Origin of the sequence: Emcibacter sp., from assembly GCF_048269205.1 — a bacterium.
GTDB lineage: Bacteria > Pseudomonadota > Alphaproteobacteria > Sphingomonadales > Emcibacteraceae > Emcibacter.
In genome coordinates, this window is the sequence record NZ_JBLXJC010000002.1 from 115,344 (window position 1) to 344,395 (window position 229,052).

A 229,052-nucleotide genomic window follows, 5' to 3' on the forward strand; every position below is an offset into this window, starting at 1 on the left:
CCGGTGCACCCAGTTGATAACATTGTAGCGCACATCCATGGGATCCGCCCCTTCGGGCAGCATCTCGACCCTGAAGGCATTCGAGAACCCGGCCGCTTCAAAAGCCTGCGACCACCAGGAGGCCCCCTCCATCAAAGCGCTACGGATCGGTTCCGGCGTACCGGCGTCCAGATAATAAACGATGGGCTCCAGCGGATCGCTGACGGCCTGGTCCGGATTTTTCTTGATCAGGCGATGGCGTGGGATGAGCCTCTGTGTCAGATCCTGCCCCAGAGGCACCGCATAATCCTGATATGTCAGGGGGAAGAAACCACTATCGGGATGGAAAACCCGGGCTTGATAACCGTCGTCGGGCAGCTTGACGAAGGAGATATGCTGACGAACCGTGAATTGCTCACCATCGGGACTTACATCCCTCACATATTGCCCCGGATTTGATCCCCGAAAGGTCAGCGTGCTCTCAAATTCCGTATTCAGGGGGAATGTTTTGATGCGCGGCAGGTAAAGGGCCGAACGGCTGTTGTCGGGGCTGAAATTACCCTGTCTGGTCTGTTCGATCCTGCCGGCGATGCCATGCTGGTCGGAAAGCAGGAAATCGGTAAAATCAATCAGAACCCCCTCTCCGTCACTGGCCACCACCTTGAAGCCCCAGATGACAGAGGCGGCGAAAGCCTCCTGCACCGCTTTCACTTCCGCCGGGTTGTCGGAACTGGCGCGAAATTTGGTATTCACCTCGCCCAACAGTACCTTGTCCCCGACCCGCTCGAATTTCACCAACCGGGTCGAACCTATTTGACGGCGATCAAGCCCGATGTCATTGGAACCAAGGCCGTGCGGCAAACCGGTCTGGAAAATGAATTCCTCATTCAACCGGTCCAGCTTCAGGTAGAGGCGGCCGTTGTCTTCATCCAGATAGAAATCGTAAAAGCCTTTCTTTTCCGCCATGCCTTTGGTGAAATCGGCAAGTCCGCCGGCCCATGCGGAAAAGGGAAGCGAAACACAAAATACAATAAGAAACATTCTGGAGAGAAAGGTCATGACAATATCCCGGATATTTTTCTGATTGGCCGAAAGCCAGGGAAAGTACCAGCCGGGCGGTTATCCCGCCCGGCGGCAGATCGTTCTAGTGATAGGCGTGCGGCATATCGGGATCAAGCTTCATATAGCGATCCCGAAGCATGGTCTTGCGGGAGACCCGGAGATATTCCACACCGCGAACAAAGATATGTTCCGGATTGGACGTGACCTCCAACGGATCTCCATCCCAGACCACAACATCAGCCTCCATGCCCTTCTCCAGGGTGCCGTAGCTATCAGCAATGCCGAAGATTTTAGCCGGATTGACAGTAATGGCTTTAAGCGCCCCCTCGTAAGAGAGCCCGTGCGCCACGGCAAGGCCCGCCCATTGGTTGACCAGATAGGCCCGATGGGTTTCCCCAAGACCGGAGATGGCAAAAGTCACACCGGCTTTTTCCAGCCGGGCCGCATTGTTGAGAGTAGAGCCAAGGCTGGTGAACTGATACGGCAGGTCCGCCTGGGCATCGATCACCACGGGAATTTCCGCGGCGGCAAGGTCACCCGCCACTTTCCAGGCTTCCGGCACATCAAGCAGAACCAGATCAAGGTCATATTCTTCCTTGAGGGCAATGGCCTGACGAATATCCGCCGCCCGCTCCAGCGCCAGGGCAAGCTTGCGCTCACCCCTGACCACCGGGATCAGGGCCTCCATATCCTCGAGAGTGAGCAGGAAGCCGCTGCGGCCGTCTCCTTCCAGAACGTCGGAGCGGTTTTTGGCATAGGCCTTCACCTGGTCGAGGATAATCCGCATCCTGTTCCAGGCTACCCCGGCATTGCCGCCATCATCCAGATGGGCAAATACCGGCCCGCGGACTGCATGAAGTCCGGAGGAAAGGGTCACCACCGCGCCGCTGCCGGCGAACAGGCGATCGGAACCTCCGGGAGCAGCAACAGCCCGTGTCAGACCCTCCGCCCGATTATTGGCTACTTCAACAGTTTCCGGGTTCAGACCATAGCGTACGTCAAAGGCGGCCGAGAACGGCGCCTCCTTGGCGCTGTGATTGTTGGAATCCTTGGTCAGGGAAATTTCGCTAAGACCGATCTTGGTGTGGCTGGACATAAAGCCCGGCACCACGACCTTGCCGGTGGCGTCAACCACACGGGCATTTTTAGGCACAGAGATATCCTTGCCGACCTGTTTGATTTTACCATCCTCAATCAGCACGGTGCCGTTCTCGATCACACCGGACTTGCCCATGGTCATGACCTTGCCGCCGGTGATGGCCACGGTTTCAGCCCCGGCTGCAAAGGGCAGCAGGGAAAGCGTCAGGGTGATAACACCTGTTATCAGAAACTGTCTCATTGGTGGTCTCCCTTCGTATTCTGGCCGACTTCGAAGTCGCTTTGCGGGCTCAAGTTCTGATTACCGCGCTCATACATCAGCGCGCCGTCGATATAGACCTGTTCTGCCAGACTATAGGTGGAGAAGGGGTCAGTGGACCAGAGAACCACATCGGCCATCTTTCCGGCCTCAAGAGTTCCTGTCTTATCCGCAATTCCAAGGGCTTCTGCTGGCTTTTTCGTCAACCATGTGAAGGCCTCCGCCTTGCTGAAATTGATACCAACCTTTCTGCCATCGGCCCAGGCCTTGGCCATTTCCTGATTCAGGCGCTGGATTTCAACATCTGAATCCGAATGGACAATGGCACAGGCGCCGGCCTTGGCCACCATGGGAATATTTTCATTGATCCGGTCCCAGGCCTCCAGCTTGAAGCCGCCCCAGTCCGCCCACATGGCGGAGCAGACACCCTCTTTCGCCAGGATATCGGCGATCTTGTAGCTTTCCACCGCATGATGGAAGGTGGAGATCTTATAGCCGAATTCATGCGCCATATTAATCATGCTGACCATTTCGTCAGCCCGGTAACAATGGTTATGGATCAGAATTTCCCCGTTAAGCACCCCCATCAGGGTATCCAGCTCCAGATCCTGTGTCGGGGCACTGACATCTTCGCCGGCTTCATAATCAGCGTAATATTTATCCCACTTTTCCTTGTAATCCCGGGCCTTGATCCAGGCCTTGCGATAGCCCGCCATATTGGCCATGCGCGTGGAAGGGCCGCCCTTCTTGCCGTAAACCCGTTTCGGGTTTTCCCCGCAGGCCATTTTCAGACCGTAAGGCGCACCGGGGAATTTCATGCCTTCCGCCGTGCGGGCCGGCACGTTCTTCAGCGTGATACCGCGCCCGCCGATCAGATTGGCGGAGCCGGGCAGAATTTGCAAGGTGGTGATGCCGCCGGCCAGCGCCCGGGCAAAACCCGTATCCTGGGGCCAGACGGAATGTTCGGCCCAGACATCAGCAGTTACCGGACTTGTCGCCTCGTTGCCGTCGGCAGTGGAACTGTGATCCGGCGCCGGATAGACGCCAAGATGGCTGTGCACGTCAATGATACCCGGCGTCACCCATTTTCCGGTGCCGTCCACCACTTTCGCCTCTGCCGGGATATCCAGACCTTCGCCCACAGAGACGATCTTGCCACCATTCATGATGACAACGCCGTTTTCAATCATGTTGCCGTTGCCGTCCAGGATCGTCGCCCCCGTGATAGCGGTGAGTTGGGACGGAAAGGGTGTGTAGGTGCTTGGGTAGGGGTCCTTGTTAACATGGACCAGCGGCGCGCGCTCTTTCTTGTCGTCGGATTGTGCCGTCGCGACACCGGAGCCAACCAGGCCTGCCAACGTCAGCGTCATTGACGCCACGCCCAGCCAGGCCAATGCCTTCCTGTGTTTCTTCATAAGATATCCCCGCAGGTTAAGAGTTTGCTCTTTATTTCAGTTTTGAGAGGGGCAACACGCGCCCCGGAGGAGAAGCCTAACAAATTATACAATTTGTGGGAACAAGTAATTATGTAACCGGCAAACTGGCCAAAAACGAACTTTATAATGAGTCAAAATACCGTCAAATTCTCCTGCATTTCTATGGCTTATCCTTGTTGAGATATCGATTTTTTACGTGTTTACATAAACTTAACTATTCATAAGTTACTTATAATATCCGATTTTAAGAATAGTACCCAATGCCGATAAAGATCGGCGCCATAGTAAGTATAAGGAGGTAACGTTGAATCGTTTCACCAAAATCGCGGGCTCAGCCCTGCTCATCACCACATGCCTGTCATCGGCCAGTCTGGCTCAAACCAAAGATGAACTTCAGGCTGAAATCAGCTCCCTCAAAGATCGCCTGAATGCTCTCGAACAAATGGTTGGCAAAACAGCCGACACCAAGGACGCGGGATCAAAGGCAGTTGTCTTTTCTTCATCTGACCCTGCACCGACCCTGACTTCTGTTGACAAAAAACATTCCTTCAACATTCGTGGCCGCGCCATGATTGACTGGAGCACCGGTAGCGACGAAAACAATACCTTCGACTTTTCCGGCACCAAACTTCGGGCCGCCTGGCTCGGTGTGGAAGGCATGGCCGCTGACAATATCAAATATAAATTTGAAGCCGACTTTGGCGGCAACAGCGTCAGCGTCAAGGATGCCTACCTGCAGTTCAAAGCAAGTGACTGGTCTCTGACTGTCGGTCAGAGCAAGGTTCCGAACTCCCTTGAAGCCCTGACTGCAATCAGTCAGACAAGCCTGATGGAACGCGGAGCCTTCAAAAGCGCCTTTGACTTCGGTCGCGCCATGGGCGTCAAAGCCGCAACCAACGGCAAAGGCTGGAGCCTGACCGCCGGTATTTTCCAGGGCACGAACAAGTTCAGCTCTAATACCGAAGAAGGCTGGATCGCTGCGGCCCGCGCCACCTATGGCCAGAAATCCGATAGCGGAACCTGGCTTGTGGGTGTATCCGGTCGTCTGCGTGACATGAATGACGACAACATCAGCTACAAAGCCAAAGCCATCACCAATCTTTCCGGTACACTGACAAGCGCCAGTGGCACCAGCAAAGATAATATGGTGGCTGCCGAGGCTGCCTTCTCTTACGGTTCCTTCTTCGGTGCTGTGGAATATGCCTTCCTGAGCGCAACCGATGCCGTTGCCGTGGGTGAAAACGCTGGCTTCTCCGGCGGTTATGCCGAAGTGGGCTACGTCCTGACCGGCGAAAGCCGTCCCATCAATCTCAAAAATGGAACATGGGGACGCCCGAAAGTGGATGACCCGTTCGGGAAAAGCGGCGGATCCGGCCTTTGGATGCTGACAGCCCGCTATGACACCCTGGACCTGACAGACAGCGGCATTTATGGCGGCAAACAGGAAAGCTACATCGTTAGCCTGAGCTGGTACATGACTCGCTATATCCGCGCCATGCTGGACTATGGCCACAGCGAAGTATCCGATCTGGCGGCAAACGGAACCAATTCCGCAGATGTCGTTGGCCTTCGCCTGAATGTGGACTGGTAAGTCCGACTGATCAAATTACAGGGGGGCCTGGTTTAATACCCAGGCCCCCTCCTCCCAGTTTTTATAAAGAAGGGTCAAAGGAGGCCTAAGATGAGCATACAACAGATTTCCAAGTTTATTCCCGCCGCAATCTACGCTCTTGCCATGATTGCCTTTACCGGCACAATCGCCACAGCACAGGAAGACGGTGCACGGGCTCATGTTAAAGAAAAGGCCATGGCCTGGATCAACAACCCGACTCTGATTTCCGGCATCAAGGCCCAGAACGCGCAAAATGCTTCCCTTGGGCAGGCCGACATTGACGCAAAAGACCAGGCCTGGCGCGCAGAGGTTAAAAATGGCGGTGGCGCCATGACTTCAGCTGTCCTTGCCAACGATTCATCCGGTTACCTTAAAAAGATCCGCGACGCCTCACAGGGCCTCTACACAGAAATCTTTGCCATGGACAACAAAGGCCTGAACGTTGGCCAGAGCGATCTGACATCCGATTACTGGCAGGGTGACGAAGCCAAATGGCAAAAGACATACCAGGCCGGTTCAGGCGCCATCCATGTCAGCGAAGTCGAGTTTGACGAATCCTCACAAACCTATCAGGTACAGGTCAGCGTAGCCATTTCCGACCCGGACTCAGGTGAAGTGATCGGAGCGATTACAATCGGCATGAATGCTGAAATGCTCTGAGTGAGCAGAAGAAACCGCCTGTTGGAGAGACGATTATGACAGTCAATATTATGCAGATTAATAAATCTTCTGCAGTTTTTAGTAAACTGGCCGCCATGCCGGTGGGACGAAAGATCCTTTCCATTGTCACATTGGGCATTGTGGCACTGTGCGGTTTCTTCGTTATATTCCAGTCAAGCCGGCTGAGTACCGAACTGCTGAAGCAGACACACTCTGACTCGGTTATTTTTACCCAGTTGATCGCCTCCCAGCTTCCTCTGGCGATCCGATTTAAGAAGACTGAAAATATCCAGCAGGTCTATATGACATTGGCAGAGGAGAACGATACCACCCTCGCGACCTTTGCCGCAGTAAACGCCGCTGGCGAAATTATTGATCAGTACCAGTCCAAGGAACTCAAGGAATATGATCTGAAAAACTTTCTCAAGGGCAAGGCCCTCGAGCTCGAGGAAGGTCAGAATTTCATGAAGGAAACCGTGGATCATACGATCGTTGCCGTGCCAGTGTACGACAACAAAGGTACCAAAACAGGTACCATCGCCATCGCCTGGAGCGAGCACAAGATCCACGATGCCATCAGCCGGTCCCAGTTCAGCCAGATTATATACAGCGTCCTCGCCGTGGTCATCATGTCCGGCGCCCTGATGCTGGTGATCAGCAGGGTCCTGACCCGTCCCCTCGTCGGTCTGACCTCTTCCATGCTTGAACTTGCCGAAGGCAACAATGACGTGGAAATCGAAGGCCTCAAGCGGGCCGATGACATTGGCGAGATGACCCGGGCCGTCCAGGTCTTCAAGGATAATGCCATCCGGATTGTCGGGATGCAGGAAGAAGCCCGCCTGCGCGAAGAGGAAGAAAAAGAACAGGCCCGGCGCCTTGAGCAGGAAGAACGGCAACGTGCTGAAGAAGCCGCCCGCCAGGAAACCGAAGCCAAGGAGCAGGCCGACCGTGAACGGACCGAAATGATGCGCAATCTTGCGAATGATTTTGAATCCCGCGTCATGAGCCTGCTTGAAAAGGTCACCCAGTCCATTGCCGCCATGGGCAAAACCGCCACTGAATTGTCCCAGGCCTCTACTGATACGTCTTCCGAAGCCATGTCGGCGGCCAACGCCTCCCGCCAGGCCGGGGAAAACGTGCAGACCGTTGCCGGTGCGGCCGAGGAAATGGCCGCCTCCATTGCGGAAGTGAGCCGTCAGGTGGACCAGGCGGCCACGATCTCCCGGGATGCCGTCAATGAAGCCCGCCAGGCCGGAAGCCAGGTTCAGGAACTCTCTGACGCCACCACCAAGATTGAAGAAGTTGTCACCCTGATTAACGATATTGCCGAGCAGACCAACCTGCTGGCCCTTAACGCCACCATCGAGGCGGCCCGGGCCGGTGATGCCGGTCGCGGCTTTGCGGTTGTGGCCAACGAGGTCAAGACCCTGGCCAACCAGACCGCCCAGGCCACCAATGACATTGCCCAGCAGGTCTCCAACGTCCAGGGCGCGACCAGCGAGGCTGTGACCTCGGTGAATAAAATCGCCTCGACCATCGACAACATCAGCGACATTTCCACCTCGATTTCCGACGCCGTCAAGGAGCAAACGGCGGCAACCCAGGAAATCAGCCGCAACTCCCTGGCCGCCGCCACCGGCACCCAGGAAGTGGGGCAGAATGTCACCAATGTGAGCAATGTGGCCACCGAAACCAACAAGATTGCCGATATGCTGCTCGCCGCCTCCCGGGAGCTGGAGCAACAGGCGAACGGGCTGGGCTCGGAAGTGACCGAATTCCTGCAGGAAATCCGCAGCAACTAAACCCGGTTTCCTATGTCAGACAACAAACGGCCGTCCTGAATTCACCAGGGCGGCCGTTTTTCTTCCCCAACAAAAAAGGCGCCAAGCGGCGCCTTCTGTGTTTCAGAACTGATCTCTGCCCTCACCGCACCGGTGTGGCGCTGATCCGGCCCCGGTTCGCCCGGCGGTCGCGGCGCGGCTGCTGCACCTGATAGGCCTCCGCGCAATGATCATTGCAATAGGGGAAGCCCGGCCGGGACGACTTGCCGCAAAAATGAAAATCAGGCTCGCCCGGATGGCCGATCGGCCATTTGCACATGCGTTCGGTCAGCTCCAGCAGGCTGACCTTGCCGCCGGCGGCCTTTTTCCGGGCTGGCGCCGGGGCCTTCTCCGCCGCCTTCTTGGCCGGTTTCTTGGCCGGGTCCGCCTTCACCGGCGATGGCCGGGAGGCAAGCCCCATGCGGTGGGCCTTGCCGATGACCGCATTGCGGGTCACGCCTTCGCCAAGTTCCTTGGCAATCTGGCTGGCGCTCAGCCCCTTGTCCCAGAGTTCTCTCAGTTTCTCTACCCGTTCGTCTGTCCAGGCCATATGTTCCGTTTCCTTAAATCACAACTTTTTCAATCGCGCAGTATAACGCGTAAAGAGCAAAAATGTCTAATGCCGTGGCAAAAAAAGTCAAGTAAGGATTACTCTATATCTGTTGGCCGGGCTCTTGCCGGGGACGACTTTCTGCGCTAAAAGAGCCCCTTGACAAGAAATGGATCGGAAATGTCACAGGAACAATTGCCGCTTTTCAGGGAAAAGAAAATCAGCCGGGTCAACTGGATCGGCGTGCGCACCCTGTACTGGAAGGAAGTCTGGCGCTTTTACAAGGTGCTGGGCCAGACGGTTCTGGCCCCGGTGGTCACCACCTTCCTGTTCATGACCATTTTCACCCTGGCGCTGGGCGGATCAAGCCGGGTGTCGGGCGATATTCCCTACCAGATGTTCCTGGCCCCGGGCCTGATCATCATGGCGGCGCTGCAAAACGCCTATGCCAACCCGTCCTCTTCGATCATGTCGGCCAAGATGCAGGGCAATATCGTCGATGTGCTGCTGGCCCCTCTCTCCCCCGCAGAAATGGCCTTTGCCTACGTCATGGGCGGCATGACCCGCGGCCTTTTGGTGGCGATCATGCTGACACTCAGCATGTTCCTGTTCGTCAGCATGCCCTTCAGCCATATCTGGGCCATTGTCTTTTTCGGCGTGGCCACCACCATGCTTCTGTCCCTGCTGGGCGTGATTGCCGGCATCTGGGCGCAGAAGTTCGAACAATCGACCGCCATCAACAATTTCATCATTGTGCCCATGTCGTTCCTGTCCGGCACCTTTTATTCCATCGACCGGCTGCCGGGCATCTGGCATAGCTTAAGCCAGGTGAACCCCTTCTTCTATATGATCGACGGTTTCCGCTATGGCATGATCGGCCGCTCCGACGGCGATCCGCTCATCGGCCTTGCCTATCTGACCATTCTCAACGTGATTATGTGGACAGTCTGTTATAGAATGATCAAAAGCGGCTATCGACTCCGACCCTGAGGGTCCGGAAAGCCCCGGAAAACGCCACAAATCCCGGGAGGCGCAAATTTATCCCCTTGTCATATTCTTTTTATTGACAGACCCTAAGGTTCCGGGGATAGTTCGCCTCTTTTAAAGGGTCCCGAGAACAAGGGACCAGACTATTGGAAATTGAACCAGAGAGCCAGTTATGAAAAACAGTCAGAGCGATAATGCGGATCAAAACCTTGTTCCCCCCGTGCTGCCCACCTATGCCCGGGCAGATGTCGCTTTTGAGCGAGGAGAAGGTGTTTATGCCTGGGATAAAGATGGCAATCGCTATCTGGATTTCGGCAGCGGCATTGGCGTCAACAACCTGGGCTATTGCCATCCGGTGCTGGTCAAGGCCCTGACCGAACAGGCCGGGAAGATCTGGCATACCTCAAACCTTTACCGGATCGAGGGACAGGAGCGCCTGGCCGAACGGCTGAGCAAGGAATGTTTTGCCGACAGCATGTTCTTCACCAATTCCGGCGCCGAGGCCCTGGAATGCGCCATCAAAATGGCCCGCAAATTCCATAACGACAACGGCAACCCGGACCGTTACCGGGTGATCACCTTCGAGGGCTGTTTCCACGGCCGGACTTTGGCTACCATTGCCGCCTCCGGCGCCGAAAAACTGGTCAAGGGCTTTGGGCCCATGATGGACGGTTTCGACCATCAGCCCTTCCACAAGGATATGAGCAAGGTGGAAGCAGCCATCACCGAAGAGACGGCTGCCATCCTGATCGAACCCGTGCAGGGCGAAGGCGGGATCCGCCCGGTGTCTGGCGAGAACCTGCAGATCCTGCGCGATCTTTGCGACAAGCACGGCATTCTGCTGATGTTTGACGAGGTCCAGTGCGGCATGGGCCGGACCGGCAAGCTGTTCGCCCATCAGCATAGCCCGATCACCCCCGACATCCTGGCCACCGCCAAGGGGATCGGCGGCGGTTTTCCGCTCGGCGCCTGCATGACCACCGATCGGGTGGCCCAGTGCATGAAGGCCGGCACCCACGGCTCTACCTATGGCGGCAACCCGCTGGCCATGGCAGTGGGCAATGCGGTGCTGGACGTGATGCTGGCCAAGGGCTTCATGGAACATGTGGACCAGATGTCCTATGAGTTGCGCAAGGCGCTGGTCAAGCTGGGCTCCAGCTATCCGGATGTGATTGACGTGGTGCGCGGCAAGGGGCTGATGCTCGGCCTCAAACTGCACACGCCGGTGCCGGAATTTATCGCCGCAGCGCTGAAAAACGGCCTGATGGTGGTGGCCGCCGGTGACAATACGGTGCGTCTTCTACCGCCGCTGATCATTGCCCAGGAACATATCGACGAGGGTATCGGCCTTCTGGAAAAAACCTGCGCGGTGGTCAAAAAGGCCGTTGATGCCAAAAAAGCAGACAGCGACACGGGGGACTAAGATGACTGCCTTCAAACTCGAGGCGCCGCAAAAACATTTTCTTGATCTTGCTTCCCTGAGCAAGGCGGAAGCCCGGGAGATCATTGACAAGGCGAAGGCCCTTAAAGCGGTCGCCCGCGGACACGGCAAGGGATTTGTTCATCCCGACCGGCCGCTGGACGATAAAAGCCTGGCCATGATCTTTGAAAAGCCGTCCACCCGCACCCGTGTCTCCTTTGAAATGGCCATCCACCAGCTTGGCGGCAGTGCTGTCATCCTGCAGGGCGGCGACATGCAGCTTGGCCGCGGCGAGACCGTCTCCGACACCGCCCAGGTGTTGTCCGGATTTGTGGACGCTATCATGCTGCGCGCCAATACCCACGAGGCGCTGCTGGAAATGGCGGAATTTGCCCGGGTGCCGGTGATCAACGCGCTGACCAATTTTTCCCATCCCTGCCAGGTGATGGCCGACATCCTGACCTTCGAGGAAACCGTGGGCAACATCAAGGGCAAGAAGATCGCCTGGTCCGGCGATGGCAACAATGTGGCCGTATCCTGGATTCACGCGGCGGTGCTGTTCGACTGTGAACTGGCGCTGGCCTGCCCGGTGGAATTCGCTCCGCCGTCACAGGTCATGGACTGGGCAAAAGCCAACGGCGGCAAGGTCAGCCTGACCCACGAGCCGGAGGAAGCCACATCGGGCGCCCATTGTGTGATCACCGATACCTGGGTCTCCATGGGCGATGACGATTCAGAGCGCCGGCTTCAGGTGCTGGCGCCCTTCCAGGTCAACAAGCAGCTGATGAGGGCCGCCGACCAGGATGCCGTGTTCATGCACTGCCTGCCGGCCCACCGGGGCGAGGAAGTGACCGACGAAGTCATCGACGGTCCCCAGTCGGTGATCTGGGAAGAAGCGGAAAACCGTCTCCATATCCAGAAAAGCATCCTGATGTGGTGTTTTGGAAAATAACATGAGCAGTCCCGAGCCCGTCCATAGCGATGCCTGCCTGCCCTTCAGCCTTGAAGGCCGGGACATCAGGGGACGCATTGTCCGCCTGGATGATACCCTCAACCGGATACTGGAAACCCACAAGCTGCCGGAGGCCATTTCCCGCGAACTGGGGGAAATTATGGTCATGACCGCCATGCTCGGCAGCATGCTGAAATATGAAGGCATCCTGACCGTGCAGATCCGCGGCGACGGGGCCGTCAGCTTCCTGGTGGCCGATTTCGCCACCGCCGGCGAAGGCAGCGGCGTGATCCGGGCCTGCGCCCAGTATGATCCTGAGAAATGGACCGCACCGGAAGAGATTACCCTCACCGGCCTGATGGGCAAGGGCCATATGCTGATCACCATCGACCAGGGCAAGTTCATGGACCGTTACCAGGGTATTGTCGCGCTGGAGGGGGAAACACTCAGCGAGGCCGCCGTGGAATATTTCCATTCCTCGGAACAGCTTCCTTCCCGGGTCAGAATTGTCTGTGAGCGTACTGCTGAAGGCCGCTGGCAAGGCGCGGCCATCATGATCCAGCATCTGGCCAGAAATACGGACCTGGAACGTATCCGCAACCGGGAAGACGCCCCGGAAGCGGATGACTGGCAGAATGCCTGTGTCCTGATGGACAGTGTGACGGACAAGGAACTTCTGGACGAGACACTGTCCCTGCAGGACCTGCTGTTCCGGCTGTTCCATGAAGGCGGTGTGCGGGTATTCGATCCTGTGCCCCTGACCAACGGATGCCGCTGCTCAGAGGATAAGCTGCGTCAGGTACTGGCCAATTTCAACGCTGACGATCTCAAGGACATGGCGGAAGACGGCGTCATCACCATGACCTGCGAATTCTGCAAAACAGATCACATCTTCGAACTGAAAAAGCTGTTCAACTAATCCCTATTGATCAAACCACTCTGTGTAAGGGCCCGATGTGGGGCGTTCAATGGCAGGTGGTTGTTTGGCGGGATAGCCAAGATACATGAAACCGGTCAGTCTGGTTCCTTCTTCAAAGCCCAGAAGTTCCCGCATGCGATCGCCATAGGTGAAACTTCCGGTGCGCCAGATACAGGCAAGCCCCAGTTCTTCCGCCGCCAGCAGAATATTCTGGCAGGCAACAGTGGCCGAGGCCACGTCTTCCTCTTCTATGGCGCGAGGATTGGCGGATTTGGCCGCCGCCGTCACAATAATCACCGGCGCACGCAGGGCCTTTTTCTCGATCACCGGCACCTTGGCCTTGACCGCCGGGGCCTCCGGGTCGGGCTGGTTTTCCACAAAACACTGCGCCATATATTTACCCAGCCGATTGCGCGCTTCTCCGGTCAGAACCTGAAAGCGCCAGGGGCTGGTATTATAATGGACGGGCGTACAGACCGCCGCATCGAGAATTTTCTCAATCAGGTCGCGGGGAACTTCCCGCTCCTCAATCATGCCGTTGCTTCTTCTTTTCCTGATGGCGTCAATGACTGACATAAACTACTCCAATATCTTTACTTTCAGGTGGCCTTTGTGCTGACCACAGCCCTGAGTTTTTCCAAAAATTCATCACAGGCCGCAAGCTCGCCTGGCTCAATATATTCATCCGGGCGATGCGCCTGCAATATACTGCCCGGTCCGCAAATAACCGTCGGAATACCGCCGGTGGCCTGAAAATGCCCGGCTTCGGTACCATAGGACACCACGCTCGTTTCATTGCTTTGGGCCAGCGCCAGCACCAGGCTTTCCGCAGAAGAACCGCTTTCCGGCAAAAGCGCCGGCACCCGGGAGGAGTATTCGGTATCAATGCGCGGACGTCCGTCTTTCCCCGGCCCCATTTCGGGCAGAAGTTCCTGTTTGACAAATTCATCCAAACGGCGGGGAATTTCCTCCGGATCGGTGCCGGGGATGGTTCTGAACTCCCATTCAAACTGACAATGAGCCGGGGTGATATTGGGAGCCGCACCACCGGAAATGGTCCCTACCTCCAGCGTGGTATAGGGCGGTTCAAACCCCTCCACCTCGGCAGTCCTCTCTTTCAGCTCCCGGCGCAGATCATCAAGGAAACCGATCATGCGGCTGGCGTAATAAATGGCATTCACCCCCTGATCGGTACTGGCGTGCGCCTCTGTACCCCTCACGCGAGTGATCAGAGTGCTGAGCCCCTTGTGACTGTTGACCACTTTCATATTGGTGGGTTCACCGACGATGCAGGCTCTCTGCCTCACGTCCATATCCCGCACATGCTCGATCATGCTCATGCAGCCCGTGCAGCCAATTTCCTCGTCATAGGAAAAGGCCAGATGGATCGGCTCTTTCAGGTTTGATCCGGCAAATGCCGGCACCGCCGCCAGAACACAGGCGATAAACCCCTTCATGTCAGACGTTCCCCGACCGTAGAGCTTCCCGTCCCGTTCAGTCATAACGAAGGGGTCGCTTGCCCATTCCTGGCCGTCCACGGGGACCACATCCGTATGGCCGGACAATATGATACCCGGCACGTCCGTTGGGCCTATGGTGGCCCAGAGGTTGGCCTTGTTTCGTTCGTCATTGAAAAACAGCCGGCTTTCAATACCCTCACCGGCAAGATAGTCCCGGATAAAATCGATCAGGGCCATATTGCTTTTCCAGCTGGTGGTGTCAAATGCGACAAGTTTTTCCAGCATCTGGGGGGAAGTCAGGGAAGTCATGGGTTTTCCGTCTATAAGCGGCGTTACATTTCGGTCGCCTGGGCGAATTTTGATGATATATTATACTTAATCAATAACCTCACAAGAATAAAGGGATTATCTTGTCGTTCAATCCACTGAAACGCCGCAAATATGGCTCCACCAAGGCTGTTGTCAGCGAATTATTCCGTCAGGCAGGCGGCATTCCGCAGGTCATGGAACTCCTGGGGCTGGGGCGCACACGTACCTATGACCTGACCGATCCCAACAAGGACGTGGATATCTCCTTTGTTCGGGTGGAAACCCTGACGCGGGAAACCCGGGCCACCGTCGCCGCCGAACATCTGGCCCATATGGCGGGCGGGGTATTCCTGCCCATCGAAACCCTTGATGATCAGGTTGACTGGCATGATATCGCCGGCCGGGCAAGCCAGAAGAATGCGGAAAATATCAGCGGCATCCTCGAAAGCCTGAGCCCCAACAGCAAATCTCCCGGCCGGATTTGTGCTGACGAAGCGCGGGAACTGATCCAGCGGGTGGACCAGCATTTCTCCCTGCTTGCCCTGCAGCGGCAGGCCCTGATCGCCATTATCGAGGAAGAAGACCTGAAACGGGAAAATAGCGACGACTAGGCGCGCCAGAAGGTGGGAATAAACAGCACCATCACCGCAAACAGCTCGAGCCGTCCCAGCAGCATGCCGAAGGTGAGAAACCATTTAGCCGCATCGGGCAAGGCCTGAAATGTCCCTGAGGGGCCGATGATCGGCCCAAGCGCGGGTCCCACATTGGCCATGGCCGTCCCGGCTCCGGAAACCGCCGTCACGAAATCAAGTCCGGTCAGGGATAACCCCACAGCCAGCACCAGAAAACTGGCAATAAACAGGAACAGATAACTGATCACAGAGCCTGCCACATCCTCGGTGATGGGCTGACCGTTATAGCGCGGGATGAACACGCCGCTTGGCCTCAACACATGTTTCAATTGTGTAACCAGCATGGAACAGAGGATCTGAAAACGGAAAATCTTGATCCCGCAGGAGGTGGACCCGGCACAACCACCAATGAACATGATGAAAAAGAACAACAACACCGCCAGTGATCCCCAGGCCGTATAGTCGGTGGTGGCGAAACCCGTACCGGTGACAATGGAAATCACATTGAAACTGGCATAGCGCAAGGCGGCGGGCAGGCTATACTGCCCGTCAAGCCACAACCAGATCGCGACAAATCCCACAAGCAGGGCAAGAAGCGCCAGAAACCAGCGCACCTGGCTGTCCTGCCACAGAACCCAGGATTGTCCGCGCACCAGCTTGAGATAAAGAATAAACGGCATGCTGCCCACAATCATGAACAGCAGCACGATATAATCAATCAGGACACTGTCGAAATGTCCCACCGACCCGTCCGATGTGGAAAAACCACCTGTCGCAATGGTGGTAAAGGCGTGACAGGCGGCCTCGAACGGGGTCATGCCCGCCGCCCATAAGGCCACACCACAGATCATGGTCAGCGCCACATAGAGAATGGAGATCGCAAACCCCAGCTGGGCTGCCCTCGGCAACACTTTTTCGGAGGTATCGAATGCCGCCACCTTGAACAGCTGCATACCCCCGATCTGCAGTAGCGGCAGGATAATTACCGCCATGATAATGATACCCACGCCGCCGAACCACTGCAAAAGCCCGCGCCACAGCAGGATACCCGGTGGCGCGCCGTCAAGGCCGGTAATCACTGTGGAGCCGGTGGTCGACAGGCCGGACATGGCCTCGAAAAAGGCATCCGTATAGCTGAGAGACAGTTCGGAATAAACAAATGGCAGGGCGCCAAAGGTGGGGATAATAACCCAGATACTCACCGTCAGCAGGAAAGCCTGCTGCACCGTCAGTTCCTCATGCCGGGCGAAATTGGTAGCGAACAGAATGGAGCCGACAAAAGTCACAATGCCTGAGGTAACGGCAAAGACCTGCCAGTCAGGATTGCCGACCCAGGCATCCACGAGGGCCGGGAACAGCATCCCCACTCCCAAAATCAACAGAAACAGCCCGTTTATCTGTAAAATGGGCCTGTAGTCGATCAAACGTTATACCTCCCCTGCCCGGGTCAGCCGCGATAGGGTTCGAAATTCCCCACCACAGACAGGAATTCCTTCCGGGTTTTGTCATCCTTGCGGAAAGAACCGACCATGCGGCTTGTTACCATGGACACGCCATGTTTGTGCACCCCACGTGTTGTCATACACTGGTGGGTCGCCTGTATAATAACCCCAACGCCGTATGGTTCCAAGACATCCTGGATACAGTCGGCAATCTGGGCCGTCATTTTTTCCTGAACCTGCAGCCGTTTGGCATAGGTTTCCACCACCCGGGCCAGCTTGCTGATGCCAACAACCTTGTTCTTCGGCAGATACCCCACATGGGCCCGGCCGATAATGGCAGCCATATGGTGTTCGCAATGAGATTCAAAGGGAATATCCCTCAGCACCACCATTTCGTCATATCCGGCCACTTCCTCGAAAGTGCGGGACAGTATCTCGTGAGGGTCCTCGTCATAGCCGCCGAAAAACTCGTCATAGGCCTTGACCACCCGCTTGGGCGTATCGATCAGACCTTCACGGGTCGGATCGTCTCCTGCCCAGCGCAGCAGAGTCCTGACGGCCTCCTCCGCTTCCTTGCGACTTGGCCTGCCGGTTGTTTTGCTTTTATCCGAGCTCACTGATCTTCTCCCGATTTATCTTTGCTTCCGCATACCTTGACTTTAAGGCGGCATTTCCCGGCGGATGTCAGTTTATCATCTGTACGTCAAACGGACTGTCCAGGGAAAAAGCCGGAATATCAACATCAAAATAACTGCCGTCATTCCTGCGCATCTGGAACGACCCGACCATAAATCCGGACGGGGTCGCAAGCGGCGCACCACTGGTATATTCATAGGCATCGCCCGGTTCGATCACCGGCTGCTCGCCAACCACGCCTTCGCCGCGCACTTCCTGGATACGCCCCATGGAATCGGTAATTTTCCAGTAGCGGCGCTCCAGCTGAACCGTATCATCGCCATTATTTTCAATATGAACCTGATAACCCCACATATAACGTCCCTTTTCCGGTTCTGAATCATCATCCAGAAAAAAGGGTATGACAGAGACACTGATCCTGTCTGTCACAGCGACATAGGTGTTTTCAGAATCGTCCATAACCTATCCAGTAATTCCGGCCTTTTCCGCCGCCTGCTGCAGATCCTCGATCACATCGTCGGGATGTTCCAGGCCAACGGACAGGCGCAGCATGCCTTCGGTGATGCCAACTTCCAGCCGGCTCTCCTCTGCGACACTGGCATGGGTCGTGCTGGCCGGATGGGTCATCAGGCTTTTAGAATCCCCGATATTGTTGGAGATATCGATAATTTCCAGATTATTGAGGAAATTAAACGCCTGTTCCCGGCCCCCAGGCACCTGCAGGGCAAGAATAGTGCCGCCCCGGCTCATCTGCTTCATGGCCAGATCGTGCTGGTCAAAGCTCTTCAGACCCGGATAGCGTACCCAGTCAAAACCTTTCATGTCGGACAGCGCCCCGGCCACCTTTTCTGCATTATCACAGGTTTTGTGAACCCGCATATCAAGTGTTTCAAGGCCCTTCAGCAATACCCATGCGTTAAAGGGACTAATATTCGGTCCTGTATTACGGATAAAGGGCAGCACCTGCTCCTCGAGAATTTTATTCGAGGTCAGAATACAGCCGCCAAGCACCCGTCCCTGCCCGTCAATATGCTTTGTCGCGCTGTAAGCGACAATATCAGCGCCATACTCCATGGGCTTTTGCAGAATCGGCGAAGCGAAGACATTATCCACCACCACCAGGGCGCCGTTTTCATGAGCGAGGTCGCAGACGAACTGCAGATCGACCACATCCAGCGTCGGGTTGGCCGGAGTTTCCAGAAAGAAGGCCGTGGTATTGGGACGCACTGCCGCCTTCCAGGCTTCATTGTCCCGGCCATCGACCAGAGTGCATTCCACCCCAAAGCGGGGCAGCTGGGTTTCCACCAGCCAGCGGCAGGAGCCGAACAGGGCACGACTGGAAACCACATGATCACCTGCCTTGACGATGCTCATCATGGCGGCTGAAATGGCTGCCATGCCGGTAGCTGTCGAGCGGGCGGCTTCCGCCCCCTCGATCAGGGCCATACGATCCTCGAACATGGCGGCTGTGGGATTGCGCAGGCGGCTGTAGGTATAGCCTTCCTGCTCACCGGCGAAACGGGCGGCGACATCTTCCGCACAATCATAGGAATAACCGGAAGTCATGAACATGGCCTCGCTGGTTTCCCCCAGCTCACTACGCCATGTGCCGCCGCGAACCAGCTGGGTTTCCAGCCGCCAGCGGGACGTCCTGTCCTTGTCCTGTCCGGTTTGTCGTTTCATTTTCCGTTCCCGAAATACTGTTGGATACAATGAATGAGACTTGGTATCGGCTAAAGCGCCCGGCGTCAAGAAAAGCCTGAGCAAAATCGCGGTTTCTCGCCCTATCCGTTGCAGGATGCCCCGCCCAGCACACAGAATTTTGCACAGTGCGGGTGATTGAGCGAAACGGAAGGCCGCATGCCGGCCAGAGTTGTCCCCATATCAAACTGCCTGTCATAGGGCAGCAATGTACAGGGCATGACGGTTGGTGCCCCCTCGCCACGTCGTTTGACAACCATGCGCGACGTGGCGCACATCATGGCATCGGGCGATACACCCAGAATATCCCAGCAGGCGGTGGTTATTTCCGGCACATCGGCCATTTCATCCATTTCCGGAAACAAAACAAGTTGCGCAGGATCGAATGCGTCCAGCCCCAGCGACAACTCGTCAAACAGGGTTTGATATCCCCGACGCATATCTTTCTCTTCCTCGCCAGCGAAGGTACGCCCGGCAATGCTCAGGGCAAAGCCGTTTGTCGCCAGCCAGGCGACCCCTTCAATCGTCGGCGTCCAGCTCCGCGCCCCCCGTTCCTCTTCGTGGATTTCCTGCCGGTAATGATCAATGGATACCCTGAACTTCAACTGGCGGCCGAACCTTTCTTTAAGGACCAGGAGAGATTTTTTGTTGTGATGCAGGGGTTTCATGGCATTGGTCAGCACCAGCACCTCAAAACCACCCGAGAGACATTCCTCAAGAATGCCCGTGATCTCCGGATTCATGAAGGGTTCGCCACCCGTGAGACCAATTTCCCGGACCGGCAGCTGTTCTTGCCGGATTTCCACAAGATAGCCTGCCACGTCTTCCCTGCTGATATAGGCCAGCCGGTCGTTGGTCGGCGAAGACTCGATATAGCAGTTGCGGCATTCCAGATTGCACAGGGTGCCGGTATTGAACCAGAGCGTTTCCAGTTCAACAAGATCAACCCGGGCCCGCTCCTCTCCCGACACGGTATGGTCGGGGTGGCGGAACTTCAGGCGTGCTGTGGCATCCATGAGTTTCTCCATCAAACCCTGAAGGAATTATAGCAGGTAATACGGCAAAATAGAGGAATGATTTTCGCTGGATTTTATCCCGGGGATCAATTATAGGAAATTCAACAATCAAGGCCACCAGATGTTAAACATGTCGCGTATCACGGGAAAAAACAGATTTTCCGGCCCCAAATCCAGGGGTCTGGCAACTGTTCTGATTCTCCTGTCCATGTTCTTCAACATCATTGGCACAGTGGCCGCGGCCGAGAGCTGGTCAGGCATTCACCAGAGTCTGAAACAGGCTGAGGGCATCATCTATGTGCTCTGTACCCCCAACGGGGTCAAAAAAATCGCCTTTGACAAAGACGGCAATCCCGTCAAACAGGACGACAGTTCCTCGGACAACCTCTGCCTGTTCTGTCTGCCCTTCCACAAGATTGATACGGCTCTGCTGAGCCCGGATGCACCGGTTCAGTTCATAGCCCTGCCTCGCAACCCTACACCGGTTGCCCTTCACGACAAACTGCTGCTTCCTTCTTTCGAGAGCAGCCCGTCGTCACCACGCGCCCCGCCACTTTACTCCTGATTTCATTCTGCACCCGGCATCCCTGCAGGTCGCTTTCCATGCGGCCGGCAATTACTGCCGAACACATAATTAAATCATGAGTAAAAAATATGTATTCAATCAATAATACACGTCACCTGACAACCGCCCTTGTAACAACCCTGGCATTCCTGCCTCTTGCCGCACATGCCCAGACCACTGTCGTTACCCCGAATACGGGCATGGAAGAAATTCTGGTCGAGGGTCAGGTCAGCGTCAACCCGGCCCTGTCCAGCGCCATACCAAAGAACTCCAGCACCCTGCCTGCCGCCGACGGGGGTGATTTCCTGCGTTCTCTGCCCGGTGTGGACGGCAGCCGCATGGGCGGTCACGGCATTGACCCGATTATTCGCGGTCAGGCCCGCACCCAGCTAAATATCATCAACAACGGGGTTTTCACCTATAATGGCTGCCCTAACCGCATGGATCCGCCGAGCAGCTACAGCGACATTCAGACTACCGACATCGTGATCGTTCAACGTGGTTACCAATCCGTGCAGTACGGCCCGGGCGGAACAGGGGGCACGGTGATCTTTGAACATCAGGCACCGACCTTTGAAGAAGGCCAGACCGTCAAGGTCGCCACCGGCGCAGGCTATGAAAGCAACGGGGATATCTTCTCCCTGTCAGGCGACGGTTCCGCCAAAGTCGGCGCAGGGTACGTGCGCGCCACCGGTCACTTCAAGGATGCCGGCAACTACGAGGATGGCGACGGCGAGGAGGTCCGCAGTTCCTTCACACAATATGGCGGCGGCATGGAAGCGGGCCTCAAGGATGAAAACACCGAAGCCAGCATCGGCGTTACTTATGAGCGTATCGAGGACGCCCTGTTTGCCGGCGCCGGCATGGACAGCCCGGAATCCGAAAACATCAGCCTGCGCGGTAATGTTGATCAGGACATTGACGGCACCGGCCCCCTCAAAGCCGTTCACTTCAATGCCTACTGGTCCGATGTGAATCATGTCATGGACAACTTCTCTCTTCGTAACCGGATGATGATGTTCCGGCAAGCTGATACCTCCACCACATCATATGGCGGCAAGTTTGTCGCCGACATGGAAGCCGGGGGGAGCAAATTCAATCTGGGGATTGATCTGCAAAATCGCAATATGACCAGTGTCAGTACCGGCAATGACATGAACCCTGACATGCTCAACTTATTGCAATCCTTTGAGATGCCGGATTTGAACCAGATCGGTTTCTTTGTCGAGGGCACCACACCGGTTGCGGAAAAAGTAACACTCAAGGCGGGACTGCGTTATGACCATGTTTCCGTTAATCATCACGCCGACCAGGCCATCACCATGGGTATGATGCGGTCGCCCAACGCTCTATACCAGAAATATTACGGGGTGACGGCGGAAGACAGCAAAGAAGACAATCTCAGCGGCCTGTTGCGTCTGGAATATAACATCGGCACGTCTTCCACAGCCTATTTCGGCGTAAGCCGCAGCGTGCGCACCGCCGACATTACAGAACGTGCCATCGCCAGAGATATGGGCAATGCGCCGGTCATGAATATGAGCTGGATCGGCAATCCCAATCTGGCGCCGGAGAAACATTACCAGATAGACGCCGGTTACGGCCTCCGCAAGGAAGGCTGGTCCATGCTGCTGTCCGCCTATTATGACGAAGTGGACGACTATATCTTCCGTGATCATGCCCGCGGCCAGGATGGCATCCTTGTTGCCGACGGTGCGCAGATCTATCGCAACATCGACGCCCGGCTGTGGGGGGTCGAGGTTGAAGGTAGTCTGAAAGTTATGGACAAACTGACCCTGGCCGCCGATGCCGCCTATACCAATGGCCAGAACAAGGACCTGGACATTCCCCTGCCCCAGATCCCGCCCTTTTCCGGACAAATCAGCCTGACTTGGGAAGAGCAGGACTGGGAACTTGGCGGGCGCATGCGCTGGGCCGTAAAACAGACCCGGGTCGATGATAATGCCATGACCGGCAGCGGCCGCGACGTGCAGCAAACCCCGGGCTGGGCGGTCATTGACCTGTACGGGCGTTATAATGTCAGCAAGGACATCACCCTTCGAGCCGGTGTCTCCAACCTGTTTGACAAGGCCTATACCAACCACCTGAACCGGGAGAACAGCTACGACGGTACCGAGGTCCAGGTGAACGAGCCCGGACGGTCCTTCTACATCAGATTGCAGGCCGCTTTCTAATCCCTTACCACGGCCTGCAAGTAAGCGACGCGTCCCTCCCCCCCCCGGAAGGGACGCGTCGTCTTTTTTACAGCATTGAAAGGGAGTTATTGAAAAGACCCTGAAAAGGGGGTAGAAGATTCCGGAGTAAAAAGCGGGTGTAGTTCAATGGTAGAACGAAAGCTTCCCAAGCTTTAGACGAGGGTTCGATTCCCTTCACCCGCTCCAGATTTTTCCTCCCCTCAGAATTATAGTTAACACTTTTTTATAGAGAAGCTTGTAGCTTTCCAGTATAAAATCATAAAAAGAACTGTATCGGGTTTTCCCGGGCACAAAGGAGGATTATTTGTCCAAAGTCTGGTCCAAGCCATTGTCTCCATGGCCCAATTTCGAACAAGATGAAATCGATGCCGCCGTCAACGTATTGCAGTCAGGCAAAGTTAACTACTGGACTGGCAATGAATGCAACACCTTTGAAGAGGAATTCGCAGCCTACACAAGAACCGCCCACGCCATTGCCGTCGCCAACGGCACGCTGGCTCTGGAACTGGCCCTTCATGCACTGGACATTTCCGAAGGCGACGAAGTTATCGTCACCCCCCGGACCTTCCTGGCCAGCGCGAGCTGTATTGTTCGGGAAGGCGCGACACCGGTGTTTGCAGATGTCGATCCCATAAGCGGCAACCTGACTGCAGAAACGATCACAGGAAAAATTACCGACAAAACGAAAGCCGTTATTCTTGTTCATTTGGCAGGCTGGCCCTGCGAAATGGACCCGATAATGGAACTCGCCGAACAATATAACTTTTATGTCATCGAAGACTGCGCCCAAGCCCATGGCGCCGAGTACAGGGGGCGCCCTGTCGGCAGCATTGGCCATGTCGGGTGTTTCTCCTTTTGCCAGGACAAGATCATGACCACGGGCGGAGAAGGCGGCATGCTGGTCACCAATGATACGGAACTATGGAAGAAAGCCTGGGGTTTCAAAGATCACGGCAAGTCCTATGACGCCGTATTTCAGAAGGAACATCCTCCGGGTTTCCGCTGGCTTCATGAAAGTTTCGGCACCAATTACCGCCTGACGGAAATGCAGGCGGCAATTGGCCGCCGGCAATTGGCAAAGCTACCGGACTGGACAGAGGCCCGACAGAAAAATGCCGCCATTCTGGATGAATGTGTTGCGAACCTGCCCGCGCTGAAGAAGCTTGACGTTCCAGCATATGTAAAACACGCCCGCTACAAATATTATACCTATGTCGACGAGACGAAACTGAAACCTGACTGGAACCGGGACAGAATTCGGGAAGCAATCTGGGACGAAGGCATTACCTGCATGTCAGGAAGCTGCTCGGAAATTTACAAGGAAAAAGCGTTCGACGGCACTACGTTCCGGCCCGCCCAGGCTCTGCCGGTGGCCCGGAAACTCGGGGATATCAGCCTGATGTTCCTGATCCACCACACCCTTACGGCAGAGGAAATGGACGCAAGTTGCCGAGCCATCGAAAAGGTTATGCAGCAGGCGATGAAATAATGCCGTACCGGCTGGATGGCCGGAGGAGCAAAGGAAAAAGAGTAACAGTCGATGAATGAAATTTTACAGCTTGTAGGTCGGGAAAAACCGCTGTTCAGGGAAGACCTGAAAGAAACCTCGGACGCCCTAAAATCCGCCATCGAAGGAAAACGGGTCTTGGTGATTGGCGGTGCCGGATCAATTGGCCAGAATGTGGCCAAGGAAGTCTTCAAAAGAAACCCCGCCGTTCTGCATGTTGTGGATATCAGTGAGAACAATCTTGTCGAACTTGTCCGAGATATCCGCAGCTCCCTTGGGTATATTCAGGGCGACACTGCTTTTCTGCCCATTGACATGGGGTCCAGGGAATATGAGTCCTTCTGGAACAAGAACGCCCCTTATGACTATATTTTCAATCTGGCAGCCATGAAACATGTGCGTAGCGAGAAAGACGAATTCTCCCTGATGCGTATGATTAAAACCAATATACTCTATACACAGAAAACACTTGACCTGGCCATCAAAGCCGGGGCTAAGAAATATTTTGCGGTTTCCACAGACAAGGCGGAAAGTCCGGCAAACCTTATGGGCGCCACAAAACGGATTATGGAGCTTTGCCTGTCGCAGCACGGCAGCCAGACGGCCGTCTCCACCGCCCGTTTCGCCAACGTGGCTTTCTCCGATGGCAGCCTGTTGCATGGTTTTGGTGAACGGCTGAATAAACGCCAACCCCTGTCCGCGCCAAAGGATGTAAAACGCTATTTCATGACCGGCCCGGAAGCCGGGCTCCTCTGCCTGTTCTCAGCGGTCCTTGGAAATGACGACGAAATTTATTTCCCCAACCTGAATCCCGAGGAAAACCTGATTACATTTTCCCAGATTGCCGAACGCTATCTGGAACAGAAAGGCTATGAGCCAGTTCGGGTTGATAGCGAAGACGAGGCACGCGCCAGAACTGAAGAACTTATTCCCCAAGGTAAATGGCCCTGTTATTTCTTCGAAAGCGACACGTCCGGAGAAAAACCTTTTGAAGAATTTTATTCAGCAAAAGACAACGTCGATTGGGATCGTCATCATGATCTTGGCGTTATCAGGGGCATCTCTCCTGAAAGCGGGAAGGACGTTGCACAGTTCATTTCTGCTATCGAAAATCTGGCAGCTTCCGGAGACTGGTCAAAATCACAACTAGTGAGCCTGATCAAGGATTATTGCCCGACACTCGCCCATGTAGAAACCGGCAAATATCTTGATGGGAAAATGTAATGAAGCGTCTGTTTGATATCGTATTTTCCGCCCTTGCTCTACTCATCTTGTCTCCCGTCCTTATTCCAATCATGGTAATTTTACGATTTTCTGGTGAAGGGGAAATTTTCTACCGCCAGGAACGTATCGGAAAGGGCAACAAACCTTTTTATATTACAAAGTTCGCGACCATGTTGAAGGATAGCCCCAACATGGAAGGCGGTAGCTACACACTGCAAAATGACCCGCGTGTTTTACCCATTGGAAGGTTCTTACGCAAATCAAAGATCAATGAATTCCCCCAGTTTTGGGATATTCTTGTCGGCAACATGAGCTTTGTCGGTCCCCGCCCCCAAATGACCAAAGTTACCTCATGGTATCCGGAAAAATACAAGGAAGTACTGGACGCTGTCCGGCCCGGACTGACCGGTGTGGGGTCAATCGTTTTCCGCGATGAAGAAGCCATCCTGTCGCGGGCAGCCGATTATGACTATTGCTACAAGAACGAAATCATTCCCTATAAAACCGAACTGGAGCTCTGGTACAAGGATAACACCTCGTTCCTGACCGATATTGTCTTGATGGTCATTACGGCTTGGGTGGTTATCTTTCCGGAGAGCCAGATTCTTTTCAAGATATTTCCCTCTCTGCCCAAGGCAGATATCGGCAAATTCGGGATGGGGGCTGAAGCTACTTCTTAACCGGCTGAGCTGGCACACCGACAGCGGTTACCGCTTCCGGGATATCACGGGTTACGACAGCACCCATGCCGATGGTGCTGTCTTTTCCGATAATCAAGGGGGCGCCCGGTGCACCCTGGATGATACTGGCATTGGCGCCAATATAACAGCACTCCCCAAGACTGACATTGCCCGAGATAACAGCGCCGGGCATCACTGATGAAAAATCACCCAACCTGCAGTCATGCCCGATCGTTGAGTTGACGCCCAAAAAGCAGAAATCACCGAAGTGAATATTATTGGTTAACCGGCATCCGGCAGCAAATACATTGCCCGTTTTACCTTCCAGGCTTGAATGCTGGATATTGCCGAATGTTACCGAGGGGTGAATGATGTTGGGAAAAGTGAGCTGTGCATATTTATTGGCAATCTTTTTCCTGACTCTGGAACTGCCAATCCCGATTGCAAAAACATATCCCTCCCCATGCAACCTGTTGACCGTGTCAATGTCATCCTTCAAAAGAGGAAAACCGGCCAGGCCTTCCGTTTTTTTTTCGGTCCCAAGAAAAACAATATCGTCATATCCATCGGCAAGAGCAATATCTGCTACATCCACTGCATGGCCGGCATCACCGATGATTGCGACTTTGTTCCTCTTGGATGTCATTTGCATGTTCCTTCAAGCCACTCGACAAATTGGCCAGCCAGATCATCCCGGGAAAACATTCGTTCTGCAAGTTTTGCCGAAGCGTCTCCCATGCTCACCAGGCCATCTCTGTTATCAGCAGCCTTCTCAAGGGCATTGGCAAAATCCACCGGACGGGCAGGTTCTACAGCATAGCCACATCCATTCTCCCGTACAAGATCTGCAACCCACCCCGGATAATTCGTCAGCACCGGCAGTCCAGCAGACAGATAGTCAAAGAACTTGTTTGGCGACGTGCCATAATAAAAGGCCGGCACATTGGCAAGAATTTGCATCCCGATATCGGCACCGGCCATCAATCCAGCGAGTTTTTTCTTGTCAACCGGATCATGGAATATCACATTGCTCAATCCCTTGTCGCCGGCAGCCTTTTGCAATTCCCCCTTCAGCTTGCCCTGCCCCATCAGAAACAGTTTAATGTCATCCCGGCCTCGCTTTTTTAACTCGCAAGCCGCGTCCAATACAGCATCCAGGCCGTTGGCAATACCATGAGTTCCGGTATAGACCGCAAGCAAATCCTTTTCATTCACCCCTTCAGGGCGCCAGGGCCCAACATCACCGCGGAAAATATGTATATCGCATCCGTTTGGTATCATTTTCACCCTGGATGGATCCTTTTTATACCGAAGTATGCCCTCCACAATCCCCGGAGAGAGCCCCACCAGGCGATGAGCGGATTTATATGAGACCCATTCCAGAACGGACATCAAGGCCAATATGACAGGGTTTTTAATCACCCCCATTTCCCGTGGCAGTTCCGGCCACAGGTCTCTAACCTCAAAAACAAATGGCTTACCGCGCAACCAGCGTGCAAATATGCCCGGAATGCCCGCAGTCAGGGGCGTAGTTGTGGCGAAGACAAGATCATAATCTTCCCTGAACACCAAACGGACGCTTTTCCAGGCAAACGAGAGAAAAGTTTTGGTTCTTTCCAGAAAACTCTGCACATTCGCATAGGGAAGTTCAAATTCGATGACATCTATACCGTCCACTTCCCCGCGCCTCATGCCATCAGTGAACGGCATATCAAGCCCAGTTTTGCCGCCACTGTAGGATCCGCAAACCATTGTCACCTGGTGACCTTCACCAATCAGTTTCTTGGCCATTTCATAGGACCTGATCCCTGTTGCCCCGCTGGGAGTCGAAAAATGTTGATGGAAATAGAGTACACGCATGCTTAACACCAAGTGATTTCTGTAATAATTGAACTGTCTTTTCTTATTGTTACCTCAAGAACCGGTAACTGTTCTTTTCGTGAATAGTAACGGGACTCCCACCCCTCCACAATCCGGAAACTTTCAACCGGATGATCGGCTGTGACTTCAAGAGTGATTTCACCATTCGTGACTGACCGGTCTTGCATCTTCCAATCGCCGGGCGCCAGCCTCCATCGCAATACCGCCTTATCCCTGAAAGAGGACACTTCGTCTGAAACTTTTATCCCGTTTGCCATATGCGTCACAGTCCGGTGATGTTTCGCCCCACACCAATCCTTATAAGCAGCGGAAAAGGAATTACTGCTTTTCTGGACTTCAAATTGTCCCCTAAGCCAGCGGCCGAAAAGGAATGGCGACAACCGGGGCATCTGGTCCCTCTCATCAAACTGCACTGTATTATGAGATACAGTCCCCTGGAAATACCGTTTCCATTTCTCCTCGCACACATAACGGTAAGTACCGCCGTCCCTGAGAGCGTTCACACCGCGAACGAAGAGGTCCAGGTGCAGCGCATCGCACTGGCTTGGACGGAAGTCAAAATTGGGGAACCGGAAACAACTCATGTTTTCCCCGGACTTGACTATGGCGAAACCACCTGATCGGAAAATATTCAAATCACTATGGGCCAGAGATTGTTCAAATCGGGGAATACCCAGAAGCCGTAGCGGTTCATCATAAATACCTTTCTCTGCATAGGCTCTGGCAGTGCAGAACAGGGCTGCGGCAAGCTGGACTGAAGGCCGAAAGTCACGGCTGTCGGACTCACTCATGGGGGTTATTCGTGCGCCGTCGTTGGTCCCGATGTTCGGCACCTCGCCTGTCCTGCAGTCTGTAAAGGCATGAAGCCAGAGGGTAGCCTTGCGGCATTTTTCGTAAAAGCTTTCCGAGAAAGCCGGCAGGTCAAGCTTCCTGCGCCAAACTTCAGCAAGACTTAAGGTATCCAACACTACCCTGTGATAATTTACGGAATACATGCTGAAGGAACCATCGTCAGCTATAAGGCGTGCAGCTCTGTTTTCCAGCCAGCGGCGCCCCATCCTGGACCATTTTTTCGCGTTTTTGCCCTCACCACAGAATTCCAGAAAACTTCCGCCGATAAAAAGCCCGGCAGCTTCACTGGTGCCATGATTATTATCTTGGCCAACAGCATATTGAAGGGTCGGTGCAATCCGTCTCAAGTGCTGATCCATCAGTGTTAACAATGGATCTGTAGGTTTCTTGTCCTGATCAAGTAGAACAGCCGCCAAGGCAAGATGCATCACTCTTATCGAGGCTTCCTGGCCGCATTTCCAATTGACGCCGGTGTTGACCGGGTTGTTCCGGGACCAGTCAGCAAGCCATTCGTTCAGCCTTTCGAGCCAGATCGGGTCAGATGTCACACGGGCCAGCTTGGCGAGTTTCACGACCCAGTCAAAACGGGATAGTTCCCAGATACCTTTGATGTCGCCGACCTGCTCTTCCACATCATTGATGTCGCACCAATGCAATTTGTTCGACTGTAAGCTTTTATCAGTGAGAATTGATCTGTGCCAATTGGGAATGTCCCTATACTCAATGATTTTCCACCCAAAGGCCGGAAACCCTTGCTCGTTCACGGTGACCTGACTGATTTCCAGGTCATCCGGCAAAACCGCCTTATGAAAAAAAGGTCCGGCAATCGCCTGTCCAGCCGGCATTGTGCGGCGATACCAACCCGCTTTTACCCGAATACGATACAGGGCCACCCTCAGCAGGTTTAATGGTCCGAGCTTCCATAATGTCGCAATTTTATCGATGGCCATATCGCCCCTTTGCCGGATCGCCTTTTATACAGTGAAGCGGTCACTGTTACGGTGCAACCCGGCTAACCAGTAGAGAGAAATACTCTCTCTCAAAGCAAGCGGGCGCTCTATTATCTGCTGAGGTGAAAAATAACTATCAAAGCTCTGCCGATCAGTGAAATAGGATGATATCCGTGACCAGGAATCGGCAAGCGTGTTATGAATTTCTTCCGCCAGGCCGCCCTGCAACCAAGCCCGATCAGGGGTATTGAAGCCCTTTTTATATCTGGCCAGCCTGATCAGATCCGGCACATGGCCCTCTGTAATTTGCCTGAGACAATATTTTCCAAATCCCTTGCTCAGCTTCATCCTTACAGGAAGAGCAATACCAAGTTCCATCAGGCGGTAATCCATAAAGGGCAAGCGTGTCTCAACACTGTTCCCCATGGAATTACGATCCTCATAGCGCAACAGGGTAGGCAAGCTGAATCTTGTCACATCAAGACATTGACGCTCCATCAGTGTCATTTCACCACTCCTCCCGATCTGGAGTGCGTCCGCTTCAGCCAGAGTCAGAACACTTTCCGTATTCCCCTGCCCCTTATAGGCTTTCAGCCTGTTCCAATAGATTCCAAACTGATGTAGCTCTGCGAGAAACATAGGTGTCTGGGAAAGAAAAAAACTAAATGCTTGCCAATATTTTCCTTCTTCAACCAGCAGATTGAAATAGAACATCATGAATTTCCGATAGCCCATAAAAGCTTCGTCGCCGCCCTGTCCGCCAAGCAACACACGATATTTTTCCTGATTGGCTTTCTGGAAGATCAGGTTCTGGGCAATCATACTACCCGTGGCGAACGGCGCATCCTGATCATAAAGTGTCCGCCAGAGGTTACCGGCCATATCCTTAGGAGACGGCCAGACATAATGGACATCCATGTTTTTACCGCGGGCAAAAGCATCCACAAGAGGGCCCTCGCTCGCTTCATTTCCTGCCTCCCCAAGGGTAAAACCAACCAGTGAGGCCTGTTTGTCCAACATTAAAGCCGCCAGTGTCGTAGAGTCGAGGCCGCCGCTGATTGATATGCCAACCGGTACATCAGACCTTAACCGGACATCAATGGCCGATGACAAAACGTCACGGAGCATATCGAGCAACTCAGGTTCAGAAAGCCTGGCGATCTCCTCCACTCTTTCCTGGGCTTGCTGGTACAGATCGTAATATCTGGAAACTTCCGAGGTTACCTTGCCACCAGCCAGGCTTATCTTGAGAAAATGACCGCCCGGAAGCGACAGGATATTTTTATAGGGACTGAAGGAAGTGTCGTCATCATAAATGCCTGATACCAAGCCCCGCCGGGCATAGTTTTCATTTGGGTCACACCCCAGCAAGGGCGCCAGTGACCTGGTCGTGGAGGCAAAATAAAATCTGTTGCCCTCATGAAAATAAAATAATGGCTTCACGCCAAAACGGTCGCGAACAATTAGGACATCATTTTTGCGTTTGTCATAAAACGCGAAGGCGAACATGCCATTTAATCTGGGAATCGCCTCCTCGCCCCAGCATTTCAGGGCATAGAGCAGAACTTCTGTATCAGAAGTCGTATCAAACTTATACCCCAGACTGCCAAGTTCCTGACGAATTTCGATGTAATTGTAAATTTCGCCGTTGAAGACCAGGCAACATGTCCTGTCCCGGTCCCACATCGGTTGGTTTGAGCGTTCATCCAGATCAAGAATGCTGAGCCGGTTATGCCCGAAGGCAATAGTGAAGTCAGTCGCTTCAAATTCGTCTACTTCGGAAGCATCCGGGCCCCGCATATACTGGTCCCTGACGACTTCTTGTACAATTAGCGCTGGTTTCCCAGCACTCTTCAGCTCTATACCACCAGAAATACCGCACATAATTGTCTACTTACTGCTCCCCTGAATAATTAGGTTCTGGCCAAACTGTTTTCCATGCCGGGATTGATTTCAGCAACCCGTATTTTTATCGTATTTTCCGTGCTGGCTATATTGCGCAAAAAGCCAAGAAAAAACCAGAAAACGCCTACGACAAAGATGGAATAAGCTGTAAAGGAAAAAATAAAGTTACCAACACAAAAATATAGCATGGCAAAAGGCATCGGATTCTTATCATACACGAGTAGGAATTTATAATACCTGCCAAAAAGAAACAGCACCCCAAGATAATAGAAAACCGTAAGGATAACGCCATATTTGACAGTTAAGGATATTGGTGACAAATGCACATTATGGATATCCTTCAATACACGCCCGGGCTCATAAAAATCATAAACAAAGCCATGTCCGCCCCCTGTCAGGAATGGTTTATAATTCATTTCTGAGAGAGCCTTCAGTGAATAGATCACCTCACCGACCCGGCCGCCGCCATATTCCTGGGCATTATTGTCGCTATCATCACCCTGGAACTGGATGTCTTCGATCGTAATCCGATAAGGGTTTTGATACTGGATTTTCACCAGCGCGGCGCCGAACACCCCGCTTTCGGTGAACTTTATATCCTTGATAGCAAAGAGAAGCACATTGATCCCCACCAACAGTAATATCCCGTATACGACCAGGGATCCCAAACTTTTCTTATAGGCCAGAAGAATATGAGCCAGGACGATTACGGGCACCGCCATCATCACACCGACCTTACCGCTGAGGACGATGACAAAAAATACAACAGCCGCCCATTTGTAGTTTTTCGTGGCCAGGAACCATACGAAGGGAAACAAAGCCATCACATTGCCAAAACTCATGTAAATGGGGAAACCCGAGTATCTGAGAATGTATCCGATGAGAACGGTAATACTATCCCCAATCAGCATGGCGTAGGCGAAAAAATTAAAATAGGTCTCTAGTTTTAAGGGGTAGACCACCCTCTGCTGGCTAACAATGTAAATTGCCAATGCAATCAAAATGGATGCCGTATCGGCAACAATGACATAGAGATCATTTGATCGAAAAAAGCCCCAGAAAAACCCGTAAAAACAAAGGGAAAACAGGAACCAGGCAAATCCATCAACTTTCAATCTACCTCTGACTTTGTGCCATAAAAAGATCATCGCCCCGACAAAGAGCAACGGCAGGATGATCCTCACAAACACAGCAGCGTTAAATAATCCTGTCAACCTGACCAGCGCCATCGGCGACATAACGACCAGCGTAGCCATATAGGTGACAAAAACATATTTCAGATATGAGTGATAACTAACCATGACCCCAGTTTTCTATTATCACCCTCAAACTGAAACTCTCCGCCATTTCCCCGACACAAAGTAGAAAGCATATGCTCCGAAAAGCCCGGCGCCAAAGGATAATATAAATGCAATTACACCGAGACGCATTTTACGTTTCTTGCCAATATCAGAAATACTTGCGGCAGGATCAATGATTTCAAAGGCAAAATTTTCATCAACCTTTGCAGAAACCATCTGATAGACTTCTTTTTCGATCAGACTGAATAAAATATCCCGTCTTTCTTTGATCTGTGTTTTTTCAAGTTGCTTGTCCAGATAGGCAATACTCTCTTCAATCTTGACCATCTCTTCAGTGCGAAGATAGCTATTGGCGAAGGCAATATAGTCCCTTACCCACTTCCCTGCGGTATCCGGATCACGCCACTTCATCGTAACGTTAAGCACACCATTGGCGTCATCCATCTCAATGACGAACACCCTTAACAGGAAAAACTCATATCCGTCACGCAGCGTGGGTATGTTTCCCTCGTCGTCCTTTACCCATTCACCGGCGCGTTCATCCCAGCGGCGCGGAAAGAATATCTTTAGCAGGTCATAATCCTGAATGAATTTTTCAATAAAAACAGATGACTGCAATATCTGCATTTTCCTGGCGCTGTCAGCATCGGTACTCTGACCGAGGCCAAGTAGGGATGCAGCACCTCCCAGTCCCCCACCGATTTTAATTTCACCCGCATCCCCAAAACGCGGCTTGGCCACCATAACTTTTGCCTGAACTGCATGCTCATCCGGCATGCCCAAAATCATGTAAAGCCCCAAGGAAAAAACTAGCACAGTAATCAAGGCAACCAGCCATTTGAGCGTCTTGAGAGGAGCAACCAGAGCTGAAAGATTTATACCCTCTTCAGGGTCCTCAACAACCGCATTGGCGACGAGATAAACTTTCTTTTCTTCTTTTTCCATATAATTACACTCTGTTTTTGAAGAGGGCCTCAATCGAAATATAACCTCAGGCCGGAAAAATTTAAACGCGTTTGTTTTCTATTGGGTTCACCTTTTGAGTAGCTCCACTCGGACTACACCCGGCCAGATAGATCACCCTGCTGCAACCAGCTGTTTTTTTAAGCGTGTCTTGAAATATGCCAACATCGGCTTTTCGACGACAACATAAACAATTTTTGCAGCGATTATGGTCAGGATCATCGAAACAATAATGACGACCCAAGGCTGCCTGGCAAGGAATTCTGGATCGATAAGCCTGCTGGTTACAAGTTCCACTCCCTTGAAACAGAACGGATGGAGGAGGTAAACACTATAGCTGATGTCCCCAAGAAAACTTCCCACACCCCGCAACCATACAGGCAATTCGCACATTGACCATAAAAGAAAAACGGCAAAAGCGATTATCAGGAAAACAAAACCGCTGTACCCGCTCACAGACTCTCCGGATCCGGATGTAGGATAAAATACAAAACCCAAAGTCAGGATAAAGACAATCAATATGGCGAATCCGGAACTGACTTGACGCCGCGGCAATAGCCATTTGGATACCATACACCCGAACACAAAATATCCCGCAAAAGAGAGAAAGTTGGTGTAATAGTCCCACGCCAGGTGGAAATCTGCGCCGTTAATAGCCACGACATAATTGACAAAAGTGATCTGAACAAAGCAGGCGGTCAATAGAAGAACAAGATCGAATTTCCAGCTTTTGGTATCCATGAGGAAAAGAAGCATGGGGAACACAGTGTAAAAGACAACCTCAATACCAATTGACCAGCCCCCCCCAACATTGGAGGTCTCGCCGGGCATACCGAAACCAAAAAGCAGAGACGAATTCAAAATGATTTTTGCCAGGCTCCAGTCCTTTTCTCCAACAATGAAATAGAGAGACAATACGGTAAGCATCATTACAAAGAAATAGAGCGGCAGTATTCGTGCCCAGCGCACACCATAATAGTAGACAAAATCTGCGGAAGTTTTCAGCCTGTCGCGATAAGAGCTACACATCGTAGCCCCGGAAAGCATAAAAAACATATATACGCCGTAAGTGCCTGCATTATTAATTGCACCAAGCGGAGAAACATAAGATGTCGTATTGGCAGTCCAGAATAGGAAATGATAGAGCGCTACAAAAATTGCGCATAGCCCCCTCAACAAGTCATAGGAATAAATTCTGCGCGGCAATTCTTTTGTTTCGGGCCATTTCCTGAGACCAAAAAATGCCAATCCTCCTTTATTCATCCGCCCCTCCCTTAAGTACGCTTACTGATGAATATTTTCCAATTCTCTGTCTGCTCAGACATATGTTTATCTGGGTTATAGACGAGGTTAAAAAAAACACATACCATTATCTGAAAGAAAGATATATACATACACATCTATTCTATTAAAAAGCTAAAGACAGTATCTTTACCGATAAGGAAATTTTGGTGAGTTTTAATAACATTCCTGTTGTGGCCATCATTCCTGCACGAGCCGGTTCAAAAGGAATTCCGGATAAAAACATCACCCCTGTTTGCGGCAAACCCCTTATACAATACAGTATCGACGCAGCTCTGGGCTCAAAGTATATTGACCGTGTCGTGGTCTCCTCAGATGGCCAGAAAATCCTGGAAACAGCCCAAAACCTTGGCGCGGAGCAGCTTCAGCGACCGGCGGAACTGGCCACCGACCAGGCTTCTTCACACCTCCTGATCAGTCACGCCATTCAAGCCCTCGGACTGGAAAACAGCTATATCATCCTGCTGCAGCCAACATCGCCCTTGCGAACAAGCGCACATATCGACGATGCCTTTATTGAAATGGCACACCGGAATGCAGAAAACCTGATTAGCGTGTATCAGCCCCCGGAAACACCTTATAAAGCCTATAAACTAACTGACGATGGTTATCTTACGGGCCTGATAAGCAAGGAAGCCCCCTATATGCGGCGCCAGGACCTGCCCCCGGCTTTCTTTCCCAACGGCGCCATTTATATTTTTTCTGCGAAAAACTTTCTTAAGGAAGACAAGATACCTTCTGAAAAAGTTATTCCGTTTGAAATGACGCCCGGAGACAGCATTGATGTTGACACTCCGGAAGATATCGCAAGAATAATACAGATATTTGAGGACAGAAAATGACAGGTTTTGAAATCGATGGCAGGAAGGTAGGTCCTGACCAACCTCCGCTGGTGATTGTGGAAATCGGCATTAACCATGAAGGAAGCCTGCAGACTGCATTTGAAATGGTTGATGCAGCTAAAAAGGCCGGTGCCGAGATCATTAAACATCAGACACATGTCATCGAAGATGAAATGAGCCACGAAGCTAAAAATGTTATTCCCGGCAACACAGACGTATCTATTTATGAAGTCATGGAAAGATGCGCCCTCAACGAAGAAAATGAAATCAAGCTCAAAAATTATGTTGAAGATCAGGGGATGATCTTTATCAGCACGCCCTTTTCCCGTGCCGCGGCGGAAAGGCTGGAGCGTATGGGTGTGAAAGCCTACAAGATCGGCTCGGGTGAATGCAATAACTACCCCCTGCTTGAGCTTGTCGCCTCATATGGCAAACCCATTATCCTCAGCACAGGCATGAACACCATGGAAAGTATTGAAAAGTCAGTCAATATTTTCCGCAAGCACAAAGTTCCCTATGCCCTGCTCCACTGCACAAATGTTTATCCCACCCCACCGGAACTGGTCCGCCTGGGGGCCATGACGCAGCTTCAGGAAAAGTTTCCCGATGCTATCGTAGGTCTTTCCGACCATACGGTTACAAATCACCCCTGCCTGGGTGCTGTTGCCCTGGGAGCTTCTCTGCTTGAACGGCATTTCACAGACCGGATGGATCGCCCGGGGCCTGATATTGTCTGTTCCATGGACCCGAAAGCCCTGAATGAACTGATCGAAGGGTCAAAAATACTGCAAAAGGCCCGTGGCGGAACAAAGGGCCCCGTTGCAGAGGAACAGCCGACAATTGACTTCGGTTATTCTTCGGTGGTAACTATCAAAAAAGTCTCTAAGGGAGAAAAATACACACCTGATAATCTATGGGTAAAACGCCCCGGCACCGGATACTTTCTGGCAGAGCGTTATGAGGAGATTCTGGGTTGCACAGCCTCCCGGGATATTGAGGCCGACAGTCAACTGGCAGCAGATGATGTTGTTGAAATAACAGAATAATAATGAAAAAACGTATAGTTTTCATAACCGGCACCAGGGCCGATTTCGGAAAAATAAAATCTCTGATCAATCGGCTTTTGGAGCATTCTGACCACGAAATCCATATATTCGTTACCGGCATGCATATGTTGAGCAAATACGGGTATACATGTGATGAGGTGGAAAAATGCGGTTACAACAACATCTATAAATATATCAACCAGAATTACAATGACACCATGGACACTGTTTTGGCAAAAACAGTCGCTGGTTTTTCAGACTATGTCAAAGAGATGAAACCTGACATGATTGTCGTTCATGGCGACCGTGTTGAAGCCATGGCCTGCTCCCTGGTCGGATGCCTGAATAACATCCTGATCGCCCATATCGAAGGCGGTGAAGTTTCAGGCACCATTGATGAGTTGATCAGACACGCTGTTTCCAAAGTTTCCCAGCTACATTTCGTCTCGAATGAGGAAGCCAAGAAACGGCTGATCCAGCTTGGAGAAAGAGAAGACACGATCTATACCATTGGTTCGCCGGATATGGATATTATGAACTCTGATACCTTGCCTGATATAGAAAAGGTAAAGTCATATTATGAAATTCCTTTCGAACAATATGCCATCCTACTGTTTCATCCGGTCACAACAGACACGGCCCGGCTTCGCGGACAGTGCCATAGCTTTTTGAAAGCCCTGGTGAAAAGCAATCACAACTATGTGGTTATTTATCCCAACAACGACCATGGTTCCGAAATTATCCTTGAAGAATATGAACAACTTAAAGGTAACAAAGCATTCAGGGTTTTCCCGTCAATGCGCTTCGAATATTTCCTGACCTTGATGAAGCATTCCGATTTCGTCATTGGCAACTCAAGCGCCGGCGTCAGGGAAGCACCTTACTATGGCGTTCCCAGCATCAATGTCGGAGATCGTCAAAAAAATCGCGCCAGCGCCCCAACCATCCTGAACACTGATTTCAGGCTGGAGAATATTCTTGACAGCATCGAACAGGCCCCGAAAATCCATCGCGAAACCATGCAGGATTTCGGCAAAGGCGGAAGTGATGTTAAATTCTGCGATATTCTCAATACCGAGGCTGTCTGGGAAACAAGTAATCAAAAATATTTCATAGATATACTATAAGTCATGAGAGTCATCGCCCGCTTAGATATCAAAAACGAATTCGTCATTAAAGGCATCCACCTGGAGGGGCTTCGAAAAGTGGGTGATCCCATTCAACTTGCTCTGAAATACTATGAACAGGGGATTGATGAGATTGTTTTCATGGATGCCGTTGCCAGCCTTTATGACCGCAACAACCTGTTCCATGTTATTGAAGAAGCCTGCAAGCAGGTGTTTGTCCCGATTACCATTGGTGGCGGAATTCGCAGTCTTGATGATATTGAGAAATCTCTTCACGCCGGGGCCGACAAAGTCGCTATCAACACGGCTGCAGTCCACAACCCCGAACTTATTGGCGAAGCTGCGCTTAAATACGGCAGTCAATGTGTCGTTGCTTCCATAGAAGCTAAAAAATCCCCAACAGGCTGGGAAGCCTATATCGACAACGGGCGGGAAAAAACCGGCATTGATGTCGTTCAATGGGTTCGGCGGCTTGAAGACCTCGGCGCAGGAGAAATCCTGCTGACATCTGTGGATATGGAAGGCACGAAAAAGGGCTTTGATGTGGACCTGGTTGAAGCCGTTTGCGACACAACTTCAGTTCCGGTTATTGTTTCCGGGGGACTTGGCCAGACGAAACACATCACGAATATGACTGAGAGAGTTATGCCGAGCGCAATCAGCTGTGCCGGCGTTCTGCACTATGACTTGCTGACTGTGAATGAAATTAAAACATATATGAATGAACATTCCCTGGATGTGAGGCCGTAACAATGAAAGAAATTGCAGTTCTGGATTATGGCATTGGCAATATCCGAAGCATCAGAAACGCTCTGACTAAAGTTGGCGGCACTCCGGTGGTCACCAGGGACCCTGAAGTTATTATGAAAGCCGCGGGACTGATTATTCCCGGAGTTGGAGCATTCCAGCATGGTATGGAAAACCTGAGCCAATACAGCATGGTCGACGTTATCAAAGATTATGTCTCCACCGGAAAGCCCGTTCTCGGAATCTGCCTTGGTATGCAGCTGATGCTTTCTTCTAGTGAGGAAAATGGCTTCAGGGAAGGTCTGAACCTTGTCCCGGGCACAGTTACAAAAATCGCCCTCCCTGAGGAAAGCGATCTCCGGCTGCCACATATTCGCTGGAGCCAAATTCATCCTCAGGCAGGAGCAAGAACCTGGAACGGGCCGCTGCTCGACAGCAGTCATCAGGATCAATACTATTATTTTGTACACAGCTATTGCGCTCATCCTGAGAACAAGGATCACATTCTGGCTGTGACAGAATATGGAGATGTTGAAATTACCGCTGCGATCAAGAATGGAAACGTAATGGGCTGTCAGTTCCACCCTGAGAAAAGTGGCACTCAAGGTCTTTCCATACTTACTAATTTCATATCTCTGGCCTATAATCCATCCGAACAGAAATCTAACCAAAGGTAAAGTTATGCCTGAAGCTTATTACGGTCTTCCCGAAGAAGTTAAATTCTGCAAAAAATGCGTAATTTCAAATCAGCGCCCCAGTTCCACTGTCGAATTCAAACATGAAAAAGACGAGAAAAAACAAGTCATTGACTTTGGCGAGGACGGTATTTGTGCGGCCTGCCATTACAATGATGTCAAAGACCAGATCAACTGGGAGGCGCGCGAGGAAAATCTGCACAAGCTTCTGGACAAACACCGCCGCAAGGATGGCGGCTATGACGTCATCGTTCCCGGGAGCGGTGGTAAAGACAGCGCCTATGCCTCCCACGTTCTAAAATATAAATACGGGATGAACCCGTTGACCGTCACATGGGCTCCGCATAAATACACGGAAATTGGTTGGAAAAATTTCGAGAACTGGATACATATCGGCGGCCTGGACAACATTCTTTTCACGCCCAACGGCAAGCTGCACAAACTATTGACCGGCCTGGCTTTCCGCAATCTTCTGCACCCGTTCCAGCCGTTTATTGTTGGCCAGCGGATCATTGGCCCGCTGATGGCCAAGAAGTTCGGCGTACCCTTGGTAATGTACGGCGAAAACCAGGCCGAATACGGCAACAATATCGACGATAACTACATTCCGACCATGGACGAAAAATTCTTTTCCGTCCAAGACCCCATGGAAATGAAGCTGGGTGGACTTTCCATCTCTGAAATCATAGAACAATACGACTATACCGTTAATGACTTCACGCCGTATATTCCGCCGTCAGCCCAGGATCTGAAAGACAGCAATGTCGAAGTTCACTATCTCGGCTTCTACCTTAAATGGGATCCCCAGGAATGTTATTATTACGCAACTGAACATACCGGCTTCCAGGCCAATCCAGAGCGTACGGAAGGGACTTATTCAAAGTATAGCAGTATCGACGATCGTATCGACATGTTCCATTACCTGACCACCCTGATCAAATTCGGGATCGGCCGGGCAACATATGATGCTGCTCAGGAAATCCGTAACGGAAAGATTACCCGGGAAGAAGGGGTCCTTCTGGTCAAGAAATTCGATCAGGAATTCCCCAACAAATATTTCAAGGACTTCCTGGAATATATTGACATGGGTGAGGATGAGTTCTTCGAGACACTGGATAAATTCCGCTCCCCTCACCTTTGGGAGCAAGTCGATGGAGAGTGGAAGCTCCGCCACACTGTCTATTAACCAGCAGGCGACGGAGTCAGCTTTATGGCCAAACAAAAGTTAAAGGCACTTCACCTTGCCAGCTTCAATGGCAACATCGGAGATAATGCCAATCACATCGGTTTTCGCAATTCGATGAAACTTCATACTGATTTTGACATTGAATATACCAATCTTGAAATCAGGGAGTTTTATTGGGGACACAGAAAATTTGATCAATCTTTTGTCGATCTGGCCAATAAACATGATTTTCTCATTGTCGGTGGCGGGAATTATTTCGAACTATGGGTCGAAGGTTCCGCTACCGGTACGTCCATTGATATTGAACCTGGCCTATTCAAGAATATCAACGTGCCTGTCCTGATCAACGCACTTGGTGTCGACCCGGGCCAGGGTGTACCGGAAGCCAATCTTCAAAAGTTCCGGGGCTTTCTCGATATTCTCCTCGGTTCAGATCAATATCTTGTTTCGGTACGCAATGATGGCGCTATGGATACGCTACGGGAATATCTTCCCCCCAGTTATGGAGATGCCATCCACCAAATTCCTGATGGCGGCTTCTTCACCACAGTGCCGGATATTCAGCACTATGAAATTCCCAAGGCAAAACGCGTTATATCCATAAACCTGGCCGGCGATATGCTGGAAACCCGGTTTGCGACCGGCAAGCATATCAGTTACGATGACTTCCTTAGAGGTATGGCTGGAACACTGGAAAAAGTTCTGGAGAAAAATCCGGATGTGAACCTGGTCTTTATTCCCCATATCTTCAGGGATATTACGACAATTTCCCAGTGCCTTGAATATTTTACCGATCATTACCGCAGGCGGCGTATTCAAATGGCGCCCTATCTGCTCGGCGATCCGGGACAGGACTATATTTTCAGCCTCTATGCGCAAAGCGCGCTGGTTCTGGGAATGAGGTTTCATTCCAATGTCTGCTCCATCGGTCTGAATACCCCGACCATCGGACTTGTGAATTATCGCCAGATAGAAAAACTGTATCAGGAACTTGATTTGATGGAACGTACCGTCGAAGTGAACAAGGAAGGTTTCGAAGACAAACTCCTTGCCCTGATTGAAAGCAGTCTCGCCACACCTCAACCCATCAAGCAGACTTACGCCAAAGTCCGCAAGACACTTGAGGGGCAGCTTGAAAAATTCCATAATTACGTTAATGACTGGCTGAAAACGAACATTGAATAACGGTGAACGTTATCCGTTTATTCACCAAATGAACCGGCAGCACTGTTGATGAAATTCCTTGTCGTCCTCACATCCCAGCATCACATTGACCATCTTCCAGGTCTGGACTTCCAGGGGGCTACGGAAATCCTCCTGGCAGCCCTGGTTCCCGGCCTGATTATTACTGACGACACTATGGAATCCTTACAACTACGTATTGGAGCGCCTGTACGTTTCCATACGGCAGAAAGTCTTTCCCACAACATCTCACAAGTTGAGATCAGCCGGCTCGCCACCGATTTCACCCTGATATTGACAGACACTCTCCGCAACAGCGACGCCTGCAACAAGCTCACGGAAGAGACTGACAAGCTGGACAGCCAGGCCAATATGATGGCCCTGATCTTGCACCCCCTGTACAGTTTTGGCCTTTTCCTGAGCCATCTTCTGCAAAGTGAGAATACAGATAAAGTTTATCTGATGGGAAACCGGAAATTCAGTTTCAGCCTGCCGCAAAGGCCCGATGTGAAAACCCTGTATAATGCGGATGTCGCCTTCTGCCCTCTTGCTCGGGAAATCTGCGAATACCATGGGGCCGACTACCGGATTTTCAATGTTTCACCCGTCTTCAAAACCCGGCTGAAACTGGCCCTCAGGCATTTTCTGCTACAAATCTATAAGTTTCAGACAATTGTCCGGCGCCTGGCCGCCACCCCAGCCAACAACCTGGAAGAGATTGCGCCCGGCAGAAAGAATCTCCTGGTTCTGATCCGTGCAGAATCAGAATACTGGAGCATACGACCCCTGCTCCGCAAGATTGAAACCACAAGCGACTTCACTCCCGTTGTCATCCAGGATGATCTGGTGAAAAACCCTTCTGCCTTAAAGGCCCTTACGGCAAACAACGAGGAATTCATCCCCATTCATTCACAGGCCGGTCTCGGCCAGGCCCTTTCCTCTTGGGTCTCGCAATCCTTGAACCGGGCAAGACTGAAACACTGCGCCACCAAGGTCAGGGAATCCGGTTCTAATGAAGGCCAGCATTTCATCAGCGCCATACTGTTGAAACCAGACTTTACAAAAGAAATCATCGACACCGCGACGTGCTGTTTCCATGAGCTGGACTTATTTCAGAAAGAAATCACAGCAATTTGCAGAAAGCTGACTCCGGGCGCAATGATTACGCTTGATATGGTCGATCAATGGGTGGGGATCATTGGCAAGATTGGTCGCGGGAATGGCATTCCCTCCTTTACCATGCAAAATACGTCGCTTGACAAGATCATTTATCCGAAGCCTGTCTCAACGGATGTGTTCTGGGTCAGCAACAATAATATCCGCAACATTCTGCTTGATTCCCGCGCCACCCCTGAATCCGTGGTGACGACCGGGCTTCCAATGCATGACGAATTGCTCTTGTCCCTCACCCATGAGGAAGAGGATATTTCAGCTAAACGCGACATCGCTGCCGATAAAAAAATACTGCTTGTGGCCACCCAGCCTTTTGTACAAAAGTACCCCTATAACCTGAACCTGTTAACTGACTTGTGCCGGATTTTCAAAGGCCGTACGGATTTGTGCCTTTTGATCAAAACACATCCCAGAGAACATAAGGAAAACTATCTTAGCTTGCTCCAGAAGCTAAAAAAAGAATATGCCCTAGACATCAGGCTCGAAGGAGAAACAAACATTATCGATCTGATGTGTATCTCGGAGGCCATGATTTCCAGGACTTCCACAGCCATAATGACATCCCTGCTTGCCGGCATCCCGACAATTTCCTATATGGAAGGATATCAGAATGACATTCTGGACAGGTTGGACTATCTGGGCACAGATGCGGTCATCAAGGCCTATGATTTAGGTGAGTTAAAGGAAGTCTGCCAGACGATCTTTTCCCAAGGGCAGGAAAAGGACGCGTTCATGGCCGAACTTTCTAAAAAACGGCAGAACTATATCCGGGAATATGTGGGTGCCCCGGATGGAAATGCCAGTGAGAAAATACTGGCCAATCTCAAGGAACACATCGGAACAGAAACCGGCGGCGGACAATGAGCCAGAACAGATCGCTTCTGAAGGACATTTCCTTTAACAGTCTGGGTGAAATTGGGTCCCGGGTTCCCCTGACAATTCTGGAAATCGTCATGGCCAGGTACCTGGGCCCGGCTTCCTATGGCATATGGTCAACCATCCAACTGATCGTGAACTATAACAACTTCATCCATTTCGGTTTTCTTTCCGCGCTGGCTCGCGAAGAACCAGTCTTAATCGGACAAAAGGATTTTGAAAAGGCGGACCGGATCAGGAATGTGGTGTTCACAGCTGTAATTGCCATTACCATCCTTCTCGGTTTGTTCGCCATAGGCGGATATGCTCTTCTCAAGCCGGAACATCCGGAATGGGAAGAGTACGGCTCCTACATGTTGCTGATCTATATTCTATTTATTTGCCAGCAGACGTTCATTTTCTGGCAAACGACCCTTCAGAACAGATTCCATTTCCTGCTGCTCAGCATAGGCAAGCTTGTATATTCCTTCGGCTTTCTTTTCCTGGCCGTAATTGCCGTCATGAAGTGGAATATCATGGGGCTTATTCTAAGCTGGGCCGCTAGCTATTTCATCACCATAATGTTCTTCATGCTACGGGAACCGAGACTGATCCCGAGACCGGCTTTCGACGCCGGAGAACTCAGGCAACTATTTCTTGTCGGATTTCCGATCTTTCTGTTTGGCATTTCCAAACTTTTGATATCAACCATAGACAAGATCACCCTCCTCTCGCACCTGGGCACTGAACAACTTGGCTATTACAACGTTACGGCTGCCTTTCTCGCCGTGACCGTGCTTGTGGCAGGCCTCGTCTCCAGGGTGCTTGCACCGCATGTGATGGCGCGGGTCGGCGAAGGTAATAACACTGAAGAACTATACAGCTATTTTTCTACCAACAGTGAAAAAGCGGTCACATATCTCTCTCTTACCGCAGGACTTCTGGCAATTACCATCCAGCCTTTTCTGTGGTATATACTGCCGGAATATAGTGCCGGACGATATGTTGGCTTCATCCTCGTTTTTGCAGGTGTCCTTTCCGGCGTCACCCAGTTTCTTTCGTCTTATCTGATTGCCCGGCAACGTCAGAAAAAAATCCTGCAGCATACACTTGCCTCGCTGCTTGTCACTATAACCGCCATTTATCTTCTCAAATCATATGTCAATACCATCGAGATTTACGCACTTGGATCCGCCTTAGGATGGTGCTGCTATGTCTTACTCCTAATCGGGGAGATGCTCTCCACTACCTTCGGATCTCAGCGACTGTTTTGGAAAACTACCGCAAGAATTCTTTCCCCCCTTCTGATCATGACTGCGATCGCCGGTATATGTTTTGCAATCCAGGACATGACAAACCTGGGCAATATCGTCAAAATCGCTGCAAGTTACGGATTTTTTTCCTTGATGGTGCTCGCGCTTTCCGGAGTTCTCGGCATTAAAGACGACCTACGCCTTGTGAAATCAAAACTGACTAAGTAACAGCCGGATTACCTGAGCCTGTCAGAAAAAAGGGTGTTTTTCCTGTTTTCGAGGAACCAGTCAGCCATTTTTTTCGCCGCCAGGATATTCAGATGACCGCTATCGGCATACAGCATTTTCCCGGCCCGATCATAAGGCGAACAATAATAGCCCGCATCACACACAAAAAAACCTGTTGTCCGAATGACGTAAACATTTGGATATCGGGAAGCAGCTTCATCGAGAAATTCGTTGACAAGATGATGTTCATCCAGTGATTTCATACTGCAGTCTGTAACAGATACGACTCTGCGGATATTATCGCATTTAGCCATATCCCGTTCAAATTCAGGCACCTGTTGAAGCAAGAATACCTTTTCAGCATGTTGACTGGCGTACCCAATCGCATCCCTGAGCTCATTGATATAATTTTCATCACTCGTCAGGTTTCTGGACCATCTATTCGACAGGAAAACATATTTGTATTTTTTCGCTGCAAGAGATGAAACAAAATACTCCCTGAACCGGGCACAGAGCTCGCCGTTCAGACCTGTCTCCTTGACTTCCGCGGAGGGATAACAGGAGTTGGTGCTGATGGCATGGAAAGAAAAGTTATGGGCCTTGCCCAGTTTATCGAGAAATGGCTCGAAATGTCCTGCTGTTGAATCACCGAACAGGAGCGCCTGTTCAGCATCACTATTTTCACTTCCCCGTTGGCAGGTAAGATACTCCGGTTTAAAGGGTCTGTTTTCATCAGTATTTCCACCGGACGCATGACACCATCCATTCGTCAACAATGCCCTGTTGAGCTCTCCTTCGATACGCAAGTCGTTCTCAGAATTCTGAAGATGCGCCGCAATAAACACCACAGTGGCTGGAATAACATAATAATACAGTGACAGCTTGCCAAAGGGCAATCCAAAGCCTTTTCTGAAAGGTTGTTCGATAAATTTCCAGGTCAACCAGGAGAGAAGTATGCTGGCGCCTATCACCCCTAGTGCGAGAGCAAGACTTTGCTCGAACCTAAAGTAATTCAGAAACGCCAGTAACGGCCAGTGCCATAGATAGAGGGAATATGAAATCAGGCCGATAAATACCATCGGCCTGAAAGAGAGTATCCGCGCCCCAATAGTATCAGGATTATTTCCCGCATAAATCACCAGGGCAGCGCCAAGACAGGGAATAAAAGCGTTCACGCCGGGAAATAGGGAACGATCGTTCAACACAAATCCCGGCACTAACATCAATAACAAACCAACAGAAGACATAACCTGAAGAGCTGCGAGTGGCAGCCTTATACCTTCTCCAGGTTTTGGAATAAATGCCAGCAGGGCACCAAGAAGGAGTTCCCCGCCCCTGGTTGGTAGAAAATAATAGGCCGCATTCGGAACGTTTCGCGCCCCCCATTCCCCCAAACCGAAAGAAGTAATAGTTCCCAGGATTATTGTTGGCAGAATCACGCCAGCCGGCATAAACCTTACCAGAAGGAACAAACATGCCGGCCAGATAAAGTAAAACTGTTCTTCTACAGAGAGGGACCAGACATGCAGGAAAGGCATCTCGTCAATATTTGCCGTAAAATACCCAACTTCTTCATGCCAAAAATATATATTCGAGAGAAACAGTGTCGCAGACTGGATGCTTTCAGACAGTTTTACATAATCTGAGGCAAGGAATAAAAAATACCCCGCCAGCAAACTGGCGAATGCAACGGTAAAAAAAGCAGGAAGTATCCTTCTTATCCGGCGTCGAAAAAAATTTCTGAAGGTGAAACTGCCATCATCAAGATGCCGGTTAATAATTGATGTTATCAGGTATCCAGATATCACAAAGAAGATATCTACTCCGATAAAACCTCCCGAAACTGCTGAAAAGCCCACATGATAAAAAAGCACCAATAGAATAGCGATAGCCCTCAGACCATCAATATCGCGCCTGTAGGTCAGGCTTCCGACTGTACCGGAAACATTATAGTCCTGCATGCCGCTCGCTTTTCAATACAGTTCAGAAATTAAATACCCAGCTTCCCTCAACCGACACTTTTCTTTTGTCGGACCCAAAGGATTCAAAGCTCCTGTCAGCGTACCGCGCCGCAACACTGATATCGCCCAAAAACAACCGCCCCGAAACAGCCAGTTCGAAAATGTTTACTTTCTGGTTCTGTAACGACAACAATACAGTTTCACTACTGTCCCTGTTTATATCAGCATGGTAGAATTTGGCATCATATGCCCATCCTTCCTTGTCAATATACGTTGCAGCCAGGGAAAGCAGTTTGCCATCGCTTTCCACGGAATGCCCGAGCGAACGGCCTTTGTAACGATATCCGGAATGATAAATGGTATGTTCGTAGATCACATTCTCTATACGCTGACCAAATAACCAATACTCGGCAGATGTCGTATCCGTATATTCGCCTGTTAGCCGCCATTGTGCCCCATCCTCGCCCCATGGCCCATAGGCCGTTGCACCTAACAAGCGTGCGAAACGCTTGGGCAGGAACAACTTTCCGGCTTCATCCTCCGCCGTGCCCTCGGCGTATAGTTTTAACGTCGCATCTTTTCCTATTCCAAAACTATAGGCCATATCCACACTGGCCAGCTGGTTGCCCGGTTCTTCGAGCGTTCCGGAATTATCTACATCGCCGCCACCAATCAGGGCCTTGGCCCAGGTTTCCGCATCACACGGCCGTCCGTCGCCGCATAGCTGAATGGTTCGGCGCAGGCCGATTTCCCAGTTTTCAATCGGCTCAAACGTCCAGCTAATCCCCGCGATCAGGGCATCAGGCACATGGCGGACTTCTTCCATTTTCGCCACAAACAGCCTGAGCTGCCACGGCCCCATCCAGCTCAGCCATTTGGTCTGGAACGGTTGCGGTTCGGAACGCATCAGGCCGATCGACGGCATGGGACGGGCATTATTGCTGAGCAACAGGGTGCCTTCCCGGCCCGGTCCCCACCAGCGGTCGATGGCGCCGGCGTAGAGCTGCCAGTTGCCCAGTTCCTGAGCGATATAACTGCCATCCAGATGGCCGTAGTCTTCGCCATTGCCGTTTCGATATCCGCCGGCGATATTCACGGTCGTACTCTCGCCGTTATATTGAACGGCGGCAGATACATCCAGGTCATTGCGGGCGGTGCTGTCGAAACCGCGTATGATTTCGGGCTCGGTCGATGCCTGAAGACGGACTTTGCCGGCCCATTGCCCGGGAACTTTCTGCTGCACCCGCATCAGGGCGCTGCGCACATAGGCCGGGAGGTCCATCTCGTCGGCACGGTAAAGATTGCGGGTAATCTGTTTCCAGGACATCGGCCAGGTGCCCACCGGACCCGTAATCAGCTCATACCTGGCAAGCAGTTCCACATCATTGCGCAGCTGCATATCCCCCGCTTCGGCAAAGGGCGCAGCCTGGACAGAAGTTGTAACAGAAAAAAAGCTTAGGATTATTCCCAGAGATAAAGCGCTTAGTCGCATATGATATCCAGCCCCGGATTATTTCATTTTTTTGACAATAATCTTTTAGACCAGAGCTGAGCATTTCACAAGCATGCTCAATATTATTTGACGCGGCCCTTGCCGACACCGTGGTAGGTGAAACCTTCCTCCGCCGGATTGGCCTTGGCATAAATGTTCCTCAGATCGATGAGCAATGGCGTCTTCAGGAGCGTTTTCACCCGTTTCAGATCAAGGGCCCGGAACTCGTTCCATTCCGTAACAATGACAACGGCATCCGCCTCTTTCATGGCGTCATAGGGCCCGGAAGCATAGCGGACATCGGTCAGATAGTTGCGGGATTCCTCCATCGCCGCCGGATCGTAGGCATGGACCTCCGCACCGCTTCGCTGCAGAACCGGAATAATATCCAGAGCCGGACTTTCCCGCATATCATCCGTGTTGGGCTTGAAGGCCAGCCCCAGGATGGCAATTTTCTTGCCATCTACCGACCCTCCGCAGGCCTCGATAACCCGGTCGGCCATTTTCAGTTTGCGGTCCCGGTTCACATCTACCACCGCCTCCACAATTTTCAGCGGCACCTGGTTAATTTCCCCGGTTCGGAGCAGTGCCAGGGTATCCTTGGGGAAACAACTGCCGCCATATCCCGGACCGGCATGCAGGAACTTGGGGCCGATCCTTTTATCCAGCCCCATGCCACGGGCCACATCCTGCACATCCGCGCCCAGCACCTCGCAAAGATCTGCCACTTCATTGATGAAGCTGATCTTGGTGGCGAGAAAGGCATTGGAGGCATATTTGATTAGTTCCGAGGTCTCCCGCGCCGTATTGACGATCGGTGTCTCATTGAGATAAAGCGGGCGATAAAGGTCACGCATGATCTCCCGCGCCCTGTCGCTGTCGGTGCCGATAACGATCCGGTTGGGCCGCATGAAGTCCTCGATCGCCGCACCTTCCCTCAGGAATTCGGGATTGGAGGCCACATCAAAGTCCGCATCAGGGCGGATGTTGCTGATCAGCGTCTCGATCTCCCGGCCTGTACCGACCGGCACAGTGGATTTGGTCACCACCACCGTATAGCCCTCCAGCAGTCTTGCGATCTCCTCTGCCGCCGCATAGACATAAGACAGGTCCGCATGACCGTCACCGCGTCGGCTCGGGGTGCCAACGGCAATAAAGACCGCGTCTGAACCGGGCACCGCCTCGGCCAGGTCGGTGGTGAAATGCAGGCGCTTCTCGCGGACGTTTTTCTCCACAAGCTGATCCAGGCCAGGCTCATAGATAGGAATTTCGCCGGCTTTCAGCCGTTCGATTTTTTCCGCATCCTTGTCCACACAGATGATTTCATGCCCGAATTCGGAAAAACAGGTTCCCGAAACTAGGCCCACATATCCGGTTCCCACCACTGTCACACGCATCGTCTATTTCCGTCCTAAAGTGTCTTTTCTGTCATAAAATTCAGAAGACCTTCCCTGAGGTCATCCCGCTCCAGGCCAAAGACAATGTTGGCCTGAAGGAATCCCAGCTTATCGCCGCAATCGAAACGACGACCTTCAAACCTGAGACCGTAAAAATTCTGCGGCCGCAGCATCTTTGCCATGGCGTCCGTAATCTGTATTTCCCCACCAGCACCCTTCTCCTTGCGGGAAAGATGATCAAAAATTTCCGGCATCAGGATATAACGGCCGATGATTGACAGGGTAGAGGGCGCCTGGTCTGGGTGGGGCTTTTCCACCAGACCCCGGATTTCCACCAGATTGCCCATTTCCTCACCCGGATCAAGAATGCCATAGCGGGAAGTATGTTCCCGCGGCACTTCCATCACCGAAACAACGTTAGCGCCGGTCTTTTCGTAAGCCGCCACCATCTGCCTCAGGCAGGGCACCCTGCTTTGCACCAGATCGTCCGGCAGGATCACGGCAAAGGGCTCGTCGCCGACAATATTCCGGGCACACCAGACCGCATGGCCCAGGCCAAGGGGCGCCATCTGCCGGGTAAAGCTGTAGTTGCCTTCCGGCGGCAAGGACGCGAGCAGCGCCCCAAGGGCCTCATCCTTGCCACGGCTCTTCAACAGGTCCTGAAGCTCATAGGAATGGTCGAAATGATCCTCAAGCAGCCCCTTGCCGCGGCCGGTGACGAAAACAATTTCCTCGATCCCCGCCGCAAGGGCTTCTTCCACCGCATACTGGATCAGCGGCTTGTCCACTACTGTGAGCATTTCCTTGGGCATGACCTTGGTGGCCGGCAAAAACCGGGTTCCCAGTCCCGCGACCGGAAAAACAGCTTTTTTGACAGGTTTGTTCATTCTGATTTGGTCTCTCTTAACGTTTCTGGCCCGGATCAGTGCATCCGGCGACCCCATTCCATATATTGCCGGGTCAATTGCTTGCCCTCCTCGACCGCAGGCTGGTCAAAGGGGTTCACATCAAACAGATGGGCACCGATAATGGTCTCCAGCATGAAATGCATGATCAGGCCGCCCATGCTGTATTCATTCAGTTTTTCCAGCTTGAGTTGACGCACCGGTTTGTCGTGGCGGCTTAAGGCTTCCATGGTCGCCCGGGCCTCGGCAGCAACCAGGTCTCCTACCGTGCGGCCGGACATATAGCCGAGTTCAGGGTCCGAGGCGAGCTTGTCATCAATCACCGGTCCCTTGCCGTTCATTTCGGTGGTAATGAAGGTGAAAAACTTGTCATTGGGTCCATCCAGATAGAGCTGCAACTGGCTGTGCTGATCCACCGGTCCCAGCGCCCGCACCGGCGTGGTGCCCTTGCCGGCCTTGCCCACGCTCTCGGCCCAGAGTTGCTGGTGCCACTTGGCAAAGGTATCAAGCCTGCATTCGTAAGGCATCAACACGTTTATGTTGATACCCTCTTCCGCACAGCCGTATATGGTAGCTGCTCCAACAGCCGCCGGGATATTTTCGACTTCATCTGTCTCCAGACAGTTCATCAGCACCTCCCGGGCGCCACGACGGGTTTCCCGAATATCCAGACCGGCAATGGCTGACGGCAGAAGTCCGACAACAGACAGGGCCGAATAACGCCCGCCGATATCCTGTGCATGATCAAAGATAGGCAGACGCCAGCGGTTGGCGAAGCGGCGCAAAATATTGTCGCCCGGCTCCACAATCACTGTGAAATAGTCGGAAAGCTGTCGTCCGTTTTTCACCCGCTCCAGCATGACCTTCACCGCAGACAGGCAGGCCATCATCTGGGCAAGGGTTTCGGCTGTGCCGCCGGATTTGGAAATGATCAGGAAATGAGTAGACGCCAGATCCAATTCCGACAGCAGCGCATCCATTGTATAGGGTCCCAGGTTGTCGGGAAAATGGATGCGCGGATACTGGTTATTGTGGGAAAAACGGTTTTCTTTGAGCGCCACCAGGGCATGTGCACCAAGACTTGACCCGCCGGTACCCAACACCACCACGTCGTTGCGACCATAGCGAATGGTTGCCGCCAGACATTCAATAGCCGGAAGATCTTCTGCATGATCCAGCGGACGAAGAAAACCGTACAGAGCATTTTCCCGTTTCTGGGTCTTCAGGAATTCCACTGGCTCCGCCGCCCGGGCAAAAACATGAGACAGGTCCCGGTCTTCATGTGCTCTTATTTCCTGACTGTACGACATACGCACCTTTCGGCTGTCTCGACAATGTAGCGTGCATCACAACTGCGCTAACGCCCTGTTCCTCCTTATAAATAGCGCCAATTATTTCAGGTTGGTGATTGTCCCGTGGAGTTTTTGTGACAGCCCGGGATGTAACGGTTAGAAACCCACCCGCCACATTACCTCCACATCAAAACGGTCTTCTCTCTGATCCGGTGAATCGGGCTGATCATTCATGTAACGGGTTTCGATTGACGCCGTGCCGAACGGCGTCGCCAAGCTGCCGGAAAGCTCAAAAATATCCAGTTTTTCGGCGCTGGCGCTAACCGGGTTATAACCACCCCCGTCCCGGTTCAGATGTGCGCTATGCCAAGCGAATGAGGCTTCCCAGTTCTCGCTGCCGTAAACCTCCGCACGCAAGGAATAAAGCTTTACGTCATTGTCCAGGCTGTGGCCCAGGGAACGGCCTTCATAGCGAAATCCAGAGTTATAAATACTGTGGTTATAAAAAACATTGAAGTCCCGTTTCCCCGTAATGATCTTGAATTTGGCACTGGTATCGGAATATTCCCCCGTCAGGCGCCACTGCAGACCGCTTTCCCCCAAGCCGCTATAAAGCGACGCACCCCAGAGAGTTGCGAATTTGACAGGAAGATAGCCGCCTTCATCCTCGCCTATAAATTCGAAATAGGCGTTGAGATGGGTATCTTTGGCAAGAGAAAGACTGTAGGAAAAATCGAAGCCGCCAAGCTGATTGCCCGGCTCATCCAAAGTGCCCGTATTGTCCGCCGGACCGCCGAACAAGGCATCCGTCCATGTACTGAATCCGCAAGGCCTGCCCTCACCACAAACCTGGATCGCCCGCATGGCCCCCAGTTCCATATTCTCGATGGGGGAAATCTTAAGCCTGATCCCCATCACCAGCGGATTGGAAATCGTTCGATCCTCTTCCATTCGCGCCAAAAACACCCGGAGATCCCAGGGCCCAAGCCAACTCAGCCACTTGCTCTCGAACGGTTTGGGCTCACTGCGCATCAGACCCACCGACGGCATCGGCCGGGCGTTATTGCTGATCATCAGGGCGCTTTCCCGGCCTGTGCTCCACCAGCGGTCGATCACCCCCGCATAAAACTGAAAAGTACCCCATTCCTTGGCAAGGTAACTGCCATCCAGCGGCACCTTGTCTGTTACGTCATCGTCACTGCTGTATCGATAGCCGACAACACCTTTGGCGGAAATCGTATCCCCATGAAGTTCCGCCGAAAGGGTGGCATCCACATCCGCCCGCCCGCTGTGGCCGAACCCACGCAGAAGGGCTGGATTATTGGTGCCCCGCACCGTCAGGAACGTATGGAATTCCCGCGGAATTTTCCCCTGCACCCGCATCAGCGCCATACGCACATAGGCGGGCAGGTCATTTCGCTCATCCGCCTTATGAAGCTGAGCGGTAATCTGCCGCCAGGTCAGCGGCCAGGTCATGACAGGCCCTGAAATAAGGCCGTATTTCGCCAGCACCTCCACATCATTGCGCAGTTGCATGTCCCCCGCCTCGGCAAAAGGAGAGGCCTTTGCCGGTACAGCGGCTAAAGAAAAAACAATAAGGATTAAGAGCGCTCTGAACAATTTCCCACCCCGTTATTATTGTGCGAAAGGCACTGGATTAATGTCTCTGTAATCTTTAGGCTCTATATGTTTCAGAAATGATACAGCGGCTGTAACAGACTGATCTGAAAGAGGAATGGATGAAAATTCTGGTCACCGGCGGAACCGGCTATATCGGAAGCCATACGGTTCTTGAACTGCTTCTGGCAGGTCATGAAGTCACCGTCATCGACAACCTCTGCAACTCATCCCCTGAATCCCTGCGCCGGGTACAGAATATCACCGGCCGTAACACCGTTGACTTCCACGAACTGGACATCCGGGACCGGGAGGGGCTCGACAAGTTATTCGCCGAAAATGATTTTGACGCCGTCATTCACTTTGCCGGGCTGAAAGCGGTCGGGGAATCCGTTGAAAAGCCGCTGGAGTATTATGAGAATAATGTCGGCGGCACCGTCACCCTGTGCCAGGCCATGCAGCACGCCGGGGTCAAGACCCTGGTGTTCAGTTCCTCCGCCACCGTTTACGGCGATCCGGCCAGTGTCCCGATCCGCGAAGATTTCCCCACCGGCGGCACCACCAATCCCTACGGCACCTCGAAACTGATGATTGAGCAGATCCTGGAAGATTTCCACCGGGCAGATAACGGCTGGAATATCGCCCGGTTGCGCTACTTCAATCCGGTAGGCGCCCATGAAAGCGGCCTTATCGGCGAAGACCCCAACGACATACCAAACAACCTGATGCCCTATATCACCCAGGTGGCGGTCGGCAAGCTCAAGGAACTGTCCATCTTCGGCAATGATTACCCGACCAAGGACGGCACAGGAGTCCGGGATTTCATCCATGTCGTCGATCTGGCCAAAGGCCATCTGAAGGCATTGGACCGGCTCATGCAAAACCCGGGGCTCGTGACCTATAATCTCGGCACCGGCACCGGTTACAGCGTGCTGGACATGGTGCTGGCCTTTGAGCGTGTCAACGGGGTCAAAATCCCCCATAAATTCACCAACAGGCGCGAAGGCGATATTGCGGAATGTTATGCGGACCCTGCCCTCGCCCGGCAGGAGATGAGCTGGCAGGCGGAAAAGACGCTGGACGACATGGTCCGGGACGCCTGGAACTGGCAGTCAAAAAACCCAAACGGTTATAAATAAAGGCGGCTACACATAAAAAAAGCGGCCCGGAAGCCGCTTTTTCTTTCTTCTGAATTCTGAGGATCAGCCCTCGATCTGATCGGCAAACTGGCCCTTGGGACGCCAGTGCTCCATATAGGATGGGAGCACGGCTTCCACCGGGGTGCCTGTCATACCAAGGCTTTCGAGTCCCTTTGCCCCCTTGCTCACCACATTATCCTTCTGCAGCAATCTGACCTGGTCAATGGTGACTGGTGCCCCAGGCAGCATGCCGAGGAAGAAGGCCATGGTCAAGGCCACAGGGGACGGCAGGTCGACAAGCGGAACATCATTCATGGTTTCCCGGCAGGTGAGCTCGATAATTTCCCGCATGCTATATGTCTTCGGCCCGCCCAGTTCCAGGACAGTGCCGCAGAGCGCATCATCGCCAAGCGCCCGGACAATCACATTGGCCACATCGCCCACATAGACCGGCTGGAATTTGGTCCCGCCGAAAAAGACCGGCATCACCGGCAGGCGGCTGGCCATGGCGGCGAAGCGATTGAAGAAGTCGTCACCGGGGCCGAAAATCACGCTCGGGCGCAGAATGGTGGCGGACGGGAAATAATGCTTCACCGCTTCCTCGCCCTTGGCCTTGCTGCTGGCATAGACGCTGTCGGACTCGGCATCGGCGCCGAGCGCAGACATATGCACCAGTTTTTTCACACCTTCTTCAGCCGAATACTTGGCGATAATGGCCGCGCCGATGGCCTGGACTGTGTTGAATTTCTGCTTGCCGGACTGGCTGAGAATACCCACCAGGTTGACTACGGCGTCGGATCCCCTGATGGCGGCCCGAACGGATTTTTCATCACGCACATTGGCCTGAACCACCTGAACCTGCCCCACGTCGCCCAGGGGCTTGACATGCATGGCGCTGTTGGGATGACGCACGGCCACCCGGACGCGAACGCCGGATTTCGCCAGATGCTGGACCAGGGTGGTGCCTACGAATCCGCCACCCCCGAAAATAGTAACAAGACGATCAGCCATATCGGTCTCCGGAATAGTCTTTTTCAAAGCCGGTCCGCCCCCTGTCAAAGCGGGGCTTTTCCGTATAAATCCAAGAAAGTCTTTTAGACTTTAACCGGACCCGGCGTAAAGTGGAATTTAAATTTTTCATATTGCCCTTGACTTTCTTTTTCTCAAGTCGTAACCAACTGCACACACCAACCGTGCCCAGATGGCGGAATTGGTAGACGCGCTAGCTTCAGGTGCTAGTGTCTGTATAGACGTGGAGGTTCGAGTCCTCTTCTGGGCACCATTCCCTTCCCGAAAATAATCAAAATTACCGCAGTTTTCCTGCCGTCGTGACGTCATGTTACTTCAAGTTGTAAATTATTATACACCGGTTAACCTCTTATATGATACGCTTTGGAAAAATACGGGAGCGGACCCCATGACCATCAATACGGTTACAGCACAGGGAAACACATACGCCCTGTCCCGGACGGGACAGAAACGGCACACGTCCGCCCCCTCCGCCCGCACCAACGCTGAAGAGACCCAAAACAGGAAACTGGGCGAGATGAAGTCGGCTCTGGCTCAACTGCAGGCCTCCCGCAAGTCTGACAGCGAACTGGCAGCGCAACGCAAGGCCCGGGCCCGGGAGAAAATCGCCCGGCTCAAGGAACTGATCAAAAACCTGAAGATGATGGCCGCCACCAATCCCGAAGCCGTGGCCAGGCAGGCTGCCCGCCTCGCCCGGGAATTGAAACAGGCGGTCAAGGATTATGCCGCTGCCGGTGGCACACCCGATACGGGCATGAGTGTTTCTTCCTCCGACCTGCCGCAAGGGGAACGGGCTGGCGCGGAAGGTTCAGCGGAAACTTCGGCAGGGGAAACGGAAAGCACCGCCAAGGAGGCCGAACAATTATCGTCCGAAACGGAAGCCGGAACCAAAGACGACGCGACCAGCGCCAAAGAAGCTGAAGACGCCCTTGAAGATCCCCTCGCCGCGATGCGTCAGAATGCCGAAGAAAAAATTGCTGAAATGCAAAAGAAAGCGGCAAAGGATGAAGAGGATCGGAAATTCATCCGCGAGGTCAGGGAACTGGCCCGGGACCTGAAACAGCTGCTTGAAAAGGCCAAAAAACAGCTAAAAAACGAAAGCAAAAAGGACGACAACCGGGAGATCAGGGAGGGCGAAAAGGCCCTGCGGGACGTGGAAAAAACCCTGAACGAGATTTCACAGGGCAATTCCCTGAGTACTGCCACTGTCGCTGCAGCCGTTAATATTCTCGCCTGAAAGATCTTTCTTTACTTCAGCAGCCAGGCGTTCTCCACAGCCGGGCATAGCCCCTTAAGGCCACCGGGCACGTCAGTGCTCTCTAAAAGCTCTATCTCATAAGTCTTGCCGTAATGTTGCGCGACTTCCTCGTCACTCAATGAAAAGGGCGGGCCATCCTGCAAACTCTGATCATAGACAAAGACGATCAGAAACTGCGGGGCTGTGTTGGTAATGCTCCGCAGGTGTGCCGAATATTTCTGTCGCATCTCCTTCGGCAGGGCCACAAGCGCCGCCCGGTCATAGATGGCGTCCACCTGCCCCAGCAGCCCGGACGTAAGATCAAAAATATCGCCAACGAAGATATCGATACCCTCGGCGCTATAGAGGATCAGGTCCCCGACCTCCGAGATGGCGGGCGTGACGTCCAGTCCCTCGAAAAATTGCCGGACCGCGATTTCGCTCAGCTCCGCCCCGACGACGCGGTAACCCTGCCCCAGAAGCCAGGCCATATCCAGCGACTTACCGCAGAGCGGCACAAACACCCGGCTGCCCCTGGCAAGGGCCAGCCTGTCGAAATGGGCGGCCAGCATCACATGCGCCGCATCCTGGTGAAAAGCGATGTCCAGCTGTTCCCATTTGTCATGCCAGAATTTCGGGTCCATTGAGGGCTCCTTGAAATTGTGAGAGTTGTTGGTGTAAAAGACAGGATTAAGGTTCAAGTCTACCCGAGATCAAGAGATAAAGTAACCTTTGGATCGCATTTTGGTCTGGTCGGGCCTTTTCCTGCCTAGACTCCTCTGCTACTCTCCGCCCATGCTGTTCAAATCGATCGCCCCGAAAAAGCAGGCCCTGGTCAAGTTCATCCTGCTGCTTGTCATCCTGGTCGCTTATGTGGGTTACCTGGGCCATGAATATGGCCTCAGGCACGGCGGCATGGCGGCGCTTTTGACCTGGAGCTTCTTTGTGCTCTGTTCGCCGATCGCCGACGGCGGGTTTTTGCTGGATTTTCCACTCAGGCTGCTGTTCGGCATCCGCATGCTGACGTCGGAAATCGTGGTCTGGGTCGTCGCCATCGGCCTCAATCTCTATTGCCTCCGCTTCAGTCCGGAAAGTTTCGACACCACCCTGCTCACCAGGTTGCTGCATCACATCCTGATCCATCCCTGGCCCTATTGGGGGGTGATTGTACTTTCCTGCCTCGGCACCTTCCTGTCGATCCGCATCGGCGACGAGCTGATGGATGTGATCCACCATCACGAACGGGAATTTTTCCACAGCCACGCCTTCAAGCATGAGCTGATCATGCTGGCCTTTTTCGTCCTGGTGATTTTCGGTTATTACGAACTGATCGCCCAGCTTGGTATAGACAGCGGAAGCTGGTGAAGCCATAATCCCGGCTTATAGACTTTTGGGGAGAGACTTTACGGGGAGCATCCATGCTGAGACTCAAGCGACATCACGACCAGCCCGGCACAGCGCCCGGAACACTCAAGGCGCCGGACAGGAAACGAGTGGAGAATATCACCGTCGAGGTGATCCGCTATAACGAGGATGACTTCGAGGAAATCCCCCTGGAGCGGATTGAAGACTGTTTTAATTGCCGCACCCCGGGCCATGTCACCTGGCTCAATATCAACGGCCTGCATGACCTGGAGCTGATCCGCACAATCGGTGAGCATTTCGGCCTGCATGCCCTGGCGCTGGAAGACCTGCTCAATCTGGGGCAACGGCCAAAGATGGAACAATATGACGACCATCTGTTTGCCGTCTTCAAAATGATCAAAAAAGAATCCCCCGAGCAGGCGGAACAGGTCAGCATGTTTATCGCCCAGGACCTGGTCATTACTTTTCAGGAAATGGACGGCGATGTTTTTGAGCCGGTCCGGCAGCGCCTGCGCACCGGTAAAAACCGCATTCGTAAATGCGGAGCTGACTATCTTGCCTATGCGCTGCTCGACCAGGCTGTCGATGAGCTCTATCCGGTGCTGGAACGCTACAGCGAGAAGATTGATGATCTCGAAGAACAGCTTATGGACAAGCCCCGCCGTGAACATCTTGAGGCCGCCCACAGGCTGAAGCGCGAGCTGCTGGCCCTCAAGCGCATCATCTGGCCGGAACGGGAACTTGTGAACGCCCTGCTGCGCAGTGACCTGGACCTGGTCACTGATGATACCAAAATCTATCTTCGCGACGTTTACGACCACTGTATCCAGCTGGTTGATGTGACCGAGACCTACCGCGATATGACCATGGACCTGGTGGACCTCTATCTCTCCAGCGTCAGCAACAGCATGAACGAGGTAATGAAGGTGCTGACGGTGATTGCCACCATTTTCATCCCCATTACCTTTATCGCCGGCGTCTATGGCATGAACTTTAATACCAAGGCCAGTCCCTGGAACATGCCGGAACTGGACTGGATCTGGGGTTATCCCTTTGCCCTCGGACTGATGGGAATTGTGGTTGGCCTGATGCTTTATTATTTCAAACGGAAAAACTGGCTCTGATCCATGACCCTTGAACGTTCCCTGATTAACCTGCGCTATAATCTCAGAAGCCTGATCACCGGCCGGCTGTGGCTGCAGGTGATCCTGGCCATGATCCTTGGTGTGGCCTTCGGCATCCTGATCGGTCCCACCAGCGGCTATGTAAAGCCCGATCTTTCCGAAATGATCGCGAGCTGGGTCGCCCTGCCCGGCAAAGTCTTTTTGCTCGGCATCCAGTTCATCATCATCCCGCTGATCGTGGCCTCGGTCATTCGCGGCATCGCCGCCGGGGAAGCCACTGAAGATATCGGCCGGCTCGGCCTCAGCACCATCCTGTTTTTCCTGGTCACCACCATCATTGCCGTAGTGATCGGGCTTGGTGCAGCCCTGATCATCAAGCCCGGCGCCTATATCGACAGCGCCCTGCTGCAGTCGATCATTCCGCAAACTGCGCCCGTTGAGACCGGGGGCGGCGTCGCCAATGGCCTGCCCGCGGTCAAGGAAATCCCGGACCTGCTGACCAGCCTGTTCCCGAAAGATCCGCTCGCAACCTTTGTCAGCGGCAATATGCTGCAGACGGTGATCAGCGCCATCATCATCGGGGTCGCCATGCTGGCCATGGCCCCGGGGCAGCGCCGCCCGATCCTGGAACTGCTGGAATCCGTGCAGACCGTCTGCATGGTCATTGTCGGCTGGGTACTGAAATTCGTGCCCTATGCGGTCTTTGGATTGCTCGCCAGTATCGCCGCCCGGGTCGGGGTCAGCACCCTGCTTGCCGCCACAGTCTATGTGGCTACGGTGCTGATCGGGCTGTTGCTGTTGTTGCTGGTTTACCTGCTGATTGTCATGGTCATGGGCCGGATCGGCCCGCTCACCTTCCTCAAGGAAACCCGTGAAGTGATGCTGCTGGCGCTCTCTACCTCCAGCTCCGCCGCTGTCATGCCGCTGACGCTCTCCACCGCCGAGAAAAAGCTGGGGGTCCGGAGCGGCATCGCCCGTTTTGTGATTCCGCTCGGCACCACCATTAACATGGGCGGCACGGCGCTCTATCAGGGAGTCGCGACCCTGTTTCTGGCCCAGGTCTTCCAGGTGGATATCGGCATTTCCGGCATGATCCTGGTGGTGGTGATGGCGACCAGCGCCTCCATCGGCTCGCCCGGCACCCCCGGGGTTGGTATCGTCATCCTCGCCACCATTCTGGAAAGCGTCGGCATTCCCACGGCGGGCATCGCCCTGATCATGGGCGTGGACAGGATTTTGGACATGTGCCGGACCTCGGTCAATGTGACCGGCGATATCGCCGCCAGCATTACGCTGAACCGTCTTATCCCGGAGGAAGGGGACGTTAAGGCGGCGGTGCTTCAGGAGGCGACGGTGCCGGTGGATGACAAACCACTAAGTTAATAAACAACAAATATAAAGGGGATCGTTATGCATAAACCATTTCTCATCATTCTGGGACTTTTGGTTCTGGCCCTGCCTGTCGGAGCCGAAGAAACCACACCTGAACCTGCCCGGATCATGATCATGGGCACCTTTCATTTCTCCAACCCGGGCCGGGATATGGTCAAAAACAAGCAGATCAATGTCCTGGAAGCGGAAAATCAGGCCTATCTGGAACAATTGGCGGCCCGGCTCGCCGCCTTCAAACCGACCCATATCCTGCTTGAATATACCGCTGACCGGGATGGGGAGATGAATGACAAGCTCGCCCGATATCTGGCCGGCAAGGCAGGCTTAAGCGTCAATGAAAACCAGCAGGTCGGCTTTCGCCTGGCCAAAACAGCCGGGCTTGACCGGGTTTACGGATTTGACGAGCAGACCGTGCACTGGAACCCGGAATTGCTGATGAAGGAAATGCCGGAAAAGGCGCCGGAAACACAGGCCGCATTCAACAGCTTCATTCAGCAAATAACCGCGGATTTTGACCGGTTTCACAAGACATTGAGCCTGAAGGAGTTACTGCTCAAGATGAATGAGCCGGAACTGGACCGCATGAACAAGGATCTTTACCTGCTGACCAACGCTGTGGGCGCCGGGGAGAGCTTTTCCGGCGCGGATGCTGCGGCAAGCTGGTGGCACCGGAATTTCCGCATGTATGCCAATATCCAGAAACTCGCTGAACCGGGCGCCAGAATATTCGTCCTTGGCGGCCAGGGGCATACGGCAATCCTCAGGGATTTACTGGCCATTGACACTCGCCTGGAAGCAGTTGATGTGACCCCCTACTTCTAGGAGAAGTGCTGTCAGGCGATGCCGCCTGATTTTTTGTATTTCTTCATCTTCTTGAGCAGCATGTTGCGTTTCATCTGCGACAGGTAGTCGAGATAGACCACACCGTCGAGGTAATCCACCTCATGCTGGATCACCGTGGCGAGCCAGCCTTCGGCAGCAAGGGTCTGTTCCGCCCCCTCTTCGTCCAGATAGTTCACGGTAATTTTCTTCGGCCGGGTGACCTCGGCCGAAATACCGGGATAGCTGAGTGAGCCTTCCTCGAAGGTCTGTGTCTCTTCCGACTTCTCGATGATCACCGGATTGACCATGGCGAACGGTCTCTTCTCCCCGCCCTCCTGCAGATCGATGACGATCAGGCGTTTGAGCAGCCCCACCATATTGGCGCCAATCCCCACACCGCGCTCTGCATAGAGCACCTCGAACATGGCCTTAAGAAGGGCGCGTATATCATCATCGACCTTTTCCACCGCTACTGCGGTTTGGCGAAAGACGGGATCAGGGGCAAAAATCAGTTTCAATTGAGGCATTAAGAACTTCTTTTTTCTTTAATTGCTAAAAGGTTGCCAGCGATACTTCAAAACCGGTATAAACTATAGCAAAGCTATACCAGAGGAATTGGAAAATTCATGACTGTAAAATTGTACCATGGGGATCTTCCCGACGACATCAAGTTTTCCGGACCGGTGGCGGTCGATACAGAAACCCTCGGCCTGAAACCACACCGGGACCGGTTGTGCCTGGTTCAGCTGTCCGGTGGCGACGGCAGTGCCGTCCTGGTGCAGATTGCCCAGGATCAGACCAGCGCCCCCAATCTGAAAAAACTTCTGGAAAATCCCGGTCATGTGAAAATTTTCCACTATGCGCGCTTTGATATCGCCGTGCTGAAACACTATCTCGGCATCAATGTCAGACCGCTATATTGCACTAAAATCGCCTCCAAGCTGGTGCGCACCTACACGGACCGGCATGGCCTCAAGGATCTGTGCCGGGAATTGCTGCAGGTGGAAATTTCCAAGCAGCAGCAGAGCTCCAACTGGGGCGCCGACGAACTGAGCCAGGCGCAGCAGGAATATGCCGCTTCGGATGTGCTTTATCTGCACCGGCTGATGAACCGGCTGGACGTGATGCTGGAGCGGGCCGGACGCCGGGAACTTGCCCGGGACTGCTTTGAGTTCCTGCCGACCCGTGCCGATCTTGATCTGGCCGGCTGGGATGATACGGACATATTTGATCACAGTTGATAAAAAGCAGTGGACCTGAGGCAAAAAATCTTTTCCCCGATCCCTTTTTCTGCCATCTTCCTGACGGATACCATGTCAATCAGTGCAGAATGCCATACACTACAGTCTCTCCGGCGGTTACGGCCGGGGCCACGGGCGCGATATGAGTGAAAAAAAGGACATACACAGCGAATTACATGGTGAAAGCCATGCCGACCACCTGGAAAAGCTGATTCCGAAAAGCAGCGAGAGCTTTGAGGAAAGCCAGAAACAGGTCAAGCTGATCACTGTCCTGAAACGCTCCTTCCCCGTGATCACCGTTCTTTTTCTGGTCGCCCTGGTCCTGTGGCCGGTCTTCAGCACCAAGGAGGGCAGCTTCACCCTGGCCATCGACAGGCTGGAGAAGCGCGATGAAACCGCCAGGCTGATCAAACCCCGTTACGAGGGCAAGGACCGCTATAACAACCCGGTCAGGATATCAGCGGAAAGCGCTTTCCGGGAAACCAACGAGGCCAAGGATTATAATTTCCGTAATCTTTTGGCGGACATGTATCTGAAAACCGGAGACCGGATGACAGTAGAAGCCAGATCAGGCATTCTTGATGTCTCTGACCAGGTCATGACACTGGACGACGAAGTCCGCATACAATCGGATACCGGTTTCAGCATCACCGCCCATCAGGCTGAATTCCGGATCAATGACAAACTGGCCAGCGGCCATGACGGCGTTACGGGATCGGCGCCCTTCGGGTCCTTCACAGCCCGTAACTTCCAGGTCAATGTGGACGAGGAAACCGTCTTTCTGGAAGGCGACGTGAAAATGCACATCGACCCGCAGAAACCTCTTGAAACGCCGGACTTTTCCCGGCAGGACAAGGGAAACAACAATTAATCAGGCAATTCAGGTAAAATGATGATCAATCTTTCCTCCCTTCGACATAACGGCCCTGCCCTTGCCGGGACACTGACGGCGATCTCTTTTGCCCTGCTGCTGATGCTCTCTGCCCAGCCGGCTCTCGCCCAGGTTTCGGCACTCAAGGAGCACAACGTGAAGGAACCTGTGGATATCAGCGCGGACAAGCTCGAGGTGCGCCAGAAGGAAAATATCGCCGTTTTTGTCGGCAATGTTAAAGTTATCCAGGCCGACATGACCATGACCTCCGATCGGATCAATGTCTACTACGAAGCCGGCGAAAAGAAGGAACTTTCCTCTTCGATCACCCGCCTTGACGCCTCGGGCAATGTGACCGTCAAATCCCCGACCGAGGAAATTACCAGCAGCTGGGCGGTCTATGACCTTAGTGAGGGTATTATCACCCTTGGCGACCGGGTGGTCCTGAAAACCGAAGACGGTGAACTCAGGGGCAAAAAGCTGCGCCTGAACCTGGATACCGGCGTGATCAGCATTGAAGGACAAGATGCAAAGGACCGGGTCAAAGGCCAGTTTACCGTGCCGGACAAGTAGGCCCGGGCCGCCCGAAAAGCGCCAGAAAACAAAATTGCCTCCCTGTATTTAATTTTTATGGTAAATTTCCTATATCTTAAGGGGTGGAAGCAGCTTCAAAAAACCCTTTGTTAATCCCTTGTGGGGTACATAATGAGTATGGATCAGAATATTACGCCTATGTCCGGACAGTCCACAGTTGCACCGGCCACTCTTCTTCAGGAAGGGCTGGTTATTGACTGTATTGAAAAAAAGTACCGCAAGAAGATCGTCCTGCGCGGCGTCAGCCTTGAAGTGCACAAGGGCGAAGTGGTCGGCCTTCTCGGCCCCAACGGCGCCGGCAAGACCACCTGCTTCTATACCATCACCGGCCTGATCGAGCCCGATGCCGGCCGCATCCTTCTTGATGGCCATGACATAACCCGTATGCCCATGTATCGCCGCGCCCGGCTGGGCATCGGCTATCTGCCGCAGGAAGCTTCCATCTTCCGGGGTATGACGGTAGAGGAAAATATCTGGTCGGTTCTGGAAATTTCCGAGCCCAATGAAAGCAAGAGACTTGAAATGCTGGAGGAACTGCTGAGTGAATTTTCCATCCAGCATATCCGCCAGTCCCCTGCCCTTGCCCTGTCAGGCGGCGAACGCCGTCGGGCGGAAATCGCGCGGGCCCTGGCGACCCGTCCCAGTTTCATGCTGCTGGATGAACCATTTGCCGGAATTGATCCGATCGCCATTGCCGATATTCGTGATCTGGTCTCACACCTGAAAGACAGGGGTATCGGCGTGCTGATCACGGATCATAATGTAAGGGAAACACTGGACATCATCGACCGGGCCTACATCATCCATGACGGTAACGTGTTGATGACGGGGACACCGCAAGAAATTGTCGCCAACGAAGATGTTCGTCGTGTATATTTGGGAGACAGATTCAGTCTGTAAGGTAGGGTAGAACATATGGCTTTAACGCCACGTTTAGAGCTTAAACAATCGCAGTCGCTGGTGATGACACCCCAGTTGCAGCAGGCCATTCGCCTTCTGCAATATTCCAACATGGAATTGGTAGACTTTGTGATAGACGAGGTCGAAAAAAATCCCCTTCTCGAAATTGGTGAGTCCGGCGAGCAAGCCCCAACAAAGGGCGAAAACGAACCGGGTGAGCAGGAAATAAACGGAACCGACGCCGACAGCGTTGCAAGCTCTGATGAATATCTGTCCCGGGACAACGCGCAAAACGGCGATTCCGATGCCCCGCTGGACACGGACTATGAGAATGTCTTCAACAATGACACCCCCTCTGACGAGCCCCTGATCAGCCATGGCGACAGCCTGAGCGTCAGCGGCGGCGGAATGACATCAGGTGGAAGTTTCGAGGATATGGATTTTTCCCTTGAACAGCGGCTTGGTGAAAGCGCGACACTGCGTGATCATCTGGAAGATCAGCTCAACATGATTATTCTTCCCCCCAATGACAAACTGATCCTGCAATATCTGATTGGCATGCTGGATGAATCTGGTTACCTGAACGAGGAAGTCGAGACGATCGCCGAGCGGTTTGCCTGCTGCAACGAGGAAATCGAACGGGTCCTGGCCATTGCCCAGACCTTTGACCCTATCGGGGTTTTTGCCCGCAACCTTTCCGAATGCCTGAAAATCCAGCAACGTGAACTGGACCGGCTTGACCCGGCCATGGAAGCCTTGCTTGACAATCTGGAGCTATTGGCCAAAAGGGACTTCAACACCCTCAAGCGCCTGTGCCAGATTGATACGGAAGACCTCAGGGACATGATCGAGGAGATCCAGGCCCTGAATCCCAAGCCCGGCACCCTTTTCGGCGGCGAAGTGGTCCAAACCGTTATCCCGGATGTGTTCGTGCGAAAAAGCCCCAAGGGGGAATGGTTTGTGGAACTGAACAATGACACCCTGCCCCGCGTCCTGCTCAACAACAGATATCACACCGTTGTCAGAAAACAGGCGCGCAACAGGGAAGAAAAGGAATATCTGGCCGAATGCATGGCGTCAGCAAACTGGCTGGTCAAGGCACTGGACCAGCGTGCCAGAACCATTCTCAAAGTATCAAGCGAGCTCGTACGCCAGCAGAGTGTATTCTTTGAAAAAGGAATCAAATATCTGCGCCCGCTGAACCTGAAAACAATCGCTGAGGCCATCGACATGCATGAAAGCACCGTGAGTCGGGTCACGGCCAATAAATATATCGCCACCAATCGCGGTATATTTGAAATGAAATATTTCTTTACTACGGCAATTTCTTCCATGGAGGAAGGCGATGTACATTCCGCAGAGGCGGTAAAGCACGCCATTAAGTCCCTGATTGATGCAGAAAGTCCGAAGAAAATACTTTCAGATGACAAACTTGTGGAACTTCTCAAAGGAGAAGGCATTGATATCGCGAGAAGAACAGTCGCAAAGTACCGTGAAGCCCTGAATATTCCCTCTTCCATTCAGAGGCGCCGGATGAAGAATTCCGCTTTGTAGACTATCGGGACAGAAAATTAGACAGACGGCATTTTCTGTACCGAAAAATGTGACCCGGAAGGGACGAAATTGTTTTTTTGTTGCTCATTCCGGGGGAAGCAGGGTCAAAACTTGACAAAGTACCAAGTTAACTCTAACTTCCGCGGCCTTGAACTGATATATTTCGCAAGGCACTTTCCAATATGCTGTCTGAGAAGGATCTGAGAAAAGCATGAGAATCGTTGTTACAGGGAAACAGATCGATATTGGCGATGCACTCCGCAGTCACGTGGAAGCCAACCTTGACGGAAGCGTCAATAAATATTTCGATCAACCCATTGAAGGCACCGTGACCTTTTCGAAGGATGCACATCTCTTTCGGGCAGACTGCCATGTACACCTTGGACATGGTGTGGACCTGCAGACCCACGGTGACGCAACCGATATCTATGCCGCCTTTGACTCCGCTGCAGACCGCATGGAGAAAAGATTGCGCAGATATAAACGGCGCCTGACCAATCATCATAGTCAGCGCGCCAACGGCCAGTCAATGATCCCGGCCCAGTACAATGTACTGGCAGCCGAAGACGAAGGTGAAGAAGAGATTGAAGACGCCCAGCCCGCGATCGTGGCAGAGACGGAAACCTATATTCCGGAAGTCACGGTCAGCGAAGCGGTCATGAGGCTTGATCTCGGAAACCTTCAAACGCTCATGTTCCGTAATTCGGGACACGGGCGTATGAATGTGGTCTATCGCCGGGCCGATGGAAACATCGGCTGGATCGACCCAAAAGAGGAATAACAACAAGAAGTGATCCGCATGGATATTGTTGATTTAATAAGTCTGGAAACAATCATTCCGGATATGAAAGCGACAAGCAAAAAACAGATTTTGCAGGAACTCGCAAGCAAGGCAGAAAAGGTGTTGAACAGACCATGCCACGAAGTCGTGGATGTTCTGGTCGAACGCGAGAGGCTTGGTACCACGGGCGTGGGGCATGGCGTTGCCATTCCGCACGGTAAAATCCCAGGGCTGGATCGCCTGTACGGGGTGTTTGCCCGTCTGGCCCAGCCGGTGGATTATGACTCTCTGGATGGTGAACCGGTGGACCTGATCTTCATGCTTCTGGCACCGGAAGCAGCTGGAGCGGACCATTTGAAAGCTCTGGCCAAGGTCTCCCGTCTGCTGCGTGATAAATCCACCTGTGAAAAACTGCGAGGCTCCGAGGGCGGTGATGCCATACACGCCATTCTGACCGCCACAAGCAAGAATTCAAACGCCGCCTGACCGGAAAACCCGTTACGGTACAGAGAAAAGACCTCCTGCGATGATCCGCAGGAGGCCTGTCTTTTTTCACTTTTGACGAAGGGGTGTTTATTCCACCTCTTCATCCACGGCTTCGTCCTCAGGGATATCATTGCTGGAAAGCTTCGACGGGGCCTCACGGGACTCATGCATCAGTTTCCAGACGATATTGTCGGCCTTCTTCTTGTCATCTTCTTCTTTGACATCGGCAGCCACAACTGCGGGCTTTTGCTTTGTCTCTACAGGCTTCTCAGCCTCAACGGATTTTTCTGCTTCTGCAGCAGCAGGAGCTTTTTCTGCTTCCGCAGGCGCTTCAACGGGACCGTCCTTGATCATATCTTCAAGTTTTTCAAACGGCTTTGCCTTTTCCACGTCGGTTTCCGGCAGTTTTCCTTCCGCACTCATCGGCGGACGCACCCAGCAGTCGGTGCCTTTTTCCCTGATTTTCTTACAAGCTTCATTGGCCTCCTCGAAGGACGTCAACGGACCTGCATTCAGGCGATAATAGAAGCCGCTCGGCTTTTTGCCTTCGCGGTTGCCAAAGTCCACCTCGGAACGACGCGGCTCAAGATGACCGATAATATCGAAATATTTCTGCTTCAGCCTTTCCCAGCCCGGACGCAGTTCCTCTTTTTTACGGTAGGCGGCAATCTGCAGAGCCCAGCCTTCCGGACCAAGCAGAGCCGGCACTGAAGGATCTTCTGCCGGTTCAGGTTCTGGTTCCGGTATCACCTCGACAACCGGTTCGGGAACTTCCTCCACCAGGCGTGCAACAGTAATATTGCGGGTCAGGCTGTCATCCTCGAACACTTCATTGGCCGGGGCGGCTGTGTCTGTTTTCGGCTCGACCGACTGGTTCAGGACAGATGCAAATCTGCCGTCTTCCGGCATACTGGCCAGAACACGGAAATAATTCATGTTTTCATTGGACAGTTCCGGTCCGCTGTCGATGGACAGCAGGCGGGACGCCATCATCTCGTTACCGGCAAGGGCATAGGCCATGGCCAGATTCTGACGATGGTTTGCACCGGCATCCTTATGCTGGGCAGCCTGTTTCAGAATATGTATTGCCTCGTCATGACGGGATTGCAAGGCCAGGGAAAGACCATAATTATTCAGAAGTTTCAGATTATCCGGGTCAATTGCCAGACCATCCCTGTAAACTTCCAGGGCGGCCCGGTTGTTGCCCTGCATTTCCATAGCCAGCGCCAGACTGGAAACGGCCCCCACATCAGTCGGTGCGAGCCCGACGGCGGTATTAAGGACTGGAACCGCCATTGTCGGCCGGTTAAGGGCAATATAAGTCTTGCCCAGCCCTTTCAGGGCGTCAAGATTCTCTTCGTTGATGTTCACAGCCTTCTGAAAGGCTTCGGCGGCTTCCTGATACTGACCGGTGGCACTCAGGGACTCTCCAAGACCGACGAGCGGTTCTGAATCGAATGGATGCCATTTATGGGCCCGTCGGTAAAGGGGAAGGGCTGCATTATAGTCGCCTTCGGCAACCATTTCATTTGCCAGTGACAGGAAGCTGTTGTCGCGTCTGGTGGCAGCTTCCCGAACCTCTGCCGCAGAGGCAGTTTTCATGGACGCCTTGTCGGCAGAACTCTTCTGGTAGTCTGCTCCACCTGTACAGGCAACCAAAAATACCGGCACGGCAGCAGTCGCCATAAGTTTTGCAATTGTGATCTTTTTCATACCAGTCCCTTTTCCAATTCATTTATCATCTGTCAAACCGCTGACTATTCGGTCAGACAGGAACAATTAGTGCCGCAAGATTCACCGGTTTCATGCGCCAGATACTGATCGAGTGCGTCTGTCAGCACTTCCTGGCAGCTCTTGCGCGTATGCGCAGAATAAAGCCTCAACTTGAGATGATCTTCCTCGGTCATCCGCAGGGTCATCGCAATGCGCTTTGCCGTTCCGGCTTTCTTCTTAGTGGCTTTTTTTGTTGTCTTCTTCGCGGCCTTTTTCGGGGCCTTTGTGACAACGGCGTCAGTTTTCTCACGACGCCCGAAAAACTTTTCTGCAGCGGCAGGAGCCGGCCGTTCATCAGTCGGCACTGTTCTTCCGCCCTGAAGTTCGGATAGTTTCCTTACGGATTCGATAGAGTTCTCAAGGGCTTTATTGCTTGCAATTGCAGTCCGGTTTTCCTCGGCGGTACCACCCTCGTCCACACGTTCGAACCTGTTAATTGCCGGCATCGCAAACTTTGGCGCTGCCGGACTGGGAACTGCCTGCCCCTTTCGCGCAAGAAGCGCGCCTGTGAGTCTTGCTTCCTTTTTCATCGTTTCTTCCCCACTCTTTTTATGCCTGAACCTGCCGGCGGCCAAATCCGTGGGATTGGGCCGGGGCACGTCTCTGGGCTGCATTATTCTGGAATACGGTACGACGGAAATTCTTTTCAAGACGATCGTTGATATAGTCCCAGAGATCAGCAATTTCCTTGGCTGATTTTGAGTCCGGATTTACTTCCATGACGGTACGCCCGTCAATCATGCTGGAGGCATAGTCCGTCCTCTGGTGCAGCGTCACAGGTGCAACAGTGCCATGTTGTGACAGGGCAATGGCCGCGTCACTTGTGATTCTCGCGCGGGCAGAAGCGCCGTTGACCACGAACATAAACGGTTTGTCTGTCCTGTCAGCAAGTTCCACGGTTCCGCCGGCGGCCCGCAGGTCATGGGGGCTGGGTCGTGTCGGAATAACAATAAGGTCAGAAACAGCAATCACGCTCTGGATCGCCAGAGTAATAGCCGGCGGGGTATCAATGATTGCCAGCTTGAAGCCTTGTGAGCGTAGCTCGTCCAGATCCGTAATCAGTCTTGATACATTGGTCTGGGCAAAGGCCGGTGTCGGTGCCTCGCGCTCGTTCCACCATTCGGTAAGGCTTCCCTGCGGGTCGGTATCCACCAGAACCACAGGTCCCTCGCCAGCCAGCTCGGCCTGGACGGCAACATGGCCGCTCAGCGTGGTTTTACCCGATCCGCCTTTCTGTGATGTAAATGCCAAAACTCGCATAATTGTTCCAACCTTGTTTGATGTTTATAATTGCTGCTATAGTGCAAAATCCCTGTGGGAAAATTAATTTTTCTATACCCGTACAGTTAATCATTTTGCCTGTCAGGTATTAATAAATAGTAAAGTGAATGGCAAAATTTTAACTACTAACTATTTATAAATACAGGGAAATTACATTGTTTTTTATGTATTAGACTTCCACTATGGGGGCTTGGGTAACAAGTTAACGAGAATGAAAAAAACAGTCATCATTTTGCCATTTCTTCTGGCGGCACAGATTAATCCCAATATTACAGTTGCCTCCGCTACCGTCTCCGATGGTGTCGCTGCCTACGAAGCCGGTGACTATGTTCGTGCCCGAGAGGAATGGCTCCCCTACGCCGCCCTTGGAAATCCCAATGCGCTTTATAATCTGGGGCAGCTCTACCGGATGGGACGCGGGATCGAACAGAATTACAAGAAAGCGGAAGAATACTATCTGAGAGCGGCGGAAAAAGGTCATGTTGGTGCCCAGCGTAATCTGGGAACCCTGCATTATTTTGGTCGGCTGGGACAGATTGACATGGAGCAGGCTTATAAATGGCTGTACCGTGCGGCAGGTAACGGCGATGCCCGATCCCAGTATATTGTTGGCACCATGTATTACAACGGACAGCATGTGGCCCGGAATACAACGGAGGCCTATGCCTGGATTCATTTGTCCGCCGAGCAGGGCATCCGCGACGCCCGCATGGCACAGGACAAACTTAAGACCCATCTGGACTCCCGTATCATTCAGGCGGCCCTGGCCAGGGCCCCGGGCCTTGTCGGATCATACAGGGTGGCTGATGACAGGGACCTGATGGTTGACGGCCAGAGTGAGCAGGACAATGAAGAGACCGCCGCACTTGCTCTGCCGGCAGAGGAAAAAGCCGCAACAGCCGTTGCCGAAAAGACCGAAACCCTCACAAGCACGCTGCCCGCCGAAAGTTCGGCGCAGCCTGACATCATGGCGTCTGACAATTTCCGTGTCCAGGTGGGCTCTTTCAGGTCCGGAGAAGAAGCGGACAGAACTCTTGCCCGCCTGAAGGAAAAACACGCGGACCTGATCGGCGATCACGAAGCAGTTGTTCAGATTGTCGATATCAAGGACAGGGGTATTTTCTACCGGCTGCAGCTAAGGCCCTTTGAGAGCAGGGAAACCGCTAATGACCTCTGCGCGCGACTAAAGGAAAATGGCATCGACTGTTATTCCCTGAAAACGCCGCCTCAGTCCTAAGCTGCCTCATTCAGCTCAACCGGAACCAACCCGCGGACCGAATTACCCACAAAGATCTTTTCGGCCCGCCGTAGATCTTCGGGCACAAGAACCCTTTCCTCGACCCTGCCCTCTTCCAGCAGATGACGCCTAAGGGTACCGGCCAGAAGACCGGCGGAGACCGGCGGGGTATAGAGCTTGCCCTCCAGCTGCACAAACAGATTAGTGAAACTGCCCTCAGTAAGCTCGCCCCGTTCGTTTTGGAAAAGAACCTCGAAACAGCCCCTGTCACGGCGCACCCGGGCAAGTTCCGTATCATAAAGGTCCCGGGCCGTTGTTTTGTGATAGAGCAGGCTGTTCCCGCTGTCCGCCATCTGGCCCGAAAGGCAGACATGCAGCCGTTCATCGGATTGCATGGGAGCCGTTTTTTCACAAGCAACCGACCATTGCCCCCCGGAGGATAACAACAGCCTGACGCGCCAGGGGTGCCTGTCATCCAGATAGTCTGCAGTCTGTTCCAAATCACCCGTGATAGCCTCGCGGTCACAGGGAAAACTGAAATAGGCGGCCGATTTTTCCAATCTGTCCATATGCAGGGCCAACAGGTGAAATCCTTCATCTTTTGTCCACATCATGGTCTCCAGAAGGTCGAAGTCTTCCTGCTTTCGGGTCAGGAAGCTTGCCTTGAGCAGGCATTCCTCATACTCGGCCCCCGCCTCGGAATCCGCCACAATACCACCGCCGATCCCCAGCTGCCCCCGCCCCTGTTGGTCAAGGATAATGGTTCTGATCGGTACATTGAAACAAAGGTCTTTATCCGAGGTGATATACCCGATGGCACCGGTATAGATACCGCGCGGCCCGCGTTCCAGTTCATGAATGATCTCCATGGCCCTGATTTTCGGTGCACCGGTGACCGATCCGCAGGGGAACATGGCTTTCAATAAATCCGTTACCCTGACATCGTCCCCAAGACGCGCCTCGACGGTCGAGGTCATCTGCAACAGGGTGCGGTATTTTTCCACGTCGAAAAGGCTGTTCACTTTGACCGACCCGGGTTCGGCCAGACGAGACAGATCATTTCTGATCAGATCAACGATCATCAGATTTTCAGCCCGGCTCTTTTCGTCATTCTGCAGGAAGTGCGCAAGTTCACTGTCTTCCTCCAGCGTATGCCCGCGACGGATCGTTCCTTTCATGGGTCTGGCCAGCAGCCGGTTTTCCCGTTTCTCCAGAAACAGTTCCGGACTGAAGGACAGAACGTCATACTCCCCTGCTTCGATAAAGGCCCCGTAGGATACAGGCTGTGCCCTGCGCAGTCTGGCATAAAGGGATCTGCTGGAACCTGAATAGTCGAAAAGCGCCTTCAGGGTATAGTTCACCTGATAGACATCCCCGGCCCGCAGATAGTCATGAATACGGGCAATATCCTGAAGATATTCGTCGCGGGAAATATTGAGGTGCAGATTTTCCACTTCCCCTTTACCCGCCACATCCTGCCAGATCTCGTCGGCGTCCGAAGAGGAAACCGTTCTGCGACCGGCATATACCCCCATACAGAGAAGGGGTACCTCCAATGCTTTCGGTAGCAGGGGCAGAAGGCGTTCTTCCAGGGCCAGCCCGGTTTCATAACTGATAAAACCGGCCAGATGTTTTCCCGCCGCCAGCGCCTCTTCCATACTGTCAAAAGCTGACGCAAGTTCATCTGGCGTACGGGCAACAATTAATCTTTCCGGTTTTTCGTAGGCATAGGAAATCCGGCCACCGGTCCGTTCCAGACTATCGTCAAGAAAGACACTGAACTTGCTGTTTTTCTCTTTTGGCGGTTTTCCCGGCATCGACACCAGATCCTGGTTTTCCAGTCATATTATTGAATTGCTGCGTTCGGCAATAAGTCATAGGTGATCTTTGCAGCAACAACAATAACCAATTCCGCAGACCGGGAAAAACCAGAGAAAAAATATTTCCGCCGGAACGCCCGCAATCCCGGCTTTACAGCCTAGGATTGTTTGAAACGGTGACTATTTAGTGGCATATGCACAGGACATATGCTATGTGGTCGAACACAAAATATGCGCATGAAGCATAGATAAATTTTGAATGACTAATAAGGCTCTGAGGGATCTAGTATAGTGTCAAAGAATATGTTCGAGACGTCCGGGAAATCTTCCCGGGTAGAGAAAATTGCCCATGAAATTGTTCAGGGAATCCATAACGGCAGCCTGGTTCCGGGCCAGCGCCTGGTCGAAGCCGTACTCACCGCTGAACTGAATACCAGCCGGGGTCCCCTGAGGGAAGCCCTGCGCCTGCTTTCCGCAGCAGGGCTCGTGGAACTCGTCCCGAACCGGGGTGCCGTTATCCGCAAGATGAGCCGCGAGGAAATAATCCATCGTCTGCAACTTGTAGATGTTATGGGTGCCATGGCAATTCGCGAATATGTACCTTCTTCCATTGAAAGAAAGAAACTTATTCCCCTGATTGATGAAAAAGTTTCCGGCGGGGAAGCCGTTCTCCAGTCGATTATGAATTTCTACAGTCAGCTTGCCGAAAGCGGGAACAATACCGCTCTGGCAGAAATGTTGGCACGTTTGAATATCTGCCATTTTTCAAGGCACGTCATGCATGTACTGAAACTGGACGCGGCTGATTTCTGGGAAGATTTCCGGGATGCCGGCCTCTCCCTCCTTGACGGCAACCGGGATGACGCCCTGCAGAAACATTCTGCCTGGGTCAACAAGGTGATCTCCTACGCCTGACAATTCCACTTGTCCGCACTGAAGAAATGATTTTCCTGTTGCCTGCCCCCTGCTCCCGACCTAAAGTTGGGCCGTTCGGCGGCAAGGCAACGGGTGCCTGTTCCAGCCCGTAACAACGAAACAGGGGAAAACAGTTGTCACTTCTTCAGATCGTCGTCCTTGCCATTGTCCAGGGTATAACCGAATTCCTGCCCATCAGTTCCTCCGGTCACCTGATCCTTGTCCCGCAACTGACAGACTGGCCCGACCAGGGGCTGATGATGGATGTGGGGGTTCATGTGGGTACACTCGCCGCTGTAATGATCTATTTCCGCAAGGATGTGGGGGCCCTGTTTCATGCCTTCTGGCAGATGCTTACCTTAAGTAAGAGCCACAGGCCCCATGAGCGGAAGCTGTTCCTGGCTCTGATCCTGGCCACCATTCCGGTTGTGGTTTTCGGCGGCCTGGTGTCCATTTTCGATCTCAACGACCTGTGGCGTACAGTCGAAGTCATTGGCTGGACCAGCATCATTTTCGGTATCCTGCTTTATGTACTGGACATGCGCTCACCGGTCACAAAAACCATACTTGAGCTGAGATACGGCCATGCCCTGATCATGGGCCTGGCCCAGGTGCTGGCCCTGATCCCGGGCACCAGCCGCTCCGGCATCACCATGACCGCCGCCCGCGGCCTCGGCTTCAGCCGCACCGAAGCCGCACGTTTCTCCATGCTGATGTCTATTCCGACCATTCTCGCCGCAGGAACCCTGCAAGGCCTGAAACTGGTGGAAAGCGGCGACTTTGTTCTGGGGCAGGATATATTGCTTGGCGCCGCGCTATCGTTTATTGCCGCCCTGCTGGCCATCGCCGGACTGATGAAATGGCTGGAAAAGGCCAGCATGACCCCTTTTGTCATTTACCGGGTGCTGCTGGGCATCGGCTTGCTTGTTTGGGCCTATAGCTGACCCGCAGGAAATCAAAAACTGTCACCGGCGTTTCATATTTAGCGGTACAATATCCCGAACAAGAAAGGGGATATAATGCGTATTCTGTTGACGGTAGTTTTCTGGATCCTGTTGATAACGCCGGCACATGCCTGGCGGGAAGATGGTCATCGCCTGGTCTGTCGGCTGGCATATGACCTGCTTGACGACACGGCCAAAGGCGAAGTCGACAGGATGGTTGACGAACTGCCGGTCAATCACAAGCTCTCCCTCAATCTTTATGAACAGAAACCGGCCGGCAGCAGCATCACTTTCGCCAACAGCTGCAACTGGCCCGACGCGGTTAAAAACTGGCCGGAATATGCCCGGCTCCGCTCCTGGCACTATGTCAATGTGGCGCGGAACGAAAAAACGGTCAGCATGAAGAACTGCCCCGACAGCGGTTGTCTCCTGTCCGCCATCGATCATCATACGAAAATCCTGAAAACCTCCACAGACTCCTGGGAACGGCTTCAGGCCCTGATGTTCCTCGCCCACTGGATCGGCGATTTGCACCAGCCCCTGCATGCGGGCTTTGCTGACGACCGGGGCGGCAATGACGTCATGGTCTACGGTTATGGCTATGACTGCCAGAACATGCATATGGTCTGGGACCATTGCCTGATCACCTATATCAATTATGACGAGGACCGCGAGTACCGGAAGCTGAAAGAAAACCTGCCCCGGGACAAGTTCCCCGAATGGCTCAAGGGAGACAGGCTTGACTGGATCAACGAGACCATCTCCATCGCCCAGTCACCGGAAACACTCTATTGCCTTGGCAACGGTGAAACCTGTGACAAACCGGAACAGCCCGTCGAGATCAGTGCCGAATATCACAAAAGGTCACAGCAGATCGCCAACCTGCGCATGCAGATGGCCGCAGTCCGCCTCGCCCATATGCTGAACGGCCTTCTGGGCGGCAAATAACCTCTCTTTCCCCTCCGGCGACAGCTGTGTTATCCTCTGGGAAAACAAAGGCATAAAATCAGGGGATACCGAGTATGAAAGATTTTACCCGCCGCTCCTTCGGCTCACTTCTGGCAGGAGGGATATTGGCGTCCGGCCTGCCCAATTTCGCCAGTGCCGAAACATCTTCTGCAACGCCACCGCTGATTATTGACGCCCTGGGCGGCATAGACGACGCGAACCGCTATATGTCGGATGACCCCTTTGCCTCCCGCAGCCTGACCCTGTCCGCGCGCGGTATTGAGGATGCGCTCAGTTCCGGGCTCAATGCCGTCAATGTGACCCTGGGGTATGTGGCCGGGGACAAGGACCCGTTTGAACACACCATCCGGGACATTGCCCAGTGGGACGCCGCCATCCGCCAGCACAGCGATAAGCTTCTGAAGGTCTTCACCGCCTCCGATATCGAGTTAGCCCGGAAAAGCGGGCGCATCGGTATCATCTTCGGGTTCCAGAATGCCGCCCAGGTCGGGGATAATCCGGACCGGGTTGATATTTTTGGCGATCTCGGCGTCAAAATCATCCAGCTCACCTATAACAACAAAAACCAGATCGGCTGTGGTGCAGTGGTACAAACTGATACAGGCCTTAGTGACTTCGGACGGGAGGTGATCGCCCGGCTCAACGAGAAGCAAATCCTGGTGGATGTCAGCCACGGCGGCCCCAAAACCATCACCGATGCCATCAAACACTCCAAAACCCCCATCACCATCAGCCACACCGGCTGCCGGGCGCTGGCGGATCTGCCCCGCAATGTGGATGACAAGACGCTCAGGATGCTGGCCGACCGCGGCGGCGTCGCCGGGATTTATTTCATGCCCTTCCTGAACAAGGGCCCCCAACCCTATGCGGAAGCAGTGGTTCGCCATATCGAACATGCGGTTAATGTGGCCGGCGAGGACCATGTGGGCATCGGCACCGACAATTCGGTTACCGGCATTGACGACATGCCCGCCTTCAAGGCAAAAATCCGCAAAGAGGTCGCGGAACGGGCAAAGCTTGGCGTCTCCGCCCCGGGCGAAAGCGGCGACATCGTACCCCTGATTCCCGACCTGCAGGGCCCGGACAAATACCGCAAGCTGATCCGGCTTCTGGAGCAGCGCGGCCATTCGACAGGCCGCATCGAGAAAATCATGGGCGGGAACTTTTACCGCCTGATGAAGGAAGTATGGGTATGAAAACCCTGCTGTTACTGATTAACCTCCTTATCCTTCCGTTTCCGGTACTGGGCGCTGATCTTCTGCTGAAGAACGCGACCCTCATTGACGGCACCGGCACCTCTGCCAAAAGCATCGAAAACTTGCTGATCAGGGACGGTCGCATCGTCGGAGTTGATGTCAAGGAACCCGGACAAGATATTGAAATCATTGATCTTAAAGACGCATGGATCATCCCCGGCCTCATTGACGCCCATGTCCATCTTTCCGGGTTCGAGGGCGACCGGCGGGAAATGCCCGGCAAGCTCGAACGGGCGCTCCGGGGCGGCATCACCGGCCTGCGCGATATGGCCGGCGACACACGGGTGCTGAAGGATACGGTCAGTGACCTGCATCTTGGCCTCTATCCCGGCCCGACGCTCACCTATGCGGGCCTGATGGGCGGCCCCACCATGTTTGATGACCCCCGGGTCTTGGAAGCTTCCATCGGCTATGCCCCCGGTGAAGCCCCGGGCCTGCGCGCCATCGACCAGGAAACCGATGCGGGCAAGGCCATGGCCGACCTGAAGACAACCGGCGCCAGTGCCGCCAAGCTCTATGGCAATCTGGACCGGGACACGGTTCTGCGCCTCGGCAAAGCGGCCCATAAGGCCGGGGTCAGGATCTGGGCCCATCCGGCCACCTTCCCGGCCCGCCCGATGGACCTGATAGAGGCCGGGGCCGATGTGCTGTCCCACAGCGCCTATTTCATCTGGCAGGCGGTGCCCGACATGCCGACCGACTATAACGCCCGCAGACATGGCCCTTACGGCGACTATTCCCCCGATGACAATCGCTATCAGCAGGTGATCGAGCGGATGGCGGCCGGGAATGTACTGCTGGATGCGACGCTGACCATTCATTACGATCATGCCGTGGAAGCAAACGAGCCTCTGGAAGGTGTGACCGATAACGCCTTCACCTGGGCCACGGCCTTCACCCGCCGCGCCCACAAGGCAGGTGTGAAAATTGTCGCCGGCACCGACGCCCTGTTCCCGTCGGAAAAACAGGATCCGGAAGGGGACGACCTGCCCAACCTGCATCGGGAGCTGGAAATTCTGGTGAACTATGCGGGCCTGACGCCGATGGAGGCCCTTGTCGCCGGCACCCGTAACAGCGCCGAGGCCGCGGGGCTCTTGCAAGACCACGGCACAATTGAGCCGGGCAAGGTCGCCGACCTGGTGGTGCTCAATACGGACCCGGTCAGGGACATCACCGCCACCCGGGACATCCGCATGGTGATCAGGGCGGGGAAAATCATCCCCCAGAAATAAAAGCGGCGCCGGGATCAGACCCGGCACCGCCTTTTGCTTCATATAGGGGATTTTTTAATCCAGATTTTCCAGCAGCAGCAGGCCCGCCGCCGTGTTGGAAATAGGGATGGTATATTTCTGATGCAGCAGGTTAACCTTGTCGCTCAAGGCTCCGCGCATCATCAGCCACAACACCAGCTCCACGCCCTGTGATCCGGCCAGACGCACCAGGTCCGGAATGGAATAGCTGAGCAGCGCTTCCGGATCGTCGACAATCTTTTTCATGCACATTTCATCGAATTCCTGATTGAGGAAACCGGCCCGTTCGCCCTCCAGCTGATGTGAGAGCCCACCGGTGCCGATGATCACCACTTTTGTGTCCTCATCATAAGAGCGGATCGCCCGGCCAAGTGCCTTGCCCATGTCGTAACAGCGTTTCGGGCTCGGCACCGGATGCTGCACCGTGTTGACGCAAACCGGGATCGTACGCACTTCCGGGGTCCAGCGTTCCGGCCACATCAATTGCATGGGCACGGTAAAACCGTGGTCCACCTTCATTTCCTGACAGGTGGTGAGGTCGAACTCATCATTCATCAGGCTCTCAATAATGTGCCAGGACAGTTTCGGATCACCCGGGAACGGCGGGATTTCCGGGATGCCCCAGCCCTCGTCCGCATTGCGGTATTCCTCTGCCGCGCCGATGGCAAAGGTCGGCATGGCATCGAGGAAGAAATTGAGCCCGTGGTCGTTATAAATCACCACCGCCACATCGGGCTTGACCTCGTCCAGCCAGTCCCGCACCGGCGGATAGCTGTCGAAAAAAGCCTTCCAGTAATGGCTTTCGAAATCCTTCTCGGCAATGGCCTTGCCGATCGCCGGGATGTGGGATGTGGTAATGCCGCCAACGATTTTCGCCATGATCAGTCCTTTCCGAATTCGCCGAGGATTTTGTCAAATTCCTCGCGGGAGACGCCGCGCTGCTGAGCGCCGATATCCTGCATGTTGAGGCCGAAGATGCCGGCAAATTTCGCCAGGTAATAGGCATTGCCGCCCGCCTCCAGCAGGTCCAGCACCTGGCGGCTTTTGATGGCCGCTTTCTGCTGCTCATTCAGGCCGTATTTGTCGCAATAGGCCTCCTCATCGGCGAGGAACTCCTCGCGGTTTTTCTTCTCGTTAAAGGAAAAACACATCTTGTTGAGGGCCAGGCCTTTCATGGCCTCCCGCCCGTCAAACAGGGTCGTGCCCGGGATCGGGTCATAGTCTACCATCTTCGCGCTCCCATTCGGTTTGCTGACTTATGAGAGCAAGTTTAGTGGGTACGGCCCCGGCGGTAATTGACATAGATCAGTAAAATGGGTCAAATTGCATGCAATTTATGGATATTTTGGACATTTAATAGTATTTTTCCATCATATTGCGTGCAATTATCCCTTTTTCCCGTCGCAGGAAAACATCATCACTCCCGTCCCAAATACTTGGCATGGCTAACCATCTCTGATATGACATATAGCCTTCAGGGAAGCATTCATCCGGGCGCATAGAGCCCGCGCAAGGGAGACCACCACCATGACCCATATTCGCACTTCACATGTCGGCAGCCTGCCTCGCGGCGAAGAGCTCACCCCTCTTCTGATCGCCCGGGACAGCGGCAAACCCTATGACGCGAAGGAATTCGACGAGAAGGTTTCCGCCGCCGTCGATCATGTGGTCCAGAAGCAGGTGGAATGCGGCGTTGATGTCATCAGCGACGGCGAAATGGGCAAGATCGGCTACTCCACCTATATGATCGAGCGCCTGTCCGGCTTTGGCGGCCATGTGGACCGCAAACCGGCTGCCGACCTCGCCGAACATCCGGGCCTCGCGAAAAAGCTCTCCGCCATCATGGGCAGCCAGGAATTTGTGCGCGCTTCCTGCGTCGGCAAGGTGGAGCTGGTGACGCTCGATCCGCTGTGGGAGGATATCCGCCGCTTCAAGGCCTCTTTGGACAAGCACGGCAAGCCGGGAACCGAGGCCTTCATGAATGCCGCCTCCCCGGGCCTGATCACCGCCTTCCAGGTCAACCAGTTCTATCCCAGTCACGAAGCTTACCTTGCCGACCTGGCCGACGCCATGCGCGAAGAATATGAAACCATCGTCAACGAGGGATTTTACCTGCAGCTCGACTGCCCGGATCTGGCCATGTCGCGCCATACCGGCTATCAGGACATGACCGACGAGGAGTTCCTCAAGGTCGCCGCGGCCAATGTGGAGGCGCTCAATGCCGCCACCGCCAATATCCCGCCGGAGAAAATCCGCATGCATGTGTGCTGGGGCAACTATGAGGGCCCGCACGACCATGACATCGCGCTTGAGAAAATGATCAACATTATCCTGGGGGCCCGCCCGGCGACCATCCTGTTCGAGGCCGCCAACCCGCGCCACGAGCATGAATGGAAGGTCTGGGCCGACGCCAAGATCCCCGAGGAGAAGATCCTCGCCCCCGGCACCATCGACACCTGCTCCAACTATGTGGAGCATCCGGAGCTGATCGCCCAGAGGATCGAACGCTTCGCCGGCATTGTCGGGCCCGAGCGGGTCATCGCCTCCACCGACTGCGGCTTTGGCACCTTCGCCGGTTACGGCAAGATCGACCCGGACGTGACCTGGAAAAAACTCCGCGCACTGAGGCAGGGGGCCGATATCGCGGGGACACGGGTTTAAGGCTTAGCCTGCCCCGTCATTCCCGTGCCAAAAAAAGAAAGAACGGGAATCCCGTTCTTAATAAACAGACGCCATCCTTCGGGGTGGCGTTTTTTGTTTGAGCGCTTTTTTATCAGATACCGAACAAGAAATACTTATTTCGAATTGTCAAATGCCCCTTCGACGATCTGATTTATTTGGCTTTGAGGTATAGTCCTTATTTTCGACATCAATTTCTGAAACTTTTTATTTTGCTCAGAAGCGACAAAAAAATCATAACTACATGCAGCAAAATTTGCATTTAATTGCTCAACGTTAACTTCGATTTTTTTTCTGCCACCGATTAAAAGGCAATCCTTAGAAAGGGGTAATAATATTTTCTCAATTTTTTGCCCTGCAAACATCAATGGGATATATCCAGTATCAGAGGAATAAGAAACAGACACACAATCAGGTAATATTAAGCCCTGTGAAAGCCCTGATATAGTTTGCCATCTTAATGATTTTAAAAAGTTTACTCGTTGCTCTGGAATTAGCGTTTTCCCAAGGGCATTGGTATGACCTCGGTATGCAGTTTCTTTAGATTTTTCTGTCAGTTTTTGAAATACATTTTGAAAAAACACAGCGTTTTGATCAAAACTTGTCTTGAAGTTAAATTTGGAAAATTCAAATGCATAATTCAAAAAACTGTCTTTGTTACTAAAGCCCCTTAGAGTGAGTAAAAATTTGTTTTCCTCATAAAATTCAAGCAATATTTTTTCCAATGCACCTTTAGGAGCTTCTTCATTCAATCCAAGGAATTGTTTAGTTTGATCGAAATCCGATAAAACCATAGAACTCTTGTCCACCAATTGCTCAAATGCGGAGGTGAGAGTTTCTCGCGTGTGTTTTTGTCTAAAAACAAGATGTGTTACAACTTCTGCAGCATCATTTGATGAAATGTCTTCACCAAGTTTTCTTGTAAGAAGACTTTTAATTTTTGATGCAAGTTCACTCTCGTATCTCGTTATTTTATCATCTAGTGTTCCATCACTTGTATTTCTTTCTGCTGGCCTAGAATAAAAAAACCTTTCCGCGGCGATCCTCTCAGTTGAAGTCGTAAAACACCCTCGTTCAAGTGAATAGACAACCACTTGAACCTTTTTCTTGCGCGCATTCTCAATACCAAAATTTCTAAGTAGCACTTGAGGAATATAATGCTGTTTTTTGCCTGCCATTTCGCCGCACCCAACAGTTTTTGTGCCCTGCAAATAGTAAATTAATACTACGGCCTAACTCAGGAAGCTAATCTATATGCCCTGATGGAATTAAGCTTTTCGTCAATAGAAAAGGTGTACTCATCTGTTTTGTGAATAAACTCTTCTATTAAATCGAGGTCATCATTAGAAAAAGACCCGTGCTCATATCTGAGAAGACCATTTATCATGCCTAACAAATCACCATAACCATGCCTCTGAAACTTCTCAAAAGAACCTTCGTCTGTCTTTTTGAAAAGGATTATGTCCCAAAGAGATCGCTGTTTTGACAACCCACTTTCTACTGCTTTTAATCCTTCTTCAAGGCGACCAACCCTAAACAAGACATAAAGAATAAGATAACTAACGCAGTAATATTCTTTTTCTCGACTTAGCCTTGAAGTTAAAGATTCTAAAAATATCTTTTTGTCGTTTTTACTCTGAAGTGTTTCAAAATATTGAACAAGGGTATCGCCGTTTTCACAAGATATGTGACTATTTTGAGGGTCGCGCACGATTTCCTGACGTTCGCCAGAACGGCTACTGGTCCAACTATCTTGGTAAATGCTTTTTATTTTTCGCCCTATGTATTCTGCATAAATGCTACCTAGTTGTCCCGACTCTCGACCATATTTTTTATATCGACTTATTTCATCTTTAAGGATGCCAACGACATGTTTTTCAATATTATGGCTCAAAGTATAAACAGCCTCTTGGGCTAGTGCCTTTACTTTTGAAGTCTTTTTCCTGTCAGATCTAAAAAATGTTTGGCGCAGAATCCGTTTTTGTCCATTTTGGTCTACAAAAACAACATCTAGCTTTAAATCTTTTCCCTCCTTTTGTATTGGTGGAACTATCCAAAAATCAGCATGCAGTTCAGTAGTTGAGTTTGGTGGAATAGGAAATTTTCCAAAGCAAGGACTACTAGTATCCTTTAAGAGAACTTGCCCCTGTATCCATGGACTCTTAATGTAACAATTGAAAATACTCATTGGCTGATCAGTGATATTGGTTGCATACCAATAACTCGCCAATTGCATAGCTGGTTTAGCATCTCCGGTACGCCCCATATGCCACCAATTTTGCCGTTGATGGGGAAGTATTATTGGACGGTACAAATAGCTTTTTATCCAAGGAAACAGGGTGGCAAGTTTTCCATCTTTTTTGAATATCGCAGAACCATATCGTCTTAATAATCTCTCTGTAACAAGTAGAACTATCCCTCCAAGAAACAATACTGGTTCATAGTTACCACCTGGATCATTCCACCACTTGATGCCAAAAAATACACTACCCACTAAAACGACAAATTCGACAAAATAAATTAATCGGACCATTGTCGACTGTAGCCCATATAATTTAGTTTGTTAGGTAAATAAGAAAAAAAAGCTTTCATTAATAAACCACCTCAAGTCGCTTGAATTACCCAAATATCATGCACACCTGAGATTGTATCACAAAGCACACTATTATTGTGACTGGTTTTTAGAGAACGAATGAGAAAGAAAATAGTGGGCGGTACCAGGTTCGACCTAGTGACCCCTGCGATGTCAACCTAGTGCTCCACCCCTGAGCCAACAGTCCGTTTTGGGCCGGGATATTCCTTCCTCCTCCCGTCCCGTCATTCCCGCCGGCGCGGGAATGATGTGAAAAGACAGGCTGGCCCCTCGATTTCGCGGGGTGACGACGGCATATTCAGGGCACCTGAAGCTAATCGCCTCGTGCAGCTTCCCCTTCTACTACTGGAAACTCATATGCGGCAAACTCCGGCTATTGCCGGGCGCCGTCATAGGGACTGACCTTTTTGCTATAAACCCCGACAAACACACGGGTATTCATGCTTGGCATGTTAAAGATATAGCTGGGTTCGTTAACACCGGGATACAACGGCCAGCGCAGGGTGATATAACTGATGTTGCCGTCATATCCGGCATCCTTAGCCAGTTGCACTGCCGCCGCCAGGTCCAGCTTGATGGGCAGCGGAATAACCACATCTTCCAGCCAGGGGGCATCATAGTGCCGCGGCGGCATCTGGAAATTACCCATATAGTTGGTCAGAATGGCCGTCGTGTTGCTGGCATGGGAACCTGCCGGCGGAATATTAAATACAAAACGCCACGGGCTGCCGACAAGCTCGATATTCAGATCGGCTTCATAAAATTCCGCCCCGGGATAATATTTCGCCACAATGCTGTTGGCTTCGTTCAGCATGTCCAGGAACTGGGCATAGGTCTCTTCTGTCATGAAATGTCTCCTGTTTGGATTGAGGTGAAACGCAATGGTCAAAACACGCTGCAAAACAGGGAACTGGGCCTCCCCACCGGGGAGAACAGATAAGCAGAATACTACGAGAAAACTTTCATTAGAAAGCTCTATTATAAATTGAATGCCGGTATCTTCAATCTTTTTTGGAGAAAATGGTGGGCGGTACTAGGTTCGAACTAGTGACCCCTACGATGTCAACGTAGTGCTCTACCACTGAGCTAACCGCCCCCGAAAGGGATGCGCCGTAAGGCGTGAAAGCGATTTATACTGATTTCGCGCGCCAACGCAAGCCCAAAGATGAAGCTTTTTTATCCCCGTAAATGTTCCGGCCTCAACCCCCGCCGCAATTCGGCCACTGTGCCGGTTCATGGTAGAGCAAGGAAAAATCTGCTAAGCTTGGAGATCAACCAAGGGGACCTGACCATGAAGCACGCTGTTCGAATAATTTTCCTGATTATCGGTATTTCCAGCCTCGCCGCCTGTTCCGGTGGCTATAAAAGCGACGTGAGCCGTTTTCATAACCTGCCGCGCCCGGCGGGCGAAAGCATCGAGGTGATGGCCGCCAAGGCCGAGCGCCAGTCCTCGCTGGAATTCGGGCAATATGCGGAAATGATCGGCAACCGGCTCGGCACCATCGGCTACACCCCGCCGGTCAATGGCCAGTCCACACCCCTGATCGCCTATCTGGATTACGGCATGCAGCCGGTCGCCGGGGTGACCTATGAAGAAGGCTCCTCCGCCTCCATCGGCATGGGCACCGGTGGCCGCCATTCAAGTTTCGGGCTCGGCTTTTCTTTCCCGATCGGCGAAAGCAAGCCGCGCCAGGATTATGTCTACATCCTGTCGCTCGACATTGTCCGCCGGGGCGACGGGGCGAAGCTTTATGAAGGCAAGAGCACCATTCGCGCCACCGGCAAGGCCATGAACGAAATGATGCCGCTGCTGATCGACGCCCTGTTTGCCGACTTCCCGGGCCAGAGCGGCACCGCGACCCGGGTCAAGGTGGGGAACTAGGGTGCCGGGAACGGCACCTCCGGCGGGCTCATTCACAATCGGTTCAGGCTGTCCCGTCTAGACTCCGGTCATAGTATTCGTACAAGGATTAACTGCATGCCCCTGCCCTCCGCGCGTTTCCTGCTTCTGCTCGCCCCCTTTTTTCTGCTGGCCTGCAGCGGCGCCACCGTCAGCCCCCATGTCAGCCGGTTTCACCAGCTGCCGCCGCCACAGGCGGAAACCATCAACATCCGGCCCCGCGATCCGCAACTGGCGGATAGCCTGGAATTCAGCATCTATGCGGACATGATCGGTCAAAATCTGACGGAAGCCGGATATCTGCCCCCGGCCACCGATAGAAGCGACCTTGTGGCCTATGTTTTCTACGCGGTCAATCACCTGAGCCGGATTGAAGAGGAAAGAAAGCCGGTCAGCGGCCATGTCACGGTCGGCGGCGGCAGTCGCGGCACCTTTACCAATGTGGGTGTTAATATCAATCTCGGTGACAGGCATAAGACGGAAACAGACAGCGTGTTCCGGTTGCGCCTCGAGATCGAGAGAGTGAGCGACGGCACAAGGCTATATGAAGGCACCGCGTCGCTGAGGAAGAAAAACACCACCATAAACGAGGTTATGCCGTATCTGGTCCAGGCCCTGTTTAAGGAGTTTCCCGGCGAAAGCGGCAAAACCGGCAAGGTCAAAGTGGCGAAGTAGTTCCCCGATTTCCGTTGACAAGTCCTATCGCGGCTGGCTATAGAGGCCCCCTCAAGGTTCAGGATACCTGCCGCTCACGCCCCTCGGGTATGGTGAAATCCTGATTTTCCGTCAAGGTTCCATTTTTTACGGACCCTGCAGCAAAGTGAGCCCTGTAGATGAGTGTCCATAAAAGAATGGAGACCATGATGAATATCCCCTCAACGGACGCGCTCAAGCAGCAGGCGTCCCGTCTTCGCGACCATCTGGCCGGGAAAAATATCGACATCAGTCACGCCGAAGCGCTGGAAGCCCTTGCCAAGCAATATGGCTGCAGGAACTGGAATGTTCTCGCCGCCATGGCCAAACGGGAAAAGCCGAAGGACTGGCCGGCCATCGGCGACCGGGTCGAGGGCAGCTACCTCGGCAATGTCTTCTCGGGCCAGGTGATCAAGCAGAATATGTGTGATCATCCGAACGCCCGTACCCTTGTGCTGCGCTTTGACGAAGCAGTGGATGTGGTGAAATCGAAACATTTTTCCAGCTTCCGCCAGCAGGTCAGCCTGACCCTGAACAAGGACGGCCGCAGCATCGACCACAAGGGCCGACCGGACAATATCGCCGAGCTTTACGGCTCCTAGACATACAAAAAGGGGCGGCCCGAAGGCCACCCCTTCCCAGGGACCATGCCTGCATGATCAGGCAGGGCTGTGTGGATCGAAAATTTCTTCTATGCGAAGCCCGAAGGTCTCGGCAATTTTAAAGGCCAGCGGCAGGGCTGGATCATATTTGCCGGTCTCTATGGCATTGACGGTCTGGCGCGATACGCCGAGCTTTTCCGCCAGCGCCGCCTGCGACCATTCCCGCTCCGCCCGGAGCACACGGAGGCGGTTTTTCATTTATACCTCCAGGCGCTGTAGATCTGGCCGAAGGCCCAGCCCACCATCATGATCGCCCCGGCATAATTCAGGCTCAGGCCCGGTGCCCCGGCATATTCCAGCACCTGGTAGCCGAGGATAAATATAATCCCGATACCAAAACCGATGGCCAGCCCCTCCAACTGGATTTTCTTCATCAGCTCATCCGCCATGCGCAGGAACCGCAGATAGAAGCGTAGGGCCACAAAGCCCATCAGGGTCGGCAGGGCAGCCACAAACCAGATAGCGGGCCCCTGCAACGGCTCATAGTAATTCAACAACCAGGTCGCTGCCACATAGCTCGCCCCCCAGACCAATACCCAGGCAGTAAAAATCAACTGGTTGCGCCGGTCCTGCGCCGTGCCGGAACAGCCCATGAGAATACGCCAGATGCCCTCGCCCCGCTGGTCCTGTTCATCTTCCTTGATCATGTCAATCTCCTTTGTCTATATGACAAGTTTCCTTTACATTTACATGTGTAAAGCTTCCTTTACTTATTGTCAAGCTATATTGATCACAAATGTCAGCTAAAAAAAATCCCCCGGGGTTTCCGGGGGACTTGGGAGAAGCCTTAAGCCGTCTGTTCCTTGGTCTTGAGGAAGCGGATATCGGGATTATCCTCTTTCGCCTTATCCAGGCGCCAGGCGTTGCGGGCAAGGAACACCGGCGAGCCGTTGTGGTCCTCTGCCATGTTGGCCCGGTTGTCGTCGATGAATTTCTTGAGCTTGTGCCTGTCGTCACATTCCACCCACACCGCCGTATAAAGCGAGGTGGTTTCAAAGCGGCAGGGCACGTCATATTCGGTACGAATGCGGTCGGCCATCACCTCGAACTGCAGCATGCCGACAACGCCCACATACCATTCGGCACCGATGGTCGGCTTGAACACCCGGGCGGCGCCCTCTTCCGCAAGCTGCTGCAGGGCCTTGGCCAGGTGCTTTGCCTTCATGGGATCTTCCGGCCGCACGGTCTGGATATGTTCCGGGGCAAAGCTGGGGATACCGGTAAAGCTTAAGGGATCGCCTTCGGTCAGCCCGTCGCCGATACGCAGGTTGCCGTGGTTGGGAATACCGATGATATCCCCGGGCCAGGCTTCCTCGGCCAGTTCCCGGTCCTGGGCCAGGAACAGCACCGGATTATGCAGATTGACGATCTTGCCGGTGCGGGAATGTTTCAGCTTCATGCCGCGCTTGAATTTGCCGCTGACCATGCGGAAAAAGGCAATGCGGTCCCGGTGCTTGGGGTCCATGTTGGCCTGGATCTTGAAGACAAACCCGGAAACCCTGGGATCAAGCGGATCAATGCCGCCCTTTTCCGTGGTGTTATAGACGCCCGGCCGGGGCGCCCGTTCACCGATGCCTTCAAGAAGCTCCCGCACGCCAAAGTTATTGATGGCGGAGCCGAAATAGACCGGCGTCAGGGTGCCGTCACGATAGGCCTGCTCGTCAAAGGGCGGGCACAGTTCGCGCACCATTTCAATATCATCGCGCAGCTTTTCCAGCTGATAGTCGGGGATATAGTCGGCCAGCCTGGGATCGTTGATGCCTTCGCAGACAATGCCCTCGTCCGGCTTGTCGCCCTTGTTCTTTTCGATCAGGATCAGCTTGTCATTGATCAGGTCGTAACAGCCCTTGAAATCCCGGCCCATGCCGATGGGCCAGGTGGCGGGCGTCACATCCAGGGCCAGTTCCTGCTCAATCAGGTCGAGAAGCTCGAACGGATCCAGGCTTTCCCGGTCCAGTTTATTGATAAAGGTGGTCACCGGCATGTCGCGCAAACGGCAGACCTCGAACAGCTTCCTCGTCTGGCCCTCGATACCCTTGGCGCCGTCCAGCACCATAATGGCGCTGTCCACGGCGGTCAGCACCCGGTAGGTGTCTTCGGAGAAGTCTTCATGGCCCGGCGTATCCAGCAGATTGAACATATGCCCTGAATATTCAAAAGACATGACGGAGGAGGCCACGGAGATGCCCCGCTCCTGCTCCACCTTCATCCAGTCAGAGCGCGCCCGCCTGCGGTCGCCACGCGCTTTCACCTCGCCCGCCATCTGGATCGCACCCCCGAACAGGAGGAGCTTCTCCGTCAGCGTCGTCTTACCCGCGTCAGGGTGGGAGATGATGGCGAAGGTGCGCCGCCGGTTTACTTCAGTCTCAAGAGTTGTCATGGGTCGTTACTGTTCCGTCTGTATACGGGGCGGAATTTAGGGATTTGCCCCCGATAAGTACAGAAGAAAATACTTTTGCCCGGAAACATGCTATACTTCCGCCTTCAGTGATCGCGTGCACATATCAGAATTGATAGCCGGGGGGTTACAATGCCGTTTGATCAGTTACCAGCCGAAGTTGAAGAAGGCCTGGACGAGCTTTCCGCTTATCTGGGGCAGCATATTCCACCCAAAAAGATGGAACAGAACCTGCTGATTGCCACCTGGAACATCCGGGCATTCAGTTCGCTGACCCGCAAATGGTTTGCCGGGGACAATGACAGCCCCAAACGCGACTATTGGGGGGTCAGCATCATCACCGAAATCGTCTCCCGCTTTGATGTCATCGCCATCCAGGAAATCAAGGGCGACCTCAGGGCGCTCCGCACCATGATGAAAGCGCTTGGGCCGGACTGGGGCTTTCTTATGACAGACATCACGCTCGGCGATGCAGGCAACAGCGAACGGCTCGGCTTCGTCTATGATACCCGCCGGGTCACACCCTCGGGCCTTGCCGCCGAACTGGTGGTGCCGGAAGACTGGCGGGAGCAGGAAAACATCGGCGAAAATGCGCTTGAGCGCCAGTTCGCCCGCACCCCCTATGCGGTCAGCTTCCGGGCCGGGACCGAAACCTTCATCCTGGTCACCCTGCATGTAGATTACGGCGACAATGCCGATGACAGGGTGCCGGAACTGCAGGGAATCGCCAAATGGATGAAGGACTGGGCCAACCGGTCCAACCGCTGGCATCACAATCTGATTGTGCTGGGCGATTTCAACATCGACCGGGCTGGTGACAAATTATGGCAGGCTTTCACCTCCACCGGCCTCAAGGTGCCGGATGAACTGATGAATGTGCCGAAATCCATCTTTGCCGATCCCGACGAACCGCAGAACGACAAATTCTATGACCAGGTGGCCTGGTTCACCACCGGCAAGAAACAAAAGCTGCATATGACATATAAAACCGGCGGCTATGTGGATTTCGTGCCCTTGAGCTATCAGGGCAAGGACTTAAGCAAAACCGCCAAATCCTGGCGGGTGTCGGACCATTACCCGCTGTGGACGGAGTTCGAGATTTAGTCGGGCTTTAGGTGCTCTGAAAATGCTCGGAGCAGGACCCGCCTTGGCTAGTCCTGCTCCGTCCCCTCCCGTTTGTCAGTGATAGTCACTTGACAAAGCGGTATACAAATCTGTCGGTCCTGCCGCGTATTGCCTCTTCCCACATAGGTTTCAATCCGTCATCGTCAGGGTTCCTGAGGATATCAGTTTCCCCGTCGAATGTAAAACCCGCTGCCGTTATTTCCCGCTTGGCAATGGCCGGGTCGATCCGGTGCAGGGTTTCCCCGCTTGTGGATGGTGTGCCCGCCGGCGCCACATGATCCACCACCGCCAGCACACCGCCCGGCTTCAGGGCCTTTTTAAACTTGGCCAACAGCATCCTTGAATCGATGGCCGGCCAGTTTTCCGCCACATGGTAAAAATCATGAAAACTGAGGATCAGGAATACCGCGTCCAGGCTGTTGTCTTTCAGGTCCAAATCGGCGACTTCCACATTCAGGGGCACCACATTGCCCATGCGGCCCGGCACCGACAGTTTTTGCGCCAGCGCATCCTTGGTATAGGAAATATAGGCCGGATTATTCTGGGCGATCACCTTGCCGGTCGGTCCCACCACCCCGGACAGGATTTCCGTGTAATAGCCGCCGCCGGCAAACATATCCAGCACGGTCATGCCCGGCTTGATGCCAAAAAAGGCGACAATCTCTTCGGGCTTGCGGTTTTTATCCAGTTCCCGGTCGCTCTCGCTGCGCTGCGGGTTATCAAGGGCGCAGCGGATAACATCGCACTTGAGGTCCGCTGCATATGAAAATGCCGGCGACAGCAACGCCATCACCGACATGATAAGAATTCCGTATTTTATATGGCCAGTCATTGCTGTTTTCTCCCCTTTGCTTCAGTCAATCCATCTTTGACGATCCAGAGAGGAAAATCCACTATTCCGTGAATTTGGAAAGCAACAACGATCTGTCAATCAGTCCAGTTCAAACTGGGCCAGGGCGCTTTCTGCTTCCGCACTGCCGTTGCGCACGGCTTCGTTCAGCCACCATTTGGCCAGACGGCGGTTCTGCTCCACCCCTTCGCCAAGGGCATACATCAGACCGGTCACCAGCTGGGCATCCCGCAGGCCGTTCTGGGCCAGGGGAAGACAGACCGTATGAGCCATCTCGAATTCAGAATTGATAAAGGCCTCGAGACAACGCACCTCATCGGCGGGATTTGCCGCGCGGGCAATCTCCACCTGTACATCGCTGCGGGTAGCAGCAGTCAACGGCGCTGATACAAAAACACTGCACAACAATACTGAAACAGACAAAAGAAATTTCTTGGACATTCTCGTTCCCTATGAACCAATTATAATTTTAATTATTCGATTAACTATTTGTCTTGTAGCAAGTACCGGGCCAGAATCATATTATTTATATTTTCCAGTATCTTAGGACAGACCCTCGAAAAAGTCCCGGACAAATTATGGTTAATATTATGAAAAACTTTACAGTTCGGCAAGAGTTTGTCTCAAAATGGGACAACGCCCAAAAGTCAAGGTTTTCTGCGGCAGACAGGCTTTTATGATATAATCACGCCATTAGATACGCCACTGTAGTTCGGGCGGCAAATGCAACAGGTCATCAGCAGGAGCACCGTCATGAAACTCTATTACAACCCCCTGTCCACTTATTCCCAGAAGGTCCTAATTGCCTTTTATGAGAAAGGCTTAACTTTTGAACCCGTCGTTATTGACTTTAAAAACAAGGCTGTGCATCAGGCGTATCTGAAACTCTATCCACTTGGAAAAATCCCGCTGCTCATTACCGAGCAGAGCCGCTCCATTCCCGAGTCGAGTATAATCATCGAATATCTGGACATGAATTACATGACAGGCGCCACTCTCCTGCCCCGGGATATGGACATGGCCCGACAGGCCCGCCTCAAGGACCGGATGTATGATCTTTATCTCAACAACCCGACGGTGGAGCTGTTATTTGAAGGCCAGAAACCCAGGGACAAGCAAGACCCCTGCAAGATGACAAAGGCGCGTGAGACGCTGAATATCATGTATGAAAAACTGAACGAGGCCGTGAGCGATCATAGCTGGACCAACGGAGAGGAATTCAGCATCGCTGACTGCGCCGCCGCCCCGGCCCTGTTTTATGCCCAGCGGGTACACCCCTTTTCACGGTTTCCGGCTATCAAGGCCTATTTTTCCAGGCTCATGGGCCGGACCTCGCTGCAAAAGGTGCTGGGAGAAGCGGAACCCCTGGTGAAAAGCTTTCTGAAATAACGTTCAGTAAAAGGGCAAGGACTATTTGAGGCGCTCGTAGTTGATAACCCAGACATCTTTCCATTCATTGCCCAGATCCTCGCTTCTCTGCCACCGCCAGGTCAGGCTGTCCTTTTTGATGTCCGTAAACAGCATGCGTGAAATCACACCCGGTTTGTTCACAGACTGTTTTGTCTGAAAAACAAAATCACTTCCCAGCTCCTGGCCATAAAAGTCAAAAAATCCGCCCTGGTTGTCCATCCAGGTCTGGCGCCACTGTTTTTCCCGGCCGTCATAAATGGAAATGCTCATGCCCTTGAAGTGATGGCCGGACATGACACCGCCATCGAACTGTTCCTCAATCACACAACCGTTCATGGACCTGGTTATGACATTGGTTCCCTCACCGGCCTGGTCGCCATTGCCCCAGTTCACACGCCAGGTGCCGACCCAGAAATCGAGCCTGTGATATTCCTCGGATGCACAATAGACAGGTTTCTCTTCCGCCTTTGCAATTTGTGATACCAGGACAATAAAAACAGGAACCATAAATACAAACAATGATCTGATCTTCATAATCATCTCCCGTGTTTATGCTTCCTCCGCAGAAAGTTATTTGTAACGAACCACCCTAATGAATGACTTCCTGCCGGGGACGGTCATTTTGTAGGAACCGAGAGCTCCCTTTTTGATCTCCACGGTGAAGTCTTCATCCGGAAGATTAACACGCTGGTTGTCTTTCTGCATCCATATCTGGCCATTATCCAGATAAACAGCAAACTGCTTGCGAGGTGACCAGACCACCTTCGTCACCGTCGCGGTTATGGAGGAAAGCTCTTCCTTGCTGTCCGTGGCTTTTTTCTCGACTTTTTCAGCGCCGAAGTTCTGTTCAGCCCGAGGCACCACAGGCTCTACCGCTTTGTCCGGCACAGCCACGGCGGTGCTGGCGCGCCCCAAGGCGTCATAACAGGCAAGCCGGGCGCTATCACTTTCGATTGCGCGACATTTTTTAATCTGATTTTCCAGAGAAGACGCCTCTGCCTGCACCGGCAGGGCGCCCATGAACACAACAGCGACAAATGAGGCTGCCGCAACAGAGTATCTGATCATCCTTATCCCCTTGCATAAAACCACTTCCCCTTTTCGGGGATATACTTAATTGTGGTTATGCTTGAGGATAAACTCTTTTACCTTGGGTGCAATCATGTTTTTCCACTTGCGGCCATTGAAAATACCGTAATGGCCAACACTCTTTTGCTCATAATGCTTCTTCATGGTCTTGGGAAGACCGGTACAGATATCCTGGGCGGCCCTGGTCTGGCCGATACCGGAAATATCATCCAGCTCGCCTTCCACCGTCATCAGGGCCGTTTTGGTGATCGCGGCCGGGTCAACCGGCCGCCCGCGGGAGACCAGCTTTCCCCGCGGCAGGGAATGTTTCTTGAAAACCTCACGGATGGTCTGCAAATAGAACTCCGCCGGCAGATCCATCACCGCCAGATATTCCTCATAAAACAGCCGGGTTTTATCGGCGCTTTCATCATCACCTTCCACCAGATGATCAAACATCTTGCGATGGGCACCGATATGATCCTCAAGATTCATATTCATAAAGGCGGACAGCTGCAGAAAGCCGGGATAGACTTTGCGCATCACACCCACATTGGGCCAGGGCACGGTATGTATGGCATGGCGCTCGAACCAGTCCATGGAACGGCGATAGCTCAGCTCATTTACAACGGTCGGGCTTTTGCGAGTATCAATGGGGCCACCCATCAGGGTCATACTTGCCGGCACACAGGGGTTATTGTCGGCAGACATAAGGGCTACCGCAGCCAATACCGGTACCGACGGCTGGCATACAGCCAGCACATGGGTATTGGGACCAAGAAATTCCAGAAACTCGACCACATAATCGATATAGTCATCCAGGTCGAAGGCGCCTTCATAAAGGCCAATGTTACGGCTGTCCTGCCAGTCGGTGATATAGACGTCATGGTCCGGCAGCATGGCCTCCACAGTCCCCCTCAGCAGGGTGGCGTAATGGCCGGACAGCGGAGCGACAATCAGCAGCCGTGGAACATCATTCACATCCGTAGCCCGCTTGAAATGCTTAAGATGGCAAAATGTCTTGCGCATCACATCATGTTCGGTAACCTCGATGGGAATGCCGTTAATTTCGGTAGTATCCAGACCGAACTTGGGTTTGCCGTAACGCCGGGTCAGCAACTCCATGACGTCGCAGGCTGCAACGATCTGCTTGGCGCCCGGCATATAAGACATGGGGTTCATGGGGTTTTCAAGGCTCTGCTGCGTCAGATCAATCATGTATCTCGCAGGTGCGAACGCTGTGTGCTGAAACTCATACATATGATATAGCATTATCTAAGCCTATACCCTTTCCCTGTTATACCCAAACTACTTAAAACCCCAAATATGTCTTTTAATTCGGTTATTTGGATGTATTTTCACAAATTTTAATGCTAGCCTAGCATACATGTAAATATAGACCAAAGACTATTTGCAGTGCAGCATTTTTTGTGTCAATTTCTGCAAAACAACCCCTAGAGGGTCTCATTAACTGGTTAACGGGAGCTTAAAAATGGGCAGGATCATGCAACCTGATGTCCTGAAAGGAAAAAACGCTGTGATCACCGGGTCAACCAGCGGTATCGGCCTCGGAATGGCCCGGGCGCTGGCCGACTCAGGCGCCAATGTGATGATCAATGGACTCGGTGATGCCGGGGAGATTGAGGCCACACGTGCCGCCATTGAAACTGACTTTGGCGTCACAGCCCTGTATGACGGCGCAAATATGCTGGAAGGCGGGGAAATCACCGCCATGATAGAGCGGGCCGAAAAGGAACTGGGCAGTGTGGATATCCTGATCAACAATGCGGGTATCCAGTTTGTTTCCGCCATTGACGAATTCCCGGCCGATAAATGGGAAGCCATCATTTCCATCAATCTGGTTTCAAACTTTTATGCCATCAAGGCCGCCCTGCCCGGCATGAAGGCGCGCAATCAGGGGCGCATCATCAATCTGGCCAGTGCGCACGGGCTGGTCGCCTCTCCCTTCAAAACCGCCTATGTCGCGGCCAAACACGGGGTTCTGGGCCTGACCAAGTCTGTGGCGCTGGAAATTGCCGAAACCGCAATCACCTGCAACGCCATATGTCCCGGCTATGTGCGCACACCGCTGGTGGACGGGCAGATCAAGGACCAGGCAAAGGTTCACAATATGACCGAGGAACAGGCCATCCGGGATGTCATCCTGGCCGCCCAGCCCAATAAACGCTTTGTGGAAGTGGAAGAACTGGGCCAACTCGCCGTTTTCCTGTGCACAGATGCCGCCCAGAGCTTCAACGGCGCAAGTCTGCCCGTGGAAGGCGGCTGGACCGCCCGCTGACGGCGGCACTGCAGGAAGAAGTTGCAACCGGCAAAACAGAAGTGATATCCTTGATGACCGGCAGATCTTCATCAAGGGGTCATCATGAGCAGATTTCACAGAAATAAAAAGAAACCACCCCGCAACAGCGAGCAAAACACCATCTGGCTGCTGATTATCGCCGCGGCCGTTCTGGTGATTATCCTGGCGATGGTCTAGTTTCTCAGATCACATCAGGCTGAAAATTTCCCTGCCCCTGCTGAACGGGGATTGACCCTCCGCAAGTGTCAACTGGCCTGATGCCTTTTTCAGTCCCTCGGTGCCGTATTTTTCCCGGATCATTGTTTCGAGCCAGATTTGCCCCTGCTTTTGCCGCTCACGTTCAAGTTCCCCGGTTCGATATAGCCAGTCGGCATGATCGCTGACCGCAGTGACAAGTTCCTCTATCCCTTCGCCGCTGCTGGCGCTGAGCTTGAGCACGGGCACCTGCCATCCCCCATGTCCGTCTTCCGTTAGCCCCAGCGCCCCCGCCACATCGGCTTTGGCACGGTCGGCTTTCGCCCCCATGTCCGCCTTGGTCACCACCATGATATGCGGCACCTCCATGATCCCGGCTTTCATAAACTGCAGGCTGTCGCCGGAGCCGGGCTGGATACAGAAAACCACTGTATCCGCCACCGAGGCCACGTCGGTTTCTGACTGGCCCACACCAACCGTTTCCACCAGCACGATATCATAGACCGCCCGCATCAGGATCATGGCCGGCACCGTCAAGCCCGCCAGGCCGCCAAGCCTCTCCCTGGCAGCCATGGAACGGACAAAAATACCCTCATCCTCGGGATCGGTCACAAGCCGGGTCCGGTCCCCCAGAAGTGCGCCGCCGGTCTTGCGGCTGCTGGGATCGACGGCAATCACGCCGACGGTCTTGCCGGCCTTGCGCCAGCTCGAAATCATGGTGCTGATCAGGGTGGATTTTCCGACCCCGGGCGGGCCGGTCAGGCCAAGGACATGACCATGTGGCTTCTGCCAGGCTTTGTCCAGCAGGTCAATAACTGCGGGGTCGTCAGGGGAATGTTCAATGGCGGCAAGGGCCCGGGCCAAGGCTGACTTTCCGCCGGCCCCGAGCTCGTCGATGGTTTGGGGAAATGAGGCCGTTTTATTCATTAAACCCCCGGAATTGAGATCAGGCTTCTTTTATTTCCCAATCATAGGTCAGTTTGGCGGCCTTGGCCAGCGTCAGCGAGGCCGAGCAATATTTGGTCATGCTGAGCTCCACCGCCCGCTTCACGGCGGCTTCCTCCACATCATTGCCGGTCACGACAAAATGCATGTGAATGTCGGTATAAACCTTTGGCGGCTCATCCGCGCGGGTGCCGGTCACTTGACAAACACAATCGACAATATCCTGGCGGGATTTCCTGAGAATCATCACAACGTCAATACTGGCGCAACCACCGGCGCCCATCAGCAGCAAGTCCATGGGGCTATGGCCGAGGCCAAGACCACCCACGGCGGTTCCGGCATCCATGGTCAGGGTATTGCCGGAAGCAGCCTCACCAATAAAGGTCAGGTGACCGGCCCAGGAAACCTTTACTTCCTTTTTCATGGGCTTCAGGCCTTTTCTTTTAGGGCAGCCTGGGCGGCGGCCAGACGGGCGATCGGCACACGGTAAGGTGAGCAGGATACATAATCCAGTCCAACACGGTGGCAGAATTCCACGGAGGCCGGATCGCCGCCATGTTCGCCACAAATACCCAGCTTGATATTGCTGCGGGTTTTCCGACCGCGCTCGGCGGCAATTTTCACCAGTTCACCCACACCATCCTGGTCGATGGTCACGAAGGGGTCCTGCTCGAAAATACCGGCGCGGATATAATCATCCAGGAAATGGGCGCTGTCATCACGGCTGATGCCGTAGGTGGTCTGGGTCAGGTCGTTGGTGCCAAAGCTGAAGAACTCGGCTTCGTTGGCAATCTCGCCAGCCTGCAAGGCAGCCCGCGGCAGCTCGATCATGGTGCCAACCATATAGTCAAGCTTCTGGCCTGAGGCGGCAATAATTTCGTCGGCCACGGTGGAAACCGCGGCTTTCAGGATTTCCAGTTCCTTGCGGCTGCCGACCAGCGGGATCATGATTTCCGGCACCACCGGCTGACCGCTTTCCTTAGCCACCTGGAGGGCGGCCTCGATGATGGCCCGGGCCTGCATCTCGTAGATTTCCGGATAGGAAATACCAAGACGGCAGCCTCGATGGCCCAGCATCGGGTTGAACTCATGAAGCTCGCTAGCCCGCATTTTGAGGTCAGCCACGGACACACCAGTCACGGCGGCCACGTCCGCGAAGTCATCTTCTTCCTGGGGCAGGAATTCATGCAGCGGCGGATCCAGCAGACGTACCGTCACCGGCAGGCCCTGCATGATGGTGAAAAGCTCGACAAAGTCGTTCTTCTGGTACGGCAGGATTTTATCCAGCGCCGCCCGGCGACCGGCCTCATTTTCCGCCAGGATCATCTGGCGCACGGAAATGATGCGGTCAGCATCAAAGAACATATGCTCGGTACGGCAGAGACCAATGCCTTCGGCGCCGAATTCGCGAGCCGTACGCGCATCCAGAGGTGTTTCCGCATTGGTGCGCACCCTGAGGCGGCGGTTGGCGTCGGCCCATTCCATCAGGATGCCGAAATCACCTGAAAGTTCCGGCTGAACCGTATCCACAGCGCCGAACATCACCTCGCCGGTGCTGCCGTCGATGGTAATGGTTTCATGCAGCCTTACTTCACGACCGGCAACCCGGATCACACCTTCGGCCTGATCGATATGCAGGTGACCTGCACCAGAAACACAGGGACGGCCCATACCGCGGGCCACCACGGCCGCATGTGATGTCATGCCGCCACGGGAGGTAAGAATACCTTTCGCGGCATGCATGCCGTGAATATCCTCGGGACTTGTTTCCACGCGGACCAGGATCACATCCTTGCCCTGCTTGGCCAGTTCCTCCGCCTCGTCAGCGGTAAAGACCACGATACCGCAGGCTGCCCCGGGGGAAGCCGGAAGGCCGGTGGTCAGCACATCGCGCACGGCATCGGGATCAAGGGTCGGATGCAAAAGCTGGTCAAGTGCTGCAGGCTCCACACGCAGGACAGCTTCCTGTTCGCTGATGACCCCGTCGCGGGCCATGTCCACGGCGATTTTCAGTGCCGCCTTGGCAGTGCGCTTGCCGGAACGGGTCTGCAGGATCCACAGCTTGCCCTTCTGAACGGTAAACTCGATATCCTGCATGTCGCGGTAATGGGCTTCCAGTTTCTGGAACACATCGGCCAGTTCCTTGTACACACCGTTCATGCTTTCTTCCATGGACGGTTTATCGGACCCGGCAGCCTCGCGGGAGGCCTTGGTCAGGTTCTGCGGTGTACGGATACCGGCTACCACATCCTCGCCCTGGGCGTTGATCAGATATTCACCGTAATAGGCGTTCTCGCCGGTGGACGGGTCACGGGTAAAGGCCACGCCGGTGGCGGAGGTTTCACCCATGTTACCGAACACCATGGACTGCACGTTCACGGCGGTGCCCCAGTCTTCGGGGATGTTGTGCAGGCGGCGGTAGGTCTTGGCGCGTTCGATCTGCCAGGAGCCGAACACGGCATTGATGGCGCCCCAGAGCTGTTCATTCACATCCTGCGGGAAAGGCTTGCCGAGCTCATCCTCGGCTTTTTTCTTGAAAGCCCCGGCCAGTTCCTTCCAGTCGGCGGCATCCAGTTCCGTATCCAGGATATAGCCGTTTTCTTCCTTGTGGATTTCCAGCAGTTCCTCGAACAGGTAATGGTCAACCCCCAGCACCACGTCGGAATACATCTGGATAAAGCGGCGATAGCTGTCATAGGCAAAACGTTCGTCACCGGCCTGCTTGGCCAGCCCCTGCACGGTCACGTCGTTTAACCCTAAGTTCAGGACCGTGTCCATCATGCCGGGCATGGACACCCGGGCACCGGAGCGGACGGAAACCAGAAGCGGGTTTTCCGCATCACCGAACTTGGCCCCAACGGTGCTTTCCACGGATTTAAGGGCGTCTTCCACCTGACCGGCCAGATCGTCCGGATAGTTGCGGTTATTTTCATAAAATGCGGTACAGACCTCGGTGGTGATGGTAAAGCCGGGCGGCACCGGCAGTCCCAGGTTTGACATTTCCGCAAGGTTGGCGCCCTTCCCTCCGAGGAGGTTTTTCATGGAGGCTTCGCCTTCCGCTTTTCCGTCACCGAATGTATAGACCCATTTCGTCATGATGCTTAACCTTCAATTTGTGAAAAATCCGCCACCAGATTCATGGTGTTGCGAATTTGCGACAGAATACACAACCGGTTCTGCCGCTCTCCCTTGTCTTCACTGTTGACCGTCACCTTGTCGAAGAAATTGTCAATTGGCTGACGCAACGTGGCAAGCTGCGCCATGGCTTCTTCGAACTGTTCCGCCTCAACAGCGGCCTGTGTCGCCCCGGCAACCTTGCCGAGGCTGTTGAATAATTCCGTTTCCTCCGCCTGGGTGCCCTTGTTGGGCGCACCGTCATGGGAGGTACCGTCTTTTTTCTCTTCGATCTTGACGATATTCACCGCCCGCTTGTAACCGGCAAGCAGGTTGGCGCCGTCTTCGGTATCGAGGAAGTTTTTCAGCGCCTCGACCCGGGCCAGCAGACGCACCAAATCGTCTTCCGCCTGTCCATTTTCATCCTTGAGGGCAAAAACGGCGGAAATCAGATCGTGCCGGACCCCTTCTTCGCGCAGATGCACCTTCAGGCGATCGGCAAAGAAGTCGAGCAAAGCAACACCCAGTAACTTGACATCTAAACTTAAAACTTCGGATAACCGACGCAGTTCCTCACTCTCACTCTGCTCAGTTATTTTCTGGTCATGATGCCAAATTTCAACAATGCCATCGACAGTTCTGGTTTCAGCGCCATTCCATAGCGGAAGAATATTATCCAACTTCGCATTGGATGCATATGATTTGAGGTATTCAGACCACGTTTTATAGAAGAGTCCCAAAAGACCTAACCTTAGTTTATTTTCAACGATCAAACGGATCGCGCCCTGCGCCGCTCGGCGCAGGGCGAAGGGATCCTTGGAGCCCGTCGGTTTTTCGTCAATACTGAAGAAGCCAACAAGGGTGTCGATTTTCTCTGCCAGGGCCACGGCGATGCTGACCGGCTCGGAGGGACACTTATCACCTGGACCCTTGGGGGAATAATGATCGGCAATGGCCCTGGCCACTTCCGGGGCTTCCCCCTCGGCTTCGGCATAATATTTACCCATCAGGCCCTGCAGATCGGCGAATTCCCCCACCATGCCGGACACAAGGTCCGCCTTGCAGAGCTGTGCCGCCCGTTTGGCCTTCTCCCCATCGGTGCCGATCAACCCGGCAATATGAGCGCTGAACTCCACCAGGCGTTTTACCCGCTCACCTACGGTAAATAGATCAGCATGAAAAACAATATCTGAAAGCTTAGAGTTAAGAACCTCGAACCCTCCTTCACGAATTGTTTTCAGGTCCTGGTCCCAGAAGAATTTGGTATCGGCGAGACGGGCGCGCAGCACCCGCTCATTGCCGTCGATGATCTTCGCGCCGTTATCATCGGTCTTCATGTTGGAAACAAAGATGAATTTGTTGGCGAGCTTGCCTTTACTGTCGACGAGGGAGAAATATTTCTGGTGGCTCCTCATGGCGCTGGTCAGCGCCTCCTGCGGCACATCCAGGAACTCTTTATCAAACTCACCCAGCAGGATCACCGGATATTCGGCAAGGCCCGCCACTTCGTCCAGCAGCGCCGGATCGTCCAGCAGCTCAAGCCCGGCCTCTCCGGCGAGCTTCGTGGCCTCAACAAGGATTTTCTCCTTGCGGGCGGGCACATCCAGCACCACAAAAGCCTTTTCCAGTTTGGCCCGATAATCGGCAAAGGAGGAAACCTCGAAAGTCTCCGGCGCCAGAAAACGATGACCGCGTGTGGTGTTGCCGCTCGAGAGCCCATCAGCAAGATCAAAGCCCACGACTTTCCCATCCAGCAAACACAGCACACTATGCAGCGGGCGCACCCAGCGCAGTGATCCCGCACCCCAGCGCTGGGATTTAGGCCAGGGGAAAGTGCGGATAATTTCCGGAAGGAACTCTGCAATCACCTCAGCCGCCGGGCGGCCCTTCTTCTCGATCACCGCATAAAGGAAGGTGCCTTTTTTCTCTTCCCGGACCTCAACCTGGTCCCGGCTCACCCCGGCCCCTTTCAGGAAGCCTTCAATGGCCTTTTCCGGCGCATCGGCGCGGGGGCCACGGCGTTCTTCGGAGACATCCGGCTGTTCCGTGGCCAGCCCCTCGACATGCAGGGCCAGGCGGCGCACGGTCACATAGGCGGTTGCCTTGTCATAAGTGAGACTTGCTTCATCCAGCTTTGCCGTGATCAGGCGTTTCAGGTCGTCGGCCGCCTTCTGCTGCATGCGGGCGGGAATTTCCTCGGAGAAAAGTTCAAGCAGGAATTCAGCCATTATGCCTCTCCCTCACCGATGGATTTGAGATAGGCTTCACAGCAGGCCTTGGCCAGCGCGCGCACCCGACCGATATAGGCCTGGCGTTCGGTCACACTGATCACGCCCCGCGCATCCAGCAGATTAAAGACATGACTTGCCTTGATGCACTGGTCATAGGCCGGAAGCGGATAATATTTGCCGTCTTCCTCACCCTGGCGCAGAATGCTTTCACATTCCTTTTCCGCATCCTCGAAATGACGGAACAGCATTTCCGTGTTGGCCAGTTCAAAGTTATAGGCGGAAAATTCCTTTTCGCTCTGCAAGAAGACATCGCCGTATTTGACGCCCCCTTCAGATTCTGGCAAACCATTCCAGTCGAGATCGTAAACATTGTCCACGCCCTGGATATACATGGCCAGACGCTCCAGCCCATAGGTCAATTCGCCCATCACCGGCTTGCAGTCGAAACCACCGACCTGCTGGAAATAAGTGAACTGGCTGACTTCCATGCCGTCGCACCAGACTTCCCAGCCCAGCCCCCAGGCGCCCAGTGTCGGGCTTTCCCAGTCATCCTCGACAAAGCGGATATCATGCTCCATGGCGTCAATGCCAAGCACTTTCAGGCTGTCGAGATAAAGCTGCTGGATATTTTCCGGCGATGGTTTGAGCACCACCTGGAACTGGTAATAATGCTGCAGCCGGTTGGGATTTTCCCCGTAACGGCCGTCAGTGGGGCGGCGACAGGGCTGCACGTAAGCAGCCTTCCAGGGTTTGGAGCCAAGCGAGCGCAATGTGGTGGCGGACTGAAAGGTCCCTGCCCCCATCTCCAGGTCATAGGGTTGCAATACCACACAACCCTGATCTGCCCAGTATTTCTGAAGCTTCAGGATAAGATACTGAAAGGCGGTCTCCTTGCGGGCCGCTGCGTCTCGCGCCGAGGCTGTCATAAACCGTTACATTCCCTGTTTTGCGCACTAGCGAAATTACCCGCGGAAACTACCGAGCCGCCCCGCCCGCGTCAAGAAATGAATCGGCATTTAACAGTTAACTGTATTCTGCAGGGCGGGAAAGCCCTAGAGACCGAAACGCCCCCAGTGGGCGCGCTCATCCAGCACCGCCATGATTTCCCGGGAAACGGCGCTTTTGCGGCCACCAAGTCCAAGCAGGCTCTTGATGAAGCTCTTCTCGCCCTCGATGCGGCTGAATTTGGTTTTTTCGCCGAATTTTTCCTTCATCACGGTTTGCAGATCGCCAATCCCGTCAATGAGTCCCATTTTCTCGGCTTCGGTCCCGGTCCAGAATTTACCCGAGAACATGATCTTCTGGGTGCCTCTCAGTTTTTCACCACGGCGTTCCTTGACCATATCTTTGAAAAATCCGTGGATGTCCTTCTGAATTTCCTTGAGGAACTTCACATCCTCTTCCTTTTCTGGCTGGAACGGGTCAAGAATGGACTTGTTTTCCCCGGCTGTGTAGACGCGCCGGTCAACCCCGACCTTCTCGATCGCCTTGTCAAAACCGAAGCCGGCGGAAATCACACCGATGCTACCGATAATGGAAGCGGCGCTTGCATATATTTCCTCACCGGCCAGCGCCAGCATATAGCCGCCTGATGCCGCCACATCCTCGGCAAAGGCATAGACCGGAATTTTCTTTTCTTCAGACAGCTTGAGGATCCGCCGCATGATCAGTTCGCTCTGCACCGGTGAACCGCCCGGTGAATTGATGGACAGTGCAACCGCCTTTACCCCGAAGGCATCGAAGGCCGCCTCGATCCGCTTTTCCACACCGGCCAGATTAAGGGCCTCGCTGAACCGGCTTGAGGTGCCGATTACCCCGTCAAGTGGCAGTACTGTCACCACGGGGATCGTGTCATTCAGGAAAGGCAGGGGAAGTTTGGCAAGAAGCTCTCTGATTTTTTTAATCATTATCTATCCGTTTAAGGTTCTGTTTTTACGGTTTTCTTCCAACCGGGCGCCGTATCTTACGCGATATCCAGCATTTGTCCATGCCGCTGCACCGCCTCCGCCCGGTCGGTATATCCGCCATCGGATGTATGAACGACCAGCCCCTTTTTCAAGGAAAGAGGACCACGACTGCCCTTTCTTGCCCGCACAATAATGCGGCCGGCCTCGCTCTCGTCAGTCGCCCAGACGGGGAAAACGACAATGTCACCGGCCCGGCCCTGCAAGGCGGAGAGAATCTCGCCAAGCCGGCCAGCCCGCTGGATCAGACTGAGATACCCTCTGGGTTTTACCATTTTAAGACAGCAGGAAACCCAGTCGCCAAGGCTCAGATGACTGTCCGCAAGGGCCAGCGCCCGGCTCTCACTGGGGGAGAGGGTATGCTGGTCTTTTTCGTAATAGGGCGGATTGCTGACCACATGGTCATAACTGTTTTTTTCACATTCCGCCGGCGGATTGGCAATATCGCCCTCGAAACAGGTGATGCGGTCGGCAAACCCATTCAGTTCAGCATTCGCCCGGGCGAACTCGACATGCAACGGCTGGATTTCAAGGCCATGCAGGACCAGGTCCCGGGAGGCCTCCCCCAACCTGCCAGCAAGGCAGGTCAGGATGCCGCCGGTTCCGGCCCCCACATCCAGGATCTTCTCTCCCGGCCGGGGGACAAGGGTCGCCGCAAGATGCACCGTATCGACTGTCACGCGATATCCCTTGCGTGGCTGGTGCAGCCGGACAAGGCCACCCAGAAAGTCATCAGTTGTATATTCGATATCAAACAGATCGCTCATGGGCCGTCTTTAGCGAATTTCATCGCTAAAATCCACATCATCCGACAAACCGGCCTCTCGAATCAGGAATTTGGCCCGGGTCAGCGATTCCGGCGGCACCATGACCCGGCGTGCGATTCCGTCGATACCGCCACCGAACAGGCTGGCATGACCGTCCAGTACACAAAAAACCAGCCCGGCACCATCGAACAGCGCAGAAACTCTTGTAATTAACGCAATGTTGTCCGAAGAAAAAAGTTCCCTCACGTGATTTTGACCTCAAATAAAGACCGAATTCGGCCGATGTCCCTTGACCTTGCTACCCGGCAATGACTATTTTGCCCGGTACAAAAACGCCGGTTCCAGACGATAAAATCATTTTATCAACAGTGACCTGCATTTACCACATTCCGGATGACCGGACAGGATATCCCGGACAAGCGGGAACAAAAAGACACAGGACTGATCGTGGGTGTAGTTGTAAATTTCGAAGACGAAAAAAAGGGCGAAAGCGCCCTTGCTCGGCTGCAAAAGCTGGTCAAGGAAGATATGGACAAGGTCAACCAGACCATTATCCATAAAATGCAGAGCCCGGTGGCCCTTATTCCGCAGCTTGCCGGTCACCTCATCGCTTCCGGCGGCAAACGGCTGCGCCCGATGCTGACACTTGCCTCTTCACGCCTCTGCGGCTATGGCGGTATCCGCCATATTGAACTTTCTGCCTGTGTGGAATTCATCCACAGCGCCACCCTGCTGCATGACGACGTGGTCGATGAAAGCGACCTGCGTCGCGGCCAGGACACCGCCAACGCGGTCTGGGGCAACAAGGCCAGCGTTCTGGTTGGCGACTTCCTGTTCAGCCGCTCCTTCGAGCTCATGGTGGCTGACGGCTCTCTCGAAGTCCTGCGTATCCTGTCCCATGCCTCGAGCGTGATCGCCGAAGGCGAGGTGCTGCAGCTGGTCACGGCCAACGACACGGACACGACCGAAGACAATTATATGGAAGTGATCGCGGCCAAGACCGCCGCCCTGTTCGCTGCCGCCTGTGAAATCGGTGCAGTCATTGCCGAACGCCCGACGGCCGAGCAGGAAGCCCTGCAAAGCTATGGCCGCAATCTGGGCATTATCTTCCAGCTTGTCGATGACGTTCTCGACTATTCTGCCGAACAGGAAAAGCTGGGCAAGAGTGTCGGCGACGACTTCCGCGAAGGCAAGATCACCCTGCCCATCGTGCTGGCCTTCCGCCGGGGCAACGAGGAAGAACGCAATTTCTGGCGCCGCACCATGGAAGACCTGGACCAGCAGGACGGCGATCTGGAAAAAGCCTTCGAGCTGATTAAAAAGCACAACGCCCTGAACGATACCCTGGAGCGAGCCCGTCATTACGGCGCCATCGCCCGGGATGCGCTGGCCATCTTCCCGGACAATGAATATCGCCAGTCCCTGATTGATATTGTGGATTTCTGTATCGAACGGGCCTATTAGGCCTCTTCCGACAGCATAACCCTGATCTCCTCAAGATCCTGAAGCCGCTTCAGATCCCGGAACATCTCGTCCGCTTCCCTGTACTGATGCCGGAGATAAGTGAACCACTGTTTGATGCGGGAAGGCAGAAACCCGCCCCTGTGATCCGGCCGCTCAATGCTGGCATATCTCAGAAGGAGCTTTCGCACCCCGGCCCAGTTCATGGGCTCTTCCCCCACATTTATGACCCTGCCCAGATTGGGGAGCGCCAGCGCGCCGCGCCCGATCATGATATCCGCGCAGCCGCTTTCCCGGCGGCAAGCCTCTGCATCCGCCGCCGACCAGATTTCGCCGTTGGCGACAACAGGCAGGCTGACCTTTTCCCGTATGCGGGCGATCCAGTGCCAGTGGGCCGGCGGCCTGTACCCCTCCGCCTTGGTGCGGGCATGGACAGTCAGTCCGTCCGCCCCCGCCGCCTCGATGGCCCGGGCATTGTCCAGTGCCAGCGATTTGTCTTCATAACCGAGCCTCATCTTGGCCGTCACCGGCTGTCCTGCGGGGACGGCGGCCCGGACTGCGGAAATGATTTTATAAAGGGTTTCTGGTTCCCGGAGCAGGATGGCCCCGCCCTTGCTCTTGTTCACGGTTTTGGCCGGACAGCCGAAATTGAGGTCAACGCCGGGCGAGCCCAGCTCCACCGCCCGAACGGCATTTTCCGCCATCCAATCCGGGTCCTGGCCCAGAAGCTGAATGCGGACCGGCGTTCCCGAAGGTGTCCGGCTGCCGGATTTCAGTTCCGGACAGTATCTGTAAAACAGCGCCGGTTTATAAAGCTGCCGGGTGACCCGGATAAATTCCGTCACGCAAAAATCGTAGCTGCCAGCCGAGGTCAGCATGTCCCGCATGACATGATCCACCACCCCTTCCATGGGGGCAAGCCAGATTTTTCCTGATGAACTGGGGTTTCCGGTCATGATCAGAACGGTACCGGAGAGGTAAAGGTCACCTTCTCTTTCTTCACCGGATGAAACAGGGTCAGGCAGTGGGCATGAAGCTGAAGCCGGTCACTCATCTGCCGCACCTCGTCAGTGGCATAGAAAGGATCACCGAGGATACTGTGGCCCATCTGCTGACAATGTACCCTGAGCTGGTGCGACCGGCCGGTCACCGGCTTCAGTTCCAGCCGGGTAACGCCAGCTTCCTCCTGCTCCAGCACCCGCCAGCGGGTCAGCGCCTGTTTGCCGCGTTCGAAATCCACCATCTGCCTCGGCCGGTTGGGCCAGTCACAGATCAGCGGCAGGTCCACCTCGCCTGTCTCTTCCGCCACATGTCCGGCCACCCGGGCGACATAGGTCTTTTCCGTGCGGCGATGTTCAAACTGACGGCCGATATGACCGTGGATTTCCTTGCTCAGCGCCATCACCAATATGCCGGAAGTTTCCATGTCCAGACGGTGGATCGTTGTGGCTGTCGGGTAACGGCTCTGCACCCGGCTTTCGAGGCAGTCCTTGAGGTGGTCATGCCGACCGGGCACAGACAACAGACCGCTCTGCTTGTTGAGCACGAGGAAATGCTCATCCTCGTAAAGGACGTCGAGCCAGGGATCCATCGGTGGCGCATAATCGGGAAGCATGCTGTCTCAATACCGGTTGCGTTACTTGAAGTCCGGGCAGCGATATCATGACGCAGGCCCGGCGCGCAACAAAATATGAAGTTTGGAGCTCAGTCCTGATTGGCCTTGCGGATCACCCTGTGCAGCCGGCGCAGGCCCCAGGCAACGCCAAGCACAACAACCGGGGCCGCCCCCGCCGTCACCAAATAGGGCTCAATCGACGGCAGGAGTTTCTGCCCGCCATGGGCCATGTAATTGATAATGCCGAGCGCATAGTAGCTGATGGCGACGACGGAAAGCCCTTCCACGGTCTGTTGCAGACGCAGCTGCAACCGGGCCCGGCGATCCATGCTTTCCAGCAACTGCTTGTTCTGGGACTGAAGGGTGGTGTTGATCCGGGTCTGCAGCAGCGTGCTGGCCCGGTTCACCCGTCGGGAAAGAATCGCAATGCGGTCTTCCATGCTGATACAGGTCCGCATGGCGGGCCCAATGCGCCGTTCAAGAAAACTGGATATGGTCTGGAAGCCCTTGAGCGGTTCCTCCTTGATGTTCTCGATACGCTTTTCCACAAGCGCGTAATACGCCTTCGAGGCATTGAAGCGATAGGTGCTGCCGGCTGACAGATGTTCCACACGGGCCGCCATTTTTGTCAATCGGGTCAGGATCTCCTGTTCCCGCTCCGGATTGTCCACGCTCATCATCTTTTCGACCACATCGGCCAGTTCCTGTTCAATCTCCCGGGTCGCCTTGGAAATCTCACCGGTCAGCGGCATGGCCAGCATGGCCATCAGACGATAGGTCTCGATCTCCAGAAGGCGCTGAACAAGTCGTCCGGCCTGGGTTTCGGACATGCCCGCGTCATTGACCAGAATGCGGGAAAAGCCGTCGCCGTGAATCTGGAAGTCCGTCCAGACCTGGGCGCCGCTGCTTCCGGCCCGGGCGCCGACAACCACATTGTCGCCAAAAATATCTTCCAGTAGCTCCCGATTGCCATAATGACTTTCATCCACCTTGTCGATGAACAGATGCACCCCCACAAGGAGCTCCCCGGGAATATTTTTCAGCCATTCCTCCGGCACCACGGAAAGCGCTGTATCGCGGAAGGGGTCCTGGCCCTTGCCCTTGCGGATAAAGGTATAGCTGCAGAATTCCGTGTGCCTTTCCCACTTCAGGCGGAAGGTCCCGAAATCAAGTATCTGGTGGTTGCAGCCTGCAGGCGGCGTCGGCAGATTATAGTGGCGGCAAAGAGCGGCAAGATGCTCAAGATCAGCATTGCGGCCCGCCTCCCCGGTCAGGATGGCCATATGGCAACAACGACCCGGGCTGCTGATCTGGATATAGGGGCGGCTGTGCACCTCATTGTTGAGATCGTGCCGGGCCGGAAACTCCTTCATGAGACAGGGCGTTACCCGTGCCGGACTTGCTGCGTTGTTTTCCTGATCTGCCATAATCCGCTTCCGGTGTCTGTTTTTATACCGGTTACTATATGCAGTGCAGCATGCCCCAATTCAGCACACCCCTCAAGTGTTTCGTTTGTAACCGGTAATTTTATATGGACTACTTCAGCAGGCAGACAGGGCCTGTTCGATATCTTGCAGAATGTCTTCGACAGTTTCAAGACCGGCAGAAATCCGGACAAGACCATCGCTGATCCCGTATTCGGCGCGTTCTTCCGGTGAATAGGTGGAATGGGTCATGCTGGCCGGATGCTGGACCATGGTTTCCGCATCGCCAAGGCTTACAGCAATACGGCAAAGTTCCAGCCTGTTAAGGAAATTGATTCCGGCTTCAAGGCCGCCGTTCAGCTCCAACGCAATCATGCCGCCGGGCTGGGACATCTGTTTGCAGGCCACGTCGTACCCTTCAAAGGACGGCAGTCCCGGAAAAAAGACCTGGCTGACATTGTTGCGGCTTTCCAGAAACTCCGCAATGCGGGTCGCATTTTCACAATGCCGGTCCATACGTAGTTCCAGCGTCTTGAGCCCGCGATTGATAAGAAAGGCATTCATGGGTGAAAGCACCGCACCGGTCATATCCTTCATCCCGACCATGCGGATTTCGGTGATGGTTTCTTCGTCCCCCATGATGGCGCCGGCCATCAGATCGCCGTGACCGCCCAAATATTTGGTGGCGGAATGTAGTACCAGAAAGGCCCCCATGGCCAGAGGATTCTGCAGATAGGGTGTGGCATAGGTATTGTCCACAATGACCCGAACGTCTTTTGACTGTGCAATATCACAGACCCGCTGGATATCGACAATCCGCATATTCGGATTGGCCGGTGTTTCGAAATAGACGAATTTGGTTTTCGGGCCGATTTCCTTTTCCAGGTTGTCCGGATTGGTCAGATCCACATGGCGAACCGTAACGCCGAACTTCGACAGACCGTGACGGAAGTAGGAAAATGTGCATCCGTAGAGAGTTTTGTCTACAAGCAGTTCGTCGCCTGCCTCCAGCAAGGTCCAGAAGACGCAGGTGATGGCCGCCATGCCTGATCCTGTAACCAGGCAGGCCTCGGCACCTTCCAGAACAGCCAGTTTTTCCTCCAGCTGATTGAGTGTGGGATTGCCCAGGCGGGTGTAGATATACCCTTCCTGCTCGCCGGCAAACCGCTCACCGCCCTGTTCTGCGGTCTCGAATTCGAAAGTGGACGTCATATAGATGGGCTGGGTCAGCGTCCCGTAAGGATCGAGCGACGGACCAGGCGCATGAATGGCGCGTGTGGCAAAACCCCGCGGCGATTGACCACCGGAAAATTTACCCCTTTTCATGTCATCCGCTGCCATATACGCTCTCCTTAAAACCTTGTTTCGGCTCTATTATCGAAGCCAGTGCGTTAATCGCAAGGTTATTGACGAAGATCACCTCAACTATAATATGAATATGTAAAAACAACCTGAACAAAGAAATAATTATCCGGATCATGTTGAAGTTTGATAAAAATTTTTCTCCTGAATATGGTGAGTGCGTCGCCCTGAGCCCTCTTGTCCGGCGAATCGTGGCCCAGAATCCCTCTCCCTTTACCTTTCACGGTACAGGCACCTATATTGTGGGCCCGGAAAATGACAGCTCTGCCGGGCTTGCCGTCATCGATCCCGGCCCGGCCATGCCCAGCCACCTGCATGCCCTGGAAAAATATCTGGACGGCAAAAAGGTCAGCCATATTTTCGTAACCCATAATCACATGGATCACAGCCCGGCATCACATTCTCTTCAGCAACTTACCGGGGCAAAAATCCTTGCCTTTCCCGTCGACGGCCAGACATATTCCGACAATCATACGGAAGAAGGCCTGGACAAAGACTTCCGGCCGGACGAGGAACTGGCAGACGGGGAAGTTGTTCACGGTGACGGATGGACACTGGAAGCCGTGCATACGCCCGGCCATTTGTCCAATCACCTCTGTTTCGCCCTGCACGAGGAAAAGGCGCTTTTTTCCGGCGACCATGTCATGGGCTGGTCCACATCCGTAGTCAGTCCGCCGGACGGGCATATGGGGGATTATCTGCAAAGTCTGGATCAGCTTCTGGTCCGGGAGGATAAAATTTATTATCCCACACACGGCAATCCGATCACCGATCCCGAACCTTTTGTGGAAGCCCTGCTTGAACATCGCCGACAGAGAGAAGAACAGATTATTCAGGTCATCAGGTCGGGTGCACAAACCATTCCCGATATGGTAGATATTATATATGCGGATGTCCCCAGCTACCTTCACCCTGCGGCCGCCAGGTCGGTTCTCGCTCACCTGATTCACATGGTGGAAACGAAGCGCCTTAAATGTGAGGGAGATCCCGGGGTCCACAACATATATAAAATGATATAGATGCAGATAAATGGAGAAACAGGAAAATGATCAAGACTGAAACCATTACCTACGACGGTCCGGGTGGCACCTATGAAGGAACCATCAGTTATGATGACTCCCTTGACGGTCCCCGTCCCGGCATTCTTGTCTCCCATGCCTGGATGGGACAGGGATCATTCGAAACGGAACAAGCGGAAAAGCTTGCCGGACTGGGGTATGTGGGCTTTGCCCTCGATCTCTACGGCAAAGGCGTTCGGGCTAATGATAAAGACAAAGCAGCCGAGCTGATGAATACGGTGGCTTCTGATCACGAGGCTCTTGTCTCAAGGCTGCATTATGCTCTTGAACTCCTTAAAGAACACCCCCTTGTGGATGGTGATAGAACAGCCGCCATTGGGTATTGTTTCGGCGGCAAATGTGTCCTCGACCTGGCCCGTAGCGGCGCCGCTACCCTGGGGGTTGTCAGCTTCCACGGCATCCTGAATGCGCCGGGCGTCACCGGTGAACCCGCCATCAATGCCAAGGTGCTTGCCCTTCATGGCTGGGATGACCCGATGGTACCACCGGAACAGGTTGTTGCCTTTAACAAGGAAATGACCGAGCGTGGCGCCGACTGGCAACTTCATGCCTATGGCCATACCATGCATGCCTTCACCAACCCCGAAGCCAATGACCCTGATTTCGGCACCGTCTATCAGGCCGACGCGGACCGGCGGTCCTGGCAGGCCATGGAAAATTTCTTTGCCGAGATTTTTGCCTGAGTTTATTCAGGAAAACCGGATAGGCTATAAAACGTTTCCCGGCCGGGGCTTTTTGCTCCGGCCTTTTGTATCTGGTCCCCGAAATTTCGTGTTTCAGAGAACTGTCAAATCGACTAGGATGGCAAAAACAATAACCATTCCGGAGCCTGCATGTCTTCATTGATCACAAAAATTCTGAAACCTTCCGGATGGATTTCATCCGGACTGATCGGCATTCTTTTTGCGTCGATTATTCTGGCAGGCTCCCTCGGTTATCTTGAACCATTGAAAGCGTTTCTGGAACGACCGGAATTTGTGTTTGCTGTCGGTAGCTACGAAATTTCCATCTATATGGTCCTGAAAGCCGTAATTATCCTGTTTGTGATTTTCTGGATCACAGCAGCCCTTTCCAGCTTTGGGGAAAAACGCATCGATACATTGCAGAATTTCGGCGCAAGTTCACGAAGCCTGCTGATCAAGGCCTTTCAGACCCTGCTCTATTTTCTGGCGTTTCTTCTGGCCCTCGACATCATGGGCATTGACCTGACTGCCCTCACCGTCCTTGGCGGCGCAGTCGGCATCGGCATTGGTTTCGGCCTTCAGAAAATCACCTCCAATTTCATCAGCGGTATTATTCTGCTGTCGGAAAAATCCATCGAAATAGACGACCTGATTGAACTGGATAGTGGCATCTTCGGGTTTGTCCGGCAGACTTCGGCCCGGTATACCCTGGTGGAAACCTTTGACGGCAAGGAAATCATGATCCCCAACGAGGATTTTATCACCAACCGGGTAACCAACTGGACTTTTACAAATACCAGCGGACGCATTGAAATCATTGTCGGTGTTTCTTACAAGTCAGATATCCATCTGGCCCGGGATCTGATCCTTGCAGCCGCGCGGGAGCATCCCGACTGCATGGAGACGCCGGAACCCGTCTGTTTCCTCGAGGAATTTGCCGACAGCAGTGTCAATTTCACCCTTTATTTCTGGATCGCAGACATTACCACCGGTCGTAAAAAGCCACGAAGCGAAGTCATGTATGCCATCTGGGACAAATTCAAGGCCAACAACATTGAAATACCTTTCCCGCAACGGGATGTGCACATGATCGGAGCGGAAAATGCCGCAAAGTGAATTAAAACAGAATGACTTTATCCTGCATCATGTGGAATGGGAACTTCCGGCGGCAGAAGGAGAGCCCGGTGCAGAAAGTCAAAAACTGTCCTGGTTTCATCTTGATGCCCGCAATCCCGAAACACTTAAATGGCTGACAGAAAGGCCTTCGGTGGACGACCTAACGGCGAGCATCCTATGTGCCGAAGAAACCCGTCCCCGTTACCTGGACATTCATAACGGCATCCTGCTCATTTTGCGTGGCGTCAACCTGAATGAAAAGGCTGATCCGGAAGACATGATTTCCATCCGGCTCTACGTGGACAAGAACCAGATCATCACTTGTCAGCTTCGCAGTCTGAAAACCATTTCTGACCTGAAGGACAGGTTTCCCAAGGATAAACCACCTCAATCCGCCGCTCACTTTCTGACGCAACTCATCAAAACACTCGGGGACCGGATGGCAGGAACGTTGAGCCATCTGTCAGACGTTACCGACCTGCTTGAAGAAGAAGTCATTGAAAATCCGTCGCACAGGTTAAGAACAGATATTATCCATCTGCGCAAACAAGCCATCACTTTCCGGCGCTACCTTGCCCCTCAGAAGGATGCCCTGGCCCGATTGCTGGGTAATGACAGCCTGCTTTTCACCCCCAAGGACAGGCGCCGTTTTCAGGAAGGGTATGATCAGATGTTCAGATATCTGGAAGATCTTGATGCCATAAGGGAGAGGTGCCAGGTCATTCAGGATGAACTTGGCAACACACTTGCCGAGAAGCTCAACAGCCGGCTCTATCTGCTTTCCCTCGTCACGGGCATCTTCCTGCCGCTTGGATTTCTCACCGGGCTATTCGGCATTAATATCGGCGGCCTGCCCGGTGTCGACACCCCAACAGCCTTCTGGGTGTTTGTCAGTTCTATGGGTCTGGTCATCGTCTTTCAACTTTTGCTCTTCCGGATATTCAAATGGTTTTGATGAGTCTGTTTGAATTTTGAATATACGTGGGGACACAAAGGTTCAGGTCCCCTGGGGTCAGTTCCATTATATGGATTTTCATATATTAGATATATCTTCAAATAATTGTAATAACAGTACAAATGTGCTATTTAATGATAGGCTAATGTGGCGTATATAATGCCCTTACCGGTGCATAGCTGGATAGTCAAATGCTCAGATGTGTACTATTAATGATGTATAGCGGAACCAAAAATGACTGACCCAAACAATCACGGGCTTTCTTCCGCTGCTCAGAGGCAACTGTTAGAGTACTGGCAAAAAATATGTCGGGAAAGGCGAATGCCAACACGGCAGGACCTGAACCCCCTGGCAATCAAAGAATTGCTGCCCGGCATTTGCATGTATGATGTAATCAGAGAGAAAAAACTCGGAAGCGACTACCTGAACTTTAAGGCACGGCTGGTAGGCACAGATATTGTCGATACCATTGGCAAAGACTTTACCGGAAGCCTTACAGGAGAAACTCATAACGGCCCCTCATGCGGGCTGTCAGGCGTTGAACGGACTCTTGCCAAAGTAACCAGGCACTGCACGACGGCCTATGAAACCTGCTTCATGGACTGGCCGGACAAAAATTATCGGCGATTTTCTTTCATCGCTATGCCCTTGAGCCTCAATGGTGAAGTTGAACAAGCCGACATTATCCTGCTGGGCGTACACTTCTTCGGATATGAAGAAGAAATTGCCCGCTCCTCCGACCATTTATTGCCTTGCCAAGCTTGAAAGCAGCCGCTAAACCACCATGTTTAAGAGGCTGAAAATTCAAGCGGGGTGAAGCATGTCCATACCGTTAAATATCCGACCCACCGGAGAGGCAAAAAAGACTGACGAGGAACTGATCGAAGAGATCAACCGCCTTCGCAAGGAAAAGAATGCGGTTATTCTGGCCCACTATTACCAGGATCCTAAGATTCAGGACCTGGCCGATTTTGTCGGCGATAGCCTGGATCTTTCTCGCAAAGCCGCCGCTACCGATGCCGATGTGATTGTCTTTTGCGGTGTTCGCTTCATGGCCGAAGTGGCCAAAATCCTGAGCCCGGACAAGAAAGTCATCCTGCCGGATATGGACGCCGGCTGCTCTCTCGAAGACAGCTGCCCGCCTGAGGATTTCGCTGAATTCCGGAAAAAATACCCGGATCACCTGTGCCTCACCTATATCAACTGTTCAGCTGCTGTGAAGGCACTATCCGATATTATCGTGACCTCTTCCAATGCGGAATATATCATCAACCAGATCCCTGAAGACCAGCCTTTGATCCTGGCGCCGGACAGGCACCTCGGCGCCTATCTGGCCAAGAAATCCGGCCGGGACATGGTGCTCTGGCCGGGAAGCTGCATTGTGCATGAACGTTTCTCCGAACAGGAACTTATCAAGCTCAAGGCAAAGCATCCCGATGCCCCGGTAGCCGCCCACCCGGAATGTCCGGAACATATCCTGCGCCATGCGGATCATGTAGGCTCCACGTCCTCAATCCTGAAATTTGTGCTTGAGAACGACGCGCAGAAATTCATCATTGCCACCGAGCCGCATATCATTCACCAGATGGAAAAGAATGCACCGGGCAAAACCTTTATCGGCGCCCCGGGCGCTGACGGTGAATGCAACTGCAATGACTGCCCCTTCATGGCGCTCAACACACTGGAAAAACTGGCGGCCTGCATGGAAAACCTGAGCCCGGAAATTCATGTGGACGAGGAAACCAGACAGAAGGCCCTTGCGCCCCTGAACAAGATGCTGGAAATGTCACCGCCGGTCCCCAGGGACCAGCGCCCGCCAACCTCCGGCCGGGCCTACTGATCCGATGACTACAGACTTTCCCCTCTTCAAGGAAGAGCTGCGCCAGTTCATCAAAAATGCGCTTGATGAAGACGTGGGCCGTGGCGACATTACCACCATGGCCACTATCCCGGCCGACCAGAAGCTGGGCGCAGCACTTAACAGCCGTGAAAATCTGGTGATTGCCGGCATGCCCATCGCCGTGGAAATATTCAAGACGCTGGATCCACTTGTGGATATCGAAATCCTGGCCAGTGACGGCGTTGAAGTCACCGCCGGCAACTGCATTCTGAAACTGCACGGCAACGCCCGCAAAATGCTGACGGCTGAACGCAGTGCGCTCAACATCCTGCAACATCTTTCCGGTATTGCCACCCTGACCCGCGAATATGTCCGGGAAATAGAAGGCACCGGATGCACTCTTCTGGACACCCGCAAAACCATTCCGGGGTACCGAAAGCTGGCAAAATATGCGACCCGGCTCGGCGGCGCCCGGAACCACCGCATGCGGCTGGATGACGGCATCCTGATCAAGGATAATCATATCGCCCGGATCGGCAGCATTGCCGCCGCTATCGAGGCTGCCATAGCCTTTGACGGTTCCGCCAGCACCATCGGCATAACGGTGGAATGCGACACGCTTGAGCAGGCTGAAGATGCGGTGAAGGCCGGCGCAGACAGGCTGCTCCTGGACAATATGACGCTGGATCAGCTGCGTGAAGCCGTGTCCCGTTATAAAGGAACAGTGGAGCTCGAAGCTTCAGGAGGTGTTCGACTGGACACCATCCGCGCCATCGCCGAGACTGGCGTGGATTTCGCATCAGTTGGCCGCATCACCCAGTCCGCCCCCGCGGTGGATATCGGCATGGACTATCTGGACTAGGCGGCTTCGGCCGCCCGGGCCACACTGTAGCGGTCCACCAGCCAGCCGGAGAACCGCCAGATCATCCAGGTCCCGATCATTGAAACATAGCCGTCCAGGGCATAGTGCCAGCCCAGATGCACGGAACCGATCTGGATTATCACCAGATAGGCGAGAAAAATATACCCAAAGAGCTTGCCGAAAGTTCTGCCGGACAGGTAAAGCAGCATGGCAAAGGACACATGCATGCTCGGCATGGCGGTAATGCCGCTCCCGATTCCCAGATAATCATCTGTATAATAATACCACAGCACGGCTTGATAGTTGAGCGCCGTCAGACCGTAAGACTGCGGCGTGTTACCGATAGTGGCGGAAATTTCCCGAAGCCGTTCCATCAGCGGAGCATAGACATCCGGACCGTCAACCACACTGCCGTAAAAACAAGGTCCCGCAGAGGACAAGGCAATGGCCAGGAACGACCCCAGCAATACCCAGCACAAACCGTAGGCGACAAGATACTGGTGATGCAGTTTCCCGAGCTTGTAATTGATGATCATCCAGACAGTATTGACCAGCAGGGCGAGGAACCACATGCGATAGCAGAAATCAATTAAAGTTGTGGCCGTCACACTTCCAAACAGGGCATGAGTAATTTCCCAGGGGTTATAGCCGAAATGCAATATCTGATCGAGCTTATAGAAGGTCTGATCCAGATAGAAGGGATTGACCTGGGGAAGGATGGTTTTGAGACTGCTGAAAATTGACATCAAAACCGTCACAAGCACAAAGGGGATCAGTATCTTGACCATGGAAGATGGCTTCAACCAGTCATCATAGAGCTCCTGGTAGGCCTCCTCCGACAGAGCATCACCGCGATTTGCGGCAAAGTGAGACACTGCCTTGACGAGCAGAATAGCCAGGAAAACCAGATAATAGGGTGCCTTGTAAATTCTGTAGCTGACATAACCTGCCATATCGTAGAAAGCCGTCAGCAGATTGGCCGTCAGAACATACAGGAGAAATATCAGAATAAACGGCATGTAGGTTTGCACAACACCCCGGACTGTTTCCTGATTGAAACTGTTTGACTTTGCCCTCGCCAGCTTCAGTACCAAACTATTCATTCTTCCCCCTCCGTTACAGAAACAAACATTAGCCAGCCGGAAAACCTCCAGATCGCCCAGGTGGCAATTATTGAAAAATAGCCGTCAATGGCATAATGCCAGCCCAGATGTACTGAACTGACCTGGATAATCACCAGAAAGGCCAGGAAAAACCATCCCGCAAAACGGTTCATTTCCCGCGCCGACAAATAAAGCAACATGGCCACCGCCACATGCAGGCTCGGCATGGCGGAAATTCCGCTACCGGCCCCCAGTTCACCATTCTGGTAGTAAGCCAGAAGCTGACGCTGAAGATCGCGGGATTCCAGTTGGAAAAATCCTCCGGCGGCCTTGAGTTCGTCATAGTAGATACCCAGCTTGTCCATCAGTGGCAGGAAAAGGTCATTTCCGGGCAGAACCACACCATAGTAACAGGGACCTGCAGAGGACATCAGAATGGCCCCCAGATTACCGAGCAGGAACCAGACCAGCAAAAAAGCGCACAGGAACTGCACCCGGGCGTGCCCGAGCGAGACGTTCACCACCTGCCAGAGAACAAAAATAAACATCAGCAGAAACCAGAGCTTGTAGCAGAAGTCCATAATTCCGGCGGCCAGTGCACCCGAGAAAACGGAATGGGTAATCACCCAGGGATCAATACCGAAATGCAGCATCCTGTCCAGATCGGCAAAGGTCTGGTCCAGATCAAAGCTGTGGATTTCGGGAATAACCGTTTTCAGGGAGGAAAACAGGGATATGAAAGGCGGCAAGAAAAGGATCGGCACCAGAAAAGCCAGCAGATAGTCCGCATTCAGCCAGCCTGCCCGGAAGTCAGCCAACATACGCGCCTTGCTTTTCTCTTCCGGATCATAGCCGGAAAACCTGACCAGATAACTGATCAGCTTGGCAAACACAATCACGCCAAGCGCCATATACATGGGCTCCGCATAGAGATTGAGCGACAGATAATCCGACAGGCCGTGATAACTCAACAGGCCCCATACGGTCAGCGCCTGCATCAGAAAAATCAACAACAGAAGCCGGTGCCGGGACAGATTGTCCCGATCCAGATCAAGTCTGATATTGAATTTTTCTAAAACGGCCTGGACCATCACTCACCTTTCTTCTGCCGGAAAGATAGCGAAAGATGGTTAAGAAATGACAAAGTAAAGACGGCATTTACGGGGAAAATGAAGCTGGCGTCAAATTTATCTTTTCCCCCGCCCCAAGTCATTATACAAATGTACAACTTTTAAATCAGGGCAGTTCAATGACACGTTCGCAGGCCAACCTTACCCTTACCCTCGCCGCTTTGATATGGGGCATTAGTTTTGCCTTCCAGAAACTGGCCATGGATCACATGGGGCCGTTCCTTTTCAACGGCCTGCGTTTTCTGATCGGCGGTTTGGTGCTGCTTCCGCTTGTCTATCTGATGCGTGAAAAACGCCGAAGCAGGAACCGGGGCGCCTCCCGCCACCTGTTCTGGGGATCGGCCATTGCCGGCATTGTCATGTATGCGGGCGCCGCTTTCCAGCAGATCGGCATCATACACACCACCGTCACCAATACAGGTTTTATCACAAGCCTTTATATGGTGCTGGTGCCGGTGCTGGGTATTTTTCTGGGACACAGATATGCCAGAGGTCTCTGGTTCGCCGTCCTGATCGCCTGCGCCGGGCTATATCTGATTACCGGTATGTATCGGGGCGCCTCGCTTAATTACGGAGATATCATGGTATTTGCCGGTGCTTTGTGCTGGGCAGTGCATGTGCTGGCCATAGATCATCTGACCAGCCGCCACGACCAGATCCTGATCGCTGTAATTCAGTTCCTGGTTTGCGCCCTGTTCAGTCTGGCAACGGCGCTGGCTGTGGGGGAGCAAATGCTGCCGGCAACTGCCGATGGCTGGACCTGGATCCTGCTGAGTGGTGTTTTATCAGTCGGCATTGGTTTTACCCTGCAAGTGGTCGGCCAGGCAGACGCCCCGCCAGCCCAGGCTGCCGTCATTCTAAACCTCGAAGCTGTCTTCGCCTCGGCCGCTGGCATTCTTTTGTTTAATGAAGTCCTGGGCATACCGGTATTGATGGGATGCCTTCTCTTGCTTGGCGGTTGCCTTCTGGCCCAGAAATACCCGCCTCTTCCGGCAGCCCACCGGGCCTGATCCTCTTTATTCCCTCGCGGTAAACGCCAGCGACTGGCGTGCCGCCCGCAAGCTGTGGCGGCGCCGCACCGGAATGGCGAGGAACCTGTTGAATGCGCCCAGCCCCTCCTCACGCCATGCTGCGCCCGGGAAGGCTCCCATTTCCGCCTCAAGGGCCATCAGAGTTTTCAGAATATGACAGGAAACAATTGGTTCTGGCACACCATGGTTGAGCAGGAAGTTGTGAGTGTCTTCTAGAAATATCTCGCCATCAAAAACTTTCCAGGGCTCAATGTCCAGATTCTGGTCGAGATAAGATACATTCCGCCCGGCAAAACAGGCCATCTGCAAAAGTCCCTGCGGCCAGAGGTCCGGCGTTTCCTCGCAGAGTTGCCGTACGGCATTGGAAAAAGTGATCCCGTGAGTGAAATCCAGCCAGTCCACATTGTCGGTGATTTTATTGTCCGTCCGGGCCGCCAGTGCCGTGTCAAAATGCAGCATATTACGGACAAGTATCTCGAACAATCGCTTAAATAGCTCCACCTCCGGCAGATCAGAAGAGGATACGGCGGCAAGTATTTTGTTCACTGGTTTGCCCCAAAGGCTATCCATATCGACCCTTTGGTCTCCGGTATTTCTCCAGTTCTCGAGGTTCCCGGCATAAGCGCGGAATTCAGGAACAAGGTCTTCCCGCCTCGCATAAACAAGGCTGCGGACCAAGGATTTCAGCACAGCTTCACGACAATTTCCACCGACCTGTTCCAGAAGCTGACCTGCTTTAACCACATAAATGACGCTGTGACCAAAATCATTATAATGGGCAAGCGCCGCCCGGGCCAAAACCGGCCTGAGTTCGGCATAGGTAGATCCCTGCTCCAAGGCACCGTTAATCAAGGCAATGGCTACTTCTTCATCCTCCACCTCAACCGCCTCGAGAAAATCCTGCTCATCAAAAGAGATGATTTTATCAGTGTAAGCAAACTCGCCATATCGCTGGCTGTCCCAGGCGAAATGGCTGACGGCTTCCAGCACTGTTACCAGTGCCGCATCGTCCCGGCCTTCTGCTTCATATCTTTCAGTGAGCGTAAGCCAGTCTGCCGCCGCCGCAAAGGCATGGGTCATGCCATACTCAAAATTGACGTAGCAACGACGGATCATTTCCCCCACTGCCTGGGCATAATTTCCGCCGGCAGCCTTGAAGCGTGCCAGTTCCCGGCCCATGCGATCATATTCATAACGATGAAAACAGGCATGAAGGTTATCAAGGGCTTCAGCCTGTGACTTACCGCGGTCAGGTTCAGCCAAGTTCACGAAGATACTCCCTGCCGCAAGTTTCACCGGATAGGATCGTAACTTGTCACCGCCAACAACCGTATCGCCACTATCAAGGTCAAATTTCCAGTTATGCCAGTTACAGGTCAGTGTGCAATCCTCTGAAAGAGTACCCTCTGAAAGCGGATACCCCTGATGGGGGCAGCGGTTATTGACGGCAAAATACCGTTCACCCCGCTTCAGGATCAAAATTTGTTTTCCCTCATGCCTGAAAACCAATCTCCTGGCTTTTTCCATCTCAGCGGTATGTCCCGCTTCAATCCAGCCTCCTCCTGTCATCCTTTGGTCCTTTTCAAACAGTGTTCAGATTATTTCTGATCCCAGGGCCCAACATCCCGGGGATTTCTTTTCGGAAAAAAACCGGTGATTTTTTTCAGAATTTCCTCCAGCCATCCGGCGGGGGCAGAGGCATTTGTTGCAGTCATATACATAGCTTTTCCTTTAATAAAGTTTTTTCTTTAATTAATAGCTATATCTTTTCCTTTACTTTGTAAAGTTTTTTCTTTATAAAATAAAATATGAGTAAGAAATCATTGAAAAGTAAAGAAAAAATTCTTTCCCTGCTAAAGGAAGAAGGCCCTCAGGAAGCTCCGCCCCTGGCTGAGAAGCTTGGCGTTACCGCGATGGCCGTGCGCCAGCATCTTTATGAACTTGAGGCAGACGGCATTGTCGAAACGGTCTGTTGTCCCCGCCCCAAAGGACGTCCCGGGAAAATCTGGCAACTTACTGAAAAATCTAACGAGCTCTTCCCGGACAGCCACTCGGAATTTGCCGTAGGCCTCATCCATTCCATAAGGGATACCTTCGGGGAAGAAGGCATGGAAAAGCTGCTTGACGTTCGCGCAGATGAACAGACCGCGCTCTACCAGAAGAAGCTTGCCACCAGTTCAGGCCTTTCCGACCGGCTTGAAAAGCTTGCCGCACTGCGCTCCCGGGAGGGATACATGGCCAATATCCTGCCCGGCAAAGAAAAGGGTGAATATCTTCTGGTGGAAAACCATTGTCCCGTCTGCGAGGCGGCCCGGGAATGCAGCGGCATCTGCGCCCGGGAACTGGATGTCTTCCGCAACGTGATGGGGAAGGATATCTCGGTGGAACGTACTGAACATATCCTCCAGGGCGCCCGCCGCTGCGCCTATATGGTCAAACAGAATAATAGCTGACCCTGGCGATCATAGGGCGCTAGACGTGCTGGCCGCCGTTGATATGGATTTCCGCGCCGGTGACATAGGTGGACGCATCCGTGCAGAGATAATAGATCGTCTTTGCCACTTCCTCCGGCTTGCCAAGACGACGCAGGGGAATATCCTTGACCATCTCCTGAGTGCCCGGCGACAGGATCGAGGTATCGATCTCCCCCGGGGCGATGGCATTGACCCGCACCCCGTGGGGTCCGAAATCCGCCGCCATTTCCCGGGTCAGCGCCGCAAGGGCGGCTTTTGACGTCCCGTAGGCCGATCCGGCAAAGGGATGGACGCGACTGCCGGCAATGGAAGTCACATTGACGATGGCGCCCTGTCCTGTCTTCAGTTCATCGAGAAGACCACGAGCCAGCACCACCGGGGCAAAGAAATTCACCTCGAATACCTGCCTCCAGTCCTCTTCCGGCGTATTCAGGGTATTAAGACGGCCTCCGTCTTCCTGTTTGGGAGAAATACCGGCATTATTCACCAAGGCATGTAGCGGCCCGCCACCGAGCCGTTTCTTAATTTCGTCCACCCCTTCGGCACGATTGTCTGGATCACCAAGGTCAATCTGCACGTGATCTTCCGGCCCGGCATCCCAGGGACAGTTTTCCGGGAACCCGTGGCGGGACAAGGTAATAACCCGCCAGCCTGCGCTGGAAAAACGCTTAACGGTGGCATGACCGATCCCCCGGCTTGCCCCGGTCAGCACAATGGTTCGGCGTTCATTGGCAATAATGCTCATCAGCAGTCCCTGTCGCTGTTTGCCGGCCGCTTCAGGCGGACAGCAGTGCCTCTAATTCTTCCTGGTCTTTTTTGGAAAACCCCACCCGACTTTCTGTTCCCAGGACAAACAGGGGTCTTTTTATCATGGCGGGCTGCTCTATCATAAGCCGGACGGCCTGTTCCCCGTCAACTGAATTTTTTATGTCGTCCGGCAGTTTGCGCCATGTGGTGCCGCGCCGGTTGAGCAAAACTTCCCAGCCCAGTTCCTTAACCCGATCCCGGAGCCAGCCTTCCTCGATGCCGTCCTTGCGGTAATCGTGGAAACAGTAATTCACACCCTTTTCGTCCAGCCACTTGAGGGCCTTTTTAATGGTATCACAGTTTTTGATGCCATAGACAGTAATCATTTTTTACTCCGGTATTCATCTATTCTGGAACTTCAAACTGCACATTTTCTTTCGAAACCACTTCCTCCGGGTCCATATGGATAATCAATTCCGCATCAGGAAAGGCTTTTTGCAGCTTATCCTCCACTTCATGGGAAATCCGGTGCGCCCGGCGCAGGGAAATGTCGCTGTCCAGTTCGATATGGAACTGGATAAAACTGTCCAGGCCGGAACGGCGGGTTTTCATGTCGTGAAGATTAATAACTTCCGGATGGGAACGAACGATTTCAATGATCTGCTCACGCTCCGCATCCTCCATTTCCCGGTCCATCAGCATATCGATGCTGCTTCGGGCAATCAGATAAACATTATAAAGCAGATAGAGCCCGATCCCCATACCGAACAACGGGTCTGCCATATACCACCCCAGATAACCGCCAAGGACCAGGGCAAAAAGCACCGCCAGGTTGAGCAAAAGGTCCCCTGCGTAATGCAAGCTGTCTGCAGAAATGGCCACAGAGTTTGTTTTGCGGACCACATATTTCTGGTAACTCACAAGCGCCAGCGTCAGAATGATGGAAATAACAATAACCACCATACCAATGTCAGTCTGCTGAATGGGTTGCGGCGTTATCAAATGCTTCACCGCCTCGACCAGAAGAAGGATCGCCGAAATGGTAATCACCATGGCCTGCATGAGCCCGGCAATCGCTTCTGCCTTGCCATGACCAAATCTATGTTCATCATCGGCAGGAATGACGGCAAAGCGCACAGCGACAAAATTCATGGCAGACGCCAGCATATCCATGAAACTATCGATCAGGGACCCCAGCAAGGCCACAGACCCACTCAGGTACCAGGCCCAGCCCTTGATCAGGATAAGCACTATCGCCACAAGCAGGGAAGCCGCGGCAGCCCGAACCATCAGTCCGGAATGATTTTTTCTAATCTCTCCTGCTTCAGCCATGCTCATCCTTAAGGATACAGTTTTTCCAACGTCCAGTCCCCCGTCCCTTCCCGGCGGTACTTGGACCGGTCATGCAGGCGGAACTTGCGTTCTTCCCAGAATTCAATGGCTTCCGGGCGAAGCCGGAAACCGGTCCAGTAGGGCGGCCGGGGAATATGCCCAACGGCATATTTGGCGGCATATTTGGCGATGGCGGCTTCGAATTCAAAACGCCCTTCCATGGGCCGGCTCTGTTTTGAGGCCCAGGCGCCGATGCGACTGTCCCGGGCCCGGCTGTCGAAATAAGCGTCGGCTTCCTCGTCACTGACCTGTTCCAGAGGGCCCTCTATCCTGACCTGCCGGGTGAGAGACTTCCAATGAAAACAGAGAGCGGCACGTGGATTGTCGATAATTTCCCGCCCCTTGCGGCTTTCCATATTGGTATAGAACACAAATCCGTCAGGCCCGTGCCCTTTCAGAAGCACCATACGAACCGAAGGATATCCGCGGCTGTCGGCGGTTGCCAGCGCAACCGCATCGGCAAGATCCTCGCTTTCACCGGCCCGGCAATACCATTCGGCAAACTTTTCAAATGGATCCTGCATTGTCTTATCGCCTTAAATTTGTCAAACTGCTTGTTATATTCATGTTACATTCAGATCACTGCATCTATATAATGCAGTGACAGGTTTTTGACAACGCCGTGACGCGTAATTAATTGAAGTATAAGAGGTTTAGCATGCAACTGAGCAAAGGCATAATGACCACCCTCCTCGCCGCCGGACTCGTTCTTTCCACGGCCGGATGTGAAAGCAAACAGCAAAGCGGCACGGCGATCGGGGCCGTTGTAGGCGGTCTTCTGGGCCACTCCGTCGGCGGAAGCGGCGGCGGCAAGGCCTTCGCCATTGCCGTGGGCGCCATGGCCGGCGCCGTAGTCGGCAGCTCCATCGGCAAAAGCCTTGACGAAGCGGACCGGCTGAAAATGCAAAAATCCGCCCAGTACGCCCTGGAAAGCGGCCCTTCAGGTGAGGCAGTTTCCTGGCACAATCCAGACAACGGCAACCATGGTTCCTTCACCCCGCAACCGGCCTATCAGCCGAAGCCGGAACAGTATTGCCGGGAGTATCAACAGACCATCACCGTCGGCGGCAAGACCGAAACAGCATACGGTACTGCCTGTCGTCAGCCAGATGGGACTTGGAAAATCACCAACTGATCACTAAATTAATGTCATAGTTGGATTTTAACGAGGACATTAATTAAAAATGAGAGATCCCTATACAATTCTGGGCCTGTCGAAAGGTGCCAGCGAGGCCGATATCAAAAAGGCCTACCGCAAGCTTGCCAAGGAGTTGCATCCGGATGCCAATGCCGGCAACGAAAAGATTGCGGAAAAATTCAAGGAAGTCTCTGCCGCCTATGCCCTGCTCAGCAACAAGGAGATGCGGGCACGATACGACCGTGGCGAAATTAATGCCGATGGATCGGAAAAAGGGTTTGCCGGCGCGGGCGCCGGCCGGGGCGGCGGATACAGCCCCTTCGGAGACAGTTTTGATCCGGAAGAGATTTTCGCCAGCTTCTTCGGCCGGGGCGGACCCGGCGCCCGTACCCGTGTCCAACGGGGTGCTGACAGAGTTTACCAGGTCAACATTGACTTTCTGGATGCAGTAAAGGGCAGCAAGCAACGGATCACTCTTTCCAGCGGCAAGACCCTCAATGTCTCGATCCCTGAAAATGTCCGGGACGGCCAGCAGATTCGTCTTAAAGGCCAGGGAGACGCAGGGGTCGGCGGCGGATCGGCCGGTGACGCCCTTGTGGAGATCCATATCAACTCTCATCCCTATTTCACCCAGGAAGGGAATAACATTCACCTGGACCTGCCCATTACCCTGCAGGAGGCGGTCCTGGGCGGAAAAGTGACCGTACCGACCATCGACGGCAATGTCTCCCTGCCCATTCCCAAAGGCTCGAGCTCCGGCAAAAAACTGCGCCTTAAAGGCAAGGGAGCAAAAGATCCCAAGAGCGGTACAGTTGGGGATCAATATGTGCGGCTGATGATTACCCTGCCCGAAAAACCCGATGAAGCTTTGGAAAAAGCCATTGAAAAATGGTCCAAAGGCAAGGATTATGATGTCAGGGGAAAACTGAAGTAGTCCATTAAGGACATTGATCTTTCGGCCGGGACATGTTGGAAAAAATAAAAACTATATTTATGCCGTTAAAACCGGCCTATGACCGCATTAGCTTTCTGGTGGAAGCCGTCGTCAAGTTCAACCGGCACGATGGTATGGTGATGGCGGGTTATCTTGCCTTCCTCACCCTTCTGGCCCTGTTTCCCTTCATTATCTTTCTGGTATCCCTGGCCGGCATGTTCGGCCAGAGTGATGCCGGAACAAGCGCACTTGAGCTGATGTATGAACATATGCCCGAGGATGTGGTCAAGGTTCTGAAAAACCCGATCGAGAAAATGGTCAGCCATTCCAGCGGCGGGATCATGACCTTCAGCATTGTCGGCGCCGTCTGGGTCTGTTCCTCGGCCATCGATGCCGCCCGCCTGGCCGTCGTCCGGGCCTACGACCGGGTATCGCGCCGCCCCTATCTGCGCCGCCGCGCCGAGGGGCTGATCCTGGTTATCCTGTCCGCCAGCAGCATTATTGTCGGCATGTCCGTTCTGGTGCTCGGCCCCGTGGCCTGGAATATCCTGATCAGCTATATCCCGGTGGAAACCGACTGGAAACTTGTCTGGAACGTGGTGCGCTTTTCCTTAAGCTTCGGCCTCATTTTCGCAGCGCTGTGCCTCAGTTATTTTGTCCTGCGGCCCCGGTTTCTGAAAATTCCCGCTCCCATAGCGCCCGGCGCCCTCGTCGCCCTGATGTTATGGATGGGGATCGGCAGTTCTTTTTCCCTTTACCTGAAACATTTTACCAAGTATGACGTGACCTACGGCAGCCTTGCCGGGGCTATTATCGCCCTGATGTTTTTCTTTTTCATCAGCGCCGCCTTCATTCTTGGTGCAGAGATCAATTCCACACTCTACCAACGCCAGGTTAAAAAAATTGAAGAGGACAGCGACGCGGATAGCTGAAAAAACGGCAGCCGCAAAGCTGATTGCAAAACCCTGCCCGATGTGTAGGATGGCACAAGTCAGTAATATATTGAGGATGTATCATGACTGAATATAAAGGTCTTCTGTCTGGAAAAAAAGGGCTGATCATGGGCGTGGCCAATAACCGGTCCATCGCCTGGGGCATTGCCAGCAAGGCGCATGAACAGGGGGCCGAGCTCGCCTTCACCTATCAGGGCGAAGCCTTGGAAAAACGCGTCCGCCCGCTGGCGGAAAGTGTGGGTTCAGATATCATCCTGCCCTGTGACGTGACAGATGAGGCTTCCATTGACGAGGTTTTCAAAACACTCGAGAAAAAATGGGGCAAGCTGGATTTCCTTGTCCATGCCATCGCCTATTCCGACAAGGAAGAGCTGACCGGCCGCTATGTGGACACCAGCCGGGAAAACTTTACCCGCAGTCTGGATATTTCCTGCTACAGCTTCACCGCCGTTGCCCAACGGGCTGAAAAAATGATGAACGATGGCGGCAGCATGGTAACCCTCAGCTATTACGGTGCGGAAAAAGTCCTGCCCCATTATAACGTTATGGGTGTGGCCAAGGCCGCCCTGGAAGCCAGCGTGCGCTATATGGCCCGCGACCTGGGCCCGAAAAATATCCGGGTCAACAGCATTTCCGCCGGACCGATCAAGACGCTGGCCGCTTCCGGAATCGGCGATTTCCGCTTTATCCTCAAATGGAACGAATATAACAGCCCCATGGGCCGCAACGTGACCATCGAGGAAGTGGGCAACTCCGGCCTTTACCTGCTCAGCGACCTGTCCAGCGGTGTGACCGGGGAAAACCTGCATGTGGACAGCGGTTATCACGTCATGGGTATGAAACGGGAAGACGCGCCTGCCCTGACCCTCGACAAGGACTGACCCTTACCTTAAGGAACCGATATGTCAGACAATACATTCGGCCATATGTTCCGGGTAACCACCTGGGGAGAAAGCCACGGTCCGGCCATCGGCTGTGTCGTGGACGGCATACCACCGCGCCTGTCCATCACCGAAGAGGAAATCCAGAAGTATCTGGACAAGCGCAAACCAGGCCAGAACCGCTTTACCACCCAGCGCAAGGAACCTGACGAGGTCAAAATCCTGTCCGGCGTGTTCGAGGGCCTGACCACAGGCACCCCCATCTGTCTGATGATTGAAAATACCGACCAGCGGTCGAAAGACTATGGCGACATCAAGGATAAATTCCGTCCCGGTCACGCCGATTATACCTATATGGAAAAATACGGCATCCGCGATTACCGTGGCGGCGGGCGGTCATCTGCCCGGGAAACGGCGAGCCGTGTTGCCGCAGGCGCCCTCGCCCGCAAGGTGCTGGGCATCGGCATTCAAATCAAAGGCGCCCTCGTGCAGATCGGCGAGCATAAAGTGAACCGGGACAACTGGGACTGGGACCAGGTCGATCAAAACCCCTTCTGGTGCCCCGATGCGGAGATGGTGCCGGTCTGGGAAAAATATCTGGACGGCATCCGCAAGAACGGAAGCTCCATCGGTGCGGTGATCGAAGTCCGCGCCATGGGTGTTCCCGCCGGGCTCGGCGCCCCGGTGTATGGCAAGCTGGACAGTGATCTCGCTGCCGCCATGATGACCATCAATGCGGCCAAGGGCGTGGAAATCGGCGAAGGCATGAACGCGGCCCGGCTCACCGGGGAACTAAACGCCGATGAAATGTATATGGACGAAGACGGCAACCCCGGCTTCAGCAGCAATCACGCGGGCGGCATCCTCGGCGGTATTTCCAACGGTGACGAAATTATCGTGCGTTTTTCCGTCAAACCGACCAGTTCCATCCTGACCCCGCGCAAGACGGTGGATATCCACGGTGAGGAAACGGAAATTGTCACCAAGGGCCGTCACGACCCCTGCGTCGGCATCCGCGCCGTGCCGGTGGGAGAAGCCATGATGGCCTGCGTGCTGGCCGATCACCTGATGCGCCACCGGGCGCAATGCGGGTAAATCAGTTCACCGTCACTCCTGCGAAGGCAGGAGTCCATAGCTCGGCTTGACATATCTCCCGGACGTCTCAATGGACCCCGGCTTTCGCCGTGGTGACGGTAAAAGGTGCAAACGTCATTCCCGCGCAGGCGGGAATCCAGACAATGGTTGACACAGGATTCTTTTATATGGACTGGACCCCCGCCTGCGCGGGGGTGACGAATGGGGATATGGGTATGACGGAAACTTACCGGATACTGTCGATATAGCCCAGAACCGCCTGGATGCGGTGCAGGTCTTCCAGTTCCGCACGGCTGGCGCCCTGGCGCAGGGCTTCATCCTGCTTGCCTTCCCACAGGGCGATGAAATCCTTTTTCTCGCTGCTGGCGGTGCTACCGCCTTCGTCGGCATTCACTTCCGGCTGGAAGCTTAAGGTAACGTGATCCTCAAAAGTAATCACACCGGCCCCATAAAGGGTGCGGCTTAACTCGATAATTTCAAGGGGGCTTGCGTTGCGGGGATCAATGCGGCTCGCCACATCCTGCCAGACAGGCGAAACAGAGACCACATCCTGTGGCATACGGCTGTCACGGCTTTCCGGCGCAGCCTCCCGGGGGCGGGAGCTGCGGTCGATAACTTCCTGCGCCCCGGAAAGCTCAACAGTCACATTTCCGGAAGTCAGGCTTTCGTCAGCCAGTTTATAAGCCACATTATCAAGTTTCATTTCAAATACTCTCATCACAAGGGTTCTGCCTGTTTGTTACGCAACAACCATGCCAAACTACCCCTCTGTCAGAAAGTGGCAGAAAACCGGGATTGAATACTAACATACTGTTAATATTGTATTTTTAAGGAAGCCTTAACCATGCGCTCCGGTATTTTCTGCCTTGCTACCCGGAAATATATTCCGGTCAACGTGAACCGCTTCTGAACGGCCCGTCTCTGCTAATTATGTTAGAACATAACAGCGATATATGGCTAAATTAGGATGTAATCAAGAATATTCCGCCCAATTTGTGAACAAATGCGGCCAGCTGTCGGAAAAAAGCGGTCAACGGGTGAAAACGGACACTACTTCAAGATGACTGGACCAGAGGAACTGGTCTACCGGTGTCACCGGCCCCATACTATAGCCCCCGTCCACCAGGGTGCGGGCATCGCGGGCGAAGGTCGCCGGATTGCAACTGACCATGACGATCGTGGGCACGGTTGAGGATGCAAGCTCCACCATCTGTTCCCTTGCGCCGGCCCGGGGCGGATCAATCACCGCCACATCATAGCCTTCGAGCTCATGGACGAGAAACGGCCGAATGAACAGGTCCCGGACCTCGGCGGAAAAGGGCCGCGTTGGCGGGGAAATATGAATGGATTTCTGCAGGGCATCGACCATTTCCCCATTGCCTTCCAGGGCATGCACCGCCATTTTTTCCAGCGCCGGAACGGAAAAGGTGCCGACACCTGCAAAAATATCGACCAGTTTGCCGCCTTCCTTCAGGTGGGGCAGCATGCGGGAGGTCAGTGCCGTCTCCCCTTCTTTGGTGGCCTGCAGGAAAGTACCCGGCGGGATGAATATTTTCCGGCCCCCAAAAGTCACCCAGGGCTGCTTACGCTCTGTCAGCATTTCTGCCGAGGGCTTTTTCAGGGACATGTCCTTCCAGCTCATACGGGCAATATCGTGACTGTCGGCAAAGGCGGCCACATCCATACGCAGGTCGAGCGAGGGATCGCCCTTGCTTTCCAGCAGGATATCGAGACCGTTTTCGGCCGCCGTGATCTCCACGGCCATTTTCTGGCGCAAATCCATCACCTGCCCCAGAAAGTCCCTCAGGGCGGGCAACAGGGCGACAATTTCCTCTTTAAGCACCGGGCATTCCTTCAGGTCAATCAGGTTATGACTGCCCCGTTCTGAAAAGCCCAGCACCGCCTGCCCCTTGCCGCGACCGATGGCATTGAGGCGAGTACGCCGGCGACTGCCCGGCGGACTGGTGACCGGCGGGAGAACATCTACATCCCCAAAACCTCTGTGCGACAGGGCGTTAATCACCTGCGCGCGCTTCCAGTCGGCATAAAAACCAGATTTCACATGCTGAAGTGCACAACCACCGCAACGGGTAAAATGGCCGCAGGCGGGCTTCTGGCGGTGTTCCGAGGGCTCAAGTATTTCGCTGATCCGGGCCTGTTTGCCCTTGAGTTTCACCTCCAGCTCATCGCCCGGCACGGAAAAGGGGATATAGACTTCCGCTCCCGCCGGACCGGCGATGCCGTCGCCCCTGGCGCCCAGTGTATGAATATCCACCTTCATGAACTCTCCCCGTCATAGCGGGCGGCAATCAGGAACTCGATATTGCCTTCCGGGCCCTTGATCGGGCTTTCGGTGATGCCGAGCACCGTCCAGCCGGGAAGTTCTTTCAGCCAGTTCTCGATTTTGTCACAGACTTCTTTATGCAGTTCCGGTTCGCGCACCACGCCGCCCTTGCCGACCCGGCCCTTGCCAACCTCGAACTGGGGTTTGATCAGGGCAATGAGATGGCCCCCCGGCACCGCCAGCTTCAAGGCGGCAGGCAGAACCGTCTCGAGCCCGATGAAGCTCGCATCACAGACAATCAATTCAACGGGATCAGGGATTTGTTCCCGGGTCAAATACCGGGCGTTGGTTTTCTCGAGCACCACCACCCGGTCGTCATTCCTGAGCTTCCAGGCGAGCTGGCCGTGCCCCACATCCACGGCATAAACCTTTTCCGCGCCATTCGCCAGACAGACATCGGTAAAGCCGCCGGTGGACGCCCCCACATCAACAACGGTTTTTCCTTCCGGGGAAATGTTGAACTCTTCCAGCCCCTTGACCAGTTTCAGACCGCCGCGGCTGACCCAGGGGTGTTCCTTACCGCGTACTTCGAGCGGTTTATCCTCGGCAATCTGCTGTCCGGGTTTGGAGATTTTTTCTTCACCGCTGTAGACATTGCCGGCCATGACATAGGCCTGGGCGCGGGACCGGCTTTCCGCCAGCCCCCGGTCCACAAGCAGCTGATCAACGCGCTTCTTTGGCATTTTCCAGGCTGGCTGCCTCTCCGGTATCGTTGCGGCGCAGGGCCTTCAGGACCATAGCCACAATATCAGGCGCAAGCAGGTGGGCTTCTTCATACATTTTTTCCGGGGCATCCTGGTCCTGGAAGATATCCGGCAGCTTCATGGTCCGCACCTTGAGACCGCTTTCCATCAGCCCTTCATTGCTGAGCCAGTCCAGGACATGACTGCCGAAACCGCCGATGGCGCCTTCCTCGATGGTAACCAGAACCTCATGGTTCAGCGCCAGGTCGCGGATCATGTCATAGTCCAGCGGCTTGGCGAAACGGGCGTCTGCCACCGTGGTGCTGAGGCCTTTGGCCGCCAGTTCGTCAGCGGCCTTTTTGGCTTCCTCGAGACGCGTGCCCAGGGACAGGATCGCCACCTGCTTGCCTTCTCGAATGACGCGGCCCTTGCCGATCTCCAGCACCCGGCCTTCTTTTGGCAGTTCCACGCCCACACCTTCACCGCGCGGATAACGCACGGCAGACGGACAGGCATCCAGAGACGCCGAGGTGGCAATCATATGCACAAGCTCCGCCTCGTCCGCCGCAGCCATCACCACCATGTTGGGCAAAGACGCAAGATAGGTCACATCGAAACTTCCGGCGTGTGTCGGACCGTCTGCGCCCACCAGACCGGCCCGGTCAATGGCGAAACGCACCGGCAGGTTCTGCACTGCCACATCGTGGACTACCTGATCGTAGGCCCGCTGAAGGAAGGTGGAATATATAGTACAGAAGGGTTTGTAGCCCTCGGCCGCAAGCCCGGCGGCAAAGGTTACGGCATGCTGTTCGGCAATGCCCACATCGAAGCAGCGATCAGGGAATTCAGCGGCAAATTTATCCAGTCCTGTCCCGGACGGCATGGCCGCATTGATGGCAACAATCTTGTCATCCTTTTTGGCTTCCGCGATCAAGGCCTTGGCAAACACGCTGGTGTAGCTCGGAGCTTTCGGTGTGCCTTTGGCCTGGGCCCCGGTGACCACGTTGAATTTGGACACACCGTGATATTTGTCGGCGGACTCTTCCGCCGGCCCGTAGCCTTTGCCCTTCTGGGTCACCACATGAATCAGGAAGGGACCATTATCCGCATCCCGGACATTTTCCAGTACCGGCAACAGATGCTCCAGATTGTGTCCGTCGATGGGTCCCACATAGTAGAATCCCAACTCCTCGAACAGGGTTCCGCCGGTGGCCATGCCCCTTGCATATTCCTCTGCCTTGCGAGCGGTATTAGTGATTGGCTTGGGAAATTTGCGCATGATCTGCTTGGCAATATCCCGGAGACCCAGGAAAGACCGGGAAGACAACAGTCGGGCCAGATAGGCGCTCATGGCCCCGGTCGGCGGGGCAATGGACATGTCATTGTCGTTCAGGATCACGATCAGTTTGGAATGCAGCGCACCGGCGTTATTCATGGCTTCATAGGCCATACCGGCGCTCATGGCGCCGTCGCCAATGACTGCGATCACATTTTCATGGCTGCCGCGCAGATCCCGGGCCATGGCCATGCCGAGCCCGGCCGAGATAGAGGTAGAACTGTGTCCTGCCCCGAAGGGATCATATTTGCTTTCCTTGCGCTTGGTAAAACCTGCAAGTCCTCCGCCCTTGCGGATCGTGTCCATGCGATCACGCCGGCCGGTCAGGATTTTATGGGGATAACACTGATGTCCCACATCCCAGATCAGTTTGTCATCGGGGGTGTTAAAAACATAATGCAGGGCCACGGTCAGCTCAACCACACCGAGCCCGGCGCCCAGATGACCACCCGTACGTGAGACGGAATCGATCATGTCCGCCCGGACCTCATCGGCCAATTGCTTCAATTGCTCAGGCGCAAGTTTTTTCAAGTCGGCTGGATCGTTGATCTGATCCAGAAGTTCAGTAACCGGTTTGCTAGACAAAATACCCTACTCTTCCCACGTCCGTGTCCTCACGGATCTATCTATCTTTAACCCCTAACTGGCGCGATGTATAACAAATTGCGCCATGGAGCGCAAAACATCGGCCTTCTCGGCAAAAATTTCAAGATGCTCAATCGCCTGCCGGATCAACATTTCAGCCTGTGTCCGCGCCCTTTCCACGCCCAGGAGCGAAACCAGGGTCGCCTTTCCGGCTTCTTCGTCTTTTCCGGCTGTTTTACCCAGTTCTTCCGAGTCGCCTTCCCTGTCCAGAAGATCGTCCACAATCTGAAAAGCCAGCCCCAGATCATGGGCATACCCCCTGAGCGCATTGCGCCGCCGATCATCCGCCTTGCCAAGGATGGCCCCGGCCTCGCAGGAAAACACGATCAGGGCGCCGGTTTTCATATTCTGCATCCGGGTTATGGCGGACTGATCCAGTTCGCGGTTTTCCGCCGCCAGGTCAAACATCTGTCCCCCGACCATACCATGGGTGCCAAGCGCGCGGGCAAAAGCCGAAATCAAGTCCACCCGGACCCGGGGATCCGCATGTGTCTTCTCATCCGCCAGAATTGCAAAAGCCAGCGTCAGCAATGCATCGCCGGCCAAAACTGCCGTCGCTTCATCAAATTTTTTATGTACCGATGGCTGCCCCCGGCGCATGTCGTCGTCGTCCATGCAGGGCAGATCGTCATGAATCAAGGAGTAGGTATGAGCGCATTCCACCGCCGCAGCCACCTGCAGCGCGGATTGCTCGGACACGCTGAACAGCTTGGCCCCGCTCATAACAAGAAAAGGACGCAGGCGTTTGCCCCCGGCCATCAACGCATATTGCATGGCCTCAACCACCTGCTCCTCAAGGCCATCGGCCTTGGGCAGGACTTTCAGCAAATATTTTTCCAGTAATTCCGCCGTTTCGGCCAGTGCGTTACGGGCAAGGGCTGTGTCTGTACTGTTCATCGGAAAACCTCTTTCTCTATTCCAGAAATGTTGCCGGACTACTCAACGTCCAGAGGTTCCGCCCCGAGTACACCGTTCTGCTGACGGGTTATTTTCTCAATACGTTCGCCCGCATCCTTCAGCTTTGCCTCGCAATGCCGGCGAAGCAGGGTGCCGCGGGTATAGATCTCTATTGAATTCTCCAGGGAGACATCGCCACTTTCCAGATTCTGCACGATCTCTTCCAGCGCCGAGAGCGCATCTTCAAAACTCATGGCCCTGATGTCTTCGGGCAATTCCATTTTTTCAGTGTTGTCCGCCAAGTTTAACTCCTGTTGTCAGACTTCTGTTCCGCGCAAGCTGTCTCACTGATCCATCAGGGCAGAGACATGGGCCGCAGCGGATTCTCCCAGAACGGACAGGTTATACCCCCCTTCAAGACAGGATACAAGCCGCCCCTGACAATATTCCCGGGCAATTCCCTTCAGTTCCCGGGTGACCCAGTAAAAGTCATCTTCTACCAGTTTCATATCCGCCAGAGGGTCCATCACGTGACCGTCAAATCCCGCTGAAATGAACATAAAGTCAGGCTTGAAATCATGCAGTGCCGGAAAAATTCTTTCCTCATAGGCCCGCCGGAATGCCTCCGATCCGCTGCCGGCCGCCAGGGGCGCATTGACAATCACCCCGAGCCCGTCATCCTGCATATGCCCGGTACCCGGATAGAGTGGCGACTGGTGGGAAGAGGCATAAAGCATTCCCTTTGTCCGCTGCGTCACGGTCTGGGTACCGTTGCCGTGATGAACGTCAAAATCAATCACCGCCACCCGATGCTGGAAATGACTTCTATGGGCATAAATGGCAGCAATAGCCACCGAATTAAACAGGCAAAAACCCATTGCCTGATTGGGTTCCGCATGATGCCCGGGAGGACGGATGGCGCAAAAAGCATTCTCGATTTCACCGGCCATCACCCTGTCCACCGCGTCGCAAGCACCGCCCACGGCCCTCAGCGCTGCCGTCAGGCTTCCAGGAGACATGCTTGTATCCGGGTCAAGCATGGCCCGGCCCTCTTCGGGGTCGCTGGCAAAGATATGATCCACATAGGCTTTGGTGTGTACAAGCTCAAGCTTGTCACGCTCCGCCAGCGGAGCATCAAATCTTTTAAGGGAGGAAAATCTGTCCGCTTCCAGAGCCGCAAGGATGACGTTCAGGCGATCCACACACTCCGGATGCCCGGCCGGCATTTCATGGTCCAGAAAATCAATATGAAAAAATAACCCCGTCGACATAAAGTACTTTCCCGTCTGGCCCTTCGCAGAGCCGGCGGGTATATTATCCCGCCCGCTGTTGCTTGCGGGCCTCATATTTGGCTTTTTCCTCCGCCACAAGCTCCTTCTTGGACAATTTGCCGATCATTGTCTTGGGCAATTCGTCCCGGAATTCGATGGCTGAAGGCATTTCATGTTTGCCGAGACGCTCCTTAAGGAACGCCAGCAGCTTCTCCTGCGTCAGATTTTCATCCGGATGCACCAATGTTACAAAAGCCTTCGGCGTTTCGCCACGATAATCGTCAGGAATACCGATCACCGTCACTTCCTTGACCGCAGGGTGTTCCATGATGGCTTCCTCCACCACGCGGGGGAAGACATTAAATCCACCCACCAGGATCAGATCCTTGTCCCGGTCAATGATATAGGTATAGCCGTCTTCCGCCATATAGCCCACATCGCCGGTCCTGAGCAGATCACCATTGAGAAGCACCTCAGCGGTTGCTTCCGGACGGTTCCAGTAGCCCTTCATCACCTGGGGCCCGCGCACGCAGATCTCCCCGGGCTCTCCCACCGGCATGATTCTGGACGAATCCTCGCGGTCGACAATGACAATTTCGGTCCCCGGCAGCGGCAGGCCGATGGAACCGATCACACTGTCCTGATCATAGCGGTTGGAACAGACCACCGGCGAAGCCTCGGTCAGGCCATATCCTTCAGTTACCGTCACACCCATTTTTTCCTTGAATGCCTTGGCCAGATCCATAGGCAGGGGCGCCCCGCCGCTCATGGTGTTTTTCACCCGGTCGAGACCGATATCCCTGCCCCCGTTGTAATTGAGTATGGCGGTATACATGGTGGGCACGCCGGCAAACATGGTCGGCCGCTCCCGGCGCATTAGTTTTATCGCTTCCTCAAGCTCGAACTTGGGCAGGATCGGTATCCGGGCCCCGACCCTGAGGCTCAGGACCATCACTACAGTCATGGCAAAGACATGGAAAAACGGCAAAAACCCGGGAAGGACCTCCTTGCCATATTCCAGGTTATGGGTCCATTCCACCATCTGCTCCACATTTTTGAGGATATTGGAATGGGTCAGCATGGCCCCTTTTGGCACACCTGTTGTCCCGCCGGTATACTGCAGCACTGCTACATCTTCATCCGGATTGATTTCCACCGGCACACGTGGCGTGCGACAGTTCACAAGATCGGCAAAATCCACATGATAACCATCGCGGGCCACACGGGATATCGTGCTCCTTTTAAACAGTTTGAACAAAAGGTTCTTCGGGAAAGGAAGGGCCCAGTCGAACCGGCTCACCACAAGTTTTTTCAACCGGCTCTGTTCAGTAACCTTGCGGATCTGCGGATAGAGAGCAGCCAGATCAAGGGTCACCATGATATCGGTTTCTGAATCCTCCACCTGCTGGGTCAGTTCCGGCACCGAATAGAGCGGGCTGTAATTGACCACCGTGCCCCCGGCCTTGAGGATCGCAAAATAGGTGATCACAAACTGCGGGCAATTGGGCATGAAGATACCCACATGAACCCCCTTGGTGACGCCGAGTGACTGCAAACCGGCAGCCATACGATCAATCATTTCCCCCAGTTCCCCGTATGTGATTTCCCGGCCAAGAAACTCTAGAGCCACCCCGTCGCTGAAAGACGCAACGGAGTCATCAATCACCTTGTACAGAGGAGCGCCCTCGATTTCTTTACGCCAGTCCGCATGGGGCGGATAGCTTTTCAACCAGAGTTGTTCAGACATACTGTTCACCTGCCCCCTACTCACTTACCGGATCGACAAAAAAGTCCGGCAACAATGTCGCCGCCGGATCAATCGCATAGGGGGTCAGATCAGTAATACCCTCTGATGCCAGCACCTCGTCATCCACATAGAAATTTCCTGTAAAGTCCCTGCTGTTGCGGGTCAGGACAATATGTGCCGCATCAGCCATGATTTCCGGCTTGCGGCTGCCCCGAACGGCCGCATCCCCGCCCAGCAGGTTTTTAACAGCGGCCGTGGCAATGGCCGTCCGCGGCCACAGGGCATTAAAGGCAATGCCGTCCCTTTTGAATTCCTCGGCCATACCCAGCACACACATGCTCATACCGAATTTTGCCATGGTATAGGCCACATGCCCCGAAAACCATTTGGCCTCCATATTCAGCGGCGGTGACAGGTTGAGTACCTGGGGATTTTCCGCCTTTTTCAGATGGGGAATACAGGCCTTGGACACCATAAAGGTTCCGCGGGTATTAATCTGGTGCATCAGGTCATAGCGCTTCATGTCCGTCTGCAGCGTGGGGGTGAGTGAAATGGCGCTGGCGTTATTGATCAGAATATCGATACCGCCAAAGGTCTCGACCGTTTTCGCCACAGCGTCATGGACCAGTTCCTCATCCCGGATATCCACCGCCAGAGGCAGCGCCTTGCCGCCTGCCTTCTCTATTTCCTCGGCGGCCGTATAGATGGTCCCTTCCAGTTTGGGATGTGGCTCCGTGGATTTGGCGGCAATGGTTACATTGGCCCCGTCGGCGGCAGCCCGCCTGGCGATCGCCAAACCGATCCCGCGGCTTCCGCCGGTAATAAAAAGCGTCTTTCCCTGCAAATCTCCCACTGCTCTACTCCCGTTATATCGTCGTTTCTGTTGTATTGTCTGTATATCCCCTGAATGCGATTATAGCGCCATATGGTCTTCCTCTATAGCATAAAAAAGGCTATCTCCGGCTGTAATCATATCCCCGAGCCCGAACGCTGTCGGCAACATCTGTTCACCGTAAAAGCGGGCTGTGGCAATCTTGGCCCTGAGAAAATCCTCTTCCCCGTTACCTTTCCCGCTTTCCAGCATGGCCTGGGCGGCCACAGCGGCCTTCGCCATCAGATAACCACCGGTTACCATGCTGACCAGCCTGAGGAATGGTACGGAACCGGCCGCTACATCACGCATGTTCTGACTTTGCCGTGTGAACAGCCATTCCGCCGCCTCCAGACAGTCTGTCGTCAAACGTGACAAATTCTCCCGGAACCGGGCAAGTTCGCCAATCTCCGGTATGGCCGCAATGAAGTCACTGATCACGCCCAGCAGGGAGCGCCAGTGTTCACCGCCGTCCATGGCCAGCTTGCGGCCAACCAGGTCCATCGCCTGAATACCGTTGGTGCCTTCATAAATGGGGTGAATGCGGGCATCACGAAGGACCTGGGCAACGCCGGTTTCCTCGATATATCCCATGCCGCCGAAAACCTGCACGGCAAGGGAGGCATTTTCCACACCGATATCGGTGCCATAAGCCTTGCTGACCGGGGTCAGCAGGTCGGCAAGACCCCGGTATTTACGGCGTGTCTCCTCATCCTGATGATGACGCCCAAGATCAATGGCCAGGGCGTTGAGATAAATGATCGCCCGCACGGCCTCGTTGGTAGACTTGATAGTCATCAACATGCGGCGTACATCAGCATGCTCAATGATTGGGCTTTTGCCCTCTCCTGTGGCGCCGATGGCCCGGCCCTGACGACGTTCCTTTGCATAGTCCAGCGCCATCTGCCAGCCCCGTTCCGAGGCACACAGGCCGAGAATACCCACATTGAGCCGGGCATTATTCATCATGGTGAACATGGACTTCATGCCCTGGTTCTCTCCGCCAATCAGATATCCCACACAATTGCCGTTGTCCCCGTAGGACATGACACAGGTCGGGCTGGCGTGGATGCCCATTTTATGTTCCAGCGAAACTGCCCTAAGGTCGTTTCTTTCACCCAGAGTACCATCTTCGTTGATCAGATATTTTGGGACAATAAACAAGCTTATCCCCTTGGTCCCTTCCGGCGCACCGGGCAGGCGCGCCAACACGAGATGGATGATATTTTCCGCCATGTCGTGCTCGCCCCAACTGATAAAGATCTTCTGGCCCGAAATTCTGTAGGTGCCGTCCGGCATTTCCTCAGCCTTTGTGCGCAAAGCCCCCACATCGGAACCGGCCTGTGGTTCGGTCAGGTTCATGGTGCCGGTCCATTCGCCAGACACAAGCTTTTCCAAATAGATTTTCTGCTGCTCACCCGTACCGTGGGCCTCGATGGCCTCCATGGCTCCCTGCCCCAGAATCGGACAGAGAGAGAATGCTGCATTGGCAGTTCCCATCATTTCCTGAACCGCTGTGCCCAGAACCTGCGGCATGCCCTGCCCGCCAAACTCCAATGAACCGCAGATACCATTCCAGCCGTTCTCGACAAAGGCCTGATAGGCTTCCTTGAAACCGTCCGGCGTCCTTACCCCGTCACCCTCCAGAACGCTGCCCTGTTTGTCACCGACCGCATAGAGAGGAGAAAGTTTTTCAGAGGCGAATCTGCCGCTTTCCTCCAGCACCGCCTGGACAATATCTTCACTCACCTCCTGAAAAGGCTCCAGCTGGACAAGCTCCGCCATATCAACGATATGATCCAGAACAAAACGAATTTCCCTGATCGGGGCAACATACTCTGCCAACGCTAATTCTCCTCGATGATGTCTGATTGTTGTTTGACGCCTATGGCACTGTTATCCTGTTCGTGATAAGAACCCTGTGCAGTGGTATTGTTATTTTTATTGAGGCAATATTCAAACAATCGTTTGAAAAGCAATTTACATGACTCGTTCATTTGAAACAAGTGTTTTAAGTGATCATCAGGCCGGACGTCCGAACAGAAATGGAATACAGGAATATTTTCAACGCCAGTTCCGTGAATTATACCCTCGCCGCGAAATATCTGCGCCAGGGCAAACTGGTCTCTTTTCCCACTGAAACGGTCTATGGACTCGGTGCTGACGCCTGTAACGGACAGGCCGTAGCTGCCATTTTCGCCACCAAGGAACGACCGCAATTCAATCCGTTGATTGTTCATGTGCCCGACCTGGAAACAGCGGACAACTATGTGAATTTTGACGAGACCTCGCGCCGGCTGGCGGAAAAATTCTGGCCGGGGCCCTTTACGCTTGTCCTGCCCAGGAAGGAAAACTGCCGCCTGAGCCCGCTAGTCTCGGCCGGGCTGGAAACGGTTGCCATCCGCGTTCCCCGTCATCCCGTGGCGCAGGTGCTGCTGGCCGTCTTCGAGGGCCCCATTGCTGCGCCCAGCGCCAATAAGTCGGGACGTATCAGCCCGACCACAGCCGAACATGTCGCCCGGGAATTCACCAGCGAGGAAGTCCCCCTGATCCTGGATGGCGGGCCCTGCGAAGAGGGACTGGAATCCACCATTGTCCAGGTTTCCGGGCAGGAAGTTCTGTTGCTCAGGCCCGGCACGATCACGCCACGGGAAATTGAACTGGTTTCCGGGCTGGCAGTACGGCATGTGGAGAATGCGGACAATCCGGTGGCCCCCGGACAGCTCAGGAGTCACTATGCCCCCAATGCCCGCCTGAGGCTCAATGCCGCCCATGCGGAACCCGGCGAGGCACTGCTGGCCTTCGGACGGGCGGTGCCTGACGACGGCGTTGTCATGCGCAACCTGAGCCCGGACGGCAGCCTGACTGAAGCTGCCGCCAATCTTTTTTCCCTGCTCAGGGAACTGGATGACACCGGTGTGGCAACGATCGCCGTCATGCCGATCCCCCGGCAGGGGCTGGGTCTTGCCATCAACGACCGGCTGCAGCGCGCGGCAGCCCCCAGACCCGAAAGTGACGAAAAATGACCGGACCTCTCGAAAAGCATCTGGAAAAGTTAAAGGAGATTGCCGGCCCCCGGGGCTGGTCGGATGATCCTGAGGTCCTGGCGCCCCACCTGGTAGAATGGCGTGATCTCTATAAGGGCAGAACACCCCTCCTGCTTCTCCCGGATAGTACCGACAAAGTGGCCCAACTTGTTCGCTACTGCCATGACAACGGGCTGCCCCTGGTGCCCCAGGGTGGCAATACCGGCCTTGTAGGCGGCGGCATTCCCGATGAAAGCGGCAATGAAGTCCTCATAAGCCTGAAACGGTTGAACAAGGTGCGCCTCAGGGACCCGCTGAATCAGACCATTACCGTCGAAGCCGGGGTGATCCTCAATGAACTTCAGGCCATAGCCGAGGAAATGGACCTCTATTTCCCGCTCAGCCTCGCCTCGGAAGGCAGCTGCCAGATCGGCGGCAATATTTCCAGCAATGCGGGCGGCGTGGGTGTGCTGAAATACGGCAACACCCGCGATCTGGTCCTTGGCCTGGAAGTGGTTTTGCCGGACGGGCAAATCTGGGACGGCCTGACCGGATTGCGCAAGGACAATACGGGCTATGATCTGAAACAGCTTTTCATTGGGGCGGAAGGCACACTCGGCATCATCACCGCCGCCACCCTGAAGCTTTATCCCCGGCCGCTTAACCGGCAGACGGCGCTTCTGGCCATTCCTTCTCCGCAGGCCGCCATTGAGCTTCTGACCCTGGCCCGGAAAATGAGCGGCGATCTGGTCACCGCCTTCGAAATCATTCCCCGCATCGGCCTTGATTTCCTGATAAAACATATGGACGCCACGGACCCGATGAAAGCTGCATACGACTGGTACATCCTGATGGAATGCTCCTCATCGCTCGACCGAAATCATCTGGATATGGAAAGCCTGTTCCAGCAGATCCTGGAAACCGCCATGGAACAGGAGCTTGTCCCTGACGGGGTCATCGCCAGCAACGAGCAGCAGCGCGACAGCCTGTGGTCACTGCGGGAGAACCTGTCGGAAGTACAGAAATTCGAGGGCGGCAGCATCAAGCATGATATAGCTGTGCCTGTTTCAAAAATTCCCCAGTTTCTCGACAGGGCCTGCACCGCCGTACAAAAGGCGATCCCTGGCATCCGGCCCGTCCCCTTTGGCCATATCGGTGACGGCAATATCCATTTCAACCTGACCCAGCCTGAAGGCGCCGACAAGGCCGCCTATCTGGCTCGCTGGGAAGAAATCAACAAGATCGTTCATGACATCGTACAGGAACTGGGCGGCAGCATCAGCGCCGAGCATGGTATCGGTCGCCTCAAGGTAGAGGAACTGACCCGCTACAAGTCACCGCTTGCCCTTGACCTTATGCGCAAACTGAAAAGGACGCTGGACCCGGCAAACATCATGAACCCGGGACGCATAGTGAAGTAACCCCAATCCAGAGGCAGTACGGATATGAGTGAGAAGAACTACAGGGAAGACCGTTACACGTCGCGGGACGGGCTCAGCCTTTATTACCGTGTGTATGAGAACGGCGGAAGCCATAAAACACCGTTACTCTGCATCCATGGTATCACCCGGAACTCCAAGGATTTTGAAGACTTTGCCAATCTGATGCAAAAGCAATATCCGGTCGTCAGCATGGACGTTCGCGGCCGGGGACGGTCCGATATTGATCCGGAATATCACAATTACCAGATCCCCACCTATGTGGCCGACATGTTCGAACTGATGGATTATGTGGAAATTCCCGAGGCCGTTGTGGTCGGCACCTCTATGGGCGGGCTCGTCGGCATGGCTATGGGGGCGGTTCAGCCGGATCGCGTCAAGGCCATCGTCTTGAATGATGTCGGGCCGGTCATTGAGCAAGCCGGAATTGACCGTATCTGGGCCTATGTGGGCAAAACCGCCACTGTGCGAAGCTGGAACCAGGCGGCCAATATCCTGAAAACCATGAATGAAGCGAACTTTTCCGACTATACACAGGAAGACTGGCTGAGGTTTGCCGAAAATACCTTCAGGCAGCAGGATGACGGCACCCTTATAGCAGACTATGATCCACATGTTGGCACTGCGGTCCGGGAAAGTCAGGAATCCGCCGTTCCCGTGGATATGTGGCCGCTGTTCCAAAGTCTTGCAGAAATCCCCATTCTTTGTCTGCGCGGGGAAATGAGCGATATCCTGTCCGCCGAGACCCTGAAAAAAATGGGCGAGCTTCACCCCAAGTTCACTGGTGTCACCATCCAGAAACGGGGGCACACACCTGATCTCCGCGAACAACAGAGCATCGCTGCCATCGAGACCTTCCTCGACAGGATCGGCATCTAGAACAGGCCAAACTTAAAATAATCCATATTGGCCCTTGCCATCCTCTTCCGGGCCGGTTGCCGGTTTACGGCAATCGGGCCCGTCATGGCGGGCGCTGTTCACATAGGGCGAAACCCGATAATAATCGAATTGCTCCTCCAGCGCCGTGGAGAGTTTGTCGAAGATATGCCGGTCCGGCGGATCGGACGGCCTGAGCCACAGGTCATACTCGTCCGGATGGGGAATGACCGGCATGCGGTTGTGAAGCTCCCGAATCTTTCCGCGGGCCGGTTTGGTCACGATACTGACCGTTTCCAGCCAGTCGTCCCCGTGCGGCCCCATCCAGATTTCCCATATCCCGGCAAAGGCGAAGGGCGCATGGTCCGGCAAACAGATATGATAGGGGACCGGAGATGTTCCGCTGCGTTTCCATTCATAGAAACCATCCGCCGGGAGCAGACAGCGTCGACGCCGAAAGGGACTGCGGAACGACGGTTTGTCGGCAACGGTTTCGCTTCGCGCATTGATCAGCGGCTTTCCCTTCTGCAGTTCCTTTGCCCAGCCCGGCACCAGCCCCCATCGCATCAGGGCCACCTCTTTCGGCGGCAGCGGCTGGTCCGGCAGGATCGCCTGATCCCTGTCCGAGCCGGAAAGACGGATCACCGGTACCGGTTGCAGTGGCGCGATGTTAAAACGGGACGGCACCGGGAATTTGTTCTCGTCTTGCCCGGGCGGAAACCCGAGAAACTCGAGAAATCTTTTATAGGCATCACGGGCCAGGGAATATCTGCCGCACATGAATTATCCTTGCCAAACAGGTGATTATTTCCAATAGTCCCAGAATAGGAGGAGTAACACCGAATGAAAAGGGATTATCCGGAAAGACCTATTGTCGCCGTCGGCGTTGTGGTCTTCAGGAATGACGAAGTTCTGCTAATCCGGCGTTCCAAGCCACCCAAGCTGGACCAGTGGTCGATCCCCGGCGGGGCCCAGGATGTGGGCGAGCCGTTGGAAGAGACGGCGGTGCGGGAGGTGCTGGAAGAAACAGGAATCCGGTTCACCGGCCTGAAGCTCGTGGATGCCCTGGATTTCATCGACCGGGACGATGAAGACCGCATCCGGCACCATTATACACTGATTGACTATACCGCCCGATATGAAGGCGGGGAAATCAGAGCCGGAGACGACGCCATCGATGCCCGCTGGGTTCCTCTTTCCGAGCTTTCGGCCTATAATCTCTGGGATGACACCACCGACATCATCGCCAAAGCATATGCTCTTATTCGAGAGCGCAGCTAAACAAGGAAAATCATGAGCAGTTTTCAGTTTGATACGGCAAAATTAATCATCAGTGAACCGGGAGCGGTCAAGTCACTCCCCGATCTTTGCAGAAAACTCGGCATTGGCAAACCACTTGTGGTCTGCGACCAAGGCATCGTCCAGGCCGGACTTCTTGCAACCCTGGAGAAGGTTTTTGACTCTGCCGGCCTGGAACCGCTGGTCTTTGCCGACGTGGTTGCCGACCCGCCGGAAGATATCGTGGAAAGTTGCGCCCTTCTGGCCCGGCAGGAAAACACCGACGGCGTAATTGGTTTCGGGGGCGGGAGTTCGATGGATGTGGCCAAGCTGGTCGCCCTTATGGCCCGCTCCGATGAAAGACTTGCGGATATTTACGGCGTCGACCTGGTCAAGGGACAACGCTTGCCGCTAATCCAGATCCCGACAACCGCCGGCACCGGTTCCGAAGTCACCGCCGTTGCTGTTGTTACGACCGGCGAAACCACCAAAGCCGGTGTCGTCTCCACTGTTCTGCTGCCTGATGTGGCCCTGCTGGACGGGGAGCTGACCACAGGATTGCCTCCCTTCGTCACTGCCAGCACGGGCATTGACGCCATGGTGCATGCCATCGAGGCCTACACCAGCAAAATCAAGAAAAATATCTATTCGGACATGCTGGCGCGCAGGGCGTTACAGCTTATGGCCGCCAACATTCAGACCGCCTTCAGCAGGGGCAGTGACATCGACGCCCGCCAGGCCATGCTTGTTGGCGCTTGCCTTGCCGGACAGGCCTTCGCCAATGCACCGGTTGCCGCCGTTCATGCACTCGCTTACCCGCTCGGCGGCCACTATCATATTCCCCACGGGCTCAGCAACTCCCTGGTCCTGCCCCAGGTACTGCGGTTCAACAGGGAACTCGCCGCCGATCTGTATGCCGAACTCCATGACCTTCTTCTTCCCCTGCCCGCCAATCTCATGAGCGACAAGGAAAAAACCGACCGCCTGATCAACTGGCTGGAAGAACTTATTGCCGAATTGTCGCTGCCCGCCACCCTCAAGGAAGCCAATGTACCGGAAGAAGATCTGCCGATGCTAGTCCGGGACGCCATGCTTCAGCAAAGACTCCTGATCAACAACCCGCGCGAAGTCACGGAACAGGATGCCCTGGAAATTTATCAGGCCGCCTATTAGAGTTAGTAGAGGAAGTTAAATGGAAGTACCGTCACCCGAACAAAAAAGCAGCTACAAATGGTTCATGCCTGTCCCCACCAGATGGATGGACAACGATATCTTCGGCCATGTCAACAACGTTAATTACTATTCCTATTTCGACACCGTAGCCAACAGTTTCCTGATCCGCGAGGGAGGATTTGACATCCATAACGCCGAAGTGATCGGCTATGTGGTTCATTCCCAGTGTAACTACCTCAGGGGCATTACCTTCCCCGACCAGCTCAATGGCGGTTTCCGGGCCCTGAAGCTGGGCAACAGCTCAGTTACCTATGGCATCGGCATTTTCCGCGAGGAAGAAGACAGTGCCAGCGCCCATGGCACCTTTACCCATGTATTTGTCGACCGGAAAACAGAACGGCCCACCCCGATCCCGGCCTCTATCCGCGTAGCACTGGAACGGGTCCTGTCGGGAAAAGGCGAATGACAGGTACGCCGAAATCACAGAAATTTTTCGGCTCTCTAAAAGTCCATTTGCGGCTGATGGTTATTGCCACATTTTTCGGCCTGACCGCTTATGGCATCATTCATCTGCTGATCTGGCTGTTCAAGCTTGTCGATTTAATGTAGGGTCCCGTTCATGTATCCGTCCTTTAAAAAATTTGCCGGCATCATGGTCATTCTCTTTGGCCTCGCCCTCTATGCCCTTCTCGCCACACGCCTCATTGAAGCCGTTTTTGCGGACCATATTGTGTTGCAGTTGATCTGCTACCTTATTGCAGGTATCGTCTGGATATTTCCAGCATACTGGGTACTCAAGAAAACAAGCACATGACACAGGGGAAAAAATGTCCAAGCTCTTGAAATCCTTTCTTATTATCGGCACCATGTTACTTACTGCCTGCGCCAGCAGCGGCCAGGGGGACGAGCCCGTCGACGGCAGCAAATACCGCCAGAACCAGGACGGTACCAACTACGCAAATACCTATGACGAAAAGAGCATCATGAATGCGGCCTCGGACTTCCTTGGCGGCGGCTCGGAGGCCCTTGCCAAACTGATTGAGAAAGCCTTTAAAGACAATGGCGAACCCAATGGTTACATCATCGGTACGGAAGGCAGCGGCGCGTTGGTTGTCGGCCTCAGATATGGCGACGGCACCCTGTCCCACAAGATCGAGGGCGACAGCCGCATCTACTGGAAAGGCCCCTCTATCGGCCTGGATGTGGGGGGTAATGCCTCACGGGTTTTCGCTCTTGTCTACAATCTGCATGACGTTCAGGAAATCTATCAGCGCTTTCCCGCGGTGGAAGGTAGTTTCTATTATATTGGCGGGCTTGGAATGAACTACCAGCAGCGCGGCGACATCATTATCGCCCCGATCAGGGTCGGTGTCGGCCTGCGCGCCGGCGTCAATATGGGGTATATGCATATGACTCCAGACCGGGACTGGATACCCTTCTAGTCTAAAGCATTACAGCAGGGCCGCAAGGCCCTCCACTGTCAGCTTCAAGCCCACCAGAAACAACACCCCGTAAAAGAAAATATAGAACATCCTGTCGGAAGCATGGTGATGAAGCCAGGCGCCGATCCAGATGCCCAGCGGCGCCAGGGGCAAAAGGATCAGGGAAGTGGTCAGGTTCCCGACCGACAACTGGCCAAGCCAGGCATAGGGGATCATTTTTGTGTAATTGACCACTGTGAAGAAAACCACGGAAGTCCCCACCAACAGGGTCTTGTTCATTTTCAGGGGCAGCAGGTAAAGTGCCACTGGCGGCCCTCCCGCATGGGCGACAAAACTGACAAAACCCGCCAGCATACCGAAAAACCCACCCTTGGCCACATTATGATCCTTCGCCTCCAGTTCGATTTTTCGCAACTTGCCGAACCAGAAATTCAGGACAAAATAGAGCGCCATCACCCCGACAATCAGGCGCAGCATATCAACGCTCATCAGGTGAAAGGTCAGCGTTCCGATCCCGATGCCGATCAGGGCGCCGGGAATCATTATTTTCAGGCTGGTGGCGTCCCATTGCCGCCGGTATTGCCACAACGCCAGCAGGTCCATAGCGCACAGGATCGGCAGCATAATGGCCGCCGCCTGCCGCGGATCTATCAGTACCGCCATCATCGGCACAGTGATACTGCCCAGTCCGTTGGCAAAACCGCCCTTGGATATCCCTGTCAGCAGAACCAGCGGCACTGCCAGAAGGAAAAACCAGAAGCTATCGACCATGGAGGCGGCCTTACCCGGTTACTTTATGAAATTCAAAGGTCTCGTGGTCAGACAGGCTCGGCTGGAATTTATAGCCGTCCATATCAAATTTTTTCAGTTTCTCCGGATCCTCGATCCGGTTCTGGATGATATAGCGTGCCATCATGCCCCGGGCCCGTTTGGCCATCATGCCCAGCGAACGGGCGTGACCGTCCTTGACCTGTTTGAAGACCGGGGTAATGACCCGGGCGTTCAACATCTTCTGATTGACTGCCTTGAAATATTCGTTGGAGGCGCAATTGACAAGAACCGGTTCCTTTTCACCCGCCAAGGCGTCGTTAACCCCTTCGGCCAGCCTATCGCCCCAGAATTCATACAGGTTGCGGCCCCGGGGATTCTGTAAACGGCTGCCCATCTCCAGACGGTAGGCCTGTATCAGGTCCAGCGGGCGAAGAAGCCCGTAGAGGCCAGAGAGAATTCGCAAATGATCCTGGGCATATTCAAGATCCTCATCGCTTAGGCTTTCCGCATCAAGCCCCACATAAGTGTCCCCCTTGAAGGCACGGATCGCCGGGCGGGAATTGGCCGGTGTAAAGGGAGTAGAGAAATCATGAAACCGCTGATAGTTGAGATCGGCCAGCTGGTCACTGATTTTCATCAGCCCGGCAATATCCGACCGGGTCAGCTTGCGGGCCGTCTCGACCAGTTCCTCGCTATCGTTCAGATAGGCCGGTTCTGACCATTCTTTTACATTTACGTCAGTTTCGTAGTCCAGTTTCTTGGCGGGTGAAACGATGACCAGCATGCCCTGCTCCAATTCCTGTAATTCTTCAAATAAATGATTTAATCCCTTATATAGACAAACTTTGGGAAATTAAACCTTCCATGTACCGGCTTTTTTTATACCTTCCACTTCCGGCCTCTTGAAGAAACTACGCTTGTTCACCACTTAGTGAGTGGCTATCTGATGAAAAGCATGCTTTTATCCTGCCAGGGGCGTCTCAGGACGATATAAGACGCCGGAAAACGAGCAGAATGACAGAAACAAAAACTTCCAGACGACCGCATCGTGATCTCACCACGGGGGCGATCCCAAGACATCTCTACAATATGACCATGCCGCTGGTGGTGGGGCTGCTGGCCAATATGGCTTTTGGTCTGGTGGACCTTTATTTTGTCGGCATGCTGGGTGATGATGAACTTGCCGCCATGGGATATGTGACCAGCGTCACCATGTTGCTGATTTCCGCCTCAATCGGGCTCAGCGCCGGCACCTCGTCTGTGCTTGCCCGGGCCTTCGGGCGCGGGGATCACGACGCCATTGTCCGGCTCTCCACCTGCAGCTTCTATCTGACTCTGCTTATTTCCGTTGTCATGAGCCTGATCGGGCTCGTCACCATTGACCCGTTGTTCACCCTGATCGGTGCCAATGCGAAAATCCTGCCCCTGATCCGGGACTATATCGTGATCTGGTATATCTCGAGTATTTTTGTCATTGCCCCCATTGTGGGAATGGCCGCCATGAGAGCCATGGGCGACACCATGATGCAGACCAAGATCAACATTGCCGCCGCCCTCGCCAATGTGATCCTTGATCCAATTTTCATCTTTGGCCTGTTCGGCTTTCCCCGTCTGGAAATTGAAGGGGCGGCTCTTGCCACCGCCATCGCCCGGGGCGGCGTATTTTTCGCTATCTATGGACTGCTCTACTATCGCTTCGAAGCCCTTGAATTCTCGAAGGCTGTATTGAGCTCCTTCAAGTCCTCAGCCCGCAGCATACTTCATGTCGCGGTTCCGGCCGCCGCCACAAACATGATTATTCCTGCCGGTAATGTGGTTCTTATCGGCATTATTTCCGACTATGGACAAAAAGCGGTGGCCGCCACCAATGTGGCCGTCCGCATCGAATCCGTATGTCTGGTTTTTTTCTTCTCGTTGTCTGCTGTAATCGGGCCGGTGGTGGGACAGAACCTGAGCGCGCGCCGGTTCGACCGCATCGAGGAAGCCCTGAAGACCTGTATGGCATTCTGTCTTGCCTGGGGAGCACTCTTGGCGATTACGATTGCCCTGCTCGCCGGTTTCCTGGCCGGGCAGTTCAGTGATGATCCCTATATCATCGAAAAGGCCGTCGCCTATCTTTATATAATTCCCGTCTCCTACGGTGCTTACGGCTTTGTCATGTCCGCCAATGCCTCCTTCAACGGTATCGGCAAACCCCTGCCCGGTGTCATCGTCAGCACCATGCGCACCGTTGTTCTGCCCCTGCCGGTCATCTATTTCGCATCGTTTTATTATGACCTGCCGGTGATTTACGCCATTACCAGCGCCAGCAATATTATTGCCGGGGCCCTGTCCTTTTTCTGGGTCATGAAGACAGTCAGGGAGATGCGGCCGGAAGCGGAACCGCTGCTGCAGAACTCCTAGGTACTGCTGCCCTCATCTCGCTCCAGCACAGTTTTCAAAGGCGGCTGCCAGAGCTCGATCCTGTGACCTTCCGGATCCAGTAGCCAGGCAAACTTGCCGTAGAATTCATCCACCCGGTCCGGGAGGATTTCCACCCCTTCAGCTTCCAGCTCCGCCACGACCCGGTCAAGATCGTCAACCCGGAAATTGAACATAAAATCGTGATCTGGTCCGCAGTAATCCGTATCATTTGGAAACATGGAAAACAGGAGATAAGCTTCCTTTGGATTGTCGGTATCTTCATGAACAGGGAATTTGACGCTGTCATATTCGTCGAATTCAAAGCCCAGATGGCGGCTGTACCATTCTTTCAGCTTTTCCCGGTCTCTGGTCTTGAAAAAGAAACCTCCGGGCCCGATAATGCGCTTCATGACACTCTCCTTCCTCGGTTATGAGGCCAGATGTTTTTCCCAATAGGAAAGCGCCAGTACTTCGGCATCCTGAGCGTCCCGCGCCACCCCTTTCAGATAGAGCGCCTGGGCAGCAGTGCCCAGAATGGTCCTGAGGGCAACGGGATCTTCTGTTTTACCATACCAGACTTCACGAAAATGATCGAGAGTAACGATCCGTTCTTTTTGATCCGATTCCTTCAGGAAAGCGGGCCAGCTGGATTTCTCTTCAGTGCCGTCAATCACGGTAAAAAGAGCAATTGATTTGAACGGTGTACGCTCGGCCTCCCCGCCACCGCCCTTGATGACACCAAGACGCGGCTGAGCCAGGATCTGCGCGGCCTCCCTGTTAAGCTGGATGTAAGGCGGGTGAAAAATTCCCAGAAACAGGGTATCCGCATGCAACGGGTTGATCAGGCGCACTGCCGTATTGATAATACTGCGAACGCCCAACAGATTACGCATTTCAAGAAACTCCAGAATTCGCGGGCAGAAGTTCCGGAGCGGCAGAAAGGCGAAATTGTCATTGTCCAGCTTGCCGGCAGTTTCGGCCAGGCTGCCGCAGGGAGCCTCATCAATCGCCGCGAGGCAGTCCTCGGTTGGAATACCATTTTCCATATGGCTGTTGTAGCCATGCATAAACACCTTGTGACCATTTTCCGCCAACAGCTTCGCCGACAGCAGAAACCAGGGCAATCCCCGGCTTTTGCCTGCCGAATAGCTGGGCCAGTCGATCAGATCCTGATATTCGGTGATGGGTTCCATATCCAGACTGTTTCGAATGGCTTCGACAATCCCGGCGAGCTCCGCCGCATCTTCACTGCGATAGCGCAGCAGGAGAAGCAGGGCTCCGATCTGCAGGTCGGACATTTCACCGCTCAGCGCCCCGGCAAAGGCCTCCTGCGCCTCCTCTCGGGTCAGATGGCGGGATTTGGTGGGACCGCGCCCAAGGGTGCGGATAAATTCTGAAAAGTCTTCGGGCTTCTTTGTCATGAGATTCTTATGACACAGCGTCTCCTATAGTCCCAGCAAAAACAAAACAATCGCCAGGATGGTTCCAATGAAGGGGATCACCACGGTCAATGCCGCCACTGGTAAGTAAGCAGTCTGGTGCGTTTCCCCGCAAATAGCCCGGATGGTGGTTACCACATAACCATTGTGAGGCAAGCTGTCGAGACCGCCGGAAGAAATGGCCACCACGCGGTGCAGGGCTTCCGGGTCCACCCCCTGGTCCAGATAATGGGGGGCAAGCAACGGCAGGGCAATGGCCTGGCCGCCGGACGCCGATCCGGTGAGCCCCGCAATCACACTGACCGCCAAAGCCGCACCGATCAATTCGTTGCCCGGCAGATGGGTCATATAATCCAGCGCCACCTGGAAGGCCGGAGTCAGTTTGGCGATACTGCCGAAGCCCACCACCGCACAGGTATTGCTGATGGCGATCAGGGCCCCCAGGGTCGCTACCGACAGGGCCGCGCCAAGATTGCTGAAATGCTTGCGATAAATGACAATGGAGGTGAGCAGCCCGCCAAGCAACGCCACAATCAGCGCCGATTTGCCATAGTCAAGGATCACGCTGAAATAGAAACTGGTCCCCAGGACAACCGCCAGCGGCACAAATCCCAGCATAGGATTTGGCAGCACATCATAGTTTTTCTCTTCCGGGTCGCCGTCACGTGCGTTAAATACCTCGCCATTGGCTTTGGCGCGGGCCATCATTTTCTCAAACCAGAATATCCCTGTTGAGGCCATGAAGGCCGCCACAACCAGACTTACCTGCCATCCGGCGAAATGATTGGTCCCAAGATAACCGGACGGCAGGAAATTCTGAATTTCCACCGACCCGGCACTGGTCATGGTAAAGGTGACGGACCCGAAAGCCAGAGCCGCCGGAATGAACCGGCGCGGCAGGTTGGCTTCCTTGAACAGGCTGAGCGCCATGGGAAAGACCGAGAAAGCCACCACAAACACACTGACCCCGCCGTAGGTGAGAATGGCGCAGGCCAGAATTACTGCCAGGGCGGCATGTCTCATACCCAGTTTCTGAACCACCCAGTGAGCCACGCTGTCAGCAGCGCCCGAGTCTTCCATCACCTTGCCGAACATGGCCCCCAAGAGGAAAACGATAAACCAGTCCTTGAGAAAGCCGGCAAAGCCGGTCATATAATCGACGGTAAAACTGGCCTGTCCCGCGTCCGCCATCGGCGGCAGAATGGCAATGCCGCTGGTGAGCGCCACCAGAAGCGCACAGAGGGGAGCGGCAATGAGAATATTCATTCCCCGGATGGTTAGAATTATCAGCAAAATCAGTCCTCCGAAAAGGCCGGCCATACTCAACATTGTTTTTCCTCCCCTTGGAATTATCCGGAACAGTCACCATATCAGTTTTATGCATTTCCAAAACTATGGCGTATTCAGGTCAGTATCAAACTTTTTCACAAAATGCCGCTGCAAGCAGACGCGTTCAGCAACCATTCATGAGATATTTTTTTATAATCAATATTGTGTTTGGAAGCCTGTCACGTAAACTACTCTTTAATCAATTCAGGCGATAATTAACCATAATCTCGGAATAGCCATAATTTTTTAGTATCTTATTCAAAGGCTTAAGAAACCAGTTTTTGCTGTATCCGGAAAATTAATATCCGGAATCAGTTTATGGGAGGGAAGTTGTGCCATTGGCACGGCGGCCCAGATACTAAGACACTGGCAGTCGCGCCACGGCAGATCTTCCTTCTGACGACCTGGTCAGAATTGGAACATGGCCGATATTATTCAAAAGCCTGTTCGCAAGCAGCATCTCTGACCGGTCCTGAACTTAACCAAAGCCGGGAGTTGCCACCATGACGAACGAAACAGACCTTTTTGATCTTTATTCTGACCAGTATGAAAACCGCAAGGAAAGCGAGATTTCCCTGCGCGAATATCTGCACGGCTGTGCCGAAGATCCCATGATGTATGCCAGCGCCGCGGAACGCATGATTCATGCGATCGGCGAGCCCGAGCTGATTGATACATCGAAGGACGAGCGTCTGGGACGTATCTTCATGAACCGGACCATTAAAAAATACAAGGGGTTCGAGAATTTCTACGGCATGGAGGAAACCATTGAACGTATCGTCGGTTTCTTCAAGCATGCCTCCCAGGGCCTGGAAGAAAGAAAACAGGTACTGTATCTGCTGGGTCCCGTTGGTGGCGGCAAATCCTCCCTGGCGGAACAGCTCAAGACCCTGATGGAAAAATGCCCCATCTACGTCTTGAAAGCCGGTGACGAAATCAGTCCTATTTTTGAATCTCCGCTTGGCCTGTTCGACCCGGAGCGCATGGGCGATGTCTTTGAAGAAAAATATAAAATCCCCCGTCACCGGCTGACGGGACTGATGTCTCCCTGGGCGCTCAAGCGGCTTGACCAGTTCGAAGGCGATCTTTCCAAATTCTCCGTGGTCAAGGTCTATCCGTCCAAACTGCGCCAGATTGCCATTGCCAAAACGGAGCCTGGCGACGAAAATAACCAGGATATCTCGACCCTGGTGGGCAAGGTGGATATCCGCAAGCTGGAATATTACAGCCAGAATGACAGCGACGCCTATGCCTATAGCGGCGGCCTGAACCGCACCACCCAGGGCATCCTGGAGTTTGTGGAAATGTTTAAAGCGCCCATCAAGATGCTGCACCCGCTGCTGACCGCGACCCAGGAAGGCAACTATGTGGGCACGGAAAACCTGGGCGCCATCCCCTATCAGGGTGTTATTCTCGCCCATTCCAACGAGGCCGAATGGCAGAGCTTTAAAAACAACAAGAACAACGAGGCCTTTATCGACCGGGTTTATGTGATCAAGGTTCCTTACTGCCTGCGGGCTGAGGAAGAAGCAAAGATTTATGACAAGCTTCTGTCCAATTCCGACCTGAATACAAGCCACTGCGCCCCGGGTACGCTTGACATGCTGGCCCAGTTCAGTGTCCTGTCCCGTCTTCGGGAGCATGAAAATTCCAACGTTTATTCCAAGATGCGGGTTTACAACGGGGAAAACCTGAAGGATGTGGACCCCAAGTCCAAACCCATGCAGGAATATAAGGATATGGCCGGTATGGACGAAGGCATGAACGGCATTTCCACCCGCTTCGCCTTCAAGATTCTGGCGGAAACCTTCAACTATGACACCAACGAAGTGGGTGCCGATCCCGTTCACCTGATGTATGTGCTTGAAAAGGCCCTGCTCAGGGAACAGCTGCCCGATGACATCGAGAAGAGATATCTGGAATTCATCAAGGGTGAATTAGCCCCCCGCTATGCGGAATTCATCGGCAATGAAATTCAGAAGGCCTATCTGGAATCCTATTCCGATTACGGTCAGAACCTGTTTGACCGTTATATTTCCTATGCGGACGCCTGGATTGAGGGCCATGACTTCAAGGACCCGGACACCGGCCAGCTGCTGGACGCCAAGATCCTGGATCAGGAACTGAGCAAAATCGAAAAACCGGCCGGCATTTCCAATCCCAAGGATTTCCGCAACGAGGTGGTCAAATTCGCCCTTCGCGCCCGGGCCAACAATGCGGGACAAAATCCCAAATGGACGTCCTATGAGAAGCTGCGTTCAGTCATCGAAAAACGCATGTTCAGCAAGGTCGAGGATCTGCTGCCGGTCATCAGTTTCGGCAGCAAGAAGGACAAGGATACCGAGCACAAACATCATGAATTTGTCGAGCGCATGAAAGACCGCGGCTACAGCGAACGGCAGGTTCACCGGCTTGTCGAGTGGTACATGCGGGTCAACAAGGCGGGATAATACCCCGCCTTTCCCCCTCATGTCTAACGCCAGGAGTATAATCGCGTATGATGCACATAATCGACAGAAGGCTGAACCCCAAGGGCAAAAGCCTCACCAACCGGCAAAGATTTATCCAGCGCGCCCGCAAGCAGATCAAGAAAGCGGTCGACGATGCGGTAAAGAACCGGAAAATATCGGATATTGAGTCATCCGAACAGATCCGCATCCCCTCAGACGGGTTGGACGAGCCGCACCTGATCGGTGACAGCGACAAGGGAGTCCGTGACCGGGTCCTGCCGGGCAACCGGGAATTCATGCCCGGCGACCGGATCAAGCGGCCAGAAAAGGGCGGCGGACAGGGACAGGGAGGCCGGGAAGCCAGCGAGGACGGTGAAGGCGAGGATGCTTTCAATTTCTCCCTGACCCGGGACGAGTTCCTCAATATCCTGTTCGAGGATATGGAGCTGCCCGACTTTGTCAAAACCTCCATCAAGGAGGAAATGGTCACCGAATTTCATCGGGCCGGCCACAAGAAGGACGGCTCCCCCGCCAACCTGAACCTGAAGCTGACCATGCGCAACAGTCTGGCGCGCCGACTGACCCTGAAGCGCCCGAGCCAGGAAGAAATCGATCAGCTGGAAGAAAAAATCACCGCCCTGCACACCAAAAAACGTAAAAGTGAAAAAGACAAGAAGGAGCTGGAATACCTGACCGGTCAGTTGGAGGTCAAAACCCGGCGACGCAAGCTGGTGCCCTATATCGATCCTATTGATGTGCGCTATACCAGCTTCACGGAGGAGCAGAAACCAAACACCCATGCGGTGATGTTCTGTCTGATGGATGTGTCAGGCTCCATGAGCGAAATGCACAAGGAACTGGCCAAACGTTTCTTCATGCTGCTTCACCTGTTCCTGAAAAAACAATACAGCAAAGTGGATATCGTTTTTATCCGCCACACCCACCACGCCAGTGAAGTGGACGAGGAAACCTTCTTCTATTCCCGGGAGACCGGGGGCACCATTGTCTCCACCGCCCTGGAGGTGATGGAAAATATCATCAAGGAACGCTATCCGCCCGATGACTGGAACATCTATGCCGCCCAGGCGTCCGACGGCGACAATCTGAACAGCGATAATTCCCACTGCCAGTATATGCTGCAGGAACGGCTTTTGCCCCTGTGTCAGTATTTCGCCTATGTCGAAATCTGGGACAAACAGGAATCGGAACTTTTCATGGGTAATAACGGCACCACGCGCCTGTGGCAGGCTTATGACGAGGTGCAGAAGCAAAACCGCAATTTCGCCATCCGCAGGGTAACGAAAGCCGCCGATATCTTCCCTGTTCTGCATGACCTGTTCGCCAAGGACCGTGAAAGCGCCGGCAGTTCCGCCGGGCAAGCACAGGAGGCTGTGTAATATGGCTGCAAGGAAAAAGAAAACCGCATCCGACCCCCTCTACAAGAGCGCAGAATGGGATTTTGAAACCGTCGACAGGACCTTCCGCGCCCTGGAGGATATCGCTCTCAATGAAATGGGGCTTGATGTCTATCCCACCCAGGTAGAGGTCATCACCTCGGAACAGATGCTGGATGCCTATAGCTCGGTCGGCATGCCGATGATGTATAGTCACTGGTCCTTTGGCAAAAGCTTCATCCGCGACCAGACCATGTATCAGAAAGGGTTCCAGGGGCTGGCCTACGAGATTGTTATCAATTCCGACCCCTGCATCTGCTATATCATGGAAGAAAACTCCATGACCATGCAGACCCTGGTCATGGCCCATGCCGCCTTTGGCCATAACCATTTCTTCAAAAACAACCATCTTTTCAAGCAGTGGACCGATGCCGGCGCCATCCTTGACTATCTCCAGTTCGCCAAAAACTATATCGCCAAATGCGAGGAACGTTACGGCTACCGGGAGGTGGAGAAAATTCTCGATTCCGCCCATGCGCTGAGAGACCAGGGTGTGGACCGCTATACCCGGCCCACCAAGCTGGACGACAAGAAAATACAGGAACGGCAGCTGGAACGGCTGGAGTATGAACAGTCCCAGGTCAACGACCTGTGGCGCACCCTTCCCGATTTCAAGCAAGAGAACGGCGTCGAAATCGACCAGATGGAAAAGGAACTGGCTGTAAAGCTGGGCATACCGGAATCAAACCTGTTATATTTCCTGGAAAAAAACAGCCCGGTGCTCAGTAACTGGCAGGCGGAAATCCTGCGCATTGTGCGCTCCATCGCCCAGTATTTCTATCCCCAGCGGCAAACCAAGATGATGAACGAGGGCTGCGCCTGCTACACGCATTATTACCTGATGAACCGGCTGTATGACAAAGGCCTGATCACCGAAGGCGCCATGCTGGAATTCATTGATTTCCATACCCGGGTTGTGGCCCAGCCTTCATATGACAGCCCCTATTTCTCCGGCATCAATCCCTATGCCCTGGGCTTTGCCATGATGCAGGACATCCAGCGTATCTGCGAAAACCCCACCGATGAGGACCGGGAATGGTTCCCCCATATCGCCGGCAACAACACCCCCTTCGAAACCCTGAAAGATGCCTGGGAAAACTATCGGGACGAAAGTTTCATCCTGCAGTTCCTGAGCCCTCACCTGATGCGGGAAATGCGCCTGTTCAATATTCATGACGACAGCGACAATGCCTTTATCGAAGTGGACCATATTCACAATACTTCAGGCTACAAGGCCGTGCGGGAGGCCCTGTCCGCCCAGTATTCCGTGGCCAATATGGACCTGGACATCCAGGTCAGCCGTGTCGACCTGGCCGGTGACCGGAAGCTGACCCTGGTGCACAGCATGAACAACCACATACCTCTGTCACAGAAGGAGGCGGAACAGGTGATTGCCCACCTGCGGCGTCTGTGGGGCTATGACATTGTTTTGAAAAGCGTCGATCCGATCACCAGCGAGGTGGTGCAGGAAACCTGCGGCTAGGGAAGATTTAATCCGCATTAAAAAAGGCAGCCATCGGCTGCCTTTTTGACATTTTTCTCAAAGGAACAATTACTGTTCTCCGGCAAAGGCGCCGGCAGCTTCCTCACCCGGTCCTGAAATGGACCAGACACCACCCACTTCCTGGGCATTGGGGCCGTAAAAGGCGCCGCTGACGGTACCGCTGTAACCACCGGCGGAAAAATTGCTGGCCGCGCCGCTGAAGGCGCCGTTTGACAGGGTGCCTGTGGAGTCAAATTCCACCCAAGCTCCTCCGCCAACACCTGTCGCCTGAAAGTCCCTGAATTCTGAAACGACTGTATTTGTCCCGAAGTTGGCGGAGATTTCCACCCGACCAAGAAGAGAGAGCTGATCCGGAGAACCTGCAGTGGCCGTCGGCCTGTAAAGCACGCCCTCCGCAATACCTTCATAACTCGCCTCACCGGTGGTGGGCACGCTGTCGGTCCGTATACCAAAGGTGACAAATCCGTTCGCCTTTTCAAAACCATTGGCGGCTACTGTGCCGTCGGTCTTTGCCCATTGTCCGTAGGTGACATAGGACAGGTTGATTGTCTCACCCGAAGGATGGAAGGGAATTGTAATATCGACCCCCGGACGTAACAGGACAAAGGCCTGGTTCCCGTCCACATACTGGGTGTACCTTGTGCCCACTGTTTTGTCGGCGGCATCAAAGGTATGATCAAAATTGACGTCGTTACCGGCACCCTGGTTGGTGATGGTGATTGTGAAATCGGCAGCCGTATTGACATCGGCGTCAAGGCCGACAACGGCCTCCGCACTCTCGGTCTGGCTTGCGGAATCAATGGTTTCGGTGATACCTTCCACCTTTACCAGAACGACGCTGGACAAGCTGTTAAAATCTTCCGAAGCCTGAATCTGGTCAAGCCGGTCATTGGAGGTCGGGGGCGTTGGTGTGCTCGGTGGAGGTGTGCTGCTGCCACCATTGCTACCGCCACATGCCGCAAGCGCCACAACACTGCCCGCCGTCAGAAGAATATTCCTGAATTTCGATATCTGCCTCAAACTTTTTCCCCTTTGAATATTAGCCTCTGGAGCCAAATAGAATCATTCTGGAGGAAGAATAAACCACCTCTGTGAACGAGACATTAATTTAATATTCAATTCTGGCCATTTAGTGTCATTCTTGTCACCCGCAGGTAACTGATGCCGAGAAGCATGAACATGAGGACCAGCGCACGTGTGACAAACTGGGGTTCCTCAAAGGAAAAGTGTACCATGGCCAATACCGCCATTTCCAGTGAAAGCAGCAGAGCGCCGACCAGCGCCACTCTCGGAATCAACAACCCCACCCCGCCGGCAAATTCCAGCGCGCCAAGGGCTGAAATATCCCAGGCAGACATGCCCCAGGATTGATAGCGGGACACCTGGGCGTCAAAACCCGCAAGTTTCCCCACACCCAACGAAATAAACACCAGCGCCAGCACCAGGCTGAGTACCCAGACCGTCGCCTTTACAAGCACATCCCCGTTCATCGACCGCCCTCCTTGTTTCTTATGTTGAAGTATAGGCAGACTTTCGGGAAAAAGACAAATGTAACAGCAATGTGACATTTGATATGCTAGAGTTTCGAAACAAAGGTTCAGCCGGACAAAGGTGGTTCGCCGCGAAAATAAAGGGAGAGGAAAAGAGAAATGGAGAGCAACGAATATAAGGACCATGCCCAGGTGATAGCACATCCGCCGGTCATCTATGCCCTGGGACTGGGTGTGGCCGTGGCCCTTGACTATTTCCTTCCCCTGTCGGCCAGTGGCGGGGAAACGGCCGAACAGGTGGGTTGGTTCCTGCTTTTCTGCGGCTTTGCCCTGCTTGGAGGAAGCGTGTTCAGCTTTATTAAAAACAAGCAAAATCCTGACCCGCACACCCCCACCGACCAAATCTATACAGGCGGGTTCTATGCCTTCAGCCGTAATCCAATCTATCTGGGATTTACCCTGATTTATGTTGCCCTTGGCCTGATTTTCAGCTCTGTGTGGATGTTAATCACCCTCGTCCCCGTGCTGGTGGCCATGCATTATGGCGTCATCCTGCGCGAAGAGGCCTATCTGGCGAAAAAATTCGGCGACAAATACCTGGACTATAAAAACAAGGTCCGGCGCTGGATCTGAAAAAGGCCGCCTTTGTTCAGGACGGCCTTTTGAGTCATATTATCCTGCTTTCCGGAAATCAGTCGTCGGCCCGGCTTCCGCGCGGCGACATCCTGATCATGATATCGTCTTTCCTGATGAAATGATGATAGAGCGCGGCCACGACATGCAAAATGAAAGCAGCCAGCATGATTTTCGCACAGATTTCATGGATCTCTTCAAAAACCTCGCTCAGGTCATCGTTCTCCGCCAACAGCATCGGAAATTCAAACAGACCGAAAAATGGAACCTCGTGTCCGCCGGTAACAGAACTCAGATATCCTGAAATTGGAAAAGCCAGCATCAGCAGATACATCAGCCCGTGAACCGCATGGGCAAGCGTTTTTTCCCATTTCTGCATGCTTTCCGGGAACAAAGGTATGGGGTTGGTCATGCGCCAGTACATTCGAAAAAGGATAAACATAAGAGCCAGCATGCCGAAGGCCTTGTGAATATCATACAGTCCGAATTTGAACTGGGCCTGTTCCGGTGTAACACGGGGCAAACCGTGCATATATTGCCCCATAATCCAGAGCCCGATAATTAACAGGGCCATAATCCAGTGCAGCCCCCGGGCTACACCACCGTATGTCGTTTCGGTATTTCTTGCGGACACCCGATCCTCCTTTTGCCTGAAGAGAAAACTCTTCTTTATAAGTCCCCTGATTTATAAATCCCTTGGGATTTTACGCAGCTATTCTGCTTAATCCCTTTTTCTGAATTTGCCTGCAATATTGGAAATATTCATCAAAAGCCACACGGGCACGACCACAATTGCGCCCAGCACCACATAATCAGCCGCCCACTGGACACCTGACCAGGCTGTATCCACAATTTTACCGATGGTTTCCGGCAGTTCCTCGATCAGTTCCGCCGGCGTGATGTCAAAATAACTGAGCGCCATTCCCACAAACAGGGAAACGATAATCAGCTTCCAGACAATGCCGAGCGCATTTCTACTCATCGGATTTATTCTCCAGCTCTTCCTCTTCCATATCGTAACGCAACTGGCGCATCAGGTCATCAACAGCTTTTTTCTGGGACTTTTCCAGCGCTGTCGTCGCCGAAACCATGGCCAGTTCGTTCAGGGCGAACTCATAATCCTTTTTTTCCGCGGCAATAATAATTCGCCCGATCCGGACTCGCAGTTCCTCACTGCTTTCGGAGAAGCTTTCCTGCAGGCGCTCTTCCACTGTTTTCTTATGCCGTGTCTCGAGCTTTTCACATCCCCCCAATTGTCCCAGCACGAAAATTGCCGGTATCAGCCATAGCAGGCGCATCTGTGTATTTTCCTCGTCTCGTCCAATCCCCCGGTGCGGGTAAGACTATATTCAGTATTTAAAAAAAACAATCCCCGCCAGCGGTTCAGCCGGCGGGGACAGGTATTTTTCTTTTTCAGGCTCAGTTCAAATCAAAGCGATCCGCATTCATGACCTTGGTCCAGGCGGCGACAAAGTCGTTCACGAACTTTTCCTTGCTGTCGTCCTGGGCATAGACTTCGGCATAGGCCCGCAGGATCGAATTGGACCCAAACACCAGGTCCATCCGGGTTGCCGTCCATTTGACCTCATCCGTCGCCCGGTCACGGATCTCATAAAGATTACCCGCTACAGGCTTCCAGCTGTTCCCCATGTTGGTGAGGTTCACGAAGAAGTCGTTGGTCAGCGCGCCTTCACGATCGGTGAACACGCCGTGTTTCGTGCCACCGTGATTGGTGCCCAAAACCCGCATGCCGCCGACCAGGACGGTCATCTCGGGCGCTGTCAGGCCCATCAGCTGGGTGCGATCCAGCATCAGCTCCTCGGCACTGACGACATAGTCCTTCTTGAGCCAGTTGCGATAACCGTCATGGACGGGCTCCAGCGGCTCGAAGCTTTCGACATCGGTCATCTCGTCCGTCGCATCGCCGCGACCGGGAGCAAACGGAACCGTAACATCAACACCGCCCGCTTTCGCCGCCTGCTCGATGCCGACATTACCGGCCAGAACAATGACATCCGCCACGCTGGCGCCCGTGTCTTTCGCGATATCTTCAAGGACTTCCAGCACTCTGGCCAGACGCTCAGGCTCATTGCCTTCCCAGTCCTTCTGTGGCGCCAGCCGGATACGGGCACCATTGGCACCACCGCGCATATCCGAGCCACGATAGGTCCGGGCGCTGTCCCAGGCTGTGGAGACCATGTCGCTGACAGACAGACCGCTCTGGGCAATTTTCGCCTTGACGGCATCCACGTCGTAGGATGTCGAACCGGCGGGAACCGGGTCCTGCCAGATCAGATCTTCCTTGGGCACATCGGGGCCGATGTAGCGCGCCTTGGGGCCCATGTCGCGGTGCGTCAGCTTGAACCAGGCCCGTGCAAATACCTCGCGGAAATACTCCGGATCCTTGTAGAAACGCTCGGAAATCTTGCGGTAGGCCGGGTCCTTGATCATCGCCATATCGGCATCCGTCATGATCGGGTTATAGCGGATCGACGGATCCTCCACATCCACAGGCTTGTCTTCCTCCTTGATGTTAATGGGCTCCCACTGGTGGGCGCCGGCCGGGCTCTTCTTCAATTCCCAGTCATAGGTGAAGAGCAGATAGAAATAGCCATTGTCAAACTGGGTCGGATGCGTGGTCCAGGCGCCTTCGATACCGCTGGTGATGGTATCCCGGCCCATGCCCTTGCCGGACGGATTTTTCCAACCGAAGCCCTGCTCCTCGACGGGGGCGCCTTCGGGATCAGGCCCCAGCTTGGAGGCATCGCCATTGCCGTGACATTTGCCGACGGTGTGACCGCCCGCCGTCAACGCTACTGTTTCCTCGTCGTCCATCGCCATCCGGGCAAAGGTCACCCGCACGGCCTCCGCCGTTTTCAACGGATCGGGCTTGCCGTCCACGCCTTCCGGGTTCACATAGATCAGGCCCATCTGCACGGCGGCCAGCGGGTTTTCCAGCGATTCCTCGTCATCGCTGCTATAACGGTCCTTGGCCAGCCATTCCTTCTCGGAACCCCAATAGGTATCTTCTTCGGGGTGCCAGATATCTTCGCGACCAAAGGCAAAGCCATAGGTCTTCAAGCCCATTGATTCATAGGCGATGGTGCCGGCCATGACAATCAGATCAGCCCAGGAAACCTTGTTGCCGTATTTCTTCTTGATCGGCCACAACAGACGGCGGGCCTTATCCAGGCTCACATTGTCAGGCCAGGAGTTCAAAGGCGCAAAGCGCTGGTTGCCGGTGCCCCCGCCGCCACGGCCATCCGCGATACGGTAGGATCCTGCCGCGTGCCAGGACATGCGGATCATCAGGCCGCCATAATGTCCCCAGTCGGCCGGCCACCACTCCTGACTGTCCGTCATGAGCGCATGCATATCTTTCTTCAGCGCCTCAAAGTCCAGCTTCTTGACTTCTTGCGCGTAATTGAAGCCCTGCCCCAACGGATTGGTTTTCACATCGTGCTGGCTCAGGATATTCAGGTTAAGGGCATTGGGCCACCACTCCATGTTGGAATTGCCAGTGGCGGTGTTGCCACCGTGCATGACCGGACATTTACCGGCCGTCATCGGTGTGGATGTGTCTGACATTATCTGTCTCCTTGGACATGTGGATTTTATTGTACTGCTTATTTCGACATAAACTTTATCAACCCCCAACCATTCGATAAAATATATTGATTTTATTTAATCGATAATTTTTGCTTATGATAAATTCATTCTCCCAGTATCGCCCATATTGACCCAAAAAACAAACCCCGTCGGCCGGATGGCTGACGGGGTTACAGTTACAGGCATTAAGGCCTGGGAGGTCTCCCTTAACCTTTCGGATGCCAGCGGGTCTGTATCACCCGATAACGGTTTGACACATAAGCTGTATCCGAAAGCGCCGCATTGGCAGCCGGGTTGGCGCCGGTGGCATGGAAATCGCTGAAGGCCGCTGTCTGATTGACGAAAACGCCGCCGGTCAGGTTGAAGGACACGGCCACACCGGAGTCGCAAGCCACTTCTTCTGCCTGGGCCAGAACGTCGTCGGAAGAAGACCAGATGCCAAAACTGATGGCGCCGTGATTTTTCACACTGTCTTTGACAATGGCAAGACTGTCAGCGGTGTCCTTTGTCTTTACGACGAAGGAAATAGGACCGAACAATTCTTCCTTGTAGGAGCTTTCATCCTTGGCTTCCAGGATCAGCGGTGTGCGGATCCGGGCATTCTCAAAACCTTCCATGGGCACGGCACGGGGTGCCAGCAGGACATTGTCTCCTGCCGCATATTTCTCGAGGCGGGACATAGTGGCATCGCTCTGGATGGCGCCGAGTACGGCAGAAGCACGCTGGTCGTCGGAATTGAATTTCTCGACCCCTTTGGCAATGGCCCCGGCGACCTCGTCAAAGGACTTGTGGCCGTCTTCCGTATCGATACCACCCTCGGGGATAAAGATGTTCTGCGGGGTTGTACACATCTGGCCGCTATAGAGGCTGAGCGTAAAGGCAATATTGCCGATCATGCCGCGAAAATTGTCGGTGCTGTCGATAACAATACAGTTCACACCGGCTTTTTCCGTATAGACCTGAGCCTGCTTGGCATTATCTTCCAGCCAGTTGCCGAAGGCGCTGCTGCCGGTGAAGTCAATCAGCTTGACTTCTTCCTTGAGGGCCAGTTCCTTGGTCACCGGTGCGGAGGCATCATCCACTACCAGGGTGACCACGTCGGGGCTAAACCCGGCTTCCTTCAGCACATCACGGGCGATCTCGACTGTGATGGCCAGCGGCAGAACGGCGCCGGGGTGCGGCTTCACAATCACGGCGTTACCTGTCACCAGGCTGGCGAACAGGCCGGGATAACTGTTCCAGGTCGGGAAGGTTGAACAACCGATGACCAGACCGATACCGCGCGGGACAACCGTGAATTTCTTGTCCATGACCAGTGGATCGTTCTTGCCCTGGGGTTTCACCCAGTGCGCCGTGGCAGGCGTACGTTTCATATCTTCATAGGCATAGGCCACAGCTTCAAGGCCACGATCCTGGGCGTGCGGGCCGCCGGCCTGGAAGGCCATCATAAAACCCTGCCCCGTGGTGTGCATGACCGCATAGGCAAATTCAAAGCTGCGTTTGTTGATCCGGTCCAGGATTTCCATGCAGACTCCGGCGCGGGTATCCACATCGGCCTTGCCCCAGCTTTTGCGGGCTTCCTCGACAGCCGCAACCAGCTTGTCGACATCCGCCTTGGGATAGGTGATTCCAAGATCAAAACCGTAAGGCGACTTTTCCGCCCCGACCGTGCCGCCACTGCCCGGCTGGTCAAGCTCGAAGGCTTTGTTCAGATAGGATTTGAAAGCTGTTTCGCCATCCTTGTTGGCGGTTTCACCGTAAACTTTCGGGCTCGGCATTTCCGGATAGGCGGTCCAGTATTCACGGGTCCGACTGGCCTCGATTGCCTTGTTCAAAGTTTCCTTGTGTTTCTCAAACAGGGGGGAAACAGACATTTTCATTCTCCTGAGTATGACAGATAAGCCTCGGGCCGAGCGGACACTTGCCGAAATCATAATTTTTATTGACCGGCCCCTGAAAACATGTAAATTAATAAACCGAACGGTTGGTCAATTCAAGAAAAATAACCTTTACATTTAAAATAAAGTGAGTTCGACTTGCCACAACCGCTGTAGTTCAAGCAACAGGGTAGCTTTCCATGTCTAATACTACCACATTTGAAACCATCGAGTTTGAAATTAACGACGGTCTTGCCGTTCTCACGCTGAACCGGCCCGACGCCCTGAACAGCTTCAACAAACAAATGCACGAGGAAATACAGCAGGCACTGGATATCCTGACGGACGCCGGCGATGTGCGTTGTTTCCTGCTGACAGGTAACGGTCGCGGCTTCTGTGCCGGACAGGATCTGTCTGACAAGGCCGTCCTTCCCGGCGGTGACCTGAGTGTGCCCATCGAAGAAAATTATAATCCCCTGATCCTCAGGCTCGCCAGCCTGCCCATGCCGGTGATCTGTGCCGTCAACGGGGTTGCCGCCGGCGCCGGTGCAAATATCGCCCTTGCCTGTGATATCGTGCTTGCCGCCCGCAGTGCCAAATTCATTCAGGCTTTCTGCAAGATCGGCCTGGTCCCCGACAGCGGCGGCACTTATATCCTGCCGCGTCTTGTGGGTCGGGCGCGCGCCATGGGCCTTTCCCTGCTGGGCGATGCAATAAGCGCGGAACAGGCTGAACAATGGGGAATGATCTGGAAAGTGGTGGACGATGAGGCTATAAGAGACGAGGCGCTCAAACTGGCCCGCCATCTGGCCACCCAGCCGACCAAAGGTCTCAGCCTGACCAAGAAGGCCATCCGGGCCAGCCTCGGCAATGACCTGGAAAGTCAGCTGGAATTGGAAAAGACCTTCCAGAAGGAAGCTGGATACTCGGATGATTACCGGGAAGGTGTCGAAGCGTTCCTTGAAAAAAGAAAGCCCGAATTTACGGGCAAATAACCCAACACATCCCAGCACAGGTATTTATTTATGACTGCGTTAGACCTCTCCTCCCCCGTTGCCGTCATCGGCGCAGGCGCCATGGGTGCCGGTATTGCCCAGGTCGCTGCTACAGCCGGCCACACTGTTTATGTTTTTGACATGTCTGAAGAAGCCCTGGACCGGGGCATCGGGCAGATCAGCAAATTTCTGACCAAATCAGTGGAAAAAGGGAAACTGGACGAGGCCGGTAAAGAGGCCATTCTATCTCGACTGCACAAGGTTTCCGATCTCAAGGACCTGGCCCCGGCCAAGCTCGTTATTGAGGCTATCGTTGAGAACCTGGACGTCAAACGCAAGGTCTTTGGCGAACTGGAAGATATCCTGTCAGAGGACGCCATTCTGGCTTCCAACACCTCGTCCCTGTCCATCACGGAAATCGGCGCAACCCTGAAACGGCCGGAAAATCTGGTCGGCATGCATTTCTTCAATCCGGCGCCGATTATGAAGCTGGTGGAAGTGATCCGGGGCCTTGCCACCGGGGATAATATCGCTGATACAGTTTTTGACACATCTGTGGCCTGGGGCAAGAAAACCGTTTTTGCCAAATCCACCCCGGGCTTCATCGTTAACCGGGTCGCCCGCTCCTACTACGGCGAGGCCCTGCGCGTTGCCCAGGAAGGCGGCGCAGATTACGCCACTATCGATGCCTGCCTGCGCGAAGCCGGCGGTTTCCGCATGGGCCCCTTCGAACTGATGGACATGATCGGCAATGACGTGAACTTCGCCGTTTCCAATTCCGTTTACAATGCCTATTATCAGGATCCGCGCTTCAAGCCGAGCCTGATCCAGCAGGAAATGGTTGCCGCCGGACGGTTCGGCCGCAAAACCGGGCAGGGCTATTACGACTATCGCGAGGGCGCGGAAAAACCGGAACCGATCACCGCAGACAGTTTCCCGGCGCCGCAAAAAGTCACCGTTCTTGGTGACAGCATTTTGCTGGAACCGCTGGTGGACCTTGCCAAAGACGCCGGCATTGATCTTGTTTATGAAGAGGAAAGCCCGGAAATCGGCTTTCGGATCGGCGATCTGTTGATCACCCCGACAAATGGCGCCACTGCCACGGAAATGACTATCCTCACCGGTGAGCCGACGGTAGTCTTCGATCTGGCACTGGATTATAAAACCTGCAGCCGCATCGCCATTGCCAAGGCTGACCAGCTCACCGATATAGCCCTGGAGGCCGCCGCCGGCTTCTTCCAGGCGCTCGGAAAAAAAGTCAGCATTATTGACGATTGCCCCGGCCTGGTTGTCATGCGCACCGTGGCCACCCTGGCCAACGAGGGCGGTGACGCGGTCTATCAGGGTGTGGCGACGCCGGACGCTGTCGATACCGCCATGCAGTATGGTGTGAACTATCCCAAGGGCCCCATGAGCTGGGCCCAGGAGGTGGGGCTTTCCCTGGTCGTGGAAGTTCTGGACAGCCTTGCCGTCTTTTACGGCGAAGACCGGTACCGGGTCTCGCCGTTCCTGCGCCGCGCCGTCATTGCGGAAAAGGACATCGTATGAGCAAGATCCCGGAAAATTCCTCCTATTTTGATTCAGCCCTGGCGAAAAAACTTGGCGAGTTCCTGTCCGAACGCAAATCCATTGACGAACTTCTCGGGATAAGCCTGCTCGAGATTGATGCCGGCTATGTCAAAATGCGCATGACAGTGACGGAAGAAATGACCAATTTTTTCGGCTCAGCCCATGGCGGTGCCGTATTTGCCCTGGCCGACAGCGCCTTTGCCTATAGCTGCAACAGCCACAATAAAGTCACCGTAGCGGCAGGTTGCAGCATCGAGTATCTGCTCCCCAGTTTTCCCGGGGACGTGCTGACCGCCACCTCACATTACAAGGGAGGCACCGGCCGTCAGAGCATTTTTGATATCGAAATCACCAATCAGGACGACCTGCTGGTTGCTGCCTTTCGCGGCAAATCCCATTCCACAAGGGACAGCATTCTGCCTGAAGAAGAAACAGCCGCCCAGGCGTAACCGGGCTACTCGAGGAGTTAGTTTATGACCGAAGCTTTTATCTGCGATGCCATTCGCACCCCCATCGGCCGTTATGGCGGCGCCCTGTCAGCAGTCCGGCCCGACGATCTCGGCACCATTCCACTGAAGGCGCTGATGGAGCGCAACCCCCAGGTTGACTGGGCGAAAGTGGAAGACGTGATCTTCGGTAACGCCAATGGCGCCGGTGAAGACAACCGCAACGTGGCCCGTATGTGCGCCCTGCTCGCCGGTCTTCCAGTCACCGTGTCCGGCACCACCATCAACCGACTGTGCGGATCCGGCATGGATGCCACCGGTACCGCCGCCCGGGCCATCAAGGCCGGTGAAGCGGAACTGATGATTGCCGGCGGTGTGGAAAGCATGTCCCGCGCCCCCTTTGTCATGGGAAAGGCGGAAACCGCTTTTTCCCGTAATGCGGAAATTTATGACACCACCATCGGCTGGCGTTTTGTCAACAAGCTGATGAAACAGCAGTACGGCATCGACAGCATGCCCGAGACCGCCGAGAATGTGGCCGAGGACTTCAACATCAGCCGGGAAGACCAGGATAAATTCGCCCTGCGGTCGCAGCAGAAAGCCGTTGCGGCCCAGGAAAACGGACGCCTGGCCAAGGAAATCACCCCCGTCACCATTCCCCAGCGCAAGGGTGACCCGAAAGTGGTCGACAAGGACGAACATCCCCGCGGCGATACCTCGCTGGAGGGACTGGCCAAACTGCGCGCCCCCTTCCGTGAAGGGGGAAGTGTGACAGCCGGGAACGCTTCCGGCGTCAATGACGGCGCCTGCGCCCTGATCGTGGCCAGTGAAAAAGCCGCCAAAGACCAGGGACTGACCCCCAAGGCCCGCATCGTCGGCATGGCCACTGCCGGTCTGGAGCCGCGGATCATGGGATTCGGCCCAGCCCCCGCCAGTAAAAAACTGCTTGAGCGCACCGGCCTGACCATCGAACAGATGGATGTTATTGAACTGAACGAGGCCTTTGCCTCACAGGGACTGGCCGTCACCCGCGACCTCGGCCTTGCCGATGATGATCCGCGAGTCAATCCCAATGGTGGCGCCATTGCGCTTGGCCATCCGCTCGGCATGAGCGGTGCGCGCCTTGTCTCAACCGCCATGTATGAACTGCACGAAAAGGGTGGTCGCTATGCGCTGTGCACCATGTGTATCGGTGTTGGCCAGGGTATCGCCATGATTATCGAGCGCGTCTAGTCGACTTTCAGCAAATAGGGAGAAAAAATTGTCTGAAATGCCGAAAACACTTGGCCCCCGCGACCCCATTGAAGTTGCGAGCCGTGACGAAATCAGTGCGCTGCAACTGGAACGTCTGAAATGGAGTCTGAACCACGCCTATACAAATGTCCCCCATTACAAAAAGGCATTTGATGAGAAGGGTGTTCACCCCGACGACCTGAAGGATTTGTCCGACCTGGCCAAATTCCCCTTCACCGTCAAGACCACGCTTCGGGACAATTATCCCTTCGGCATGTTTGCCGTCCCGATGGATGACATCGTGCGCATTCATGCCTCCAGCGGCACCACCGGTAAACCCACTGTTGTCGGTTACACCCAGAAGGATATCGACACCTGGGCCAACCTTGGTGCCCGCTCTATCCAGGCCTCCGGCGGACGGCGCAGTGACAAGGTGCATGTGGCCTATGGCTACGGCCTGTTCACCGGCGGTCTCGGCGCACATTATGGCGCCGAACGGCTGGGTTGTGCCGTCATCCCCATGTCCGGCGGCTCCACCGAAAAGCAGGTCCAGCTGATCACTGATTTCAAGCCCGACATCATTATGGTCACGCCCAGCTACATGCTGGCCCTGGCCGATGAATTCAAACGCCAGGATATTGACCCGGCGGACAGTTCCCTGCGTATCGGTATTTTCGGGGCCGAGCCCTGGACCGGCGCCATGCGGGAGGAGATCGAGAAAACCTTCGCCATTGATGCGGTCGACATCTACGGTCTGTCGGAAATGATGGGGCCTGGCGTGGCCAACGAATGCATCGAAACCAAGGACGGCCCGACCATCTGGGAAGACCATTTCTATCCGGAGATCATTAACCCGGAAACCGGCGAAGTGCTGCCCGATGGCGAAGAAGGCGAATTGGTGTTCACCTCGCTCAGCAAGGAAGCCATGCCGATTATCCGTTACCGCACCCGTGACCTGACCCGGCTTCTGCCGGGTACCGCCCGCTCCATGCGGCGCATGGACAAGATCACCGGCCGTAGCGACGACATGATGATCATCCGCGGTGTGAATGTGTTCCCGAGCCAGATTGAGGAAATCATGCTGGAGGATCCACGTCTCGCACCCCATTATCAGCTGGTCATCGACAAAAAAGGGCCCATGGATACGCTCACCATCAATATGGAAGGAGCGGATGCCAGCGTCCATGCGGATGATCGGGAGGCCGCTGGAAAGCTGGTGGCCAAACATGTGAAAAACCGGATTGGTATTTCTGTCACCCCTGTGGTCGGCGCGCCCGGCACTGTGGTCCGGTCCCAGGGCAAGGCCCAGCGCATCATCGACCTGCGCAAGAAATAACAGATCATAGATCAAAAAAAGCCCCGGTGACCCGGGGCTTTTTCTTTTTCAGAACCTGAAACGACCCTACCTGCCCTTGAACTCAGGATGACGCTTTTCCAGAAAGGCGCTGACCCCTTCATTTTTGTCTTCGCTTGCAAACAGAATAGAGAAGGCACGGCGCTCATAGGCCAGCGCTTCCTTCATGGGCATGACGTCGGCCGCCTGGATGCTTTCCTTGATCAGACGGACACCGAGCGGCGACTTGCGGCTGATCTTGACGGCCAGCTTCATGGCCCGTTCCATGACATCCGCATCCGGCACCACCTCGCTCACCAGGCCGGAGACATAGGCCTGATCGGCGGACAGAAACTCCCCGGCCAGGTTAAGCAGCATGGATTTCGCCCGGCCGATCTGCCGGGTCAGCATCTGGGTGCCACCGGCCCCGGCCATGATGCCAACATTGATTTCCGGCTGGCCGAACTTTGCGCTTTCTCCCGCCACACTGATATCACAGCGCAGCAACAGTTCATTGCCGGCGCCAAGGCAAAAACCGTTTATGGCCCCGATCAGCGGTTTGCGAAAACGGCTGACCTCGTCCCAGAGGTCCACCCGCACATCAAGAATGGCGTCCACCGCACCGGAATCCTTCATTTCGTTGATGTCCGCCCCGGCCGCAAAAATCTCCGGCCCGCCGGTGACAACCACACAGCGGATAGTCTCGTCCCGGTCCGCCTCGGTCAGCGCCTTGGCCAGCTTTTTCAGAAGCGGTGTCCGCAGGGCGTTGCGGGCGTCCGGCCGGTTCAGGGTCAGAACACGGATGCAATCATTTTCGGTGGTAATGAGAAGTTCGTCTTTGGACATGGGGTTATCCTTTGAATTCCTTGGACATCAGGCCGTTAAGAAACAGGTCCACCGCCAGATCGGCAAACTGCTGCTCGTTGATCGGTCCTTTTTCGTCAAACCAGGTATAGGTCCAGTTGATCATGCCCATCAGGGCCATGGTCACCGGTTTCTTGAATTTCTTATTGTCCGACAGAGCCGGGTTGACCTGGCAGATCAGCTCGAGAACAATGGCGATTACCTCGTCCTGCAGGTCCTGGATTTGCCGTTGCTGGTCTGCGGGCAGGCAGCCGATATCATTCAACAGTATAACATGCTGGGAACCGGCCTCGATATAGATGGACATGAAACGGCGCACAAGCTGCCGGAAGCGTTCCCGCGGGGAGCCGTCCATATCACGGCATTCCTGCGCACACTCCAGCAATTCCCCCACATGATAGGACATGATGTCATAAAGAATGGCCTCTTTGGATGGGTAATAATGGTAAAGCCAGGATTTGGAGGCATTACAGGCAGTAGCCAGTTCTGAAATACTGGTGCGGGCATACCCTTTCTCTGCGAACAGGTTGGCAGCCTGGATAAGAATATTCTTGCGCCGCTCGTCGTAATCTGCGGCCTGGGTTCTTGCCATTTGTGGTCCCGAGTTTTGTGAACAATACTGATTATTTGTTATTATGGCCTTACATTGGCAGAAATTTCATCAAAATGCAAAACTTTGACCGGCTATTCGGACTATTTATTTTCGGATCGTCCGAAACGGACTTGCCTGGACTGTTTCAGAGCCCCAAAATCCGCCTTTACCCGGTCTATATAACCTGCAGCAAGCTGCTGTTTGTCCCCTGCCCCCGCCAGCCAGGCCCTGATAACCGGCAGGGCAATTTCCGCGTTCTCGAGCGCCTGTTCCAGTCCGGATCCCGGCAGGGGTTCCAGGGCCAGGGCCGCCTCGCCGATACGAATGCTATCCATGCCAATCAGGGGTTCGCGCAGCCGGCTGACGGTATTTCGGCGCTCCACTTCCCCCTTCGGCTTTGCCTCTGCAAGTAACGGCAGGTGCGCAGAAAGCCCTCCGGTCAGGGCTTCAAAGAAATTTTTCAGGGCAAAAGATCCCGCGGGGATATCCCCATTGTCGTCTGACAGATAAATCTGCAAAGCCGCTTCCCGGCGCTCGCCCGCGATGAAACGGACCCAGCCTTTCTCGAAAGAAAACACTTCTACAAAAGGCTCACAATCCCCCGGCATGCGGTATCTCATGGTCAGGCAAATAACGGTGCCGCCACCTTCTTTTCCCCCGGCTTCCCGGCCACGGGCCTCAACCAGGAAATCCCCTTCATAATTAAATTCGCCGACACCGACGCGCCAGCCGGTATCAGAGCGGACAATACCGCCGGCGATCCCGTCAACCACATTCACATGGCGCCGGGTGGCGTCATAAAGCAGGGCCTGGTCCAGCAGCCGCCGGTGCACCACATGAAGCTGCGCAGAGGATTTCTGCCCGGCCCAGACCGTCCGGGCCTTAACCAGCGGGCCGAATGTATCTGCAGACGCTTCCAGGCCATGTGCCCTCAACTGCTCGCGCACATGCCGGGGGACGGCTTCCAGCCCCTCGCCGGGCCGGGGTCGGTTTACCAGGGTCACATGGTGGCCAAGATCAGCCAGACGGACAGCTGCAACCACCCCGGCCGGGCCACCGCCCAACACCAGAACCACCTTGCCCCCGTCGCTGTTTCTGTCAGTTTCATTCGCCTTCGACAACTGCATCTCCTTTTTCAGCTGCATAGCATAAATTGCCCCGGGCAGGAAGTCCGCCGCCTGAAGTGCAGAATAAAATTCTGCATCACCCACCGCCCTCAGAATGATCAACCATTTTTGCAAAAGCCTCTGCACGCATCTTGCCAAGCCGGATCGTCGCCGCCATATTTCCTGTCATCTGGGGATAGTAAAAAGAAGGACATTCGAATGACCATTGGTGTGGGTGGCTCAACCGCCGAACTGGAACTGAAAAAACTGACCGATATGACCTCAGGGGTTTCCCCTGTTTCCGAGGCAGAATACACCGAACGACTGGCAACGGCGCAAAGGCTGATGAAAGAACACGGCCTGAAGGCGGTGTTCCTCAACGCCGGCAGCAACATGACCTATTTTACCGGCACCCCCTGGTACGCCAGCGAACGTATGGTCGGAGTAATCCTGCCTGCGGAGGGCGCCCCCGAATATATTGCCCCTGTTTTCGAGATCGGCACACTGGAGGACTTCATGACGGTCCGCGGCCCGGTCAACGGCTGGCAGGAACATGAAAGCCCCTATGCCCTGTTCGGTGACGTCCTGCGCCGCATGGGCATCGAGAATGGGGCTGTCGGCCTGGATGAAAGCTCCAGCTTCTTCATCTTTGACGGCCTGCGCGCCGAGGCCCCGGCCTATGACTATGTCAATGCCAAACCGGTTACCGCAGGCTGCCGCATGCACAAAAGCGAAGCGGAACTCGCGCTGATGCAGCGGGCCAAGGACATGACCATGCAAGTGCACAAGGCCGCCGCCCGCATCCTGCGCCCCGGCATATCCACGCTTGAGGTTACCGACTTCATCGACCGGGCCCATAAACAGGTGGGCGCGTCCGGATCAAGCTTCTGCATTGTGTTGTTCGGCGAAGCCACTGCCTACCCGCACGGGGTCAAGGATCCGCAGCACCTTAAGGAAGGCGATATGGTGCTGATTGACACCGGCTGCCGCCTGCAGGGTTACAATTCCGACATCACCCGCACCTATGTTTATGGTGAACCCACCGCCCGGCAACGCGAAGTCTGGCAACATGAAAAGGACGCCCAGATGGCGGCCTTTGAAGCAGCACAGATCGACACACCCTGCGGCCAGGTGGATATAGCGGCGCGCCGGTCACTGGAAGCCAGCGGTTACGGCCCCGACTACAAGGCCCCGGGACTGGTCCATCGCACCGGCCACGGCATCGGCCTGGATATTCATGAATGGCCCTATCTGGTACGTAGCGACGAAACCCCGCTGGCCCCGGGCATGTGTTTTTCAAACGAGCCGATGATTTCCATTCCCGGTGAATTCGGCGTCAGACTTGAGGATCATTTCTATATGACCGAAGACGGCCCGTGCTGGTTCACCCAACCAAGCCCCAGCATAGACAACCCTTTCGGGAACAACTGAAGCCGTTTGGAAATAACTGATCCGAAAAAAGCGGAATCAGGCCTCCGGGCGGAGGCCTATTTTCTCGGCAAAGCGTTTGAATTTGAGATCATCGCCGATCAGAAGCTGAAGACCGTAGCGGGGCCGTTCGCACCAGGCGACACGGCCACCACACTGACCCAGGTCGGCAATATCGAGCAGGAACTCCTGCTTTCTTTCCAGATCCTGATCCAGGGTCATTTGCGCGCCAGCCGTGGACACATTGTTCAGTTCACAGGAATATCTAACCCCGTCAACGGTTAGACTGGCCTGCCAGACCACATCAAGACGGCTGTCCCGTCTTTTCTCATCATTCATCGCGATTTCTGCAGACATTTACCCTCACCTGCTTATTAACTCTTTCAGCCGGGACGAAATGTAACCGAATTCTGCCTGAAAAGCAAAAACCGGTTTACTGGATCACCCGTCTGCCCCAATTGTGTAAAGCTTTCCTTACAGTTTACATTCTCCCCCTAACTTACTGATATTAATAAATATATCAATATTAACCATATATTAAGTGTAAAGAATTCCTTACAACTTTTTTTATTAGGCATTTCTAAATATTTAGGATTCCCGCGCTTTTTCTGCATTCGGCACAAAGCTTGCATATACCTTTCAGAAATATTTGAAGTTATTTTTGATTTTAGTTATTGGGGGAAATTCCATGTTTAAAAAATCTTTTGCTTTATTAACCCTTCTAGCCGGACTTGTCCCCGTGTCCAGCCTTGCGGCACCGTTTTATACAGTGGAGGTTCTGCACGGTCTGGAAGACAACTACAACACTCAGGCCTTTGGGTTGAATGATCACGGTCAGGTTGTTGGAATTTCCATCGACAACAATGATAACTTTAGTGCACTATTTTGGGAAAATGGTACGACAACCGATCTGGGCCTGACTGGTCTTTACGGGGGCTATGCGAGAGCCATCAACAACAATAGCCAGGTTGTAGGTTTCCAATGGGATGACTTCCCCTTTGATGAAAGTCCTTATGTTTGGCAGTCTGGATCGCTTACAGATCTTTCACACCCGGATAATGAATACTCCAAATCTTATGCCATAAACAATAACGGTCAGGTTCTGATCACTTCAACTTATGGTTCGTTCTCTGGTGACAAGAGCTTCATCTGGTCACAAGGCAGCGGCTTCACAGAAATCGATCATTCCGGCCTTGGTGATACACAGAGTGTCACAATGCGGGCCCTCAATGACACCGGCCAGATCGCTGGTGATTTCAGAAATGCTGATGGTGACGCTCAACCTTTCTTTCGGGATAGTGACGGTACTTATCATATCATCCCTCTCACCGGAGACGACGCGTTCGTTCAGGGCATCAATGAAAATGGCGAAGTGGTTGGTTTCATTTACAAACTTGAATATGACCCAGATACTTTGGAACTCATCAGTGAAGACCAGATTGCCTTCAAATGGAGCGAGGCCGATGGGCTGACCATTCTGGAAGATGGCGGATATGGTTTTTCCAATGCTTATGACCTTAGTGATGATGGCGTGATCGTCGGCCGGGTAGAAACTGAAGACTACTGGCAAATTGGAACACTGTGGGAAAATGGCAACCTGCTTGAGCTGAATAATCTGATCAGTCTGAATGATCCCATTTTCGGCCTGCTTCACATAGCAGATGCCCACGGCATTAACAAATGGGGCCAAATCGCCGCTTCCGGAACACTCCTTGAAACCGGTGAACAGGTTGCCCTGCTGCTTACGCCGGAAGGACTTGTCCTTCCCGTCCCGGCACCGGCCGCGCTTGGCCTGATGATCATGGGCACAGGTCTGCTGCTTTATCGCCGCAGGCGGCCCTGAACATCCTCACACACAATAAAAAAGGCGCCAGATGGCGCCTTTTCCTTTTCAGCATCCTTGAGAAATCCTAGGCCTCGATCCCCTTGCTGACCAGGGCGAGGATCTGTTCGGTCAGGGCCTTCATGTCCAGGGCGCCGTCTTCCCGGTACCAGGCGGTAATGCCGTTCAGCGCATCGAACAGCAGGATGGCGTTGATGACCGGATGGGCGTCCTTGCGGATGGAGCCGTCCTCCACCCCGCGGGCGATGATAGCCCGGACCCGGCTTTCGATACCCCGGTGCATCTTCAGGCTTGCCTCCCGGGCGGCGGCTTCCTCTCGCTGGCCGCGATGGCGCACATGGCAGCGGATGATATCGTCATTGAGCAGGGTGATATAATCTCGGATAAAGGCGTGAAGCTGCTGATAGCCGCTGCCGCCCGCCTCCATGACCCTATCCAGAAGGCCGTTGATTTTCTCGCTGGCCACATCCTCGCATTTGACCAGGATGTCTTCCTTGTTCTTGATGTAATAATAAAGGGTCGGCTTGGTGACGTTGTGCATCCTGGCGATATCATCCAGCGACGTCTTGTAATATCCCTTTTCCATGAATGCCTTGGCCGCATGACGCAGGATAGCATCCAGTTTCTGCTGGCGTTTTTCTTCGCGTTTCATGTTAAATTCTTTTAATCTTTATTTGTTTCACACCGTCCCGGCGGATTGCCCTATCTTGTACAGGAAAATGTTACCACTGAGTAGTATTTATTTTTCAAACAGCTGCTTGTTTTCCATGCGGGAAGGCATTATATAACGTTACTCGTTAGTAACATAACACATCTATTGAGGGATCACAATCATGACTGATTCAAGCAACGCAGACCCGATCGTCATCGTCGGCCTCAGCCGTACGCCCATGGGTGGCTTCCAGGGCGACTTTTCCGATGTCAAATCTCCGGACCTCGGCAGTGTCGCCATCAAGGGCGCGATGGAGCAGACCACGCTCAGCCCCGAGGATGTGGAAGAAGTGATCATGGGCTGCGTTCTGCCCGCCGGCCTTGGACAGGCCCCGGCTCGTCAGGCGGCGCTTGGTGCGGGCCTGCCCTATTCCACCGCCTGCACCACCGTCAACAAGATGTGCGGCTCCGCCATGGAAGCGGTAATGCTGGCCTATGACCATCTGAAAGCGGGCAGTGTTGATGTGATTGTCGCCGGCGGTATGGAAAGCATGACCAACGCCCCCTATATTCTGCCCAAGATGCGCGGCGGCGCCCGCATCGGCCATACACAGGTCTATGACCATATGTTCCTGGACGGCCTGGAAGACGCCTACGAACCCGGCCGTCTGATGGGTACCTTCGCCGAGGAAACGGCGGCCCATTACCAGTTTACCCGCGAAGCCCAGGACGACTTTGCCATTGCCTCCCTTGCCCGCGCCAACAAGGCCATCGACGAAGGCTGGTTCAAGGATGAAATTACCCCGGTGACGATCAAAACCCGCAAGGGTGAGATCACCATCGACACTGATGAGCAACCCGGCAAAGCCAGCCCGGAAAAAATCCCGAGCCTGCGTCCGGCCTTCACCAAGGACGGCACGGTGACCGCCGCCAACTCATCCAGCATCTCCGACGGCGGTGCCGCTGTGGTGATGATGAAACAGTCGGAAGCGGAAAAGCGCGGCATAAAACCGATCGCGGTTATTCACGCCCACTCCACCCACGCCCAAGAACCGGCCTGGTTCACCACGGCGCCCATCGATTCCATTAAAAAGGTCTATGCAAAAACCGGATGGACCGATGCCGACGTGGATCTTTACGAGATCAACGAGGCCTTTGCCGTAGTCACCATGGCCGCCATGCGCGACCTGGAACTGGACCATGACAAGGTCAATGTCTATGGCGGCGCCTGCGCCCTGGGTCACCCGATTGGCGCCACCGGCGCCCGCCTGATTGTGACCCTGGTCAATGCCCTGAAAAAACGGGGCGGCACCAAAGGTATCGCCAGCCTGTGTATCGGTGGCGGTGAAGCCACGGCCGTTGCCATCGAGCTTTGCGCCTGAAACAGGCAATGCTGAAATCATCGAAAGGACCGGCATGCCCGGTCCTTTTTTTGTCCGGACGCGCGCCGGTGCATAACCCCTTTTCAAATCATCAGCTTGAATTTCAGGTTCAGGTGACTATCTAAGACTCCATTGCAGCTTGATGGCGTTGCGTTCCCAGCTCAGCTGTAATAGTCTTTGCTGATGCACAAAACCTGTATGCGGAAATAACGTAACAATAATGACATCGTCTTCTTTGCCATCCGCCGACCAGACCCGGGAACAGCTTTCCCGGATACTGGAAAGTGAACTGTTCACCAACAAGAACCGCCCCAAGCGGTTTCTCGACTATGTGGTGACGGAATTTCTGGAGGGACGGGAAAACCTGCTCAAGGGCTATACGCTCGGGGTCGAGGTCTTTGACAAGGATGACGATTTTGATCCGCAGGCAGACGCCATCGTCCGGGTGGAAGCCGGCCGCTTGCGCCGCCTGCTGGAGCATTATTACCTGGAGGAAGGCGCGCACGATCCGATCCTCATCAGTATGCCCAAGGGCACCTACGTTCCCCGTATCGCGGAAAATATCCCTGCCCGTCAGGAAAGCCGCGACCCGCTGATTTCCGCCGCCGCCGCGCCGCCCACCGGACCGGCCATTGCCGTCCTGCCCTTCGATAACCTGAGCGGGGAAGCGGAAACGGAAATGTTCTGTGACGGCATTACAGAGGAAATCATCACCCAGCTTTCCCTGAGCCCGAGCCTTTATGTGGTCTCCCGCAAGTCTACGCTGCGCTACAAGGGCGCACCGGTGGATATCCGCAAGCTGTGCGATGAACTGGAAGTCCATTACGTGGTCGAGGGCAGCATTCGCCGGGCCGGCAATATGGTGCGGGTGACGGCTCAGTTGCTGGACGCTACCAACGACGCCGTAATCTGGGCCAACAGCTACGACCACCAGCTCACACCGGAAAACCTGATCCTGGTGCAGGATGAAATCGCCACCCAGGTTGCCGCCACCCTGGGCGATACCTACGGCGCCATCATGCGCACCAGCGCCGTGGCCATGAAACGGACTTCCACCGAATATATGGAAGCCTATGAGAGCATGCTTTTGCTGCATGATTATCTGTTCGAACTGAGCCCGGAAACCCATCTGAAGGCCCGTGAGAGCCTGGAAAGAGCGGTCGAGATCGATCCCAATTATCCGGACGCCTGGGCCGGACTGTCCTTCATCGCCCTTGATGAGTACCGGTTCAGCTTCAACCAGCAACCCCATCTGGGCGACCCGCTGGAACGGGCCCGCAAATATGCGGAAAAGTCCATCACCATGAACAGCAAATACAGCATCGCCTGGTACGCCATGACCATCATCCATTTCCACAAGGGCGAACTGGACAAATTCGAGAATAATATCCGCATGGGCCTGACCATCGCCCCCAACAGCCCCGCCGTGCTGGCCGACAGCGGCGTATACCTGTGCCTGTGCGGGGAAATGGACAAGGGACTGAGCCTGGTCCGCAAGGCCATGCAGCTTAACCCGCAACATCCCAGCTGGTGCAAGTTTGCCCTGTTTCATGCCCATTTCCGGGAACAGGACTTCAACGGCGCGCTTGAGCAGGTCCGGGTGATTGATATGCCCGACTGGTTCTGGCCCCATGCCCTGCAGGCCATTGCCTATGCCATGCTGGACATGGAGACCGAAAGCAGAACCGCCGCCGATCACGTTCTGAGACTTTATCCGGCGTTTCCGGATCACGGGGAAACAGAATGCCGCAAATGGTTCCGCCAGGAGGAAGACCTTGATATTTATCTGGCTGGCCTCAAGAAAGCCGGCCTGGCGTAAGTTCCGCGCCACCCCAATTTCCGGGAGCGACCAATGGACAACAGCGAATTTCGCAAACAGGCCCATAAATTTGTCGACTGGATGGCCGACTATCTTGAACATGTCGAGGACTACCCGGTCAAATCAACGGCCAGACCGGGGGAGATCACGGCGCAAATACCCGACAGCGCCCCCGCGACCGGCGAAAATATGGATGATATTTTCCAGGATTTCCAGAACATCATCCTGCCCGGCATGACCCACTGGCAACACCCGGGATTTATGGCCTATTTCCCCGCCAATGCCAGTCCGCCCTCGGTCCTTGCCGAAATGCTGACCAGTACGCTCGCCGCCCAGTGCATGAGCTGGCAGACCTCCCCGGCTGCCACCGAACTTGAAGAGCGTATGATGGACTGGTTGCGCCAGCTGACCGGTCTGCCGGAAGAATTTGTCGGCTGCATCCAGGACACGGCCTCCACCGCCACCCTTGCCGCCCTGCTGTGCGCCCGGGAACGGCTGCATAAATTTGCTACCAATCATTCAGGTCTCAGCATTGCAGGCACCCACACTACCTATGCCTCGGCCGAGGTTCATTCTTCCGTCGACAAGGCCGTCAGGATTGCCGGGCTCGGCAGTGACAACCTGCGCAAAATCACAGTGGATGAAAATTTCGCCATGAACCCGGAAGATCTGGAGCATGCCATCGAAAGCGACCTGAATGCGGGCTGCATTCCCACCTGTGTTGTGGTAACACTGGGGTCGACATCGCTGTCGGCCATTGATCCATTGCGCAAAATCGGCGAGATCTGCCAAAAATACAAGATCTGGCTGCATGTGGATGCCGCCTGGGCCGGCAGCGCCCTAGTCCTGCCGGAGTTCCGCTGGATGATCGACGGTATCGACCTTGCCGACAGCCTGGTGTTCAATCCCCATAAATGGCTGCTGACCCAGTTTGACTGCTCTGCCTTTTTTGTCCGGGACAAGGCAGCCCTGATCCAGACCTTTGAAATCCTGCCGGAGTACCTCAAAACCCGGGAAGGTGACCGGGTGAATAACTACCGGGACTGGGGCATCCAGCTTGGCCGCAGGTTCCGGGCCCTGAAACTCTGGTTTGTCCTGCGCTCCTATGGCCAGGAAGGGTTGCAGAACCATCTGCGCAAACATATCGGTTTCTGCCAGGACCTTGCCCGGAAAGTGGAAGACCACAGAGAATTTGAACTGCTGGCGCCTCACCCGCTTGCCCTGTTCTGCTTTCGATACAAACCGGAAGGACTGGATAAAGAAGAACTGGACCTTGCAAATGAGCGCCTGTTGGAAAAAATCAACGATAGCGGCAAACTCTATCTGACCCAGACCAGGATCAACGGGCAGTATGCGCTTCGGTTTGTCTCCGGTTCCCCCACTACGGAACAACGCCATATTGACGAAGCCTGGGCATTGATTCAAAATATAGCGCTAACAGTCACAACAAAATAAGCTTTTTTCTGATAAATGCCCTTTTATCGTCCCAATCCGAGCCCATATATCGTCACAAGCCATGACAGATAACCGCCCGAGGGGTCGGCGGGGTTAAAAAGAGGAAGAGATGGTCAACAAAGCTATTATATTGACAGGGCAGGAATCAGAAACCGAAAGTACATTAGCCCGTAACCTGATACCGGTCGGCGGCATTACCCTGCTGGAGCGACAGCTCAAAACCCTTGAAAAAATCGGCGTCCGGGAAGTTCATCTGGTAACCGACTGGTTTGTGGCTGAGCTGGAGAAGGAAATTCTGTCCTATCCCAGGAAACCCGAGGCCGTTCATATTCACCGTACCAAAGAGGCACCCGGCAAAATCCTTGAAGGCAACACGGAACAGGACAGTTGGCTTCTGCTTGAGGAAGGCGTGCTTGTTGACGACAGAATTATCACGTCCGTCATCGAAAAAAATGCGGGAACAGTGATCGCCGTCATGAACCGCGAGGATTTCCAGAACAACCAGCTTAGCTATGGTATACCGCTGTCCCTGCGCGGGCAGAACAGCGTCTTCGCCTCTGTGGCCAAAATTTCCGGCCAGACCATGCAGACCCATGCAGAAAAACTCAATTCTCTGGAACATCTCAAGGAGGCCGTGGAAAGTCTTTCCAATTCAAATGATTGCGAGATTTTCGAGATTTCATCCATCCCGCTGTATCTGCCCAACAGGCGGCGGGATGTTGACCTGATCTGGCTGCCGGTCATGCGTCCGAAAGATGGCGTGAAAGGGACCGAGGCCCTGTTGAACAACGCCCAGAAAGGCACCCTTGACTGGCCGGCCTGGTTTATCCACCGTCCCATTGAAAACTGGATCGTCAAACATATCTGCAACCTGCCGATTACCCCGAACCAGGTCACCGTGGTGACCGGCATTCTCGGCCTTTACATCATGTATCTGTTTGCCACCGGCAACATGGCCCTGGGACTTGCCGGCGCCCTGGCAGTCGGCGTGCTGGACGGCGTGGACGGCAAGCTGGCGCGTACCAAGATGCAGCAGACCAAAATCGGCGAGCTGGAACATCTGGTAGACAAGGTGGTGGAATACGGCTGGTATTTTGCCATCGCGGCGGCACTTTCGACAACCTACGGCTATGCCCCCTGGGTCATGGCGGCGACGCTGGTCCTGTTTCATCTGGCCGACGAGGTACAGTCGGAATTCTTCCGCCGCATGTCGGATCGGCAAATCTGCGACACCGGCAAGTTCGACCGCCGCTTTCGCATGATTGGCGGGCGGCGCAATACCCAGATGTGGGCGTTGATCCCGTTTGGCATTTTCGGGGCCTGGTATGCAGGTTTTATTTTCATTTGCTGCTATGGAATCATAACTTTCTTTGTTCATCAGGCCAGAATCATCTACCATGCAAAGAATCTTATGGAGGCCAGCAGCGAAATATTCGTTGAAAACTTCCGTAAAACAAAAATATTCTGATAAAAACACGGGTATCATGTCAGAAACAATCAAGAGAACCAATGAGATAGAGGAATTTACAAATCTCTATCTCATTCATCCGGTAAGCAGCTGGCTGGTCCCCAAATTCGCCGCTCTCAGAGTGACCCCCAATATGGTCTCCCTGTCAGGAATGCTGGCCGGGTTTCTGGCGGGGTTCGCCTATTACAATTACCATTATACGCTGTCGGCGGTTCTTGGCTTTGCCCTGATGCTGACCTGGCACATCCTGGATGGTGCGGACGGGCAGCTTGCCCGCCTGACCCAGACCCAGTCGGAACTGGGCAAGGTTATCGACGGCATCTGCGACTATGTGGTCTTTATTTCCGTCTATATCGCCCTGGGTCTGGCGCTTGCCCCCGACTTCGCCCCCTGGGTCTGGGCGCTGGTAATTCTGGCCGGCGCTTCCCACGCCATTCAGGCCGGTGCCTATGAAACCCAGCGCCAGGAGTATGATTTCTGGGGCCACGGCAAACTTTCAGCACGTCTGCCGGAGCCGGAAGAACTGAAGAAGGGACTGAACGGCGGCCTGTTAGGGACAATCGCCGGCAGGCTGGAATACGGCTATGTAAAGATGCAATATGCCTTTTCCGGTGTGGACGATGTCCAGCGACGGGAAATCCAGCACAGGCTGGACAAAAACCCGGAACAGGCCGGTGAAATCAGGGCCATTTACCGACTGGTGTTCTCCCGCTCGGTCAAACTATGGGCGATCATGTGCGCGAACTATCGTACTTTTGCCATATTTATCGCTTGTATTATCGGGGAACCTGTTGTGTATTTTCTTTTTGAACTGGTCGCCCTGAACATGGTTCTGGCAATTTTGGTTCGCAAGCAGAAGAAGTATAACAGGCTGTTCCTGGAACAGCTGAGGGACCTGACTTCGGAGTAATTGACTTATGCGTTTCCAACGTTTTCTGTGCGCCGTAATTGCGGCCGCATTTTTTGTGACGCCAGCGACAAGCCAGGCCTATAAGGAAATACTGACCGAAGACGCCCAGGCCCCTGCCCTGAAAGATGACAAGCATTACAAGGAATACTGGGAACAGTATTTTGTCTTCGAGGACGGCAGCCTCCTGACCACCCAGTTCACCATCCTCAACCTGCCCTTCATGACCCACCGGGCGTTGATGCTGGCGACATTCACGCGTCCTGACGGCAAACGGTACATCATCAAGAACGGCCGCAGCCGGGACGACTGGGACTATGCCCCGGACCACCTGAATATTCAGCTTAACGATGACATCCAGCACTATATCCGCAGGACCGCGGACGGCTACCAGCTGAAACTGCACAATACCACCGGCGAACTGGAACTTGACCTCAAGAGCCCCCTGCCGCCACTGGAAGCGCTCAACGGCAACAATAAATACCGGAAAAAGGGCAAGATCGACGCCGTCACCTACGCCCCCCTGTTCACGGCCACGGGACGTTTCCGGCCCGGCCCGGAATCAACCGGTACGGAGCAGGACGGCCCGTGGGAAGACCTGGGCACGGCGACCGGCTTCGGCATGCGCGTGTACCTGGAAGAATCCCTCGAAGAAATGATGGACAGCTGGCTCAGGATATTCAGCCTGGAAAATGGCGACAAATCCGAACTGATCCTGTCTTCTATCGAACTGCCCGACAACAAGCAGGACAACAAACTTTTCCTGCGCCAGGGCGGCAAGGTTATCGGCGGCTTTCATGACATCAAGGTTGTGATCAAGGAATGGGCGGAAGACCCTGAACTGGGAGAATACCCGACAAAACTGCGTCTGGTGGCCCTCAACGGTACATCGAGCCTGCAGGGCGACATCGATCTGACCCGCAAGCTGGAGCACTTCCGGCTCAATGATCACATGAGCAGCATTGAACGCATGCTGGCCCGTGTATATCCCTCTGTCACAAGTTATCGCTATGTTGCAGACTATAATCTGGTATATAGTGGGCCCGACGGCACAAGGGAAATCAGCGGCAGGGCGCTCAGCGACTTCGCCGATATTGTTCCCCCGACGGTTGTTAAGAAAAAAATACGAAAAAAAAGATAACTTACATAGAATAACAGGGGATAGTGGTCCCGTATGACCTCCATCACACCAGCTGACGCCGGCGAACAAAAGGACAAAAAAGACATCGCCAAGGGTGCCGGCGCCAATTTTGCAGGCTTCATTGTTCGTCTCGGGTCAAGGCTGCCTTTCCTGTTTCTGGCGGTCGCCCTGTTCGGCAATGAACTTTATGGCCGGTATAACTATACCATCACCACTATCGAAATTGCCGCCGCCTTCGCCACATTCGGCCTGAAACGATCCCTGTTCAAATTCATTCACGACCGGGAATATTCCAAGGAGTATTCTCCCGAACAGGTCATTCTCACCGCACTCTGCTGGTCGCTGATGGTCGGATCGGTTCTGGTTCTTGCCCTGATCCTGTCAGCTGAAACGCTGGCGGCCATTTTCGACTATCCACAGATGGTGGACGGCCTGGTCAACCTGGCGCCCATCCTTCTTGTCATTACCTCCGTGGACGTGATCCTGTCCGGCACCCGGGCGACCCGGAAGATGCGTTACGAGGTCTGGTCCCGCAGCATCGTTGAACCCTATGTGTTGCTGGGGGCCATGCTGGTGTTCTATTTCCTGGGATATCGTGAAACCGGGCTTCTTATGGCCTATGCCGTGGCGCTTTTTGCAGCCCTTCTTGTGGCCATCTGGGGCGCGCTTCACCTTTTTTCCTTCAGGAACTTCGTCTGCAAACCGCCCTGTTTCTACCTGATCCGCCGTATCGCAAGCTTTTCCGCCCCCACGGCCTTTCACGACATGGCGCTGCTGATCTTCATGCGGATGGATATTTTTACGGTAAAATTCTTTTTCTCCGAAGCGGTGCTCGGCGTCTACACCATTGCCCAGCAGTTCGCCACCAGTGTGGAGAAAATTTATCAAAGCTTCTACCCGATCCTGGCGCCAGTCATGTCCAAAAGCCTGATCAATAAGGATTATGCCCTGGTAGAACGGCATATGATTATGGTCAGCCGCTGGATCCTGATGGTGCAGTGCCTGATCGTGGTCTGGTCCGGTTTTTACGGCGAAGCGGTCATCACCGCCGTCGCCAACGACGGCACCGATCCGAACATCCTGCATGTGGGTGGCATCATTTTATTCCTGCTGATGGTGGGAGAAACCATCAATGGCGGCTTCGGCACGTCGGACCTGCCGCTGATCTATAAAAATCCGTTGTTCAACCCGATCATCTCCCTGATGATGATCCCCTTGTATGTGGGGCTCGCCTGGCTGTTTACACAGGTCCTGATGATTGATGCCTCCGGTGTGGCCCTGGCGCTGATGTGCACTTACCTGACCATGAACCTGATCCGCATGATGCTGATCAATCACCTGTTCGGGATCAACATGTGGCGCCTGAAACTGTTCAAGGTGCCCTTCGCCGCCATGATCAGTTCCGGTATCTTCTACTGGGCCAAGCAGGCCATCCCGTTCGACGTTATCCACGGCTGGGGTGTTTTCCTTGGCATTCCCGTCCTGATCCTGATTTATGTCCTGGTCCTGGTGATTGCCGCATTAGAGCCCGAGGACAAAGCTCATCTCATGGAAAAATGCCGCCGCCGCAAAGCCGTAAAAGCATAATCGGGTAAAATCAGGTCTTTTAACGTTCAACTATTTTCTGCTAAAGTCTGGCCGAACAGCCGCGCCACCGGCATGTTGAGCCAAAGTTTTTTTGGGAGTGACCGAATGAATGAAGAATACCGGCCAAGCGAACAGCAGTTGAAAGACAAGCTGACCTCCTATCGGGAAAGCATCGACAACATTGATGCCGCCCTTGTCTATATGCTGGCCGAACGCTTCAAGGTGACCCAGAAAGTGGGTGAATATAAAGCCAAATATGACCTGCCGCCCGCCGACAAGGACCGGGAAAAGCGCCAGATCGAACGGCTGCGGAAGCTCGCGGAAGATGCCAACCTGGACCCGGATTTTTCCGAAAAGTTCCTCAATTTTATTATCAAGGAAGTCATCCGCCACCATGAACAGATCCGTGAGGCGGAAGGGGAATAGTCTCGAGGAACCGCTCGGCATCCTTTGGGCTGCGCAACCGGACAAACTGAAGGTGATCATAGGGCGACGACTGAATCAGGTTTGCATATTTCCTGCGGTTGGAAAAATAGGTTTTGAAGACCCACAGGATCATGGACTCCCGACTGAAAAACAATTTTCCAAATGTTTCCACATTTCCAGTATCCGGCCAGACTTCACGGCCCGACCAGGCCCGTTGCCAGGATCGTTTCGTGATTTGCCACAGGGTACGGATAAAGGAATAATCCAACCAGACAACCATTGTAGCGTGCGCCCACTTTAGCGGGATAGTATTTGTATAATTGCCATCCAGCACCCATTGCTCCTGCACCAGCTCGTCGCCAAGCTTTGCCAGCAACCTCTTTTCGTCTGTAGCTTGCCAGTTCGGACCCCAGTTCAACCTATCCAATTCAATAAGGGGAATATTCAGCCGCTCGGCCAGCCGGGCGGCAAAGGTGGATTTGCCGCTGCCACTGGTCCCTACTACATTGATGCAGCACAGCTCGAGCTCTGAAAATATCGAATTATCCATACTTTCCCCCTTATAAAACAGGGCCAGTCTCCTAACACGCCTGATACATAATATCAAAGATATTTCCTGGAGAGATGAGAAACAAAAAAAAGCCGGACATTCTGCCCGGCCCTCTCATATTTTCTGTAATTCGTCCTCGAGATACTTCAAACTATCTCGCAATATTGTTTCATCGGTCTCGCCCCTTATACGCTCGTATGTTGTTGTCTCTGTATCGACCGTAATTCCGATTTCATCGTTATATACATAGATCGTGATTGGACATTCTTCGAATCTCATAAGTACATAAACATCTCCCCAGACTTTGTCTTTCGCCTCGACCATATGCGACACAGGGGCAAGGTTATGACTTTTCAGGACTTCCTCAATTTCCCCCAGCGCACGAACCTGAAATACTGTCAGTCTATCAAGATCGACTTCTATTTCACCCGTGTTTGGTAACTCCTTCCCCTTTTCAAAGAGTGAGTTATTAAGCTCCCCCTCGGCCTTGTCCCCGAGCCAGGTTCTTATTTCCTGCATCTCCCGGAACTTGAACATACGCATATTTATGACAATGGCATCCTTGCCGAGATGTGTGACAGGCAACAGGGCTAGGCTATATGGAGGAATATTTTCGGACGACCACGGGGCAAGATGGTTCAGCATTGCTTTCACTCGAAAAATACCGCGGTCAATTTCTTCCCGTTTTAGCGATTTCCAGCCCCTTAAAAGACTTCTGTATCTGATTTCATTTGAAGACAGGGAAATACAATGGCCCCCCACCCACAACTGAACCAGAATGAACCAAACTCCCAGAGGAGCAAGTATGGTCCAAAATTCCTCAACCTCTTTACCCATGAATGCAATAATAAGGAACAATAGCAAAACGATACCGCCCCCGAGCGTTAGCCCAAGCATTATATGAGCCCGTAAACTTGCTCTGAATGTCATTGTATCCCCCTGTCAGATAAATGGATTATTGTCCTCTATAAAAAATCCTGTCAAGAAATTCCCGGAGACAAAAAAAGACCGGACGTAACCGCCCGGCCTTTTTTAAGCCTTGAGTATTTATATCTCTACAACTTGCCGTCGTTGACCAGAACGATGGCCTTGCCGTAGGCCATGGGATCATCCACATCGAGCCACAGCTTGTCACCGATGTCGAAGGTGCGGGCCTTGCCGCGGCTGCCCAGAACATTCATGGCGCCGGAGATGCTTTCGTCGCCTTCCCGCGCACTCTGCTCCAGCGCATCGAACATAACCGGGGTGCAATAGAAGATGCCGGTATCAAAGGCGTTATAGTCCTTGATCACCTTGCCGATATTTTCGATCTTGCCCGGCGTACATTTCACCCGGGTCACATCATCCAGATCGATGATCGGATTGTCGATCTTGTAATCGACACAAAGGGTCACCGTTTCGGACTCATGATCGGATTTGGCCAGGTCCCGGAAAATTTCCGGATCCACCAGATGATCGCACATGGTAAGGACGAAATCGCCGTCAATATAGTCCTTGGCGGCATAAACAGAAAGGCCGTTCGGGCGCTGCCATTCCTCATTGACAATATGGGTTATGGACAGGTTGTCCCGTTCGGCAAGCTGGTCAAGAAAGGCACGGACCTTGGTCCCGCGATATCCGGTGACAACATAGATATCGCTAATGCCTCCCTTGACCGCATTGGTGATGACCCGCTCGATCAGGGGAACGCCGACCAGCTCAATGAGCGGCTTGCTTTCCCCCTTTTCGCGGAGCCTGCTGCCCTGACCGGCAGCAACAATCAGGAGTTTCACTCGGCAGCACTCGCCAGTGAACGCTCTGCGATGAATTTTTCTGTCATTTCATACGCCTGATCGTCTGTATACTGAACCGGCGGATGTTTACAGAAATAGGCAGAGGCCGCTGTCAGGATACCGCCCTCGTTGTTGTCGAGAGCCAGTTTACAGCAACGGATCATGTCGATGGCCACACCGGCTGAGTTCGGGCTGTCTTCCACGGACAGGCGCAGTTCCAGGTTCATGGGCACGCCACCGAACAGGTCCCCTTCCATGCGCAGGAAACAGACTTTGTTGTCGTTCTGCCACGGAATATAGTCACTTGGGCCAACATGGATGTTTTCATCATCCAGACGGGCACCGGCAACAGCCTGAACGGCCTCGGTCTTGGACTCTTTCTTGGAGGCCAGACGATCCTGGTTTTTCATGTTCAGGAAGTCGGTGTTTCCGCCGGTGTTCAGCTGGTATGTGCGGTCCAGGACCACGCCGCGCTTTGCGAACAGGTCGGTCAGCGTACGGTGGGTAATGGTCGCGCCCAGCTGTGCTTTGATGTCGTCACCGACGATCGGCAGGTTGGCATCTTCGAATTTCTTCGCCCATTCCGGATTGGAAGCAATGAAGACCGGCATGTTGTTGATGAAACCAACACCGGCTTCCAGCGCACATTCGGCATAGAATTTGGCAGCTTCCTCGGAACCCACAGGCATATAGTTGAGCAGGATTTCAGTACCGCTGTCTTTCAGCTCCTTAACGATGCTTTCCTTGGTGCCCTCTGCAGCGTCGGCCACAACAAAGGTGCGGTTTTCGTCATAGTTGGCCATGTGCGAAGACACGCCGTCGAGGATCTTGCCCATTTTCACAATGGTGCCGCTTTTCGGCAGATCACGGTGAAAAACAGTTGTACAGTTGGGTTTTTCAAAGATGGCATCATTGACATCCTTGCCCACTTTGCGCTTGTCCACATCAAAGGCAGCAACCACCTCGATATCGCAGGGACGGTACCCGGCCACTTCCCAGTGCATCAGACCGGGGACCTTTTTGCCGGCCCGCTCCGGTGTATAATAATAGATCCCCTGAATCAGGGAACTTGTACAGTTGCCGATACCGGCGATTGCGATTTTGATTTTAGACATTTTTGTCACCTTATCCTGTCTTTATCGTGTTTATTCTTAAATATTGATCTTGGTTATTCTGAATTTTGCCGAAGCTCACAAATTAAAAAAGGCCACTATGTTCCCTGGAATCTCTTCAGAAAAGCGGCCTAAAATCACAATTCTACATATATCATATAACTGTAACCGAACAACAATATAACTGTTACATGAAATGATATAATAGGCATGCCTTGTTTTCTATCCGGCTATCGAGCCATCAGATAGTGTCATCAATGTGGCGTCTCAAGTCGCAAAATCCATGTAACGGTTACATTCCCCTTCCCACATCTTTCAACATTACGCCTTGGATATGCCAATCTTTTGCGCTATAGAAAGCGGGTTTTAACAAAATTGCATAAATTATGGAGTTAAGGGATGCCATCGAGCCTCAAATCAGCACTTTCAACAGCTTTCAAACTGATCACGGTTTTTATGTTAGCCGCAGTCATCACAGGCTGTTCCGAGAGTGGCGAGGAGTCCGGTGACCAGGCTTCGTCAAAAGAGACAAAGGAAGACAACGTGTCAGAGTCAAAAAGCTTTCTTGAAGAAAACAAAGACAAACCGGGAGTAAGCGTCACCGCAAGCGGCCTGCAATACAAGGTTCTGCTGGAAGGAACCGGCAAAAGCCCCGCCGCCACGGATACAGTGACCGTGCACTACGAAGGCACGCTTACAGACGGCACCAAATTCGACAGCTCCTATGATCGGGGCACACCGGCCAGCTTTCCCCTGAACCGGGTTATCCGGGGCTGGACCGAAGGCCTGCAGCTGATGAAAGAAGGCGGAAAATACAAATTCTTCATTCCTTCCGATCTGGCTTATGGCCCCCAGGGCGCCGGTGGCGTGATCGGCCCGAATGAAGACCTGATCTTTACCGTTGAACTGATCCGCGTCAACTAGACCACATTATGATTTTCTGGCGGCTCTTTTTCGTTATTTCAGCCCTGAACGGCTTTTTTGCCGTACTGCTGGGCGCCGCCGGGAGCCATATTTTTTCATCCAGAATGATTGAAGGGGGCTCTGCTCTCTTCAGTCTCGCCAGCCAATATCACATGTGGCACAGCCTCGCCCTGCTGGGCTTGAGCCTTTTTTCCCTGAAACAATCCCCCTGCAAAGATATAATCCCCCGGATCAGCGCCCTGTTTTTCCTGATAGGGATCATACTGTTCAGTGGAAATCTTTATGTCCGGGCCTTCAACGATCCCTATAGCCTGTCCTTCCTGATCCCCATCGGAGGCACATTCCTGATGGCAGGCTGGCTGATCCTGGCGCTGTCAGTGATCTGTATCGGCAAAAACATTACATTGAAATGAAATGAAGGTTCAGACGGCCCCGGAGTGCATCATGCACAAGATGTGGGGGAGGGGATTTTGCTACATAAGGTCCCGGGACCGTCTAACTCGGAAACCGGTATTTACCGGTTCATAACTCTTGATACGTCGTAGCCAGAAATAAACTTTCGCTTTTATTCACAGCTTCGTTGTCTTGAAGTAAATATAGTGCTGTGAAACTGAACGGCCCATGAACGGACACTGAAAATCAGAAAACAGCGGCCGGCAAACTAATTTTCACACGCAATCCCGCGTCGCCACCGGCCTTTTCCCCTGCCCGATTTTCTTCCAGAATGATCTCCCCGCCATAAAGGTCCACCAGGTCCCGGACAATTGAAAGTCCCAGACCGGTGCCGGGCTTTTCTTCGTCCAGTCTGCCACCGCGCATAAAGGCGGCGTCCCTTTCCGCAGGATCAATACCCGGACCGTCATCTGCGATCTCCAGATCAAGGGTATCCTGATGGCGTGCACAACGGACGACAATTTTCTTCCTTGCCCATTTCCCGGCATTTTCCAGAATATTGCCGAGGATCTCCTCCAGATCCTGCCGCTCTCCCCTGAAGACAAGAGGCTCCTCCGCCTCCCCGACCTGCACGTCAAACTCCTTGTCGCGGTAAATCACTCCCATGGCCCGGCAGAGATCCCTCAGCACCGGCATCACTTCCGTCCGGCTGCTGATAACCTTTGCACTGGCCGCTGCCCGGGCGCGATGAAGATAATGATCCACATGCCGGCGCATGGCATTGACCTGCCTGACCACCACTTCGGAAAAATTGCCCGTTTTCTGCAAACTCGCCTCGTTCAGAAGAATAGCCAACGGCGTTTTCAAGGCGTGAGCCAGATTGCCTACCTGGGTTCGGGAGCGCTCTATCACCTCGTCGTTATGATCCAGCAGCGCGTTCAACTCGTCGGCCATGGGCTGGATTTCCGACGGAAAATCATCCGGCAACCGGTTGTCAGTCCCCCGCCGGATACGGCTCAGGGAGTCCCGCACCTTGCGCAGGGGCTGCAGACCGAAAAACAGTTGCAGCAACGAGGCCGCGATCAGGCCGCTGCCCAGTATCCCCAGCGACCAGAACAGGATATTGTCAAACTGCGCTGACTGGGCCTCCAGCTCATGTTTATTGATGGCCACAGTATAGCGAAACACCGTATCGGAACCTGCAATGGTAATATCCCGGTCCAGGGCGCGCAGGGACTGTCCCTCCGGGCCGGTGAGATCATAGAAAACCGGGCTTGAAGCTTCCCTGTCAAGGTCGGGAGACAGGCTTTCGTCCCACAGGGATCGTGACCTGTAGGGATCGGAATCCTTGGCGGAAATCTGCCAGTACCAGCCGGAATAAGGTTGCTCGAAGCGGGGTTCGGACAGGGCCCGGTAAAGATTCAGGTCTTCCTCGAACTCGATGCCGCTGATCCCGATCAGACTGTCCATGACGCCGCTGAGACGTTCGTCCAGATTCTGTTCGATGATCCCCCGGAAGGTGAGCGAGAGCACATAGCCGCCAATCAACAGGACAAGAACCGTCCAGACTGCGGAAACCACCAGCAACCGGAACCACAGCGACTTGTTTTGTCGGTGTTGCGCGGAAAAAAGTCCTATTGTCCCCTACTCCTCGTTGACCTGTTCATCCTCCGGTTCGACGAGCTGATAGCCCATGCCCCGGATGGTTTTCAGAATATTCACCCCCAGTTTCTTCCGGATGCGGGTGACAAAGACCTCAATAGTGTTGGAGTCCCGGTCGAAATCCTGATCATAAATATGTTCGGTAAGTTCCGTCCTGGATATGACCTTTTCCGGATGGTGCATCATATAGCTGAGAAGCTTGTATTCCTGCGCCGTCAGCTTGACCGGGGAGCCACCCACTGTCACCCGGCTGGTGCTCGTATTCAGTGTCACCGTACCGCAGGAAAGTTCTGGCGAAGCCTTGCCGGCAGCCCGGCGGATCAAGGCGCGAACCCGGGCCAGAACTTCTTCGACCTTGAAAGGCTTGGTCACATAATCATCGGCGCCGGCATCAAGTCCGGCCACTTTCTCGGACCATTCATCCCGCGCGGTCAAGACCAGAACCGGTGTCTCAACCCCATGGTTGCGCCATTTCCTGAGAACGCTCAGACCATCGATCACCGGAAGGCCGAGATCGAGAATAATGGCATCGTAACTTTCTGTTTCTCCCAGAAAGTGACCATCCTCCCCGTCAAACGAGGTATCAACGGCATAGCCGCCGTCTTCCAGAATGGCTTTCATCTGGCGGGACAGGTCTTTATCGTCTTCAACCAGCAGCAATCTCATTTCTTGTTTCTCCCCTGAACACGCAAAACGGTCGCATCCCTGGCATTGAGTGTCACGTCCAGCAGGCGGCCGTCTTCGGTCAGTACCTTGACAACATAAAGATAGGGAACATTCCTGTTGTTCAGTTCCAGAAGCTGCACATCCACGATCCGGCCCGGGTAGGACTGTTTGACAGTCCTGCGGATACGGCTCAGAGACACGATTTCGCCATTACGCACGGCCTGCTGCACCCGGTCATGTCCTGAAAAAGGCGCTGTCTCCCGCTTGCTTGTGGGTTTCATGCGCTGCATGACACTGGGTTGGCGTCTCTGGGAAGGAACGGTCTGGATGATGGCATTCTGGGCCAGGGCAACAGAAACAGGCGCAAACGCATGGCATAGCCCCGAACCGGACAGTGCCAGAACAAGAATAAGAACCGTTATTCTGCCTGTTTTTAGAATTCCCATACAACCCTTTTACAGCGGCATCTCTTAATCCGGGATGAATGCCCCGGTACCGCCAAACAAACCGCCAGGCAATAAAATATACAAGCTTTCCCAACCTGCAAAGCATTTCCGGGTGATTTCCGAGAGACTTTTACCTGACGCCCAGCCTGTCTTGCAGGACAGAATTGGTTGTCGTATAGCCGCCGGCTATTTTCTGATCGGGATAGGCATATTTGAATGCCGCGTGCGCCATTACCGCTGCTTCATAAAAACCAGTCAGGATAAGCTTCAGCTTCCCGGGATAGACACAGACATCCCCCACGGCAAAAATACCATCCGTCGCGGTCATGAAGGTGGACGGATCAACCTCCACATTGTTCCTGGCCAGGTTAAGCCCCCAGTCCGCAATGGGACCGAGACTGATCTTGAGCCCCAGGAAAGGAAGCAGATAATCGCAGGAGACCTGGACTTCCCCGCCGTCCTTTTTCCGGATTGTTACCCTTTCCAGTTGCCCGTTTATCCCGTCAAGGGCACAGACCTCCCCGATCATAAGATCAATCAGTCCCTCCTCTGCCAGTTGCCGGACCCGGAGAGCAGAATCCGGCGATCCCCTGAATTCCGGCCGCCGGTGTACGAGAGTGATTTTCTGCGCCAGCGGCTGCAAATTCATTGTCCAGTCGAGGGCGGAATCACCACCGCCTACAATAACCAGGCGCTCCCCCCTGAAATGTTCCATTTTATGAACCGCATAGCGTATGGACAGCTCCTCATAAACCTGCAGGTCCTTGTAAGGCGGCTTTTTCGGCACAAAACTTCCTGCCCCGCCAGCCACAACCACTACCGGTGCCGTAACCTCAACCCCCTGGTTTGTGGTGATACGCCAGTGCCCGTTGTCCAGCCTGTCCAGAGAAGAGGCCTGTTGATTGAAATGAAAAACCGGTTCAAACGGGCTGCTTTGTTCAATTAGATTGTCAATGAGTTCCTGCCCTGTGACCCGCGGGCGCGAGGGAATGTCATAAATCGGCTTTTCCGGATAGAGTTCGGTACATTGCCCGCCCGGCCGGTCAAGGTTGTCAATCAGATGGCACTTCATCCCCAGAAGACCGGCCTCGAACACCGCGAACAGCCCCACAGGACCCGCACCGATAATAATCATATCTGTCTTGTATGTTCCCTCTCCCATGCCGGGCTCCTTATATTTTTTGACTGAGACGCACACAACCAGGGTACTTAAATGGAACAACTAATATGCAGATTTTACTTGGTTGCGAGCCCAAAAACCAGTGTAAAAGCCCCCAAACCAGTGTAAAAGAGACTCCCGGGGTTCACCGGACAAGTGGTTGGCAAACGGCAGGGGAGAAACCATGCAACCCAAAATCCGATACCGCGCCTTGAAACTGGTTAGCGCCACCTGCTGGCTGATGCTGGCGGGCGCCGCGGCGGCTCATGCCGCCATTTTGCATGTTGGACCGTCCCGCGACTATAAAACGCCGTCCGCAGCATTGAAAATTGCAGAGGACGATGACGTGATTTTCATTGATGAAGGCCTCTACAACGGTGATGAAGCCATCATTTCCCGGAACAACCTGAAAATTATCGGCCTCGGTCAGGCGCCCCGTATTACAGCACCCGAAAAGATCAAGAACCGCAAGGCCATCTGGGTGATCAACGGTGACAATGTGACCATCCGCAACCTGGAGCTTTCGGGTGCGCAGGTCCCGGACCGTAACGGCGCCGCCATCCGTCACCAGGGTGGCCTGCTCATCCTTGAAAAGCTGAAAGTCCATGACAATGAGATGGGAATTCTGACGAGCAACAAGAAAGAGGCGAAACTGATCATCCGGGATTCGGAAGTTTACAACAATACCCAGGACTACTACACGACCGGAAAACTGTCCCACAATATCTATGTGGGGACCATTGCGGAATTTCTGATGGAAGACAGTGTCGTCTATGGCGCCCGCACCGGCCACAATGTGAAAAGCAGGGCAAAAAAGAATATCATCCGGCAATGCGTCATTTCCGACACCAATGACTTTTCAGCAAGCTATCTGATCGATTTGCCCAACGGTGGCGACGCCCTGGTGGAAAGTTGCACCTTGATCAAGGGAAAGGCGAGCGAAAACAACGCCCTGATCAGCTACGGCGCAGAGAACAGGAAGCAGGAAGGCAACAGCCTGACCCTCAAAAACATTGTCGCCCGGGCGGACGGCGGCAACCGGATACTGTTGCGTAACCACAGCATGACGTCCCCGGTTCTGGAAAACAATCAACTGGAAAATATTTCCGGAGAATCCGATCAGGACTTAGAGATATCTGACTTTTTCGACAATCTCCTGTATAAGATCAGGAAATGGCTGCAATAAGTCCCGAAGACGGACACAGGTAAGGGGATATCCAGGGTCGTGCGCAATATTTTCCTGTTTTTCGTTCTGGCCATCATTTACGGCTCCGTTTTTCCGTTCGGTTTTGATTTCGGCCGCTGGACCGGCACCGGTATAGATGCCCTGTTTGCGACCTGGAACAGGTTCGGCAGCCTTGGTGACATCCTTGGAAATATCGCTCTGTTTCTGCCCTTCGGTTTCTTTGGTGAAGCCCTCTGCAGGAAAAAAACCAACCGGCGGGCTGCAAGACTCTGGCTGATCCTCGGCGGTTTCGTTCTGGCTGCCGGTCTGCAATTCCTGCAAATTATGATTCCGCGGCGCGTGCCGGAACTGACGGATGTTTTATGGAACATGCTGGGAATTTTTCTTGGTCTGTGGGCTTTCGGGCTGGGCAGGAAGCACATTCCCGAGGTGCATCTGGAAGCCAGGAAGATCATGCCGGCCAGCTTGCTGCTGCTCTTTGCTATTTTTCTGTTTGCTCCCTTTGTGCCGACCATAGATCTGCAGGAAATTAAAAACAGCCTGAAACCGATCTTTTTTGCACAATCCATCAGGATTGACTACGTCCTGCTCTATTTCACGGTCTGGCTTTTGTTTGCCCATTTTGCCCGCAATCTGTTCGATCGGCCGGTCCTGAAAAACCACAGCCTGCCGCTTATGTTTTTTTTGTCCCTCGGGATACGAATTTTCATCACACGAAACTATCTGTCGCTTGAAGAGCTTCTGGCTGGACCGGCGGCCATTCTGATCTGGTATATCGGCCTCAGAAATACGGCGAAACCGGAAAAAATTCTGGCCTGGCTGATTGTCGGCGGCCTGCTGTACAAAGACCTCACCCCTCTGGACTATGGCCTGTCGGTGGGCCGGGGATTCATGATGATCCCCTTTGTTGGCTTCCTGGCCGGTGACATACTGTCCAATCTGGCCACCCTGTCGGCACGCCTCTATCTTTATGGCGCCCTTGTGGTGCTGATGCGGGACCTGCATTTCAGCTATCGCAAATGCGGGGTTTTACTGCTTGTGCTAACCGGCGGCAGCGAATTTCTACAGGTCTTCAATCCTCATCACTATGCGGAAATCACCAATCCACTGATTGCCCTCCTGATGCTGTGGTATTACCGCATCCTGCATCAAACGGTGCCGGACGCGGCCCCGAACAGGGATGGCATTACGGAAGAGGCCGAACACACCGACATTGCTGTCCCCCACCCCGTCAAAGCCACCCCGCAAGGGGTACGGCCGCTGCTGATCAAGGTGTTCCTGACCACCCTTCTGCTGACGGCCGCCATTTCTCTGGTTCTTGAACTGCCGGGCATTCCCTACAACGTGAAAGAACTGTTTCTGCTGGATGGTTACCTGATCACCATTTTCCCCTTCGCCCTGTCAGTCCTCTGGTTTGGCATGGCTGTGCCGCTGATCGGCCGCTTCAGCCTCGGCATCGGCAAAAAACAATATCTTGTCTTTCCGGCCCTTGTGGCGGCGGCCCTGCTGATCAACCTGCTACTCCTGAAAATCAGTGTGACCGAAGACAGCCTCATGGACATCATGGGCGCCCAGACCCTGAACCGGGATGTCATGCTACGAGGCGCCTGGGGAGACTTCGGCGTCTGGCTGTTTTCCACCCTCAAGGCACCGGGCCTTGTCAGTCAGATGGAACAGATTGTTCGTTTTATAGCCCTGTTTTTCCCGCTCACATCCTGGCTGGCCATTTTCCATATGGGCTTTGATGTATCGGAAAAATTCGCCATTCATGACCGGCGCAACAGAATCAAGCTGCTCCTTTTGACGGTTCTGGAGTTCGGCCTCTACTGCCTGCCGTTTTTCCTGCTGGCCAAGTTCATTTCCTTTGACTGGTCGACGACGGACAACCTCAATGAGCTGATCCGTGAAGACGGCCTGTGGAGCCTGTTCCTCTATCTGCTCCTGATAATCCTTTGCCTCAATGTGATCCTTTTGGTCAGGCTGAAATTTAATCTCCTGCCAAAGACATTAATCACCATTGCTGCCCTGTCCCTGACCTGGTTCTGCCTCAACCTGGGCCTGGAAAGCGAAATTCATAAATACGGTGAAATCTTCTCCGGTGTTGATTTTCTGCTCGGGCCTGATAGAAAAATACTGCTGCCCGAACCGGTTCTGTTTCTCAGATGGACCATCCTTTATCTCGGCGGCGTCTTTTCCCTGGCATGGGGAATTAAAATAACATCCAGAGCAATCGAATCTGAATCCGGCGGGGCGAAATAGCAGTATGAACAAGGAATCTCTCGACAATTTCATCAATCTGGTCGTCGAAGTCTGGCAAAAGGGGGTTTACGGCGTCGATGTGAGCCAGATCATTCTGGCATTGCTGGTCCTTTTCCTATCCTTTGTCGTGAGAGGCCTGTTCAGCAGATTTGTCATCAACTGGCTGGAAAGACTGTCCCGTCGCACCGAAAGCGACGTGGACGACGAAATCATCGAGGCCCTGGATGGCCCCTTGCGCTTCATCCCCATTGTATTCGGTATTTTCATGGCGACCGAACTTCTGGAATTGAACGGGATGCTGGAGAAAGGGGCCCTGATGCTGAACAGGTCGCTGATTACATTCAACATCTTCTGGGCCCTGTTTATGATGATCACGCCGCTAAGCTTTACCGTTCGCCGGCTGCGCACCGTCTTTTCAATCAGCATGGTGGAATGGATGGTCAAGGCGCTGAAGGGCCTCGTCATCTTCCTCGGCATTGCCGCGATCCTGGAAACATGGGGGATCGAAGTGGCCCCGCTGATTGCCGGGCTTGGCCTGTTTGGCGTTGCTGTCGCCCTTGGCGCCCAGGACCTTTTCAAAAACCTGATCGCCGGCCTGTTCATTATCGGTGAACAGCGTTTTCAACCAGGTGACTGGGTCAAGATCGACGATGTTGTGGAAGGCACAGTGGAAAGCATAGGTTTCAGGACGACCATGATCCGCCGCTTCGACAAGGCCCCGGTTTATGTCCCCAATTCCAAACTTTCCGACAATGCGGTGACAAACTTCTCCCGCATGACCCATCGTCGCATCTACTGGAAAATCGCTCTGGTTTACGGCACAACCGTGGATCAACTCAAGAATATCCGGCAACAGATTTTCGACTATGTGAGCGGAAACGATGATTTCGCCAGCCCCGAAGAGGTTTCCACCTTTGTCAATGTGGACAGCTTCAACGACAGCTCCATCGATCTGATGCTTTATTGTTTCACCCGGACGACAAACTGGGGTGAATGGCTGGAAATCAAAGAGCGCCTGGCCTATGAGATAAAGACAATTGTCGAGCAAAACGGTTCCAGTTTTGCCTTTCCCAGTCAGTCAGTTTATCTGGAAAGCCTGCCGGAAGGCGCGGAAACATTCCCCATCCCCGGGAACACCGGCAAGAGCGAGGCCTCAAGTGTAAACGAAAATTAATTTTTTAGAAATTTTTGCCTGATATACCCTTGCAGGCGTAAGGGGAATATGAATGAACACGGTCAAAGAAAAGCTTGCGTCGCCAGCTGCGGCCCGAAACCGCGATCACATACTGGATGTCCTGAAAGTGACATTGCCACGTCAAGGCACCGTGCTCGAAATCGCCAGCGGCAGCGGTGAACACGCCATCTATTTTACGGACGCCCTCTCCCCGATCATGTGGCAGCCCAGCGATCCCGACCCAACTTGCCGCGGCAGTATTCAGAGCTGGTGGTGGGATGTGCAGTTGAACAATATCCTGCCGCCCATCAACCTCGATGTCTGCCGGGAGCCCTGGCCGGTGGAGACCACCCCGCCGGCAGAACCGATCAGCTCTATCGTCTGTATCAACATGATCCATATTGCACCCTGGAAGGCCTGCGAATGCCTGATGAGGGGGGCCGGGCGCATACTGCCCAAAGGCGGCATTCTGTATCTCTACGGCCCCTACAAGGAAAAAGGAGAGCATACCGCCCCCAGCAATGAAGCTTTCGACAGGAGCCTGAAAGAACGCAATCCGGCATGGGGTGTGCGTAATCTGGAAGACGTGGTAGCGGAAGCGGAAAAGAACGGTCTCTCCCTTCTGCGCACGGTAGATATGCCCGCCAATAATCTGTCCGTAATTTTCGAAAAGATTTAGCGGTTCAGACTAGCTGCCAAGCGTTTCCTGGAACCGGATCGGTTGTCCTTTGGCTTCCTCGGCCAGGGAGCCTTCCCACATGACCTTGTTGCCGCGAACAAAGGTGCCGACCGGCTGGCCGACGAGATGGCGGCCTGTAAAGGGGCTCCAGCCGCATTTGCTCTGCAGCCAGTCTTCCTCGATAATCCATTTTTTCCTGAGGTCGACGACGGTAAAATCCGCATCATAACCCACGGCAAGCCGCCCTTTGCCAGCAATATTGAAAATTCGGGACGGACCGGCGCTGGTCAGGTCCATGAAGCGTTCCAGCGACAAATTTCCCTTGTTCACATGGTCCAGCAGAAGCGGCACCAGGGTCTGTACCCCGGGCATGCCTGAGGGGCTCTTCGGATAGTCCTGCGCCTTCATTTCCTTTTCATGGGGGGCGTGGTCGGAACCGATCACATCCACAATCCCCACACTCAGCGCTTTCCACAGCCCCTGACGGTGACGTTCATCGCGGATCGGAGGATTCATCTGTGCATAGGTGCCGAGTTCTTCGTAACACTCCGGGGCGGACAGCGTAAGATGCTGCGGTGTCGCCTCCACCGTGGCGATATCCTTATTGGCCGCCAGAATGGCCATTTCATCTTCGGTGGTGACATGCAGTACATGAATGCGCCTGCCGGTCTTGCGGGCAATGCGCAGGATGCGTTCCGTCGCCCGGATTGCCGTTTCCTCGTCACGCCAGACCGGATGCTGGGAAACGCCGCCCGTCTCTGACAATTTCTGTCGTTCGATCAGCCGGTCCTCATCTTCCGCATGAATGGCGATACGGCGAAAACCGCTGGACAGCACCTTTTCCAGAGACTGGTCATCCGCCACCAGCAAATCGCCGGTGGAAGAGCCCATAAATATCTTGATACCGGCGCAGCCCGGCTGCTTCTCAAGGGTTGCGAGGCGCGAAGTATTGTTCGCCGTCGCTCCCACGTAAAAGGCAAAATCACACCACATGCGATTTGTCGCCCGACCGATTTTATCTTTCAGCGCGTCCAGAGTGGTGGTGCCGGGTTTGGTATTTGGCATTTCAAAAACACCCGTGACCCCGCCCATGACGGCCGCATGGCTGCCACTTTCCAAGTCTTCCTTCTGTTCCGCGCCGGGTTCGCGAAAATGCACCTGGGTGTCAATGACACCGGGGAACAGATGAAGTCCCTTGGCGTTCAACACCTCTTTCGCTTCCACATTCCCGAGATGACCGATCGCCACAGTGATACCATCCCGAACGGCCACGTCCGCCGGCTCGATCCCATTGTGAGAAACCAGAACAGCATTGCGGATCAGAAGGTCTATGGTCACTGGAAAAATCCTTTAAGCTCGGTTATACTGGCCCCGATCATGCCAGCTCCGGCACGACTCCTGTCGAGTTTCAGTATCTTAAGTGAATAATAGCATTGGGGGGAACCGACAAGGCATTCTTTGAGAATCCCTCCTGAAATTTACCTAATTTTTTACCGGACCGGCCCATGCAGGAACATCACCGGGTTCTGCTGTGTGCGGGGACAAGACCGGAACTGATCAAACTTGCCCCCGTTTATCGCGACCTGTGCACCAGGCCCTCGTTCAGGCCCTACCTGTGCCTGACCGGTCAGCATGACAGTCTGGTCCGGGACCTGCCCCGTGCCCTGAATATAGCGCCCGATTTCATTCTTGAACGCAACCCGGGTGACGGCAGTCAGCTGGGTCTGATCAAGGGTCTTTCCGCGCAATTGGCGAAAATCCTGCAACAGCTTGCCCCCCGGCTTGTTGTGGTCCAGGGCGACACAGCCAGCAGCCTTTGTGCCGCCATGACGGCAGCACACTGGAATATCCCGATCGCCCATGTGGAAGCGGGCCTCAGAACCCATGACCTGCTCTCCCCCTTCCCCGAAGAACTCTACCGGCAACTGATCAGCCGCCTGGCCAAATGGCACTTCTGCCCGACCCGCAATAATCGCACAAACCTGCTAAAGGAAAATATTCCCCGCAGCCAAATCCATATCACCGGCAACACCTCCATTGACGCATTGCTTGAAGTAAGCCGACAGCAAAAGGAGCCCCTAGAAACCAAGTCCGCCAGACGCCCCTATATCCTCATCACCCTGCACCGGCGGGAAGTCCAGGGAGAACGACTGGCCGCCATTGCGACAGCGTTTGCAAAATTCGCCCGCGCCCATGACGACTTCGATTTCCGGATTGCCCTGCATCCCAGCCCGGCGGTTCGCAACCTCCTGCATCATATCCTGCAGCCGGCAGGCAATATTCAACTGCTGCCGCCCATGGACTATCCGGACTTTGTTCCCCTGATGAAAAACGCCTTCGCCATCCTGTCCGATTCCGGCGGCATCCAGGAAGAAGCCCCTGCCCTCGATGTGCCGGTCATCGTGATCCGGGAAAAAACCGAGCGCCAGGAAGGGGTCCAAAGCGGCTGCCTGAGACTGGCCGGACATGACCCGGAGAAAATATTTTCCGAACTTTCCATGTTAATCCGCGATCGGGATCATTATATTGACATGTGCAATGCGAAGGCACCTTTTGGCGACGGCCGGGCCGGCCGCCAGATCGGCGCGATCCTGGAAAACCTAATTAAAGAACAAACAACCGGATATGAACAATCCCATCTACCATCTTGAAAACAGGAAGATATTTTCCCTTAGCGGACCTGACAGGCTGAATTTCCTGCAGGGCCTGGTGACAAAAGACGTGAACAGGATAACGGACGGCGGCGTTCTATACACGGCCCTCCTGACCCCACAGGGCAAATATCTTTTTGACTTCTTTCTCTATAAGTCCGGCGACATAATTTATCTGGAATGCGAAAAGGAACGGGCAGATGACCTCTACCGGAAACTGATGATGTACCGCCTGCGCTCGGAGGTGGAGATTACTGACGAGGCTGACAGGCTCACGCTGTTGTCCCTGGACCGGCCGCTGGACAGCGCCTTGGTCTGCTGCGCCGATCCGCGCCTGCCGGAACTGGGATACCGCGCCATTGTCACGGACCTTCCCGAGGGCTGTCTTTCCCCTGGCAAGTCGGAATATGACAGGAAACGCCTTGGACTTGGCATCGCCGAAGGAGCACAGGAATTCATTGTCGACAAATCCCTGGCGCTTGAGGGAAATATGGAAGAACTGAACGGGGTTGATTTTGACAAAGGCTGCTATGTGGGCCAGGAAATTACCGCCCGGACCAAACACCGGGCTGTCATCCGCCGCAGATTTGTACCTGTAAATGTCGAGGGCCCCTTGCCCGCCCCGGATACCCCTGTGCAGAACGAAGACGGCCTGGAAATCGGCATCTTGCGTTCCGGCCTAGAAGACCAGGCCATCGCCTACCTCAAACTGGAGAAGATTACATTCGGCAAGAGCTATCGCTGCGGCAATGCCACGATCGTCCCCTGGAAACCCGACTGGATGAAGCTGGAAGAAAAAAATGTCTGAAGTGAAAAGATGCCGCTGGCCGGGGGATGACCCGCTCTATTGCGCCTATCATGACGAAGAATGGGGTGTGCCGGTTTATGATTCCCAAGCGTTGTTTGAGAAGCTGATCCTCGACGGTTTTCAGGCCGGCCTCAGCTGGATCACCATTCTGCGGCGCCGGGAAAGCTTCCTCAAGGCCTTTGACAATTTTGATCCCGAAAAAATCGCCGCTTACGGTGAAACTGATATCGAACGTCTGATGAATGATCCCGGCATCATTCGAAACCGGCAGAAGGTGCTGTCCACCATCAAAAACGCCCGGCTCTATCTGGATATCGAGGCTGAAAAGGAAGGCGGCTTCAGCGAACTGCTCTGGAGCTTCACCGGTGGTAAACCGCTGTACAATGCCTGGGAGGAAAATTCCCAGGTCCCGGCGGTCACAACAGAATCAGAAAATATGAGCAAGGCGCTTAAAAAGATGGGCTTCGGTTTCTGCGGCCCGACAATCTGCTATGCCTTTATGCAGGCCGTCGGTATGGTCAATGACCACATAACCTCCTGCTTCAGGCATCAGGAGGTTATGCGGTTCTAGGTTTATGACGCCGGAATTACAGCGAAAAAAGAATTGTCACGAGACAAAGTGCTGCTCCAAGCAGGAAAGCCTTCCAGAATTCTCTGGCGATCCGCGTGCGTTTTATGCGAAATCGCAAGGAATTCTGAAACTCTGACTCGGTAATCTCAAGCTGGTTGATAGTCATGATATATTCCCCGGTAAAAATAATACTTTCGGGTTTTGTTATTCTGCCCGTAACGCCTCCGCCGAAAGCGCCTGCATAATAGTTAATAAAAAGTTAACAAGCAATGCCTAATGCGGACTAATTCATTGAGACTAGAGGACTATCTCCAGCTAGACGAATCAGGCGAAAGCGCCACCGCGGGAAATCATGGTATCCTTGTGCAGAGCGACGCACAGAACGAAACCAAGACCGATCAGAAGGGTAAGCATGGCCGAACCGCCGTAGGAGACCAGCGGCAACGGAACCCCCACGACCGGCAGCATGCCCATGACCATGGCGATATTGATGAAGACATAGAGGAAAAATGTCACCGACATACCGAGTGCGAGCAGTCGGCCGAACTGACTTCTGACGCTCATGCTGACCAGGATGGCATAAGCCAGCAATGTCAGATATAGAAACAGAAGCCCCAGCCCGCCGATCAGGCCGAATTCCTCGGACAGGACAGTAAAAATAAAGTCAGTCTGCTTTTCAGGCAGAAAATTGAGCTGGCTCTGTGTTCCCTGTACAAAACCCTTGCCGTAAAGGCCGCCCGACCCAAAGGCAATCTTGGACTGAATAATATGATAGCCTGCGCCAAGCGGGTCCCGCTCCGGATCAAGAAAGGTCAGCACCCTTTCTTTCTGGTAGGGCTTGAGAAAATTCCAGGCGCTGATTGCGGCGGGAATGGTGGCAATCAGTCCAGCGATAAAAATCCACATTCTGACCCCGGCCGCAAACAGAATGGCAATGCCGCCGAAAGCAATCAGCAGGGTGGTTCCCAAATCCGGCTGGCGAAGCACAAAGAATGCCGGCATGACGATCAGTATCACCGGCATCAGAAGGCTTTTGTACGTGGACTGGTCCTCGTTGGACAAACAATGAAAATAGCGTGCCAAAGCCATCACAAGGGCGATTTTCATGAATTCGGAGGGCTGCAGATTCATAAAGCCGATATTGAGCCAGCGCTGGGCTCCCATCCCGGTATGCCCCACGAATTCCACCGCCACAAGCAGCAGAAGCGACAGAAAATAAAGCGGATAAGCCAGGAACATCCATATCCTGAGATCAACCAGGGCAATAACAAGCATGCAAGCCAGACCGATCAGAAACCTGATCAACTGACTTTTGGCCCAGGGCTCAAAGCTGCCGCCGGCGACGGAATAGAGAAGAGCGAGGCCGGTACAGCCAATGGCCACGACCACAGCAACAATCAGCCAGTTGATTTCAGAAACCTTCTGAAAAACCGATCTTCTGCCCCGGCGTGTATTTCGGGAAAGAGCTGTCATCAGGCCTGCCTCTCCCCCTTCTTAAGCATGTCATCCTTCTTGTATTTTTCCTGGACGTAACGCATGACATCCGCCGCGATGGGAGAAGCCGTCGAGGCACCACCACCACCATGTTCCACAAGGACTGAGACAACATACCGGGGAGCCTCCACAGGCCCATATCCTACAAACAAGGCGTGTTCCCGCTCAATCCAGGGCTTATCGCCATATTTCCGGATGCCGGTGTCCCGTTCAGCCTTGCTGATCCGGCGTACCTGGCTGGTTCCCGTCTTCCCGCCCATGGAATAGCTCTTGCCGTGTTTGATATAGTAATGAGCCGTACCCTTGGGTTCATTGACAACAGCGGACATGCCTTTCTGCACCAGCCGCAGGTGGGATTGGGAAACGGCGATCTTTTGGGGCTGTACCGGCGTCTCTTCGCCGGAAGGAAGAATAATTCTCGGCTCAACCGCATAGCCGCCATTCACCAGTCGCGAGGTCATAACAGCAAGCTGAAGGGGAGTGGAAAGAACATATCCCTGCCCAATCCCGGCATTGGCTGTGTCCCCGCCCTGCCAGCTCACTCCCTGGGTTGCCTGTTTCCAGCCCTTGCTGGGGATCAGTCCCTCAACTTCACCTGGAATCCCGATATCAAATTTTTGACCAAGGCCAAATCTGTGTGCAACTTCCTTTATCTTGTCGATGCCGACACGGCCAGCCACCTCGTAAAAAAAGACATCGCAGGAACCGGCAATGGCGTCTTCCAGGTTAACATCCCCGTGGCCGTATTTTTTCCAACAGTGGAACGTATGATTGCCAAGTTCATATTTTCCGTTGCAGTGAATTTCCTCGATATCGTCGATAACACCTGCTTCCAGCGCCGCCAGGGCCACGATCATCTTGAAGGTGGAGCCCGGAGGATACATGCCGGAAATCGCCTTGTTGATCAGTGGGGTACGGATATCACGGTTCAATGCATCCCATTTTTTCTGGCTGATCCCCAGATTGAAATCGTTGGGATCAAACGCCGGCGTTGACGCCATGGCCAGAAGATCCCCGTTATGGATATCCATCACCACAATGGCGGCGCTCTGGTCACGCACCCTTTCGGCGGCAAATTTCTGAAGGCCAAGGTCGATAGTCAGGCGTATGTCGTCGCCCGGCACACTGTCCTGGCGGGACAACTCCCGGATCACCCGTCCCAGCGCATTGACCTCTACCCGGCTGTTGCCGCCCTCGCCGCGCAAGCGCTGCTCAAGCTCCCTCTCCATACCGTCCTTGCCGATTTTGAAACCAGGCAGTTCCAGCAGGGGATCATCGGACCGACGCAGATCCTTTTCACTGACCGCGCCCACATATCCCACCAGATGAGCCAGATACTCCTTCTGTGGATAATAGCGTGTGGTGCCTATATCCGGCTGGATGCCGGGCAGGTCGGGAATATTCACATTAACGTGGGCAAAGGTCTCCCAGTCCAGGTTTTGCGCCACGGCAACCGGCAGGAAGGAACGCTGTCTCTTGATGGCTTTCAGTATACGTTTCTGTTCCCTGGCCGATAGCGATACCAGTTCCGACAGAACGGTCAGTGTTTCTTCCACATTTTCGGACTGCTCCGGTATCAGGTTAATCCGGTAGTCCACCCTGTTACCAGCCAGAAGCTCCCCATAACGATCGAGGATCTGGCCCCGTTCCGGTGACAACAGGCGCAGGCTGATACGGTTCTCATCAGCCAGCAGTTCATACTGGCTTCGTCCCACTACCTGCAAATAGTACATACGTCCGATCAGCGCCGAGGACAAAACCATCATTCCCCCGGCAATTATGCTTGCCCGGCGGGTATAGGTTTTATATTTGACATCGTCTGACTGGGACAAAATATTTACCTTTTATCGCCCTTGAGCCGTTTCCGAACCTTGCCAAACCCCCAGGTAATGACCGGGAACATGGCAATTGTCAGCAAACTCTGGCCAACGGCATGCCAGTAATTCAGGACGGTCTTGTAATATATGGACGCCACCGCCCAGCTGCTGAACCCGAATACCAGGGAAATGATGACAAAAATCAGCCAGTTAAACAAAAAGTCACGTTCGAGAAAGTTTCTTCCCTGAAGCAGCACAAACTGTCGGACAAGCAAAAGAAGCAGCGCCATCATGCCCAACGGCCCGCCCCCCAGTATATCCTGCAAAAGCCCGATTATAAAGACCGCACTCACCGGGAGGAGCTCGGGCCGGACAACAGTCCAGTAATAGACCGCGATCAGGGTCAGGAAGGGCATCAGATTGCCGAAATAGGGAATCTTGTAGGGCAACACCGTAATGATCGCCAGCAACAGGCTGAGCAAGAACGGCATCAGCCCCCGGAAACCTATCTCATTCTTTTTTTCCAGAAGTGCCATCAGTTTTTGCCCTCTGCCGGTTGCTCTACAGTCTGTTTGCCCTTCGCCGTATCGGTTTCCGGTGTAGGTGCGATATCATAGGCCAGTACACTGACATAGTTGAGCCGGTACAAATTGGTGGCAAGGGCGACGCGAATGCCATTTGTGCCATTAACCTCGACGACACGGCCGACCGGCATATCCGGCGGAAAGACCTTGGCAAATCCACTGGTCAATACCACATCCCCGACCTCGACCTCCGCCCCAAGCGGCAGAAAATTGAGCAACGGTTTACCACTGTTATCCCCTTCCAGAATGACGTTGATACCGCTGGAAGCGATTTTGACGGGTACCCGGCTGTTCAGGTCGGTAATCAGCAATACCCGCGCCGAAGAAGCCCCCACATTGACGATACGACCGACAATTCCCTCTTCGTTAACCACGGCCATGCCCTTGCGGATACCGTCTTTGGAGCCGCTGTTGATCAGGACGCTCTTGAAAAAGGGACTGCCGCTGTCGGATACCACCCTTGAGGCGGCAACGGTATTCACCGTACCCTGGCGGATATTCAGCAAACTGGAAAGCCGCTGATTGTCGACAACAAGCTGTGAGGCAATATGCTGGTCCTGACGCAACTTCGTATTTTCCTGACGGAGACGTTCGTTGTCCGAATAGACCAGCGCCAGTTTCTGCGTCCAGCTGACAAAATCGTCCGCCGCGTCCAGCGGCTTTGAAAGCACATCAAGAACGGCGGAAAAGCTGTTGAAGACGACGGCACGACCGGCATCCACAGCACCATTGTCGTTTCGTCCGAAGACCAGCAGGGCAAAGGACAAAAGGATGAAGAAGATGGCCGAGAATCTCTGTCCAAACCCCTTCATTTTCCGGTCCCCTGCCTCACTGTATTGATATCATGACCCCTCAGTAGGAGTCACTCAGCACATGTTTGAGGATTTCGTCCTCAAGTGAACGGCCGGTGCCGAGCGCCACACAGGTGAGCGGTTCTTCAGCCACGAATACCGGAAGACCCGTTGCCTTGCGAAGAACCTTGTCCAGATCACGCAGCAGCGCACCGCCACCGGTCAGGACGATACCCTTGTCCACAATATCTGCAGCCAGTTCGGGCGGGGTCTGCTCAAGAGCGTATTTCACCCCTTCCACAATGGCACCAACCGGCTCGGCCAGGGCCTCGGAAATCTGCAACTGGTCGATAACGATTTCCTTGGGCACGCCGTTCATCAGGTCGCGTCCCTTGATTTCCATGGTTTTGCCAACACCATCTTCCGGCGGTGCGGCGGTCCCGATTTCCTTTTTGATACGTTCAGCGCTGCTTTCCCCGATCAGCAGGTTATGGTTACGGCGAATATAGGCGATAATCGCCTCGTCCATCTTGTCGCCACCGACGCGAACAGAGGACGCATAGACGATGCCACCAAGGGACAGCACGGCCACTTCACTGGTGCCGCCCCCGATATCCACGATCATGGAACCGGTCGGTTCGGTCACCGGCAGGCCGGCGCCGATGGCAGCCGCCATGGGCTCTTCAATCAGGAAAACGCGCCGTGCGCCGGCTTCCAGGGCACTGTCACGGATCGCCTTGCGTTCCACAGGAGTGGAGCCTGACGGTACACAGATCACGATCTGGGGATTGGCCATCATGCTGCGGTTATGCACCTTGCGGATGAAATCCTTGATCATGGCTTCCGCCACTTCAAAGTCTGCAATCACGCCGTCCCGAAGAGGACGGATTGCCTCGATATTACCGGGTGTGCGGCCAAGCATCATTTTGGCCTCCTCACCCACGGCCAGCACATGTTTGATGCCGCCTTCATTCTTAAGAGCCACCACAGAAGGTTCATTAAGAACAATACCGCGGCCTTTTACATAAACGAGGGTATTGGCGGTACCCAGATCAATTGCCATGTCAGAGGAGAACATCCCCAGTAGTTTTTCGAACATCTATTTCAGCCTATCCCGTGCACGATTTGATCTGCGAAAAAGCACCAGGTTAAAGCGCCCAATCCAGACCGGTTAACTATAACTGAACTGCTTATAAAGTCTATCTATTAACATATGGTTTTCATTGCAATAATTTCATGCCCAAAGTAAGGCGGAACACCATAAAAAGTGAAAAACGACCCCCCTGCCTGGGCAAGGAGGCCGTAAACAGCCAGTATTCAAAAAATGCAAATATTCGAACCCTCATTTCAGGCGGTCATTTTCTCCGGCGCTGTCTTCTCACGTTTCGTAAGCAGCTTGTTCAAAGCATTGGCATAAGCCCGTGCAGATGCCACCAAAGTATCCGTGTGGGCCGCATGGCCATTGACTGTTTTACCGTCTTCCTCCAGCCGCACAGTGACTTCCGCCTGGGCGTCGGTGCCCCTGGTCACAGCATGAACCTGATATAATTGCAGGTGCGGTTCACCGCCGATCACAGCGCGCAGAGCCTTGAAGGCCGCATCCACCGGGCCGTTGCCTTCGGAAAAGACTGTTTTTTCCTTGCCGTCAACTTCCAGCACCAGATCCGCACTGTTGGCCTTACCCTGTTCACAGACGAATTTCCAGCCGATCACCTTGATATGATCGTTATCCTGCATGTTGCTGTCGACAATGGAAATAATATCCTCGTCATAGACGGTCTTCTTGCGGTCAGCCAGATCCTTGAACTGCTGAAAGGCGTTCATGAATTCGTTATCGCCCAGCTCAAACCCGAGATCCTTCAGCTTTTCCCGGAAGGCATGGCGACCGGAATGCTTGCCCATCACCAGGGAGGATTCCTTGAGGCCGACGCTTTCAGGAGTCATGATTTCATAGGTTTCGGCATTTTTCAGCATACCGTCCTGGTGTATGCCGCTCTCATGGGCAAAGGCATTTGCGCCCACAATGGCCTTGTTGTTCTGTACTGCCAGACCGGTCACACTGCTCACCAGCCGGGACGTCTTGGTGATATTTTCCGTCACCACCCCGGTGCTGTAGGGCAACATATCCTGACGGGTGCGGAAGGCCATGACAATTTCCTCCAGCGCGGCATTTCCTGCCCGTTCGCCAATGCCGTTGATCGTACATTCGATCTGACGCGCCCCGCCCTGGACCGCAGCGATACTGTTGGCTACCGCCAGCCCCAGGTCGTTGTGGCAATGAGTGGAAAAGATCGCCTTGTCGCTATTGGGAACATTGGTAATGATATTCTGGATCATCTGCCGGTATTCATCGGGCGTGGTATAACCCACCGTATCCGGCACATTGATGGTGGTTGCGCCAGCCCGGATTGCCGTTTCAATGGATTTATACAGAAAATCTTCTTCCGTCCGGGTGCCATCCTCGCAGGACCATTCCACATCCTCACACAGGTTGCGGGCATAAGCCACGCTGTCAGCTATGGCGTCGAGCACCTCCTCCGGCTCCATCTGCAGCTTGTATTTCATATGCAGCGGGCTGGTGGAAATGAATGTATGAATGCGCGGGCGTACCGCCGGCTTCAATGCCTCCCACGCCCGGTCGATATCCTTGTGGGACGCCCGGGCCAGTGAACAGACACTGGTTTCTTTCATCAGCTTGGCAACTTCGTTTACGGATTCGAAATCGCCGTTTGAAGCTATGGCAAAGCCCGCCTCAATTACATCAACACCCAACGTTTCCAGTGCCTCGGCCACGCGGATTTTCTCCGTCAATGTCATAGAGGCCCCCGGCGACTGTTCGCCATCACGCAAGGTGGTATCAAAAATTACTACGCGGTTCTTGTCTATCGTCATTGGTCTTAACCTTCAAATTTCTGGTTCGAAATATAACAGAACTGTCCGTAATTGCCATACGTACAGAGTTGTTTTTCTCCCCTAAACGCCTGCTGATCCTACAGCTTTTAACAGGTAAAGGCGCTCAGGGGCGAGCTAGTCGGCCAAGAGATAGAAGAAGGGTGGAGAGAGTACCGGTGGGCAGACACACCTGAGCAACGGACAAAATATCTCCGTTTTCATTCAGTTGCGTGCTGTATTCCGCGTGTGTCATATCCGGTTTCAGTCAGTTAATGTTTGCAGGCTTTGTTTACCTTATATAACGTCGAGTGTGAATAAAAAAAGTCCCGATCCTGTATTTTTCCACTGGATCTGCAAAATATTATTCTGATCATTGTTGGTAAACAAGTTCTTAACAGAATCTCCCCCAAACACCGCATTCGACCTGTTACAAGGCTGAACACAGCCCAATCCGGCAAAATTTACGCTCATAAACGGGAATCAGTCATTGACAAACCCGCTGCTGCATATTCATATTCGCTTCACTTTTTTGACGGAACAGGTCAAACCGGATTAATCAGGGGGATTTTGAGAATTGTCGCAATTCTGGCATCCACATCTATTACTGGTCATGGCATTCATACCGGTGCCGGTGACACTTTTTCTCAAGCGCCATTCTCTCGCTCACCTCAGTGCAGGATATAACCGTCTGTTTGGGGGGCTTTGTCTCGTTACCGTCATCACCTTCATGGATTACCTGGAAGAAGTACCGCCCGGAAAAAAACTGTTCGAATATATCTTCGGCATCCCCTGGCTTGGCCCCCAACTGATTTATGCCTATGTTGCGGCCGTTCTGCTGATTGGCTGGGGAATAATCAGTTGGCTTTCTGCAGTATCGAATGTCACCCGGGAAGTGGAACTGCGCAAAAAGGCCGAGAACGACCTGCGCGAACTTTCCAGGAAATCAAACGAGCTTGCCGTACAGGCCGAAGAAGCCAGCCAGGCCAAATCCGCCTTCCTGGCGAACATGTCTCACGAACTGCGCACCCCCCTGAACGCCATTATCGGTTATTCCGAACTACTGAGAAACAAAAGCATTCCGATGACCGCGGAAAAGAGGGATGAATATGCGGAACATATTTTCATCAGCGGCCGGCATCTGCTGGATCTGATCAATGATATTCTTGACCTGGCCAAAGTGGAATCCGGCAAGTTAGAGGTTTGTCCGGGACCAGTTGACATTCTTCTCCTGCTGCAGGACTGCAACAATTTCGTAGCCTCGATGGCAGAAAAGGCGCGCATCAGTGTCGAAGTCGACTGCCCCGACCTGGATATCACAAGCGACGAGAAAATCCTCAAACAGATCATCATCAATCTGATGAGCAACGCCATTAAATACAATCATCCCGGGGGATTCGTAAATGTCACCGGAAGGCTTGAAGAGGGCCTACTGCATATAACTGTCTCGGATAACGGTGTCGGCATGACGGAGCGGGAGCTCCAGCTTGTCATGGAACCCTTCGTCCAGATTGATAACAGCTATAGCCGCAAGGTGGAAGGCACCGGCCTCGGCCTGGCCCTGGTCAACAGTTTCACCGAACTTTTGGGTGGCACGGTCAGCATCCTGTCCCGCAAAAACGAGGGGACCACCGTCACCCTCACCCTGCCGGTTGGATAACCGACTGACAGCAACATGCAAGAAATTGATATGAAGAAGCCAGCACGCCGAGGCCGAAAGGGCCGCCCTAGTCCTTTTTGGCTCAGTCCTTTTTGGGCGCGAACAGATGCTGCAGATGATTTTTCTTGCCGGCAAAAAGCCGTTTTTCGATATCTGCGGTAATTTTCGCCAGTGAGATGCGGATATAGTCCCGATGATTAAGCAGTTTCACGCTATCACCTGTTTTGAAATATTGTTCTTTCGCCTTTTCCCAGGTCTTGTTTGACTCCAGAATGACGCTCAGCATCTCGTCACTGAAACTGCTGACATATTTCTCGTCATACACCAGAGTATCGAACAGAAATGCTGTCTTCTCGTCATTGGCAAAATAAAGCATATTCCACTTGAGGAACGGGTCCATTAACAGGTCCTCAAGAAGATAGGAGGAAAAATCCCCCGGCTCGCAGGCCTCGGCGCATATGGGTGTCCACATGACATTGTCGCCGCCCATATTGCACACCTCGGCGTTCACCTTTGCCACCAGTTCCGTATGACGCTGTTGAGCCTGGGCGAATGAAACATAGCTGTCGGGATACACCCGTTCAATAACCGAGCGCACCGGCTCGAAATCCGTGCCAGCCGCAGCTTTTTCACCAACAATGTGCAGCGCGTCCCTGTCAAAACCATCCGCCACCCGTTGTTTTCTACCGAAAACAGCACGGGAGGGTTTCAATGCGCCAAACCGTCTATCATTCTGCATAGAGATAATCTCCCCCGGTTCCTACTCAACCATATGGGGAAGTTGTTAAGGCTTGTTAAATAATACATAAGACTTAATCCATCTCGCAAAATTCACTATTCTTGCAACGAAAGGCCGAGAATAGAGCCACGGCTGCACGTTTGAATACCCTGCAAAGCCTGCCTTTGTTTCTGTCGGATTTCTTTACAGTTTTCCGCGCAATTATCAGGTTTTTTTACAGTTATTCATTCAGACATGCGTCCGAAATGCCTCTATCCATAAAATTATCTTTTATATATCAATAAGATAACATATTATCAACCATACCACCCGAAATGGCATAAAAATTGCTTATTAATCCATACTTAATTTGTTCAATAACACGGGTGATTTTAATATGTTAAAGAAGTTCTCTGCAGGCATCTTTGCCCTGATGCTGCTTGCCCTCCCTTCACTGGGGAATGCGGCTGCCGTCAATCTCAGTGACCCGGGCGATGGCCTATTCAATAGCACGGACTACACACTGGGCTGGGAGTTCACTGCCAATACCGACATCAGTGTAACGTCATTGGGACAATTTGACTTCGAAGGAGACGGCTTGTCCAATGATGCCGACATTGCCATCTGGGAGTCTAATGGAACCCTCGTGGCATCTACAACCATTGCTGCCGGAACCTCAGGGACCCTTATTGATTATTTCCGCTATGTAGATATCAGCCCCGTCCTGCTATCAGCGGGCCAGAGCTATATCATCGCCAGTTATATCGCAAACGATCAAGCGCTGGACCTTGGTAACGGCGCCATTTTCACAGTTGATCCGGCCATCACTGTCCTGAATGATCGCTTTGACTTCGCGAACAGCCTGGTATTCCCGACCGAAATCAACAGCCTGGGCGCGTTTGACGGCTGGTTCGGTCCCAACTTCCAGTTTACGACCCAGCAAGTGTCCGAACCCGGCATGTTGGCCCTGCTCGGCCTGAGCCTGACAGGCTTCGCCGCCCTGCGCCGCCGCAAATCTGCCTGAAAAACCTCTTCATTCATACAAAAAGCCCCGCTGACATCAGCGGGGCTTTTCTTTTGAACCTATGAAAAAATTCTAGTTTTTGTCTTTATCCACCAGCTGGTTTTCCTTGAGCCAGGGCATCATCCCGCGCAGGCGATCGCCAACTTCCTCAATCGGATGTGCAGCACCTTTGGCGCGAGCGGCTTTCAGTTTGACCTGGCCGACTTTGTTATCGAGCATAAAGTCATTCACAAAACGACCTTCCTGAATGTCAGCCAGAACCCGCTTCATTTCCTTCTTGGTTTCTTCGGTAATGATACGTGGGCCGGTGACATAATCGCCATACTCTGCGGTGTTGGAGATGGAGTAACGCATGTTGGCGATACCGCCTTCATACATCAGGTCCACAATCAGCTTCAGTTCGTGCAGACATTCGAAATAGGCCATTTCCGGGGCGTAACCGGCTTCGGTCAGAACTTCAAAACCACACTGCACCAGCGCAGAAGCTCCGCCACAAAGCACAGCCTGTTCACCAAACAGATCAGTTTCACACTCTTCCTTGAAGGTGGTCTCGATCACACCGGCGCGACCGCCGCCGTTGGCAGAGGCATAGGACAGGCCAAGATCGAGGCTGTTGCCGGAAGCATCCTGGTAAACCGCAATCAAAGTCGGCACACCGCCGCCTTTCAGGTATTCGGAACGCACCGTATGGCCAGGACCTTTCGGGGCGATCATAAAGACGTCCATGTCCGGACGCGGCTCGATCAGCTTGAAATGAATGTTCAGGCCATGCGCGAACAGCAGGGCAGAACCTTCCTTCATATTGTCTTTCAGGTCATCCTTGTACAGATCGGCCTGCAGCTCATCCGGCACAAGTACCATCACAACATCAGCCCATTTGGCAGCTTCGGCAGGTGTCATGCATTTAAAGCCCGCGCCTTCAGCCTTCTTGCGGGAGCCGGAGCCTTCCCGCAGACCGATAGCTATATTTTCAACACCGCTGTCACGCAGGTTGGCAGCATGGGCATGGCCCTGGGAACCGTAACCGATAATGGCAACATTCTTTGTCTTGATCAGGTTCACATCTGCATCGCGATCATAATAGACGCGCATGGTAACTTCCTTTCTCGTCTTATAAACTGTTCACTCTTTCCAGAATTCTTTTTGGCTTTGAACTTCTTGCTTTTTGGCGATCTTTATAGCGGTTCACGGCCGCGGGTCAATGCCGCAACGCCGGTCCTGACCACTTCCACCAACCCGAATTCGTCCATCAGTTCGATAAATGCCCTGATTTTTTCAGACTTGCCCGTGATTTCGAAAACAAAGCTGTCCCGGGTGCTGTCCACAATCCGTGCACGGAAAGCATCACCGACCCGCTGCGCCTCGTCCCGGTCCGCGCCTTCACAATGAACCTTGACCAGGGCCAGTTCGCGCTCCACGCTGGGACCGTCCAGGGTCAGGTCGCCCACCTTGTGGACGGGCACCAGACGCTCCAGCTGAGCCTTGATTTGCTCAATCACCATCGGTGTGCCGGCAGTGACCACCGTAATACGGGATTCATTACCTTCCAGATCCACCGGCGCCACGGTCAGATGCTCGATGTTATAGCCACGGCCGGAAAAAAGTCCGATCACCCGGGCCAGAACACCGGCCTCGTTGTCAACGATGATGGAAATGGTGTGGCGTGCAACCGGTTCAATCGATTTTGCATTCATGATACTTGTCCTGTCTTTCATACTGCTTCTGCGGGCGGGATTTCATCCGCCCTACACCAGTGCAGCACCCCCCTCAAATTCGGAAAATTCCTCATCATCCGGCAGGATCATTTCATTATGGGCCGCCCCGGAAGGCACCATCGGGAAGCAATTGGCCAATTTGGCCACGCGGCAATCAAAGATAACCGGCTTGTCCGTTTCGAGCATTTCCAGAATTGCCGCATCAAGATCGGCAGGTTTGTCACAACGGATCCCGTGCGCACCATAGGCTTCCGCCAGCTTGACAAAGTCAGGAAGGCTTTCGGAATAGCTGTGACTGTAGCGTGAGCCGTGGTTCAGCTGCTGCCACTGGCGCACCATGCCCATATATTCATTGTTCAGGATAAACAGCTTGACCGGCAGGTCATACTGCATGGCCGTGGCCATTTCCTGAATATTCATCTGAATTGAGGCTTCACCGGCGATGTCGATCACCAGATCGTCCGGATGCGCCATCTGAACGCCGATCGCAGCCGGGAAGCCATATCCCATGGTGCCCAGACCACCGGAAGTCATCCATTTGTGCGGCTCTTCAAATCCGAAATACTGGGCTGCCCACATCTGGTGCTGCCCCACTTCGGTGGTGATATAGGGCTTCTTGTCCTTTGTCAGCGCAAACAGACGCTCAAGAGCGTATTGCGGCATGATCACGTCATCGGATTTCTTGTATTTCAGGCTCTCCCGGGCGCGCCACTCGCCAATCGTGTCCCACCAGGACTTGAGGGCCTCCCCTTCGATTTCATGAACTCCGGCTTTCCAGACCTTGATCAGGCTTTCCAGAACATGGGCCGCATCACCGACAATAGGCACATCAACGCGAACAGTCTTGTTGATGGAAGAACGATCAATATCGATATGGATCTTTTTTGATTTCGGCGAAAAGGCGTCCAGGCGACCGGTGACCCGGTCGTCGAAGCGCGCGCCGATACAAATCATCACATCGCAATCATGCATGGCCATGTTGGCTTCATAGGTGCCGTGCATGCCCAGCATACCCAGAAACTGTTTGTCTGACGCCGGATAGGCCCCGAGCCCCATCAGGGTGGAGGTAATCGGCGCGCCGGTCATGCGCACGAATTCGCGCAGAAGCTGGCAGGCCGCCACTCCCGAATTGATCAGGCCGCCGCCGGTATAGAAAATCGGCTTTTTGGCCGTGGCTATCATTTCCGCCGCGCGCTTGATCTCGTCCATGTCTCCCTTGAGACTGGGCTTGTAGCTGCGGTGTTCAATCTTGCCAGTATGCAGATTGCTGCCCTTGTTGATCTGGACATCCTTGGGGATATCGACAACCACGGGACCAGGCCGGCCAGAGCTTGCCACATAAAATGCCTCGTGGATCACACGGGACAGATCTTCAACATCCTTCACCAGATAGTTATGCTTTGTACAATGGCGGGTGATGCCAACCGTATCCGCCTCCTGAAAGGCATCTGAACCAATCAGGTGAACCGGTACCTGTCCGGTCAGACAGACAACAGGAATGCTGTCCAGCATGGCATCGGCCAGGCCGGTCACCGCATTGGTGGCGCCGGGACCGGACGTCACCAGAACAACACCGGGCTTGCCGGTGGAACGGGCATAGCCCTCTGCCGCATGAACGGCTGCCTGCTCATGGCGAACCAGAACGTGCTTGATGGCGTCCTGCTTGAAGATTTCGTCATAGATCGGTAGCACGGCGCCGCCTGGATATCCGAAAATCACGTCCACACCCAAATCCTGCAGGGATTTGAGAATGATTTCCGCGCCGCTGATCTTATCCGAAGACATAATCTACCTTTCCAATCTGTCCAACATACAAACTCGTCATTTTTTTCACATTCGGCTTTAATACATAAAATTTGGTTTTTAAAGCTATTTCGGGCGAAAAAGTCTCTTCAGAGACAAAAAAACTCATATTTTTTCTCTGCAGGCAGCAGAAATCATCTTCTACCCGCCGAAGAAAAGGGACCATACCGACAGATTATTACATAGTCAAGCTTATTTTGTGAAATAAAAGTTCAATAAATACCATTAACTATATACTATTATTTCATGTTTATGGCTTCCCAGTCCGCGCACTGGTTCCTGAACCAGGTCATTTGCCGCTTGGCGAATTGCCTTGTCTGGGTCTGGCTCTGTTCAATGGCTTGCTCACGGGTAATTTCCTCCCGAAGATAGCGGATCAGCGGCGGCACACCGAGCGACTTCATCACCGGCAGTTCGGGATCATAGCCGCATTCCAGTAGTTCCCCAACCTCTTCAATGGCGCTGCCCTGCTCGATCATCTGGCGAAAGCGCAGGTCGCAGCGGGCATAAAGCTCCTGCCGGTCCCGCTCCAGCACATATTTACGTATATGAATATCCTCCCGCCCCTCAAGTCCGCCGATACCCGGCTGCTTCTGCCAGTAACTGAGCGGCTGGCCTGTACTCAATACCACCTCAAGGCCGCGGGCAATACGCTGCCCGTCGGCAGGGGAGATTTTCCCGGCCCATTCGGGATCAAGTTCCTGCAGTTCCTGCCAGCAGGCTTCGGCCCCCTCTGCGGCCACGCGGGCCCTGACCTGCTCGCGGATGGCGGGGTCAATCTCCGGCACCGGGGATAGCCCCTCGAGCAGAGACTTGAAATACAGGCCTGTTCCGCCCACGACAATCGGTGTCCCGCCCCGGGTCCAGATATCTTCCAGGACAGGCAGCGCCATCTTTCGCCAGCGTTCCGCCGAACAGGGATCATCGCCCCTGAGCACACCGTAAAGATGATGAGGGCATTTTTGCTCCTCGTCGATCGACGGGCGGGCCGTCAGGTCGCGAAGTTCGCAATAGACCTGCATGCTGTCCGCATTGACGATCTCGCCATTTTCCCCATTTGCCCAGTCAAGCGCCAGCGAGGATTTGCCGCTGGCAGTGGCCCCGGCAAGCATAATAATATTTTTCCGACTTTCTTCCTGCATCCGTAATTTTCCATAGCCTTCAGACAGTACATGGTGTACCGATAGGCCAAAGCCAACTTATGAACTTGTAACTTATTTACCGAACCTGTGCCATGAAGAATATCCTGACCCTGATCAGCAATCCCGAAGCTCCCTGCCTGACCGAAGCGCTGCTTGCCAAATATAAAGACGCCTTGTCCGATGTCGGTGCAATACATGAAGATGCTGTGTGGCTGAGCGAGGGGGAAGCTGCCGATATTTCCTTTGACGGAGACTTCGGGACCGTCCGGGAGGCGCTGGCGCCATTGCTGGACCAGGACCCGCTGGATTTTGCCTTGCAGCCGCTGAAACACCGGCGCAAGAAACTGCTGGTCGCGGACATGGACAGCACGATCATCCAGGTGGAATGCATCGACGAACTGGCCGATTTTGCCGGTCTCAAGGAAAAAGTCTCCGCCATTACCGAAGCCGCCATGCAGGGCGAACTCGATTTTGAGCAGGCGCTCAGGGAACGGGTCGCCCTCCTCAAAGGTCTGGAGACTTCGGTTTTGGAAACCGTCTTCAAAGAGCGGGTCAAACTGACCCCCGGCGCGGTCGAGATGGTGCAGACCATGAACCGGTCAGGCGCCAATACAGTCCTGGTGTCCGGCGGCTTTACCTTTTTCACAGACCGGGTGGCTCAGCTTACCGGATTTCAGGTCAACCGGGGCAACATCCTGGGTGTGGACGGCAATGCACTGTCCGGCAAGGTGGAAGACCCCATTGTCGACAGCAACACCAAACTCGACTCCCTGCATGAATTCCAGGAAATCGCCGGGCTGGAGATGAGCCAGACCATCGCTGTTGGCGACGGCGCCAATGATATCCCCATGATTGATGCGGCGGGACTGGGCGTGGCCTATCATCCGAAACCGGCCGCCGCCAAGGCCGCTGACGTGGTCATTCGGCACGGCGACCTCACTGCCCTGCTCTATATCCAGGGCTTTCAGAAAAGTGAGTTTTTCACGGCCTGAGACAACGTGGATATGAAATGCAAAAAGGCCGGGAAATTCCCGGCCTTTTTTTGTTTATGTGCCTGAGGATTATTCTTCCTCGTCAAACTTCACCGGTACGTGGCTGTAGTCACCCCGGCGATAGACTTTCAGAAGAACCGACTTGCGGCCTTTTTTCTTCAATTCCTCAATCCGTTTGATGGCCTGCTCCACTGTGGATACCTCTTCCTGGGTGATTTCCACGATCACGTCGCCGCGACGCAGACCGCGTTCCTGGGCCGGACTGTAGCGTTCCACGCCGGAAATCAGCACCCCTTTGAAGTCCTCGTCCAGATCAAGCGCCTCACGGGTCTTTTCACTGAGGTCCTCAAGCGTCAGGCCGATCACCTTTTCCGATGGTGTGTCAGCTTCATCCTGATCAACGGTTGCAGGAACGACTTCTTCCTTGTCTTCCTCAAGTTCGGCAATGGTGATCTTCAGGTTTTTCCTGTCACCCTTGCGCAGGATAACCACCTTGACGCTCTTGCCGATTTTGGTGTTGGCCACGATACGGGGAAGTTCACGCATTTCGGAAACTTCCTGGCCGTCGAATTCGATAATGATATCACCGGACTCCACACCGCCCTTGTCGGCCGGGCTGCCTTTGTTGACACTGGAAACAAGTGCGCCATATTCACGGTCCATGCCCAGGCTTTCGGCAATGTCTTTTGTCACAGCCTGAATGCTGACCCCAAGCCAGCCGCGCCTTGTGTGACCATATTCGATAAGCTGGTCGATCACATGCTTGGCCTGGTTGCTGGGCACGGCGAAACCGATCCCGATATTACCGCCGGAGGGGCTGTAAATGGCCGTGTTGATCCCGATGACTTCCCCGTCCATATTGAACATGGGGCCGCCGGAATTCCCCCGGTTGATGGAGGCATCAGTCTGGATATAATCGTCATAGGGCCCGCTGTTGATGTCACGGTTGCGGGCGGAGATAATGCCGGCCGTCACAGAACCACCGAGACCATAGGGGTTGCCGATGGCCAGAATCCAGTCGCCAACACGGGACTTGCCGTCGTCACCAAACTTGACAAAAGTCAGTGGCTTGTCGGCCTTGATACGCAATACCGCCACATCGACCTTGCTGTCCTTGCCGATGATTTCGGCGTCATATTCGGTTCCGTCATGCATGCGCACGGAAACCTCGTCTGCCTTGTCAATCACGTGGTTGTTGGTGATCACAATGCCATCGGCGGAAATAATAAACCCGGAACCGAGAGACATACGCTGGCGGGTACGGGGGCGACGGTCATCGTCTTCGCCTTCATTGTTACGGTCTTCAAACCGTTTGAAGAATTCTTCGAACGGAGATCCCGGTGGAAACTGTGGAAATCCGTCATTCCGGTCAACCCGGACATTCTGTTTTGTATAAATATTTACTACCGACGGCAGAAGCTTGTCCGAAAGATCGGCAAAGCTTTCCGGCGCTGCTTTCGCAAACACGGTTGCGGGAATTGCCACGACACATATCGCGACAATCAGGATACTATTGAGATATTTTTTCACGTTCGTCATACCAATTCCTGAGATCTTCTAAACTTATTATACGCACCATCCGGCCAAAACCGCCGAACCAAACGCTGTTCTTGTTCCCTGCCACGGTCACCTGTTTTCCCAGGTTTCATTGTACGTTATCACAAATCTGGGCGCAAAATAGGCACACACAAGTTTCTTGATCGTATTTTTACACTA

The 229,052-nt window shown here is 53.8% G+C and carries 217 protein-coding genes and 3 tRNA genes (2 of these 220 cut by a window edge); 106 read left to right on the forward strand and 114 right to left on the reverse strand.

Annotated features, from left to right (window positions below):
• The 3 genes from ACN0YD_RS09290 to ACN0YD_RS09300 form a co-directional block, all read right to left on the reverse strand.
• Positions 1-1,038: the beginning of a zinc-dependent metalloprotease gene (locus ACN0YD_RS09290; RefSeq protein ID WP_417319093.1), read on the reverse strand. The gene continues 1,383 nt to the left of window position 1, outside the view; 1,038 of the gene's 2,421 nt are visible here — the first part of the coding sequence; it begins with the start codon at positions 1,036-1,038; the stop codon falls past the left edge of the window.
• An 85-nt stretch (positions 1,039-1,123) separates the two neighbouring features.
• The gene (locus tag ACN0YD_RS09295; RefSeq protein ID WP_417319095.1) at positions 1,124-2,380 is read right to left on the reverse strand and encodes an amidohydrolase family protein; all 1,257 of its coding nucleotides are present in this window, start codon (positions 2,378-2,380) and stop codon (positions 1,124-1,126) included.
• On the reverse strand, positions 2,377-3,813 hold the full coding sequence (locus ACN0YD_RS09300; protein WP_417319097.1) for an amidohydrolase family protein: 1,437 nt from the start codon (positions 3,811-3,813) through the stop codon (positions 2,377-2,379). Before ACN0YD_RS09300 ends, ACN0YD_RS09295 begins: the two co-directional genes overlap by 4 nt.
• A 325-nt stretch (positions 3,814-4,138) precedes the next feature.
• Between ACN0YD_RS09300 and ACN0YD_RS09305 the strand changes: the two genes are divergently transcribed.
• The 3 genes from ACN0YD_RS09305 (at position 4,139) to ACN0YD_RS09315 (ending at position 7,908) form a co-directional block, all read left to right on the forward strand.
• A complete protein-coding gene (locus tag ACN0YD_RS09305; RefSeq protein ID WP_417319099.1) occupies positions 4,139-5,425 on the forward strand; it encodes an OprO/OprP family phosphate-selective porin in 1,287 nt (428 codons plus the stop codon).
• A 90-nt stretch (positions 5,426-5,515) separates the two neighbouring features.
• On the forward strand, positions 5,516-6,106 hold the full coding sequence (locus ACN0YD_RS09310; RefSeq protein ID WP_417319101.1) for a PDC sensor domain-containing protein: 591 nt from the start codon (positions 5,516-5,518) through the stop codon (positions 6,104-6,106).
• A gap of 35 nt (positions 6,107-6,141) precedes the next feature.
• The gene (locus ACN0YD_RS09315; protein WP_417319103.1) at positions 6,142-7,908 is read left to right on the forward strand and encodes a methyl-accepting chemotaxis protein; all 1,767 of its coding nucleotides are present in this window, start codon (positions 6,142-6,144) and stop codon (positions 7,906-7,908) included.
• 121 nt (positions 7,909-8,029) lie between these two features.
• Here ACN0YD_RS09315 and ACN0YD_RS09320 read toward each other — a convergent pair whose 3' ends face one another.
• A complete protein-coding gene (locus ACN0YD_RS09320) occupies positions 8,030-8,476 on the reverse strand; it encodes a GcrA family cell cycle regulator (protein ID WP_417319105.1) in 447 nt (148 codons plus the stop codon).
• 180 nt (positions 8,477-8,656) lie between these two features.
• On the opposite strand from ACN0YD_RS09320, the gene ACN0YD_RS09325 reads away from it, so the two are divergent.
• From ACN0YD_RS09325 to ACN0YD_RS09340, 4 genes are all read left to right on the forward strand, one after another.
• Positions 8,657-9,466, forward strand: a complete 810-nt coding sequence (locus ACN0YD_RS09325) for an ABC transporter permease (protein ID WP_417319107.1) — start codon at positions 8,657-8,659, stop codon at positions 9,464-9,466.
• A 169-nt stretch (positions 9,467-9,635) separates the two neighbouring features.
• Positions 9,636-10,886 (forward strand): aspartate aminotransferase family protein, encoded by a 1,251-nt coding sequence (locus ACN0YD_RS09330; protein ID WP_417319109.1) that lies wholly within the window; start codon positions 9,636-9,638, stop codon positions 10,884-10,886.
• 1 nt (position 10,887) lies between these two features.
• The gene (gene argF / locus ACN0YD_RS09335) at positions 10,888-11,835 is read left to right on the forward strand and encodes an ornithine carbamoyltransferase (RefSeq protein ID WP_417319111.1); all 948 of its coding nucleotides are present in this window, start codon (positions 10,888-10,890) and stop codon (positions 11,833-11,835) included.
• Position 11,836: 1 nt separating this feature from the next.
• A complete protein-coding gene (locus ACN0YD_RS09340) occupies positions 11,837-12,754 on the forward strand; it encodes an Hsp33 family molecular chaperone HslO (RefSeq protein ID WP_417319113.1) in 918 nt (305 codons plus the stop codon).
• A gap of 3 nt (positions 12,755-12,757) precedes the next feature.
• Here ACN0YD_RS09340 and ACN0YD_RS09345 read toward each other — a convergent pair whose 3' ends face one another.
• Together ACN0YD_RS09345 and argE are read right to left on the reverse strand one after the other, a co-directional pair.
• Positions 12,758-13,330, reverse strand: a complete 573-nt coding sequence (locus tag ACN0YD_RS09345) for a nitroreductase (protein WP_417319115.1) — start codon at positions 13,328-13,330, stop codon at positions 12,758-12,760.
• 23 nt (positions 13,331-13,353) lie between these two features.
• Positions 13,354-14,523 carry an acetylornithine deacetylase gene (gene argE / locus ACN0YD_RS09350; RefSeq protein WP_417319117.1) on the reverse strand — a complete coding sequence of 390 codons (1,170 nt, stop codon included), beginning with the start codon at positions 14,521-14,523 and terminating at the stop codon, positions 13,354-13,356.
• A gap of 101 nt (positions 14,524-14,624) precedes the next feature.
• Here argE and ACN0YD_RS09355 point away from each other — a divergent pair, with 101 nt between their 5' ends.
• The gene (locus tag ACN0YD_RS09355; RefSeq protein WP_417319119.1) at positions 14,625-15,134 is read left to right on the forward strand and encodes a hypothetical protein; all 510 of its coding nucleotides are present in this window, start codon (positions 14,625-14,627) and stop codon (positions 15,132-15,134) included.
• Here ACN0YD_RS09355 and ACN0YD_RS09360 read toward each other — a convergent pair.
• From ACN0YD_RS09360 to ACN0YD_RS09380, 5 genes are all read right to left on the reverse strand, one after another.
• Positions 15,131-16,516 (reverse strand): TrkH family potassium uptake protein, encoded by a 1,386-nt coding sequence (locus ACN0YD_RS09360; protein WP_417319121.1) that lies wholly within the window; start codon positions 16,514-16,516, stop codon positions 15,131-15,133. The genes ACN0YD_RS09355 and ACN0YD_RS09360 overlap by 4 nt on opposite strands.
• 86 nt (positions 16,517-16,602) lie before the next feature.
• Complete coding sequence (folE, locus tag ACN0YD_RS09365) at positions 16,603-17,214, reverse strand: GTP cyclohydrolase I FolE (RefSeq protein ID WP_417319123.1); 612 nt, start codon at positions 17,212-17,214, stop codon at positions 16,603-16,605.
• 67 nt (positions 17,215-17,281) lie between these two features.
• Positions 17,282-17,692, reverse strand: a complete 411-nt coding sequence (apaG, locus tag ACN0YD_RS09370) for a Co2+/Mg2+ efflux protein ApaG (RefSeq protein WP_417319125.1) — start codon at positions 17,690-17,692, stop codon at positions 17,282-17,284.
• Between the two features lie 3 nt (positions 17,693-17,695).
• The gene (gene metZ, locus ACN0YD_RS09375; protein ID WP_417319127.1) at positions 17,696-18,916 is read right to left on the reverse strand and encodes an O-succinylhomoserine sulfhydrylase; all 1,221 of its coding nucleotides are present in this window, start codon (positions 18,914-18,916) and stop codon (positions 17,696-17,698) included.
• Between the two features lie 101 nt (positions 18,917-19,017).
• Positions 19,018-19,950 (reverse strand): radical SAM protein, encoded by a 933-nt coding sequence (locus tag ACN0YD_RS09380; RefSeq protein ID WP_417319129.1) that lies wholly within the window; start codon positions 19,948-19,950, stop codon positions 19,018-19,020.
• 130 nt (positions 19,951-20,080) lie between these two features.
• Between ACN0YD_RS09380 and ACN0YD_RS09385 the strand changes: the two genes are divergently transcribed.
• The 6 genes from ACN0YD_RS09385 to ACN0YD_RS09410 all read left to right on the forward strand — a co-directional run bounded on the left by ACN0YD_RS09385 (position 20,081) and on the right by ACN0YD_RS09410 (position 26,142).
• Complete coding sequence (locus tag ACN0YD_RS09385) at positions 20,081-20,515, forward strand: DUF2946 family protein (protein ID WP_417319131.1); 435 nt, start codon at positions 20,081-20,083, stop codon at positions 20,513-20,515.
• An 89-nt stretch (positions 20,516-20,604) separates the two neighbouring features.
• A complete protein-coding gene (locus tag ACN0YD_RS09390; RefSeq protein WP_417319133.1) occupies positions 20,605-22,710 on the forward strand; it encodes a TonB-dependent receptor domain-containing protein in 2,106 nt (701 codons plus the stop codon).
• Between the two features lie 133 nt (positions 22,711-22,843).
• Positions 22,844-22,917 (forward strand) — tRNA-Gly (locus ACN0YD_RS09395).
• Between the two features lie 118 nt (positions 22,918-23,035).
• Complete coding sequence (locus tag ACN0YD_RS09400) at positions 23,036-24,220, forward strand: DegT/DnrJ/EryC1/StrS family aminotransferase (RefSeq protein WP_417319135.1); 1,185 nt, start codon at positions 23,036-23,038, stop codon at positions 24,218-24,220.
• A gap of 51 nt (positions 24,221-24,271) precedes the next feature.
• Complete coding sequence (locus tag ACN0YD_RS09405) at positions 24,272-25,462, forward strand: UDP-N-acetylglucosamine 4,6-dehydratase (RefSeq protein ID WP_417319137.1); 1,191 nt, start codon at positions 24,272-24,274, stop codon at positions 25,460-25,462.
• On the forward strand, positions 25,462-26,142 hold the full coding sequence (locus ACN0YD_RS09410; protein WP_417319139.1) for a sugar transferase: 681 nt from the start codon (positions 25,462-25,464) through the stop codon (positions 26,140-26,142). Before ACN0YD_RS09405 ends, ACN0YD_RS09410 begins: the two co-directional genes overlap by 1 nt.
• On the opposite strand, the gene ACN0YD_RS09415 is transcribed toward ACN0YD_RS09410, so the two are convergent.
• The 7 genes from ACN0YD_RS09415 to ACN0YD_RS09445 all read right to left on the reverse strand — a co-directional run bounded on the left by ACN0YD_RS09415 (position 26,132) and on the right by ACN0YD_RS09445 (position 35,257).
• Complete coding sequence (locus ACN0YD_RS09415) at positions 26,132-26,788, reverse strand: acetyltransferase (protein ID WP_417319141.1); 657 nt, start codon at positions 26,786-26,788, stop codon at positions 26,132-26,134. The genes ACN0YD_RS09410 and ACN0YD_RS09415 overlap by 11 nt on opposite strands.
• A complete protein-coding gene (locus tag ACN0YD_RS09420) occupies positions 26,785-28,002 on the reverse strand; it encodes a glycosyltransferase family 4 protein (RefSeq protein WP_417319143.1) in 1,218 nt (405 codons plus the stop codon). The genes ACN0YD_RS09415 and ACN0YD_RS09420 overlap by 4 nt, the downstream gene beginning before the upstream one ends.
• A 2-nt stretch (positions 28,003-28,004) precedes the next feature.
• Entirely contained in the window at positions 28,005-29,825 is a 1,821-nt protein-coding gene (locus ACN0YD_RS09425; RefSeq protein WP_417319144.1) for an alginate lyase family protein, read from the reverse strand.
• A gap of 24 nt (positions 29,826-29,849) precedes the next feature.
• Positions 29,850-31,709: an asparagine synthase (glutamine-hydrolyzing) gene (gene asnB / locus ACN0YD_RS09430; RefSeq protein WP_417319146.1), complete on the reverse strand. Its 1,860-nt coding sequence runs from the start codon at positions 31,707-31,709 to the stop codon at positions 29,850-29,852.
• 29 nt (positions 31,710-31,738) lie between these two features.
• On the reverse strand, positions 31,739-33,031 hold the full coding sequence (locus ACN0YD_RS09435) for a hypothetical protein (protein WP_417319148.1): 1,293 nt from the start codon (positions 33,029-33,031) through the stop codon (positions 31,739-31,741).
• Between the two features lie 24 nt (positions 33,032-33,055).
• Positions 33,056-33,976, reverse strand: a complete 921-nt coding sequence (locus ACN0YD_RS09440; protein WP_417319150.1) for a hypothetical protein — start codon at positions 33,974-33,976, stop codon at positions 33,056-33,058.
• 132 nt (positions 33,977-34,108) lie between these two features.
• The gene (locus ACN0YD_RS09445; RefSeq protein WP_417319152.1) at positions 34,109-35,257 is read right to left on the reverse strand and encodes an acyltransferase family protein; all 1,149 of its coding nucleotides are present in this window, start codon (positions 35,255-35,257) and stop codon (positions 34,109-34,111) included.
• A 188-nt stretch (positions 35,258-35,445) separates the two neighbouring features.
• Between ACN0YD_RS09445 and ACN0YD_RS09450 the strand changes: the two genes are divergently transcribed.
• The 9 genes from ACN0YD_RS09450 to ACN0YD_RS09490 are packed head-to-tail and all read left to right on the forward strand — an operon-like array spanning position 35,446 to position 45,630.
• Complete coding sequence (locus ACN0YD_RS09450; RefSeq protein ID WP_417319154.1) at positions 35,446-36,138, forward strand: cytidylyltransferase domain-containing protein; 693 nt, start codon at positions 35,446-35,448, stop codon at positions 36,136-36,138.
• Positions 36,135-37,184 carry an N-acetylneuraminate synthase family protein gene (locus ACN0YD_RS09455; RefSeq protein WP_417319156.1) on the forward strand — a complete coding sequence of 350 codons (1,050 nt, stop codon included), beginning with the start codon at positions 36,135-36,137 and terminating at the stop codon, positions 37,182-37,184. The genes ACN0YD_RS09450 and ACN0YD_RS09455 overlap by 4 nt, the downstream gene beginning before the upstream one ends.
• Before the next feature lie 2 nt (positions 37,185-37,186).
• Complete coding sequence (gene neuC, locus ACN0YD_RS09460) at positions 37,187-38,311, forward strand: UDP-N-acetylglucosamine 2-epimerase (protein WP_417319158.1); 1,125 nt, start codon at positions 37,187-37,189, stop codon at positions 38,309-38,311.
• Positions 38,312-38,314: 3 nt separating this feature from the next.
• Positions 38,315-39,061 carry an imidazole glycerol phosphate synthase subunit HisF gene (gene hisF / locus ACN0YD_RS09465; protein ID WP_417319160.1) on the forward strand — a complete coding sequence of 249 codons (747 nt, stop codon included), beginning with the start codon at positions 38,315-38,317 and terminating at the stop codon, positions 39,059-39,061.
• A gap of 2 nt (positions 39,062-39,063) precedes the next feature.
• Positions 39,064-39,735, forward strand: a complete 672-nt coding sequence (gene hisH / locus ACN0YD_RS09470; protein WP_417319162.1) for an imidazole glycerol phosphate synthase subunit HisH — start codon at positions 39,064-39,066, stop codon at positions 39,733-39,735.
• Between the two features lie 4 nt (positions 39,736-39,739).
• Positions 39,740-40,939, forward strand: a complete 1,200-nt coding sequence (locus tag ACN0YD_RS09475) for an N-acetyl sugar amidotransferase (protein ID WP_417319164.1) — start codon at positions 39,740-39,742, stop codon at positions 40,937-40,939.
• A 24-nt stretch (positions 40,940-40,963) separates the two neighbouring features.
• The gene (locus ACN0YD_RS09480) at positions 40,964-42,124 is read left to right on the forward strand and encodes a polysaccharide pyruvyl transferase family protein (protein ID WP_417319166.1); all 1,161 of its coding nucleotides are present in this window, start codon (positions 40,964-40,966) and stop codon (positions 42,122-42,124) included.
• Positions 42,125-42,172: 48 nt separating this feature from the next.
• Entirely contained in the window at positions 42,173-44,158 is a 1,986-nt protein-coding gene (locus tag ACN0YD_RS09485) for a CDP-glycerol glycerophosphotransferase family protein (RefSeq protein WP_417319167.1), read from the forward strand.
• Positions 44,155-45,630 carry an oligosaccharide flippase family protein gene (locus ACN0YD_RS09490; protein ID WP_417319169.1) on the forward strand — a complete coding sequence of 492 codons (1,476 nt, stop codon included), beginning with the start codon at positions 44,155-44,157 and terminating at the stop codon, positions 45,628-45,630. Before ACN0YD_RS09485 ends, ACN0YD_RS09490 begins: the two co-directional genes overlap by 4 nt.
• Before the next feature lie 8 nt (positions 45,631-45,638).
• On the opposite strand, the gene ACN0YD_RS09495 is transcribed toward ACN0YD_RS09490, so the two are convergent.
• The 6 genes from ACN0YD_RS09495 to ACN0YD_RS09520 form a co-directional block, all read right to left on the reverse strand.
• Positions 45,639-47,591, reverse strand: a complete 1,953-nt coding sequence (locus tag ACN0YD_RS09495) for an acyltransferase family protein (RefSeq protein WP_417319170.1) — start codon at positions 47,589-47,591, stop codon at positions 45,639-45,641.
• A gap of 22 nt (positions 47,592-47,613) precedes the next feature.
• Positions 47,614-48,990, reverse strand: a complete 1,377-nt coding sequence (locus ACN0YD_RS09500) for a capsule assembly Wzi family protein (RefSeq protein ID WP_417319172.1) — start codon at positions 48,988-48,990, stop codon at positions 47,614-47,616.
• A 176-nt stretch (positions 48,991-49,166) separates the two neighbouring features.
• A complete protein-coding gene (locus tag ACN0YD_RS09505) occupies positions 49,167-50,480 on the reverse strand; it encodes a UDP-glucose dehydrogenase family protein (RefSeq protein ID WP_417319174.1) in 1,314 nt (437 codons plus the stop codon).
• 14 nt (positions 50,481-50,494) lie between these two features.
• Positions 50,495-51,367, reverse strand: a complete 873-nt coding sequence (galU, locus tag ACN0YD_RS09510; protein WP_417319176.1) for a UTP--glucose-1-phosphate uridylyltransferase GalU — start codon at positions 51,365-51,367, stop codon at positions 50,495-50,497.
• Positions 51,368-51,402: 35 nt separating this feature from the next.
• A complete protein-coding gene (locus tag ACN0YD_RS09515; RefSeq protein ID WP_417319177.1) occupies positions 51,403-52,695 on the reverse strand; it encodes a glucose-6-phosphate isomerase in 1,293 nt (430 codons plus the stop codon).
• Positions 52,696-52,833: 138 nt separating this feature from the next.
• The gene (locus tag ACN0YD_RS09520) at positions 52,834-54,213 is read right to left on the reverse strand and encodes a capsule assembly Wzi family protein (RefSeq protein WP_417319179.1); all 1,380 of its coding nucleotides are present in this window, start codon (positions 54,211-54,213) and stop codon (positions 52,834-52,836) included.
• Between the two features lie 203 nt (positions 54,214-54,416).
• Between ACN0YD_RS09520 and galE the strand changes: the two genes are divergently transcribed.
• Positions 54,417-55,433 carry a UDP-glucose 4-epimerase GalE gene (gene galE / locus ACN0YD_RS09525; protein WP_417319181.1) on the forward strand — a complete coding sequence of 339 codons (1,017 nt, stop codon included), beginning with the start codon at positions 54,417-54,419 and terminating at the stop codon, positions 55,431-55,433.
• 63 nt (positions 55,434-55,496) lie between these two features.
• On the opposite strand, the gene ACN0YD_RS09530 is transcribed toward galE, so the two are convergent.
• Positions 55,497-56,444: a complex I NDUFA9 subunit family protein gene (locus ACN0YD_RS09530; protein WP_417319183.1), complete on the reverse strand. Its 948-nt coding sequence runs from the start codon at positions 56,442-56,444 to the stop codon at positions 55,497-55,499.
• 184 nt (positions 56,445-56,628) lie between these two features.
• On the opposite strand from ACN0YD_RS09530, the gene ACN0YD_RS09535 reads away from it, so the two are divergent.
• A tRNA-Leu gene (locus ACN0YD_RS09535) sits at positions 56,629-56,715 on the forward strand.
• A 135-nt stretch (positions 56,716-56,850) separates the two neighbouring features.
• Positions 56,851-57,699, forward strand: coding sequence for a hypothetical protein (locus ACN0YD_RS09540; RefSeq protein ID WP_417319185.1), 849 nt, complete (start codon positions 56,851-56,853; stop codon positions 57,697-57,699).
• Positions 57,700-57,710: 11 nt separating this feature from the next.
• On the opposite strand, the gene tmpT is transcribed toward ACN0YD_RS09540, so the two are convergent.
• On the reverse strand, positions 57,711-58,343 hold the full coding sequence (tmpT, locus tag ACN0YD_RS09545) for a thiopurine S-methyltransferase (protein ID WP_417319187.1): 633 nt from the start codon (positions 58,341-58,343) through the stop codon (positions 57,711-57,713).
• A gap of 151 nt (positions 58,344-58,494) precedes the next feature.
• Here tmpT and ACN0YD_RS09550 point away from each other — a divergent pair, with 151 nt between their 5' ends.
• From ACN0YD_RS09550 to ACN0YD_RS09565, 4 genes are read left to right on the forward strand one after another with little or no spacing between them, the layout of a single operon-like run.
• Positions 58,495-59,064, forward strand: coding sequence for a hypothetical protein (locus ACN0YD_RS09550; RefSeq protein ID WP_417319189.1), 570 nt, complete (start codon positions 58,495-58,497; stop codon positions 59,062-59,064).
• A 53-nt stretch (positions 59,065-59,117) separates the two neighbouring features.
• On the forward strand, positions 59,118-60,188 hold the full coding sequence (corA, locus tag ACN0YD_RS09555; RefSeq protein WP_417319191.1) for a magnesium/cobalt transporter CorA: 1,071 nt from the start codon (positions 59,118-59,120) through the stop codon (positions 60,186-60,188).
• A 3-nt stretch (positions 60,189-60,191) separates the two neighbouring features.
• Positions 60,192-61,571 (forward strand): dicarboxylate/amino acid:cation symporter, encoded by a 1,380-nt coding sequence (locus tag ACN0YD_RS09560; RefSeq protein ID WP_417319193.1) that lies wholly within the window; start codon positions 60,192-60,194, stop codon positions 61,569-61,571.
• 27 nt (positions 61,572-61,598) lie between these two features.
• Positions 61,599-62,402, forward strand: a complete 804-nt coding sequence (locus ACN0YD_RS09565; protein WP_417319195.1) for a DUF5694 domain-containing protein — start codon at positions 61,599-61,601, stop codon at positions 62,400-62,402.
• An 11-nt stretch (positions 62,403-62,413) separates the two neighbouring features.
• On the opposite strand, the gene def is transcribed toward ACN0YD_RS09565, so the two are convergent.
• Positions 62,414-62,929 (reverse strand): peptide deformylase, encoded by a 516-nt coding sequence (gene def / locus ACN0YD_RS09570; protein ID WP_417319197.1) that lies wholly within the window; start codon positions 62,927-62,929, stop codon positions 62,414-62,416.
• A gap of 99 nt (positions 62,930-63,028) precedes the next feature.
• Between def and ACN0YD_RS09575 the strand changes: the two genes are divergently transcribed.
• The 7 genes from ACN0YD_RS09575 to ptsN all read left to right on the forward strand — a co-directional run bounded on the left by ACN0YD_RS09575 (position 63,029) and on the right by ptsN (position 68,829).
• Positions 63,029-63,643: a ribonuclease D gene (locus ACN0YD_RS09575; protein WP_417319199.1), complete on the forward strand. Its 615-nt coding sequence runs from the start codon at positions 63,029-63,031 to the stop codon at positions 63,641-63,643.
• Positions 63,644-63,785: 142 nt separating this feature from the next.
• Positions 63,786-64,514, forward strand: coding sequence for an LPS export ABC transporter periplasmic protein LptC (gene lptC, locus ACN0YD_RS09580; RefSeq protein ID WP_417319201.1), 729 nt, complete (start codon positions 63,786-63,788; stop codon positions 64,512-64,514).
• 18 nt (positions 64,515-64,532) lie between these two features.
• On the forward strand, positions 64,533-65,087 hold the full coding sequence (locus ACN0YD_RS09585; protein ID WP_417319203.1) for an LptA/OstA family protein: 555 nt from the start codon (positions 64,533-64,535) through the stop codon (positions 65,085-65,087).
• A gap of 159 nt (positions 65,088-65,246) precedes the next feature.
• A complete protein-coding gene (gene lptB / locus ACN0YD_RS09590; protein ID WP_417320201.1) occupies positions 65,247-66,008 on the forward strand; it encodes an LPS export ABC transporter ATP-binding protein in 762 nt (253 codons plus the stop codon).
• Positions 66,009-66,023: 15 nt separating this feature from the next.
• On the forward strand, positions 66,024-67,562 hold the full coding sequence (gene rpoN / locus ACN0YD_RS09595; RefSeq protein ID WP_417319204.1) for an RNA polymerase factor sigma-54: 1,539 nt from the start codon (positions 66,024-66,026) through the stop codon (positions 67,560-67,562).
• Between the two features lie 211 nt (positions 67,563-67,773).
• Positions 67,774-68,343, forward strand: coding sequence for a ribosome hibernation-promoting factor, HPF/YfiA family (gene hpf / locus ACN0YD_RS09600; RefSeq protein ID WP_417319206.1), 570 nt, complete (start codon positions 67,774-67,776; stop codon positions 68,341-68,343).
• Positions 68,344-68,361: 18 nt separating this feature from the next.
• The gene (ptsN, locus tag ACN0YD_RS09605; protein ID WP_417319208.1) at positions 68,362-68,829 is read left to right on the forward strand and encodes a PTS IIA-like nitrogen regulatory protein PtsN; all 468 of its coding nucleotides are present in this window, start codon (positions 68,362-68,364) and stop codon (positions 68,827-68,829) included.
• Between the two features lie 87 nt (positions 68,830-68,916).
• Here the strand turns inward: ptsN and ACN0YD_RS09610 are convergent, their stop codons facing one another.
• The 3 genes from ACN0YD_RS09610 to ACN0YD_RS09620 are packed head-to-tail and all read right to left on the reverse strand — an operon-like array spanning position 68,917 to position 71,862.
• A complete protein-coding gene (locus ACN0YD_RS09610; protein ID WP_417319210.1) occupies positions 68,917-70,542 on the reverse strand; it encodes a tetratricopeptide repeat protein in 1,626 nt (541 codons plus the stop codon).
• A gap of 44 nt (positions 70,543-70,586) precedes the next feature.
• Positions 70,587-71,132: a hypothetical protein gene (locus tag ACN0YD_RS09615; protein WP_417319211.1), complete on the reverse strand. Its 546-nt coding sequence runs from the start codon at positions 71,130-71,132 to the stop codon at positions 70,587-70,589.
• Positions 71,133-71,151: 19 nt separating this feature from the next.
• Positions 71,152-71,862 carry an AAA family ATPase gene (locus ACN0YD_RS09620; protein ID WP_417319212.1) on the reverse strand — a complete coding sequence of 237 codons (711 nt, stop codon included), beginning with the start codon at positions 71,860-71,862 and terminating at the stop codon, positions 71,152-71,154.
• 232 nt (positions 71,863-72,094) lie between these two features.
• Between ACN0YD_RS09620 and ACN0YD_RS09625 the strand changes: the two genes are divergently transcribed.
• Positions 72,095-73,120, forward strand: a complete 1,026-nt coding sequence (locus ACN0YD_RS09625; protein WP_417319213.1) for an SPOR domain-containing protein — start codon at positions 72,095-72,097, stop codon at positions 73,118-73,120.
• Here ACN0YD_RS09625 and ACN0YD_RS09630 read toward each other — a convergent pair.
• Positions 73,117-74,937: an aminodeoxychorismate synthase component I gene (locus tag ACN0YD_RS09630; RefSeq protein ID WP_417319214.1), complete on the reverse strand. Its 1,821-nt coding sequence runs from the start codon at positions 74,935-74,937 to the stop codon at positions 73,117-73,119. The two genes, ACN0YD_RS09625 and ACN0YD_RS09630, sit on opposite strands and share 4 nt — an antisense overlap.
• Before the next feature lie 294 nt (positions 74,938-75,231).
• On the opposite strand from ACN0YD_RS09630, the gene ACN0YD_RS09635 reads away from it, so the two are divergent.
• The 5 genes from ACN0YD_RS09635 (at position 75,232) to ACN0YD_RS09655 (ending at position 80,256) form a co-directional block, all read left to right on the forward strand.
• Positions 75,232-75,855 carry a GntR family transcriptional regulator gene (locus ACN0YD_RS09635; RefSeq protein WP_417319215.1) on the forward strand — a complete coding sequence of 208 codons (624 nt, stop codon included), beginning with the start codon at positions 75,232-75,234 and terminating at the stop codon, positions 75,853-75,855.
• Between the two features lie 134 nt (positions 75,856-75,989).
• On the forward strand, positions 75,990-76,799 hold the full coding sequence (locus ACN0YD_RS09640; RefSeq protein WP_417319217.1) for an undecaprenyl-diphosphate phosphatase: 810 nt from the start codon (positions 75,990-75,992) through the stop codon (positions 76,797-76,799).
• A gap of 75 nt (positions 76,800-76,874) precedes the next feature.
• Positions 76,875-77,747: a S1/P1 nuclease gene (locus ACN0YD_RS09645; RefSeq protein WP_417319219.1), complete on the forward strand. Its 873-nt coding sequence runs from the start codon at positions 76,875-76,877 to the stop codon at positions 77,745-77,747.
• 74 nt (positions 77,748-77,821) lie between these two features.
• Complete coding sequence (locus ACN0YD_RS09650; protein ID WP_417319221.1) at positions 77,822-78,964, forward strand: dipeptidase; 1,143 nt, start codon at positions 77,822-77,824, stop codon at positions 78,962-78,964.
• Positions 78,961-80,256 (forward strand): amidohydrolase family protein, encoded by a 1,296-nt coding sequence (locus ACN0YD_RS09655; RefSeq protein ID WP_417319223.1) that lies wholly within the window; start codon positions 78,961-78,963, stop codon positions 80,254-80,256. The genes ACN0YD_RS09650 and ACN0YD_RS09655 overlap by 4 nt, the downstream gene beginning before the upstream one ends.
• A gap of 54 nt (positions 80,257-80,310) precedes the next feature.
• Here ACN0YD_RS09655 and ACN0YD_RS09660 read toward each other — a convergent pair whose 3' ends face one another.
• Together ACN0YD_RS09660 and ACN0YD_RS09665 are read right to left on the reverse strand one after the other, a co-directional pair.
• Positions 80,311-81,153 carry a class III extradiol dioxygenase family protein gene (locus tag ACN0YD_RS09660; RefSeq protein WP_417319224.1) on the reverse strand — a complete coding sequence of 281 codons (843 nt, stop codon included), beginning with the start codon at positions 81,151-81,153 and terminating at the stop codon, positions 80,311-80,313.
• Positions 81,154-81,155: 2 nt separating this feature from the next.
• On the reverse strand, positions 81,156-81,503 hold the full coding sequence (locus ACN0YD_RS09665; RefSeq protein WP_417319226.1) for a protocatechuate 4,5-dioxygenase subunit alpha: 348 nt from the start codon (positions 81,501-81,503) through the stop codon (positions 81,156-81,158).
• Between the two features lie 298 nt (positions 81,504-81,801).
• Between ACN0YD_RS09665 and ACN0YD_RS09670 the strand changes: the two genes are divergently transcribed.
• A complete protein-coding gene (locus ACN0YD_RS09670) occupies positions 81,802-82,935 on the forward strand; it encodes a cobalamin-independent methionine synthase II family protein (protein ID WP_417319228.1) in 1,134 nt (377 codons plus the stop codon).
• Positions 82,936-83,069: 134 nt separating this feature from the next.
• On the opposite strand, the gene ACN0YD_RS09675 is transcribed toward ACN0YD_RS09670, so the two are convergent.
• From ACN0YD_RS09675 to ACN0YD_RS09690, 4 genes are all read right to left on the reverse strand, one after another.
• Entirely contained in the window at positions 83,070-84,131 is a 1,062-nt protein-coding gene (locus ACN0YD_RS09675; RefSeq protein WP_417319230.1) for a DUF4238 domain-containing protein, read from the reverse strand.
• Between the two features lie 59 nt (positions 84,132-84,190).
• On the reverse strand, positions 84,191-85,486 hold the full coding sequence (locus tag ACN0YD_RS09680) for a hypothetical protein (protein ID WP_417319231.1): 1,296 nt from the start codon (positions 85,484-85,486) through the stop codon (positions 84,191-84,193).
• Positions 85,487-85,919: 433 nt separating this feature from the next.
• The gene (locus tag ACN0YD_RS09685) at positions 85,920-86,393 is read right to left on the reverse strand and encodes a hypothetical protein (protein ID WP_417319232.1); all 474 of its coding nucleotides are present in this window, start codon (positions 86,391-86,393) and stop codon (positions 85,920-85,922) included.
• 174 nt (positions 86,394-86,567) lie between these two features.
• Positions 86,568-86,642, reverse strand: a tRNA-Val gene (locus ACN0YD_RS09690).
• Between the two features lie 195 nt (positions 86,643-86,837).
• On the opposite strand from ACN0YD_RS09690, the gene ACN0YD_RS09695 reads away from it, so the two are divergent.
• From ACN0YD_RS09695 to ACN0YD_RS09705, 3 genes are all read left to right on the forward strand, one after another.
• Positions 86,838-87,428, forward strand: coding sequence for a hypothetical protein (locus tag ACN0YD_RS09695; RefSeq protein ID WP_417319234.1), 591 nt, complete (start codon positions 86,838-86,840; stop codon positions 87,426-87,428).
• A 96-nt stretch (positions 87,429-87,524) separates the two neighbouring features.
• Positions 87,525-88,121, forward strand: a complete 597-nt coding sequence (locus ACN0YD_RS09700; protein ID WP_417319236.1) for a DUF4136 domain-containing protein — start codon at positions 87,525-87,527, stop codon at positions 88,119-88,121.
• Between the two features lie 158 nt (positions 88,122-88,279).
• Positions 88,280-88,741, forward strand: coding sequence for a glyoxalase superfamily protein (locus tag ACN0YD_RS09705; RefSeq protein WP_417319238.1), 462 nt, complete (start codon positions 88,280-88,282; stop codon positions 88,739-88,741).
• A 57-nt stretch (positions 88,742-88,798) separates the two neighbouring features.
• Here ACN0YD_RS09705 and ACN0YD_RS09710 read toward each other — a convergent pair whose 3' ends face one another.
• From ACN0YD_RS09710 to ACN0YD_RS09720, 3 genes are all read right to left on the reverse strand, one after another.
• Positions 88,799-88,999, reverse strand: coding sequence for a helix-turn-helix transcriptional regulator (locus tag ACN0YD_RS09710; protein ID WP_417319240.1), 201 nt, complete (start codon positions 88,997-88,999; stop codon positions 88,799-88,801).
• The gene (locus ACN0YD_RS09715; protein WP_417319242.1) at positions 88,996-89,448 is read right to left on the reverse strand and encodes a hypothetical protein; all 453 of its coding nucleotides are present in this window, start codon (positions 89,446-89,448) and stop codon (positions 88,996-88,998) included. Before ACN0YD_RS09715 ends, ACN0YD_RS09710 begins: the two co-directional genes overlap by 4 nt.
• Positions 89,449-89,588: 140 nt before the next feature.
• Positions 89,589-91,181 (reverse strand): peptide chain release factor 3, encoded by a 1,593-nt coding sequence (locus ACN0YD_RS09720; RefSeq protein WP_417319243.1) that lies wholly within the window; start codon positions 91,179-91,181, stop codon positions 89,589-89,591.
• 150 nt (positions 91,182-91,331) lie between these two features.
• On the opposite strand from ACN0YD_RS09720, the gene ACN0YD_RS09725 reads away from it, so the two are divergent.
• On the forward strand, positions 91,332-92,303 hold the full coding sequence (locus ACN0YD_RS09725; RefSeq protein WP_417319245.1) for an endonuclease/exonuclease/phosphatase family protein: 972 nt from the start codon (positions 91,332-91,334) through the stop codon (positions 92,301-92,303).
• A gap of 85 nt (positions 92,304-92,388) precedes the next feature.
• On the opposite strand, the gene ACN0YD_RS09730 is transcribed toward ACN0YD_RS09725, so the two are convergent.
• Both ACN0YD_RS09730 and ACN0YD_RS09735 read right to left on the reverse strand, forming a co-directional pair.
• Positions 92,389-93,156: a class I SAM-dependent methyltransferase gene (locus ACN0YD_RS09730; RefSeq protein ID WP_417319247.1), complete on the reverse strand. Its 768-nt coding sequence runs from the start codon at positions 93,154-93,156 to the stop codon at positions 92,389-92,391.
• Positions 93,157-93,255: 99 nt separating this feature from the next.
• Entirely contained in the window at positions 93,256-93,615 is a 360-nt protein-coding gene (locus tag ACN0YD_RS09735) for a hypothetical protein (protein ID WP_417319249.1), read from the reverse strand.
• Between the two features lie 312 nt (positions 93,616-93,927).
• On the opposite strand from ACN0YD_RS09735, the gene ACN0YD_RS09740 reads away from it, so the two are divergent.
• A complete protein-coding gene (locus tag ACN0YD_RS09740; RefSeq protein WP_417319251.1) occupies positions 93,928-94,563 on the forward strand; it encodes a glutathione S-transferase family protein in 636 nt (211 codons plus the stop codon).
• Between the two features lie 21 nt (positions 94,564-94,584).
• Here the strand turns inward: ACN0YD_RS09740 and ACN0YD_RS09745 are convergent, their stop codons facing one another.
• The 3 genes from ACN0YD_RS09745 to ACN0YD_RS09755 are packed head-to-tail and all read right to left on the reverse strand — an operon-like array spanning position 94,585 to position 96,924.
• Complete coding sequence (locus ACN0YD_RS09745) at positions 94,585-95,118, reverse strand: hypothetical protein (protein WP_417319253.1); 534 nt, start codon at positions 95,116-95,118, stop codon at positions 94,585-94,587.
• Between the two features lie 36 nt (positions 95,119-95,154).
• Positions 95,155-95,652, reverse strand: a complete 498-nt coding sequence (locus ACN0YD_RS09750) for a hypothetical protein (RefSeq protein WP_417319254.1) — start codon at positions 95,650-95,652, stop codon at positions 95,155-95,157.
• A gap of 45 nt (positions 95,653-95,697) precedes the next feature.
• Positions 95,698-96,924 (reverse strand): polyhydroxyalkanoate depolymerase, encoded by a 1,227-nt coding sequence (locus ACN0YD_RS09755; protein ID WP_417319256.1) that lies wholly within the window; start codon positions 96,922-96,924, stop codon positions 95,698-95,700.
• A gap of 220 nt (positions 96,925-97,144) precedes the next feature.
• Between ACN0YD_RS09755 and ACN0YD_RS09760 the strand changes: the two genes are divergently transcribed.
• Positions 97,145-97,951: a 3-hydroxybutyrate dehydrogenase gene (locus tag ACN0YD_RS09760; protein ID WP_417319258.1), complete on the forward strand. Its 807-nt coding sequence runs from the start codon at positions 97,145-97,147 to the stop codon at positions 97,949-97,951.
• 207 nt (positions 97,952-98,158) lie between these two features.
• Here the strand turns inward: ACN0YD_RS09760 and meaB are convergent, their stop codons facing one another.
• The 8 genes from meaB to ACN0YD_RS09800 form a co-directional block, all read right to left on the reverse strand.
• Positions 98,159-99,094, reverse strand: a complete 936-nt coding sequence (meaB, locus tag ACN0YD_RS09765) for a methylmalonyl Co-A mutase-associated GTPase MeaB (RefSeq protein ID WP_417319260.1) — start codon at positions 99,092-99,094, stop codon at positions 98,159-98,161.
• Between the two features lie 19 nt (positions 99,095-99,113).
• Complete coding sequence (locus ACN0YD_RS09770; RefSeq protein ID WP_417319262.1) at positions 99,114-99,536, reverse strand: OsmC family protein; 423 nt, start codon at positions 99,534-99,536, stop codon at positions 99,114-99,116.
• Between the two features lie 5 nt (positions 99,537-99,541).
• On the reverse strand, positions 99,542-102,208 hold the full coding sequence (gene ppdK, locus ACN0YD_RS09775) for a pyruvate, phosphate dikinase (RefSeq protein WP_417319264.1): 2,667 nt from the start codon (positions 102,206-102,208) through the stop codon (positions 99,542-99,544).
• Positions 102,209-102,213: 5 nt separating this feature from the next.
• Positions 102,214-104,454 (reverse strand): glycine--tRNA ligase subunit beta, encoded by a 2,241-nt coding sequence (glyS, locus tag ACN0YD_RS09780; protein WP_417319266.1) that lies wholly within the window; start codon positions 104,452-104,454, stop codon positions 102,214-102,216.
• Positions 104,454-105,383: a glycine--tRNA ligase subunit alpha gene (locus ACN0YD_RS09785; protein WP_417319268.1), complete on the reverse strand. Its 930-nt coding sequence runs from the start codon at positions 105,381-105,383 to the stop codon at positions 104,454-104,456. The genes glyS and ACN0YD_RS09785 overlap by 1 nt, the downstream gene beginning before the upstream one ends.
• Positions 105,384-105,509: 126 nt before the next feature.
• On the reverse strand, positions 105,510-106,364 hold the full coding sequence (locus tag ACN0YD_RS09790; protein ID WP_417319270.1) for a S49 family peptidase: 855 nt from the start codon (positions 106,362-106,364) through the stop codon (positions 105,510-105,512).
• 56 nt (positions 106,365-106,420) lie between these two features.
• On the reverse strand, positions 106,421-107,188 hold the full coding sequence (locus tag ACN0YD_RS09795; protein WP_417319272.1) for a tRNA1(Val) (adenine(37)-N6)-methyltransferase: 768 nt from the start codon (positions 107,186-107,188) through the stop codon (positions 106,421-106,423).
• 9 nt (positions 107,189-107,197) lie between these two features.
• Positions 107,198-107,434, reverse strand: coding sequence for a DUF2007 domain-containing protein (locus ACN0YD_RS09800; RefSeq protein ID WP_417319274.1), 237 nt, complete (start codon positions 107,432-107,434; stop codon positions 107,198-107,200).
• Positions 107,435-107,581: 147 nt separating this feature from the next.
• Here ACN0YD_RS09800 and ACN0YD_RS09805 point away from each other — a divergent pair, with 147 nt between their 5' ends.
• Positions 107,582-108,652 carry a polyprenyl synthetase family protein gene (locus ACN0YD_RS09805; protein ID WP_417319276.1) on the forward strand — a complete coding sequence of 357 codons (1,071 nt, stop codon included), beginning with the start codon at positions 107,582-107,584 and terminating at the stop codon, positions 108,650-108,652.
• On the opposite strand, the gene ACN0YD_RS09810 is transcribed toward ACN0YD_RS09805, so the two are convergent.
• The 4 genes from ACN0YD_RS09810 to megL form a co-directional block, all read right to left on the reverse strand.
• Entirely contained in the window at positions 108,649-109,605 is a 957-nt protein-coding gene (locus ACN0YD_RS09810; RefSeq protein ID WP_417319278.1) for a tRNA-dihydrouridine synthase, read from the reverse strand. The genes ACN0YD_RS09805 and ACN0YD_RS09810 overlap by 4 nt on opposite strands.
• Positions 109,606-109,607: 2 nt before the next feature.
• Positions 109,608-110,264: a pseudouridine synthase gene (locus ACN0YD_RS09815; protein ID WP_417319280.1), complete on the reverse strand. Its 657-nt coding sequence runs from the start codon at positions 110,262-110,264 to the stop codon at positions 109,608-109,610.
• Positions 110,265-110,353: 89 nt separating this feature from the next.
• The gene (locus ACN0YD_RS09820) at positions 110,354-111,691 is read right to left on the reverse strand and encodes a DUF3422 family protein (RefSeq protein ID WP_417319282.1); all 1,338 of its coding nucleotides are present in this window, start codon (positions 111,689-111,691) and stop codon (positions 110,354-110,356) included.
• A gap of 114 nt (positions 111,692-111,805) precedes the next feature.
• Positions 111,806-113,029, reverse strand: coding sequence for a methionine gamma-lyase (gene megL, locus ACN0YD_RS09825; RefSeq protein WP_417319284.1), 1,224 nt, complete (start codon positions 113,027-113,029; stop codon positions 111,806-111,808).
• 137 nt (positions 113,030-113,166) lie between these two features.
• Between megL and ACN0YD_RS09830 the strand changes: the two genes are divergently transcribed.
• The 7 genes from ACN0YD_RS09830 (at position 113,167) to nadC (ending at position 119,585) form a co-directional block, all read left to right on the forward strand.
• Positions 113,167-114,069 carry an MBL fold metallo-hydrolase gene (locus ACN0YD_RS09830; RefSeq protein WP_417319286.1) on the forward strand — a complete coding sequence of 301 codons (903 nt, stop codon included), beginning with the start codon at positions 113,167-113,169 and terminating at the stop codon, positions 114,067-114,069.
• A gap of 26 nt (positions 114,070-114,095) precedes the next feature.
• A complete protein-coding gene (locus tag ACN0YD_RS09835; RefSeq protein ID WP_417319288.1) occupies positions 114,096-114,812 on the forward strand; it encodes a dienelactone hydrolase family protein in 717 nt (238 codons plus the stop codon).
• A gap of 150 nt (positions 114,813-114,962) precedes the next feature.
• Entirely contained in the window at positions 114,963-115,928 is a 966-nt protein-coding gene (locus tag ACN0YD_RS09840; RefSeq protein ID WP_417319290.1) for a mechanosensitive ion channel family protein, read from the forward strand.
• Positions 115,915-116,883 (forward strand): zinc transporter ZntB, encoded by a 969-nt coding sequence (locus tag ACN0YD_RS09845; protein WP_417319292.1) that lies wholly within the window; start codon positions 115,915-115,917, stop codon positions 116,881-116,883. Before ACN0YD_RS09840 ends, ACN0YD_RS09845 begins: the two co-directional genes overlap by 14 nt.
• A 234-nt stretch (positions 116,884-117,117) precedes the next feature.
• Positions 117,118-117,648 carry a PAS domain-containing protein gene (locus ACN0YD_RS09850; RefSeq protein ID WP_417319294.1) on the forward strand — a complete coding sequence of 177 codons (531 nt, stop codon included), beginning with the start codon at positions 117,118-117,120 and terminating at the stop codon, positions 117,646-117,648.
• A gap of 55 nt (positions 117,649-117,703) precedes the next feature.
• Positions 117,704-118,723: a quinolinate synthase NadA gene (gene nadA / locus ACN0YD_RS09855; RefSeq protein ID WP_417319296.1), complete on the forward strand. Its 1,020-nt coding sequence runs from the start codon at positions 117,704-117,706 to the stop codon at positions 118,721-118,723.
• Between the two features lie 4 nt (positions 118,724-118,727).
• Positions 118,728-119,585: a carboxylating nicotinate-nucleotide diphosphorylase gene (gene nadC, locus ACN0YD_RS09860; RefSeq protein ID WP_417319298.1), complete on the forward strand. Its 858-nt coding sequence runs from the start codon at positions 118,728-118,730 to the stop codon at positions 119,583-119,585.
• On the opposite strand, the gene ACN0YD_RS09865 is transcribed toward nadC, so the two are convergent.
• Both ACN0YD_RS09865 and ACN0YD_RS09870 read right to left on the reverse strand, forming a co-directional pair.
• Positions 119,582-120,688, reverse strand: a complete 1,107-nt coding sequence (locus ACN0YD_RS09865; protein WP_417319300.1) for a phosphatase PAP2 family protein — start codon at positions 120,686-120,688, stop codon at positions 119,582-119,584. The genes nadC and ACN0YD_RS09865 overlap by 4 nt on opposite strands.
• Positions 120,685-121,779 (reverse strand): phosphatase PAP2 family protein, encoded by a 1,095-nt coding sequence (locus ACN0YD_RS09870; RefSeq protein WP_417319302.1) that lies wholly within the window; start codon positions 121,777-121,779, stop codon positions 120,685-120,687. Before ACN0YD_RS09870 ends, ACN0YD_RS09865 begins: the two co-directional genes overlap by 4 nt.
• A 158-nt stretch (positions 121,780-121,937) precedes the next feature.
• On the opposite strand from ACN0YD_RS09870, the gene ACN0YD_RS09875 reads away from it, so the two are divergent.
• Complete coding sequence (locus tag ACN0YD_RS09875; protein WP_417319304.1) at positions 121,938-122,828, forward strand: DMT family transporter; 891 nt, start codon at positions 121,938-121,940, stop codon at positions 122,826-122,828.
• Between the two features lie 6 nt (positions 122,829-122,834).
• Here ACN0YD_RS09875 and ACN0YD_RS09880 read toward each other — a convergent pair whose 3' ends face one another.
• Positions 122,835-124,418, reverse strand: coding sequence for a Rieske (2Fe-2S) protein (locus tag ACN0YD_RS09880; RefSeq protein WP_417319306.1), 1,584 nt, complete (start codon positions 124,416-124,418; stop codon positions 122,835-122,837).
• A gap of 239 nt (positions 124,419-124,657) precedes the next feature.
• On the opposite strand from ACN0YD_RS09880, the gene ACN0YD_RS09885 reads away from it, so the two are divergent.
• A complete protein-coding gene (locus tag ACN0YD_RS09885) occupies positions 124,658-125,302 on the forward strand; it encodes a helix-turn-helix transcriptional regulator (RefSeq protein WP_417319307.1) in 645 nt (214 codons plus the stop codon).
• A gap of 19 nt (positions 125,303-125,321) precedes the next feature.
• On the opposite strand, the gene ACN0YD_RS09890 is transcribed toward ACN0YD_RS09885, so the two are convergent.
• From ACN0YD_RS09890 to pdxH, 4 genes are read right to left on the reverse strand one after another with little or no spacing between them, the layout of a single operon-like run.
• A complete protein-coding gene (locus tag ACN0YD_RS09890; protein WP_417319309.1) occupies positions 125,322-126,068 on the reverse strand; it encodes an SDR family NAD(P)-dependent oxidoreductase in 747 nt (248 codons plus the stop codon).
• Positions 126,069-126,099: 31 nt separating this feature from the next.
• Complete coding sequence (locus ACN0YD_RS09895; protein ID WP_417319311.1) at positions 126,100-126,456, reverse strand: ArsC family reductase; 357 nt, start codon at positions 126,454-126,456, stop codon at positions 126,100-126,102.
• Positions 126,457-126,475: 19 nt separating this feature from the next.
• Positions 126,476-127,402, reverse strand: coding sequence for a cation diffusion facilitator family transporter (locus ACN0YD_RS09900; protein WP_417319313.1), 927 nt, complete (start codon positions 127,400-127,402; stop codon positions 126,476-126,478).
• Positions 127,403-127,410: 8 nt separating this feature from the next.
• Positions 127,411-127,986: a pyridoxamine 5'-phosphate oxidase gene (pdxH, locus tag ACN0YD_RS09905; protein WP_417319315.1), complete on the reverse strand. Its 576-nt coding sequence runs from the start codon at positions 127,984-127,986 to the stop codon at positions 127,411-127,413.
• Between the two features lie 134 nt (positions 127,987-128,120).
• On the opposite strand from pdxH, the gene ACN0YD_RS09910 reads away from it, so the two are divergent.
• The 5 genes from ACN0YD_RS09910 (at position 128,121) to aroC (ending at position 132,463) form a co-directional block, all read left to right on the forward strand.
• Positions 128,121-128,597 carry an RT0821/Lpp0805 family surface protein gene (locus tag ACN0YD_RS09910; RefSeq protein ID WP_417319317.1) on the forward strand — a complete coding sequence of 159 codons (477 nt, stop codon included), beginning with the start codon at positions 128,121-128,123 and terminating at the stop codon, positions 128,595-128,597.
• A 49-nt stretch (positions 128,598-128,646) separates the two neighbouring features.
• The gene (locus tag ACN0YD_RS09915; protein ID WP_417319319.1) at positions 128,647-129,534 is read left to right on the forward strand and encodes a DnaJ C-terminal domain-containing protein; all 888 of its coding nucleotides are present in this window, start codon (positions 128,647-128,649) and stop codon (positions 129,532-129,534) included.
• A gap of 59 nt (positions 129,535-129,593) precedes the next feature.
• The gene (locus ACN0YD_RS09920) at positions 129,594-130,466 is read left to right on the forward strand and encodes a YihY/virulence factor BrkB family protein (protein ID WP_417319321.1); all 873 of its coding nucleotides are present in this window, start codon (positions 129,594-129,596) and stop codon (positions 130,464-130,466) included.
• Positions 130,467-130,549: 83 nt separating this feature from the next.
• Entirely contained in the window at positions 130,550-131,368 is an 819-nt protein-coding gene (gene fabI, locus ACN0YD_RS09925; RefSeq protein ID WP_417319323.1) for an enoyl-ACP reductase FabI, read from the forward strand.
• A gap of 21 nt (positions 131,369-131,389) precedes the next feature.
• Positions 131,390-132,463 (forward strand): chorismate synthase, encoded by a 1,074-nt coding sequence (gene aroC / locus ACN0YD_RS09930; protein ID WP_417319325.1) that lies wholly within the window; start codon positions 131,390-131,392, stop codon positions 132,461-132,463.
• A gap of 226 nt (positions 132,464-132,689) precedes the next feature.
• Here the strand turns inward: aroC and ACN0YD_RS09935 are convergent, their stop codons facing one another.
• The 10 genes from ACN0YD_RS09935 to ACN0YD_RS09980 all read right to left on the reverse strand — a co-directional run bounded on the left by ACN0YD_RS09935 (position 132,690) and on the right by ACN0YD_RS09980 (position 144,102).
• Positions 132,690-133,166 carry a hypothetical protein gene (locus ACN0YD_RS09935; protein ID WP_417319327.1) on the reverse strand — a complete coding sequence of 159 codons (477 nt, stop codon included), beginning with the start codon at positions 133,164-133,166 and terminating at the stop codon, positions 132,690-132,692.
• Positions 133,167-133,493: 327 nt separating this feature from the next.
• On the reverse strand, positions 133,494-134,744 hold the full coding sequence (locus tag ACN0YD_RS09940) for a class I SAM-dependent RNA methyltransferase (protein ID WP_417319329.1): 1,251 nt from the start codon (positions 134,742-134,744) through the stop codon (positions 133,494-133,496).
• The gene (locus ACN0YD_RS09945) at positions 134,741-135,490 is read right to left on the reverse strand and encodes a TlyA family RNA methyltransferase (RefSeq protein ID WP_417319331.1); all 750 of its coding nucleotides are present in this window, start codon (positions 135,488-135,490) and stop codon (positions 134,741-134,743) included. The genes ACN0YD_RS09940 and ACN0YD_RS09945 overlap by 4 nt, the downstream gene beginning before the upstream one ends.
• Positions 135,471-137,411, reverse strand: coding sequence for a 1-deoxy-D-xylulose-5-phosphate synthase (gene dxs, locus ACN0YD_RS09950; protein ID WP_417319333.1), 1,941 nt, complete (start codon positions 137,409-137,411; stop codon positions 135,471-135,473). Before dxs ends, ACN0YD_RS09945 begins: the two co-directional genes overlap by 20 nt.
• Before the next feature lie 54 nt (positions 137,412-137,465).
• Complete coding sequence (locus ACN0YD_RS09955; RefSeq protein ID WP_417319335.1) at positions 137,466-138,368, reverse strand: polyprenyl synthetase family protein; 903 nt, start codon at positions 138,366-138,368, stop codon at positions 137,466-137,468.
• A gap of 38 nt (positions 138,369-138,406) precedes the next feature.
• Positions 138,407-138,670 carry an exodeoxyribonuclease VII small subunit gene (locus ACN0YD_RS09960; RefSeq protein WP_417319337.1) on the reverse strand — a complete coding sequence of 88 codons (264 nt, stop codon included), beginning with the start codon at positions 138,668-138,670 and terminating at the stop codon, positions 138,407-138,409.
• Between the two features lie 42 nt (positions 138,671-138,712).
• The gene (locus ACN0YD_RS09965; protein WP_417319339.1) at positions 138,713-139,639 is read right to left on the reverse strand and encodes a histone deacetylase family protein; all 927 of its coding nucleotides are present in this window, start codon (positions 139,637-139,639) and stop codon (positions 138,713-138,715) included.
• A 43-nt stretch (positions 139,640-139,682) separates the two neighbouring features.
• Positions 139,683-141,386 carry a long-chain-fatty-acid--CoA ligase gene (locus tag ACN0YD_RS09970; protein WP_417319341.1) on the reverse strand — a complete coding sequence of 568 codons (1,704 nt, stop codon included), beginning with the start codon at positions 141,384-141,386 and terminating at the stop codon, positions 139,683-139,685.
• A 16-nt stretch (positions 141,387-141,402) separates the two neighbouring features.
• Positions 141,403-142,239, reverse strand: a complete 837-nt coding sequence (locus ACN0YD_RS09975) for an SDR family oxidoreductase (protein WP_417319343.1) — start codon at positions 142,237-142,239, stop codon at positions 141,403-141,405.
• A 60-nt stretch (positions 142,240-142,299) separates the two neighbouring features.
• Entirely contained in the window at positions 142,300-144,102 is a 1,803-nt protein-coding gene (locus ACN0YD_RS09980) for an acyl-CoA dehydrogenase C-terminal domain-containing protein (protein WP_417319345.1), read from the reverse strand.
• A 200-nt stretch (positions 144,103-144,302) separates the two neighbouring features.
• Here ACN0YD_RS09980 and ACN0YD_RS09985 point away from each other — a divergent pair, with 200 nt between their 5' ends.
• From ACN0YD_RS09985 to ACN0YD_RS09995, 3 genes are read left to right on the forward strand one after another with little or no spacing between them, the layout of a single operon-like run.
• A complete protein-coding gene (locus tag ACN0YD_RS09985; RefSeq protein WP_417319347.1) occupies positions 144,303-145,283 on the forward strand; it encodes an L-threonylcarbamoyladenylate synthase in 981 nt (326 codons plus the stop codon).
• Positions 145,280-146,704, forward strand: coding sequence for an FAD-binding oxidoreductase (locus tag ACN0YD_RS09990; RefSeq protein ID WP_417319349.1), 1,425 nt, complete (start codon positions 145,280-145,282; stop codon positions 146,702-146,704). Before ACN0YD_RS09985 ends, ACN0YD_RS09990 begins: the two co-directional genes overlap by 4 nt.
• A 24-nt stretch (positions 146,705-146,728) precedes the next feature.
• Positions 146,729-147,601, forward strand: a complete 873-nt coding sequence (locus tag ACN0YD_RS09995; protein WP_417319351.1) for an alpha/beta fold hydrolase — start codon at positions 146,729-146,731, stop codon at positions 147,599-147,601.
• Between the two features lie 12 nt (positions 147,602-147,613).
• Here ACN0YD_RS09995 and ACN0YD_RS10000 read toward each other — a convergent pair whose 3' ends face one another.
• Positions 147,614-148,378, reverse strand: a complete 765-nt coding sequence (locus ACN0YD_RS10000; RefSeq protein WP_417319353.1) for an SOS response-associated peptidase — start codon at positions 148,376-148,378, stop codon at positions 147,614-147,616.
• A 63-nt stretch (positions 148,379-148,441) separates the two neighbouring features.
• On the opposite strand from ACN0YD_RS10000, the gene ACN0YD_RS10005 reads away from it, so the two are divergent.
• Genes ACN0YD_RS10005 through ACN0YD_RS10030 form a run of 6 tightly spaced genes read left to right on the forward strand, consistent with a single transcriptional unit; the run spans position 148,442 to position 151,491 of the window.
• Positions 148,442-148,879, forward strand: coding sequence for an NUDIX hydrolase (locus ACN0YD_RS10005; protein ID WP_417319355.1), 438 nt, complete (start codon positions 148,442-148,444; stop codon positions 148,877-148,879).
• Between the two features lie 12 nt (positions 148,880-148,891).
• Positions 148,892-150,049, forward strand: coding sequence for an iron-containing alcohol dehydrogenase (locus ACN0YD_RS10010; protein ID WP_417319357.1), 1,158 nt, complete (start codon positions 148,892-148,894; stop codon positions 150,047-150,049).
• A gap of 19 nt (positions 150,050-150,068) precedes the next feature.
• Positions 150,069-150,515, forward strand: coding sequence for an acyl-CoA thioesterase (locus ACN0YD_RS10015; RefSeq protein ID WP_417319359.1), 447 nt, complete (start codon positions 150,069-150,071; stop codon positions 150,513-150,515).
• A complete protein-coding gene (locus tag ACN0YD_RS10020) occupies positions 150,512-150,658 on the forward strand; it encodes a hypothetical protein (protein ID WP_417319361.1) in 147 nt (48 codons plus the stop codon). The genes ACN0YD_RS10015 and ACN0YD_RS10020 overlap by 4 nt, the downstream gene beginning before the upstream one ends.
• A gap of 10 nt (positions 150,659-150,668) precedes the next feature.
• On the forward strand, positions 150,669-150,863 hold the full coding sequence (locus ACN0YD_RS10025; RefSeq protein ID WP_417319363.1) for a DUF2842 domain-containing protein: 195 nt from the start codon (positions 150,669-150,671) through the stop codon (positions 150,861-150,863).
• A gap of 13 nt (positions 150,864-150,876) precedes the next feature.
• Positions 150,877-151,491: a DUF1134 domain-containing protein gene (locus ACN0YD_RS10030; protein ID WP_417319365.1), complete on the forward strand. Its 615-nt coding sequence runs from the start codon at positions 150,877-150,879 to the stop codon at positions 151,489-151,491.
• A 9-nt stretch (positions 151,492-151,500) separates the two neighbouring features.
• Here ACN0YD_RS10030 and ACN0YD_RS10035 read toward each other — a convergent pair whose 3' ends face one another.
• Positions 151,501-152,262 carry a sulfite exporter TauE/SafE family protein gene (locus tag ACN0YD_RS10035; RefSeq protein ID WP_417319366.1) on the reverse strand — a complete coding sequence of 254 codons (762 nt, stop codon included), beginning with the start codon at positions 152,260-152,262 and terminating at the stop codon, positions 151,501-151,503.
• A gap of 10 nt (positions 152,263-152,272) precedes the next feature.
• Positions 152,273-153,046: a peroxide stress protein YaaA gene (yaaA, locus tag ACN0YD_RS10040; RefSeq protein WP_417319367.1), complete on the reverse strand. Its 774-nt coding sequence runs from the start codon at positions 153,044-153,046 to the stop codon at positions 152,273-152,275.
• A gap of 230 nt (positions 153,047-153,276) precedes the next feature.
• Between yaaA and ACN0YD_RS10045 the strand changes: the two genes are divergently transcribed.
• Positions 153,277-154,665 carry an MATE family efflux transporter gene (locus ACN0YD_RS10045; RefSeq protein WP_417319368.1) on the forward strand — a complete coding sequence of 463 codons (1,389 nt, stop codon included), beginning with the start codon at positions 153,277-153,279 and terminating at the stop codon, positions 154,663-154,665.
• Here ACN0YD_RS10045 and ACN0YD_RS10050 read toward each other — a convergent pair.
• From ACN0YD_RS10050 to ACN0YD_RS10060, 3 genes are read right to left on the reverse strand one after another with little or no spacing between them, the layout of a single operon-like run.
• Positions 154,662-155,075: a VOC family protein gene (locus ACN0YD_RS10050; RefSeq protein WP_417319370.1), complete on the reverse strand. Its 414-nt coding sequence runs from the start codon at positions 155,073-155,075 to the stop codon at positions 154,662-154,664. The genes ACN0YD_RS10045 and ACN0YD_RS10050 overlap by 4 nt on opposite strands.
• An 18-nt stretch (positions 155,076-155,093) precedes the next feature.
• Entirely contained in the window at positions 155,094-156,086 is a 993-nt protein-coding gene (locus tag ACN0YD_RS10055) for a glycosyl transferase family protein (protein WP_417319372.1), read from the reverse strand.
• 24 nt (positions 156,087-156,110) lie between these two features.
• Positions 156,111-157,433, reverse strand: a complete 1,323-nt coding sequence (locus ACN0YD_RS10060; protein ID WP_417319374.1) for a GntP family permease — start codon at positions 157,431-157,433, stop codon at positions 156,111-156,113.
• Between the two features lie 503 nt (positions 157,434-157,936).
• Here ACN0YD_RS10060 and ACN0YD_RS10065 point away from each other — a divergent pair.
• From ACN0YD_RS10065 to ACN0YD_RS10075, 3 genes are read left to right on the forward strand one after another with little or no spacing between them, the layout of a single operon-like run.
• On the forward strand, positions 157,937-159,883 hold the full coding sequence (locus tag ACN0YD_RS10065; protein ID WP_417319376.1) for a PrkA family serine protein kinase: 1,947 nt from the start codon (positions 157,937-157,939) through the stop codon (positions 159,881-159,883).
• 47 nt (positions 159,884-159,930) lie between these two features.
• Entirely contained in the window at positions 159,931-161,280 is a 1,350-nt protein-coding gene (locus ACN0YD_RS10070; RefSeq protein WP_417319377.1) for a YeaH/YhbH family protein, read from the forward strand.
• A 1-nt stretch (position 161,281) separates the two neighbouring features.
• The gene (locus ACN0YD_RS10075) at positions 161,282-162,820 is read left to right on the forward strand and encodes a SpoVR family protein (RefSeq protein ID WP_417319379.1); all 1,539 of its coding nucleotides are present in this window, start codon (positions 161,282-161,284) and stop codon (positions 162,818-162,820) included.
• A gap of 69 nt (positions 162,821-162,889) precedes the next feature.
• Here ACN0YD_RS10075 and ACN0YD_RS10080 read toward each other — a convergent pair whose 3' ends face one another.
• A complete protein-coding gene (locus ACN0YD_RS10080) occupies positions 162,890-163,861 on the reverse strand; it encodes a transferrin-binding protein-like solute binding protein (RefSeq protein WP_417319381.1) in 972 nt (323 codons plus the stop codon).
• A gap of 95 nt (positions 163,862-163,956) precedes the next feature.
• Entirely contained in the window at positions 163,957-164,331 is a 375-nt protein-coding gene (locus ACN0YD_RS10085) for a DoxX family protein (RefSeq protein ID WP_417319383.1), read from the reverse strand.
• A gap of 159 nt (positions 164,332-164,490) precedes the next feature.
• Between ACN0YD_RS10085 and ACN0YD_RS10090 the strand changes: the two genes are divergently transcribed.
• Complete coding sequence (locus tag ACN0YD_RS10090) at positions 164,491-164,964, forward strand: methyltransferase family protein (protein WP_417319385.1); 474 nt, start codon at positions 164,491-164,493, stop codon at positions 164,962-164,964.
• 58 nt (positions 164,965-165,022) lie between these two features.
• Here the strand turns inward: ACN0YD_RS10090 and ACN0YD_RS10095 are convergent, their stop codons facing one another.
• The 5 genes from ACN0YD_RS10095 to paaN all read right to left on the reverse strand — a co-directional run bounded on the left by ACN0YD_RS10095 (position 165,023) and on the right by paaN (position 170,447).
• Positions 165,023-165,598, reverse strand: a complete 576-nt coding sequence (locus ACN0YD_RS10095) for a cytochrome b (protein ID WP_417319387.1) — start codon at positions 165,596-165,598, stop codon at positions 165,023-165,025.
• 87 nt (positions 165,599-165,685) lie between these two features.
• Entirely contained in the window at positions 165,686-165,946 is a 261-nt protein-coding gene (locus tag ACN0YD_RS10100) for a DUF6460 domain-containing protein (RefSeq protein WP_417319389.1), read from the reverse strand.
• Entirely contained in the window at positions 165,939-166,262 is a 324-nt protein-coding gene (locus ACN0YD_RS10105) for a hypothetical protein (RefSeq protein WP_417319391.1), read from the reverse strand. Before ACN0YD_RS10105 ends, ACN0YD_RS10100 begins: the two co-directional genes overlap by 8 nt.
• 121 nt (positions 166,263-166,383) lie before the next feature.
• Positions 166,384-168,552, reverse strand: a complete 2,169-nt coding sequence (katG, locus tag ACN0YD_RS10110) for a catalase/peroxidase HPI (RefSeq protein ID WP_417319393.1) — start codon at positions 168,550-168,552, stop codon at positions 166,384-166,386.
• A 227-nt stretch (positions 168,553-168,779) separates the two neighbouring features.
• Positions 168,780-170,447: a phenylacetic acid degradation protein PaaN gene (gene paaN, locus ACN0YD_RS10115; RefSeq protein WP_417319395.1), complete on the reverse strand. Its 1,668-nt coding sequence runs from the start codon at positions 170,445-170,447 to the stop codon at positions 168,780-168,782.
• A 203-nt stretch (positions 170,448-170,650) separates the two neighbouring features.
• Here paaN and paaG point away from each other — a divergent pair, with 203 nt between their 5' ends.
• The 5 genes from paaG to paaK are packed head-to-tail and all read left to right on the forward strand — an operon-like array spanning position 170,651 to position 176,029.
• Positions 170,651-171,445 carry a 2-(1,2-epoxy-1,2-dihydrophenyl)acetyl-CoA isomerase PaaG gene (gene paaG / locus ACN0YD_RS10120; protein ID WP_417319397.1) on the forward strand — a complete coding sequence of 265 codons (795 nt, stop codon included), beginning with the start codon at positions 170,651-170,653 and terminating at the stop codon, positions 171,443-171,445.
• A 30-nt stretch (positions 171,446-171,475) separates the two neighbouring features.
• Positions 171,476-172,993: a 3-hydroxyacyl-CoA dehydrogenase gene (locus tag ACN0YD_RS10125; protein WP_417319399.1), complete on the forward strand. Its 1,518-nt coding sequence runs from the start codon at positions 171,476-171,478 to the stop codon at positions 172,991-172,993.
• Positions 172,990-173,463: a hydroxyphenylacetyl-CoA thioesterase PaaI gene (paaI, locus tag ACN0YD_RS10130; protein ID WP_417319401.1), complete on the forward strand. Its 474-nt coding sequence runs from the start codon at positions 172,990-172,992 to the stop codon at positions 173,461-173,463. Before ACN0YD_RS10125 ends, paaI begins: the two co-directional genes overlap by 4 nt.
• A gap of 24 nt (positions 173,464-173,487) precedes the next feature.
• A complete protein-coding gene (gene pcaF / locus ACN0YD_RS10135) occupies positions 173,488-174,693 on the forward strand; it encodes a 3-oxoadipyl-CoA thiolase (RefSeq protein ID WP_417319403.1) in 1,206 nt (401 codons plus the stop codon).
• 37 nt (positions 174,694-174,730) lie between these two features.
• Positions 174,731-176,029 carry a phenylacetate--CoA ligase PaaK gene (gene paaK, locus ACN0YD_RS10140; protein WP_417320203.1) on the forward strand — a complete coding sequence of 433 codons (1,299 nt, stop codon included), beginning with the start codon at positions 174,731-174,733 and terminating at the stop codon, positions 176,027-176,029.
• A gap of 66 nt (positions 176,030-176,095) precedes the next feature.
• Here the strand turns inward: paaK and ACN0YD_RS10145 are convergent, their stop codons facing one another.
• The 3 genes from ACN0YD_RS10145 to ACN0YD_RS10155 form a co-directional block, all read right to left on the reverse strand.
• On the reverse strand, positions 176,096-176,872 hold the full coding sequence (locus ACN0YD_RS10145; RefSeq protein WP_417319405.1) for an enoyl-CoA hydratase-related protein: 777 nt from the start codon (positions 176,870-176,872) through the stop codon (positions 176,096-176,098).
• A 4-nt stretch (positions 176,873-176,876) separates the two neighbouring features.
• Complete coding sequence (locus ACN0YD_RS10150) at positions 176,877-177,482, reverse strand: TetR/AcrR family transcriptional regulator (RefSeq protein ID WP_417319407.1); 606 nt, start codon at positions 177,480-177,482, stop codon at positions 176,877-176,879.
• Between the two features lie 101 nt (positions 177,483-177,583).
• Entirely contained in the window at positions 177,584-178,627 is a 1,044-nt protein-coding gene (locus ACN0YD_RS10155; protein WP_417319409.1) for an NAD(P)/FAD-dependent oxidoreductase, read from the reverse strand.
• Between the two features lie 180 nt (positions 178,628-178,807).
• Between ACN0YD_RS10155 and ACN0YD_RS10160 the strand changes: the two genes are divergently transcribed.
• Complete coding sequence (locus ACN0YD_RS10160) at positions 178,808-180,019, forward strand: M24 family metallopeptidase (protein WP_417319411.1); 1,212 nt, start codon at positions 178,808-178,810, stop codon at positions 180,017-180,019.
• Between the two features lie 36 nt (positions 180,020-180,055).
• Here the strand turns inward: ACN0YD_RS10160 and ACN0YD_RS10165 are convergent, their stop codons facing one another.
• Complete coding sequence (locus ACN0YD_RS10165; RefSeq protein WP_417319413.1) at positions 180,056-180,373, reverse strand: PilZ domain-containing protein; 318 nt, start codon at positions 180,371-180,373, stop codon at positions 180,056-180,058.
• A gap of 331 nt (positions 180,374-180,704) precedes the next feature.
• Here ACN0YD_RS10165 and ACN0YD_RS10170 point away from each other — a divergent pair, with 331 nt between their 5' ends.
• On the forward strand, positions 180,705-181,859 hold the full coding sequence (locus ACN0YD_RS10170; RefSeq protein WP_417319415.1) for a PEP-CTERM sorting domain-containing protein: 1,155 nt from the start codon (positions 180,705-180,707) through the stop codon (positions 181,857-181,859).
• 67 nt (positions 181,860-181,926) lie between these two features.
• Here ACN0YD_RS10170 and ACN0YD_RS10175 read toward each other — a convergent pair whose 3' ends face one another.
• Positions 181,927-182,511, reverse strand: coding sequence for a TetR/AcrR family transcriptional regulator (locus ACN0YD_RS10175; protein WP_417319417.1), 585 nt, complete (start codon positions 182,509-182,511; stop codon positions 181,927-181,929).
• 181 nt (positions 182,512-182,692) lie between these two features.
• On the opposite strand from ACN0YD_RS10175, the gene ACN0YD_RS10180 reads away from it, so the two are divergent.
• From ACN0YD_RS10180 to ACN0YD_RS10215, 8 genes are all read left to right on the forward strand, one after another.
• On the forward strand, positions 182,693-183,892 hold the full coding sequence (locus ACN0YD_RS10180) for an acetyl-CoA C-acyltransferase (protein WP_417319418.1): 1,200 nt from the start codon (positions 182,693-182,695) through the stop codon (positions 183,890-183,892).
• A 220-nt stretch (positions 183,893-184,112) separates the two neighbouring features.
• On the forward strand, positions 184,113-185,711 hold the full coding sequence (locus ACN0YD_RS10185; RefSeq protein WP_417319420.1) for a tetratricopeptide repeat protein: 1,599 nt from the start codon (positions 184,113-184,115) through the stop codon (positions 185,709-185,711).
• 33 nt (positions 185,712-185,744) lie between these two features.
• Positions 185,745-187,166, forward strand: a complete 1,422-nt coding sequence (locus ACN0YD_RS10190) for a pyridoxal phosphate-dependent decarboxylase family protein (protein ID WP_417319422.1) — start codon at positions 185,745-185,747, stop codon at positions 187,164-187,166.
• Positions 187,167-187,275: 109 nt separating this feature from the next.
• Positions 187,276-188,634, forward strand: coding sequence for a CDP-alcohol phosphatidyltransferase family protein (locus ACN0YD_RS10195; RefSeq protein ID WP_417319424.1), 1,359 nt, complete (start codon positions 187,276-187,278; stop codon positions 188,632-188,634).
• A gap of 16 nt (positions 188,635-188,650) precedes the next feature.
• Positions 188,651-189,544 (forward strand): CDP-alcohol phosphatidyltransferase family protein, encoded by an 894-nt coding sequence (locus ACN0YD_RS10200; RefSeq protein ID WP_417319426.1) that lies wholly within the window; start codon positions 188,651-188,653, stop codon positions 189,542-189,544.
• 7 nt (positions 189,545-189,551) lie between these two features.
• Positions 189,552-190,682 (forward strand): hypothetical protein, encoded by a 1,131-nt coding sequence (locus tag ACN0YD_RS10205; RefSeq protein ID WP_417319428.1) that lies wholly within the window; start codon positions 189,552-189,554, stop codon positions 190,680-190,682.
• A gap of 33 nt (positions 190,683-190,715) precedes the next feature.
• Positions 190,716-192,269, forward strand: a complete 1,554-nt coding sequence (locus ACN0YD_RS10210) for an oligosaccharide flippase family protein (protein WP_417319430.1) — start codon at positions 190,716-190,718, stop codon at positions 192,267-192,269.
• A gap of 105 nt (positions 192,270-192,374) precedes the next feature.
• A complete protein-coding gene (locus ACN0YD_RS10215) occupies positions 192,375-192,695 on the forward strand; it encodes a chorismate mutase (RefSeq protein ID WP_417319432.1) in 321 nt (106 codons plus the stop codon).
• Here the strand turns inward: ACN0YD_RS10215 and ACN0YD_RS10220 are convergent.
• From ACN0YD_RS10220 to ACN0YD_RS10235, 4 genes are all read right to left on the reverse strand, one after another.
• Complete coding sequence (locus ACN0YD_RS10220) at positions 192,652-193,245, reverse strand: adenylate kinase (protein WP_417319433.1); 594 nt, start codon at positions 193,243-193,245, stop codon at positions 192,652-192,654. The genes ACN0YD_RS10215 and ACN0YD_RS10220 overlap by 44 nt on opposite strands.
• Before the next feature lie 114 nt (positions 193,246-193,359).
• On the reverse strand, positions 193,360-194,175 hold the full coding sequence (locus ACN0YD_RS10225; protein ID WP_417319435.1) for a hypothetical protein: 816 nt from the start codon (positions 194,173-194,175) through the stop codon (positions 193,360-193,362).
• A gap of 125 nt (positions 194,176-194,300) precedes the next feature.
• A complete protein-coding gene (locus ACN0YD_RS10230) occupies positions 194,301-195,017 on the reverse strand; it encodes an NTP transferase domain-containing protein (protein WP_417319437.1) in 717 nt (238 codons plus the stop codon).
• Positions 195,014-196,132: an inositol-3-phosphate synthase gene (locus tag ACN0YD_RS10235; RefSeq protein WP_417319439.1), complete on the reverse strand. Its 1,119-nt coding sequence runs from the start codon at positions 196,130-196,132 to the stop codon at positions 195,014-195,016. The genes ACN0YD_RS10230 and ACN0YD_RS10235 overlap by 4 nt, the downstream gene beginning before the upstream one ends.
• Before the next feature lie 453 nt (positions 196,133-196,585).
• Here ACN0YD_RS10235 and ACN0YD_RS10240 point away from each other — a divergent pair, with 453 nt between their 5' ends.
• Complete coding sequence (locus ACN0YD_RS10240) at positions 196,586-197,053, forward strand: FKBP-type peptidyl-prolyl cis-trans isomerase (RefSeq protein ID WP_417320205.1); 468 nt, start codon at positions 196,586-196,588, stop codon at positions 197,051-197,053.
• A gap of 8 nt (positions 197,054-197,061) precedes the next feature.
• Positions 197,062-197,466, forward strand: a complete 405-nt coding sequence (locus ACN0YD_RS10245; RefSeq protein WP_417319441.1) for a DUF423 domain-containing protein — start codon at positions 197,062-197,064, stop codon at positions 197,464-197,466.
• Between the two features lie 226 nt (positions 197,467-197,692).
• Here ACN0YD_RS10245 and ACN0YD_RS10250 read toward each other — a convergent pair whose 3' ends face one another.
• The 4 genes from ACN0YD_RS10250 to ACN0YD_RS10265 form a co-directional block, all read right to left on the reverse strand.
• On the reverse strand, positions 197,693-199,027 hold the full coding sequence (locus ACN0YD_RS10250) for an ATP-binding protein (protein WP_417320207.1): 1,335 nt from the start codon (positions 199,025-199,027) through the stop codon (positions 197,693-197,695).
• Between the two features lie 63 nt (positions 199,028-199,090).
• On the reverse strand, positions 199,091-199,774 hold the full coding sequence (locus tag ACN0YD_RS10255) for a response regulator transcription factor (RefSeq protein ID WP_417319442.1): 684 nt from the start codon (positions 199,772-199,774) through the stop codon (positions 199,091-199,093).
• Positions 199,771-200,220, reverse strand: coding sequence for a PepSY domain-containing protein (locus ACN0YD_RS10260; protein ID WP_417319444.1), 450 nt, complete (start codon positions 200,218-200,220; stop codon positions 199,771-199,773). Before ACN0YD_RS10260 ends, ACN0YD_RS10255 begins: the two co-directional genes overlap by 4 nt.
• Before the next feature lie 130 nt (positions 200,221-200,350).
• Positions 200,351-201,382 (reverse strand): NAD(P)/FAD-dependent oxidoreductase, encoded by a 1,032-nt coding sequence (locus ACN0YD_RS10265; protein ID WP_417319446.1) that lies wholly within the window; start codon positions 201,380-201,382, stop codon positions 200,351-200,353.
• A 181-nt stretch (positions 201,383-201,563) separates the two neighbouring features.
• Here ACN0YD_RS10265 and ACN0YD_RS10270 point away from each other — a divergent pair, with 181 nt between their 5' ends.
• From ACN0YD_RS10270 to ACN0YD_RS10285, 4 genes are read left to right on the forward strand one after another with little or no spacing between them, the layout of a single operon-like run.
• Positions 201,564-202,565 carry a right-handed parallel beta-helix repeat-containing protein gene (locus tag ACN0YD_RS10270; protein ID WP_417319448.1) on the forward strand — a complete coding sequence of 334 codons (1,002 nt, stop codon included), beginning with the start codon at positions 201,564-201,566 and terminating at the stop codon, positions 202,563-202,565.
• A gap of 39 nt (positions 202,566-202,604) precedes the next feature.
• Positions 202,605-204,824, forward strand: coding sequence for a VanZ family protein (locus tag ACN0YD_RS10275; RefSeq protein WP_417319450.1), 2,220 nt, complete (start codon positions 202,605-202,607; stop codon positions 204,822-204,824).
• Positions 204,825-204,828: 4 nt separating this feature from the next.
• A complete protein-coding gene (locus ACN0YD_RS10280; RefSeq protein WP_417319452.1) occupies positions 204,829-205,998 on the forward strand; it encodes a mechanosensitive ion channel family protein in 1,170 nt (389 codons plus the stop codon).
• Between the two features lie 52 nt (positions 205,999-206,050).
• Positions 206,051-206,677: a DUF938 domain-containing protein gene (locus tag ACN0YD_RS10285; RefSeq protein WP_417319454.1), complete on the forward strand. Its 627-nt coding sequence runs from the start codon at positions 206,051-206,053 to the stop codon at positions 206,675-206,677.
• 9 nt (positions 206,678-206,686) lie between these two features.
• Here the strand turns inward: ACN0YD_RS10285 and ACN0YD_RS10290 are convergent, their stop codons facing one another.
• Positions 206,687-208,015, reverse strand: coding sequence for a dihydroorotase (locus tag ACN0YD_RS10290; protein WP_417319456.1), 1,329 nt, complete (start codon positions 208,013-208,015; stop codon positions 206,687-206,689).
• A gap of 167 nt (positions 208,016-208,182) precedes the next feature.
• Here ACN0YD_RS10290 and wecB point away from each other — a divergent pair, with 167 nt between their 5' ends.
• From wecB to ACN0YD_RS10305, 3 genes are read left to right on the forward strand one after another with little or no spacing between them, the layout of a single operon-like run.
• Positions 208,183-209,328 (forward strand): non-hydrolyzing UDP-N-acetylglucosamine 2-epimerase, encoded by a 1,146-nt coding sequence (gene wecB / locus ACN0YD_RS10295; RefSeq protein ID WP_417319458.1) that lies wholly within the window; start codon positions 208,183-208,185, stop codon positions 209,326-209,328.
• On the forward strand, positions 209,303-210,136 hold the full coding sequence (locus ACN0YD_RS10300; protein WP_417319460.1) for a YgfZ/GcvT domain-containing protein: 834 nt from the start codon (positions 209,303-209,305) through the stop codon (positions 210,134-210,136). The genes wecB and ACN0YD_RS10300 overlap by 26 nt, the downstream gene beginning before the upstream one ends.
• A complete protein-coding gene (locus ACN0YD_RS10305; protein ID WP_417319462.1) occupies positions 210,129-210,707 on the forward strand; it encodes a DNA-3-methyladenine glycosylase I in 579 nt (192 codons plus the stop codon). Before ACN0YD_RS10300 ends, ACN0YD_RS10305 begins: the two co-directional genes overlap by 8 nt.
• Before the next feature lie 324 nt (positions 210,708-211,031).
• Here ACN0YD_RS10305 and rodA read toward each other — a convergent pair whose 3' ends face one another.
• The 6 genes from rodA to ACN0YD_RS10335 all read right to left on the reverse strand — a co-directional run bounded on the left by rodA (position 211,032) and on the right by ACN0YD_RS10335 (position 218,285).
• Positions 211,032-212,180, reverse strand: coding sequence for a rod shape-determining protein RodA (gene rodA / locus ACN0YD_RS10310; protein WP_417319464.1), 1,149 nt, complete (start codon positions 212,178-212,180; stop codon positions 211,032-211,034).
• Complete coding sequence (mrdA, locus tag ACN0YD_RS10315) at positions 212,180-214,033, reverse strand: penicillin-binding protein 2 (RefSeq protein ID WP_417319466.1); 1,854 nt, start codon at positions 214,031-214,033, stop codon at positions 212,180-212,182. Before mrdA ends, rodA begins: the two co-directional genes overlap by 1 nt.
• Positions 214,034-214,038: 5 nt before the next feature.
• Positions 214,039-214,554 (reverse strand): rod shape-determining protein MreD, encoded by a 516-nt coding sequence (gene mreD, locus ACN0YD_RS10320; protein WP_417319468.1) that lies wholly within the window; start codon positions 214,552-214,554, stop codon positions 214,039-214,041.
• Positions 214,554-215,414 carry a rod shape-determining protein MreC gene (gene mreC, locus ACN0YD_RS10325; RefSeq protein WP_417319469.1) on the reverse strand — a complete coding sequence of 287 codons (861 nt, stop codon included), beginning with the start codon at positions 215,412-215,414 and terminating at the stop codon, positions 214,554-214,556. The genes mreD and mreC overlap by 1 nt, the downstream gene beginning before the upstream one ends.
• Positions 215,415-215,454: 40 nt before the next feature.
• A complete protein-coding gene (locus tag ACN0YD_RS10330) occupies positions 215,455-216,492 on the reverse strand; it encodes a rod shape-determining protein (protein ID WP_139941891.1) in 1,038 nt (345 codons plus the stop codon).
• 248 nt (positions 216,493-216,740) lie between these two features.
• Positions 216,741-218,285, reverse strand: a complete 1,545-nt coding sequence (locus ACN0YD_RS10335; RefSeq protein WP_417319471.1) for a 2-isopropylmalate synthase — start codon at positions 218,283-218,285, stop codon at positions 216,741-216,743.
• Positions 218,286-218,895: 610 nt separating this feature from the next.
• On the opposite strand from ACN0YD_RS10335, the gene ACN0YD_RS10340 reads away from it, so the two are divergent.
• On the forward strand, positions 218,896-219,942 hold the full coding sequence (locus tag ACN0YD_RS10340) for a sensor histidine kinase (RefSeq protein ID WP_417319473.1): 1,047 nt from the start codon (positions 218,896-218,898) through the stop codon (positions 219,940-219,942).
• 82 nt (positions 219,943-220,024) lie between these two features.
• On the opposite strand, the gene ACN0YD_RS10345 is transcribed toward ACN0YD_RS10340, so the two are convergent.
• Positions 220,025-220,681 (reverse strand): hypothetical protein, encoded by a 657-nt coding sequence (locus tag ACN0YD_RS10345; protein ID WP_417319474.1) that lies wholly within the window; start codon positions 220,679-220,681, stop codon positions 220,025-220,027.
• A gap of 376 nt (positions 220,682-221,057) precedes the next feature.
• Here ACN0YD_RS10345 and ACN0YD_RS10350 point away from each other — a divergent pair, with 376 nt between their 5' ends.
• Positions 221,058-221,684, forward strand: coding sequence for a DUF4082 domain-containing protein (locus tag ACN0YD_RS10350; protein WP_417319476.1), 627 nt, complete (start codon positions 221,058-221,060; stop codon positions 221,682-221,684).
• A gap of 72 nt (positions 221,685-221,756) precedes the next feature.
• Here ACN0YD_RS10350 and ilvC read toward each other — a convergent pair whose 3' ends face one another.
• The 4 genes from ilvC to miaA form a co-directional block, all read right to left on the reverse strand.
• On the reverse strand, positions 221,757-222,776 hold the full coding sequence (ilvC, locus tag ACN0YD_RS10355; protein WP_417319478.1) for a ketol-acid reductoisomerase: 1,020 nt from the start codon (positions 222,774-222,776) through the stop codon (positions 221,757-221,759).
• 83 nt (positions 222,777-222,859) lie between these two features.
• Positions 222,860-223,378 carry an acetolactate synthase small subunit gene (gene ilvN / locus ACN0YD_RS10360; protein WP_417319480.1) on the reverse strand — a complete coding sequence of 173 codons (519 nt, stop codon included), beginning with the start codon at positions 223,376-223,378 and terminating at the stop codon, positions 222,860-222,862.
• Positions 223,379-223,429: 51 nt separating this feature from the next.
• Positions 223,430-225,184 carry an acetolactate synthase 3 large subunit gene (locus ACN0YD_RS10365; protein WP_417319482.1) on the reverse strand — a complete coding sequence of 585 codons (1,755 nt, stop codon included), beginning with the start codon at positions 225,182-225,184 and terminating at the stop codon, positions 223,430-223,432.
• Between the two features lie 257 nt (positions 225,185-225,441).
• Complete coding sequence (gene miaA / locus ACN0YD_RS10370; protein WP_417319483.1) at positions 225,442-226,344, reverse strand: tRNA (adenosine(37)-N6)-dimethylallyltransferase MiaA; 903 nt, start codon at positions 226,342-226,344, stop codon at positions 225,442-225,444.
• 92 nt (positions 226,345-226,436) lie between these two features.
• On the opposite strand from miaA, the gene serB reads away from it, so the two are divergent.
• Positions 226,437-227,336, forward strand: a complete 900-nt coding sequence (gene serB, locus ACN0YD_RS10375) for a phosphoserine phosphatase SerB (protein ID WP_417319485.1) — start codon at positions 226,437-226,439, stop codon at positions 227,334-227,336.
• A gap of 69 nt (positions 227,337-227,405) precedes the next feature.
• Here serB and ACN0YD_RS10380 read toward each other — a convergent pair whose 3' ends face one another.
• Together ACN0YD_RS10380 and ACN0YD_RS10385 are read right to left on the reverse strand one after the other, a co-directional pair.
• On the reverse strand, positions 227,406-228,875 hold the full coding sequence (locus ACN0YD_RS10380) for a DegQ family serine endoprotease (protein WP_417319487.1): 1,470 nt from the start codon (positions 228,873-228,875) through the stop codon (positions 227,406-227,408).
• A gap of 174 nt (positions 228,876-229,049) precedes the next feature.
• Positions 229,050-229,052 carry the 3' end of a DUF2065 domain-containing protein gene (locus tag ACN0YD_RS10385; RefSeq protein ID WP_417319489.1) on the reverse strand. 168 nt of this gene lie beyond the right edge of the window, so only the last 3 of its 171 coding nucleotides appear in the window; its start codon lies beyond the right edge, outside the window; it ends in the stop codon at positions 229,050-229,052.

What these genes read in the sequence shown, in the direction of transcription:
- ACN0YD_RS10085 (WP_417319383.1), bottom strand. Translation starts at nt 164,331, where the DNA reads ATGAACGGGGATGTGCTTGTAAAGGCGACGGTCTGGGTACTCAGCCTG.
- ACN0YD_RS09705 (WP_417319238.1), top strand. Translation starts at nt 88,280, where the DNA reads ATGAGTGTCCATAAAAGAATGGAGACCATGATGAATATCCCCTCAACG.
- megL (WP_417319284.1), bottom strand. Translation starts at nt 113,029, where the DNA reads ATGGCAGCGGATGACATGAAAAGGGGTAAATTTTCCGGTGGTCAATCG.
- ACN0YD_RS09325 (WP_417319107.1), top strand. Translation starts at nt 8,657, where the DNA reads ATGTCACAGGAACAATTGCCGCTTTTCAGGGAAAAGAAAATCAGCCGG.
- ACN0YD_RS10065 (WP_417319376.1), top strand. Translation starts at nt 157,937, where the DNA reads ATGACGAACGAAACAGACCTTTTTGATCTTTATTCTGACCAGTATGAA.
- ACN0YD_RS10060 (WP_417319374.1), bottom strand. Translation starts at nt 157,433, where the DNA reads ATGTTGAGTATGGCCGGCCTTTTCGGAGGACTGATTTTGCTGATAATT.
- ACN0YD_RS10070 (WP_417319377.1), top strand. Translation starts at nt 159,931, where the DNA reads ATGATGCACATAATCGACAGAAGGCTGAACCCCAAGGGCAAAAGCCTC.
- ACN0YD_RS09445 (WP_417319152.1), bottom strand. Translation starts at nt 35,257, where the DNA reads ATGAATAAAGGAGGATTGGCATTTTTTGGTCTCAGGAAATGGCCCGAA.
- ACN0YD_RS09730 (WP_417319247.1), bottom strand. Translation starts at nt 93,156, where the DNA reads ATGACTGGCCATATAAAATACGGAATTCTTATCATGTCGGTGATGGCG.
- ACN0YD_RS09965 (WP_417319339.1), bottom strand. Translation starts at nt 139,639, where the DNA reads ATGTCGACGGGGTTATTTTTTCATATTGATTTTCTGGACCATGAAATG.
- corA (WP_417319191.1), top strand. Translation starts at nt 59,118, where the DNA reads ATGCTGAGACTCAAGCGACATCACGACCAGCCCGGCACAGCGCCCGGA.
- ilvN (WP_417319480.1), bottom strand. Translation starts at nt 223,378, where the DNA reads ATGAATGCAAAATCGATTGAACCGGTTGCACGCCACACCATTTCCATC.
- ACN0YD_RS09620 (WP_417319212.1), bottom strand. Translation starts at nt 71,862, where the DNA reads ATGCGAGTTTTGGCATTTACATCACAGAAAGGCGGATCGGGTAAAACC.
- ACN0YD_RS10125 (WP_417319399.1), top strand. Translation starts at nt 171,476, where the DNA reads ATGACTGCGTTAGACCTCTCCTCCCCCGTTGCCGTCATCGGCGCAGGC.
- hisF (WP_417319160.1), top strand. Translation starts at nt 38,315, where the DNA reads ATGAGAGTCATCGCCCGCTTAGATATCAAAAACGAATTCGTCATTAAA.
- ACN0YD_RS09990 (WP_417319349.1), top strand. Translation starts at nt 145,280, where the DNA reads ATGACCGGACCTCTCGAAAAGCATCTGGAAAAGTTAAAGGAGATTGCC.
- ACN0YD_RS09480 (WP_417319166.1), top strand. Translation starts at nt 40,964, where the DNA reads ATGGCCAAACAAAAGTTAAAGGCACTTCACCTTGCCAGCTTCAATGGC.
- ACN0YD_RS09485 (WP_417319167.1), top strand. Translation starts at nt 42,173, where the DNA reads ATGAAATTCCTTGTCGTCCTCACATCCCAGCATCACATTGACCATCTT.
- paaI (WP_417319401.1), top strand. Translation starts at nt 172,990, where the DNA reads ATGAGCAAGATCCCGGAAAATTCCTCCTATTTTGATTCAGCCCTGGCG.
- serB (WP_417319485.1), top strand. Translation starts at nt 226,437, where the DNA reads ATGAAGAATATCCTGACCCTGATCAGCAATCCCGAAGCTCCCTGCCTG.
- ACN0YD_RS09315 (WP_417319103.1), top strand. Translation starts at nt 6,142, where the DNA reads ATGACAGTCAATATTATGCAGATTAATAAATCTTCTGCAGTTTTTAGT.
- ACN0YD_RS09310 (WP_417319101.1), top strand. Translation starts at nt 5,516, where the DNA reads ATGAGCATACAACAGATTTCCAAGTTTATTCCCGCCGCAATCTACGCT.
- ACN0YD_RS10270 (WP_417319448.1), top strand. Translation starts at nt 201,564, where the DNA reads ATGCAACCCAAAATCCGATACCGCGCCTTGAAACTGGTTAGCGCCACC.
- ACN0YD_RS09380 (WP_417319129.1), bottom strand. Translation starts at nt 19,950, where the DNA reads ATGGATGCCACAGCACGCCTGAAGTTCCGCCACCCCGACCATACCGTG.
- ACN0YD_RS09845 (WP_417319292.1), top strand. Translation starts at nt 115,915, where the DNA reads ATGCCGCAAAGTGAATTAAAACAGAATGACTTTATCCTGCATCATGTG.
- ACN0YD_RS09740 (WP_417319251.1), top strand. Translation starts at nt 93,928, where the DNA reads ATGAAACTCTATTACAACCCCCTGTCCACTTATTCCCAGAAGGTCCTA.
- ACN0YD_RS09295 (WP_417319095.1), bottom strand. Translation starts at nt 2,380, where the DNA reads ATGAGACAGTTTCTGATAACAGGTGTTATCACCCTGACGCTTTCCCTG.
- ACN0YD_RS09830 (WP_417319286.1), top strand. Translation starts at nt 113,167, where the DNA reads ATGTTGAAGTTTGATAAAAATTTTTCTCCTGAATATGGTGAGTGCGTC.
- ACN0YD_RS10190 (WP_417319422.1), top strand. Translation starts at nt 185,745, where the DNA reads ATGGACAACAGCGAATTTCGCAAACAGGCCCATAAATTTGTCGACTGG.
- ACN0YD_RS09885 (WP_417319307.1), top strand. Translation starts at nt 124,658, where the DNA reads ATGAGTAAGAAATCATTGAAAAGTAAAGAAAAAATTCTTTCCCTGCTA.
- ACN0YD_RS10280 (WP_417319452.1), top strand. Translation starts at nt 204,829, where the DNA reads ATGAACAAGGAATCTCTCGACAATTTCATCAATCTGGTCGTCGAAGTC.
- ACN0YD_RS10010 (WP_417319357.1), top strand. Translation starts at nt 148,892, where the DNA reads ATGAGCAGTTTTCAGTTTGATACGGCAAAATTAATCATCAGTGAACCG.
- ACN0YD_RS09715 (WP_417319242.1), bottom strand. Translation starts at nt 89,448, where the DNA reads ATGATCAAGGAAGATGAACAGGACCAGCGGGGCGAGGGCATCTGGCGT.
- miaA (WP_417319483.1), bottom strand. Translation starts at nt 226,344, where the DNA reads ATGCAGGAAGAAAGTCGGAAAAATATTATTATGCTTGCCGGGGCCACT.
- ACN0YD_RS09440 (WP_417319150.1), bottom strand. Translation starts at nt 33,976, where the DNA reads ATGGAAAAAGAAGAAAAGAAAGTTTATCTCGTCGCCAATGCGGTTGTT.
- ACN0YD_RS09415 (WP_417319141.1), bottom strand. Translation starts at nt 26,788, where the DNA reads ATGACATCCAAGAGGAACAAAGTCGCAATCATCGGTGATGCCGGCCAT.
- ACN0YD_RS09500 (WP_417319172.1), bottom strand. Translation starts at nt 48,990, where the DNA reads ATGCAGCTGCGCAATGATGTGGAACTGCTTGCCAGGTATGAGCTGATT.
- ACN0YD_RS09755 (WP_417319256.1), bottom strand. Translation starts at nt 96,924, where the DNA reads ATGCTATATCATATGTATGAGTTTCAGCACACAGCGTTCGCACCTGCG.
- ACN0YD_RS09750 (WP_417319254.1), bottom strand. Translation starts at nt 95,652, where the DNA reads ATGATCAGATACTCTGTTGCGGCAGCCTCATTTGTCGCTGTTGTGTTC.
- ACN0YD_RS09820 (WP_417319282.1), bottom strand. Translation starts at nt 111,691, where the DNA reads ATGGCAGATCAGGAAAACAACGCAGCAAGTCCGGCACGGGTAACGCCC.
- ACN0YD_RS09655 (WP_417319223.1), top strand. Translation starts at nt 78,961, where the DNA reads ATGAAAACCCTGCTGTTACTGATTAACCTCCTTATCCTTCCGTTTCCG.
- ACN0YD_RS09685 (WP_417319232.1), bottom strand. Translation starts at nt 86,393, where the DNA reads ATGACAGAAGAGACCTATGCCCAGTTCCTGGACATGCTGAACGAAGCC.
- ACN0YD_RS09340 (WP_417319113.1), top strand. Translation starts at nt 11,837, where the DNA reads ATGAGCAGTCCCGAGCCCGTCCATAGCGATGCCTGCCTGCCCTTCAGC.
- ACN0YD_RS09360 (WP_417319121.1), bottom strand. Translation starts at nt 16,516, where the DNA reads ATGCTGTTCCCGGCCCTCGTGGATGCCTGGGTCGGCAATCCTGACTGG.
- ACN0YD_RS09390 (WP_417319133.1), top strand. Translation starts at nt 20,605, where the DNA reads ATGTATTCAATCAATAATACACGTCACCTGACAACCGCCCTTGTAACA.
- def (WP_417319197.1), bottom strand. Translation starts at nt 62,929, where the DNA reads ATGCCTCAATTGAAACTGATTTTTGCCCCTGATCCCGTCTTTCGCCAA.
- ACN0YD_RS09435 (WP_417319148.1), bottom strand. Translation starts at nt 33,031, where the DNA reads ATGGTTAGTTATCACTCATATCTGAAATATGTTTTTGTCACCTATATG.
- ACN0YD_RS09385 (WP_417319131.1), top strand. Translation starts at nt 20,081, where the DNA reads ATGTCGCGTATCACGGGAAAAAACAGATTTTCCGGCCCCAAATCCAGG.
- ACN0YD_RS09695 (WP_417319234.1), top strand. Translation starts at nt 86,838, where the DNA reads ATGAAGCACGCTGTTCGAATAATTTTCCTGATTATCGGTATTTCCAGC.
- ppdK (WP_417319264.1), bottom strand. Translation starts at nt 102,208, where the DNA reads ATGACGAAATGGGTCTATACATTCGGTGACGGAAAAGCGGAAGGCGAA.
- ACN0YD_RS09610 (WP_417319210.1), bottom strand. Translation starts at nt 70,542, where the DNA reads ATGAAAAAGATCACAATTGCAAAACTTATGGCGACTGCTGCCGTGCCG.
- ACN0YD_RS09515 (WP_417319177.1), bottom strand. Translation starts at nt 52,695, where the DNA reads ATGTCGTACAGTCAGGAAATAAGAGCACATGAAGACCGGGACCTGTCT.
- ACN0YD_RS09540 (WP_417319185.1), top strand. Translation starts at nt 56,851, where the DNA reads ATGACCATCAATACGGTTACAGCACAGGGAAACACATACGCCCTGTCC.
- ACN0YD_RS09420 (WP_417319143.1), bottom strand. Translation starts at nt 28,002, where the DNA reads ATGCGTGTACTCTATTTCCATCAACATTTTTCGACTCCCAGCGGGGCA.
- ACN0YD_RS09835 (WP_417319288.1), top strand. Translation starts at nt 114,096, where the DNA reads ATGATCAAGACTGAAACCATTACCTACGACGGTCCGGGTGGCACCTAT.
- ACN0YD_RS09955 (WP_417319335.1), bottom strand. Translation starts at nt 138,368, where the DNA reads ATGAACAGTACAGACACAGCCCTTGCCCGTAACGCACTGGCCGAAACG.
- ACN0YD_RS09710 (WP_417319240.1), bottom strand. Translation starts at nt 88,999, where the DNA reads ATGAAAAACCGCCTCCGTGTGCTCCGGGCGGAGCGGGAATGGTCGCAG.
- ACN0YD_RS09410 (WP_417319139.1), top strand. Translation starts at nt 25,462, where the DNA reads ATGAAGCGTCTGTTTGATATCGTATTTTCCGCCCTTGCTCTACTCATC.
- ACN0YD_RS09935 (WP_417319327.1), bottom strand. Translation starts at nt 133,166, where the DNA reads ATGAAACTTGATAATGTGGCTTATAAACTGGCTGACGAAAGCCTGACT.
- ACN0YD_RS10195 (WP_417319424.1), top strand. Translation starts at nt 187,276, where the DNA reads ATGGTCAACAAAGCTATTATATTGACAGGGCAGGAATCAGAAACCGAA.
- argE (WP_417319117.1), bottom strand. Translation starts at nt 14,523, where the DNA reads ATGACTTCCCTGACTTCCCCCCAGATGCTGGAAAAACTTGTCGCATTT.
- ACN0YD_RS09495 (WP_417319170.1), bottom strand. Translation starts at nt 47,591, where the DNA reads ATGCAGGACTATAATGTTTCCGGTACAGTCGGAAGCCTGACCTACAGG.
- yaaA (WP_417319367.1), bottom strand. Translation starts at nt 153,046, where the DNA reads ATGCTGGTCATCGTTTCACCCGCCAAGAAACTGGACTACGAAACTGAC.
- rpoN (WP_417319204.1), top strand. Translation starts at nt 66,024, where the DNA reads ATGGCTTTAACGCCACGTTTAGAGCTTAAACAATCGCAGTCGCTGGTG.
- ACN0YD_RS10265 (WP_417319446.1), bottom strand. Translation starts at nt 201,382, where the DNA reads ATGGGAGAGGGAACATACAAGACAGATATGATTATTATCGGTGCGGGT.
- ACN0YD_RS09995 (WP_417319351.1), top strand. Translation starts at nt 146,729, where the DNA reads ATGAGTGAGAAGAACTACAGGGAAGACCGTTACACGTCGCGGGACGGG.
- ACN0YD_RS09475 (WP_417319164.1), top strand. Translation starts at nt 39,740, where the DNA reads ATGCCTGAAGCTTATTACGGTCTTCCCGAAGAAGTTAAATTCTGCAAA.
- ACN0YD_RS09320 (WP_417319105.1), bottom strand. Translation starts at nt 8,476, where the DNA reads ATGGCCTGGACAGACGAACGGGTAGAGAAACTGAGAGAACTCTGGGAC.
- ACN0YD_RS10050 (WP_417319370.1), bottom strand. Translation starts at nt 155,075, where the DNA reads ATGAAGCGCATTATCGGGCCCGGAGGTTTCTTTTTCAAGACCAGAGAC.
- ACN0YD_RS10260 (WP_417319444.1), bottom strand. Translation starts at nt 200,220, where the DNA reads ATGGGAATTCTAAAAACAGGCAGAATAACGGTTCTTATTCTTGTTCTG.
- ACN0YD_RS10090 (WP_417319385.1), top strand. Translation starts at nt 164,491, where the DNA reads ATGGAGAGCAACGAATATAAGGACCATGCCCAGGTGATAGCACATCCG.
- ACN0YD_RS09745 (WP_417319253.1), bottom strand. Translation starts at nt 95,118, where the DNA reads ATGAAGATCAGATCATTGTTTGTATTTATGGTTCCTGTTTTTATTGTC.
- ACN0YD_RS09850 (WP_417319294.1), top strand. Translation starts at nt 117,118, where the DNA reads ATGACTGACCCAAACAATCACGGGCTTTCTTCCGCTGCTCAGAGGCAA.
- ACN0YD_RS10145 (WP_417319405.1), bottom strand. Translation starts at nt 176,872, where the DNA reads ATGTCCAAAGACGAACTTCTCATTACCACCGAAAATGATTGCATCCGT.
- ACN0YD_RS09900 (WP_417319313.1), bottom strand. Translation starts at nt 127,402, where the DNA reads ATGGCTGAAGCAGGAGAGATTAGAAAAAATCATTCCGGACTGATGGTT.
- ACN0YD_RS09675 (WP_417319230.1), bottom strand. Translation starts at nt 84,131, where the DNA reads ATGGCAGGCAAAAAACAGCATTATATTCCTCAAGTGCTACTTAGAAAT.
- katG (WP_417319393.1), bottom strand. Translation starts at nt 168,552, where the DNA reads ATGTCAGACACATCCACACCGATGACGGCCGGTAAATGTCCGGTCATG.
- ACN0YD_RS10330 (WP_139941891.1), bottom strand. Translation starts at nt 216,492, where the DNA reads ATGTTCGAAAAACTACTGGGGATGTTCTCCTCTGACATGGCAATTGAT.
- ACN0YD_RS10240 (WP_417320205.1), top strand. Translation starts at nt 196,586, where the DNA reads ATGTTAGCCGCAGTCATCACAGGCTGTTCCGAGAGTGGCGAGGAGTCC.
- ACN0YD_RS09425 (WP_417319144.1), bottom strand. Translation starts at nt 29,825, where the DNA reads ATGGCCATCGATAAAATTGCGACATTATGGAAGCTCGGACCATTAAAC.
- ACN0YD_RS09760 (WP_417319258.1), top strand. Translation starts at nt 97,145, where the DNA reads ATGGGCAGGATCATGCAACCTGATGTCCTGAAAGGAAAAAACGCTGTG.
- ACN0YD_RS10150 (WP_417319407.1), bottom strand. Translation starts at nt 177,482, where the DNA reads ATGGCAAGAACCCAGGCCGCAGATTACGACGAGCGGCGCAAGAATATT.
- ACN0YD_RS09505 (WP_417319174.1), bottom strand. Translation starts at nt 50,480, where the DNA reads ATGCGTGTGACAGTGGTGGGAACCGGATATGTGGGCCTAGTTTCGGGA.
- ACN0YD_RS10340 (WP_417319473.1), top strand. Translation starts at nt 218,896, where the DNA reads ATGGCATTCATACCGGTGCCGGTGACACTTTTTCTCAAGCGCCATTCT.
- nadC (WP_417319298.1), top strand. Translation starts at nt 118,728, where the DNA reads ATGACTACAGACTTTCCCCTCTTCAAGGAAGAGCTGCGCCAGTTCATC.
- ACN0YD_RS09910 (WP_417319317.1), top strand. Translation starts at nt 128,121, where the DNA reads ATGCAACTGAGCAAAGGCATAATGACCACCCTCCTCGCCGCCGGACTC.
- ACN0YD_RS09615 (WP_417319211.1), bottom strand. Translation starts at nt 71,132, where the DNA reads ATGAAAAAGGAAGCAAGACTCACAGGCGCGCTTCTTGCGCGAAAGGGG.
- ACN0YD_RS09575 (WP_417319199.1), top strand. Translation starts at nt 63,029, where the DNA reads ATGACTGTAAAATTGTACCATGGGGATCTTCCCGACGACATCAAGTTT.
- mreC (WP_417319469.1), bottom strand. Translation starts at nt 215,414, where the DNA reads ATGAAGGGGTTTGGACAGAGATTCTCGGCCATCTTCTTCATCCTTTTG.
- ACN0YD_RS10045 (WP_417319368.1), top strand. Translation starts at nt 153,277, where the DNA reads ATGACAGAAACAAAAACTTCCAGACGACCGCATCGTGATCTCACCACG.
- ACN0YD_RS09585 (WP_417319203.1), top strand. Translation starts at nt 64,533, where the DNA reads ATGATGATCAATCTTTCCTCCCTTCGACATAACGGCCCTGCCCTTGCC.
- ACN0YD_RS10365 (WP_417319482.1), bottom strand. Translation starts at nt 225,184, where the DNA reads ATGTCTTCGGATAAGATCAGCGGCGCGGAAATCATTCTCAAATCCCTG.
- ACN0YD_RS10035 (WP_417319366.1), bottom strand. Translation starts at nt 152,262, where the DNA reads ATGGTCGATAGCTTCTGGTTTTTCCTTCTGGCAGTGCCGCTGGTTCTG.
- paaK (WP_417320203.1), top strand. Translation starts at nt 174,731, where the DNA reads ATGCCGAAAACACTTGGCCCCCGCGACCCCATTGAAGTTGCGAGCCGT.
- ACN0YD_RS10025 (WP_417319363.1), top strand. Translation starts at nt 150,669, where the DNA reads ATGTATCCGTCCTTTAAAAAATTTGCCGGCATCATGGTCATTCTCTTT.
- ACN0YD_RS10015 (WP_417319359.1), top strand. Translation starts at nt 150,069, where the DNA reads ATGGAAGTACCGTCACCCGAACAAAAAAGCAGCTACAAATGGTTCATG.
- ACN0YD_RS10175 (WP_417319417.1), bottom strand. Translation starts at nt 182,511, where the DNA reads ATGAAACGCGAAGAAAAACGCCAGCAGAAACTGGATGCTATCCTGCGT.
- ACN0YD_RS09330 (WP_417319109.1), top strand. Translation starts at nt 9,636, where the DNA reads ATGAAAAACAGTCAGAGCGATAATGCGGATCAAAACCTTGTTCCCCCC.
- ACN0YD_RS10160 (WP_417319411.1), top strand. Translation starts at nt 178,808, where the DNA reads ATGACCATTGGTGTGGGTGGCTCAACCGCCGAACTGGAACTGAAAAAA.
- ACN0YD_RS09810 (WP_417319278.1), bottom strand. Translation starts at nt 109,605, where the DNA reads ATGACCGGAAACCCCAGTTCATCAGGAAAAATCTGGCTTGCCCCCATG.
- ACN0YD_RS10200 (WP_417319426.1), top strand. Translation starts at nt 188,651, where the DNA reads ATGTCAGAAACAATCAAGAGAACCAATGAGATAGAGGAATTTACAAAT.
- rodA (WP_417319464.1), bottom strand. Translation starts at nt 212,180, where the DNA reads ATGACAGCTCTTTCCCGAAATACACGCCGGGGCAGAAGATCGGTTTTT.
- hpf (WP_417319206.1), top strand. Translation starts at nt 67,774, where the DNA reads ATGAGAATCGTTGTTACAGGGAAACAGATCGATATTGGCGATGCACTC.
- ACN0YD_RS09660 (WP_417319224.1), bottom strand. Translation starts at nt 81,153, where the DNA reads ATGGCGAAAATCGTTGGCGGCATTACCACATCCCACATCCCGGCGATC.
- ACN0YD_RS10205 (WP_417319428.1), top strand. Translation starts at nt 189,552, where the DNA reads ATGCGTTTCCAACGTTTTCTGTGCGCCGTAATTGCGGCCGCATTTTTT.
- ACN0YD_RS09895 (WP_417319311.1), bottom strand. Translation starts at nt 126,456, where the DNA reads ATGATTACTGTCTATGGCATCAAAAACTGTGATACCATTAAAAAGGCC.
- paaG (WP_417319397.1), top strand. Translation starts at nt 170,651, where the DNA reads ATGTCTAATACTACCACATTTGAAACCATCGAGTTTGAAATTAACGAC.
- ACN0YD_RS10075 (WP_417319379.1), top strand. Translation starts at nt 161,282, where the DNA reads ATGGCTGCAAGGAAAAAGAAAACCGCATCCGACCCCCTCTACAAGAGC.
- ACN0YD_RS10305 (WP_417319462.1), top strand. Translation starts at nt 210,129, where the DNA reads ATGTCTGAAGTGAAAAGATGCCGCTGGCCGGGGGATGACCCGCTCTAT.
- ACN0YD_RS09735 (WP_417319249.1), bottom strand. Translation starts at nt 93,615, where the DNA reads ATGTCCAAGAAATTTCTTTTGTCTGTTTCAGTATTGTTGTGCAGTGTT.
- ACN0YD_RS09700 (WP_417319236.1), top strand. Translation starts at nt 87,525, where the DNA reads ATGCCCCTGCCCTCCGCGCGTTTCCTGCTTCTGCTCGCCCCCTTTTTT.
- ACN0YD_RS09565 (WP_417319195.1), top strand. Translation starts at nt 61,599, where the DNA reads ATGCATAAACCATTTCTCATCATTCTGGGACTTTTGGTTCTGGCCCTG.
- aroC (WP_417319325.1), top strand. Translation starts at nt 131,390, where the DNA reads ATGTCAGACAATACATTCGGCCATATGTTCCGGGTAACCACCTGGGGA.
- nadA (WP_417319296.1), top strand. Translation starts at nt 117,704, where the DNA reads ATGTCCATACCGTTAAATATCCGACCCACCGGAGAGGCAAAAAAGACT.
- ACN0YD_RS10345 (WP_417319474.1), bottom strand. Translation starts at nt 220,681, where the DNA reads ATGCAGAATGATAGACGGTTTGGCGCATTGAAACCCTCCCGTGCTGTT.
- ACN0YD_RS09880 (WP_417319306.1), bottom strand. Translation starts at nt 124,418, where the DNA reads ATGACAGGAGGAGGCTGGATTGAAGCGGGACATACCGCTGAGATGGAA.
- argF (WP_417319111.1), top strand. Translation starts at nt 10,888, where the DNA reads ATGACTGCCTTCAAACTCGAGGCGCCGCAAAAACATTTTCTTGATCTT.
- ACN0YD_RS09300 (WP_417319097.1), bottom strand. Translation starts at nt 3,813, where the DNA reads ATGAAGAAACACAGGAAGGCATTGGCCTGGCTGGGCGTGGCGTCAATG.
- ACN0YD_RS09455 (WP_417319156.1), top strand. Translation starts at nt 36,135, where the DNA reads ATGACAGGTTTTGAAATCGATGGCAGGAAGGTAGGTCCTGACCAACCT.
- ACN0YD_RS09550 (WP_417319189.1), top strand. Translation starts at nt 58,495, where the DNA reads ATGCTGTTCAAATCGATCGCCCCGAAAAAGCAGGCCCTGGTCAAGTTC.
- ACN0YD_RS10255 (WP_417319442.1), bottom strand. Translation starts at nt 199,774, where the DNA reads ATGAGATTGCTGCTGGTTGAAGACGATAAAGACCTGTCCCGCCAGATG.
- lptC (WP_417319201.1), top strand. Translation starts at nt 63,786, where the DNA reads ATGAGTGAAAAAAAGGACATACACAGCGAATTACATGGTGAAAGCCAT.
- asnB (WP_417319146.1), bottom strand. Translation starts at nt 31,709, where the DNA reads ATGTGCGGTATTTCTGGTGGTATAGAGCTGAAGAGTGCTGGGAAACCA.
- ACN0YD_RS09720 (WP_417319243.1), bottom strand. Translation starts at nt 91,181, where the DNA reads ATGACAACTCTTGAGACTGAAGTAAACCGGCGGCGCACCTTCGCCATC.
- ACN0YD_RS09630 (WP_417319214.1), bottom strand. Translation starts at nt 74,937, where the DNA reads ATGCCGGGAAAACCGCCAAAAGAGAAAAACAGCAAGTTCAGTGTCTTT.
- ACN0YD_RS10300 (WP_417319460.1), top strand. Translation starts at nt 209,303, where the DNA reads ATGAACAATCCCATCTACCATCTTGAAAACAGGAAGATATTTTCCCTT.
- ACN0YD_RS09890 (WP_417319309.1), bottom strand. Translation starts at nt 126,068, where the DNA reads ATGAGCATTATTGCCAATGAACGCCGAACCATTGTGCTGACCGGGGCA.
- lptB (WP_417320201.1), top strand. Translation starts at nt 65,247, where the DNA reads ATGTCCGGACAGTCCACAGTTGCACCGGCCACTCTTCTTCAGGAAGGG.
- ACN0YD_RS09530 (WP_417319183.1), bottom strand. Translation starts at nt 56,444, where the DNA reads ATGGCTGATCGTCTTGTTACTATTTTCGGGGGTGGCGGATTCGTAGGC.
- ACN0YD_RS09670 (WP_417319228.1), top strand. Translation starts at nt 81,802, where the DNA reads ATGACCCATATTCGCACTTCACATGTCGGCAGCCTGCCTCGCGGCGAA.
- ACN0YD_RS10235 (WP_417319439.1), bottom strand. Translation starts at nt 196,132, where the DNA reads ATGTCTAAAATCAAAATCGCAATCGCCGGTATCGGCAACTGTACAAGT.
- ACN0YD_RS09560 (WP_417319193.1), top strand. Translation starts at nt 60,192, where the DNA reads ATGACCCTTGAACGTTCCCTGATTAACCTGCGCTATAATCTCAGAAGC.
- ACN0YD_RS09650 (WP_417319221.1), top strand. Translation starts at nt 77,822, where the DNA reads ATGAAAGATTTTACCCGCCGCTCCTTCGGCTCACTTCTGGCAGGAGGG.
- ptsN (WP_417319208.1), top strand. Translation starts at nt 68,362, where the DNA reads ATGGATATTGTTGATTTAATAAGTCTGGAAACAATCATTCCGGATATG.
- ACN0YD_RS10165 (WP_417319413.1), bottom strand. Translation starts at nt 180,373, where the DNA reads ATGTCTGCAGAAATCGCGATGAATGATGAGAAAAGACGGGACAGCCGT.
- meaB (WP_417319260.1), bottom strand. Translation starts at nt 99,094, where the DNA reads ATGAATAAAACGGCCTCATTTCCCCAAACCATCGACGAGCTCGGGGCC.
- galE (WP_417319181.1), top strand. Translation starts at nt 54,417, where the DNA reads ATGAAAATTCTGGTCACCGGCGGAACCGGCTATATCGGAAGCCATACG.
- ACN0YD_RS10210 (WP_417319430.1), top strand. Translation starts at nt 190,716, where the DNA reads ATGACCTCCATCACACCAGCTGACGCCGGCGAACAAAAGGACAAAAAA.
- ACN0YD_RS10000 (WP_417319353.1), bottom strand. Translation starts at nt 148,378, where the DNA reads ATGTGCGGCAGATATTCCCTGGCCCGTGATGCCTATAAAAGATTTCTC.
- ACN0YD_RS10380 (WP_417319487.1), bottom strand. Translation starts at nt 228,875, where the DNA reads ATGACGAACGTGAAAAAATATCTCAATAGTATCCTGATTGTCGCGATA.
- ACN0YD_RS09805 (WP_417319276.1), top strand. Translation starts at nt 107,582, where the DNA reads ATGACCGGACAGGATATCCCGGACAAGCGGGAACAAAAAGACACAGGA.
- pcaF (WP_417319403.1), top strand. Translation starts at nt 173,488, where the DNA reads ATGACCGAAGCTTTTATCTGCGATGCCATTCGCACCCCCATCGGCCGT.
- ACN0YD_RS09770 (WP_417319262.1), bottom strand. Translation starts at nt 99,536, where the DNA reads ATGAAAAAGGAAGTAAAGGTTTCCTGGGCCGGTCACCTGACCTTTATT.
- mreD (WP_417319468.1), bottom strand. Translation starts at nt 214,554, where the DNA reads ATGGCACTTCTGGAAAAAAAGAATGAGATAGGTTTCCGGGGGCTGATG.
- ACN0YD_RS10100 (WP_417319389.1), bottom strand. Translation starts at nt 165,946, where the DNA reads ATGAGTAGAAATGCGCTCGGCATTGTCTGGAAGCTGATTATCGTTTCC.
- ACN0YD_RS09795 (WP_417319272.1), bottom strand. Translation starts at nt 107,188, where the DNA reads ATGAGCGATCTGTTTGATATCGAATATACAACTGATGACTTTCTGGGT.
- ACN0YD_RS09945 (WP_417319331.1), bottom strand. Translation starts at nt 135,490, where the DNA reads ATGCCAAAGAAGCGCGTTGATCAGCTGCTTGTGGACCGGGGGCTGGCG.
- ACN0YD_RS09625 (WP_417319213.1), top strand. Translation starts at nt 72,095, where the DNA reads ATGAAAAAAACAGTCATCATTTTGCCATTTCTTCTGGCGGCACAGATT.
- wecB (WP_417319458.1), top strand. Translation starts at nt 208,183, where the DNA reads ATGCAGGAACATCACCGGGTTCTGCTGTGTGCGGGGACAAGACCGGAA.
- ACN0YD_RS10350 (WP_417319476.1), top strand. Translation starts at nt 221,058, where the DNA reads ATGTTAAAGAAGTTCTCTGCAGGCATCTTTGCCCTGATGCTGCTTGCC.
- hisH (WP_417319162.1), top strand. Translation starts at nt 39,064, where the DNA reads ATGAAAGAAATTGCAGTTCTGGATTATGGCATTGGCAATATCCGAAGC.
- ACN0YD_RS10155 (WP_417319409.1), bottom strand. Translation starts at nt 178,627, where the DNA reads ATGCAGCTGAAAAAGGAGATGCAGTTGTCGAAGGCGAATGAAACTGAC.
- paaN (WP_417319395.1), bottom strand. Translation starts at nt 170,447, where the DNA reads ATGTCTGTTTCCCCCCTGTTTGAGAAACACAAGGAAACTTTGAACAAG.
- galU (WP_417319176.1), bottom strand. Translation starts at nt 51,367, where the DNA reads ATGAACAAACCTGTCAAAAAAGCTGTTTTTCCGGTCGCGGGACTGGGA.
- ACN0YD_RS09940 (WP_417319329.1), bottom strand. Translation starts at nt 134,744, where the DNA reads ATGAAGGTGGATATTCATACACTGGGCGCCAGGGGCGACGGCATCGCC.
- ACN0YD_RS09785 (WP_417319268.1), bottom strand. Translation starts at nt 105,383, where the DNA reads ATGACAGCCTCGGCGCGAGACGCAGCGGCCCGCAAGGAGACCGCCTTT.
- ACN0YD_RS10185 (WP_417319420.1), top strand. Translation starts at nt 184,113, where the DNA reads ATGACATCGTCTTCTTTGCCATCCGCCGACCAGACCCGGGAACAGCTT.
- ACN0YD_RS09645 (WP_417319219.1), top strand. Translation starts at nt 76,875, where the DNA reads ATGCGTATTCTGTTGACGGTAGTTTTCTGGATCCTGTTGATAACGCCG.
- ACN0YD_RS10225 (WP_417319435.1), bottom strand. Translation starts at nt 194,175, where the DNA reads ATGACATTCAGAGCAAGTTTACGGGCTCATATAATGCTTGGGCTAACG.
- ACN0YD_RS10335 (WP_417319471.1), bottom strand. Translation starts at nt 218,285, where the DNA reads ATGACGATAGACAAGAACCGCGTAGTAATTTTTGATACCACCTTGCGT.
- ACN0YD_RS09970 (WP_417319341.1), bottom strand. Translation starts at nt 141,386, where the DNA reads ATGTCTGAACAACTCTGGTTGAAAAGCTATCCGCCCCATGCGGACTGG.
- ACN0YD_RS10245 (WP_417319441.1), top strand. Translation starts at nt 197,062, where the DNA reads ATGATTTTCTGGCGGCTCTTTTTCGTTATTTCAGCCCTGAACGGCTTT.
- ACN0YD_RS10055 (WP_417319372.1), bottom strand. Translation starts at nt 156,086, where the DNA reads ATGACAAAGAAGCCCGAAGACTTTTCAGAATTTATCCGCACCCTTGGG.
- ACN0YD_RS09840 (WP_417319290.1), top strand. Translation starts at nt 114,963, where the DNA reads ATGTCTTCATTGATCACAAAAATTCTGAAACCTTCCGGATGGATTTCA.
- ACN0YD_RS09490 (WP_417319169.1), top strand. Translation starts at nt 44,155, where the DNA reads ATGAGCCAGAACAGATCGCTTCTGAAGGACATTTCCTTTAACAGTCTG.
- ACN0YD_RS09520 (WP_417319179.1), bottom strand. Translation starts at nt 54,213, where the DNA reads ATGCAACTGCGCAATGATGTGGAGGTGCTGGCGAAATACGGCCTTATT.
- ACN0YD_RS09680 (WP_417319231.1), bottom strand. Translation starts at nt 85,486, where the DNA reads ATGGTCCGATTAATTTATTTTGTCGAATTTGTCGTTTTAGTGGGTAGT.
- ACN0YD_RS10170 (WP_417319415.1), top strand. Translation starts at nt 180,705, where the DNA reads ATGTTTAAAAAATCTTTTGCTTTATTAACCCTTCTAGCCGGACTTGTC.
- fabI (WP_417319323.1), top strand. Translation starts at nt 130,550, where the DNA reads ATGACTGAATATAAAGGTCTTCTGTCTGGAAAAAAAGGGCTGATCATG.
- pdxH (WP_417319315.1), bottom strand. Translation starts at nt 127,986, where the DNA reads ATGCAGGATCCATTTGAAAAGTTTGCCGAATGGTATTGCCGGGCCGGT.
- apaG (WP_417319125.1), bottom strand. Translation starts at nt 17,692, where the DNA reads ATGGACGATTCTGAAAACACCTATGTCGCTGTGACAGACAGGATCAGT.
- glyS (WP_417319266.1), bottom strand. Translation starts at nt 104,454, where the DNA reads ATGGCTGAATTCCTGCTTGAACTTTTCTCCGAGGAAATTCCCGCCCGC.
- ACN0YD_RS09875 (WP_417319304.1), top strand. Translation starts at nt 121,938, where the DNA reads ATGACACGTTCGCAGGCCAACCTTACCCTTACCCTCGCCGCTTTGATA.
- metZ (WP_417319127.1), bottom strand. Translation starts at nt 18,916, where the DNA reads ATGAAACGACAAACCGGACAGGACAAGGACAGGACGTCCCGCTGGCGG.
- ACN0YD_RS10220 (WP_417319433.1), bottom strand. Translation starts at nt 193,245, where the DNA reads ATGGATAATTCGATATTTTCAGAGCTCGAGCTGTGCTGCATCAATGTA.
- ACN0YD_RS09790 (WP_417319270.1), bottom strand. Translation starts at nt 106,364, where the DNA reads ATGATTAAAAAAATCAGAGAGCTTCTTGCCAAACTTCCCCTGCCTTTC.
- tmpT (WP_417319187.1), bottom strand. Translation starts at nt 58,343, where the DNA reads ATGGACCCGAAATTCTGGCATGACAAATGGGAACAGCTGGACATCGCT.
- ACN0YD_RS09985 (WP_417319347.1), top strand. Translation starts at nt 144,303, where the DNA reads ATGGAATACAGGAATATTTTCAACGCCAGTTCCGTGAATTATACCCTC.
- ACN0YD_RS10180 (WP_417319418.1), top strand. Translation starts at nt 182,693, where the DNA reads ATGACTGATTCAAGCAACGCAGACCCGATCGTCATCGTCGGCCTCAGC.
- ACN0YD_RS10285 (WP_417319454.1), top strand. Translation starts at nt 206,051, where the DNA reads ATGAACACGGTCAAAGAAAAGCTTGCGTCGCCAGCTGCGGCCCGAAAC.
- ACN0YD_RS09725 (WP_417319245.1), top strand. Translation starts at nt 91,332, where the DNA reads ATGCCGTTTGATCAGTTACCAGCCGAAGTTGAAGAAGGCCTGGACGAG.
- ACN0YD_RS10005 (WP_417319355.1), top strand. Translation starts at nt 148,442, where the DNA reads ATGAAAAGGGATTATCCGGAAAGACCTATTGTCGCCGTCGGCGTTGTG.
- ACN0YD_RS10215 (WP_417319432.1), top strand. Translation starts at nt 192,375, where the DNA reads ATGAATGAAGAATACCGGCCAAGCGAACAGCAGTTGAAAGACAAGCTG.
- ACN0YD_RS09405 (WP_417319137.1), top strand. Translation starts at nt 24,272, where the DNA reads ATGAATGAAATTTTACAGCTTGTAGGTCGGGAAAAACCGCTGTTCAGG.
- ACN0YD_RS09915 (WP_417319319.1), top strand. Translation starts at nt 128,647, where the DNA reads ATGAGAGATCCCTATACAATTCTGGGCCTGTCGAAAGGTGCCAGCGAG.
- ACN0YD_RS09665 (WP_417319226.1), bottom strand. Translation starts at nt 81,503, where the DNA reads ATGGTAGACTATGACCCGATCCCGGGCACGACCCTGTTTGACGGGCGG.
- neuC (WP_417319158.1), top strand. Translation starts at nt 37,187, where the DNA reads ATGAAAAAACGTATAGTTTTCATAACCGGCACCAGGGCCGATTTCGGA.
- ilvC (WP_417319478.1), bottom strand. Translation starts at nt 222,776, where the DNA reads ATGCGCGTCTATTATGATCGCGATGCAGATGTGAACCTGATCAAGACA.
- ACN0YD_RS10030 (WP_417319365.1), top strand. Translation starts at nt 150,877, where the DNA reads ATGTCCAAGCTCTTGAAATCCTTTCTTATTATCGGCACCATGTTACTT.
- ACN0YD_RS09920 (WP_417319321.1), top strand. Translation starts at nt 129,594, where the DNA reads ATGCCGTTAAAACCGGCCTATGACCGCATTAGCTTTCTGGTGGAAGCC.
- ACN0YD_RS09870 (WP_417319302.1), bottom strand. Translation starts at nt 121,779, where the DNA reads ATGGTCCAGGCCGTTTTAGAAAAATTCAATATCAGACTTGATCTGGAT.
- ACN0YD_RS09815 (WP_417319280.1), bottom strand. Translation starts at nt 110,264, where the DNA reads ATGCTTCCCGATTATGCGCCACCGATGGATCCCTGGCTCGACGTCCTT.
- ACN0YD_RS09345 (WP_417319115.1), bottom strand. Translation starts at nt 13,330, where the DNA reads ATGTCAGTCATTGACGCCATCAGGAAAAGAAGAAGCAACGGCATGATT.
- ACN0YD_RS09865 (WP_417319300.1), bottom strand. Translation starts at nt 120,688, where the DNA reads ATGAATAGTTTGGTACTGAAGCTGGCGAGGGCAAAGTCAAACAGTTTC.
- ACN0YD_RS10105 (WP_417319391.1), bottom strand. Translation starts at nt 166,262, where the DNA reads ATGCGCCTGCTATGGCTGATACCGGCAATTTTCGTGCTGGGACAATTG.
- ACN0YD_RS10020 (WP_417319361.1), top strand. Translation starts at nt 150,512, where the DNA reads ATGACAGGTACGCCGAAATCACAGAAATTTTTCGGCTCTCTAAAAGTC.